This window comes from Desulfomonile tiedjei, assembly GCA_016212925.1.
Classification (GTDB): domain Bacteria; phylum Desulfobacterota; class Desulfomonilia; order Desulfomonilales; family Desulfomonilaceae; genus JACRDF01.
The window spans coordinates 57,672-288,357 of record JACRDF010000010.1; the positions used below are offsets into that span (position 1 = coordinate 57,672).

The following is a 230,686-nucleotide window of genomic DNA, read 5'->3' on the forward strand; positions in this document are numbered from 1 at the left end:
TCGCCTCTCACCTAGTTGACTTTACACCACCTCTCTATAACGTCTGGACCTTCCAGAAAAAGACAAACAATGTCTCTCACTTCGGCAACAGTGAGGTCACCATTGTTGATAACCTGCTCTATCTCTACACTCAGCCTTTTGAAATTGTGCTCGATCCATTCGCCGGTGGGGGCTCCACCATTGATATTTGCAAGAAGCGGTTCAGAAGATACTGGGTCAGTGACCGGCTGCCAATACCTGAGCGAGAACATGAGATAAGACGGTGGGACATAACTGATGGTCCGCCTCCGGTTCCAAGGTGGAAAGACGTTCGTTTGGTGTACCTCGATCCTCCTTACTGGAAACAAGCGGAGAGCCAATACAGCACAGATGAATCTGACTTGGCCAATATGTCTCTGGACGAATTCAACAGATCGTTATCAGGTCTGGTCAACGCACTGTCTAAGAAACTCCACGCAGGTAGTCATATAGCCTTATTGATCCAACCAACACAGTGGCGGGCTCCTGACAAACAATACACCGACCACGTAGCGGACATGCTCAGGTCTGTTGATCTTCCTATCAGCATGCGTGTGCAGTGTCCTTACCAGAGCGAGCAATGCACACCTCAGATGGTTGAATGGGCAAAAGCAAACCGGCAATTGCTTGTGCTGAGCAGAGAATTGGTAATCTGGGAGATACTGTGATGCGGGAATTGGGCCATGCGGCTGCATTGACGCCTTTTGGCATCTGGATTCGAGAGAACTGCAAGCAGGTCCATCTAATAGTTACAAACTTGGACTATGTGTTGTTTGAGTATGATCTGCGGCGAATGATGCTTTTGGAGGAGAAACAATACTTTGGGCGCGTCCATAGGGGACAACAGTCCGTGTTCAAGATATTGGACCAGATATTGAGCGACCATGCCGCTTCCTATGATATTGACTATTGGGGATTTTACTTGCTGCAATTTCGTAGCGACGGCCATTTGCCGGGTCCTGACATGCGCCTGAACGGATACACTCTCACTGAGGAGGCACTGATACGCCATCTTAATTTTGAGGAGCAGATCGTGCCTCCTCGGAAGATGAATTGATGTCCAAAGGCTCTCTGGCGGAAGAATTTATCTTCCCTCCATTTACAGTACTCAATGCACGCACAGGCGATTGGCAGAAAAGAAAGGCGGCATGGATAAACCTGGGTATTGAGTCTGAACTTGGACGTGATGTGATCTCTTGCGAGAGAACGGGTCATACCTGTGCAACAGAGAAACTGATGGACATTAAAGGAGGCTTTGGCAATCAGAGCCTTAGAGCGGGTGCGTCAGTCTTTGATCCAGTCCTCACAGAACTCCTGCTTACTTGGTTCTGTCCTCGTGGCGGAGCTGTGCTTGATCCCTTTGCAGGCGGCAGTGTTCGCGGTGTAGTGGCTGCCTTGTTAGGGCTGAAATATGTAGGTATAGACCTGTCTCAGCATCAGATAGAAGCCAATGAAGCACAGTGGTCAACCATTTCAGCGTCAAACTATATTAACAACATACTTGGACGGTGCTTGTGCCAAAAACCGATCAAGCCACAGTGGATATGTGGAGACGCTGAGGACTCAAGAGTGCTTCTTAGTGAGAAGGTTGACTTCATTTTCACATGTCCACCATACGGCAACCTTGAACGTTATACAGACGATCCACGGGACCTGAGTAGTATGAACAAGAGTAGTTTCTTTGACGCTTATCGGTCCATTATAGCAGATACGATCTCACTGCTGAGAGACGATAGGTTTGCGTGTTTTGTGGTTGGTGATTTGCGGGATAGCCGCGGCAATTATTGGAACCTACCGGGACAAACAATAGCAGCATTTGAGGAGACTGGAGCCTGTTTGTACAACGAAGCTGTCTTGGTTACTCAAGTAGGCAGTCTACCTATTAGAGTAGGTAAGCAGTTCAGGACCTCGCGCAAGTTAGGCAAGACCCATCAAAATGTCCTGATTTTTCTGAAAGGCGACGCAAAGAAAGCGGCGCAGGTCTCCATTTGACCTACTATTGTCCACCGAGACATTGCAATAATGGACAGTCTGAGATCATTGCGCCTCCTAGCGGCGGCATTATTCTCGATCCTTTCAGTGGGTCAGGTTCGACGGCCGTCTTGTGCAAAGAGTCGGGCGTGGACTTCATTTGCGTTGAGAAGGAAGATGAGTATTGCGAGATTGCTGAGAGGCGCTTGATTGACTCTTGAAGAGAGACCATATGCCCTATTTCCTACCTCCTACTTGATCTCAAAAGAGGGTGAACATTTTCTCTAAATTCCTCAATAACTTCCTCCCATTCGTCGGAGTCTTTAGAGTTTCTTAGGCCAAGTGCTTGAGCGCGGAATACACACGCAAATTGTGAGTTCATTTCGGGATCGGCTATCGTTCGCTTAATATCCCTGGGATCAGACAGTCCTTCACCTTTATGTCTAGCTCTCTTCATTTCAGCGATAACCGTTTCTCTACCCGACCATTGGTGTCTGAACCACTGCTCCAAGGTTTGGCCGTCCTCAACGGTCTTATCCTTCATAATGTTCCAAAAGACCTTACCAGCCTCAAAAGCGAGCAAACTCTCTCGTTTGGCCGGGCTGTGCGAGAAGAAATGGTCTTTGAACTTGAGAGCACCACCGTCGGCTGCTATTCCCTTGTCAGGCGGAATACCTACGAACTTTTTTTCAGAGGGCTGGCTCCCGTGAATGGGTTTACCAGTCGCATTTCCCCATATAAAAGTCTTACCCCCAACCACTGGTCTGGGCTTTTCGCCCCAGGCGAACTGGCCGTGAGCATTATCCAACGTACGTAGGAAATTTGCATTTCCAGCGATCATCCAATTCCTTAGTTTCTGGTCCTCCCATGAGTCAAAACCAGCTTGGACGATCATCTTCTGCCGTTCATCCCATTCAAGCTTACCTGTAAATGCGGCAGGGTTAATTAATCTTGAAGGAGGCACAATTCCGGCGGAGGGTCGGTCAGGGGCGCGAGTTCTTGGTGCATCCACACTGGCTGGCACGTTCGCTCTATGAGAGCCAACGATCTGGCCATCTTCTTTGCCGATCACCATAAACGAATGCCAGCCCGGTGTAACTTTTGTCGAGCAGGCTGACTTGGCCGCGGCCGTGCACGCAAAGACCCCGTCCACATAGAGGTCAACCGCAAATCGACGATCATTATACACCGTGTATGCCTCCAATGCATTTTGAGCTTGAACCTCAAAGTGTCCCAAAACCATGATTAAAATGGCTGCTGTCAATGGTCCGATCTGTCTCATTTCTTCTCCCTCCCCATCTACGTGGTTCGGAGTAATGCAGCATAATAATCTCTACGGAAGATGTCGTCACGCTCGCCAATTCCCCCCCCTCACTTTGTTGTGTTCGGAGGGGGCAGTACCGGCACAGGCGGTATGGTTATGGGCGGAGGCGGGGGTGGAGGTGGTGGTGTACCGCCAATTACAGGTGCTTTAACAATGGGCGGTTTAACAACTTGGCCCAGTGCAACTGTTGCAATCAAAGTAATCACCAACAACACGAGAAGCGTGTAACAGGTGATTGTCCTTCGCCTGCTTTTCCCTCGTGACATGGCTACCCCCCGTTTCAGTCAAATCCAAATTTCCAGAACCCAAAACAGCAGAAGGTCAACCTTCTACGACATGTCTCTTCTCCACCTCATTTCTTTTCGAGAGCCTCGATATGGTCTAGCATTAATGGCCGGTCCTCCTGCATTAGATCTACAATCCTAGAAACCAAATGAGGTGCTGCGGCTTCCAGTCCTTCACTTATCTTCTCAAGGACATCGAAAATAGAATCAACAGGGCCGCCAAATAACTTCATTTCTGGTGTCTTCGAATCACTTGCCAGGTTGACTGCTTTATCCGTTGTAAAATGTGCAATCGGTATCTCCTTGGAATATGCCAGGATATAACAGTCAAGATCATAGGTCACTCCGTTGGGGGTGACACCGATGGTTCCTTTGAAGCTCAACCCTAAAACGGTGCCGAATCCTCGTGTCTCAGAGTTATTAAAATGTCCGAACCATGAGATATCCTTGACACCAAATGTCAGACTCTGCCCCGAGAAGTCCCATTTCACGGATTCCATAATTGCAAACGCATCGCCCCAAAGAAAACACCAGGGCAAGAGCTGAACGCTATTCTCTATCTGAGCATTGACTTCATCCGTTAGTTCTTGGCTCTTCTGTTTCATTACGAACGTGAGCACGTTGTTGATGGTCTCCAAGACCACGCTTTGACCATCGTAATCCGGCATGGAATCGGCGTGGGCCTGTGCGATCCACTTTTTCAAATATTCCTCCCAGTAAAAATTTGCCGACAGCCCAAACGTTCTCTCGGGGTCTTCCCCACTTTGATACAGATCGGTTTGACAGCCATCGAGGGGAAACGTTACGTCATAATGCCCCAGAGTTTCCCCACTCTTGGAGTCGTTAGTTACCCCAAAAGGATCGGTCTTGTGCTCTCGATACCAAGACGCATGTATAGCCAAATTCTCACGTAACGAGAATGTCACCTGTGATGTGCCAGGCACAAGGGCAAAATCGTACTTAGAAGTTCCCAAGGCAGTAACATACCCATAACGAGTATCAGTAGTGTTGTGCCCAACATCACTAGTGTCAAAATATAAATGTTTTTCGCCGGCGTGTGCGCGCAGTCCTCTTATAAGGAACCCAGCGAAGGCAGGACCATAGCTGCCTAGGTAATACGGCATACCCAGCAAGCTAAGTATGAATCGCAGATACTGTCTCAGTGGCGGGAAGAATGCGGATGCTTGAGAGAGAAATGCGATTATCGCGATCAGCAGCAGGAGGAGTCCGGCCATTTGGGTCTTATTCCCAGACAGAGCAAGCTCCACTGACGAGACTCCTGTCTTCATAGCTGCGGAACCAGCGAAAACATCCTTCTCCAACTGATCTAAAGATTGTTGAGGCATGTCTACCCCTTTCCTTGAACCTTAGCTTTGATCTCCTCTACCATTTTCTTTATTTCGGCAATGGCATCAACATTGGACTTGGTCTCATCCCGAACTTTTGTCAGATCTTGTTCGAAGCTCGTGAGCTGCGCCTTAAAAGGTTTGAGGTAATCATTCTGGATCGATCCATTTTCACCTACCTTGGCGACGATGTCTTTGAGCAAAGGCAGAAGCTCTTCATAAAGCTTCTTCAACTTCTTTTCAAAATCGTCAACTCGCTTCTTTAGCTCTTCGATTATGGCCTCGATTTTGTCGTCATATAGTATTTGGAGGTGGCAGGTTACGACACCATGCGGCGTCTCGTCCTCATAATAGCAAGGATATTCGTATGGGTCAGCGTCGATCGGGAGCGGCCCCCCGATTTCCTCTTCATCTGTAGATAGAATCGGTTCCATTTTGCCAGGGTCCACAAAGAAAATCAGATGGGGATTAACAATCTCTGTCCATTTCTCAGGGCCGGGGTTCTCCTTCTTGTACTCCGCCCATATATCATTCAAGGACAGCGGCTCCAGGGCAATGTGAGAATACACGTAGTTGAAAATGTGGAGATTTCCATTGTACCCCGTCTCGGAATCGCCCAGTCGCTTCGAAAGATCTTTCACGGGCTTCTTGACAAGCGCGTCGCGGACAGACAGATGATATTTGAAGTCACCGATATCCTGCCCGGTCATTCTTTTTCTCGCCTCCCCGTCCACAGGATCTTGAAGCAAGCCACACACAAGTCGGTCCTGGAGTTTCATATACCTAGTCATGGCGTCCCTGTATTGCTCACGCATAAGTGACACACCGCCATGTCCAGGAACCTTGTCCGCTGCCTCAAGTGCTCGGACCAAGATTTGGCAGGTGGCTTTTGTGAGGTCGTGTTCGTTGAGTCGAACCACCAAACCCCACTTCCCTCTGCTCGATGGTGTTGGTTCCCCGCTTACCATCATCTGAATGTCCTGAATCTCGCCTGGTTGGAGGTACAGGGTAGGCAAGAAAATGACGCGTTGACAGCTAAGTTCATTAAACTCAATGCGGGCACCTAATGACCTTACACGTTTCACGACACCCCTCCTTTGTCACAAGATATTTGTTGCACAGATTGAAAACCTCATGGAAAATACCAACCGAACCGCCAACCTACTCACCAAACACATCAAACATTGCATCACTGATCCGATAGCCAGAAAGCACGATCTGCCGCTCTGCCGCTTCCTTTGCCTTGCCCTTATAATCGCTGGGAAGCACAACACCATCATCTTTTGCGTTACTCCCCTGCAAACTCCCGCTGCAATAAGCACGATCTATGGCAACCTTACAGGTTCCAACCGCCCAATCACTGAATGACTTAACGGCTAGTTCGTCAGCAAACTTGTCTCGTTTCAAGTCAGGCTTGTTCCGCAATAGAGTCGCCTCGTCTTTGACTGCCTTTAGCCTATCGGAACCAAGAATAAGTCCATCCCAGAGTTGATGCAGGCTAATTGTTGAGCTGTCAGGCGTCACTCGGATATAGAATCTGGTGCCTCCTCGATCCCCTTCCGGCAGAGGAAATTGGTCAGTTACGAGTTTGGTCGTGTGGAGCGGTTGATGAACGTCACCCATAAGGTGGAACATCCAACATAAAGCAACAGCACGGTCCTCACCATCTGCCGCGGCAGCCTTGACTATCGATCGATTCTTCTGGAAAGCTTTGAGTATGCCTTCCTCTTGGGGAATTTCCACACCCGTCTCTCCGGGACAATATGGGATATTCACATAGTGCCATACAGGTCTATCGTACTTGGGGTTCCCGCGTACGTCGTCAGACCACCTGGCAGCGAGCATGAACAGATACAAGTCGCGGTCATCGGCTGAAACCTGTTCCAATTTTGGAGCCCATTCAGACTCGAACAGAGGGTTCTGATTCAGGACTTCAATGACCTTCGCTATGACTTCGGGGTTGCGTTCCTTCAGGTCAGCGTAGGCAATTGCAGCCGATGTCATATGTCCCGGCTTGTTCCACGCCTGGACCATCGGAGCCGCTACGAGAAAGCAGATTCCACTCAACAGGGCTATCACTGATCGCATGTTGTTATCCCCCCAATTAAGAAAGGTTGTCGATCCGTGTGGCTGCCCATCACCGCCTTGATGGTGCCGGAACAGCCGTAAAAGGTCGCGGGGGCATCCCAGTATCAACCGTAGGTGACGTCACGCTAGGCAACGCTGGTTGCAGGTCCAGCCTCGGAGACGGAACCAACGGTTCCACTCTGAATCCTGAATTCAGGTCTCTAGGCGGTAGCGGTGGAATTGGAGGCAATTGGATTATCGGTAGTTTTGGCGGAGGCGGAGGCCCCGGCGACACTTTGAACTGACCCCACGCGCTGAAGGAGAGACACACAATTGTCGCCGCAACTAGTGCAGTCAAGACAATTTTCTGGACGCCGTTCATCACAACCCCCCGGTCTGCCCATAAGGTCAGACCCTGATGACGCCCCTAGGCAGTGTTAAAGCAAGTTGGAGAGTAAAGATTTCTTGGAGGTCAGGTTATCTTATTGTGGAGTTGGCGGTCAAATAGAATTTTCAAATTTCTTGGAGGAAAGTTGCCGGGGCTGAACTGGCTCAAGAAATGATGATCTGGTGTTGGCAAGTAGGCCCTGGACAGTTTACGGCCTGATACTCTCCTAACTGTCGGGTAAATCCTCACACTCAGATATGGTATACTCTACGACTATTTCACATAACCATCATATCTGGCAAAGACATCCATTTCCCCTACTGGAAGAGTCATATTTATGAGGGCTACCTGGGTGGTCTGAAACTATCCCACACTTCGTCTATGGCCTGGCGGAATTCCGACTCATGGTATGCGAAAACCCTTCTGGCTCCAGGTCCAAGTAGATTCTCAAACCGGCCCCTCACAAGTTCACGATCAGGGTTGCACACCCAAAACCGCCTCAACGGTGTTTGACTAAGGCTGCCAAGTCCATACAAATGATGAAAGAAGGTGTCAGAGGAGGGGAATGAATACCCCAGCACAAAAATATATTCTGCCGAGCGAAGGTAGTGAGCAGCCCAGTGCCAAACGGTAGGCATTACTCTATGATAACTCGCCTTGTTCCATGTAGGCGGCACAATAAGTGGCTGCTTTGAATATGTATGTGGGCAAAAACTTTCTTCGTCGAGCCAACGCTGAATGGGCATGGGAGCTGAATTGCCGTGGCGTGGCAAGACTTTATCTTCAAAGAAATCCTCTGCCTTTTTCGAAAGGAGATTGAGAGAAAAGACCCTGCGACATTCAGGGCAGTACGCCCAATTAAGGGAGCCGTGGAGTTTCAACAGCGGAAGGCCATCAGGGTTCTTACCGTCTTCCAGGCAATAATCCGGTTTCAGACCCTTGGCTGCTAGCGACCGATCCAGGGCAAGATCATAGTTAAAAGTCAGGACTGCAACATTGTGAGAGGGCTTTGCAGATTCCTGCAAATATTTCACCATGTCAGAAAACAGTCCATAAGGAGGCGGATGCCCTATCACGCTGTTTTGCATGGGGAATAGGAGCGTCTGCTCAATTGTGCGCGAGATTAGGACCTTCATGTCCTGGATCAGACGGTCCATCTTCCTAATTCCGTATCCAGGCAGCCCTCCCAAGGTTCTGGCCATCTCGAATGCTGTAAAAACAGACTCTACGTTGTTCAGGTCCACGTCGCACTTGGAATGCACTCCTTGGAGTATGCCAATTGCCTTAAAAACATTCTCAAAACTTTCCTTGGAGTCGCCAGCTTGCCCTTTCGCCACCAAATCCCTTGAGGCTCCTAGAAAGTCTGCCATCAGCGGTGCTCCAGCTTCCTTTGAGGCTCCAGCCCCTAAGATAAAGACTATGGTACTCATGGATTGAATGACCTCTGTTTAGCTAGAGCGGGCTGCAAAGTCTCATATATGATAGACCTCAGTGACTCCAGCGACCTTCTTGCGCATGGGAATTATGTCTGGTGGATCCATGACTGTCCCTCTTTCAGAAAGAAGTTGCCAGACACGAAAGACAACTCTCGGATAGCTCATCCTGAATTCTCTGCTGTAATCGGATGCCCTCGGGTCTATTCTAGCACTAATCCGCTCTACAACCACCCTGACAGATTTGTCTCTTATCTCGGTTATCGTGAGACGGTGGGCACCGTCTATGCTCTGCGGCAGTTCTATCCAAGCGTGCTTTACGGGAAAAGAGAAAGAGAAAACCTCTTCCTTATAATTCTTGAGGCTCCTGGCCTCTCCCTGCCGAGAGTCAATCTGGTACGCCGACTTAATTTTCTCGATCTCTTGATCTGCCTTTGTGAGTCGGGACTGAATAGAGACGTCAAGGTCATTCAATACCTTCGTTATTCGAGGGTCTGTTGCCAGAACATACGCTATTTCTTTGATCTGTGGATCGGAAGCCTGAAAAGCCACGGTAGAATCCAGCTTGCTCTGGAGAGACGATAACTCGTCAGCGAATTTCTTGGCTTTTTGCTCGCTTTGCTTGATATCTCTTGAAGAAATTTCGATTGCTTTGACGGCTGCATCAGTTTCAAACTTTGCTTTCACAACTTCATGGACGAGTTTCATAACCTCGGATTGTGCGCTCAGGAAGGCTTGATTGCTGGCCGTCTGGAAGGCAACTCTGTCGATAAAAAAGCCGATGACAAAGGAAATGACCACCAATGCGATTCCGGGAAAGGTGAACCGCCGGGTCAGGTGGTCTCGAATGACTCTTTCCGCCTCCGGTGTGAGCTGTCTTTCCTTCTTCTCCGAAGGTTCAAGTATCCCAGTCTTCTCCTGATCCTCTAGTTCGTTGCTCATGGCGCACCCCTTCCAATTAGCTTGCGATCAATCCTTCGCGTTCCAATACCTGACGCACCTCTTCGAAAGCAGACTTGATTTTCCCTTTTGGGAATCGTATCTGCCCCAGCCCCTCAATGTTCGAGAATTCCTCGCAACCTTCTTCGAAAACGACTATTGCCCGTCTGAAACCGAGTCGTCCCTGAAATAGCCCCGCCTCGTGTACGACGTTCATACGAGCATGTAATCTCCCATCTGCTTGTTCGTCCTCTCCTGTTAGTACTAGGAATGCGAAAGCTGCGGCATCGAGCATCTCCGCAAGGCGATCAATATTCGTTATTCCAGCAATGGGAACTCGATTGAATTCATCGCAGGGAAGATTCAGTCGGTCTTCTATAAAGTCCTTGAGTTCCCTCCAAATAAGAGCGCCACCGTGGCCGAGGAAGACGTTTGTGCCAATCATTTCGGAACGCCTTGTGCTTTTCTCAACCCGCTTCAGGTGCGACGCTGCCCGTTTAGCTATATCGGCTAGGTGCTGACAGACAATCGCTCGGTTCTGAATAGAGAACACCTCGGCAAACACATCTATGTGCGGCGGCACCCATGTACCCTGCCCCATAGCGAGCGTGTCACGAGACATGTATTGTTTCGGACTGCGTTGTTTGACGAAATCGGAGGCAGTGAATACCCGTTTTTCTTCCGCCTCATCTTTCAGGCTGTTCAGGAAAGGATCTTGTCGTAAAGAGAGAACGGTCTCAAGAATTGAGATTATTTCGCTTCGTTTATTATCAATAAGGGACCCCCCTTCTTTCTCCAAATCATGGGCTGCTTTCAGATCCGGGTTCCCCGCTTTTTCATGTATGAAGTTTCGGACTCCGTCATGATCGTACTCATGCCAATCCCCGCTACTACTCTCAAAACCCCATTCAGCACTAAAATGGTCACCGGGAGGAGGAGGTTCGAGATCAGCGTAATAGACATTGGCTTGATAGCCTATCCACGATCGGCTCCACGCCTTGCCGACCTCCTCGCACGCCTTAGTGAGTCTCTTCAATGGCTCGTCGATCTCCGGTCGTTTGTACTTTTTAACGAAGTCCCGGAGTTCCGAGTCTATGTGAAGAAGTTCGTCAATTAGCTCTGACATGGATGCCTCCCACCATTTCGGACACTACCCATGTTGATCTTGCGCCACCCATCAACTCTTGGGCGGTATCACTTTCTCTAATGAGGAGCGTACGCCTTCGTAAACCAGCATCGGATTCGTGCAAAGAGCCGCGTACTTTGAGGCCCATTTATTACTCATCTCAGCGGAGAGGACGAAAAAGCATTTACGGGCCTGCTTTATGTCCTGAGAAGGGAATTCATTGCCGACCGAGTTGAAGACTTTATCCTGGACGTTCACAAGATGGGAAAACGAAACTGAAAAGAGCTTTAGAAAAACCTGCTGTTGCTCAGAGAGGTAGTAGAGCAGACGGTCCAGATTTTCTTTCGTGGGTGATTCAATGTAAGAATCCAGCTCTGGTCCTTCCGGTTCCCATCTCATTAGTTTTGGTCGGATTTCCCCCCTGTCGTTCATGGCAGGGAATAGGAGTTCCTGAAGGCGGGATGAATTGTCGAAAAGTCCTAGCAGCTCGTCAGACCACCCATTGATGGTTTCTCCACAGAATGCAAAGAGGGCAATTCGCAGGAATTTCGGATCTTGTCTTGCTTGATCGCCAAGAAGTTGATGCGGAATTAACCTTTCGAGCTTCAGGAACAGCGGCAAGGTTACGGCGAGGAGTTTTGTTGCCAGGTTATTCTCGCCCAGGTCTTTTTTGAAGAATTGAATAAGCCGGTCAAGGTTTTCAGGAGTCGGTTCCTGAAAGTAGACATCCATTTCCCGGACTCCGGGTGTCCAACGAATCAGGTGCGGCTTGATTACGTTGTCGCTATTCATGAGGTCGTTCCTGTCTGCGGCAATCCTCTATCCAGAAGCCGATCTTCGCCTCGAATTGATGCAAGGACTTCCATTCGGGTGACGTGATCTTGTTGTTGAATTCGGCTTGGGCGGTGATATCAAATCCGTGTTCCGCCTGATCCTCGCGGGGGAAGGATACCGCCACCCCATCACCGGACTCAGTGTGCAAGTATAATATCACTTCAGTGAACTTGTAGGGTCCGCTATATGACTCGGCTTCCTTGTGGTGTCTAAAACCAAGCTTGGACATAATCTGGTCAACGAACCGGACCCTTTCTCTGTCAAGTTGCAAGCTCTCTTCCCATGTCAGTGAGGGCATTTGATTTCTCCTGTTAGATTGATTGGCTGTTTATGCCGCTGCAACCTCCAGAATTCGGTACTGGAGCGTATCTTGTCGCAGCCTACCCGGTCAATAATTATTTTAGATCGTCTCAAGAATTGCTAAAGGTACAGCCATCTTCTCAAGTCCAGATCCCTGGCGGGACATGGGCTCCAATTCTGCGTGCGACAAGAATAAACGATAGGTGGTTAGGATGTATAAGAAATGTGTTTGCGTCAGACTACTTATAACACACGTGATAATAGATAGATAGATGTGGATGGAGAATACCGGCATAGATGATGAATTAGATAGTACAGTCTATAAAACCTCACCACGACCCTCCTCTGCCTGACCTCCTCCTCCTTTTACGCCACCATCCTCTCCTTAATTTTTTCTTCTCCACCGCGTACCCTAACGCGCTCGACCCAGCTACCAGAGCCACTTTCTACCAACACCCCAGCTTAAAACTTGCGCAGTGACCAGAGTCGTCACATTTTTGTGCCCAAAAACTCTCACAATTCAGAACACCTATGGAGACGTATAAATTTTAGGCACACCTCAGTACACACCTGAGTAATAATTAAGCTGGGTATTATATCCTAACAGCGCGATACGCGACATATAGCGTCCTGACTAAGTCTTGAGTGCAACAAAAAGGACTCTAAAATAACATAAAAGACTTGGTAATGGCATATAACCTGCATAATAATATAGCATAAGGAAACAAAACAGAGGCACCTGGCACAAAACGACACCAAAGGAGCAGAGACAATGAAACTGGAAATTAGAGTCAAAAGGGTCTCACCGGATGAGGGGCTTATCGTGGACGAGAATGACAGGGAGTGGAGCATGGTTGAGGTAAGGCACGACAGTGGAGAGCCATACTGGCAAATTGAGACAAAGGTGGAGGAACGGTTGATATACGGCACCTACGATGACGTTGTGATCCACGTCAAGAGTTGGACCGAAATAAGCCGGTATATGCAGAAATGACTATTCTCCAGCTTTCAGAGAGGCGTGGCACGATCTAACTATGATTCCTATTTATGATAGGACGATCAAGAAAAGTTATGTCAATTTCCAAAACCCAGCTTGACAAGCCAGGTTTGTCGATCAAGAATGCGAAAGGAGTCTTGTTATGAAAGCGGTAGGATACATAAGAGTTTCCACAGACGAGCAGGTCAGAGACGGCGTGAGTCTGGACATGCAAGCCCACAAGATACGTCAGTACGCTGAACTCCACGATATGGACCTTGTGGACATAATTGCTGACGAGGGCATTAGTGGCAAGTCCATTGACATCAGACCTGGAGTGCAGAAGGTCTTGCAAATGGTTAGGACCAAGAGTGTTGGTGCAGTTATCATTTTCAAACTTGACCGCTTGGCAAGGAACACACGTGAGGCTCTGGACATGGCAGAGTTGATGAAACGTAAGCAAGTAGGCCTACACTCAATAACAGAGAAACTGGACACTGAGAGTGCGATTGGTGAATTTTTCTTCACCTTAATGGCAAGTCTGGCACAAATGGAGCGCAAGTTGATTGGAGAGAGGACTAAGGCTGCGCTGCAACGCAAGAGAGAGAAAGGCGAGAAGACTGGGGGCAGGACTCCTTATGGCTACAGAAAGATCGAGAAGGGCCTGAACAGCAATGGTCAAACGATCTATGGTCTGGAGCCTGAACCCAAGGAGCAGAAGGTTATAGACAGGATGAGACAGTTGAGACGCGGCGACCACACTATCCACTCTATCATCAATATTCTGGAGACTGAGGGTGTCAGTGCTCGTGAGGGTAGATGGTCCACGGCATTGGTTCATAGCCTCACTCAGACTGCTAACGTGGCTTAACCAGGTCAACGACACCACACACTCTGTCTCTGAACAGAGGTTACTGCCCATAGAGCAGAGAATCCAACAGCGTGCGAATGGTTAAGCCGAGGTGTCCAGAGACTTGAGTCCCACAAATCCTGGCGAGGAGGGCTGGTTAAAAGGCCACGCTATGGCTCAAAAATTTCCACCAAAAATTTCTAAACCAGCCCTTTATTCCCTGAGTCTCTGAACTCAGGCTCCAATGAGAAAAGAACCTCCATGAGATATTACGAGGGCTACACAGCAGATGGCACCGAGAGAGGTGGTGAAACGGTTTCACCACCTCGCGGTGTTATATCACTCACAACACTCAGTAGGTTGTAAGGCAATGACAGATCTCCAGTGTGGCAGTTCAAAGGAAAACCAAGAAACGCATCTCTAACTAAGGAGGGGGTCATGATAATAGTTTTTCTATTTCTAATGGTGGTTGGAGCCATGTTCCTCTATGTGATCTGCATGGATTCTCCGCGAGCACGGCGTATCGTTCAGATCGTAGTGGGGTCTGTTTTCTTGCTCTCAGGTATCTTCGCTCTCACGTCTCCCACCGTTCCGAAATCTAATGGGACAGACCTATTCTTGTCGCTCCTTTTCACTATTGGCTTGCCTGCTCTGCTTTTCCTCTGGCCCTATATCAATTGGGGCTCGGAATCAAAGTCGAGCCCCGTCCAGCAGACCGGTGGGCAGGTAGCAGAGTGGAACATAAGAAAAAATAGCCCTATGACTTGACAACGCCAAAAAATAGGATAGTCATCATATACAGGTTGGCTCTCCAGGGACTTTAGAGAGGCACTCTACATGCGAGGACGACTTCCCTGGAAGGTCTGTGGGTAAGCGCATCGTGTAGCCGATGGTGTTGCTGCCCACATATCCTAAGCACTGAAAGGAGCCATATCATCAGAATCTTTTCACTCTCGGCGTGTTGTTGAATCGGAGAAATGGCCAATTATATTGATTCGGGTTAGAGTTTCATTTTGCCGGAAACAACTTGAAAAACTCATAAATCCACACTAATCTGAAATCCACGAGTTTACCAGACGGAGGAGTTATGGGTACTTCATGGTACACACACATTATTGGAGTAGTGATCGGTGCAGCAGTCGGCGCGGTAGTTGGAGCAGTGTCGGTCTTCTTGCTTTCACACGTGCGCAGCGAAATTGAGAAGCATCGGAATCATCTGGCATTCCGCAGGATTCTGAAAAGCGAAATCGATGAAGTGACCTTGCGATTGATGCACCATAGAAATATATGTGTAAAATGCATGAATGACATAACTGAAAGGCGGTTGCACCCTCAGTCTCTTGGGCATCAGCTACACAAAATGCTGATCTATTCTAGCGAATATCCCACAGCGATGTTTAGCGGCAATCTGGACAAACTCACATATTTCCCTGGCACAATGGTTCAGAGTTTGGTTTCATTTTACGCAAAGGTTGAGGAATGCCGGAGTCGGATGGCTGACTTGAAGAGGGAAAATCCCCCAGATAGATATGTCTCTCCTAAACTATTGCCCGCAGGACCCGTAACAGGACATCCTGATTTGCTCAGGAAGGCTGACTTGCTACTCACCTCGGCTGTTCAAAAAGGAGAAGCTCTCAGGAAGGAATTTGACAAGGACATTGACCAAGAATGGAATTTTGGGGATATACTCAAAATTTTGAAAAAGGATGCACTCAATATCTTGAAAAAACCTTTTAAGACATCTTCGTAGGTCGCCCGCAATAAATTCCTGATTCCTATGTCGCGAACTCCATCAGCTTAGGACACATCGCCAATGGGCTCACTGAGAGACCTCAACAAGAGAAACTACAAGATCCTTTATCCTCACGAGCAAGACGAACTATTTGACGCTCTCGCCGAGGCAGTAGAGAGCGAAGACTTTAGCGCAGTGTCCCACCTTCTGCCTAAGATGGACCTGAACGACCAGCAGGGACTTCTTCTTATCCTGGCAATAGATCAGAACAAACTAAGGTCTATCGAATGGCTCGTGGAGCATGGGGCAGATATTAACATTCTCTTCCAAGACGAAGACAGCGAGTGGGACACAAACTCCTATATTTTGTTTGAACGTTACACCCCGCTTGCAAGGGCCATTCACTTCTATAACGTTGAACTTGTCAGGGCACTGATAGACCTTGGGGCTGACGTTAATGGGGCTATAGCAGGGGACACAGCGTTGCAGCGCGCCCTCCACCACTTTAGGTCAGAAGACATGGGTGAGTTTAGCGACGCAGATCCAAGAATAGTGACCATTGTAGAGATGTTGGTGGGGGCCGGTGCCGATGTTCAGGCAAGGCTTTTCTGGTTCCCGTGGGGCACAGGCTTGTCGCCTCAAACTCCCCTTGAGATGATTCAGTGTGTCGTTGACAATCTTGAACCTTGTCAGTCCAGACACGTCGCGGCACAGATACTGAAGATATTGAAAGGTGCCGAGAAAAAGGCTTGAAAAGTCCCCACCTCATAGATTAAGATTTGACAGGGTTCCCGTTTCATAACCACAAAAGCTTACGTCCGGGGGGAATGATGCGACGGCTCGTAACACTGGTCATAATCTTTGTCTTGGCTCTGCCTTTATCAGCAATGGCAGATTTCTGGGCCTCAAGACAATCCAACAAATACCACCATCCGAGTTGCGTCTGGGCTAAGCGTATCAAGGCAGCTAACTTAGTCGTGTTTAAGACCCCCGCCGAGGCGGTAAGAGCGGGCTATCTACCTTGCAACGTGTGCAAACCGCCTGTGCCTCGACGGTGAATCACCAATTTTCTGACAGCCAGTTTTTGAACCGTTGACGATGACGGGTTATCCAAGGAGGGGGTTGCAGAAGTGGAAACTCGCGACAGACATTCGGGCATGTCATTGTTGCGCGACATGGCGGAGATAGGCATTGTTGTTCTCCTCAGTTGCTTCTTGATATCTTGCGGCCAAGAACCACCAAAGATTGGACCGGATCGTCCCCCTACAGTCCCAACGCTCCCCACGACAGTCCCCACGATTTCTGCAACAGTCCCCACAGTTCCGACGTTCCCAACATTCCCAATGTTCCATAGCGCCCTTCCAACTCGGCCCCATGTTCGTCCTGAGTCCATAGAGTCTCTGGATGAGATGGTCAAAGGACTGGACTGGGGACAGATTGCCTTCAACACCCCGAAACAGATGGAACTAGACGAAACAACTCAGATAGAGCTTTTGCTAAGCCTCACCAAACCAATTGAGGATCTAAAACGAGATGTTAAGGCAGCAGGTGAAAAAGAAGGCTATCCAGTTCGGGTCTCAGATTACATGGAGGCACGCTTAACAGGACCAGGATTTCAGATCACGGCCACGACCCCTGAGCAACAGGTCATCAGCTCTCTTGAGACTCCTGTCTGGAAATGGGACGTCAAGGCTATTAGACCAGGAATGCAAGCATTACACCTGACTTTATCGGCTATCCTGGCAGTCGGTGGTCAGAACCGCTTGTTAGTTGTCAGGACATTCGACCGGCAACTGGAAATCCGAGTGTCTGTGGCCGACCGAGTCACCTCGTTTGTGGGGGAAAATTGGCAGTGGTTGTGGGCCGCAGTCCTAGTCCCGGTCGCCACAGCGGTCTGGGCTTGGTGGAAACGTCGCAAGAAATCCAAAAAGAAAAAGCATAACTAACCGATCATTCAGTCAAGGGGGGGAACCATGAAGCATAAGATGTTTCGCCTAACAAGTGCGGCTATCTTTCTTGTCGCGGCGTTTGCATTCTTTTTCTCTGCAAGCGCAGACATCGTTCTCACCTTACCAAACGAATTCATCGAGACTTACAAAAACCGAGCAACCATAGATACCGACTTCGTGATCTACTTCGCCCACAATAAACCCAAAAAACCGTCCCCGTCAAAACCATCCAATGATGGTGACATACACATCGCTGGGGTGCCTGAGAAACTTCAGATGCCTACGGTTGCCGAGTTGATGAATGCAGCGTCTCAGCCGAAGGCTTTGAAGCATGCCAATGAGATGAAGGGCACCGGCACACCCGTCCGTATTCAAGGTGTCTGGCGTTTCTGGCCCGAGCACGGGGGCGATGACCAATTCTTCCCAGGAATGGATCTTGATATTCAGAACACCAACCCGGACCACGTGTTCGAGATTCACCCCACAACAGAAATAGGCGGGATAGAGACTCGAACGTCGTTTGCTCCAATTCCGGGATTTAGACCCAAGGACGCCTCAGACGCTTTTCAGCGCTACGAGAATGTCCGCGCACGTATTACGCCTGGTGGAGACTCTACGTCCATTCGCATGGGCAGTGTCGGATACAACTACGTGAAGTTTAGAATTATGCTCCGTGAGGACCCAACTCACGAGTTGGAGGATGGCATCACGGTCTTTGCTGACGTGAAAGAGGTGGACGGGGAGACGATTGCTCGCAAGCGCAGAATGGTTTTCGTTGCGGGGACTGAGCCTGAGAAGGCTGTTAGAAATCTCAAAAAGGACCAGTGCATGCTGGTATTAGGAATGCCGCGGATCAACCTGTCCCTGGTCTCGTGGCGGGCCGGTCAAGCCGCAAACGATCCCGACGTGTTGTCCTGGAACCTGCCGTATGAGATGGTCATTGTTGGGTACTACGGTGATAACCGTTGTGAGCCGTGAATGGGTTTGGCATAAACTTAGGTGGTGCCCCGGCGGTGATAAGGACGGAGACACGCCATTGGACACGGGCATGGTGTGCCGAAAATTTCATCGAGCCTTGCAGGATGTTATGTTGACATATTGATGTCGGTTAGTGGAGTGAAGGACATGAACTGGATTGCAAAATGGTTCCTTGGGATGGCTATAACCACGAACATAGCCAGTCTTGTTTACGTTTATTCCAATGCCCGAGAGTGGGAAGAATTACACGTGAAGTTTGCATTCGTTGCCTGTATGCTGATTTTCCTTCAATTTATAGTCCGTTATATTGCTATTACGAATCGCTTCAAAACTGAAACAACTCGTTGGGCTTTGATCACTAGTGGTTTGATTGTGGCAATGAGCCTCATTTCCATACTCAACGTCCCGAATGGTGCTTCCTGGTTCCTATATTTTGGTTTGCTACTCATAGTAGCTCCTATCAAGACACAAACGTCCCGGCGCAGAATTATGGAGTCTGATAACCCCGATGCTGAACGTTTGATGCGGCTGCAAGAGTATATGATCTTTGAAGGAGGGTTCGGCTGCTTTATGCTCTTTATGTACGTGCTCAACGAGGCTCAACACAACTTGTATGTCAGTGCGTATCTAGGGCCTTACGTCAATACGGAATCTATAACCTTTTTCGGCAGCCTTTTCGCCTTGTATTATGCACTGGTATCAACATCTGTTATTTTTGTTCGGATGGAAAAAGACCGATTCTTCATTGATCAACTAATAAAGGCGCAAGATTGAAGTATCACTTAACCAAGCCTTATGAAAGTCAGAGGCTTAGGAGTCGGGGGCAAGGGAATATATCGTCACTCCTAATACTCGTGGTGCTGCATGAATGTCGCTCACCGCTGAGTGGCAAGCCGTTCAAAATTCATCCACTCTTTTACACGACTTGGCATGTGTCGCCATTGCGGAAGGTCTAGCTTCTTAGTCTCATAGGCAGCAAGCAGCGGCACAATCTCTTCCCTGTTATCAATTCCTATGACAGCCCCGAATTTGCTAAAATATGCAGCCGATTCGGATCGAGCAAACAATCTAAAGGGCGAACTCTTACCAACTTTGTAGAGTAAAATAGACGGCCACCAAAGTTGAACCCCGTTCTGTCTGAGCACATCCAATCCAGCCCTGAGCAACAAGACAAAGTCCGCCTGCATGAGTTCGACCTTGTCAATCCCTGAACCAGCATTTCTTTCGAGCAGAAAATCAGCGTGCAGCGACGCTCGTTGCAACTGGAGACGCCTATTCCTTTCATCTAAGGACTCCAAATGTTGCCAGAACACCGGAAACCCGGTCATGGCCTCCCTGCCGTAGTCAGGCTCCGCCTCGTCCAAATACAGATTCTCAACGAGATATTTCACTGTCTCGAAACGTTCATACTTCAGAAAAGCCGCAATACAGTATAGAAAAAGCTCATGGATAATGAACTTGAAGTTGTCATAATCCCGCTCCGCCCAACGATTGGTTCCCGCCGGTGGATGGAGATATGGAATCAGACTCTCGAAAAAGGCGTGAACCAGAGGAATGGACTCTTTGCTGTTTTCATAGCGGGCAAGGGTAAGAAAAATCTGTGCTATCTCGTTCCTGTGGGGAATGAAAAGTTCAATGCTCTCTACCACCTTATCGTCAATATTGCCCTGTGTGTCTGTTATCCTCAATTTCTCCAGGGCACTCGCCGTAGATTCAAAATATTCGCTCAAGGCACCCGATGCATATGGTTTTCCAGTGGTGATGGCGTCCAGGGCTCGCTTGAATTTAACGGACGTACCTAAGGACACCATGTCGGGCCGGTCCAGAAAAGATGGCTTTGTCCCGAGTTCTGGTTTTACGTGCAAAGGCTGATCATATACCCATCTGAGGAGTTCTTCAAAGCTCTCCGAGTATTGTTCGGCATTGTGGAAATCAATATATCTGCGTGATTTGTAATATATAGGAAGATATGGTTTTCCTTCTTCGTCTACTTCAAGCAGCAAGGCTACGAATTTGGTCTGATCGGCTTTATCATAAACCTCTTTCGATATTATCTGTGTTTCAGTTCCTACCCCGCCCCTCCTCACGTCGGCCTTTTCAGCATAAAGCTTGTCGCAAACCATTACCACCTTTTGGACGTCCGGGTCAGTGACCATTTTTTCCATGAAGGCATAGGTGTCCTGCCCTTCTTTGAGATCCCACTTGTCCAAGATCACGTCCACGCCCGACTCACGAAGCTCCGTTGACAATCGCAAAACCCATGCTTCATGGTCAGGGGAACTCCAGCTATATGACACGAACAATTTAGGATCTGCCATGATACTTGCCCCTCCCCTCCATCAGTTAGCAAACTTAGTCATTCCCCCTTCATCTGCTTAAGGACCATCTGACACTGCTGAATACCTAGGAGCACTTGAGCCTTAGTCTCTACAAGACTCATTATCTGATGCTCTATTGTCTGGTTCAGGCCAGACAAATTCTCCAAGACCCGCCTCAGATCGACCGTCGTGACAGGAGCAACCGAAGGCTCCACGACAGGGGAGGGTGTCGTCTCCTTTACTGCTGCTTGTGGCAAATCTGCCACAACCCACTGAGGCATCTTCTTCCACTTCGCAACGGTCGCGAGAGTCACGCCAGTCGCCTCTGCAAGCACGGTGTTCGTGATCTTGCCTCCACTCTCCACAAACATAGTGAGTGCTTTGTTGAACACCTCTGGTTTACGTAACGCCCGAGGTCCTCTGGCACTTCGGCGTGAAGGAGAGGGTTTGGGAGCCTCTGCCTTAGCAGGTGCCTTTCTTGCAGTTTTGGCAGGTTTAGGTGTCTCAACCTTAGCAGGAGTCTTGCGTGCCTTAGCAGGCACAGAAGCAGAGTCTTGTTCTTTCAGTTTTGCCTCCCAGTCCCCGTCCTTTTTCCACTTCCCCACAGTAATTGGGTTCACCTTAACCTTAGTGGCAAGGTCCTTGTTCGTTATCTTGCCCTTAGACTTTAGGTACAGACTAAGAGCTTTGTCCTGTGCCGCTGGCTTTTTCATAGTTCCCCTCGGTGCATTAAGGTTGTAGATCTGGGTAACATCTTCTTCGGACAAATGCAATCAATTTCGCCTGGATGTGATTTGTCTAGACACATCAAACCTTCACATCACAAAGCCCAATATCGCTCTTGGCTTCATTAAACTGGCTTTTCTATAGGACAGGTTCTGCTTGACAAGAGTTACGTACTCGGGGTTAATATATGCCACTCCAACTGAGACGAGGAGGCATGTTCACCACCTGTTATTTCCAAGCTTTAAGGAGCATCGCCGAATTACATGATATTCAAGAAAAATGCCCTCTTCATAATCGAAGTCGGCGAGGAAGATCTTATCGGCGACGTGGTCAAGGAATGGCTTGAAAGCCTCACCGCTGATCCATTCGGCATTGCTGTTCGCCTGGTGACGAACCGCGAATTCCGCAGTACGGATGTGCAGGGTAAGGACATAATCTTCGTTTTCAATGTGCAAATGCCTGACCCGGACGGGTTTGCGGTGCTGTCACATCTCCAACAGATTGGTTCTGTCATTCCGGTCGTGGTGAGTTCTGGTGGAATAACCCCAGATTCATTTTATCATCAGCTCAGGCTACGTCGAATCCAACTTAGGACGGATCCAGTGTTCATCAACAAGCCTTTTTCCCTTGACCAGTTGGCCGACGTTTTTCTTAATATCTTGTTCTTGAACCCTGCTCGGCGTGGCGCACGCGGAGTCGAACTTGTCCGCATAGAGCCTATTAACGTGGAGGTCATAACCCATTTAGCGGTACACAGTGCCGAGCTGTATAGCGTGTCTGACCGTTTCTTTGAGGAACTCCTGGCAGAACTTCTTAAGGAAAAGGGGTGGGAGGTGACACTGACGCCTGTGGGTGCGGACAACGGCATTGACATAATCGCTATTAGGCATTCAATGGACGAATCGCAAATGATGCTCGTTCAGGCCAAGAGATTTGCAAAGCACAGGAAAGTAGGTGTCGCGGCAGTAAGAGAACTGCTCCATGTAATTGATGACACCCGTGCCACTTGTGGCATGTTGGCGACGACTTCGTCTTTTACTCGACATGCAGAGGCTAAACAGCTTTCTTACAAATGGCGTCTGACGTTGAAGGGCCACTCGGACATTGTTCGCTGGCTTCGGCAGTATCAGGTCAGTAGAAAGTAGTGCCAAGTGACCAATGGCTCGCTAACAATCTCCGCACCGCTATTCCCAGACTAACAGTGCCCACATCCCATGTCACCAGTATTCCCGCCCACTTAACCCGCCTCCCGCGCTAACCTCCTAATACCACTATCTAATTCTGAAACAAACAATAACCGCTCCATGTCTCTCTTTTTGAATTCCAATTAACCACACAGATTCACAATTAACACTGTTCACCAATTAGTAAATATGCCTCACTCAAAAATCGTAATTAAGTCAGATGAGAAGCGCATTATCTACGGCTCTGTCTACGCCCCCATGCTCGTGGATACGCAGGGCGAGATGATGAAAGCAGATGAAATCGAGGCTATGGCACACCGCTTTATGCTTTCAGGACGCCTTTCTGCCATAGATACAGATCATAACCTAGTATCTAACGGCACACGCATAGTTGAATCCTTTATTGCCCGACAAGGAGACCCCGACTTTGAGCCTGGAGAATGGGTCATAGGGGTCAAAGTGTTTGATGACTCAATATGGGACTCAGTCAAGAAAGGCGAACTGAACGGCTTCTCCTTCTATGGTCTTGTCAATCGTTCAGACGCCGTTGTCTCCCTGTCCCAACCCGTCCGAGGCAGTGGCACCACTGAACCCTCGGCAGGTGGTCCTCTCCCCACTCATGACCACACAGTCACTCTGGTCTTTAACGAACAAGCCAGTGTAGAGCCTACATATACCAACGAAGCCCTCAACCACAGACACTTTGTGTCACGAACTACAGCAACAGAAATCACTTGGGATCACGCTCACCGCTTGATCCTGGACACTAATTAGTACCTCAGAGGCGTAAGTTTGCCCATCAAAATTGAGTCCGAAGAAGCACTTGGTACAGTCGGCATCCTCTCCAGCGCAGACGTTCAGTTCATTAGTATGGTCGCTCACGGGGCCAACTGGAGACCTTACACCTCAATTAAAACTGAGACAGCAGGAGCCTTAGATATGGCAGGTCAACGTGTACACGCAATAATTTTGCCCCTCGATAATGCTGATGCAATCCTAAACGATCTGTCTGGGATGGATATTGAGGAACTCAGGAACCTTTTAGGCGATGCCGAGTTTGATGGCATCAAGACAGAAAAAGCAGAGAAATTTGAGACGACTATTAGATACACACAAAAGGACGAATCTGACTTCAAAGAACAAGCCTTTATCCTTAAGCCCATAGCAGAGACCGGCGCTCAGGTCGTGTTGGGAGAGATCAAAGACAAGCAAGACGTTCCTACAATCCCCACTGATACCAACCTCCAGGACAGCGCCAAGATCGACACACCTGATCCTATCACCGGCGTAATCACCGAAATACAGGCGCTCAAAAATGAGGTTCTAGCCAAATTGAATGAAATATCCCCCCGTGGAGGAATTGATACCATGTTCGAGTCTAAAGACGAATTGAAAACCTTTATTGTTGATACTGTCAACGAAACACTGGCTAAAGCAGAGGCTGAAAAGCCTGCAACTGTTGAAGTTGAGAAGACTGAAACTGATCTCACTGACACCATAACTGAACTCGCTCAGAAACTTGGAGAGTTAGAAAGTAACCTTTCTCAGCTTACTGAAAAGACTGAGGCGCTTGCACATACTCCATCTTGCGCTCCGTCTCCTGATGAGGACGTTGCGATCAAGACTGATAGCAAGAGCAAGTTCGGTACCCTCTTTTCCGTCAAGAAAGCATCCTAAATAACTTCAATTTGTATCCCAATTTGTAACTAACCCACCGGCACTACCCGCGCATAGCCGTAATTGATGCCGCTACCCTTGAATTGATACTGGAGGAATTGATAAATGTCTGCTCCTACTCATCGCGAGATAGCTCGCAAAGATGATCTTACTGTACTCGATCTCAAAAACACTGGTGGTTACCTCAACGCTGAACAGGCCGATGCCTTTATTGAGATGACACTCGCGCAACCCACACTTTTAAGTGACATTCGTGTTGACACTATGTTGGCTCCTAAGAAGAAATTGGAGTCTGCTGGTTTTAATAGCAGGATATTGCACGTCGCTTCTTCAGGAACTGCATTTACTGAAGAGAAGCGTGCCAAGTTAGGTCTAGCCAAAGTTGAACTCGACGTTAAGAACATGCGAGCCAACGTAAGGCTGCCCTATGATGTTGTTGAAGACAACATCGCCAAGGGAAACTTTCCTGACTGGCTCATGGGTCAGATGTCAAGACGTGCTGCTCTGGACATGGAAGAGATAATTGTCCTCGGAGATACGTCCAGCGGTGACGAAGACCTTGCGATCTTTAATGGCGTCCTAAAGCAAGCAACATCTCACGCCATAGACAACTCAGGTAATCCTCAAGACGTAGGCATGGACCCATTTGACGCCGCTCTTGTAGAGATGCCGTCTGAGTTTGTTAGAGACCTGGAGAATATGCGTTTCTACGTCTCTCCTGTGACAGAGACCTTGTATAAGAGGTATCTGGCGTCTAGGGGGACTGCGCTTGGTGACGAAATGATTCAGGTTGGTGGTAGACGTGTTGTGACTCACCAGGGAATTCCGGTTTACAGAGTCCCTTGGATGCCTAACAGCAAGTTTCTTTTGACCCACCGCGAAAACATTGTCGCTGGTATCTATCGTCAAATCCTTTTGGAGACCGATAAGGACATTGAATCTGAAGAGTACATTTTCGTCTTGTCTGTTCGTTTTGACGTGAAATACCTCGATGGGACTGGCGTGGTCAAATACACCGGTTTGAACGCAACTATCCCGACTGTGTAACACCATGATCCAAGTCACGCTGCTCCGAAGACCCCACCAGACGTTTACCTTTCAGGTGGGGTCTCAGACCTATCGTTTCATCGGCTCACAGACTGTCGAGACAACTAGAGAGATCGCAGAGGCTTGCCTACAGAAGTTTGAGGACGACAAGCCCCTATTTGAGGTCATTGGACTGAGTGGTGACCCTGACGCTGATGTTTCTCAGGTGCTTGGAATTCAAATGGACTTTGCAGAATGGCCCTCGTCACAACAATAGGCAGTAAGAACAGCAATTCGTATATCACTTTAGCTTACGCTGATTCTGTTATCTCAGTTTCGTCCATCTATGACACTACAGCATGGAATGCCCTCACAGACGCTGCTAGAGAGGAAAGGCTTGTTCTGGCCTGTCTCCTTATGAACCGTCTCTCCTGGGCAGGGTTCAAGGTTTACACGAACCAAGCCTTAGCATTTCCCAGGTGGTGGACCTCCGGGGACGAAATAGAGATACCTGAGAATGTCCAAAAGGCGCAGGCTCTCATTGCCTATGACGTAATTCACCGCGGCACAGTCAATGTTAGTGACCCGTCGTCTGGTACGTCCAAAGCCGCTGTCAAAAGCCTGTCCCTCTTTCAGAGTCTCTCTGTAACACGCGCTGATGGGCCGATGAGTCCTGGGGACGCCTCTCTGTTTGAGATGCTCATTCGCAGCAGCCACTTTCCTATTTATCTGCTGATAGAGCCTTATCTCACTCTGTTTACTGTCCTGCCTGAACCACAAGGACCTGAATTGTTAAATGAGGTCACATAGTGCTGTCTGAATTTGAGCCTGGAATTTTAGAGATTGTAGGGGAGTTCTTTTCAGACCCAGAGCTGAGAACAACTATCAACTACAGGCTTTATATCAAGACAGAGCGAGGCGTGGAAAGCACTAATACTTTCACTCTACCCGCGATCAGATCCAATTTCATGGTTGAGTCTGTGCCAGTAATGGACGGTACAAAGGTTCAAAGCAGCCTCAGACAGTACATTATCCGCGAGGCAGATTTGCCCCAAGGTGTCACCAGGAACAGTCTTGGTAGAAATGACAAGATCATTGATGGCACACAGACCTTAGACATTATTGACATCAACAAAGACCTTGGCTTTGTCATTCAGATAATTACTCAGGGCGCTTAATTGGACATAGAAGTTGTTACTGCTGATTTCAACGTCCTCACCAAGTTAGAGACGTTACTCCCACGAGCGATCAACCTTGGTCTCCATGACTTCATGCGAACCATGCTGGGGGAAATACAAGGACGCTCACCTTATTGGACAGGCGCACTTACAAGGTCCTGGAAGGAAGAAACGACTGAGAAGGGCTTCACTGTAGGCACAGACCTTCCTTACGCCATTGTGCTGGAAGAGGGTCGTTACAAGGGTGTTGGTCCTCGTACCGCAGCAAGTGGAGGCGGTATTTATTCCAGACAAGCCGTAGGCGGCATTATCGCACCACTGCTAAGAAACGACAAGCTAATTGATAAGTGCCTAGACATCGTAATTGAGCAGATCCAAAAACAAATTGAGCAATGATAGAGCGCGAATCCATTCTTAATGACATTGTGATCCGGCTGCAAGACATTGATGCTGTCAAACTGGTCACTCGCAACTTCAGGAAAACAGCATCTTTAGCCGAATTTCCATCAATATTCATAGTTGACCTTGGAGACACAGTTGACGAGTCCAGCAGCAGAAACTCTGTCAATAACAAACGCAGATTCAAGATAGGCATCGTGTCCATCATACAAGGCTCTAGTGAAGAAAGCGCGCCTCAAGAGATAGCCTCTTTTCAGTCCCAAGTAAAGAAAAAGATATACCAAAACAATATGACAGTAGGAACCACATATAGAGGTTCTATCCACGAGACTGACACGTCAGTCCTTACATTTCCACCCATAGGCAACAATACAGTCGCGCAAGCAATAGAGTTTGAGATTCTATATGCCGAAGACATACGCCGACTGTTTACTTAATACCTGCCCAAGCCCCAATTGATACTGGAGGTCAATTACTATGGCTCACGACGTAGAGAAATTTGTAACTGGTGGTGGTATTGTCACTATAAAGAAACTGCCCATCGGTTCTTATACTGATATGGGAAACTGTCCCGAACTGACCGTGGAAACTAAGACAGAGAAACTTGAACACTTCAGTTCACGAGGCACATTCAAGTCTAAAGATAAGAGCATTACGACACAAAAAACAGCAACACTTAAAATCAAATTGGATGAAGTTGCACAGGAGCAACTCGCAATGTACTTCCAGGGGATAATTGACGACCAATACTCTATCAGACCCCTCGAAGCCGATGAACTTGAGTACGCTGTCAAATTCGTTCCTGACTATGCAAGTGGCGAGGAATGGACTTATGAGTTTTGGAGAGTCAAGATTTCCGCCGCAGGCACCCTGAACCTTATCAAAATGAACGAGTGGGCTGAACTGGAGTTTGAGGGTGAAATTCTTGAAGACGTTGACAGCCATCCTACCAATAGATTCTGGGGCATGACTAAGCCCACTGCTTAATTGAGGTTCCCACATGAAGTTGACGAAGGCTAATGCCTTGAAGCGTCTCTATCCTGGGGAGAGGTTGAAATACAACGATATTGTATTTGAAATTAAGCCTCTCCCTTTTTCTGATGCACTCCAAATCCTAGACACACTTGCTGAGATAGCCACGCTTGCCTCTGAGAACAAACTGAGTGACGTGGTGAAACTTGCCCGAGATGACGTGATACGGGTCTTAGATAATTGTGTCTCCGTGCCTGACATTGACGAGGAACTTTCAGCAGGTGAATTGCCGCTGCCGCTACTCCCCAGATTGCTCAAAATCGCTTTGGAGCACAGTCTCGGCCTGGGGGAATGGCGAGCCTTGGGTCAAGAACTAGGCGAAAAACTAGGCATAAAACTTCTGGCCCAAGGCTAAGCGACGACATTGCTGCTTTAGCTGCTGCCCTCATCAATCGTTACGGACACTCATACGTCGAGGTTCGTAATTACTCCTTACCCACACTCTTCTACCTCATTGAAAGTTTAGATCAGTCTGACGCTAACGTTCGGCCTGCCAGTGATCTTATCAACTTTCAACAATAGATCCCTCAATGGCAAAAGACTACGTTCTTAACATTGTTATCAAAGCCTCAGATCAGGCTAACAGTGTCATTCGGGGTGTTTCCGCGTCTTTCAGTGGCGCTGCCTCTGCTGCCCAAGACTTTGGTAACCGAGCCAAACAGGCGGGCGAGCAGGCAAAAAACTCCTTAGATCAAGTCAAAAAGCAATCAGACCAACTCAAACAAAAACTACAACAAGTCAGTGAAGCCCTAGTGGGTGCAGGCACTGCTATGGTCGGTTTTGGAGTCGCCCTCGCAGGCCCTATGGGCATGGCTGTCAAAAGCGCAGGAGACTTTCAGCACAGCATGAACAAAGTGAAGGCTGTTGCTGAAGGGACCAGTGAGGACTTTTCTAGACTAGGTAATAAGGCGAGAGAAATTGGAGCAAGCAGCCAATACTCAGCTACACAAGCAGCAGGTGGAATGCTCGAACTTTCAAGAGCCGGTTATAAGACTGAGCAGACCCTGAGTGCCATTATTCCTGTCCTCAACCTTGCGGCTGCTGAAGAATTGAATATGGGTCAGACCGCAGAGGGTCTGGTGAACATTCTGCAAGGCTTTGGCTTAGGCGCAGATCAAGCGACACGAGCAGCCGATGTCCTTAGCAAGACCAGCAATGAGACCACCACAAGTATGGGTGAGCTTGTTGAAGGTATGAAATACGCAGCCCCAGTCGCTGCTGCTATGGGAATGTCCATTGAGGAGGCATCAGGTTATTTAGGAATACTGTCCAATGCAGGTATTAAGGGAGCAATGGCAGGAACCGGTCTTCGCAGGGTCATAGAGAGACTTGTTGATCCTACCAAAGAAGCCAAAAACACGTTGCAAGCCCTTGGTGTTGAGATTGTAAAGAATGGACAAGGTCAACTCCAACTTACAGACACTTTTAGAAGACTTGCTCAGGCGGGAATGTCCGCTGCTGATGCTTTCAAGATATTTGGTGTTCACGGCGCGACTGACGCCATTGTCATTGCAAAGAATGTGAGCGGCCTTGAGGAACTTACAGAGAAGAACAATAACGCTGCCGGTTCTCTCCAACAGGTTGTAAATACCATCAACTCAGGTGTCGCTCCTGCCTTTACTCGCCTGAAGAATGCCTTGGATGAGATGGCAATCTCTTTCGGGGAGCCATTCTTAACTCCGGTCAAGTTTGTCGTGGATGGTCTTGCAAATGTCTTGAATTGGGTCTCCAGGCTGGCAAAGGAATATCCCACTCTATCTGGTGTCTTGGCTGGCGGACTAGGAGTTTTTGGCCTCCTCGTAGTCGTCGCCGGTGGTTTAGCCTTAGCGCTCGGTGGACTGGTCTTTGCTCTCCGGCAACTCTATGGCGCATGGCAATTAGCTATCAACATCAAGAACCAAGGCATCGCAGCGAGTATCCGAGGGACTCAAGCTGTTCAGTCCGAAACAGCAGCAATAAATGCCAACACCATTGCCAAGCAACGAAATGCCGCTGCTGAATCTTTAGCCGCGAGAAATCAGCGAACAATAAACGCATTAGGGGCTGGCTCACAGGTTCCAATTCTAACGAGCAGCCGGTCAGGGGCAGTTCGTACACCTCCTGTCGTGCCGGAGAAGACTCCTGGGGTAATCCCGACAGTAATCGCAGCAGGAGACAAGATGGGGAAAGGCTCCGCCGCTGCATTAGGCATTGGAGCGGCAGCAGGAGCCTTGGCTCAATTCTCAGGCGCAGAATCCACACTAGACAAAATATCTGGCACGCTGATGACAATCTCTTCCATTGCCATGTTCCTACCGGTCCCAGGAGCCAGAATTGTAGGTCTGATAGGCATGGCTGCTAGTGGTGCCATGAGTCTTGCATCAGCATTTGGGATTGGTAAAGGCGAAGCGCAACAGACAGCAGACAAGACAAAGGAGATCGCTAAGGCGCAAGAGGGGGTTGATAAATCAACTCAGAAGGTCATTGACGACTACATTGATATGGATAAGACCTTCTTGGAGTTCAAGCGGGACTATGAGACAGCGACCGGCAAAGAAGTCACCGAGAAGGAAGTAAATGCTTGGCGTGACGCCTATGACGACCGAGTAAGATCCCACAGAAAAGCCCTGAAAGACATTAACACTGACGAGCAAGCGGCAAAAGCAGGCGCGGCAACAGGGCCTCAAAAGTCTGCATTCGGCGCTAATGCAGAGGAAATTAAGAATACCTTCGACACTCTCGTAAAAGAAGCCGAGTCATATTACAGCCAACTGGAGTCCCTTAGAAAGGTTGACCTGGACAGGCAGAAAGGCAATGCTTCAGCATCCATCCAGTCTCAGCAACTCGCCAAGTTAGAACAGATGAAATTGGAGACGGACGCGGCGACTCAAAAGATCGCTCAGGCTGACCAGCACTACGCTCACATTAAGAGACTCAGGGATATTGAGTATCAGGAGTCTTTAAGTTCCATTGCTCAGTTGGATAAGGCTGAACAACAGGCTGCAGGAGAGAAACTGGAGAAAAAGCACGCCGACGACAAGATAGCTGATGACCGGAAATACACTGAACTCCTTATTAAGGAATTAGACTCTCAGCTAAAGGCCCGCCAACACTCCATAGAAGAAATCAGACGCCTCGAAGCACAACAGGTCTCCGAACGTCAAGCCACTACGGATGCTCTAAAACAGATCACTCTCGCTTCTTCTTCTGAATACGACAAGCTAAAGATCAATGTCGCTGATGCCTCAAGCAGGTTGAGAGAGGCTGTCCAGTTGATGCCCACAATGCCTGAAAGGGCTTTGGAACTCGCAAAACAGGCCCAATCCGCCTTTGCATCCTTGGGCCAAAACTCTGATCAACTGCTCCAGAATATGCGGAGCAACGCTCAACTCATTAGCGATGCCCAGAGGTCAATTTCTACGTCAGGTCTTACAGGAGCAGCAAAGTGGAAGGCTGAAGTTGAAGACGTTCGTACCACACTCACAAGGGCAAGAGAGGAAGCAGCAGCCGGTAGGACCAAAGAAGCTGAGAATCTATACAAGCAGGCCATAGGCCAGTCCAAGTCACTTGCTACGTCTGCGCCCGAGGGCATGAAGACTGCTGCAAAGAAAGAGGCTTCGTCTCTGGTATCAGAGGCAGGTAAGGAACTCTTGGGCCTCAATTCAAAGCAAGTGAGCGATGCCGAAGCAACTAATGCCCGAATAGCCGAAGGCATTCAGCAGGCGGGACAAGTCGTCAATTCTCTTATTCAGAATCAAATTGCCTCTCATCAAGCAAATATTGCTGCCTTAGAAAGAAACACCGCTGCTTTGATGGGCAAAATTCAGGCCCCGTCTCAACCTGAGGCAGAAGCCAAAGGTGTGGCATCACCGGAAGCCACTGGCGAGCAAAAAGCCCCCTTTGAGGGTGAGAGAGGGACTGTTGCTCCTGTCGCCGCGGCATCTGAGGGCATAACCAACAATCTGTCAGAAATTCTATCTCAACTCAGTGCCTCCTTATCAGAGGTTGTTGCTGGACTCATTCCACCCGCTGCACAGCAGTTTACCACCGCGGGTGGTGCTCCCTTAGACCCGTCTGCTTTCACTGAGTCAGGATCATTATTCAAGACCGGAATTGAGCAATTTAAAGAAGTCATCAACACTGCCAAAGACACATTTAGCAAGCCCATAAAAGTAAATGTAACACTGAATAATGGTGGTGGTGTAGACATGTGGAACAAATAGTATGGCTGCTCATATAGGTTCTGTTACCTATACCTATCCCCTCAAGTGGATCAACAAAAACGTTCCCGTTACTCTTGGAAGTGACGTCAGAACGCGTAGTGGCAATCTTGTGATGCTGAGACCTGTAAACGTCAGTCAGGACTATATTTGCGCCAAGTTGGTATTTGAATGGGTTCCTATGTCGGACGTAGCAACCCTCTACTCCTATTGGAAGTCAGGCAACTCATATTCAGCCAATTTGGAGAATAGTGGAGGCAGTGTCACTGTCCGATTTGCTGCAAAAGACGGCGTTGCAAATGTGAAGCATCAGGCATGGGGCGATGATGTAGTCCACGCTCAAATTGAAGGCGACATTCTGGACCTCTATACTGGCGAATTGAACTTAATAATTGAGACCGAGAATTAATTACTATGAGTGTGATTCCAGGCTTAACTTGCATTGTTGAACGAAACGGCACTCCCATAGATGTCAAGTCAGTAAGTATTACCAGGGAAGCCAACAAGATATCACCATCATGGGATGTTCAGTTTCCCAGACCTCTGAATGTTTCTGCCGATGACACGTGGACCATTAGGACGGGATTTGCCGGTGCAGAGTGGACACGACTAGAGAATTGCCCTGCTACTAACGTGGGAGGTGACGACGGTACTGACACGTCCAGCCGGAAGATATCTTCCTCGGCTCAAAGCGCAGACGCCTTGGACCTGAGGCAATACTGTATCCCCAAGACCCTCGTATTCGTTAATGCAAACTGGCTCCAGGCAATAGGACCTACGGCCACGGTAAAAAATGGAGCGGTGTACTACAACGGAGTGCGGCTCTATCACCCCAGGTTGCCTGGACAGGAATTTCAGGAGAGCAGTTTTGAGTGCATCGTCGGCCCAACTAACCATCACGACATAGGCAGGTATCTCGCAAGTCTTATTGGATATAAGCTGCTGGTCAACACGCCAAACGTTAATCTCATAGACACGATGACCTTTAGCGGTGGAACCAAATGGGGAGATGCCATCACATCAATTTTTTCGGTGTGGGGTCCGACCCTAGATGTGTTGCCTTCCGGAGACGACGGCAAGCCTACAATAGTTATCTCAGACGTGGCGAATGGCTCTGCTGAAATTGCTGAGTTGCAAATCCTCAGAATAGACAACCCTGCCATAGTCTCAACTTCCTTCACTGATGATGCTGGCAACCAGAGTCAAGATATTGTGGATCATGTCATTGTTACCGGCAGAAAGACCAGCGGCACTCTTGAGAGTCCTGAACAGGCTAATTACACACCAATTGAGATTCCTCCCGTAGATCTGTCCATTGACAAGGAATTTGAAGCATCCATAGACGTGGACAACTCAGTGACACGTTACAGCAAGACAGGAGGAGCAGTCGTTCCTTTCGGGACTCCTGGCGAAGAGCTTAACATCAAGAAGATCAAGACTCAGAAACATATAATGCGGTATCACGTCCGTAAAGTCCCGAACCAAAATGACCAGTACATGCCTGTTGAAGACGAGACTCAGTTTTACAATGTGGATGACGAGCTTGTAGGCAAAACAGTGGTGAAGCACCAGTACTCAGCGGCGTTCAAGCCGATAGCCACAATAGAGGAAGAGTGGCTCCTCACAAACTGGCCTAAACAAGAGCAAAAGGAACTCAGGCTCCTTCGGACAAAGACGACCCTGCAAAACCAGTTCATAAAGCCTCTGAATCAGTCTCAGACGACAGAGATGATCGAAGAGGTGATTCTGTTTAACTGGACAGAGTATGAAGGGGAGCAGTATCGGACCGATCCCGTGTCTATGGCTGATGTTTTGAGGCAGGACTATTCAAGGAGCCTGATAGACACAGATTCCGATACAAGCCAAGATACCGTAACCCTCCTCACTCATACCAAGATGACCGATATATCCAGGACCTTCGACGACATCCTCATCAAAAGAGACACTGACCATGCCCTCATACCTGACAAGTTCAGGATGAACAGTCAAATTCTGGAGAATCCGCAGAGAGACAAACCAAAGACTGTAGAGGTAAAGTACCGTAAGGAATTCTTCAACGGGCCTGGGCAACTTATAGGAGGCTATGGACCTTGCTATCACACGCCTCGTACCGTCGATCATGACGATATTGATAACGACACACTTGCAGAGCAGATAGCCGAGAGAGTCTTTGCCCGTAAGAGCAGCGGTAATTGTACCGTAACGATAAAGACTCCTGTTCCAATTCCTCTTGAGACAACCGCTATCAAGGTCAGGCTTGCCGCTTTTAGTCGTGTCGTGAATGGCGCGGAGATGACCATTCCAGAAGCAGACTACGTCCTCAAGAGTGTCCACGAGACTTTCAGCTTTGATGGAGAAGAGAATCAGGTCTCTCTCAAGTATGAGCAGACTTTGACTGTGAGGACGAAATTCTGATGGCTCAGTGGCAAATACTATGCCCCTATGAAGGCAGCGATCTTGATATTGACGGGTACGTCCGAAATATCATTGGAGGAGCAGTTAAAGCAGCCACAAGGATCGATCAAGATCAAGAAGGCTATGCTTCGCGTCCCGCTGGTGTCCATAGGTTCAGGTTTGCCTCTCAGACTGAGTTGCTGTGGTTCAAATATGACCAGCAGACCTCAGTATCAAAGACTGTGGTTTGTGACAGCACGACTGAAAACCTGAATGTCTTGCCTGGATGGTCTTTCAAGTTCAGGGAGTGGACGCAGCCGGGAGATGAATTCTTGGCTGTTATAGGCGGCCTTTTTGACGGCTCTGCTCCTATTCGCACTCTGTCTTACGAGTCGCGTGTCTCAGGCTTTCCTGACTCAGAGAAAGCATTTAGGGTCAAGAATATTAGTGGAGAGACTCAAACTAATTGCTCTCTCGTGGCTACCAACGCGGTTCGAGTGGAGAATGCAGCAGCGCACCCAAGCAAGCCCTTTCTGTGTTTTTATCAGAGCGGCAGCTCCAACCCCATAACCGACGGTGATGTCAACGGTCTTCAGGTCACATTTGACAACTGGACAGACGGCACACCTCCCACAGTGGACATTCTTATTGCAGGCGACTCTGTAGGTATCCTTGACGTTGCTGCAAATTCCTTGATCCCCTACGGCACGAGGCTCAAATGCGATGGCACCACCCTTTATCGTTTTGCCAACGGTACGAAATGGCAGAGCGGCACATTCATATTGTCACCGGACCTGGAAGAGTCCGACACCGCACTGATCTTTGTATCTGACGGTGGGGATCAAGTGGAACTCGCTCAGGCAACGGGAGCCTTCACCCGTGGAGCTAATGGTATTGAACTTACACAAACGGGTCAGGCCACGGGAACGGTCCTTAACGACGGGGCAGTGAGTGTCAGGCTCCGCTTAAATCCAAGAGTAGGTCTGAATTCATCCTTAAACCCTCGGTCTTTCAGTCTACGACCTGTTGGCACAAAGGGCGCTGCTGATACGTCGCGAGACTATCAAGGCACTTTCTGGATAGAGGATTTGGACGTGCAAAAGAACCTCATATGGCGCATCCAGGCCCTGCTGGAGAGATACAAACTGCCACGTTATTCTCCAAATCCTAATCCTCCGCCTGCATATATACCCGACCCTAATGGTTTGCACATAGAGGACCCTCAAAATCCCGGAGCCCATATCTTAGCTTCTGGGACACCAAGTCAGGGGCATTACGAATCCATTGAGGAGATTCTCTCTGCCAATGGCGTGACCTTTTCTGGCGGTTAGTATGGAAATAGATCTCAATATAACTATGCCTCCAAAGAAAAAGACTCAGGCAGACGAACCACAAAGACCTGAAGTCTGGCCCACTCTTCTTCAAGAGGAAGAGCTTGTTGGGGGACCAATAAAGTTCCATTTCTATGACGCGGCTACCACTCCAGTTGTGTTTCCTGTCTTGAATTCAACAAATGACTACATGGAAATAGAGGGAGATCATCGCGAATCAATATATCGTTATTCCATAGGGGAGATAACCTATAGAGACCCCCAAAACCCTGAGAAGACGCTCAAGAAGTCCATTTTGGTAGATGGAGTATCGTACGCTCAGTATCAAGACGGCAAAACCTACGTCTATCACAATGAGACAAAGAGCCAGCTCCCGGTGCTTCCGGAAAACATCGAGTCTTTGAAGGTCTGGAAGGATGTGGATAATTGGTCCAATGAATTGAGTGAGGTCTTTCACACCAGCGACCAGATTAGCAATCCATACTATGCATGGAAAGCCGACAATGGTTACTATTCAAATGATGCTTCCGGGTGGGTGGATAGTTTTGACATTAAAATTTATATGCCTGAACAATATGATGTATCGCCGGAACGAATCGTTCAGGAATTCGGCACCTCAGTATGGGACAGAAAACCCCTCGGTGGAATGTCAGTGGGGAGGAGAAACAATGAAGAGGAGAAGATATGGTATTGGGGTAGCGGATTCTTCAACATAAGAATTGAACTCAAGAGCGGTTCCGGTAAGGGGCAGGATCAGGATATCACTAATGCGGACAAGATCTTGGACCATAAAGGGAAGTTCAAGGACAATGAGAAGCACTGCCTGTTAAGCTACAAATATCCCTTTACCACCAGAAAAATGTCTTTAAGAGCGTCTGAAGTGGGCTCTGGGACACGTTGTCACTATCTAAATATAACTGACGATGACACTTTCCAGTATCATTACGATACCCTAAACGTGGATGGCATTTTCTTCAGATCCTTTGATACGAGCGATAACGACACATATAAAGTGACTAGAGCGCCGAGGTACGATGCGCCTGGAATAGGCGGCAGCATTATCTCTTGTGGAGAAGAGTATGACATTGGGTTTGTGCCGAGGCGCTGGGCATATTATTGCAGGACTAGAGAGCGAAGCGTCCCAAGTGTTATCACTGTTACTCCTCCGGTTACCACAGTAATTACACCCATTATTGATAATACTCCCAATAGTACTCCTGGTGGAGATATAGTGGGAGAGGGTTCCCCCTGCTATAATTGGCTCTTCCCGGTGGGAGGAGGAGGCCCCACATGGGCTCCTTCTTCATATGTTTGGCATGGCGATATATTTGGCGTTAACTGGGCTGTATGGACTTGTCATCCACAGGACAGGTATTATAGCGTCAATCGTTATAGGGTCGGTGTTTGGTGGGATAGATTCCCCAGCAATATATTCGCTCCTAGTCACAACACCAATGAGTATGATGTCTTCGGGTTTTTCTGCCCCTACCCGTTCGGCGGAGGCACCTGGACGACTCATCAGCATAGCCATACCCAATATGCCTTCGACACCTATGATGCTGCTCACCAAATCAACGATGAAGCTTTGTGTGGGAACCGGCACATGCAACTCGTTTCATGGAACCAGAACAGATATTGGTATTGGAACACTCAGTGGGGCATTTTGAATCCTGAAGGGTTTTCGGGCGGAGATTATTATGCCAGCACGGTCTGGAGGAAGATAGGAGGATTTCCTCTAAAGGATTCCAATAAGTGGACTGACTATACCAAAGACTGGATACCACAACTGGGAGCATCCAGCTTCTGGCTCAATTACGGCATACCATCATACCAAGTCGGTCTTGATACTGATGTCTTCGCGGGCTCCATGATCTATGAAGGGGCAGGATCAATGTGGGACATGATTCCTTACGGGGTTGGGATCAGTCCTGACAAGGCCGGAGCATTGGTGGGAATAATTAGGCGGAAGAAGACGGGCCAAACATACTTTATTTGGAGAAAAGTTGACGAAGTCTTTACCTTAACAAAAGAAAACAAAGACGATGGGTATGAAGGACATTCGATGTCATTTGAAAGGAACGGGGAAGAATCCGTTCCACGAAGCCTGGATGACTTGAGGCCTCCAGGTGGAGGGTTTCAAGCGCAGGCAGGAATATTTTGGGATTCTAATCCAGATTCACCAATCTTTATAGATCAGTTCAGAACCAAGCAGGGAGAGAATAGAGTATTAGACGCCGTAGGGAGAAGCATTAATTTTTCCTTTGTAGAACCCGACCCGCAGTGTCCTAACTCCAGTTATAATCGCCCAGTTGCATCGGACGAATATGCTCACGACTTGCCTGCCATTATCGTCCCAATGATAACCCTTGAAAGAGCTATAAGACCTCCGGCAAGCTATCGTACAGGATATACTGACCGCTGGAATGATCCACTGTACAGATACGCAAGGGGAAATGGAGGCGTAATGGATCAAAACTTTCAGAGGAACTTGTACGGGTAGACCAATGTACTGGAAACAAGGTAATCAAAACATCCAGTCGCTTACCATCCCGTTCCACGTCTCCGGGACTAATTTTGATACCTCATTGACGCTGGTAATGGAGGCAGGAGAGCAGTTTATAGACTCGGCGCTAATGGTCTTAAGCAAGGAACACTCTGGATTGATCTCAGCCAAGCGCCATTCAGAAGTTGAATATAAGTCAATTGGTGCCTTACCTGACACGTCCTGCTTTTTAGGAGACTTTTCTCCTCTTTCAGAGACACTGATAGATTTCAGGACTTCGTTTCCTGAGTCTACAAGTGATGGTCTAATTGTAATATGTGTATCATTAATGTCTTCGGCACGACCTCCAAGTCACTTCTTTCACGAGGAGTGGCCCGACCTCTGGCCCGAAAACTGGCCTGAATTGTGGCATGACGACTGGCTCACATAATAATTCACTGATGCCTACCCCATAATTGATGCAAATGTTGAGGAGTAAATTGATATGTCTATAACCGCGTCCTACGTTTCACTCAACCAATTTACTGTTGCGGAAAACAGGACTGAGAATCTCCCTCCAGGACTGCGCCTCAAATTGTTTATGGGGACTGACGGAATCGAAGAGGTTACTGTTGATTCGTCATCCTATAATTCAGGGACAGGTCTCACCGCTTGCACAATAAAAGAAAGTGTTATCACACCGAACCTCGCTACTATCAAACCCGCGGACAACTATACGAGTAACGTAGGAGTGCATGCCCACACTGATGACGCTAGTGGCGGAGAAATACCTGCTGCGCATCTCAGTGAGGCTGAAGTTGAAAATATCCACAACACTCCGATCCCTCAGACCGGTGACGGCAAAAGGTTTGTAAGAATCGCTGACACTCCGAGCGAAGGATACGCTCTTTTTGACCTTATTGGAGCGGCAAATCAACTCGTAGGGGCAAACGCAGCAGGGGATGAAATTCAGTTCAAAACCCTTACAGGTGCCACAGACGAAATAAGCGTTGAAGACGTTGACGGTACAATTTCTATCGGTCTTGTTCAGGACTATTACACGTCCACTGAAATAAATACTGCATTAGGGATTCGTGACTCAGCGATCGCTGCCGCACAGTCTGACATTGACACCCATGAGGTCGCAGCCGCTCCTCATTCAGGCCACGCCCCTTCTTCCCATACTCACGCTGCCGGGGATGTAAGTTCAGGGACACTGGACGGGGACAGGCTCCCGACTATCTCAGGAACAAAGCGTGGTGGTGTGCCTAATACGTCAGGGACACCAGGCTCCAAGGTGCTTTACGACGACGACACGTGGAAGGAGCCTCCAGGAGCGGTAGGAGGTGAAGCAAATACCACGTCCAATGAGGGAGGTGGCGTGGGCCTTGCTAAGTCCAAGGACGGGATAAACCTACCATTCAAGACGTTCGACTCAGCCCAGTTTTCAGCGCCGAGTGATGTCGTATCTGTACTGGACTGGGCTTCATTCTTGCAGGATTTCATCAAAAAACAGAATGATGGACGTATGGGGAGGGTGTCTGATACGTCCTTAACATGGACAGGTTACCAAATAGGGTTATGGGACAGCACAGCAAATGCTTGGAAATTAGTAAAGCCTTCTTCTGCTCCAAGCATCACAAATGCCGGCCTGGATGTTGATAATAATGCCCTGACATATGATTTCAATTACGATGTTTTCCTTGTTCGTGTTTCTGATACTGAAGCCGCCTTCGCCTTCAAGAAATGGACTGACGATACTACTAGGGCGGTAGTCCCCGCTCTCTGGCAAGGAATCTATTGTTATGACAACCTAACTGACATCGGCAAGAGTAGATTATACATTGGAATGATTCGGTTAAGGAATGACGGGGGAGTCGCTAAATTTACTGACAGTGCCACGAAGAGGTTCGTTGCCAACGCCTACAACCAGGCCCACAGACAACTGAAGGCGGCGTTAGCAGGGAGTCAGTACACTTACAATTCAAGCACCTGGAGAAAAGGCAATAATGATGACTCCACCAAGGTTGAGTGGCTATCGGCGCTGGACTCCCAGTATATAGAGTTTCAGGCCAGACACCATCAGACCGCTACTACTGGATACAACACCAATGCTTGTACTGGAGTGTCCGTTGATTCAACCAGTTCTCACGCCGATTGCTTGCCATCGAAATCTGGCTGGAATTCCCCTCAGTGGCTCACTCCTTGGGTTCCTTTAAAAACAACTGTCAATGCGGGGTATCATTATGCCTACCTGGTTGAAAGCAGTGACCAGAATTTGCAAGCCACTTTTTATGCCAATAGTGTCGGTGCTATCAGCGGAAGAGTGTCTGTCTGAGGTCTGAATCATAAGAAAACAAGTACCTGTCTTTCTTATGTGAACCCATCTGTTTCTCCTAATTGATCTCACCTCCACAATTTGCTTACCGAGGAATTGATACATGCCCACTTACACCAATGTCTCTACTACCACAAAAAACCTTGAAGGTGTCCCACTTCAACCCGAACAGGCAGGCACCATTAAGAAATACCTCTATCCTCCAAATCCAAATTTTGAACTAACCTCACATGGACCTGCGCCTTGGGTGACTCTCCACGCTGCTGCTGCTCCCGTAACGCTTACAGGTCTTTCCAAGTATAAGTCTATCCAGATCAAGAATGCATCAGGTGCCGCGATTACGTGTGTTGTGAACGAGGATTCCAGCAACCCTCTCGCAGTGCTTAGCGGCGAGATCGACAAGATTAGCCAGGACCGAGAGATAGAGAAGCTTGAGATCACAGGGAGTGGTGGAAGCCCTGTTTACGTGTACGGCTGGCTCGGCAACTAGGGGAGGGAGGGCCAATGGCAGACTCACAAAGCACAATTATACCGCAGCAAGGATCTGGCAATTTGCCTGCTCCTCCAGCGGATGGTGCGATCCTTGTCGGTGCTAATGGACAATGGCAAGCAGGCATTGACAAAGACCCGAAAGGCAATTCATTTCAAGCCGCGGATGAAGTCTCGACCACTAATGTAAATTCTGAAGCTTTGGACTTACAAAACGTGGGGAGCACAAGCGCTGTTTCTGCAACTTACGAGAGCATCATCATTTCAGACAGCAGTAGTGGCAACACCGTAGAGGTTAGCCCTGATGGCATCCTGGCCGGTTTTAATCTCTTGGATCAGGACACGATTGCTGGGATAGTCGCAGGTGCTCCAACTGCGGTAGACCCTGTTGCGAAGGTGTCGGATCTAAATGGTAATGGCCTTCCTCCTGAAGCTATAGATCCAGAACTCGCTCTCAAGTGCAGCCTTGCTTACATTGAAACTGCAAACGAGGCATCCTTCCAAATTGACTCAACTCAGAAGCAGATTTTGATCGGGTGGGTGCAGGAAGGCAATGAGAGACTTTCAAGGTTGAGCCTCAGAAGAAGTGCTTGTGTCGCGGTGCAAGAATTTGGTGGCAACCTTTATGCTGCGACTGGTTATGGAGGCGACCCAACAGGAGGCTCCCTAAAGGCTTTGGGGTTGAACGTGGAACTCGGGGCCGGATGGTCGGATGTCACCGTATCAGGGCCTCCAATGCTTGATGATGGGAAAGCCTATTGTCTGGTGCTGAGTGGATCTGCCGGAATTGATGCGAGCATTGGTTACAACCGGAATAACACAAGCGCCACCTCCGCCCTGCCTGACAATTGTTGGGCCAAATACAGCACGGACGGAGGAGCTACCTGGCTTCCTCTAACTAAGGATTCTAGGAATGCCCTCTTTGAATTCGTACTGAATTCTACGGTGAACCATTGTCCACAGCTTGCCTATGTGCCTCGAAATGGAATCTACGTGCCGCTTTTTGATGATGCTGTCGGCTCATGGGTACTGAGGCCAACGAGTGGACAAGGTTATTATTTGGATTGTGAAGCTTTGACGGCTGATACCTTCCATTACGCTTATTTCTATGAGGAATCAGAGGGTAATTTTCTCCTTGAAGCCTCAACAACAGGGTACACGACGCAGGACGCTCGCAAAGTCAAAATAGGGGAACCAAACAAACTCTACGTCGGTGCCATTGAGCCTATTACCAGACAGCCTGGCTTTCAGGCTCCAATTGATGTGATGCAACGCAGGCTGGTTGACAACGTGTATAACCAATCTCGAAAGACATTAGGGAAACTTAATCCTTATATCGCTTTGACTACCATGACATGCCCAGGTTATAACGTGAAGTGGCGCAAGTGGAACCTTAATGATGACTGGAAGGTAGACTTTGTCCTGGCTAAACAGCGTGTGGTCCACTTAGTGACTGGCGGAGCCTATGGCGGGAATATCGGAACCACTCTATCTTTCAGCGATGACCCTACTCCTGCCGAGGACACATGGCCTAGTAATGACTATGATAAAATGCTTATTAATGTGGATTATGACTATAGCCAATTCTATGAAGTGAATCGAGAATTGTCGCAAGGATACCATTCTGCACAGCCCTACGCCAGCGCATGTGGTGGTGACGCGACCTTGGAATTCTATCCAAATCCGGGCTACGCCAAACATGTGGCTGCCATAACAGGACACATAGGAGACTGATTTGAAAGCCGATATATTCGCTGTCGTAGGATGTCCTCCGCACAAATGGGGCGACGGAACTCCTCAATGGAATGATCCGGCCCAGGAGCCCTCCCTTGAAGTTAAGTCTGCATTAGTAGCCTTGGACTGGTCCAGTAATCCTGATGGTGATGCCGCTTTTCTCCAAATCGACCTTGAATCTGATGAAACAGCTCTCGCTGCAAAGTCTGTGCTTACACAGGCGCAATGGCAAGCCCTAAAAGATTACCAAGTCGCCAGAATACGAGAATGCCGGGCAGCTGAATACTCCAAGAAGTTTGACGGCATGGCTCAGGGGGTTCGCTGGGATGGAGATCAGGAAGGACCCGCATTAGCTGAGAGGGTAAGAGTCAAATCACTTTATCCATACCCTGGTAATTACCGTTAAACATCGAGGCAGCAATTGATCACGCCAGGGGATTTAAAAGATGCAGTTGACGCTTATAGAGACTACGGATGGTACGCTGGAATAGGTATCCCAGTTCTTGCCTTTGTCCTTTACCTCGCCTATCGGTACGTCCTCCACCTCAGAGACAAGGTTCAAAATTACCTCACTAATGTAGAACAGCGAATTGAGAAAATAACCGACGCTTGGGTCAAGAATGGAAAAGTTGTTGACCAATCTGTTCTCACTGATGAGATGCGACAAGCAGTCCAAGAGATCAGAGAAATTAACCAGAAGTTTGACGACGTGTTCATGTGCCATGTTGAGGACACTAAGCGTCTCGCAGACGAGGAGATTTGGAAACATTGCCCCATAGAGCGATGCCCCAATCTATCCCAAGTGTTGACCTTCCTTGAACAGGTGAACCGAGAATTAAAAGAATTCGCTACTGAGGCACAGGAAAGCCGCGTGCAGACACGATCCTCCATATCAGACATTTCGACCCGAATTGATAAATTTATAGATGGACTAGGCAGTGAAATCCTTATCACCATCAGGGAACTCAGGCTCCCCAGAGACAAATAGTGCCACGCTTGACGCTGTGAAGCAGGAACACCAAGACCTGACGAATCTTATTGAGCGAACGACCGGCAACAACTCCTGGTATGCCAGATACCTGGCATGGGAAATGCTGCTCAGGCAGGAAAGACAGCACATTACTGAGAGTCTGCACATTTAACTTCAGGCAACTTTTGCCTGAAGTCTCATTCAGGTCTGAGCCCCACCATTAGATGCGAATCGCTATTCTTACGAATCTACGTGACCTCCACGACGCTTACAGCCTTACCAGTGTAGTCAGACACCAAGTGGCTATGCTTTGCCGCTACGGGCATGACGTCACTGTTTTTGCTTCCGAGACCTTTCAGGACAAAACGATCAACATAAACTCACGCTACCAATGTCCGGTCGAGCCTATCATACCTGCCTATGAAGAGATCGAATATGCGAGACTCCAAGACCTGACCGAGGACCATCAGAGAATTGCCTCTCAAACGTCTCAGATCGTTTCTCAGCGTCTCTCAGACTTTGACCTTGCCGTTACCCATGATTGGTTGTTCACTGCCTGGAATTTGCCCCTGGCTGAGTCTGTCAGGTTATCCAAAGATCAGACCAGACACGTCAGGTTCTTACACTGGATTCATTCAGTACCAAGCGAAGGCTTTAACTGGTGGGGCATTAAGAGATATGGGCGCAATCACAAACTGATCTACCCCAATCGCATCGACCGTGTACGCGTAGCTACGATGTTTGGGGGCGATAGTAGGCACGTCAGAACAGTTCCACACGCCACAGATCTAAGGCTGCTGTTCGACTTTTGTGACGAGACTTGGAATGTCATAGACGCTTATCCTAGTCTGATGCAGGCCCAGTTTGTTCAGGTCTATCCAGTCTCAGGAGCCAGACTGTCACAAAAAGGTCTCAGCAAATTGATACTGCTGTTCAAGGCTCTCAAGTCCAAAGGCTTTTCAGTCTGTCTCTTGATAGCAGACTCAAATGCTACCGGCAGAGTGCCACGAGATGATCTTGAACCTTACAAGAGAATGGCTGAAAGAAACGGTCTCTCAAAGAGAGAGTTTGGGTTTACGAGCGACCTCAACTATGAGAGAGGACTGCCGCGGCATATTCTCAGAGAATTGATGCAATGTGCCAACCTGTTCATTTACCCCACCGAGGCCGAATCCTTTGGTTTGACACTACCGGAGGCTTGTCTTGCCGGGGGAGTCTTGCCGGTACTCAACAGGAGCTTATCAGTCCTGATGGGAACGTCAGGTGGTTATGGGCTGTTCTTTGACTTTGGCAGTGCTGAGAAATGCTTTGAACCCCAGGACGAGCGTGAATACTACCAGTGGATGGCAGACATGATCGTTGCCAGGGCTAAGGAGGACGACTGCTGGCAGGCACGAACGTTTATGAGACAGACCTACAACATAGATACTATTTACCGCGGCTACTATGCTCCCCTGCTTACAGAGTCCTGCATCTGGAATTGACGTGAAAGACACACCAATCATAATCAACAACAGAAATAGAGTCACCTCATTGTGTCAGTTGATCACGTGGTTACTTGAGGCTGAATATCGGAATATCACTGTCCTAGACAATGATAGTTCATTTATTCCTCTTCTTGAATACTATGAGACATTAGAAGGTATGGTGAATGTTGTAAGACTCGGCAAGAACCTAGGATCGAAAGCACTATGGATCTGGGGAGACGCCAAGAAACTCGTCAGACCTCCCTTTGTCTACACAGACTCCGATATTGTCCCAACAGAAGGATGCCCCAAAGACCTCATTGAATTCTTGCTCAGAGCCGCTGAGACATTCGCCAGTCCTAACAAGATAGGTCTTGGACTCAGAATTGACGATCTGCCGGACCACTATGCTTTGAGAAGCATGGTTCAGGAATGGGAGAGTCAGTATTGGCAAAAGCAGATAGGTGAATTGGATGGGGTGCCTATTTACAGTGCCTATGTTGACACCACATTCGCGTTGTACCCTGAATTCAAGATATTTTCATTGCAAGGCATACGAACAGGCTTTCCATACGTGGCACGTCATTTGCCCTGGTATTTGAATAGTGAGCAAATTTCTGAAGAAGAATCCTTTTACGAACAGCACGCCAGTAAAAGTTTTCACAACTGGGGCGCTAACAATTGCTACAGCCAGGCAGTTAAGAACAGATGCAAGAAATAAAACACCACACTCATTGGACTGACCTCCCTATGGCTGTCGATATGGCCCCTTATTCGCGGTTTTATCAGTCTGCTGCAAGAAAGATTGCTGCTGAAAACCAGAAACGAGGCGCATTCACGACGGTGGTAGAAGCGGGGGTTCGATATGGTTGCAGCGCAAGAATCCTACTGGACGCCTTGCAACCTTTTCAGGACTGGCAGTTGATACTGATAGACCCTTTTCCTAAGCATGAGGCCCTTGAACTGTCAGGAGTACCAGGAGTCGTTATTTACCAGCAGAAGGCTGAAGAGGTTGCACCACTAATACCTGACGAATCCATAAGTTTGATGCATTATGATATTGACTGTGACGGGACTCACCCCCTTGAGGTGACGTATAAGGTACTGCTTGCTTTCTGGCCCAAATTGCGCCTAGACGCGACACTGATCTTTCACGACGCGACCTCGCACTTTCCAGGAGTACTAAGGATCGTCAAGGAACTTGAATCGTCGGGATGGAAGACTACGTATTGTCTTCCACAGGAGGAGTGTCCTATTTCAGCACCTGCTGCCTGTGAGAGACGTGCATTATGAATATCAGTCTCGCTATTCCCGTTATAGAGAGGAAGTGGATCAAAGGTCTGCTGACGACCGTTCGATCCAATAGTGTTCACCCTCAGGAAGTCCTGGTGGTAGATAATGGTGTCAGCACTGGAAATGGCGTTCAAGATATATGCGAAGGGTTTTCAGACCTGAACGTAAGGTACTTGCCCCAACAGACTAACCGAGGGGTCAACGCTAGCTGGAATCTGGCTATGTCTGAGGCACAATGCCATATTCTGTCGATCTTGAACGATGATCTGATACTGCCCAACAACTTTTTCAGTCTTGTCCTGAAGACCTTCCAGACCTACCCAGACGCTGGCTTTGTCGTGCCTAACACAGTCAACTACCCGCAGCAGGTGAAGAGCCACAATTCTGACCCCGTGGTGGTCACACAATTAGTTCGTGAGGGGTGGGCATTTACAATCAGGAGAGCCGGTGTTGAAGCGATTCCCACCAGTTTACAAGTATTCTTCGGGGATGATTGGGTCTTCGAGCAGATCAGAAAAAGGAAATTAAGCACACTGAAAATAACGAATTGCTACGTGTATCATTATGTCGGGATAAGCCAGAATGTTCAGAAACGAAAAGACCTGGGGCTACCGTCGCTCGAAGAGGATCGCGGGGCTTGGAACGCAATACAAGCACAACATAACAAGGCATAACGATAATGGAAAAAGACTTTGTAGTCATTGATGGGACTTTGATGGTGAGAGAAATCACGAAGGTTCAATGTTCCTTTTCACCGCGCGGCAAACATTGTGGTGCCGGTGTGTCCGTTACTATGAGACCTGCTACACGTGACGAAGTCTCTGAATATCAATTACTAAATGGAGTTTCTCATGGCGATAGAATTGAATAACTGCAACTGCAATGGCAAAAGGTCTGTGCTCACCCATGCCCTGAACCTTTCAGGACTCGGTATCTGGCTCCTGATGACCCTTGCAATTCTCCTCAAGACCTCCGGTATTGAAAGCATTTATGCAAACCAACTCGCTTATGGTGGTCTGGTCAGTTTTTCGACCTGCTATGGGATATTCAGCCTTATCGCAGGTGTTATTTTGGTTGACCTGTTCACGCCATATTTCAAGTTTGAGGAAATGTTCAGTGGGGATGGGTCAAGCAAAATTGCAGGAGCAATCACATTTGCAGGCATTCTCTACGCCATAGCCAAGGTCATTAGTGCCGCCAATTAATATGTTGAGACTTCTATCCATAGTAATTCTCCTGCTCCTGATATGTCTGCCTGCAAGTGCTGACGATAAGCAGATCCAAGAAATTCTCCAGCGCATAGACCTTTGGGTAGGCATATTGGAGTCTCGTGGGCCTGAGTATGTTTGGGGCGGGTCTGATCCTGATGTGTTGACCTATGACGAACACAAGAAGGCGTGGCGTAAAGGGTTGGACTGTTCGGGTTCACTCCATTTTATCGCAAAGCACTCAGGTCTTGGCTATGTCAGGACTACGAGTCTCAAAATGTTCCTTGGAGCGTGGCCTGGATACAACCTTAATGACTGGCACGAGGCACGCTTTCCAGACCTGATATTTTTCACTCTAAGCGCTGACCGACCGAGCGGGCACGTCGCTCTGATAAGAATCGTGGAGGGCGACAAGGGCTTGTGGATGAGTCATGCCTCAAGTGGAGAGAACAAGTTTATGAAGGTCTGTCTGAAAAAGGACTCCAAAATGCTGCACAAAATGTCCGGCGTAAGAGTGCTTGACCTTATGGCTGGCAAGATCGGGTGGTCAAAATGACCACCCGAAAATCGGGGTGCAAAAGTTGCCCCCCGAAAATTGGAGAGGGTATATTTGCCCCAAGGTTCAAGAGGCACAATTTGCCTCTTGCTGCGCTCTGACCCTCTCAGGTAGTCTGCCTCTCCCAGGACCAGAAAGTCGCTCAGAATTGAAATGGCTCACTCACAGTTGATAATTTTCAGCTCTCAGAGATACTCATTCCAAGAGAGGTGGTGAAACGGTTTCACCACCGCTGAATTGATACGAGGCCATGATAGGTAAAATTGTCAGACTCTACCTTGCTCCTATAAAAGCATACCTGCTATTGGCTCTCTTTGTAGCCTTTGTGTCCTATGTTGGATACCTCAAGTACCAAATAGGCTCTTACGAACGCCAGGTCTCTGCCCTCACTGAACAGGTAAAGAAGTGCGAGGACGACAGGGCCTACTGTGAAGAAGCTAACCAATTCTGCCAGGAAAATACCAAAACACTGATAAAGCACTATGAGTCCAGAAAACCACTTGATCTTAGAGATGGTGAGATACGTCCCAATGAATTAAAGATCAGTCCCCGCGAAAAATGAAGCACGCCATTATTCTATTGCTATCTCTCCTGCTCCTTGCCTCCTGCGCCACAAGAACTGAGATCGTTCGTGGTGCCAGAATTACGCTGCCTCAGTTGCCCCAGAGGGTTGATATTGAGCAGCAGGGACAACACAAAGACAAAGACACGATCTATCTGAGTCCACCCACTGAGTTGAAGCCTGACCAGAACTGGAGAGCGCCGTCTGAGGGCGCGGTGGTGTGGAAGAATAAAGACTTGAGAGGAATCCTCTATGGTCTCAGGGAGTGGCAGCGATGGGGCTTGGATACGAGAGACATTGTGGAACAGCACAATAAAATAATGGACAAGACGACTCAGGCAGCAAAGCCGTGGTACAAGTTGTGGTGACCCAATTGTGGAAAATTTACCACATTTGGAAAGTGTAAATACTTAATGGCATACCAATCACGTGGGTGGCAAATTTATTTCTCTGAACCTCCTGAAGACCCTGAGGACATGCTGGAAACTGTGGAGGAGCATTTTGGACGACTCCGGTGTGGATACGCTCTGAATAACCTCCTGAACTATATTGAGGGTCAAGAGGGACTCAAGCTATCACGTCCCTTAGACGAAGAGGAACTTACAGAGGTATTGAATCTCCTCTATTACAGTGTCTATCTGGCCCCCCAAGACGAACTGACCCAATTCTCACAGTCAATAACAGAGGAGTTTGAGTGTGATGAGGACGAGGCTATAGCTAATGCTTGAAATTGATGACTACAAAAACTTGCTGACCCTATTACAAGGAAAGCCTCCATTGTGGAGTATCCGGTCTCTTAACCGCTGTGTCTCAGAGAATTTAGTAACACAGGATGGTTCACTCACCAGAGCAGGGACACGCAAGGCAGAGAAACTATCCAGAGGTGTTGAGGCCCTCAAAATAGGTGTGCCTCTTGACTACAGGACTGCAAATCACGCCGAAAGGCTTAACGCCTCAGGCCCGTGGTACAAGTCGGCACTCTTAGACAAGGATGTTTTCTATAACTCACACGTCCTGATAAGCGCGTATGGACTCACCGGCCTTTCTTACACCAAGACAGAGATTCCTCCAGACTTGAAATGGGAATGGCAAGGCGTTCTGAAAAGCACAGTGTGGCGCAAGTTGGAGCCTTATGCTGTTCAGATCGATCAATTTGCCGGTCACGAATTAGTATGTCTCAGGTCGTTATTTGACCCCAAGAAACTCAGGATTCAAAGCGTCTATTATGACTTTGTAGTGTCGAGGTGGAAGGAGGCGTCCTTCTGGTATAGACCCGAATACAAAGACCCTGTCGTAGCAATAAAGATCAAACCAGGTGGTATTAAGAATAGTATCGCAATGCTGATAATGCCAGTCAAGTTGGACCTGCCATTTCCTGAAACAGCGTAAAAACACGTCCTGTCTTTCTTATTGAAATTGTTTATCCCTCCAAGGAAATTAGTATGCCTAAAGCAAGTGCAAAGCACAAATTAATACAGGTACAACCTAAAGAAGATCCCTACAGACACCGCCCCGCACAGCGCAGGGGACAATATACCAGCAAGCAAGATGCTGTCCTTCCCCGTAAAGGTAGCGATGAGGACGAGGATCAGTTCGCCTCCTTATATGCAAACTCTGGTCTATTGGAGCCTCCTTACGCGTTTCCAGACCTCTGGCTCACCTATGAGCAGTGTGACGTCCTGTGGGCTTGTATAGATGCTGTTGTTACAAACTGTGAGAGGCAACACGAGTTTGAGTTTGCAGGCGATGATACTCAGGAGAGAGACACAGGCGAGGCAAAAGCACAATGGATAATGCTACGAGACTTTTTCAGCCGGGTCAATGAACATGACTCTTGGCTGGCGTTACGCAAGAAACTGAGGAGAGATGTTGAGGTCACGGGTAATGCCTTTGTAGAGATCATACGAAATAAAGCTGGACAGGTGGAGCGTCTCTACTATCTGCCATCCACTTATGTCAGGGTTACACGGCTCGACGATCAAGAGACCCCGATCACTGAACAGATTCCCCGAAATGGCAAGATAATTACCATTCAGACGGCCAAGAAGTTTAGACGATTCGCAAGGCTTGTGGGGGCCTCAAAGACTAAACTTGTTTGGTTCAAGGAATTTGGAGATCCAAGGACTTTAGACGCCACAACGGGAAGATACACCAATAAGCCCAAAGAAAGAGCCACTGAAATATGGTGGTTCAGACAAACCTTTGCAGGCAATACATACGGGATACCGCGGTGGGTCAGTGCAATCACAGACGTTAAAGGTAGGTATTTAGCGAGGTGGAAAAATTATGATGGCCTGGAACAAGGAATACCGCCGTTTCTGATCTTGCTTAAAGGTGGCAAGCTGACAGAGGGTACGCGCCGGCACATTAGCAAGATTCTTGAGGAGTGGCGTGATCCTGCCTGCTTTAACGAACCTGCAATAGTGCAGATAGAACCTGAACTATACAACCTTGACCTCAACACAGGTAGTTCAAAAGCAGGCACCAACGCTGAAGTCATCAAAATGAGAGACGACCGGACTGAAGAATACATGTTCGCCGGTTATCTCAAACACACCGAAGACGCTATCAGAAAGGTTTATAGACTGCCTCCAATTTTCATAGGAAGTTCGAGCGATTATACGTATGCCACGTCGTATGCAAGTCTCGAAGTAGCCGAGACACAAGTCTTTGACCCCATCAGAAAAGAGTTTGACGAGAAGGTCAACGTAGAGTTTCTGCAAAACGAATTTGGTGTCCGGCTCTGGAGATTCAAGACTCGTGGCGCTCAAATAGGCGACAAAGAGACTTTTTACAAGAGTGCAGGCATGTGGGCCAGAACAGGAGGCCCAAGCCTGAACCACTTGATCCAGTTGGGTAACGAAGCCTTCGGGACCGATTGGTCTCCATATGAAGGCGCGTTGTATAACAAGATACCTCTCGCTGTTCTTATGGCTCTTGTACGCGACGGCCGTGTCACTGTGGACGACGCCGGTGATCTACAAGTCGTACCACCTGAGCAGATCCAACAAACCACGCAAAAAGACGATCATGGCGAGATCGCCAATGATTCTCCAATGCCTACAGTTGATATGTCCAGTGCCGGTGACGATGCCAAAACCCTAATTGATGTCCTGACCAGAATTGAAGACCGCGGTCACAATTACGAACCACCAGAAATAGATGAGACAGATTATACGCTCTAAAGCAGACATACCCCCCTGGCATAAAAACAGTCTCCAACTCCAACACCTCCTGAGGGGTGCATGGGACGAGGTGTCTGGTGAGTGGGCCGAAGAGCTACGCCAGGCGTTTCTTGACCTGGATGAAACGAGGATCGAAAGCCTCCTAGCCACAGTTGATGAACTTGGGCCACAAGTCTCTGAGGCTATTGGGGACAAGGCAGAGGCAATCCTTGTCAACGTCCAACAGAATGCCCACGCCTTCTGGATGCTTCACGCGCAAGAGATTCTTAGGCCGGGGGATGTAAAGGATTATGACAAGGACTATCAGCGTTATCTGGCACAGGTTCAAGCCCGGCAGGTCAAGAATTTCGTTGAGACCCATCCCAACAGGATTCTCAACCCTGAGATACAGAGGCAGTTGCAATACCTGCAAGAGTCCAGGCTCACACGCTCGATAGATCTCCAATATCTGAATGAACGTCTTACAAGGATGCTTAAACAGGAGCGTTACTGGGAGGGCATGTCAGATGTTCACGTCGCTCGTTTTTGGCACGCTGATGGAATCCTGTTAGGCCACGAGAATGGCGTTAAGGTAGGAATAATTACAGGACCTGACGACAAGCGCGCTTGTCCTGTCTGTATCAGAATGCTTGGCACTCACGTCTATTTTGACAGGGCGAAGGAAAAGATAGAGAGAGACCTGAAGATCGAAGACCCTGGCGAGTATGTAGCGGCGTGGAAATTTCCTAGAATACCTGACATAGACAACATCAGCAGAGAGGCTGTTGAAAAGCAGGGGTTCCTCCCGCCCTTCCATTCACGCTGTCGTCATGGCGTCTCATGGTTCCACAAATAGCCGTCTGTGCTTAGACTCGGCAAATTTTCAGCGACTTTCGATGCCTGGACTACCTCAGTATCACCCCAGAGAGAAATCGTCTCTATGACGAAATAGTCTAAGTCAAAGCCGCTACCAGAAAGCATTTCGTACATGCCTCAACCAAGTCCTTTTAGCTTTCTATCCAGACTGAACCTGCCCCGCTCATAACGTTCACAAAGCACCTGAATAGCCTCGCCCTTTTTCATCCCACCGGCGCGCAGCTCCAAATAGTCCACGTAGAAACGCGCCTCTTCGTCTGGGTCCCATCTCTGCCCTTGTTTGGCTGGTTTGATAACTTGGACCTGTTTGAGGTTAGGCAGATCCCACCCAAGTTTCTTTTCGTTCAGAGCCTTGCCCTCACCGGCCAGGTGTGTGTGCCAGATATTTGCATTGACCTCAAAGCCTATAAACCTGCGTCCCAAAGCAAGTGCCTCATAAGCAGTGGTGTAGTTGCCGCAGAATGGATCGAGCACAATCTCTCCGATCTTGGTCAAATAGAGGAGGAGTTTCCTGAGCAGCGCGTTAGGCAGCTTGTTCTCATTCTTTTCCTCTTCAGGTCTATACTCCACAGGTATGTCTGTCCATACGCTGCATAAGTCCCGATAGAGCAAGGAGAGGCCATGCTCGTCCTTTTCCTGTGGGCCAAACCTGCAATGAGTGTTAAAAGTCGGCTTGTCGGTCTTGGAGAACCAGAGGACGTGATAATGCTCAGTCCTGAAGTGTCGTGTGGTGGGCATACCAAAGACTCGCTTGAAAATGATATGGTTGATCGTCTTCAGTTTGAGTTCCTCGGCCACGACAAGGGTGTGGACAAGCGGGGTACGACCGTTGACGACAACAAGGCTGCCCCTGGGTCTGAGAATACGGCAGACCTCAGTCATCCATTGGCGAGTAAATTCGTGGTACTCAGCAGGATCAGTGGGAGCCTCGCAGTAACCATCGACCACGTGCTGAGAATTACGGTTATGGGCCTTTCTCAGTTTGGTCTCGCGGATACCAAAGGGGGGATCTGTAATGCAGTTATCTATGGACTCGTCATCATACCAACGCATTCCGAGGCGGCAGTCAATACCGTGGAAGGCCGCAGTCCTCGGGTACAGAATTGAGCCTGAATAGGTGTCGTAGCTGTCTTTTTGTGCTTGTGCTGCTTGCAACTCTAAATCCTCCTTGTTCTTACTTAATGCCTTTCCTCAGTTCACTGGCTTGATACGGGTCTTCATCCACTGTGCAAAACCAGAAGTGTTCCTTAATACCAAATACGTCCAGGAGTGCCTCAACTGCTGCCTTGTTTCCCTCTGGATCAAAAATGTTGTGTTCCTGAATTAGATTGAACCGCTTTTCAACCCCGTCGATGATGCTGGACGGCAGATTGGATTGGCACACCTGGAGATACCGGTCAAAAACAGGTATCTGATCATGTTCAATGGTCATATATTCCAGAGCAAGCCGCCTGTGTAGAACCTCGTATATTACATCCCAGGAGTTTGAAACGTAAACCCCGCCCCTGGCTCTGACACTGATAGCCTCCTGCATTCTCTTGATAAGTTTTGGCATCCAGGGATGAAAACCGTCTCTCTTTATTAGCGTATCAACAGCAATGTCCATAACCATATCGAGGCATCCTTGACCCAACTCTTTCATGCGGGGAGAAATCGATGCATTCCAATTCATCAAGTAAAACCCGTCTCGGAACCACAAATAGCCGTGTCCAACCTCATGGGCAAGCATTGGTTGAATGGTCTTTCTATCCTGCTGAGTCGGGTCATAGGAAACTGTCGCTATTCTCGGATTGCAGGTAATATCCACGCATGCGAATATTCCCGAGCCTGCTTGCATTCCTGCCCGACCGGCCCATAAGTCCTTGCGCCTGAATAAAACCTTGCAACCCGTTTCCTGTTCTAGCGATCGAGCGTATGCTCTAACTTGTGGCCCAATGTCTTTGTTGATCGTCATGGCTATCGCAGCCTCCTTTTCACCATAAGTGTTTCGACTCTAAGCCGCTCCTGTCTGAGATATTCCCAAGCAGGAGCAGGGCCGGAACCGTTAATAGCCGCGCTGATAACCCTCAGGGTATTCCTTTATCTTGCCCTGGTCGTACATCCGCTTAACCAGTATGTGGGTGCAATGATCTGCCACGACAATGGAGGATGACAAAGCAACCATCCCGACAATCTCTTTCATTGTGAAAGCCCCATCCAGGACAAATTGCGTGAGAGGAGTCTCCGTCTCCAGGTATTCTATAGCCTCCTTGATCCTCCGTTCCTCTCCGGCGTTTAATGGAGTCCCTCCTACACCAGAGGGTCCCTCCTCAAATCCTTCTGGAGCCGTTGGCAACTGCCCCTTGTCAATCAAATCCTGGACCAGCAGATGGATAAGGTGCCAATTGACGTCAGCCATGCCGTCCATTGAAATCTCACCGGCAAAGAAAGGCATGTCCAAGTGGGGATTCTGAACGATCAAGTCTTCCAGCTCTCCCCTGAATACCTCCAGTGCTGCGTTGACCCTTGCTTGTTTGTTCATTTCTTAACCTCCTTAGAGTGAAAACAGTGCGGAGGGGTCAAAAGGGGAGGATGAAAGCAGAGACCCCACCGCAAACTGGTTATGCCGAACCCTGCCGAGTAAGGCGTGCCCCTTTACCTTATTTCTTCAGGTAGCACTGGTAATGCCCCTTGCCACCTTCTTCCCTCATTTCAAGCTTTCCTTGGGCTACTAAGTTATTAGCGACATTGCAGAGGATAAAGCACATTATCGTCTTGCAAGCATCTGTTTTGAGCAATTCGTCAACATCAAGAGGTTTTTCAGGATCATCGTCCAGGTACACTCTGATGAGTTGAGCCACGTCGTCCACAAGGCCCGAAATGAATTTATCGGTGACAAGGGTTGCGAGTAATGCTAGGGCTTTTTGACCTGCCGGGGTCTCAGACAGTACTTCGATCTCCTCGTCCGTTAGTTTCTCACGCTTGACCATTTGATGCCTCCCATAACCTCAAGATATGTTACATTCTCCTTGAGATACTAGAGATATCATAATTACTTCATACTTGTCAAGTAAATAATCGTGTGCTTACCACAAAAGGCCTCTTAATACTCTTTAAGCCCCTGTAAGTACTCCTAGCACTGATTGCGCGTTTTCACGCTCTGGAACCTGATAATTGTGAAAGAAAATGCACGTAGGGGGATGTTGCTCGTGAGGAGATGGGCAGGTGGAAACGAGGAAGATACGCGCTGTAATTCAAAGGGCTCCCACGTGGCATATTTGCCACGAGGTCCGCATTTCAGCGTGTTGGAACTTACGTCTGACGGTGCGCGCTGCTCGTGGATACCAAGAAGCCTCTTTGATGGACCTGCGGGCAGGTTTGCCACAAGGTGCTGGCTCAAATCCTCCAGGGAGCCGGTCGTGTACGCCTGTCAGGGGACTTTCATGGGAAGGTATGCTAAAATAAGCGTGATGACAGAGGAAGGCGGCTTGCTGGAGATAAATTAGGGCACCACGTAGATAGATCTAATCCCGTATCTGGAAAGGATTGGCTTCCCTAGGAAGGTTCCCGAGAGAAATGGAATGGTATCCAGTTGTCTAGAGCGTGAAAGAGGGCAGAAAATGTTGAGGCGTCCAAAGTGACTGGTGTGGCGGACCCAACCATCTCAATAATTATACGATGTTACAATGAAGACCGGCACATACGCAGGCTTCTTGAGGCTGTACTGGCGCAAGACAGAAAAGACTATGAAATAATAATAGTCGATTCGGGCTCCGCGGATCGTACTCTGGACATCGTTCGCGACTACGAAGTCCGTATCCTGAGAATAGCGCCAGAGGATTTTTCCTTTGGGCGGGCACTAAACCTGGGATGCCGCAATGCCAGAGGTGAATTCTTGGTCTTTGTCAGTGCCCACGTTTACCCCACTTCCACTACCTGGTTGCAGCATTTGATCGGGATGTTTGCCGATCCCAAAGTCGGGCTGGTGTATGGGAAGCAACGAGGCGATGAGGTGACAGCCTATTTCGAGCACCGCATTTTTCAAAAACTATATCCCGATACATCGGTTCCCTTGAAGAAGGACCCGTTCTGCAACAACGCCTGTGCGGCTATCCGCCGCGAATTGTGGGAAGAATACCCATACGATGAAGAGCTGACCGGCCTTGAGGATATTGCCTGGGCGAAAAGAATTGTTGGAGCAGGCTTCTATTTAGCGTACTGCGCTGAGGCCGAAATCGTTCACGTCCACGATGAATCCTCCACTCAGAGGTTCAATCGTTATAAGAGAGAAGCCATTGCGCTGAAAAGAATCTTTCCGGAATCCCATTTGGGTCTTCTGGAAATGTTTTGGCTTTATGCTTCCAACTGCTTATCGGACCTTGTGGCTGCTTATCATGATGGGCTGCTGAGCATGACTACGACCCAGATTCTGCGAACGCGCTGGGACCAGTTCACAGGTACTTTCAGTGGATACCGGATCAAGGGAGAATTGGGCAAGCGTATCAAGATGCAGTTCTTTTATCCCAATTTCTTGGACAATTCCAGTGGGTCCGAAGAGCAGCATGTATCCTCCGCGCCCAGGATAGCTCAGGTCAAGAAACGTAACCCCAGAATTGTTGCGTTGGTTCCCATGCGAGCAGACAGCAAAAGGGTGCCCAACAAGAACATCCGACTTTTCAACGGGAAACCTTTGTACTGGCATATCATGGCCACACTGCTCAATTGCCCTTATATTGAGGAGATTTACGTAAACACTAACTCCGAACTTCTTATGGAAGAACTCCCAAGGGCCTTCAAAAGGGTCAGAATCATACATAGACCTCAACCCCTGTGCTCTGACAAGACGCCAATGACCGACATTCTCCTTCACGACGTAGGATTTGTGAAGGCTGACTGGTATCTGCAAACTCATGCCACTAATCCCTTACTGCGTTCTGAAACGGTGACTCGGGCAATAGAGAGTCTCCTCGGTCAGCCGGAATACGATTCGCTTTTTGGGGTTACGTCCTTTCAAACGCGCCTTTGGACCAGCGATGGCAAGGCGATCAACCACGATCCCCAGGTGCTACTGAGGACTCAGGATCTGGAACCCGTATACGAAGAGAATTCCAATATGTACCTGTTTCAGGCTGAGGCATTGAGACGACTCAATAGACGCATTGGTGAACGGCCTCTAATGTTTCAAATTCCCAGAGAGGAGGCTTGGGACATTGACGATGAGTTGGATTTTAAAATCGCCGAATACCTTCATAAACTGAGGGGAGATACTCCAGATGTAGAGTCGATGAAAGCTTCTGGATTGGAGAAGATCAAGGTCTCGCACTAACTGCGTAAGCACAATGTCGAGTCATGGGTCTTTAGGCCCCCTATGAACAAGGCTTCCGAAGTATTGACAAACAGAGATCGTTCTATGGCTAAAAAGAAATGGCGAGTGCTGGTCACCGCTCCTTATTTTCAGAAAGTGTACCCTCGGTACGCAGAGCGGATGGAGAAACTCGGGCTGGATGTGGATTTGGCCCCTGTGCAAGAAAGACTTTCGGAAGAGGCGCTCATTCCGATCATCGAGGAATATGACGGGGTCATTTGTGGTGATGACCAATTCAGCGAGACAGTATTGAGACGTGCCCGCCGACTTAGAGTAATCTCAAAATGGGGTACGGGGATAGATTCCATAAATAAGGAGGCTGCCTTAAGTCTCGGTATTGCGGTGCGAAATACGCCGGGTGCCTTCAGTGAGCCCGTAGCAGACACGGTCTTTGCTTTCATACTGGCTTTCTCCAGGGGGTTGCACCTGCAGGACCAAGACATCAGGACTGGGATTTGGGAGAAACGAACGTGTTTCGCATTGAAGGGACTAAGGCTAGGTATTGTGGGAGTCGGCAACTGCGGTAAGGCTGTGGCGCGAAGGGCTGGAGGATTCGGATTGAACCTTGTCGGCAACGACATTGCACCCATCGACATCAAATTCCTCGACGAGACAGGACTTATTCCTTGTAGTCTCCCAGAGCTTCTTTCCGAATCGGACTTTGTAAGTCTAAATTGCGATCTGAATCCGACGAGTTACCATCTGATGAACTCCCACACATTTGGCCTCATGAAGACTGGCAGCTTCTTCATCTCCACCTGTCGGGGTCCCGTCACGGAAGAGCCAGCCTTGGTGGATGCTCTCCATTCAGGAAAGCTGGCGGGCGCAGGTCTGGATGTCTTTGAAGAGGAACCGCTGCCCTTCGACAGCTCGCTGCGATTAATGGATAATGTGATCCTGTCTCCACACAACGCCAATGGCGATCCGTCTACCGCCGACAGAATTCATGAAAGCACTTTGCTCCACCTTATGGAGGAGCTTGAAAAGGAAAGTTGACGATGCAGCGTACAGCCATCATCACGGGTTCGAGCAGTGGTATTGGACTTGCCTCTGCCACTGAGTTCCTGCGCAAGGGGTTCAGAGTTTTTGGGGTTGATATGTTCCCTACGTTCCCTGCTCCGGCTCCGAAAGGTCTTGAATTCATCCAGGCTGATATAGCCAGTCCGGATGACGTACAGCGAGTTTTGCAACACCTGGAGGCTCAGACGGACATGGTTGACGTGCTCGTAAACAACGCGGGCGTTTGTCCTCACTCGCGATCTGAAACCGAGTTTCTCGCACTGTGGAACAGAGTGCTATCGGTTAACCTAACAGGACCATTTCTCTTGACGCAGGGAACTCTGCCTCTTCTAAAAAGAGCCCCGAGCGGAAGCGTTGTAAACGTGGCGTCGGTTCATGCCCTAGTAACTACCAAAGGGATGGCTGCCTACGCAGCTTCAAAAGGAGGACTAGTTTCGTTGACTCGCGCTCTGGCTTTGGAACTGGCCGAGTACGGAATACGGGTGAACTGCGTACTCCCAGGTGCCGTAGACACCCCCATGATATTGGAAAGTCTTAGGCAACGCGATCTCGATGGTGGGACGGCTGAAGAACGGCTGCAATGCCTCGCCTCACGAACGCCGCTCCAGAAAATAGGTAGTCCTGAAGAGATCGCAAAGGCGATTTGCTTTCTTGGTTCGGCTGAGGAAGCCTCGTTCATAACAGGACAGACCCTTGTGGTTGATGGGGGGGCTTTGGCAAGGCTGAGTACGGAATGATCACAATGCAAGGAAGAGGTCCGAATGATCGCACAGGTGATTCCGCCGTTGACCAAGGCTGGACGGTCTACACATCGGACATGCGTTCCCGTGCAGGAATATTCGAGGCATGGACTCGCCTCTTGCGAGATCTCCTGAACTCCCGTTTTCTCATATGGCAGCTCTTCCTCAAGGACTTCAAAGCGCAGTATCAGCAATCCGTCTTAGGCATTGTGTGGTCCGTCATCATGCCGCTGATCCCGGTCCTTATTTATCTTTTTATGAGTGCTATCGGTGTCTTGCTTCCCGGAGATACCCGAATACCCTACGTCCTATTCGTTTTTGTCGGACTCAGTGTGTGGAAAATTTTCTCAGATGGGATCAGCTTCGCAATGTCCAAACTGCTTGAGTCCAAGGCTATGTTGGGCAAAATCCGAGTGCCTAAGATTGCCATCATATGTTCGAGCCTGGGGCGCGTATTCTTTGAAACGCTTGTAAGAAGCCTCCTCATCGTGCTTGCCATGCTATGGTGTGGTCTTGCCCCTTCGGCGTTGGGGGTGGTTCTGTTGCTTCCCGCTCTGATTCCACTCCTCTGTGTGACCCTCGGTATTGCCATGTTGGCATCACTGGTAAACGTGGTAATCAGGGATGTTCAGAAACTGGTCGATGTAGCATTGACGTACGCGATGTTCGTGTCCTCCGTGATTTTCATGATGCCAGATGAGGCACTGATAGGAACAGTCAACAGCCTCAATTTCATGAACACTTTCGTCAACGGCATCCGGGAAACGCTTTTTCTGGGCATTCCGTCGAAGCCTGGTCTCTTCTTATTGACTTCGAGCCTGTCCGTTCTCTTTTTGTTTGCGGTCGGACGACTTTTTTACATCATGGAGCACGTGATCGATGACAAGCTCTAGACCCTCGACCACGACCGAGAAAGACTTAAAGGAGGCGGCAGACTCGGAGGTCATCCTCAAAGTAGAAGGGGTGAGCAAGAAATTCTCTTACTCCCTGAAAGACGTGTTGAAATACGGGACAAGGAGGCTTTTCAGGGAATTCTTTGGGCTTCCCTCACAAACTGATAGACTTGAGGCCGGTGAGTTTTGGGCACTCGATGACCTATCCTTTGAGCTGAAACGAGGGGAAACACTAGGTATAATCGGACGCAACGGAGCGGGCAAGAGTACCCTCCTCAAAATCGTCAACGGCATTTTTCTGCCCGATCGAGGACGGGTAGCCATCAAGGGCACAGTGGCAGGGCTCATTGAAATCGGAGCCGGCTTTCAACCGAACCTCACAGGCAGAGAGAACATCTATATTATCGCCTCCATTTTGGGTATGACCAAGGAGCAGGTTGACCGGATCTTCGACCAAATCGTTGCATTTGCCGACATCGGCAAGTTTATCGACTCGCCTGTTCAAAGTTACAGTTCAGGCATGATCGTGCGCCTCGGGTTCGCCATTCACGTTTTTCAAAAGCCTGACGTCCTACTCGCAGACGAAATCCTGGCTGTGGGAGATTTCGAGTTTCAGCAGAAATGCCTTGAAAAAATTAGCGAAATCAAGAATGAGGTGGGCTTGATTCTGGTCTCTCACTCCATGCCCACCGTCACACGATTCTGCGACAGGGTCATTGTCTTGAACAGGGGGAAGATTCTGTTTGACGGTCCACCACAGCAGGCAATGGTGAGGATGGTAGAGAGCAGGTATGAGCCGGGGATCCGTAACCAGCCAACTAATTCTCGCGGCGATCTCTCGTTCCCTGAAGATCCCGGCTTTCTTGCTCTTTTCGATGGGGGGAGGGTTCCGAAGAGTCTCTTTGGTCCCGAGTACCACGATGCACAGAGAATTTCCCACATCCGATGTGATTGGATCGCAGACCGCATCGACGGCTTCACTTCAGTAGGCATGTTCGATGATCTGTGCCTGCGTTTGTCTTTTCGCCTCCACACTCCAACGAAACGACTAGCCATTGGGGTTCCGTTTTGGTCAACTGATGGAACCCTGCTTACGGCCTGCAACAGTGATTCGAGTGGTCACAGAATTATTGTCGATGGAGAGGGATTGATCACTTGCCGGCTCACCATTCAAAGGATTTCGCTCATTCCGGGTCAATACGTGCCCTGTCTGGCAATTCACGACGGGCCTGGTTACATCTACCGTAAGGTTTTGGATCCATTAGTAGTGACACCGCGCCCGCTTCAGGACGGTGGACCGAGTCTCCATTTCGGGGTATATGCCGAAACCTGCACATGGCAATTCTCGCAAGACAGTGTCATCGAGGAATGATGTCATGTTCTACTGAACCGAAGATTGAGGGATGCCGGGAATCCCAGGGCACGATAGATCAGTTGGCGATTAACGTCCGGTCCATGATCGCGTAAGAGGCGTCTATGTCAGGCTCAGCACTTTCCGATCGCCCCGATAAGATCGAATTGCTCACAGAACGCATCATTGATGATTATCCGAACCTCGCTCTGGAAATCCTGGGAGGTTCATCCCGACTCAGTCTACCTCTCGGTTGGCATTATGTCTTGGACATGGTCTGGATTTTGAAGGAATTGGAGGTTCGACCTGGATCAGTAGTCCTTGACGCTGGGGCGGGCAATGGGCTGCTGCAGTACGTGCTCGCAGACAGAGACTATACCGTCATCAGTGCCGACATGATGGATCGCAGAATCCCGGAATTCGCTCCACGGCTCTATCAAGTAGCCGAAATCAATGCTGGCAAAGCTATTGAGCATTCGTACAAGAGCCACGTCTCTCACGATCGACAGAGGAATGACATTGGCTCAAACAGACCCCGCGTTTCATTGTTGACAAGGGTTCTGGATACGTCGCTGAGGGATATCCCGCGAAAGTCCGTCGACTATTTACTGAAGCGCCATCCTCAGCGGAAAGGATCAAAAGGCGAATACTCTGAGGGTCTTCTCTCTCAGTCCTACGAACTTGAACCCCAAAGTGTCCTTCAGGGACCCGGCAACAAACCGCAGATAGTTTATTACTATACTAGTCTGAACTCCATGAACAAGATTCCCGACGAGTCAGTAGACGCAGTGGTTTCCGTATCTGCACTGGAGCACAATCTGCCAGAGGAGGTCGCTGTATGCCTTGAGGAATTCAGACGAGTTCTCAAGCCTGGAGCATGGATGCACCTCACTGTCAGCGCATCCTATCCACACAGCGCGTTCCACGAACCAAGCCACAGTTGGCTGCTGAACGAGGAGGATGCGCAGCGCACTTATTCATTGAGACCGGGTTATCACACAAACTTTAGTGAATTCCCCAAAATCCTTGCGGAACTGAAGAAGCCAAAGTACTTGGAGAAATGGCTGTCATTGCAGTATTTCAGATCTGGAACCAACGGTATGCCGTGGGGTATGTGGGACCCGCAGTACGTGCCTGTGGGGATTAGCCTCAAAACATCTTCCCGTGATAATTACAAAGGATAGAATGATCGTAATTAAGACCGAGGAGATATCGCCAGCCTGCGAGAAGTAAGAACGACTGAATTCGAGTCCGCAAAAGTGCTCATAGGGTGCGGTGTGGAATCTTTATGCAGGAGCTTGTTCGCCTGAATTTGGAACGAAAGAATCCCAAAAAAAGGAACACCATCCATTTGAAAGAATGCTAGAGGAAATGGGGTCAAACGCCCCTACACGAAGCCCTATCGTCCCCAAACCAATGGAAAAGTGGAAAAACTCTGGGGAACACTCAATGAGGATCTTGTCGAATGAACAACCTTTGAAACTGAAGAAGAGTTCAAAAGAGAACTCTAACAACACATCTACTACTACAACCCCGAAAGACCACATCAAGCACTAGGAGGAAAAACTCCCCTGGAATACCTTCACTCTCGTCCACGAATTATTTCACACTTACAATTGAGAGGGCATCGTCAGCATCCAAAAGACAGACGAACTCACCGCGGGTTTGTGTCATCCCGATGTTTCGAGCGGCAGCCAGTCCCTTGTTTTCTTGATGGAAATATCCTACCCCTTCCCCGTAGGATTCGACAATTTCTCTGGTACTATCAGTCGAACCATCATCCACTACCAGGATGTTTACGTGCGGATATGTCTGGGCCAGGGCTGAACCAACGGCCTGTCTCAGATACAGGCCCGTGTTGTAACATGGGATAATGAGGTCAACCGTGCTCTTGTTCATGTGTAGCGCCTAAGCCTTGATCCAAAGGGCCGCTCAATCCTTTTTCCGCGTCCAAAATTCATAAAATCGGCGAAACGGGGTCTCGGGACTGTTCTAAATACCAACACCGTAATCAGAAAGCTGACGTCATTCTTCAAATAGGGGGGGCGGACGGTCACACATCTTGCGGAGGACCACGCGAATTGCCGCAGCTCGCCGCTTCCCCACAATCTTTGGCAGCAATGCACTTACATAGGCTTCCGCCACTTGCCGAAAGAGTGGTAGGGAGTAGGCAGGCAAACCGTGAAGCCGCTTCGAACGGGCAATCTCCAGTATCTTAGTCACCTCGTTCTCACGGGAGAGACTTAGTCCACCTACCGCACTGAAAACAGTGATGCCAGGTATGAATCGGGCTCCATGTTCTGGCAGAAACCTCAACATGAACTCGTAATCACCGCAGATTCGAAAGTCCTCGTTGAACTCTCCATATCGGTCGAAAAGGCTTCGATGAAAAAACGTGGCCGCGGTGGGGATAGGGGTACAGCGAGGCAGCCAAAGCCGAGCCTTGACCCAGGGTTCCCCCTGTAACCAAGCAGCCTTACCAGACAAATGGACAAACTGAGTGCAGCCATAAACGGCTGGCTCGTGTCGATCCGGTTTCTTTATCTCGACAGCCACTGACTCTAGAACAGCGTCGTCGACATACCATTCATCGGCTCCCAGAAAAGCAATCCAGTCGCCACTGGATTGCTTCAATCCTTTGTTCCACGCATGATAGACTCCAAAATCAGGCTCAGACAACCAGAAAGCTATTTGGTGCTCGTTCCTCACTATTACTGAGACAGTATTGTCCCGAGAGGCCCCATCAATTATGATATGCTCTTTGAACGGATATCGTTGAGCCGCAACGCCATCAATGCATCGCTGGAGCGTCTGTTCGGCGTTATACGTGGCCGTAATGATGGTGAACCGAGGCGGGGTCACGCACCCAAAAGAGCTTTGAAGGTCAGGAACGGGATGCACTAATTTGTCTCCAGCATTTGCCATTATGAGTTCCCTGGCCCGAGCGCCCGCTCAAAAAAGGGTCCGGTAGTCTACTCTTGGAAAGACCTCAAGCTTCCCACCGGCTGTGGCGTTCCGTATGATCCTGCCGCTCTTGTTGAATGCTTCATGGGCCAAGACGTAACATCTCGTCATGTTGGTCGTATCGGCTCGCTGCCACATGAAGCCTTGTCCAAAGTAGTCGGCGCGAAAATGATTTGGGTCCGAATCGTCCTGAACAATGATGTCGCCTTCCTCACCCTCTCCTTGCTGAACGTAGTCGTTGTCTACGCCAATCAAATAGACCTCGGGGCATCCCAGCGAAAAGGCGATCTGCAAATTGAAAAAGGTAACCGTCGACTGCCAGCTAACCCACTGCGTAACATCAGAAGAAAACGTGTACCCAGTGATCGCTCTCAAGAAAATGACCTCGTCTCTCGCTCGCCCGAAGTACCCCGCCAAAAAGCTGGGAAATATCTTAATAGATTGTGGAAGATCCGCGATTTGTGACCCCATTTGTTCCGCTATGAGGTAATTGGTAACCGTATAAAAGGTAGGATAAAACCCCATCTTGCTATGGTGGAGGAACAAGCCATTGGACCCAATAGTGAGTTCTCGCCTCAGCAGTGTCAAGTCCAGGTTGTTCAAACTCGGTCCATTGCCAATTACGAAACACCGTGATTCCTTGAACCTTGACCTCAAATTGGAAAAGTGACGCTTCGCTCGGCGGTGGTGCCGCCATGATGTCCAGTGGTCCCGAAACCTGCTGAGTCTGACGTTCCGCAAGATCTGCGTGGTATGAGTCGCAATCTGCTTTGCCGATGTCAGGCCCGGTATCCTTGAAGAAATCACAGTAAATGCCTCCGTTCGCGTACGGCCGCTTGGGCGATTTGTCACTCCCCTAAACTCAAATGGTCAGGGCAGAGTCATGCGCCAAAGGCCAAAGGGTAGCGGGTGGTGGAGCACGATTCTCATCTGGAAGAAAAGGGTCCTTTGAGACCTGGATGAAACCGGAGAGATTGCTGCTTGCGCTTTGGAGATTCATGGGACCGAATAATTTCGGAACCTGGGATTGTGACCATGAATTGGAGCACCTTTCGTGAAACCAATATTTTATTGTTAAACCTTTTGACCGGGCCTGTCAATTGTGTTGCGCTTTCTTCTCCATCGTTCTGAATGCTAGCCGCTAGCTTGCATAAAGACAACCGTGCTTGACCATGTGCGTTCGGTGAAGTACATTGGCAAAATCGCGAGTATAGACTTTTACAGCTACTTGACGACTGTTTTACCTCCATCAGGTCTGTGCGAGGAAACACAAGGAACTCGTCGGGGTCAGAGGGACTGCCCGTGTTCCGGGTAATGGAAAAAGAACCGCTGGCAGAAATTAAATCACGATCGCCAAGGATGCTGTCCCCTTTGCGGGAAATCTCCTAGACCCAAGGGTCACTGCGAGAATTAATTGAGGCTAGGGCTAAGATGTTGGACAATCGACGAGCTTACGACATAAGTGTAGTTCTGGGCGAAGAGTCCATAGACTATCCTGGAGATACGCCCTATTCCAGGGAGTTGATACGTAAACTCAAAGACGGTGACCTCTGCAATCTCTCCAAGCTCACGATGAGCCCTCATTGCGGGACCCACGTTGATTTCCCAGCTCATTTCGTATTAGGCGGGAAGACGGTTGATCAGTACTCTGTAACGGATTTCATCCTTCCCGCGAGTGTTGTGGAAATTGAGGATAAGGAAGCGATCCGCCCCTGCGAGCTGGAAAATCTCCTTGTTGAGCCTGGGGATGCCCTCTTGTTCAAGACAGAGAATTCCCGGCAGGGCTGGTGCCGCTGTGCACTGTTCTTAGAGGAGTTTGTCTACATGATCTCTGACGCAGCAGATCTCTGTATCGAGAAAGAGGCCGCGCTAGTGGGGATCGACTACATCACCATTGAACGATACGGAGACAACGCGTTTCCCGTACATCGAAAGCTCCTGGAAAACAACTTACTGATCTTGGAGGGCACTGATCTCTCGCAAGTCCCACCTGGGCGCTACACCCTGATCTGCCTTCCAGTGAAGATCAAAGGCTGTGAATCTTCTCCGGTTCGAGCGATCCTTTTGGCATGACGAAAAATCGTGGATCTGAGCCGAATTCCTCAATTGTCGTGGAAAGCACCAGAAGAGGGGGCAATGTGCTACCTCGATATGAACATCCTCGACGTCAATCTCGCGTCGGAGCAACTCAGCGGCTCGTCTAAGCAGGAAGCGCTGGAGGAAGACAGTGGCGGAGGCAGGCTCAAAAGTGTTATGTGCCTCTATCAAGCAGGCTCGACGACAACCGTATTAGGTAGAGACTGGGTAGTTCTGAAAATAATGCGAGGTCATATCAAATAGCTATAAGTTCAAGATGCTCTTATATAAGGACATAACTCCAGCACATTGTGCCCGCCGGATGCAGCCACTTCAACGGCCCTCTTAGCGAACTCCTGTCCTTTGATTTCATTGAAATCGACAGGATATCTTCCGAAACGAGGAGATATTTCCTCGGGCTTCTGTTTGGCAGGCTCAAGAGGCACGCGATCCATAAGAAACCCGGTGGTGGTCAACAGGTTTGACACCCCCAGCACGTCGATTCCTTCCACGACCGCGGCTTCTCGGGCATTCACCTCCGGGAGGATAAGGCCCTTGAAGCCTAGATCTCGGGCTGCCAGCGCAAGGGACAACGCGCCTTTGACCGACTTCACTCGTCCGTCCAGGGAAAGCTCGCCCACCAGGATGTAATCTTTCAGCTTGTCGGTCGGGAGCATATTCAGAGCGGCCAGAATTCCTATCGCGATAGGCAGGTCAAAGCCGGAGCCTTCTTTCTTGAGGTCCGCGGGTGCGAGGTTCACCGTGATCCGACGAGAAGGGAAGGGGTATCCACTGTTGACGATGGCGGACTTCACGCGCGCGCTGCTCTCTTTGACCGCATTGTCCGGCAGACCCACCACGGCAATGGACGGCAGGCCGCCGGGGTACACGTCGATCTCAACCTCGACAGGATGGGCGTCGATTCCGATGAGAGTTCCTGAATGCACACGCGCAAGCACAATGAGCCCCTGTGTTCGCCTTGATAGCGATGTGCGTTCAAAAGAGTAAAGTGCGGGGAGAACGTTTTTGTAAAAAGGTTCTCCCCGCACCCCTCTCCAAAAACTTCTGTATCATGGCCGGCTGGGCAGCATCCGCCGTCGGCGGATGCTGCCCAGCCGGCAAGCTACGGATTTTCTTGAAACGCGCACGGGAGAACTTCCTTACAAGAGAGGCTTCCCCCATAATTTGTCTGTTTGAAGCAAAATCGTATGAACCCGTCGCGGCCAGCCCAAGGGACTACCGCGGACGGAATTCTATCACACAACACCGGACGATGCGCGATAAAAGGAACGTGGTAAGGGTTCGCCGCGCATGACCGATGCATCGCATAACGCTCGTAGGATGTGGTAAGCGAAGTAAACCGCATCGCTAGCGCGAAAAGAGCGAGGCAACTCGAACGATACGGTTCCCGCCGACCACCACACCTTAGTCGCTGCCACTTGCAGTAACGGGCGGTCCCCCGGTTTGTCCCGGCTGGATGATAACCTCGCCCGCAACATTCTTCTTGACCTTGCTGTCATTCTCGGGTTTTGATCAATTCATCATTTCCGTTGAAAATCAGGTTGATTTTTTTCAGAGGGGGACCGCATGGGGGAGGGAAGGAAGAAGATTTCGGTTTCCGAAGCTCTGGCGGACATCAAATCAGGCTTGTCCGACCGCGAGCTTGCGGAGAAGTACGGACTGAGCGGTAAGCAGCTCGAAATCCTGTTCACCAAATTGGTGGAGGCAGGTCAGATTGCTCAATCTGAGCTTGACGCGCGCAAGAAGGCCTTGTCCGGAACCATCGAACTGGACGAGGAACCGCCTGCCCAAGCCCCACTGGAACCCTCCCCGGCACGCAGCAGAGAAGCAGTTCCAATAGTACCCACGGCTTCAGGCCAACCGGTGCTACCAGATGAGGTGGCCCGGCGGTATTCTCGCAATGCTGCCATGGGTATCTGCCTCAGTATTGTGCTCAGCATCTTCGGATCAATCCTTGGGCAGTTCGGCGACCTGTATGCGGTTGTTGGCATGATCCTAAGTGCCGTAAGTATCGGTCTTTATTTCTGGGGTTTCTATTGTCTCGCGAAGAAGAAGGGATACCACGGGGCATACGCGCTTCTAGGGCTCGTCCCCTGTCTTATAGGCCTCTTGATCATGCTGCTCCTGCCGGACAAATACTCCGAAGCCGCGCCAAAGTCCGGATGGCTGGTCGCATTGATAGTCGTGGCCGCGGGAATGGTGTTTGTGGCAGTTTTGGGCATCATTTTGGCCATAGCTATCCCGTACTACGTCGCATACAAGAGAGCGGCCTGCGATCGCATGGCCGGTCAGGAGTTAGCCCGCGTGCAAGAGGCCTATGATAAGTATCGGAAGGATCCGAACAATGGGACTCAGGCGCCGCCCGAGAGCTTGACTCATCTCCTGGGTCCTTATTACGGATGGCAAGGCACATCGGAGAGGTGCGATGTGCGCATCCATTACGACCGGGATGGGCAAACGGTTTCGGCCGTTTCGATCAAGGGAGCGCATCCGAGCGGTGTTAGCAGTCGGTACGTTTACAAAAGGCACTTGGGAGCCGGGCAGGAACAAGCTGCGGAAGTCGTGCCGCAGGCCGATGAATCGAGGTTCCTATCGTACCCGGCAAAAGCAACGGGTAGGGACCGGAGCTGTTTCTCCGCGGATGGAAGGCTCCTGGAGGAATGCATGAAGGCGGGGGAGAAAGAATGAGCGAGCAGTATGTGGTTCCGGGCGATCATCGCATCCTACACGCGGCTGCACAACCGAGATGAGCCTGGAGCGGACTTGATCCCTTTTCCCTCAGATGGGGGACCTGAATTTTAGTTGCCAGAAGGACCAATTCATGACAAGAATGGTCCCAGCTATTGCACTGTGGAAAGGAGGATGTGGGTATGGTTAAGAAATCCACTGTAATTTTTACAATCCTTGCGTTGCTGGCATTTGGAGCTTGCACGTGTTGGGGCTATACGGTCACCAAGTGGCCGGTACCCGGTATACCGAACACCGTTTACGGTCCTGACGCCGGTTTCGGTCCTGGTCCCGTCATGCCTGGGCATTATCAAACGAATCCTTACCAGACTCCCATGTACAACTACGGGATGCCGCCAAATGTCAATCCTTACCCTGGGGCCTTCGGTTATGGTTCGCCCCGACGATATTGATCCTGAAACAACCAGCTTTTAGTGGGGGGCTACCCCCACTCCAGTCCTGCAAATTTGCGGCGACAGGCTGGACAAGGAGGCAGTGGGCTTCATTTGGGGAAGCATCAACTAAGGACATAACGCCAGGGTATTGGGTTCCGAGCGGCAATGATGGGCTAATCATAAGCATGATACAGGCTGAAGATGTCCCTCGCTTTCAATTTCTTCTCAAGTTCCTCATCTGAGTTATGTTCCTCACACAGGCGCTGCAGTTTTTCTGCAGCAAAACTCTTATCATATGAGACCCAGTACATGTCACCCGCACCTTCATCATAATGGCAAGAAGCCGATGGCTTGGTCTGAAGAAGGTCGGCAATTCGTTCAGATACAATAGGCAGACGCCCTGCTCCCTTGTATCCATCATGAGGTCCAGGATTGAGTTTCAGGTCCTTAATGTCTTCTGCGTTCACCTGAACAGGGTCTCGGAGTGTGACAAGCCCGTTCGCTACTGGATATTTTATTGAACGGAGGTGGGTATAGACGGAGATTTTAGGTATCTTGGCCCGAGGGTCGAAGATGACTTTGGGGAATTCGATCTTGATCTCAGGTCCTTGCTTCTGCTTCTCACCATACGAACCCAATCCCAAGGCCGCCCAGTTGTCGTTCCAGATAGCATACCCCTTGATCGTAGTGCCATCTCTGAGGCTTACAAGCACCCCCTTCAGCCTCCAGCATGCTATGCAATCTTCAGGACTTTGGGCATGACAGTCAGTCAGGACCAATGGGGTGAGCATAAGCGCCAACAACACCAAGGGAAGAATAGTACCCCGCAAACGAAGTCCTCCTTCTCGTGTATGGCTGCTTGCCCTCTGCATCAACTAAGGAGATAACGCAAGCACGTTGTGGCAGACTGGCGGATCACTGGGCGAGAGCTTCCCCTTCAGAGGTCCAATTGGACGGAGATTGCCCTCGCAACTTCCTGCATGTCCCTGGAATCGATCACACCTTCCATGTTGATCAAGCGTTTCTTGCTGACCGTTGTGATCTGATCGGCCATTGCCTTGACCCTCTTCTCTCTTAGGGTGACGTAGGCCTCACTGGGATACAGCCGCTCCACATTCGTTGTGAGGGGCACGACCTGGACCCTGTTCAAGAACTGGTTCGCTGCGTCGTTGCTGACAATGACAGCGGGCCGCTGCTTCCGAATTTCGCCGCCCACGGAAGGGTCGAAGTTGACCCACCAGACCTCACCTCTTCTCATCACTCACGTCCCCGCAAGTAGCCTCCGCCCAATCCAATGCCTCTGTTTCGCGTGCAGCGTCTTCGCCCATCTCCCGGTAAGCCGCGTATAGATCTTTCTTCACGACGTGGGGTCTGACGAGGTCTTCGACGAATCGGCTGATCTTCCCCGGACCGATGACCTTGCGCAGACCTTCGTAAACTTCTTCATCAATGGTCAGTGTTAGCTTTTTCTGCATGGAAGCACTCCCTTGGCTCTTGCACGTATATTGCACGTGTAATCGCCGGCTGTCAACCGTCCTGGCGATTTGTCTCTGCCGCGAGGCTGAGCAGGAATCGGTCAGCAAATCTGGCTATCGCTATATGGTGGACAAGGGCTGCTGTCAATTGGCAGATCCGTCGGCTTGAGCCGCAGGGCAGGTGGGTTCAGGGAGGTGGTTGATAACCGATCTGATGTCGTTGAGGATTTTCTTGCGGTAGCGTTCGACGGAAACGCTGTTAGCCATGACCATGTCCAACTGGCGGGTATGGATGATGAGGTACCCGAGGATTCGCAGGCGTTCCTTCATGAATTCTTCGGGGTGCCCTTCGATGCGTGCGAAGCAGTTGTCTTCCTTCACTTCGGACCGGAAATCGAATTCCTCGAGAATGCCGCCGACGAAAACCGCTCGCTTCACCCGGCGAGGATAATCCGCTGCGCCACCCTTGAAGGAGAAGCTGATGTAGTTCTCGCTCGGACGGTCACTTACAAGGGCTTCGACAGTTGAAAAATGAAAACCGAAGCGAGACGTGAGGCTGCAGAAATTCTTGGAAATCATGAAGTAGTTCCGGGCCGCGTACGGCGAATCCATAGACGGGTCCAGCGCAGGATTGGTCGTGGCCTGGAACAAAATGTTCATGAGACCGCCGGAATCCACCGGAGGAGGGCCTGCCCAAGGGACCGCAACCGCTCCTTCCCACAATGCCACCATCGGGATTGAAAGGATGTTGTCCAACTGGACAAACTTGCCCTCCACGTCTTGCTTGAATCCGTCGTCCAGATTGATGATCCACCATTGCATCGGGACATCACATACGAGTTGTTTGCTGGAACGTTCCGAGAAATGGTGCTCCTTGCCGAAATTAAACATCTCATGGACGGATTTCTCATGGCAGAAACGGGTTATATCGTGAAGGGTCTCACATTTCTTCGGATGGAATTCCGGAGCGTCCGGGTCCAAGAGGTTCAAAGGGACTATATGAGCAGACACGCGCTCGAGCATTTCATAAATGGGGCTACCTGCCATCAAGTTCTTTTTCGGCTTTTGCCCGGCCAACAAAGACTCTATCTGACCACGATAAATCGTGGCGCCTTCCGCGTCCACCGTGACCATCTCCCCGTTCTTCATAGTTTCAGTGGCGCCCGGGACTCCGAAAAGCGCGGGCACCCCGAATTCTCTTGCCACGTTCGCGAGATGGCCGGCCACACCACCTAGTTCCGTGACCACCGCGGCTGCACGGCCCAAAAGCGGGGCCCATCTGGGCAAGGATTGCGCGGTAACCAGGACTGCTCCTTGTGGAAACTTCAGTTTGTCCACATCATTTTTCACAATGAAAACCGGACCATATGCGACGCCAGGGGAAGCAGTGACTCCACCTTTGGCAATGGCCTGATCCTCTCCGACTTCAACGGGAAGGGCCACGCTGGAGCTGCGTTTCACGTCCGGTTGTTTGAGTGGTCTGCATTGCAAAATGTAAATGGCCCCGTCCTGGTTGATGGCCCACTCGATATCTTGGGGCGAACCGTAGTATTCTTCCAGCCGCACGGCCATGGAAGCCAATTCCAGCGCTTGATCGTCGGTTACGGATTGCGACGCGCTCTTGTCTCCCGTCAAATCCATGCGACAGACACCTTCTTCGGGAAAGCAGACGAACTCGCGCTCCTTGACCTTGATTTGCTTGTGGGAAATGGAAAATCGAGGCTCTCGAGCCACAACAAAAAGATCAGGGTCAACGCTTCCGTCAACCACGGCCTTGGGCAATCCCCAAACGGAATTGATGAAGACCGATTTGTCCCGAATATTCAGCGGGTTGCAAGAATACATGACCCCGCCGGACGCCGCGTTTACCATGGCCATGCAACCGACGCACATAGCCACATCCTCGTCGGGGATTCCTCGGTTCAACCGGTAAGTTACCGCGGGCAGGCCGTACTTGCTCGCGACAACTTCTTTGTACGCCTGGATGATGTTCTCCGCACTCACGTTCAGTTCGGAACGGAATTGCCCGGCAAACGACGTGCCCGCCGCGTCTTCGCCGAGTGCGCTGCTCCTGAGCGAGACCCTGACTCCGGGGGCCGTTGCTCGTTCCACCTCGTCATAGGCCGCCATGACCTCTTGTTCGACTTCTTCAGGGACCGAAGCGCTGATAATCAGTTGCTGAATGCCCGCGCTCAATCTGTACAAATCATCCATCCCTTCGGGGTTAGTAGATTGAATGCGACGATCGATCTCTGTCTGGAGATCGTTGTGTTCCACGAATCTTTGGTACGCCAGTGAAGAGATCACGAAACCGCTCGGCACCGGAAGACCGATGTCATTTCTTATTTCGGCGACGTTGGCCATTTTGCTTCCCACCTGATCGACCATGCTCCGGTCGATGGAGGAGAAAGGCAATACCAACCGGTCACCCGGAGAGGTCCTTTTGGATACCAGCTCCTGGTTCATCCGGTCTTGAATTGCTCGAAAGCGATCAAAAAGGTCGGCATACTTGCCGGGAGCCAGTTCGTCGAGGTGTTTAATGATCTTGAAGACATTTACCGAAGCGGCCGTGCAATGGGATCTGACAAAAGCCATACCGAAGGTCTGCCCGTCGTGCAGAGCCTTCTCCATATCGCTCATAATTTCAAGTGCTTTGTTGTTTGCTGTGAGAAGAAGTTTGAAGCTGTGATAGCGTGTGGCGAACGCGGCTCGAAGCTCCTGGACGGTCGAGCCGTCCGGACCTTCCCTACCGCGACCGAAGATCTTGCTTAACAATCTGCCTAATCTGACCATTGATCGCATGCAATCCGTGTAGTTCCGCTGCCCTTAACATTTTTCGGTCAGTCCGGAGATTAGTTTAATTTTGAACCAAAAAGACTCTTGAGTCTACCGTTGTGTGACCTACTACAGAAGCCTTTTTGACAGACAAGTGGAAAAGACGATTGTTCCTCCAAATGCATTATGCGGATGTTATCGTCCCCAGGGATAACTGCCGGAACGGTGTTGGTGGGACGGGCATCTTGCCCGTCATTCTGCGACAGGCAGGATGCCTGTCCCACCAGAGCCGAAGAAGGAACTGGCGGAGGCCATCCGATGAACCGTTACATTCGAATGAGCGTCCAAACAAGCAAATTGCGGGGAGAACCTCTTTTGGCAAAAGGGTCTCTCCCGCAAGTAATTTGTATGGGGGGCAAATTCTTATTAAACCTCTTTTTTCGCGCCGGCCTTCATTTGCAGACCGATGCCTTCGAATAGGAAGAGTACCGCGATTCCCCACCACAGAGTATAGATGACGTAAAAGATCAGCGAGAACGACAATATGCCCATCTTAGATGAGGCGCTTTCCGGTTCGATTGTGAAGAAGTTGTAGCCTACTTCCACGCCTTTCTTCACCACGTCGCCCAAGAAAGCGGCTTCTTTGAACTTAGCCTGCCTCTTGAGGTCTTTGTCCATTTCCTTGAACGTGGCCCACCAGGAGTAGAGTACTTCTCGTCCGGGAAAGCCGTACTTTGTCTGAAGTTCCGCGTCACGATTGTTAAACATGGCTTCCGAATCCTTGAGGGAAGCCCCCATGACCGCGCCCAAATCGCCGGTGATTTTTAGCTGTCCGGCTTCTTCCGTCGCCTTGGCACCGGCGGAAGTAAGCAACTTCGAGGCCCGTTGGGTACTCTGCTGATCTTTGAACTTCACGCTAACGTCAAATTTGACGCCTTCGTATGCCTTGTTTTTCTTCAGCATGTCGGGAAAATAATTTGTCGAACCCTTGGAAATCGAGTTGAATAGCCTGTCTGCGGCCCTCAGCGCATTTTCGCCGTGGCCGAAATAGGGGAGGAACATAATAACCAACACGATCAGAAAGGTGATCGCAAGAAGGAGTCCCTTGATGAACGATCCTTTGTCTTTAACTAGCATCTTATCAGACCTCCCCTCTCAATATCTTTGTGCTGCCGAGGAACTTGCCTATGACCCACAGGGCGAAGATGCCGATTACGACGAAGAAGATCACTAAGCCGGCGAAACTCAGTCCTTTAGCCAGTGATTCTGAGATGTTGATTATTTCCATCTGGTTGAGTTTTTCAGGAAGGGCAAAGAATCGGTTAACAAACCCCGCGAGAATGGACAGCGCGTAGAATCCTCGAATGTAAATGCCCCGGACCACTTTAGTGGTAAGCGCGCCGATCTGGATTCCAATAAGCGAGCCCAGGAGCATGCCCATTGCCAGGGTGTAAAAAATAAATCCGTAAATCGCGTACTGGGCAATTGAGGCGAATCCTGCGGTGAATATGATTTGGAGAATGTCCGTACCAACGGTGGTGAAGGACGAAACTCCCAAGATGTAAACAAACATCGGGAAGGTCAGGAATCCGCCGCCCACACCCATAATAGCTGCGGCAAACCCTACAATAGCTCCGCAAATGGCCACAAAGAGCGCCGGGATCTTCTTACCGCCGGGTACCAGGTCTTCATCGAAAGTTATTGTGGGAGGAATATTTGCCGCCTGAAGCTTGGCCGGCAGTCCGACTTTCCCAGTGGCGGCCTCGTCTCCATGGGCACTTTCTCCGTGGTGAGCCCCAACGTCTCCAGGGGCTTTCCGAAGCTTAAGGAAATCGAAGAGGGAGTAGAAACCCAAAAAACCCAACAAAACAACATAAACTACACTGATGAAAAGGTCACTCAACACCGGGTCCTTTTCATACAACCATCTGTTTATCATTCCACCAGCGACCACTCCGCCGCCGGAGCCGACCAGGAACGCAACCGCCAGCGAAACCGAGACATTTCCCAGTTTCTTGTGGACCGCGGTGCCCATGATGGCTTTCGCGAAGATGTGAAAGAGATCGGTTCCGACGGCCAAGATCCCTTTAACATTCACGCTCATGAGCGCCGGAGTTATGATGAAACCGCCTCCTGCTCCTATACAGCCGGTTATCAATCCTGCACACAGACCGATGAGTATGGTGATCACAAAGATGAATGGGTCGTAAAAGGCGGGCTGGTACGCTTTGTACCCGCCCAGAAACTGGGGAAGGTCTGCTGCGCACGCGAGTCCGGTCAGCAACGCGGGAATCAGCATGAGCCCCAGTAGGTACAACTTCTTCTTGTCTCTCAGTATGTTCATGGACGTCTCATAGTCCCATTTAGCATGGGCCGCCGACGCGATCACGAACATCCGATATAGCTCTCTTCCCCATTTCATTCCACTTCCTCCATGCCGAGTTGTAGGTAGGCTAAGCTGCCGTAAATAGTGCAACGGTCATGCCACGACTGTCCCCAACAACCGCGGACGATACTGGCTTGAAATAATCCGCGATTTGAACACAAGCCACAAGGGCCTCCTGGAATCGCAATGCACCCCGCTGTCAGAATTCTTTACACTCTGGAAAAGAACATGGCGGTTACGCAAGCCACTGTCAGGATCTTTTACGTTTTGAAAATGAATGATTTTTATGCCACGGAGAGAGGTATGCGCGTTTGTACATTATTTGGCCGGCAAATGTCAATTATCCGAGGAGGGCGCGGGGACGGCCCCTCAAGATCTATCAGTGGAAACCAACAAAGATTCGGGTATCCGGCACTCTTCGTCTTCTTCGCGGCACCATTTTTTCTTGTACGCGTCCTGCAATTTATAGAGCAATTCATCTATGTCCATAGGCTTCATCAGATAGTCGAAAGCCCCCAACTCCATTCCTTGAATAGCGACCTCCACACTGGCATGCCCGGTTAGCATTATAACCTCCACTCCAGGACGGATCTTCTTGATCTCCCGTAGTGTCTGTATACCGTCCATGTCCGGCATGCGGACGTCGAGCACTACTACATCGACCGGGGTCTCCTTCAAGACATCGAGGGCCTCCTTACCGTTTGAAGCGGAGAAGACCTCAAGTTTCCTCTTCTTGAGCCTCTTGACGAGCGTTTCCAAGAAATCGGGCTCATCATCCACCAAAAGCACTCTGAACTCAGTCACTTGCTTAACCTCCCGAAGAGGGACTGGTTTGTTAAGATCTCAATGCACCCTCGTGGCCGGAGAAGCGTACTTTCCGTCAGGCATTCATTTCCCACCGGCCTTCCGACGTGCCGCTGATCCCTCTGACAAAGAGAGCGAAGTCATCCGGGTTAGTCGCGGCTGCCAGCGCAGCTTCGTATGAGATGAGCTTTGATTTAAACAACTGCATCAGCGACTGGTCGAACGTTTGCATGCCATAATTGATGTGCCCTTCGGATATGGCGTCTCTTATTTCCCGAATCCTCAGTTCATCGCTGATGCACTCCCGAATGCGCGACGTGGAAATGAGGATCTCCACCGCGGGGACCCGCCCTTTCCCGTCGTCTCTCGACAGAAGGCGCTGAGATATTATTCCCTTGAGTATTCCCGACAGCTGCAATCTGATAGAGCCTTGGTGTTCCAACGGAAACGCCGCGATAATGCGGTTTACGGTCTCGGTCGCATCCAACGTGTGCAGGGTGCTGAAGACCAGATGTCCGGTCTCAGCCGCTAACATGGCAATTTGTATGGTCTCCAGATCTCTCATTTCGCCGACGAGAATTACGTCGGGGTCCTCACGCAGTGCGGCTCGAAGAGCATTTTGGAAAGTAAGAGTATCTTGCCCCACCTCGCGCTGGTTGATGATGCTTTTCCGGTCCCTGTGCAGAAATTCGATGGGATCTTCGATGGTCACGATGTGACAATTCCGATATGCATTGATATGGTTAATCATTGCGGCCAAAGTGGTGGACTTCCCGGACCCTGTGGTACCCGTGACGAGGACCATTCCTCTATTCTCCATCGCTATCTTCTCCACAATGGGAGGAAGGGTGAGGTCCTTTACCATAGGCGGCTCCGATGGAATGCTTCGAAACACCATGGCTATGGAATCCCTCTGGGAGAAGACGTTGACGCGAAATCGCGCCAACTTGGGTACGCCATAGGCCATATCCAGCTCTTTGGTCTTAGTAAAAATCTCACGCTGACGCTCGTTCATGACCGAAAGCGCCACTCGCCTGATCTCGTCCGGCGTCAACCTGTCTTCCCCTCTCATGGGCGCGAGCACGCCGTTGGTGCGTGTCACCGGAGGAAGAGGCACCTTCAGATGGACATCGGAGGCCCCCATCTCAACCGCTTTTTTCAGAATTTCATCAAGATCCATTTCAATCCCCGACTTCCAAAGCACTTTCTAGGTCGTCACCGGGCTCGTATTGGGCGGCAAGCACGATACCTTTTTGTTCCAAGAGCCGAGCACGAATGGCGTACATGATTTCCAGGTTTTCCTTGAGAAACTGTTTTGCGTTTTCCCGGCCCTGGCCAATGCGTTCGTCGCCGTAGGAATACCATGCGCCGGACTTGTCTATGATGGCTGCCTCGACTCCCAAATCCAGGATTTCTCCTGCAATTGAAATGCCTTCATTGTACATGATGTCGAATTCCACCTGCTGAAAAGGCGGAGATAATTTGTTTTTGACCACCTTGACCCTTGTTCTGGATCCGACAATGGCCTCGCCGTCCTTGATTTGCCCTATACGGCGGATGTCCAGCCTCAAAGAAGCATAGAACTTCAGGGCGTTCCCGCCCGTGGTTGTTTCCGGATTGCCAAACATTATTCCTATCTTCTGTCTCATCTGGTTGGTAAAGATCACGGCCGCCTGAGAGCGTGCAATTGCCGCAGTAAGCTTTCGCAGGGCCTGCGACATCAGACGCGCTTGAAGGCCCATGTGAGCGTCGCCCATTTCACCTTCTATCTCGGCCTTAGGGACTAGCGCGGCAACCGAGTCAATTACAACCACGTCCATTGCGCCTGATCGAACCAGGATCTCAGTAATTTCCAGAGCTTGCTCGCCAGTGTCGGGCTGGGAGACGAGGAGTTCATCGGTGTTGACACCCAGCCTGCGGGCATAATGAACGTCGAGAGCGTGCTCTGCATCGACAAAAGCAGCGAAACCACCCCTTTTTTGAGCTTCCGCAATTACATGCAGGCACAGCGTGGTCTTTCCGGATGATTCCGGACCGTAAATCTCGACGATTCTCCCCTGGGGAATTCCCCCGACGCCTGTGGCGATGTCAAGGCCAAGAGATCCTGTGGAGATGGTCTTAATGTCGGGAATGACGCCCCCGGCGCCCAGCTTCATTATTGAGCCTCTGCCGAACTGGCGTTCGATCTGGGAAACCGCCATTTCCACCGCTCTTGCCTTTTCAGAATCGGGTAGATTCCCGTTCGGGATTTCTCTCCCTTTTCTAGGTTTGGCCATCAACGTTCCTTTCTTTTGACTCGGAGCGATCTGCAACGCGGGAAAAAGCCGCTTGGTCTTGAAAGTACGGAGCATGATTTTAACTCATTGTCATAAAAGACTGAACCCTTTATGTGAAAAATAGTCTTAATGTCTCGGAAGCTCATTTCAAGAGGCCTTGTCTCGCCCGGAGTCAAAAAAACAGCGGCACATCCGCTATTCGGATTGCTCTCTGGACAAAGATTCTGCTCTAATGATAGGAAGAATTCAAGGATTTTGGGCCCGACAAAGTTATGAGGCTCCAGAGGCGAATTGAGAGGCACAAGGTGCACGTTGTTTCAGCCAGTCGCAGAACCGACATACCGTCCTTTCATGCCGAATGGTTTATGCAGAGGATTCGTGAGGGATTCGTGCGCGTCTTGTCACCATTTGGAGGCGGAGTCCTCGAAGTGTCCCTTGCTCCTGAAGATGTGATCGCCATCGTCTTTTGGACAAAGAATGCTGCTCCAATTTTGCCTCACCTGGAGGAACTGCGTAACTTAGGGCATTGTTTCACTTTTCTGTACACGATAAATAATTATCCTGCCTTTGTGGAACCGGCCGTCCCGGAATGGGGTCACACTAAGAGTATTGTGGAGCAATTGTCCAAGCGGTTTCCTCAAGCAGCGTTCCGGTGGCGATACGACACCATAGTGCTTGGCGAATCCTTGGACTGGAAGTGGCATGTAAGGAATTTTCGCGGGCTGTGCAGATCACTGGCGCCTTATGCCACGGAGTGCATTTTCAGTTTTTGTGACTATTACCGAAAGACAACTAAGAATATGGAGCGCGGCATGCCGGATCACTGGAAACCCGGCGAGGCTCAATGCAAGGAGATGGCTGAAGAAATGGCTGCCGTGGCTAAGGAGTGGGGCATCTCTGTCGCCTCCTGTGCGCACGATTTCCTCATGTCGGACAATGTGGCCAAAGCCAAGTGTATCGACCCCGCATTTCTCGCTCGGGTGGTGGACTCACCGGAAAGACTAGCCGCTGTTACGGACCTGAAACGGGCCCCCACTAGGAAGGATTGCGGGTGCGCGGCTTCAAGGGATGTGGGAGCGTACGACACTTGCCTGCACGGTTGTCTATACTGCTACGCAAACGCGAATCCTGAAACCGCGGCAAGGAATGTCGAATTTGTCCGAAAAGATTCAGCCTGCCTCGATCCGAGAGCCGCGGGGGTAACCCCAGGAACCGATATCCGGATTGGCCGCAACAACAACACGGCCGCGGATACGTGCGACAAGAAGCCCCGGCCCCGTGGTGGGGTTTCCAGCCAGGCGTAAAGCGAAAAATGGAAGGCTTCATGCGGATAATGGTTGTCAGAACGGGAAAAAATTCTATGATATGTACATAGAGGGTCATGCACGAGACCGAGTAATTGAGGTTCGCCCATGATCAGAGGGAAAACTTAGAAAGTGAAATCCTTCGCCCACACAAAAATTGATAATGATAACCAAGATATGTCTCTCGACTATTGCGAGAATATTGATGATTCCTTGCGCCCTGAGGAGGCTGCGCGAGGAAGCGAGATCATGGAGACCTCCAGGCAGGAGAAAATCCTAAAATACTGTATCATCGCATCATGTATCCTACATGTGGGGTTCTTTGTGGCCTTGCCTCACCTGTCCGAACTGACCCCCACCAAAGCGCTTCTTAAGCCGGGTGAAACGGTAACGTCGGTTCGGTTGGTGGAGCCGCAAACGCCCAATACAGTCACTGAGCCACCACCCGAGAACGCGTCCGCAATTTCGGACCGAGATCACACAGCCGAACGACCAAGGCTCCCCAAAAGCCCACCCGCTCCAAAGCCTCCTCTTGGGAACGTGCAACCGATGGAAAAGAGGATGGCATCGTTGGTTCCCCCGCCCGCGCCCGAAGATCTTGTCAAACCCAGAGAAGAGCCGACAAAAAAGGACGTGACGACCAAAGCCCCCCCTGTTTCTGAAAAAGCTAATAGCAACCACAGCAAGCACCGAGATCAAACAGACCCGCTTGCGAAGAAGAACAGCCTGAACAAACGGCCCGTTGACCTGACCCCTACGCTTCAAGATATCGCCAAAGGTTTTTCCTCCCCCGGTGGGGCCACGGATTTCTACCCTGACGGCGATCTGGAAGAGGCCGTAGTTGATATAAACACTCGAGAAGACCGCTTTTTCTCATATCTTTGGCATTTGAAGCAGAAAATCCAAGGTGTGTGGGTCTATCCTGCGGTCGCGGCGAAATCCGGCATTGGAGGGGCGCTGTCAGTCGAGTTTTCCGTTTCCAAAGAAGGGGAGTTGTTATACGTGAATTTGGTAGACTCCTCAGGTCACACCATTCTCGATGAGTCAGCAATGAAAGCTATCAGGTCAGCCGCGCCTTACTTTCCTTTTCCCCCGAGGCTGAAGGCCAAGCGGCTGCGGGTTCGGGCGAATTTCATCTACGTTACAGGCAATGCTTTCAGAAGTATCATGTAAATGCCCGGTCAGCCGAGTCATCGGAAGGCATGCGCTTGAAGAGGGGTGTCATTCCGCGCTCGGTTTATTCCTCGCCTAAAGTTGTCAGCATTTTTTCGTAATCCGCGCGCTTGAGCAACTCCTCCAACTCCTCCGGGTCCGCCGGCTCGACCGCCATCAGCCAACCGTCGCCGTAGGGGTCGTCTGCAAGGATTTCCGGGGATTCCGCCAGTGACGTGTTGCTCTCAACCACTATGCCTGAAATCGGCGCGATAAGGTCCGTGACAGCTTTGCTGGTCTCGATTATTCCGAACGCCCTGTTTCGTGTCACGGATTCGTCCACCTCGGGAAGCTCTATGTAATCCACCTGCCCGAGTTCTTCCCTCGCGTAATCCGTGATACCGATGACGGCCTGATCTTTTTCCACCTTTACCCACAGATGATATTCAGAATAGAGCCTGTCTGACGGGAAATCCATGCAGTGTCCTCCTTGAGGTATTAATGGCGGCGATATATTGATCAAAAACCGGCTGGGTTGTCAATCACATCCTGGAGGGCTCTCCAATCGGACATGGTGCGCCACACAAATTCGCTACCACAAGGGATATGGCCGGCATCCCGAGCCTCGCTGGACCGGCGACCTTTGGTAGGGCCGTTGTCGCGGCTGATTAGAGCAATTCTCGAAAGCAATCACGGATTATAGCAGTTGCCAAAATTACTGTCCGATTTGTCTCTCGAAACTGTGAGCGATAGTATTTCTCAGGTTCAAAGAGAAGCCCTGCCTTAGTACGGCGCGGCCCCCCGCGTCCGCCCTTGTCTTGGCGTCTCGTTGGGCCTAGGGCAGGCACGGGGGCCTGCCCCTACACAGGCTGACCGCATTCGGACAAAAATTTTGGCACTCGGTATAACTTATGGGGTGCCACTGCCGGCTTGCCCAGCAGTGCGATTCGGGAAAAACTTCTGAGAATCACTATATTTGTTTGAACGAGAAATGGTATCCGAGTGCGCCCCTGCGCGACAGCCGCTCTCGTAACGACTTTCAACCTTCACGGCATCCTTGAAAGAAAGTTCTCGATCGGTTAGAATTTGTGGTTGGGGGAGGGAGAATTTTTCTTTGTGTCCTTTTTCTAAGGGTTGGACAGAAATCTAGTCCTAAGTTTGTTTCAGGTTGGAGGAGCAGATGTGGGAACGTTGTTCTGCATTGGCCGCCGTGCTGATGATTCTCGGCGCGCCTTGCTTGTGCTCGGCTGATGAATTTGCCGGCAAGCTGGAGCGGGTCGATCGAGAGACGGTCACTGTCCGAGGCGGCAACAATCAAAGCCTTATCCTTCGCGTGGACAGCGATAACAGGATTCAGGCCGCCCCGTTTCTGGGGAAGTCCGTAGCTGTTGATTTTCTAAACGAACAAGGCGTGTTCCGGGCGCTCCGCTTCCGGTCTGTTCCCTAGGCGCGCTGCGAGAAAGGGGGGGCCGGCAAAAGGAGTCCGACCCGCCCCCGCGGAGACGGTGCGTTTATTGTCCGCTGTCCAGAGGCAAGATCTCATAGCCTGTTCTTACCTCTTGCCGCGCCGCCATTTCGTATTTCTGAAGCCTTTGCTGCATCTCCTTCACGCAAGAACCGTCCGGGCATCTCTGCGAGCCTAATTCAATGGCCTTTCTTTGGTGGTCCACGGCCTTCACCGGATCGCCCTGTCGAAAGTAGGCTTCAGCCAGGGTTTCATGGACCACCCCGTCCTTGCCTTCGCTTAATTCCAGAGCTTTCTTGGCCAATTCCAGAGCTTTGGACGAATCCTGGAGTTTTTCATCCGGGCACGTTAGAAGAAACCAGGCTTTGTCCTGGATGGACCAAGCGTCGTTCGAGTTCAACTGTTCGACCTTTTTGAAGGCCTCATTTGCCTCTCGACATCTTCCCATGCGATTCAACACCCATGCCTGGAGACGATAGGCATCAATGAAATTAGGATTGCTCTTGATGGCCAGGGTAACGTCCGCCAGGGCCTTGTCTTGATCCTTGTTTCTCGAATGGATGTCCGCCCGTTGTGCGTAAGCCCATGCATAACGGGGGTTCAGCTTTACCGCGGAGGAGAAATCCTGCAATGCCTGATCAGTGTTCCGCTGGATCTTATTTACAATGCCTCTCTGCCCGTAGGCCGCTGCGCTGCCGGGGTCCTTCTCCAATGCTGTTTTTGCATCATCAAAGGCCTTGTCCAGTCTTCCCAGGTGAAGATAGGCCCTTGAACGCCCGATAAACGCCTCAGCGTTGCCAGGATTGGATTTGGCGGCCTTGTCGAAAAACGAAACCGCCTTTTCCCATTGTTTGTCAGCCATCGCCGAGTACGCGGCGGCCATATCAGGATCTTGCTTGCCTTTGAAAACTTCCTTCCAGGGAAAATAAAGAAGCGCACCTATGATTACAGCCGCTAAAATGGCACCGCCCATAAACGTATAGACCGAAAAACCGTTTTGGTCTCTGAGACCACGCAATGACACACCTGAATAGAATTTCATTTAAGTCACCCCTCACAGAATTTATTAATTACGGGCCGATTCTCTCACCGTCCCGCCAGTCTCTGCACAGATACGACGATGCCGGGGGGGACTCCCCGGGCTCATCTTGTCAGGGCCGGGCCGAATTTTTTTGCCGGCAGCCTGAGACTGGTTGACTTGCGAAACTGAACTTAAAATTATACTTCCTTCAAAGGCTAAATCAATGAGTATGTTCCAGGGAGCCAGGCAGAATGAACCAAGGACCCGATGAACAAGCGCGGCTGGAATTCGAGCAAAAGAACGATCCCATAGAAGTTGTCGCGTTTGATTTTGGCGGCGTGCTGGCCGAGGAAGGTTTCAGAAAAGGTCTAAAGGCAATCGCACGCCTCAACGGTTTGGATGAGCAGCAATTTTTCGAGCTGGCCACGGCAACGGTGTACGACACGGGCTACGTTGTCGGCAAGGCGGACGAGAATTTCTTCTGGCAGGCATTGCGCGAGCGGACCGGAATCCGCGGATCTGATGAAGAGCTTCGTGGAGAAATCCTCGACCGGTTCATATTGCGCCCCTGGATATTCAATATCGTCAGGACGCTTCGCTCGAAAGGCTATGTGGTAGTCATTCTCAGCGATCAAACTCAGTGGCTTGACGTGCTTGACCAGCAACATGATTTCTTCAAGGAATTCAACCGCGTGTTTAATTCATACCATATGGGCAAGGGAAAAAAGAATCCGGAGATTTTTCGTGATGTGTCAGCGCAGCTGGGAACCAGCCCGTCCCGAGTCCTTTTCATAGATGATAACCTCGGAAACGTGGAAAGGGCGCGCTCCGAAGGTTTCTCGGCAATTCACTTTAAAGATCGGGAGTCTTTGGAGCAAGAAATGAAGAAACTCGGATTGCTGTGACAGAGAAGAGCCAAAGGGGAGAAATCTGCGCAGGCAACCAATCTATTGTGAAAAGGAGGTTTCCGCGTGCGCGTTTCCCAATAAAGTCCTGTTACTTGCCGTGTGCCTTCCGCCACTGGCGGAAGGCACACGGCAAGTAACAGGACTTTTTGGAGAGGGGTGCGGGGCCACTCGGCGTGGGGCCACATATATCTTCGATTAACTCTTCGCTGCACGAAGGCCTCGGCGGCACAAGGGCGCGTTGTCGCCCTGCGCGCAGCAGTTTTTGCAAAAAGGTCCTCCCCGCAGGCTTTATCTCATCAATCCATCTCGAATCCGGCTTGGCGGACCATTTTCAGGTCATCTTCGGCCGCGCGGCCGCCGGTGGTGAGGTAGCCTCCGATAATCATGCCATTAGCGCCAGCTCTCAGAGCCATTCCTTGGAAGTCTCCCAGGTTCCGTTCTCTGCCGCCTGCTATCTTAATGGTGGCTTTGGGGTTGATCAGGCGGAAGAGGGCAACTGTCTTCAGGATCTCCAGTGGCTCCGGAGGCTCTGTATTCTCCAGCGGGGTGCCGGGTCGTGGATTCAAGATGTTGACGGGGATGCAGTCCACTTTGAGTTCGGCAAGCGAGAAAGCAAGATCAAGCCTCTGGGAAGGCGTTTCCCCCAGACCTATGATCCCGCCGCTGCAAGCGGAAAAACCGTTGTTCAGGGCCAGTTGGACGGTTTCCACTCTCTGATCGAAACTATGAGTGGAACAGATGCGAGGATAATGATCCTTTGATGTTTCCAGGTTATGGTTGTAGCGCGTCACCCCCGCGGCAAGAAGCCTCGCCGCGCGTTCCTCGTCCAAGAAGCCGAGCGACGCGTCCAGACTGATGTCAACCTCGGAGTGAACGTGTTCGAGGGATTGGATCAGCCTGTCGAATTCTTTAGGGGAGAGCGCTCCTCCGCTGGTTACTGTGCAGAAACGAGATGCCCCCATTTGTCCGGCCGCCCGGGCCGCGGCGAGGATTTCGTCCGTGCCGCGCAGGCCGTAGGTCTCGCATTCAGTTGCATGGTGTTTGGACTGGGCGCAGAAAGAACAATCTTCTCCGCAGCGTCCGGACCTGGCGTTGATCAACGAGCACGAATCAAAGCGGTTTCCCTTGAACTGAATCCTGATACGATCTGCCGCAGCCATGAGGTGCAAGAGTTGTTCATCCGGCGTTTCCAGCAGGCGTTCCGCTTCAGGCCGGCTGATTGCGCCCCCGGCAAGAATACGTTCCTCTAGCGAATTTATAAGGTTTGAATTCGAAAGTCTTTCTGATTCCATATCGCCCTCCGCGTGAATCTATATTCATACACCGAAGCAGAATGAAAATCCATAGTTGAGGTGAAGGTTCACTGCATGCGGTCCCGCACGATCAGATACCAGGGAACAAAATCCAAGCTGGGTTGACAATCATGAAGAGAGTGATTATCAAGAAAGATGCCCATTGCGAGGCAGAGGTATGTGGATTCACCGGCAAAACGCGGTGAAGGACGTAGTAAACAATTCCGGAGGGGTAAATGAATTATCCTGTTGTCGCGAATCCAATTAATCATTTCCTGGCTCAAGTCAGGACCATAAAGCCTTTGTCGCCGGAACGCGAGCACGAACTGGCCGTCAGATACACGGAGACTGGTGACGTTGAGGCCGCTCACGAATTGGTAGTGTCCCATTTGCCTTTTGTAGTAAAAATTGCCTTTCAGTATCGTCATTACATGATTCCACTCCAGGATTTAATCCAGGAGGGGGCAATTGGGCTGATGAAGGCGGTTAAGAGATTCGATCCGACAAAAGGGTTTCGCCTTGTCTCTTTCGCAATCTGGTGGATAAAGGCTTACATAAAGAACTTCATCCTGAAGTCCTGGAACCTGGTCAAGCTCGGTACCACTCAGGCCCAGAGAAAACTGTTTTTCAGAATCGGCGACATCGGAGAGCACGCGGATGCGGAATCCAAGAGCGCCCGGGTCGACGAACTTGCCAAAGAATTGAAGGTAAAGTCTGACGACGTCATCGAGATGGAAGCGCGGGTAAGGGCCAGGGAGTGGTCTCTCAATGAGGTCATCGGGGAAGACAAAGACGTGACTTCAATGGAGCTTCTCGAAGACCATTCAGCGAATCAGGAAGAGACTCTGATCGATCACGAAAGGGAGAAAGAGCTTTCCCGTGTCACCAAGAAAGCATTGCGAAAGCTTGATCCTCGCGAACGCTTCATTGTGACTAAGAGGTTTATGGATGATTCTCCTTGGACGCTCCAGAAGCTGGGCGATCACTTCGGAACCAGCCGCGAGCGTGTCCGGCAGTTGGAGAAACGGGCACTGACAAAGCTAAAAGGTGAGTTTTCTCCACAACTGGTCGAGGACCTTCTGCCGGCATAGTCAAAATGGAGTTTGTAAGGACAGAAAGGGGCTAATCCTTGTGGTTAGCCCTTTTTCATTGGAAATAGCACCTGCCAATTAGCTCAGTGCCAGTTGGATCCCCGAGGGGTTCTCGCAAAGGATGCCCCATTCATCGGCGGTCTGGCGGAGGTGCTTGTTATGCCTCTTCCATCCTGATTTCTATGGTCTCCGGGCTGAAATCCTGTTCGTTCGGCCACGTGATCGTCCCGAATTCAATTCTGGCTCGTTTGAAATAGTCGTAGTCTTTCAATTCTTTGAAGATTCCTCGATCGAGATATGGTGTTACGTCGAAGACCCCCTCTTTCCCATTGGATAGTGTCACTTTTATCCTGTAATCAGAGAGGATTTCAAATTCAATTACGTCCGGCACCATTTGCTGCCTCCTACTTCAGAGGTTCAATCTTGAATGGAGTGTTTCCTTCCACGGCGAGAGCCCAATCGGCCATCAATTCGTCGCGGTGGATTTCGACCCACGCCTGAACCAGTCTCAGTTGGCGCAGAGGGATTTCTCCGTCCAGTATTTCTGCGGTCTGTATGTCTATAGAAGCTCTGAATTCAGCATATCTTACGTGGATGTGCGGTTTCGCGTGTTTGTCGGTATCGAAGAAGAAGAGCTGAACTATGATCCCATAGAACATAGATATTACAGGCATCTTTTGGCCTCATCCAATTCAATCTGCGCGACCTCTAGGAAGCGAATCGTCATCCGAGACCCTATTTGTATCTTTCAAGAACCTTTTCTAATGTAGCGGTCTTAAGCTCTCCGCCTTCGTATGCGTCGATTCGACCCTCTGCCTCCTCAGCCCAGGCCGCCTCAAGTTCCACATCTGGCTTGTCCAGACTGGAGAGCAGCTTGTCGATCAGCTCCGCCTTTTCTGCCGGTTTCAGCGTCAGCGCGTCTTTCAAGATTTTATCCGTAGTAGCCACTGTACCTCCTTCCACTTCTCTTGTTGGTCCTCAGTTCCCGGAGGGGGACCCAGCCACATGTCCTCGTGTTGCCAGTGTACGTATCGCACCAATTTCATTCCCCCATAGTACTCCCGTCCATCGTCCGTTTCAATCACCCTGTTTCCCTTTCTCATCGTCTGACACTCGGAAAGCTAACCGTCCGCGGCAAGATGCCACAGAATATAATAAGCGACCGTCATGGACGTCCCGGCGGACGCGCAGTCCCTCCACCAAGAACGCATCATCAAGCCGTTTTGGGCAAGGCTTGCTCAAGCCAATCTTTTACATACCCTGCAATGTCTTGCCAGCCCGGCTCTCCAAGGACCCAATGAGCATGATTTTCGAATTCTTTGTACGATGCCACGGCCTTGTATTTCTTGGCCACTTGCCTAACAACCGAAGCAGGGGTGATCCTGTCTTCCGCTCCGGCAATGACCAAGACAGGGCACGTCACTTTCGATTCGTCAATTCTGCACGCCTTTTTTGAGTCAAGGAGCCAGTATCCGATCTCACTCGCCGCGCGGCCCGATTCATAAACGGACTTGTCGTAGGCTTCTTTCTGATCCGTCGGCGACAGTAAATGCATCATGGAGTAAACGGCTTCATCGAACGTCAAACGCATCGGCTTTCTCCAGAAGCCCCATGTTGTTTGCACGCTCCAGAAGCTTTTTATTACGGATGGCTTCAGCGCCAGAATGCCGGCAGGAGCTGCAGGAGTGAGAAGAACCAGCGCCTTAGCTAACCCGCGGCCTCCCAAGATCTGTGCGAGCAGTCCTCCCATGGAATGCCCAAGAATGATGGGCTTCACGCCAAGTTGTCGGATTTCCTGTTCCAGGTCCGCGGCATAATCCAGCATGCTGGTTGTTCCAAGTCGAGGATCAGGAGCAGCCTTCGGGTCCATATCGTGGAAACGCAAGGTTGTCGTGATGCATTGGTAGCCTTCTTTTTCGAAGACGCTCTTGTAGTTCTCCCAATGCCAAGCTCCACCCCACATGCCGTGAATCATGAAGATAGTCTCAGTCATGGTTCCCTCCTTCCTGGTTCAAGCGATTTGGAGACGCGGCCCAACGACTAAAGCTCACCGGCGGATATAAAGTAGAACGAAACAGTCGTCCCGAGCACGCATTGTTAACCGGTTAAGCTATGGCAGCCTTGGGGTTGGGGCCGTACTGATTCTCACCCGGCTGACTGTCTTGCACCGTGAAGACAATTAGAACAATAAAGCCAATGAGCGGAATCAAGCCGATGAGCCACCACCATCCACTTCGATTGGTGTCGTGGAGCCTGCGGACCGTTACAGCAATGCTAGGAATGAGAACAGCCAAGCTGTAGATCCCTCCGAGAATGCCTGGACCGCCGACAAGGCCCTCGATGACATAGAGCAGAACGGTGATGACCAGGTTGAAGAGGACGAACATCCAATACTCTGTTCGCTGTGCCCGCCCGCTGAACACAGCATACTTCTGCAACACCTGAAGGTACCACCTCATGTTCCCTCCTTTCTTGTTATCCCCGTTGATTTGACCGGACGCGTGTCCGTGCTAGGTTACCTCCCAGCGTATGGGCGACGAGCTGACAGTGACAACACGTCTTTCCCCGGCCATTCGCAGTACCTGTTCTTCGGCCTAACGCCATGTTCAGCCGCTAAGCTGCCGGAGCTAAGCAGAGGCAAGGAGGCCGGCCGGAGCACCTTGTCAGGCTTGGCCTTCATCGGACAGGGAAACCCGTTCACAAAAGCTTCAATGCTATCCACCGCGGCCAAAATGTCTTTCAAATATATTTTGTAATCTCTCATACGGGGACGGCCTCTTTGAGAATCAAGTCCCTGAGTTCTTCGCGCAAGGCTTGCTTGGGGATCACATCAACCCTCCGCTGAAGCTGTTCTTCCAAGAAATTTGCCAAGCCGACCAGGTCGAAAAGGTCTGCCCCTTCCTCGAATTCAACAAGCACGTCGATATCACTATTTTGTACTTGTTCCCCTCGAACGTTTGAGCCGAATAGCTGAATTTCCTTTGCGTTGAATCGCTTCCTGATTTGAGGCTTCAGGTCGCGCAGTCTCAAAAGTAGTTCCTGAGTCATTGCCATATTCCCTTCCGGCGTCCAAATGCCCAACTCCTCGCCCATATACTCCTCCGCCATAGCCCGCTCAACAGCCGAATCGAGCTTGGCACATTCCCTGGCGAGGCGGTTGCGTTCCAGTTTCTTTAGCTTTTCCTCCACTGCATCCTCTGAACGATTACCTCGTCCTCTATGCCGCGGTTCTCAGGGTGACACGCATGCCGGCTCTGGTCGCAAGGGTGATAAGCATTTCGAGGCTAAATCTTTCCCATTTGCCTCTGATCAAATCTGAAACCCGAGACTGGCTGACGCCCAGGACATCCGCAGCCTTGGCCTGTGTAAGTTTCTTGGCTTTGATGAATTTTCGGAGATCGGCCATAAGATCCGCTCGCATTTGAAGAATTGCGGCTTCGTCCGGAGAATAGCCAAGATCAATGAATACGTTTCCGGAAGAATTGATAACGGTTTCGCTCATAACTCACCTACAATCTGCCTGTAACGTTGGCGAGCCAAATCAATGTCATGTCGGCTTGTTTTTCGAGTCTTCTTTTGAAATGCATGAAGCACGTAGATTGCATCGTTAAGCTTGGCGACATAGATTACTCGCCATTCACCCAGCATGCGGATACGAATTTCTCTTACGCCTGGGCCGACGGCCTGGATTGGCCTCCAATCGCTCGGATCAAGTCCGCTTTGAACCGCACGGAGTGCGAAGCCTGTGGCACGGCGGGCTTCGTCCGGGAAGTTGCGAAGATCATCGAGGCTCGATCCCACGAATTTCAGCGGCTTCATGACCACCAGAACAATTATATAAGTTCTTATATAATTGGCAAGTTCAATGATAGAGTTTGAATCATGAGCCGACGGCTGGAGGTCCGCACTGACGAAAGCCTCATGGCCCGATTGTTAGGAGCCCGCGCAGGATGCGGTTTCCGTTGGTAACCCCATCCTAAGCGCTAAGGCACCGCGACCTCGTCGTAGAAGTGGCAGAACTTGCCTGTTCGCGCAATCAGGCGGACTACTTCGACCAACTCCTCGATGTCTCCATAACGGTGCCCGCGCATGTCGATGGCTCCAGCTCTCTCAGCCAGGACGGTCACAAAAGAGTGAGGAACCGGGTGAGTCGGCATCTTTCCGACCCAAGTGCCTTGCCAGGGAATCGGTCCGGTAACGTTGTTGGCCGCGGCCCAATCGTTGATTCTGTCGTCGACCCATCCGTGGAGCTTCCAGAAGATCGAGTTCACGTGGCTCGAATAGGTGTCACCCAGCCAGTCGTAGGCAGGGTCGTCCCACTGTAGGTCGATTGCGTTAGGATTTGCCGGGTCAGGGTCAGGCTTGATACCTGTGGCGGCTGGTTCAGCGCACCATCTCATGTGCATCTGGTTGTGGATCGTAAACTCGATGCGAGCACCGAACTCACCGAGAGACATCTGACGGAGTTGGGCCTCGTCGGTATACCTTGCCTCCCAGGCAAGAAAGTCCGTTTGGAAGGTGGCGTCGCTTTTCACTCGTTGAAGATATGTGTTGAAACCGGCATCTCCGGTGTCCCAAGCCGGCGGGACAGGGTAATCCTGGTCGGCCGGCCTCGGGACCTGAGTCCATCCTTCGACGCGAGGGTATTGCGGATCTCCGGCGAGGCGTTCATTGACTGCCTTGATCATCTCGCGATGCATGTAGAGAAAATCCTCCCCGGAGTTGTTGTCAAGGACAACCTCCGGGCTGCCGTCCTGTCTTGGCCGCCTGGCAGGCCGCGGTGGTTCCCATTCCAGGTTTCGGAGTGCCTGCCGCGTGGGCTCATCGTAGAATAGCCAGCTATTCCTGACTTCGTGCCACAGGTAGTGCTGCATTCGCCAGGCTCTCTCAGCCATCATCGCCACAATGTACTGGGGAATCTGCTGCGCCATTTTAGTCCTCCTCGCTGGTGTAGTGCGGCGTTTGATCGCCGCCTAACAAAGGGCCGACCGGCCGCGCCACAATGACACAGCCTTTCATAACAGCGACTGCAATTGACCGCCTTGCGGACGATGCGGTTCCTGTTGGTTACCGCATCCTACCCGCTAAGAGCTAGTCTCGTTTCTGACGGCCTATTTCTGCAATTGAGTAACATCTGGGCTGAGCGGAGCGGCCAAGAAAGCTGAAAAAAAGCCACTGGGCTTTCGCCGTGTTGGCTCTAGCTTTGGGTTCGGCCATGAATGTGAAGCATCACTGACTCTGGCCTTTGGCTGGTTGAGTTTTTTCCTGCTTACTAGAGTTCTGGACTGGCAGCTTATGAATACTCGCCACTTCTTTCTCCAATGAATCTATCCGTGGCTGAAGCGCTTCCACCTGTTTCATCAATTTTGATTCATGCACGCTGTTTTCAGGAGGGAACAAGTTTGGTTTCCAAATAAAGAGACAAGCAAGGACAATGTCTACCAACACGATGCAGATGATAGCCATGGATATCAATCTCTGGCCTGAGAGCCTCGGGTGTTTGGGATCGCTTCGCAATGAAATCACTCTTCCGGCACCATTGTATGAGAATATTCTGTTAGCCAACTTGTCCATCCATTCCTGATTCTTCCTGCTACTTGTGATATCCCTTCGTATGAGACCAAGTACCATCAAGACTAGGAGGATTGTAGCGATCATGATGATCGAGCTCAAAGGGTGAGCCCGTAAAGCATAGGCGGCAGCTAGCGCCCCTCCTTGAATAGCTAGAAGAACCTGTGTGCGGCTCCAAAATAGTCGATCATAGTGCACATAATGTGACATTAGCGCACGATACATGCCAGAATCATTTGGTACTGTCGGGCTACAAAAGAATGCTTTAGTATTTGGGTGCACTCTACGATCATTTAGTAAGTCACTGATGTCCAACCATTTGTATTCACTGTGTTCATCATTCTCGGGCAATGTGAACGTTTTTGATATCTTGATTTCATACCCCAACACAACATAGTGAGTGCCAAAACCTTCGATCCCGAACCTATTCGTTTCATAGAAATGATCGAACGCCCCCAGCAAATGAGCATCCTTAAAATCCAATTCTAATCCCAACTCAGTACTGGCAAGCCGCTGGAAGGCTTCATCAATGGCTTCATTTTTCAGAATACGTCCCCCTGGGACAAACCAATAATTCTTAGCTGGATGATTCTTTCTCAGTGCGAGAAATACCTCATTTCGCGGATTCCTTACCACTCTGTCGATGGAAACTAACGGAGCATTCCTGATGACCTCACCGAATTCTTCATCACTCAGTCTTGAGACATTCCTGTTGACCATTTGTTTTTTCCCTTTCCAAATAATAAAGAACCGGGAGGCATTGAGGGCCTAATTTAGTTTAGGTGGTTTCCAGATAAACCCGCTTCGGATTATTTCTTCCAGGCAACACTCCACTAAGATCTTCACCCAAACCTTTTCTGCCCAATGGCTTCAGACGCGATTAGCTTGAATCCGGGCCCAGATCCTATGGGGCGAGGGAAACGCACCGCATCCTACGCGCTCGAGCGAAAAGAGCTGGTACCGCGAACGATGCGGTTCCGGTTGGTCACCGCATCCTACGCGTTGTGCGCCAGCGGTTGTGAAGCGTGAAAGCGTTGTTCGCGTTGAACTCTGTCAGATATTCGTTTAGAGACGGTCGACTTATATTGCAGGCGAAGACGTGTTGGGTAAACGCGAATGACAAGACAACGTCTCCACATGGCATCACACCCATCTCGTATTGATAAATCTGATGTGTTTCCAACTCGCCCAACTCGTCCATCCGTGTCGAAACCTTCAAATGGTCGCGGTGCGGGTAGATGCCGTACGCCACATCCCACTCTTGAGCCCGATAGCCGAAGCGAGAACATCGGCGAGCAAGGTCAAACTTAGTTGAATATGGATCCACTCTTTCCGAGAGCAGTAAAAGCTCAAGGCCTATTTTGAGGAAAAAGCGTGCCAACAAATCGCCGTAGGAAGGCGGCGGTTCGACAACGACCAGACCGCTGTCGAGGACGCGCTGTGCCTTGCTCAGGTCGTCATAACCAGCGACCAGAATTCGGTTTGTGGATCCGGTGGAGTGAAGGGAGAACCCGTCGCCATCGTACCTGGCGAGCCTTCCTTTTTTGGTCGGAATAGCAAATGCTGTTCGCTCGATACTGAATGGCGGGGAGGCCAGCACCTTCGACTCGATCTTTGAACCGAAGTATTGGTTGCAGGTATCACACACGGAGCCGCGTTCGAGAACGAGATCGTCGTTCCCAAGTGACTCGGGAATCAGATGTTCCATCCTACGGAATGGACCATTGGTGCTGCGGCAGAAGAGACATTCGAACCTTGGCGACCGCATGATTCCTCTTCGGCTCAACATTGTCTAGATTGGTCCGGACAAAATGCTGAACACAGGCTTGTGCCGTTTGTAACACAGCATTGAAACAACGAATGCTGCTGCAATAATGTCGATATTTCCAGCCATTTACGCCTCTTGATCTTTGGCGTCGTGCCGTCTTATGCGAACCAGTATAACAAGCCGCTTTGTCCACCTCAAAGCCCGTCAACCGCCCTACTACCCCCTTTGGTGCACGGCTGAAAACCTGGATGTAATTCGGGCGCTCACCTCTCACTGAGACCCGTCGAAGCAGATACGCCGAGCTGTGCCAGCATACCGAGGGCATAGAAGAGTTCCCACTCGTGGCCCAACCTCACCCCATCCGCCGCCTGCTCCAATATTCCGGCTTGCGCTTCCCGTGCGCGACCGCGACGATCCAGATTGCCTCCTCCAACTCTGCATAGAAGATCATATACGGGAAACGTCGTATGACATACTGACGAACATCAATGGACTTGTAGGGAGCCCCGAGTTGCGGGTGCTGTTGAATCCGTCCGATGGCTCCCTCGACCGCGGTTTGCAGATCCAGCCCCAGCCCCGCCCGCTGTTTTTCGTAGAAGGCGATCGCCTTGTCTAGCTCCACTTTCGCCTGGCTGTGGATGATGACCGGCTTCACGAATACTTCTTTCGCAGTTCGGCAAATACCTTTTCCGCAGGTTGACCCACGGCTCTACCGGTTTTGATGTCCTCCATTCTAGCTGCAAGCTCGGCATCCCAGGCAGCCTCTGCGTCTGCGTCTACGCCTTCATCCAGGGAGTGAATCAAGAAATGGGCCAACTCCGCCCGCTCCTGCGCAGAGAGCCGGGCGAGCTGGGACTTGAGTTTTTCGGCCGTTTCGGTCATGGCTTGCTGTCTCCTTATAGGTCAATATCATTCTCCAAAATCCAAGTCTTCGGATGCCCCCCGGAATACCTAGAGCTGCGTTTATTTTACATCTGCTTAGCCCTCAGTGAAACCTTGCGAGGTAGAAGCGCCGAGCTGAGTCAGCATTCCGAGGGCATCGAAGAGTTCCCACTCCTCTGCGATTCGGCCATCTTTGATGCGGCAGATGTGCATGGACTCAATGGTGACTCGTCTTCCTGTTGCGGGGATGCCGGGCAAGTCTCCGGTTTGAGTGGCACGCATGGTGATGCGAGTCGCGACCTTATCACCCTCTGCGATTTGATCCTCGATGAAGAGCACTCGATCGGGGAAGGCTTTCAGAAAGACTGAATTGCGTTTGATGTAGCCTTCAGGCCCACCGCCCGGATCGGGGGCATTCGGGTCATGGTGTTGATAGCCGGATGTGTGCAGTTCGTTGACTATTTGAAGGTTGCCCTTGTTAAAGAACTCGTCGTAGAAGCGCCGGACGATTGCCTTGTTTTCTTCTGCTGGCGTCAAAGACTCCCCCTCCGTGTTGAAAATGAGCCGTCTCGCCTTGTCCAGGCCGGAATCCTGCGGTAGCCTTGGTCTCATTGCTGCAAAAACCTGTTACCCCACACTCTTATAGCTCAGGGCTTGGCTTCCAGTCAAACATGATCTTGTAATCATTCACTTACGTGCGGGAGCGTCTCCCATGCCCCGAAGGGGCAGCCCGACAGTAGCCACGGGCGTAAGCCCGTGGAGAATGGTCCACACATCCATTTGGATCTCCGACCCTGGAGGGGTCGACCATGAATGTGAGTTGGACGTCGGGATTGGTCGACCCCTCCAGGGTCGGAGATCCAGGCCTGTGGCAGCGTCCGGTCCGCGGGTTACACCCGTGGCTACCATTGGTACGCCCCTTCAGGGCTCAGAATCCCTTCTACCCCCGCAAGACTGAATGCTTACATGATCTTCGCCGTGGTCGTTGACTTTCGCGAGCAACAGGGTTATCACCTCACGAGTATGATGCGTTGTAACAAAAAGCCCCGGCGCTTCTCGCGGACCGTGCACACCGCGTTTGTGGCATTTCTTCTGGTCTTTCCGGCCGTTCTTTCTTCGGTAGACATCCTTCCCGCGAAGGATATGGTCATTGCCTCCGATGAGGACCAGTCCGCGCCCAAAGCCCCGGTCTCCAATGGACAGCAGCCGACTGTAAGGGACCAGGGACAAGTTCAAAAGAAAGAGAAACCCGGCGAAGGCGTTGAGGACGAAAAGACAAAGCTGCTCAAGCGAAAAGAAGAACACCTCGCGCGTCTTGCCCCTTTTCTGGAACAAGAGCAGCGCGGAATGCTGGAAGCTGTCCAGATCCTGAACAATGAGGCTGCATACGAATGGCTGGGGGCTTTCATATCTTCAAGGCCGCTGAACTGCCCTCTGAAGACCAGGAATGAATGGGTCAGGGCCATCGTGGCCGCGGTGCAACACAACAACCTGCCCGTGTGCAAAGAAATCCTCGGGCTGGTGGCTTCAATAGTTTCTATAGAGTCGGGATTTAATGTCGATCCGCCCGCGTTGGACCCCTCCAGGGGCGAAACCATGCCCAATCTTCTTGACCGGGCCGAGAAAGAATTGCACCAGAAGATGGGACCGGTGATGTCCATGCCGCCGGTACCGCAGTTGTACAGCTCGTACAAAGAGAAATATCAGCCGCGCTTGCTGCGGTGCCGTACCGAAGGCGAAATCGAGGCTGTGGCCCGAACCATGGCCGATGAATTGAAGCGGGACGCGGAAGGGCTGCCCGGCTTCATCAAGAACATAATCCTCAAAGAGGTCGACAAAGTAGCCAATGTGGTCAAGACCAAGGGGTCAATGCAGCTGAGCTTTGCCCGGGCGCGGCAGGTGATGCTGGACCGCGGGGAAGAGTTCACCGACAGAGAGCTTTCAGACTACATGTACACCCTGAACGGAGGCCTGGACGTTGGAGTGGCTGCCTTGAAGCCTATGTTCGTTCAGTACGCGGCGCGCTACGGTTCGGCAGGCACCCTGTCTTGGCTGTTCTTCGTGGGGATGGACTACCATTACGGTCCGTTTACCAGTAGAAATGTCATGGAACAGATAAGAATCCGAGACCTCTCCGGACGAAAAATAGCCTTGGATGGAGATTTCCTGCCTTACGACGAAAAAGGGCGGCCGGAAGACAAGGAATCCGAAACTCTGCAGGCCGTGAGAAGCATCTTCCCCTCGCTTCCCAGGGACGCTATCTACGAGGCTTTTCTCTTGGAAAAGGAACCGCATTACGTATACTCCGACCTTCACAAATCCATAGCCTCACAGCACACGGAGCGCTTTGGAGCAACGCCTTTCGCAGTCATAGGCGAACTCTTCACCGGAAATCAGACACGGATCAAACACGGGTTCGCGTGGAAGACCCGTATTTACCTGAACAAGCTCGACCGGTACCTCAACTGCATACCCTGGGACGAATAATTCCGTTTTGCGTTCAAAGTGGCAACTTGGCGAGAAGAGAAGAATTTGGGGAGGCCCTTTTTGTAAAAAGGGCCTCCCCAAACCCCTCCCCAAAAACTTTTGCATCATGTTCTGCGTGCGGCTTCCGCCCATGGCGGAAGCCGCACGCAGAAAGGGCTACCAAAGTTTATTGGAAACGTCTAGGGAACCTTTCCGCACCATGGCATGGGCGCCGAATGTTGTCCCCCTCTTGAGGTGGGTGCCACTGACCTGGGGCACCAGGTCAGTGCGGATTTTGCTTTCACCTGTCTTTCACTGTTTGAAAGCGAACTAGTATAAATTATCGCTTGTCAGCCACCCGGCAATGAATTGCCGGGCTACTTTCATTGAGCGCCTCTGGGGATCCCAAATACGGCGAGGCCTGTTATTCTAACTCTTATGCCTTTTACCCCTCTTTACTGAGGAGGCCATGCGGGGATTTGCTGACACTCTGCTTCGCACCTTGGATTAAGGTGGCCTCTCTTTGAACGCACATCGGCCTGACGAGTCTTCCCGTCTCAGTTTCGGGGGTAGTGAAACTTGACATGAGACCGGAGTTATGGCACCATTGGCGGCAGCCTAGTGGAGTGGTCATGGCCGGAAAACTTCTCATCGTCGGTATTTGCCTTGTTATTTTCGTTTCTCCCACGCTGTGCGTCGGGGGATCGTCGGAAATAACGGATTCGACTTACTGGTCGAACCTGGTCCACGAAGAGAACTCGGTGGCCGCCAGCGTGTTATACCTTCCCTATCTTATCGGCCAAATCCCGATCCGCATTATCGACGCGATAGTAAATCCAAAGCCCACCAGCATGTCTACAACGCCTCCCCCCGCGCACAGACTCTCTCACTAAATTATTTCAACGTGGCTTTAATAGGCGCTCGTGTTGGAGCGAGGACCTGTCCGTACATCAAAGAACGTTTTGGCGCTCGGCATAACTGTTTTTAGGGCTATAGTAGTTCTCGAAATTAAACACGGATTAAATTGCGGGTGTCCTGCCAACGCGGGCTTACCTCATTCGGGAGGAGCTTTTGGGAACAACCATAGTAGCCCCTTCTCTCAAGCAATGCCTTCTGTATTGGGTGCCACGGACCTGGGCCATACCAGGTCCGTGCTTCCCGCCAGCCCTATTGCCACAATAATTCAGGAGATTCCCCGCTTTGCGGTAGAATCGGCTCGCTTTTCAATTTGCTGTTCAATGCGGGGGACAACCTTACCGTTTACCAAAAATCACGGCACGGACCTGGGATCCGCCAGGTCCGTGGCACCCAGAAGTCAATTCGTACTAACTTTCGAGAACTCCTATGTGAAAGACAACGGATATTCGGTGGATTTTCGGGCAAAAAAAAGCCGGGCTAGCAACTGCCCGGCGCTGTAAGGAGGTAAAGGAGTGTTGAAGTTTCGTAATTCATGTTGTTCTTCAACATTCGTAAGTAATATACCATAACAACTAGTTTTTTGTCAACCACTTTTTGGAATAATCCGCGCTTCGGGCCGGACCTTTCTATTGGAGGATAGCCCGCCCAGTTTCACTTCCTCCTTACCGCGGTCCTTTAGGTTTCCATTTCGGAGTTCACTTTCGAAAAGCGCCACAAGGCCTGTTCTCCGGCTGCGCAGGCAGACTTGAGTTGCCCATTCCTGTGTTGGAGCACGATACACGAATCTAGATGTGTTTATTGATAGGGAACAACGAGGGACTTCTTTTAAGCGGGTCCCCAAGCAATTTCCTTACCTGGGCGAAACTTGCAGGGAGCGTATCAGCGGCGGGAGCGGGCGCCGGTCGTCTGCGCCTCGCGCATCTTCGTAGTAGTTCGATAGCCTATCAGCCAGCCCAGGGCGACCACATTGAGGACCAGGCTGCCGAATTCCAGTACCTTGGTCAAGCCTGAATCCATGTATCCCGCGGCTTCCAGCCGCATCACGTGGAAAAGTAGCACCGGCGTGTCAATAATTAGAAAAACGATAGCCCACGTTACGATCCACTTCCTCTCATTCCATAACATCAGGCCCAGTAAGAAAGCCGGTAGAATGGTGACCGCGAAATAAACTATCTCGACCGAGATCAGGCCTGAGTACGGTGGCGGATCCAGGCCGAGCATGTACAGGTAGCATACGTAGAGGAAGCTTTTCAGATAGAACCAGAGACCCGCAAACCACAAAGCCAACGGAAAACCAGGATCAAATCGCCTTGTCGGAAAAAGCTGCCACGATTGATCCTTGTCATTACGGCTACTCATGATTTGTCACCATTATCGCTTTGGATATACAGAGGGAACCGATCGCACAGTTCGATAACCTCCGAGCGGACCTTGCCGATAATGGTTTCGTCGTGGGGATTTGTCAATACTTTGGCTATGAGGAAAGCAACAAGGCGCATTTCTTCCGGTCCCATGTGGCGAGTGGTCACAGCAGGGGTCCCCAGGCGGACCCCGGAAGCCTTTCCCGGGGGCAGAGGGTCAAAGGGAATGGTATTCTTGTTCACCGTTATTCCCGCGTTTTCCAATATATCCTGGGCCTGTGCGCCCGTGATACCGATGTCCGTAAGGTCCACGAGGATAAGGTGGTTGTCCGTGCCGCCCGATATAAGCTTGAAGCCTCGTTCTAACAGCGCGTCGGCCAGGGTTCGGGCGTTGACAACCGTTCGCTCCTGGTACTCTCGAAACTCCTCGGTGTTTGCCTGGGCCAGCGCGACTGCCTTTGCCGCGATTACGTGCATGAGCGGTCCGCCTTGCATTCCCGGAAAGATGCAGGAATCCAGGGCCGCCGCGTATTGCTGGCGGCACATGACCATTCCGCCTCTGGGGCCTCGCAACGTCTTGTGGGTCGTTGTTGTTACGAAGTCGGCATGAGGAATAGGGGAGGGGTGCAACCCGGCTACCACAAGCCCCGCTATATGGGCTATGTCCGCCATGAGCACAGCGCCTACCTCTCGAGCGATTTCACCAAACGCCTGGTAATCAATAATCCTCGGATACGCGCTTGCACCCGCAATAATCATTCTTGGCCGGTGCTTGCGTGCAAGGTCGCGGATCTGGTCATAATCGATTCTGTGGTCGTCCGGCCGTACGGAGTATGGAATTACACGATAGATCTTCCCTGAAAAATTCTTCGGATGACCCATGGAAAGATGGCCGCCATGGGAAAGGTCCATACCGAGGTAAGTGTCGCCCGGATTCATGACCGTGAAATAGACGGCCATGTTGGCCTGGGTCCCTGAATGGGGCTGAACGTTCACATGGTCCGCGCCGAAAAGCTCCAAGGCGCGCTTACGAGCCAATTCCTCCACCACATCCACGTGGAGACATCCGCCGTAGTAACGCCTGCCGGGATAGCCCTCCGCGTACTTGTTGGTAAGGATGCTTCCCTGAGCCTCCATTACGGCAAGCGAGGTAAAATTCTCGGACGCAATCAACTCCAGGCGGTGCTCTTGTCGCTCTCGCTCTTTCCGAATAATTCCGAAGATTTCAGGGTCAGTTTGCTCGAGGGGGGTCATCTTCTTCCTTTGCGACCCGGTCAGCAACCAGGATTCGGGGCTTCCTTGTTTACGAAGTTCCCTCAATGAGATCTATTCTCCTCTGATGTCTGCCGCCGTCAAATGGGGTTTCCAGCCAGGCCTTCAGAATTGCCAGGGCCAGTTCTTTGCCCGTGACGCGGCCTCCAATCACCAGGACGTTGGAATCGTTATGCGCTCGACTCATCCTGGCATGGAATTCGGTAGTGCACAGCGCTGCTCGAATCCCCTGGAAACGGTTCGCTGCCATGGACATGCCAAGGCCTGTGCCGCAGACCAAAATGCCTTTGGACCCCTCGCCTCGCCGAATCCTTGAGCACAAATCCTCGGCGAAGACCGGATAGTCGCAAGAGGTCTCCGAATCACACCCCACATCAACCACGGAGTAGCCCTGTTTTTCCAGGTACTCCTTGAAAAACACCTTCAGGTCGAAGCCGGCATGATCAGATCCGATAAGGACTCTTTCCATTTTCACTATGTCGTTTCAGCGCTAGGCTGGCGTTTTGCCCACCGAATGCAAAGCTGTTCGAGATCGCATATTCCACTTCTCTGCGGGCCGCCTTGTTCGGCGTGTAGTCCAGGTCGCATTCCGGGTCGGGAGTTTCGAGGTTGATCGTAGGCGGAATAACCCCGTTTTTGATCGCCATCACCGAATAAATGGCCTCCACCGCACCAGCAGCGCCTATCAGGTGTCCTGTCATGGATTTGGTGGAACTAATTGCCACTGTCTTTGCAGCGGGTCCCATCAGCCTCTTGATGGCCGAAGTCTCCATCTTGTCGTTAAGCTCGGTGGAAGTTCCGTGAGCATTAATATAACCGATTTCTTCCGGTGTGACGCCTGCGTCTTCCACGGCAAGTTTCATGGCCCTGTAAGCGCCTTCTCCATCCGGATCAGGCATGACAAAATGGTAAGCATCATCCGTAGCGCCGTAACCGACGATCTCGGCCTGAATCACGGCGCCCCTGGCCAGAGCATGCTCGTACGACTCCAAGACCAGCATTCCTGCGCCCTCTGAGATGACGAACCCATTCCTGTCCTTGTCGAATGGTCTGGAAGCCTTTTCCGGGTCATCGTTGCGCGTCGAAAGCGCTCTTAGCGCATTAAAAGCCGAAATAGCCAACGGGGTAACTACTGCTTCGGCGCCGCCTGCCAGCACCAGATCGGCACGGCCCTCTCGAACGAGCCTGTATGCCTCACCAATCGCGGAGGTCCCCGATGTGCACGCGTTGACCAGGCCGAAGTTCGGTCCCTTGAAGCCGTACTTGATCGAGATTATCCCCGGCGCCAAATTGATTACCGACATGGGGATCATCATGGGCGGGACTCTCCGGGGGCCGTCCTTAAGCAACACGTTGTGGCCGTTCTCGATGCTGGCCAGTCCGCCTATGCCGGACCCGATGACCACGCCGCAACGCCAGGGATCGTCCGGTGGGAACTTGATCCCGGAATCCCTGATCGCTTCGCCCGCAGCAACCAGAGCAAAGTGCTGATAACGATCCATTCGCCGCAGCTCTTTGACAGGAATGAACCCTTCCGGATCGAAGTTGTTTCGTACCTCCCCCGCAATGCGGGTGGCGAACCGCTCCGTATCAAAGAGGGTTATGGGGCCTATTCCCGAGCGGCCCGCGGTGACAGCCTCCCAGTTGGCTTTGACACCGCTGCCGAGGCAGGTAACCATTCCCATTCCCGTTACGGCAACTCTGTGCTGCACGGCATCCTCCGACGCAAACTCTGTCCAACAAGACGTCTGTCTATCAAGACGCCTTCCTGTGGTCCTTTATGAAATCGGCCACATCCTGCACCGTTTGGATTTTTTCCACTTCTTCATCGGTGATTTCCAGGCCGAATTCGTCTTCCAGCAGGGCAATCATGTCGTAGATGTCCAGGGACTCAGCCCCAAGGTCTTCCACGATCTTTGAGTTCATCTGGATGTTTTCCTTGTTAACGTCCACCAGTACCTCAGCGATGAGGTCCACGACCTTTTTTTCCAGATCATTCATATTCGGTATCCTCCCGACATAGTCGCGGCAAGCGCCGTCCGACAACTCGTTGGGCGGGTGTCGAACCGGCGCATGCCTGACGAATTACCGTCCGCAATGCTCGCTAATGCTACATATACAGCCCACCGTTAACACGTATCACCTGGCCGGTGATATATTGCGACATTCCCGAACACAAGAACAGGACCGCCGCGGCCACATCTTCCGGCGTTCCGGTTCTGCGAAGAGGAACATGCATGCGAATCGCGGCCAACTGATCTTCCGTCAGTTGCTCGCTGATTCCTCCTCTAATTATCCCAGGGGATACCGAGTTGACAAGTACGTTTCGCGGGGCCAATTCCCTGGCAAGTGCTTTGGTGAATCCTATGAGTCCGGCCTTCGCAGCGGAATAATTCGCCTGGCCTGCGTTTCCTATTTCTCCCGCTGTCGAAGCTATGTTTATGATCCTCCCCTTTCGGTTGCGGATCATGTTCTTGCTTACCGTGCGGCAAAGATGAAAGGCCCCTGCCAGATTCGTGTCAATGACGGCCCTCCAATCTTCTTCCTTCATCCTGCCGATCAACCCGTCGCGAGCAATCCCCGCATTGTTGATCAGGATATCTATGACAGGCCGCTCGGCCAGGATGTTGGCCACGCCCTTATCTACTTCGGTGGGATCGCTTACGTCAAATGGTTCCAGCTTTCCATGCCCGCCTCGGTCCAAGACCATATCGAGTGTTGTGCGAGCCCCATCCGCGTCCGACCTGAAGTTGACGATCACGAACGCTCCGGCTTCGGCAAGGGCAAGGCAGATCGCTCTCCCTATTCCGCGTGACCCGCCGGTCACAAGGGCGGTCCGGCCCTCGATGGAAATCCAGGAATTCGGCCCGGCACTCATGCAGATGCCCCGACAAAAGACCGGATGCTTTGCATGTCTGAAATGTTTACCGATGCAGCGGTCTTGTCGATTCGCTTCAAGAGCCCTGTCAAGACCTTGCCGGGTCCGATTTCTATGAACGTTTCCGCTCCCTTAGATCTCATGAGGCTGACGCAATCTTCCCAAAGCACCGGCCGGACTATCTGGTCCATCAAGAGTTGGTTGACGGCACCACGGGAAACGGGATAGGTCTGGGCGTTCACGTTTGCAACGACCGGAAACATGGGTTCTCTCGGAACGAGAGCCTCCAACTTGGATCTCAAGGCCTGTCTTGCCGGTTCCATCAAGATCGTGTGAAATGCCGAAGAAACCGGAAGCAATACGGCCCTGGTGCGCTTCTCCTGCTTCACCGCTTCCACTGCACGGTTAACGGCCTGAAGATGACCGGAAATCACAACTTGATCCGGTGAGTTGAAGTTGGCCGCGTCCAACACATCATCGCCACGACATTTTTCCACAATGGCTGTTGCTTGTTCCCTGTTGAGCCCCACCAGGGCAGCCATGCCGCACATTCCCGGAGGCTGAGCCTCGTCCATTCCTTTAGCCCTGACATGGATGATCCGGAGCGCTTCATCGAAGGTCAGTACCCCGGCCGCGCAAAGAGCGGAGTATTCCCCGAGAGAATGCCCTGCGGCCACCACCGGAGTCAATAAAAAATGATCTCGGAGCACCTCCAGCAGCGCCATGGAGTGGACGAAGATAGCGGGCTGTGTGTGAACCGTACGGTTCAACTCATCCCCCCGCTTTCCGGCCATAATTTCGCTCAAGGCATAACCCAAGATGTTGTCGGCTCTTTCCAGAATCGACTGAGCCTTGGGGCTTTCCTGCACCAGGTCCAGGGCCATCCCAGGAAACTGAGAGCCCTGGCCGGGGAACATCAGAGCCACTGATTTGTGTTGCGAAACGTCTGCCGGGGCTGTCATGACTGCCGGGTTTACTGCTCTTTCTCGATTGCTGTTCTGCCCTTGTAAAATCCGCAGCTGGGGCAGATCCTGTGGGGCATCATCAACTCCGAACATTGCGGGCACGCGGTTAGATTGACCGAAATGAGTTTCTTATGGGTCCTGCGTTTGTCCCGCCTCGTGCGCGAAACTCGTTTCTTGGGTACGGGCATGGCGTTTCCTTTTTCACAAGTATCTATATCTTTTCAGGCGAACCACTTCGCCACCAAATGTCAACCCGACACGAACCCGAAGTCTCCGATACGGCCTCTTGAGCCAACAAATCCTCTCATCGGGCGAATGGGTTTTAATAGCTCCTGTTATTCCTTACCCATCAGAATGCAGCATTCCGGATGCACTTCTACGACGCCAGCCCTTTCTTCAATTTGGCGAGGGCGTTCCATCTCGGGTCAACCGGAGCTTCCCGAGGGCACGTGCACTCGGGTGATCCTTTCAATGCTCCACATCGCGGGCAAAGCCCGGGGCAGTCCTCTCTGCACAGGGGCTTCATCGGGGCCTCCAAGAGAATCTCCTGAAGGATGATCTCCGCCAGCTCAATCTCCGGGCCGTCAATATAGACTATGTCCTTGTCCGCCTCATCGGATTCACGTTCGCTGACTGATTCAACCCGGTGGCGAAACACCATGTTCAGGTCGATCTGCCTTTCCAGGCTGAAATCAACCAAGCACCTGGAACATTGGAGGTGCATAATCCCTTGAACTGTCCCCAGCAGAAAATAGTCCTTCGCGCTGACCAGTATCTGAAGGTGTCCCTTAACCCTTGGGTCTATGCGAATTCCTTCGGTCGGCGGAATTGACTCCAGGGCGTGGGAGAGGGAGTCCTTTTCCTCCGAAAGTTCCAATTCCAGGCCTTCTTCAGGTATGTCGTCAAATCGGATTTTCATTGATCGAGCCGGTCCTCCCTTCTTCGGGAGTAAACTAAAAGAATATAGCCGTTTAGAAACTCAAGTCAAGAGAAAAGTAAAAGCGTCCATCTCCGTTCAGTTAGCGGGGGGTAGAAGGGATTCTGAGCCCCGAAGGGGCGTACCAATGGTAGTCCCGCGTCCCGCGGGACTACCATTGGTACGCCCCTTCGGGGCATGGGAGCCGCTCCCGCAAGTAAGCGAATGATTACGCCTGCCATACTTTGCAAACCACTTTATATTAATCGCTAAACTGATTGACTTCACAAGATTAAAAATGGTATACTCTTTCCGAACATCCTCCCTCGGAGGCCTTGGCCATGATACAAAAGATCCTATCTGTCGTGCTCCTCGTTTTGCTTGCACTAAGCCTGGTGGCGGGCAACGTTTACGCTCAGGCGATCAATCCGTACGCTCCGACCAACGCTGTCGGGGCCGAGCCTATGACTCCTTACAACTTGTGGGATATCCCGGAGCGCTCCAGAACCGAATATCTTCCGTGCCCCACTTGCGGGCCTCAGAGCGCCCAACTGCCGGACCTTCCACCGGTCTGGAAGCCTTTTCCCGGACCCTTCTGCATACCTGTCCCTCTGCCATAGGTTTGAATTGCGAGGGGCTAGCACCACCAAAGTCTCTTCATAAACGGATCCGAGGTGGGGCGGCCGCTGGTCGCCGCGGCCAATCACCCATCCGTCTTTGACAAAACAGGATCGTGGTCGGTCAACCATTGCAGTATGAGAGGGAAGACCTCACTTGCCGCTCTTAGGCCAACCATGAGATCCACATGTCCGTAATCTTCCTCGCACCCCGAAGCTTTCCCCAGTACCGTACACCTGCTCTCTGCCGAGGATTCCTCCCTCGCGAAGTCCGGAATCAGAGAATCTGGTGGGGCCAACATGTCCTTGGCTCCGCCGATCCTTAAGAGAGGGACCTTCGAGGACGGCAGGTTGGTCAGGTAAGGTTCACCCAGCTCATTAGCGAACTTCTCGGCCTCCACAAATCTGGAGAAATCCAACCATAGCTTGCTGGAGGCAAGTGGTTCTGCTGCCAGCGCGACGGTTTTTCTCGATATCTCAGGCTCAACGTTGGCCGCGTTGAAAAAACCGAGGCCCACCCTTGGGACCAATGGAATGCCCAACCTCGCCACGATTCCCAAAGGCGACAGAGGGATCAGTTGGAGCAGTGGTTTAGCCTTCAGAAGTGATTTTAGGTCGTTGGCCTTCACTTTGGTAAAGTCAGCGGGTGACCCTATAGCAACTGCGGATGCCACCGGAGGATTACCTCCGGCAGCCAGATGAGCCTGGATAAGCATCCCTCCCATGCTGTGGCCCACCCAATGCAAGGAAGGGCTCCCGGTTTTCTCCAGCACAAAATCGACTATCGCTGGAACGTCCTCGCGCAGGTGATCTTCAAAGCCCCAGGCATACGGAACATCCGAGTAGCCCAGCCCCGGGCGGGCACTCATCCCCGATCCTCTCAGCTCCGGTACCCATACATCCCAGCCGCTTTTGCTTAGGTATCTGGCAAGACCGGGCCCGGAGGGAAGGTCGAAGGAGTAGCGGTTGGAACTCAATCCGTGGCAAAGAACCACCGGGTGCCCAATGGTTGGTTTGTCGGCGCGGTATCGGTGAATAGCCAGGGGCCAGCCGTCTTTGGTCCGAATGAAATGAGTTTCGTCCTGCGACGTGGGAGACGCGTAGTACCAGTTCCAAAAATAGGAAACCACAATCACCACAATGCCTGCCGCCACCAAAGTGAAAAAGACCTTCAGAATCGTATCAACCATCATCCCCTCCAAATGGGATCATTGCATGGTGTTCAGATCATCCTCCACATCCAGGTTGCAACCAGGCCTCCGAGGATGGCCCAAACGATCGGGTAAAACCCCTGTTGAACCCGCTCCCACCAGTGGTTTCCGTTTAACAAGCCTGCGTAATCGATCATCCGATACGGGATTTGTACACAGGCAAAGAAGAAAAGGACAGGCCCCATGGGATTCATGTGAAAGGCCCGCACAAATTCCCCATGAGCCACAGCCACGAAGCTCCTTGTAAGTCCGCATCCGGGGCAAGTGACACCGAGAAACCTAGTGCTCCAGCATATAGGCGGCAAAGACACCGATGCTCCCATCATTGGAATACGAAGGCCGACGCTTCCATCAGAGGACAGATCCAGGACAAAGGAGCTTAAGACCACAGCGGCACAAATAAGCAGGACCCACAAATGTTCGGATCGGTCTTCGGCATGATTACTCGTGGCCATGATGACAGCATATTGGGTTGACCAAGGTTGTCAAGTCTCCTCGTCTTTTTCCCCGGCAAGGAAAACCCATGCTAAGCCCGTTAAAACAGGCAGATATTTTATTATAATTCTTGACAATATTCCCATCCTCTGCTAATTCCTCCCAAATCAGCGGGTCCCGTGAACAAGCGTCGACCCGGACACGAGGAGGGCTTCAATGGGACCCTTTTTCAGGGACCGGTTCCATCAGACGCTGATGGCATTCCTGACCCTGATTTTGACCATTACATGCACATCTTCAGTCAATGCAGATGACTGTCGAAGAGTTTCGAATATCCTTGTCCTGTTCGACGCCTCGGGGTACATGCGGGAAAAGGGGCGCTACACTTTTTTTCTGCAGCAGATGGGTTTTTTCTCACAGGCCATGCCGCTGACCGCGGACGGTTTCTTTAACGTGGGGATTCGCCACTACGGTCTCAAGGTAGGCATGGGCTGCGACAACACGGAAAGCATTCTGGCCATAAGACCTTGGGACCCCGAAAGATTCCTTAATTCGTTCCCCAAAACCATTTCTTACGGATTCAGCTCTTTATCCGCAGGATTGAGGGCCGCTGCCGAAGAGGCGTCAGCCGCACAGGGGAAAAGCATCATAGTCTTGATAGGGGGCGGAATCGAATCCTGCAAGGCTGATCCCGTCAAAACCGCCGAGCAAATAGCGGTGAACAACCCTGAATTGGAAATCCATACCTTTCAGATCGGCAACGACCCTGAAGGAAGGTTTTACCTTTCCGGCATCGCTCAGAAAGGCCGAGGCAGTTTCAATCAGGCCGACTCATTTCAGTCGGCAGCGCCCTGGTATGCGTGGATGAAGAGGAATCTGGTGGTCCCATGCGCGCCCACGACGCCGACCCCCGCTCGTCCTCCGACGACTCAGGCAATTGCCCCGGTCACCTTTGATTACAAGAGCTTCTCGGTCAAATCTCAGGACCCTCAAGCGGACGCACAAAATAGCGCGAGCCTGGGGGCAGTCGTGCGGACGCTCCAGCAAGATCCCACACTTCGAGTCGTGCTTCATGGTTATTCGGATGGGAAGGGCAGCCCTGAATATAATTTGAAGCTCTCTCAACAGAGAGCGGAAGCCGTAGCCCGTTATCTGATGAAGACCCATAAGATCCCGGCATCCCGGATCAGCGTAAACGCCCATGGCATGTCACAGCTGCCGGGCGCGACCATGATAGATGACAGGACGGCCCGCCGGGTGGAGTTCGAATTCGTGCGCTAATATGTGACTTTCGGCGGCATAAAGACCATCGGCCTACCGGTTGGACGGTTTTGCCTTCGAGGCGTTCAATTCACATCCTCTTGATAAGATAGTCAGAATGCGCCCAGGAGAGTTGCGGGGCGGAGCTTCCATCAAACCGGCTACTCCTGAAGCCGCTCTTCTTTCAATTACAATCGGTAAATCAGTTTGGTTTTGGGTTGTGAGTATTGCCTTTCCAAATTCCTCGAACAGATCTATTATATTAAAAATGTATCCATTAGGTTACCAGCGGCGAAAAGCTGTCATTGCGAGCGCAGCGAAGCAATCTCAGTGCTCAAAGGCAGAGATTGCTTCGTCGTTTCACTCCTCGCAATGTCAGAGAACGGCAAAATCCCCCGCGTAACTGAATGATTACATTAAGATTCGGTATGAACTTGCCACGACACACAAGACGGGAGACTGTATATAGCTTTTTTCGGGCCGCGCCGTGGGTAGCGATCATGGTGCTATTGGTCTTGCCGCGGGTAGCTCTGGGCGGTGAGCTTGAGGATGCCCAGGCTGCCAAGCTGCTCGGCACCGGACAAGCTCTCGCGGAAAAGACGCAGTATCTGGAAGCTCTTGATTTACTGCAAGAGGCGCGGGACATCCTCGAAGGGCCGGGATCGAAGAATCCCGGAATCCTCGGCGATGTGCTCTTCGCCCTGGCACAGACGAAGATCAAGGCACGTTTGCACCAGAGCTTTCCGGCACACTATGTGAAAACGGCACTAGAAGACGTCCAGGCCGCGAACAGACTTAGAGAGAAACTTCCCGGCATACTTCCGCAGAAGCTTGCCGAAGGATACTACCTGGAAGGATTCATACACAAAAAGTTCTTTATGCGCAGGAACAAAGCCTTGGCCTGCTTTCTCAAGGCAGTCAACATCGACCCCGGGGCTACCGCCGCGAAGAGAGAGTTGAGCGAGCTAATTACCAGCGAGGAACAGAAGCAGGACTGAGAGCTTTGGGGCTGCGCGGTCATGACAGGCGGCCTGCACAAAGAGGATCACAACAAAGGGCCTGATTATGAAAAAAGCCAAGGAACAGGAAGAGCCATCCGGGCACTTTGACGAGCAACTCGAGAACCTCAGGTCCATTGTGGAAAAAATGGAACACGGAGGGCTAAGCCTGGACGAAAACTTGAAGTTGTTCGAAGAAGGAATCGCCATTTCCCGGCGCTTGTTTGACATGCTCAATCGTGCCGAGGGCAAAGTGGAAGAGCTTTTGTCTACCATGGAGCGAGTCCCGTTCAGCAGGGGAGAGGACTAGGTGTGCAGCAGGTGAACCTGGAGGAATTTCTGTCCCTGAATCGTCGACTGGTGGACAACGCTCTTGACGACATGCTTCCCAAAGAGGATAATGGCCCGGTTATCTTGCACCGGGCGATGAGGTACAGCGTTTTTGCAGGTGGCAAGAGGATCAGACCCATACTGGCCATGGCTGCGGCCGACGTTGTAGGGGGCGAGTCTGAAACCGTCTTGCCTTTGGCGGTTTCCTTGGAATGCATCCACACTTATTCCCTCATCCATGATGATCTCCCGGCCATGGACAATGACGATTTACGTCGCGGGAAGCCTACCGCCCACAAAGTTTTCGGAGAGGCGGTGGCCATTCTAGCCGGCGACGCGCTATTGACCTTTGCCTTTGAAGTCCTTTGCTCTCCCGGACTGGCTCGAGTGCATCCTCCGGACAGGCTTATGGCCGTCGTCGGGGAGTTGGCATCGGCCGCGGGCCCTGCAAGCCTCATTGCCGGCCAGGTGATGGACATCATCAGCGAAGGCCAACCCGTTGACGCGCGGACGGTCGAGCAAATTGTGAGAGACAAAACAGCGGCGCTTATCCGGGCATCGCTGAGGTGCGGAGCCAGGCTGGCGGGCGGCAGCCCGGAGGAGATCCAAATTCTCGGCCGGTTCGGCGATCATATAGGCAAGGCCTTCCAAATAAGAGACGACCTGCTGGACCTGGAGGGCGACCCGGAAAAGCTTGGAAAAGCCGTGAAAAAAGACGAACAGCGAGGCAAGGCCACCTACCCGATGCTTCTGGGACCGGACGGAGCGCGAGACCTTATGAGAGATCTCATTGCTTCAGCCTTGGAGGTAATTCAACCCCTGGGGCGGAAGGCCGATATCCTGACCGGTTTGGCAGAATACCTCGGCCGTCGAGCGAGTTGACTGTTGGGAGCCAGATGAACACTCAAGGCACGGACAACAATTCCATTTTGGAACAAATACAATCGCCGGAAAACGTTAGGGACTTGCCTCTCGAATCTCTGAAGGTGTTGGCCGAAGAAGTGCGAGAGTTGATTATTCGCACGGTTGCTGAACGTGGCGGCCATCTTGCATCGAGCCTTGGAGTGGTTGAGCTGACAGTGGCCATGTTAAAGGTTTTTTCGCCTCCGAAAGACCGTATAGTGTTCGATGTGGGGCACCAGGCCTACGCTTACAAGATCCTCACCGGACGGAAAGACCTTTTCCACACCCTGCGGACGCGCGGAGGAATAGCGGGTTTTCCGAAGAGGAGAGAAAGCGAATGCGACTTTTTTGACGTGGGCCACGCGGGCAACGCGATCAGTGTGGCCGCGGGTCTGGCTCAGGCCCGATGCTTCAGCGGCCTGGACCACAAGGTGATTGCGGTGGTGGGCGATGGTTCGCTCACCTGCGGCGTTTCGTATGAAGGACTCAATCAGGCAGGCGCTGCTGAGAAAGATCTGATCATAATTCTCAATGACAACGAAATGTCCATCTCGCCCAACGTGGGGGCGATGGCTGCGTATCTCAACCGCATAATGACAGGCCAATTGGTCACTCGCTTCAGGGCGGAAGTGAAAAACATCCTCAAGAACATCCCCGGCGTGATGGGGCGTTCCATGTACGGGTTGGCCAAACAGTTCGAGGATGCCTTGAAGGGCTTTGTGACGCCGGGGCGCCTTTTCGAAGACTTGGGGTTTAATTACGTCGGCCCGATAGACGGCCACCAAATAAAGCATCTCGTGGAAACGTTCAACAATGTGAAGCGATTCCGGGAGCCCATGCTGATCCACACGATAACCTGCAAAGGCAAGGGTTATTGCGAAGCGGAAGAAAACCCGAGCCGCTTTCACGGCGTGGGGCCTTTTGAAATAGCTACAGGAGAAGTTATAAAGTCCGAAGGGCCGCCATCCTACACGGATGTGTTCGGCTGGACCATGATCAAGATGGCTGCCAAGGACCCGAAAATCGTCGCGATTACCGCGGCCATGGAATACGGTACGGGACTGGCCGAATTCGCCCGCCTGTTTCCCAGCCGCTTCTTTGATGTTGGTATTGCCGAGCAGCACGGCGTGGTTTTTGCCGCGGGTTTGGCCAAAGAGGGCTATCGCCCGATCGTGGCGATTTACTCGACGTTCCTGCAAAGGGGTTACGATCACCTCCTCCACGACGTATGTATGCAGGAGTTTCCTGTGGTGTTCGCGTTGGACCGAGCCGGACTGGTGGGGGAAGACGGCCCCACGCACCACGGGGCTTTTGATATCTGCTTTGCCAGGCATATCCCTAACATCACAATTATGGCGCCCGCTAACGAAGACGAACTCGCTGACATGATTTGCACCGCCGTAACTCTCAACGGCCCGTGCGCTGTGCGCTATCCAAGGTCCGAAGGGTTGGGCGTCCCGATAAAGAAAGAACCCGAGCCACTTCCCGTGGGCAAGGCCCAAATGCTCACGGAAGGTGATGATTTGCTCATAATAGCCGCGGGTTCCATGGTGGCTCCCTCTGTTGAGGCCTCCGCCATACTTGCCTCGGAAAATATCTCCGTGGCGGTCATGAACGCACGCTTCCTCAAGCCTCTCGACCGGGACCTGATCCTGGAGAAAGCTGCTATAGCCGGGAAGGTCCTGACCGTTGAAGAAGGGATGCTGACAGGTGGCTTCGGCAGCTCCATTCTGGAACTGCTCGCGGACGAAGGTCTCGGGGATATCAAGACATCCCGACTGGGAATACCCGACACTTTTGTAGAACACGGCACCAGATCGGAACTGCTGGCTGATTTCGGCCTGAATGCCGAAGGAATCGCTGCACGAGCACGCGCCATGCTGGAAGGCCTCACCGAAGCCAAACTACGCAGCCTTTCGTTCGGGAGCGGAAGGCCTCGTTGATTTGCCCCAATCCCGAACACCTGCGACGGAGCTGAACTTTCACGCGGCCTCGCGGTCAGAACAGCTCAGATAAGCTTCGAGCGCCTCAAATATCGACTCCAGCCGAACTAAGGTCGTCTATAGGGCGAGGAATTTGTGGGGAGAGTTTTTTAAGAACCATTATCTTAATAAACCCAACTAGCTCCGCCATTTTGTTGAATTGAAATAGGGAGGCGGTCTTTCTTTTGGGCAGGAAGTCTATTGACAAACCTACGCCACTGACGCACATTGAGCATACGAAGGTCTTCATTGAAGTGCCTGTCTTTACAGAGGATGCGCGAAAGAACCTTCGAGAAGATGAACTCAGAGCCATTCAATATGTCTTAACGGTCAACCCCAAAGCGGGCACTTTGATTCCGGGATGTAAGGGGCTTTGGAAACTAAGATGGGGAGCGAAGGGACGAGGAAAGACCGGCGGAATAAGGATCATATATTATTGGGCAGCAAAACATGATCAAATCCTGTTTCTTTACCTCTTCCCCAAAAACGAGACTGAGGATCTGACAACGAAACAATATAAGATTTTGAGGGAGTATGTCAGGAGAGAATACAATGAATGAGCAAGGTTTCAATAGACTGATGGAAGGAGTGAAACAAGGCGCTGAATATCTGAAGGGGCTCCGCAAACCCTCCCGCATAGATAAAGTGGCCGTTCGGATTCCCGACGTAAGAAATATTCGAGAAAAATTAAAAGTAACTCAGGCTGAATTTGCTGAAATGTTAGGCATAAGCGTAAGGACGCTTCAGAATTGGGAACAAAAGCGCCGCGTGCCTGATGGACCTGCACGAATCTTGATAGAATTGGCAGCGACTTACCCAAATCATGTTCGGAAAGTTTCTCGAAGAGTCGTGGAACGAGGAGCCGAGGAAAAGAGAGCCGGGGCGGGCTATTGACGAATCAGGCGCCGAGTTGAATACTGTTTCTCAGCCGGTAAATGACTACAAGAGCGACCTATCTCCGGACGAATTTATAAAGCTGTGCAGGACCATAACGACTTAAACTGACCAGAAAAAGCCCTCATAATGAACAAGCCTGGCCGGTGAATTGGGTTCCAAGGAGGCGCGGGTTTGTCAAAACAATGGTTCCGTTCTTCGTAATAAAGAAGTATCCTCCGGGCATCTATCCGTTGAACGCACATCCGCATTGAAGGTTTCTTCATGACTCCGCAGAATGGGGACATTCTACAATCAACTGTTAAAGAACGCGCAGACGAGCAATCACCCGCCGCGATTGAAGCTTCCCACATTGATCCGGCGAAGATGATCCTACTGTTCAACGCGTCCAAGGCCTTTGCGTCCACTACGGACCTGGACCAACTCCTCAATGTTATAGTGAATGAAGTTCAGAACGTGCTCTATTGCGAAGGCGCAGGGGTCCTGTTGTACGATGAAGAGAAAGACGACTTTTACTGGAGGAGTGTCCAGGACAAAGGCGGCTTTTTCTCGTCCGCGCGGGAAGACATAAGAATCCCCAAAGACCAGGGCGTATGCGGTTGGGTCTTTGCCAGTGGGCAACCCGCTCTTGTTCACGATGCCGCGAACGATCCAAGGATTTACAGGCAGGTTGAAACCAAATCAGGCTTCACCACTCGAAACATGATCTGCGTTCCCCTGAATACCCGCGAGAGACGACTCGGCGTCTTGTATGCCCTTAACAAAACCGATGGATCGTTCACCGGCGAAGACCTTGAGATTATGCAGGCGTTGTCCAGCAACGTGGCGCTGGCCCTTGAGAATGCTTCGTACCTCGAGAGTCTGATGAACTCTCACAGGGAACTGGAACGGCTCAACCGGGTCAAAAACAAAATTCTCCACCATCTTTCTCACGAATTGAAAACCCCTCTGGCCATCATCGAGGCCTCGCTTAGGACGATGGTTCGCCGGATGGAAATGGAAAGCATCCCCAGGGACAAGCTGCCCTTTGAGCGCATCACCCGGAACCTCGACCGGTTAAAAACCATCGAAAAACAGGTGGGGCACATTGTCGAGGAAAAGGAGTTCCCAGAACGCAAGGTGATTTCAGAGTTTCTGGATCATCTGGAGGATTTCATCGAAATCGAGGCGGAAGAGGAGCCTCGACTAAAAGAAGCGCTGGAAGCGCTACGGCGTAAGATAGCCGATCAATTTCCGCCAAAGAAGGAAGACGCTGAAACGGTCGCTGTGAAGAGAGCGTTTCAGACTGTAGAATTTCGGGTCAAGCAGATGATACTGGACCGAAGGTTGAACATCGAATTTGTTCCGCCTGATGCGGTTATCGTAAGGATGCAGCCGCAGATAATGATATCCGTCGTCGAGGGCCTGGTGAGAAATGCAATCGAGAACACCCCCGACCATGGACGAATTGTAATCAAAGGAGAGAATTCCTCGTCCGGCTACAGGATCACCGTTACCGACTGCGGAGTGGGAATACCGGAGAGCGAGCAACCGAACATCTTCGAGGGTTTCTATCCGGTGCAGGAGACGGACCTTTACAGTTCGGGTCGCCAGTACGCATTCAATGCCGGCGGCACCGGGACTGACCTCTTGAAGATCAAGATCTTCTCCGAGCGCTTCGGGTTCAGCGTGCGCTTTCAAAGTTTCCGTTGTCCGTGCATCCCCACCGGTCGCGACGTCTGCCCCGGTGACATTGCTAAATGCGCCTGCTGCGAAAAGATCGAGGACTGCTACGAGAAAGGCGGCACTGAATTCGTCATCGAGATCCCACCGGAATTGGTCGAACCTGGAGATGAAGGCCAGAGCGCAGCCTCGGGTTCTGTAGAATAAACTGTGCGAGGAGCCTCTATCAGGGAGAGGATGAGTTCGGAATTCAATTTCCTGGAGAAGTCGGAGCCCCTGTGTGATAATCGGGGTACAAAGGTCAGGGGAAAGACGATGCTGCGACCTGAATTGTCAGGGATCATGAGTTAGACGACATGAGATCTGACAGGCATGCGTAAGAAAAATTACCAACATTGCTTAGTGGACTGGAACAATGAAACAAAATCAATCCCATGTGGCACAACTGGAATCGCTGGAGTGGCTCGCTTTTGACTACCCTCACGAGACGATTGGGCGAGCTTTGATGATTCAGTCGGATTGTCTCGAATGGTTAAGGACGTCTCCCCCTGATACGTTTCACGCGGTGGTAACTGACCCTCCCTACGGAGTCAAGGAATATGATTTAGACCAGCTTGAAAAGAGAGCCAACGGCGTGGGGGGCATTTGGCGAATTCCCCCCTCCTTTGATGGACACCTTCGGTCTCCGCTGCCTCGGTTCACGGCGCTCTCTGAAAAGGACAGGATGATTCTCAAGAAATTCTTCGTGGAATGGGCAAGACTCATTGTGCGCGTGCTTCGACCCGGTGGTCACGTTTTCATAGCCGGTAACGCGTTTCTCTCCCAGTTGGTTTTCTCCGCTTTGATCGAGGGCGGATTGGAGTTTAGAGGAGAAGTTATTCGTTTAGTGAGGACGCTGCGAGGCGGCGACAAACCGAAGAACGCTGAAGAGGAATTTCCGGAAGTATCGTCGCTAGCCAGAGGTTGTTATGAACCCTGGGGGATTCTGAGGAAGCCGCTTCCCCGCGGCATGAAAGTGAGTGATTGCTTACGCCGATATCAAACCGGTGGGCTAAGAAGGCGTCCAGACGGCAGACCGTTTGATGATGTTATAATAAGTGAGCGAACTCCACAGCGGGAGCGAAAAATTGCAGATCATCCAAGTCTCAAACCACAGTCATTTTTGAGACAGGTGGTCCACGCTTCTCTTCCCTTGGGAGAAGGCGTCGTTCTCGACCCGTTCATGGGATCAGGCTCCACAATGGCAGCCTGCAATGCCGTAGGTCTGGGATCCGTGGGCGTGGAGAGATTGCCAGAATACTATGAGATGGCCAGAACTGCGATACCCAGACTTTCAGTACTAGCCGTTGGCGAAAACCTTGATGAAAACCAACTCCTCTTGTCGCTTTAGTCATCTGGCAGCCTATAAATCCAATTCCCACGCATTTTCTCGTAACCAGACTGGGTTATGCTGGCAGTAATCGTTCGTCGGCTCGTGCCTTTCCTGCCTGCAAATGACCAATCTTGTTGCGTCACGCGCGCGCCCAAAACCTCGCGAAAAACAAAGGGTTTGGGGCGAACCAAACTCAGGTCATCAGCCTGTTTATTACTGTCAAAGACAAACACCATCAGCCATGTGTCCTCGGGATTGTGCCCTTGCCAGCCCTGTTGATGCCGAGAAGCCTTAACCTCGATGCCTTCCGCCGCATGTTGAGCCGAATTGCCGGGGAACCGACCTGCCGGAAGAAGGTCGGGGTGTCCGTTGTGATATCTATTTCGCACCAATCCATCGCAGTAGTAGGGAATCCGCATGTGCAAAAACTCACCTACGATGCTACTGAAATTGGCCGCCATAACTATGCTTTCAAGTCGCGGAATCGCTCTGCTGTAAAGCTTCTTGTTGATAAGCCCCAAGAAATCCACAAAGTCCGTCATGGCACGATAGATATGCCCTGTCGTAAGCCCGTACGGTAAGGATGCTTCCGAATTAAAGAATTCTAGGAGAGGCATTCTCGGCAGGCAGGCTAGTTTTTCCCAATTTGGCGGCACTACGGCTCCTTGCCGCGCGCGCTCTATCACTACAGAGAGTCGGAGTCAACTGGAAAAGCCAGGGAGTTTTAACCATGCCCTGCCTAATGTTGCCAAGCGCCGAGGCATCCATCCGCGTGACATGGTGCGCACCCAGTTCTCATCATGTGAAACCTTCCAAGTGTGCCCAGGTCACTTTCTTGACGGCCGCTGCCAGATACTTAGGCTTTCTTGGACTTTATAAATGTGCCGTCGCGGTACTCTTGGAAAGCGATCCTCAGCTCCTCTTGCGTATTCATCACGATGGGGCCGTACCAAGCGACAGGTTCACCGATAGGCTTGCCTGACATCAGTAGGAATCTCACGGAATCGCCCTCCGTTGAGACCGTGATCCGGTCGCCGTCGCCAAAGAGGACGAGAGTCCGGTCGCCTATGAAGGGGTCTGTTTGCATATCGAAGTAGTTTAGGCCCTCGATCTCGTAGGAAAGCGGCAGCTTCTCGTTGCAGAAACAACCCTTGCCGCCTATGACGTAGGCAAAAACAGTGTGTCCACGCTTGGTGGGATGAATGAATTCCGATCCCGCGGGGACCGTCACATCCAGGTATTCCGGGTCGGTAACGATATCCTGGACCGGTCCTTGTTCATCGCCAACACGGCCGCATATGACCTTGATGCTTGCGCCATCCTGCAGTTGGACTTCAGGGATCTGCTTATTCTTTACATCTCGATAGCGAGGGTCCATCATTTTGTGGGATTTCGGAAGATTGGCCCAAAGTTGGAATCCATACATCCGTCCGGCTGCGTCTCCTTTGGGCATTTCCTGGTGAACGATTCCGCTTCCGGCTGTCATCCACTGCACATCACCGCCGGATATGACTCCCTGATTACCCATGCTGTCTCCATGTTCCACCTCTCCACCGAGAACGTACGTGATGGTCTCGATTCCCCGATGAGGATGCCAAGGGAACCCTTTGATATAGTGCGCCGGGTTGTCTGACCGGAAATCGTCCAGTAGCAGAAAAGGGTCAAATGCGGGAACATGGCTGAATCCGATCACTCGCTCCAGGTGCACACCCGCGCCCTCGATCGTCGGTTTGCTCTTTAACACCTTACGGATCTTTCTCATTTCAATCATTTCTTCCCCTTTCGCTTCCAAGCTAGAAATGCCCTCCCCCGCGTTTGCGAAATGGTCGCGATGGAGGCTCCCACACGCTCATCTGCCAATTATCCGGATGGCTGGTCGCGCGTATCCATGGTGGCACGGAGATGCGGAAATATTGTGATAGTGAATAAATGTAGGGTTCATACATGCCACGGAGTTCCTTGAGTTGTCCGTCCGCATCGCTTCCTTCGCGGAGCTTTAGACCGGACGCTGCCAGTGTGGAGCGCAAGTGTGCCAACTCTGCCGGGGAAAGTCGATCCCGCTCCGGCTCAAGCGGAGGAGTGTAAAACACTATGGCAAGGTCCACAACCGCGTGTCGTGCCATAGCAAAAGTGCGCTGAGCTTGTCGTCGGCAGGCTCCCTCTACGCCGGTCATTACCAGCGCACTGGCGTCGAGGACTGTGGTAAGGGCCGCAAGCCAGGACTGGTTGTCGTGTTGTGAACGAAAATAAGCGAGTACCGGATACGATAGGTGGATCTCAAGGAATTCCGCGGACCAAAGCTCCCACTCGTGGAGAAGCTGCTCCAATTCCTCCATTCCATGTGTGTCTTTGTGTCGGAACAACATTTCCGCCGCAGTCGGAGGTGAACCCGCCCGCGCATCCAGCAGGGAGATGCTTACCTCTCGGCGGGAAAAGGATTGATTAAGCGGAGGTACATATCCGATGATCAAAGCCAGAAACGCGAACCCCATACCTGCTTCCATTACGACAAGGAATCTCGCGAGCGCGGTGCGAGGCGAAACATCACCTAATCCCAGGGTGAAAAAGGTTGTACCGCTCAGATACAGGTCCGTAAGGAAGCTCTGCCGACCGTCCGGGGTGTTAAGCTCGGACCCTGCGGCCCAGTGCAAACACGCGAAGCCGACCATCAAGCCCAGCGCCCACAAACCCACCAGTACCAACAAGGAAAGGGGACCGTAGAAACTAAAGTAGCCTTCCTTGCGTTTGCCAAACCACAATGAAGAAACCAAAGCAGAATATGCTACCCAAGTGTATCGGTAGAAAAGACGCGTGAGGCGAACGCGGCGAGTCACGCGACGCGGAAGAATAATTGTTTCAAACGCATCCCATAGCACGACCAGGATGAAGCCCCCTCCGAGCAACGCGGACAAAATTCTCACATTTACCCCCGATTCGGCTTCGGCCCCTACACTTGCCATGGAAGGAGCTTGTCCTTACTCGGAATCAAACACCGAAAGCATTGGTCAAAGCAATTGAAATTGAAACCGAAATCTTTTCCTCAATTCTGATCACAAAATTTCCGCAATACAATGCACAATGAATATTAAGCTCATTTCTTTTGAAGAGGCATTTGGATACTGTGACTCCTGAATCGCGAGCACAGTTCCGAAAAAGTCATCATCTTTTGTGAATGTGGGGCGTAGGATACCTGGCATTACATGCGTCAACAGCGATAGACCTCTCCAGCTGCACGGAATTCCGTTCCCCATTTGAGCGTTGGTGCACTGTCCATTGACTTTTGAACAACCAACGATTTTAATAAAGATTGTCGGTGTTCAGACCTGCAAGAGAGGAGAGCCTTATGGCGCCAAAGCCCGATCGTCGCGAGTTCTTGCGTTGCGGCCTGGTAACTACAGCCGCTTTGATGACAACCGGCTCCGTGGGACTATTCAATGTCAAGGATTCTTATGCGGAGCAAAGCCCCGACCTGGTTATTTCTCATGGCGGCAACCCCGCTGCCTTGGCCCGATCCGCGGTAGACGCGTTAGGCGGAATGAAACGGTTTGTGAAACAGGGAGCCAAGGTGGTGATCAAGCCCAATATGAGTTTCGGGAGTGGACCCGAGGCAGGGTCCAACACTCATCCCGCGATAGTAAGGGAAGTGGCGCTGATGTGCTCCGAAGCCGGGGCTTCCAGCGTGCTCGTTCTCGACAATGTTTTGCATGCGCCTCAGGACTGCCTGGCCAAATCACAAATCCCCGCTTATTGCAAGGATGTTCCCCGTACTTCGGTGAACGTGGTAAAGGACAAGCGCCTCTTCAGAGAGGTGAAAGTGGAGAAAGGACGCCAGCTTAAATCTATGGAGGTCCTGTCCGCAGTCCTGGACGCGGATGTGCTCATAGCCGTGCCGGTGGGCAAGTCTCATTCCTCCTCGGGGGTGAGCCTTTCCATGAAAGGCATGATGGGACTTATTCACGATCGCGTCTCTTTCCACAGCCGATATGACCTGCATGAGTCGATAGTGGACATGGTTAGCGTGCTCAAGCCGCATCTAGTGGTCATTGACGGCACCCGCATCCTGAGCACCGGCGGCCCCGGCGGCCCGGGCAAGGTCATCCCGCTGAACCTGGTAATAGCCTCTCCCGACATGGTTGCGGCAGATGCGCAGATGGTGGCTTTAGGCACGTGGTACGGGCGAGAGTTCAAGCCTGACCAGGTTCGCCACATCAAACTGGCAGCGGAACGCGGTCTGGGCTCTATGGACCTGCAAAAGCTCAATGTGAAGAATATTAAAGTGTAATGCGATTTCAACGACTTACGCAGGCCGTCACACTTACGATCTTCGTGGTGCTGATGGCCTTGGCCGCGTACCCTTTCGATGAAGGCCTGCTTGCGGAATTCTTTCTGCGCTTGGACCCGCTGATTACCGTGGGCACAAGCGTAGCTACCCGCGAACTTTCAGCCTATTTCATCCCCGGATTCGTCTTTTTGGCACTGGTCCTCTTGATGGGCAGGTTCTTCTGCGGGCACATTTGCCCGATGGGCACGACGCTGGACGTGCTGCAAGTCCCTCTCGGTCCCAGGAGAAAGCCTTCCGTCAAAAGGAATTCCTATGAAGCCACGGTGCGATTCCGCTCGTGGAAATATCTGGGCCTCGCTGCGATCATGTTCGCTGCTCTGGGCGGCATATCATTGGTGTTTCTCGGGTCTCCGCTGTCGTTGGTGACTCGCTTTTACGCACTCGTTCTTTACCCCTTGCTTCTTCTGACGGGTGATTCGGCTTTCCAGTGGGTTCGCCCCTTGCTTGCCGATTCATGGTTGCCCGGCGCGGCGTATATTCAAATTCCTCAGAAAGTATTTGCCACGAATTTATTCGTGGCGATGCTTTTCATAGGTGTCGCTGCCCTGGCATACGCTCAACCCAGGTTCTGGTGCAGGAATCTCTGTCCCGCCGGAGCGTTGATGGGCTTGTTGGCCAGGTCACCTCTTTTTAGGCGCCGAGTTGATGATTCCTGCAACGGTTGTGGACGCTGTATCCGAGAATGCCCCACAGCAGCCATATCCGAGGATCCGACAAGGACCGCATATTCCGATTGTATCGTCTGCTTGCGATGCGTAGAGGTTTGTCCGGAATCGGCCGTCAGGTTCTCCGGTATCCGGCGGTCCGGCGAGGTTCCACGGACGGTGGACCTGACCAGACGCGGTATTTTGTTGGGCATGGGGTCAGGACTATTGACAGCAGGGCTTTTCCGGACGTCTATTAGCCAACCCAGAGCCCTGGGCACGGAGAGGGTACTGGTTCCGGAGGATCTCATACGCCCGCCAGGCGCTCTACCCGAACCGGACTTCCTCACACGGTGCATTCGTTGCGGTGAGTGTATGAAAGCCTGTCCCACTAACACGCTTCAACCCGTGTGGCTCAAAGCCGGCTTAGAAGGGCTGTTCAGCCCCGTGATGATCCCCAGGCTGGCTGCTTGTGCGGTTCACTGCAATGTCTGCGGTAAAGTATGCCCTACTGGAGCGATTCGAGATCTTCTGCTCGTTGAAAAAAATCATGCCAAGGTGGGTACGGCGTGGATAGTGAGGCAGAACTGCCTCGTGTGGGAACAAGACAAGAAGTGCCTCATTTGCGATGAGGTTTGTCCGTACAATGCTCTGTCTTTTCAGGCGGTTCCAGGGCTGCACAATGCCGCGCCCTTTGTCCTGGAGAACCGATGCACCGGATGCGGGTGGTGTGAGAATAAATGCCCCGTCGAAGGCGCCTCCGCCATCAGGGTGAACGTTATCGGTGAACTGCGGCTGGCCAAGGGCTCATATGTGGAAAAGGCGCGAGATTACGGTTTGATATTCAAGGCAAAAGACAACTCGGCCGACCGGCTGGCTCCAGGTACTTTTGACGTGCCACAACAAGAACTCGATGCACAACCTTTGTCGGAGAGCCCAAATTCCTCGGAAACCGGGCTGCCACCGGGATTCATCGTGAAATAAACACTGACAGAGTCGCGACGATCTGCTATTATTCTGGAGAGGAGAAGTTCGCTTTCTCCAGGAAATTCACGCGGATAGAAAGCAGGATTTAGAGCCGAGAACATTCGTGTTACCCTTACTGACCCAAACACTATCCCAATGTCCCACGTTCCCTGAATCCGCCATCTCCTCAGACATGTGCGACGTAGACCATAGGGGCATGAAGGATCGGAGTGAAGCACAGGCATGAACGGCGCCCAGGCTGACGACAGCGATATAGGCCGCATGTGGAAAGAAGCGGAGTTTTATGAGGCTCAAGGACTGTATGACCATGCGGTCCTGGTGTACCAGTCTATCCTGCATAGAGAACCCGATAATCGCAGGGCTCAGGCCAAGGTCGTACAAATTCAATTGACCCAGCGTATGATGGATACTTCGCTCTCTCGGCGGTCGCCGGGCGAGGTTTCGCCTCGCATGGCCCTGGACTTGGGTGTCGCCTACATGGGCATGAATCTGTACGCTGAGGCCCTTGAGGAATTCAAGAGGGCTCTCTCTTCGGGCCCGCCGGTCAAAGTTGAAGCGCTGCGCTATGCTGCGGCCTGTCTGGTCAATTTGCGGAATTATGAAGAAGCTCAGGTCATTCTGGAAAAGCTGATCGGGAACCCAGCCCTAAGAGCGGCTGAGAAAGCCGATATCATAGGTGAAGTGGTCGGGATATATATTGATCAAGGGGCTTTTGACAGGGCTCGCGCGCTCTTTGCCAGGCTGACGGACGAACAGAAGGAGTTCATAGAAGGCTATGAAGACATAGTCAGTGCCCTTGCCGCTGGAGATCTCAAGAAGGAGGTCCGCCCCGAACAGCCCGGCGGGAGAGAAGTCGTGGCGCGGCAACCTGCTGCAGAACAAGTGGAAGAGGCGCACCCTGAAGACTCCCGTGTTATGTCACGAGAACTCGAGCAATTCATACCTCTGGACACTCCTGTAAGCTATTCCTTGAACAACAAAGCCTGGTTTGAGGGCAGTTGTTCGAAGCTGTCGTCTAATTGGGCACTGCTGCACCTATCTAACCCGCTTGACAACGGGGACAACCTGATCGTGCGGATTAGTCTGCCGACTCTGAGCCGTGACGAGCAGGTGTGGGTTATTTCCACTGTGAGCCAATCCCTTGGGCAGGGTCGCGATAAGCATCGCAATTCGGTCAGGGTCAAATTTGTGGCTTTCTTGCCTGGTGGGGAGGCCTTGCTCAAGACCTTCATCGACGATGTGGTAAAGGACCCGAGTATTCTTGCAGGCAGCGTGAAGAAGGTGTCAGAGAGCCATGTACAGCGATCCAATGTTATGTTTGGCGACCTGGAAGAGCGAGCTGTCAGGGCCATGCAAGAGATCTTGCTGCCGGAGTCTCCTGAAGAGACGGAAAGAATCCGCGAGGGTCGGCGAGCTGAAACGCACGCGACCGGAGATCTGGAGTCGCAGACAAAGTCCGAGAAGGAAAGAGTGCCCGGGATTCGTTTCGCATGTGAGTGTGGGCAGGTACATGTAGTTCCAATGAAGTTTGTGGGACGAAAGGGTCAATGCGCGGCCTGCGGCAGAGCCGTGACAGTTCCGGTTGTCGATGCAAGACCCGATGTCCTCGCGGACCAAATGATCGGAAAAAGTGTCGGAGGCTGTCGCCTTCTATATAAGATCGGCGGCGGCGGTATGGGAGGCGTGTTCAAAGGCCACCATCTGGGGTTGGACCTTCCCGTTGCCGTAAAGATACTCCACTCCCACCTGGCCGAAAAGGACCCCGTGTTCATAAAGAGGTTTATCCGCGAAGCCAGAGCCGCGGCCAAGCTTCAGCATCCGAACATTGTCGGCGTCTTGAACGTGGGAAATGAAGACGGGCTTCATTATATTGTGATGCCTTTCGTCGAAGGCGGAAACGCTGCCGCATTATTGGCCAAAGTGGGCAATCTCCCGGTTGAAAAGGTCCTAAATATTGCCATAGACATCACCAAAGCCCTGGGTGTGGCCGAAGAGCACAACATGCTTCACCGTGACATCAAGCCGGCCAATATTCTTTTCACGGGCAAAGGGGAGTCCAAACTGGCCGACCTGGGGCTCGCGAAGAACTTTCTGGAATCGCAGGACCCCGGCATAACGCAGACCGGTATAGCCTGCGGCACCCCCCTTTATTTCTCGCCCGAGCAGGCCAAGGGGTCGAAAAAATTAGACATTAGATCGGACATTTACTCCCTGGGAATCACCCTTTACCACCTTCTTGACGGCTCTCCTCCTTTCAAAGGTGAATCGGCCTATGTGATTTTTCAAAAGCACGTTCACGAACCGCTTCCACCATTCGAGACAGTGGATTCGGGCGTGCCTGAGCCTGTGTTTCAACTCCTCCAAAAGATGACAGAGAAGAAGGCTGATAACAGGTTCAAGGATTCCGCGGAACTTCTTGATGCCTTGCTGGCCCTGAAACGAGAGGTGGTAGGTTCCCGCAAACCCACCGTTCTCAAGAAGGGGCTTTTGGAAAGACTTGGTATAAGGAAGCCCAAGTAAGAGCCCCGTAAACCTATAGCAGTTCTCGAAAGTAAATACGGATTGACTTATGGGTGTCCCGCCAACGCGGGACTGGCTTGTCCAGCAGTGCGGTTCCATTCAGAAAGAACTTTCGAGAATCACTATAGTAGCCCCTTCTGTCAAGAGAGGACTTCTGAATTGGGTGCCACGGACCTGGGCCTTACCAGGTCCGTGCTTCCTCTCAGTTCTGTCGCCACGATAACTCGGAAGACTCTCAGCTCCACCTTACCATCGGCTCGTTTTTCAATTTGGTGTTTAATGCGGGGGACAACCTTAGTGTTTTCCCAAAACGCCGGCACGGACCTGGCGGAGCCCAGGTCCGTGGCACCCAGGAGCAAACCCGTAACCATTTTCGAGAACTGTAATAAGGTTTTCATGTCACGTTGTGAATAATAGGGCATGAAGCGTCGCGGGAGTGAGGTGTCTGAACAGAGCGCATTGCGGGCAGTGACTCGTTATGGGGTCACCGGCAGCCATCGTGGCGGGCACGGCCCGCGCTACAGGAGAGGTGTGGCTCCATCATAGGGCGGGCCGTGCCCGCCGACTGTATTCGTTGCCAATACTCTCGATCGGGCCGCAGTTCCAGTCACTATTTACTGCAATGACCCTAATCCGATTTCACTTTGCCGCGGGAAGAGTCGTGGCCTGGTGCGCTACCAACTGCCAGCCGGCCGGGGTTTTGGCAAACACGTGAGTAAATAGGTTCACTCCCGTTATCTCTTTCCCCTTGGAAACCACTTTCAGGTCGAACTTTCCCGTCACGATCGCTGTGTCACCAAAGATCCGCACATTGAGATCTTCCGGGACAATTGGAGCATACTTTCTGTCACCGGACCTGATAGCGTCGATGAATTGAGCCTTGGTCTCCACCCGGCCCGTAGCATGGATATGGGTAAGATTGTCTGCAAGCAGTTTTTCCAGAGTCGCAACATCATGGCCGGAAACCGCCGAGGCCCATTTTTGCTCCAATTGAATAATGTCCTGAGTCGTTGGCGGCTTTGAATGTGCGTACAATTGGCCAAGACCGAGCGTGGCACAAAGGGCGCCAATGAGAATAGCTGCAAAAGTGATTTGTTTCGCAAAGTCACAAGGCAGCTTTGTGAAAGCCAAGCGGCAACTCTTCGCTCCCCATCGAGGTTGCCCCTGATGTTTTCCAATAACGGCGTCGCATTTCTTCATGTGATTCCTCCCTTCTTCGGCGGCAAGTGGGAAAAATTGAGGCCAGCTCTTGAAAGGTTGTTCCCCGTCATTGCGAGCGAAGCGAAGCAATCTCTGGCTCTAAGCGCTGAGATTGCTTCGTCGCTCCACTCCTCGCAATGACATGTTTCGCGCGCGCCGTCTGCTCCGCAAGACTGAACGGCACCGCTGACTTCAATAATATTCTTGACTTATTCGCATATATACCGTAAACTATTATAGTATTCCTACAACAACTCGCCGGAGGATTTCACATGAGCCGCCTTGTTCGTCGAGCAGCACAGTTTCTTTTGATCATGATGTTCTTCGGATGGATAACGTATCCGGGGTGGTACTACGAATGGTATTCCAATTACCCCGAAAACTATGCTTTTCCGGCAAGCATGTCCAACGATCACGACCCTCGCTGGGGCTTCTGGTTCTGGTAATAAGGAGCATCCCTCCGCGTCCCCTGCTATCTTGCTGTGGGCCGTGGGACGTTCGCGGTACTATTTTCCCCTCAGTAGGCCCTTTTCATAGAAGTACTGGAACACTACGAAGGGGTCTATCCCGGTCATTTCCGAGACCTTGAAAATGGTCACAGACTGCCTGGCCATTTTCAGTTCGTTGATCAATCTGGTTATTCGCCCGTAGACCTCATTGCTTTCGTTGATATTCATGTTCATAGCTCCTGCCGGCCGTTCATCGCGAATGTTGGCCGCGGCAAAGAAGTTGTTCGACCTCTTCTGTAAATTTAACTCAATACATCAGGTAAAGATAGATTTTTTCGTGTTTATTCGGCCAGGGGGTGAGGCGGGGAAGGGTGCAGAACACCTTTTCGTGGCAGAGACTGCGAAAGGGTAGAGGCACGGCAGGCTAAGAGGGAAGAAGTCTATTTGCTTCAAAGGCCGGGACGATCCCATTTTTCGCGGACCCGCGCCACAACCTGTTCGTGCAGACAGACCACTTGTTCCAAGGTTTCAACTCTGGCCGGCGCGATAGTTTCCAGCGATTCCAGAACAATCCGCGGAATGTGGTTGAACGGTACTTTTGCGGCCAGAAACAAATCCACGGCTACTTCGTCGGCCGCGTTCAGGACCACAGATGAGGAGCCGCCGGCCTCCAAGGCCTGATACGCGGCCTTTAGCAATGGGAATTTGCTCCAGTCCGGTTCGAGGAAAGTCAGAGATCCCAGCCGCGGGAAATCCAGGGCCTCTGTCCCGGAAGTTATGCGTTGAGGAAAAGCGAGTGCGTACCCGATCGGAATTCTCATGTCCGTGGCGCCGAGTTGAGCCATAATAGAGCCGTCTTTGAATTCCACCATTGAGTGAACAATGCTCTGAGGATGGACCACGACCTCTATCCGACGACCCGGAACATCGAAAAGCCACGCGGCTTCAATTACCTCAAGGCCCTTGTTCATGAGGCTCGCGGAATCCACGGTGACCTTGGGTCCCATCTTCCATCGGGGGTGGTTTAATGCTTGTTCGCGGGTCACGCTGCCCATTTCCGATTCAGGCATATCTCGGAAAGGCCCGCCGGACGCGGTCAGGATTATCCTGCGAATTTCATTGTCTTGATTTCCCTGCAAACACTGGAATATGGCGGATTGCTCGGAATCGACCGGCAACAGGTTCACACTGTTCTTGCGGACTGTGGCCATGAAGAGGGCCCCTGCCATTACCAGCACTTCCTTGGTCGCCAGTGCAACGTCCTTGCCCGCGTGAACCGCGGCAAAGGTGGGCTGAAGGCCAGTACTACCCGGAAGCCCCGCTACCACGATTTCCGCGTCCGCGGCAGTGGCAACTGTTTCCAGTCCTTCAGCAGAGTGGCCAATCCAGAGATGCCCGGAATAGTCAGCCAGGCGTTGTTTCATCTCCAGGGCCGATTTCTCACTTCCGCATGAAATCAGGGACGGATGAAATTCTCTTGTCTGTTGTTCAAGCAGATCCAGATTGCTCCCCGCGGCCACAGCCACCACCCGGAACGTGTCAGGGTGAAGTCGCACGATGTCCAGGGTCTGTATTCCGATGGAACCTGTGGAACCAAGAATGGAGATGCCTTTCATCGAGGCACCGCATATCCGGAAAGCATCAGGAAGTAAAACACTACAGGAAAGGCCAATATGAGGCTGTCAGCTCTGTCCATGACTCCGCCGTGCCCCGGCAGGAATGTCCCAAAATCCTTGATGGCAAGGCGCCTTTTTAGCGCTGACGCAATCAAGTCGCCCACCGGACCTGCCGCTGCCAGCAAGAGTGTGACAAGAGCAAGAGGCTCGATGGCGAGAAGCCCGGGAACCATCGCCTTCATGACGAGCATTCCGGCGAAATTACCAGCCACGCCTCCTGCCAATCCTTCGACGGTCTTGGATGGGCTGACGTTTGGCGACAGCCTGTGTTTGCCGAAGTGCTTGCCCGCGAAGTATGCTCCCGCGTCGCCAAGACAGATGACCACCAGCACGTAAAAAACCCACGCGATGCCCAGGTCCAACCGGGCCAGGAGCAAAGCATGCCCCAAGGGGACAGCCACGTAACCCGCGACAAAAATCATCTGGCTGGCCGAATCCAGGGTATTCTCAATAAAGTTGTACAAAAATAGATGAAGGGCCACCACCACCAGAGGGAAAAAGACCACGACCGCTGGAACCGCACGGTAAGGCAGGGCGTAGAATGCTCCGATGACGGCCAATCCCAGAATGAAGGTCAGCCACCTGGAAAGCCGCGATTGAAGGCCCGGCAGGCTGCGCGAAAGTTCGCCAAAGGCCACACCCGAACACACGGCCACGATCAGCGCCACACCCGTCACTCCGCCCCACACCAGGAGAGGGACCAGGATTGCTAAGGCAACAGCCGCACTTATGATTCTCGTTCGAAGCATTACAAAGCTTTTTCGCCGGCTTCGATTTGCTCGGAGATTTTTCCGAACCTTCGCTGGCGAGAGTTGTAGGCACTAATGGCTTCGAGGAACGCGTGTTCGTCGAAGTCGGGCCAAAGAGTGGGTGTGAAATAAAGTTCTGCGTAAGCGCATTGCCACAAAAGAAAATTGCTTATTCGCATCTCCCCGCCCGTGCGTATGAGGAGATCCGGGTCAGGCAGCCCAGCGGTATCGAGAAAACCGGCAAAGGTTTGCTCAGTTATAAGATTCTCGTCAAGTTCGCCCGATCGCAAGGCACGAGCCACCTTAAGCGCGGCTGTCAGGATGTCCTGGCGGCCGCCGTAAGACAGGGCAATGCTCAGGACCGTGGACTTATTTTGAGCGGTCCTTTCCTTGGCCGCCTCTATTTTTGCCACCAGCTTGGCCGGCAACCGGCTTAGTTCCCCGACGGTTCTGAGCCTGATATCGTTAGCATGGAGTTCCTCCAGTTCGGAGTCCACGAATTGGCTCAGCAATTTCATGAGGCCTGAAACCTCGGTCTGAGGCCGTTGCCAGTTCTCTGTCGAGAAAGCGTAAAGGGTCAGGTATCCTATGCCGTTTCGCGCGGAAAACTCTACAGCCTTCCGAACGGCTTTTGCCCCCTGGCGATGTCCTTCCAGCCTCGGGAGTGTCCGCTGCCTGGCCCATCGGCCGTTACCGTCCATGATGATCGCCACATGACGCGGAAACTTTAAAGGCGGTTGTAACGGTGGGTTCAAACAAAGTCTCCTGACAACAGGATCGGAGGCTGTAGCGAGGCTGCCGGACGGGCTTGGCGATCAGAGGAACTGTCACTCGAATGGCAGCAAATTAGATCTCCATGATCTCTTCTTCTTTTGCTGACAAGACGCTGTCAATCCTGGCAATGAGATCGTCCGTGGTTTTCTGGACACGTTCCTGAGCCCTTCGCATGTCGTCTTCCGAGATCTGCTTCTCTTTCTTCATGTCCTTGAGCATCTCGTTGGCATCACGCCGATGGTTCCGAACCTGGACCTTATACTCCTCAGCCATCTTCTTGACTACCTTGACAAGCTCTTTTCGTCTTTCGGCCGTGAGGGGGGGGAGGTTGATTCTGACAACTTTCCCATCGTTCGTCGGCGTCAGCCCCAGCTCGGATTTCAGGATGGCCTTTTCGATGTCGGTGAATGCGTTCGTGTCCCAGGGTTGGATGACTATCTGGCGCGCCTCCGGGATCGAAAGGGTAGCCAACTGATTTATGGGAGTGGAGCTGCCGTAGTAATCCACCATGAGCCCATCCAGGAGAGCCAGCGAAGCTCGTCCTGTGCGGATTCTTTTGAGGTCCTTTTGCAGGGCCTCAATCGACTTCTCCATGGAGTCTTTCATTTCTTTGTGCAGGTCGTCGATCATTTCGTCCTCTCGCCAAGGCTGAGTTAGCTTCTCCACAAGGCTTATTCGATGATGGTCCCCACTTTTTCGCCTGACAAGGCTCGCGCTATGTTTCCTTCCACATGGAGATCAAGGACTATTATGGGGATCCTCTTCCTGGACAGGATTTCCACGCTGGTTGCGTCTATTACCGCCAGGCCCCTTTCGATGACTTCCTTTGCGCTAATCACATCAAACATGACCGCGCCGGGATGTTTTTTCGGGTCCTTGTCAAAAACGCCGGGAACCTGGGTGGCCTTTACCATCACCTGGGCGTCGGTCTCGACAGCCCGTAGAGACGCGGCCGAATCCGTCGTGAAACACGGATTTCCGGTTCCCCCCGCAAAGACCACGACTTCGCCCTGCGCAAGGTAATTCAGGGCTTTCTCTCTCTCAAACGGTTCCACGAATCGGCCCACAGGGAAGGCGGACATGGTTCGGGCCGGGACTCCACCGGCTTCGAGAGCTGACCGCAGCGCCAGGGCATTCAACACCGTGGCAATCATTCCCATCTGGTCGCCGACCAGCGGAGGCACGCCGATGGATGCTGCATCGACCCCTCTCATGATATTTCCACCGCCGACCACCACGCCCAGTTGACAGCCCATTTTTCTGGCATCAGCCAGCTGTCGTGCGATCCACCTGGTCTTGTCGGGGTCCAATCCGTAACCGCGGTCACCGGCAAAAGCCTCGCCCGAAATCTTCAGCAACGCACGGCTGTATCCCCTCGGTTCGGACATGATTTACTGGATCTCGCCTAATTGGAAGCGAACAAAACGTCCGACAGTGATATTTTCTCCCAGGGCTGCGATCTTTTCCGTGACCAGGGCCGCCACGGTCTTGTCCGGCTCTTTGACAAAGGGCTGATCCATAAGACAGACCTCGGAGTAAAACTTATTCAGTTTGCCTTCAGCTATCTTTTCCAGCATCTTCTCCGGCTTGCCTGCCTCTTTGGCCTGGGTCATGTATATTTCCTTTTCCTTGGCCAACACCTCTTCAGGGACCTGGTCAGACGTCACCCATCGGGGCGAACTGGCCGCCACCTGCATGCAAAGATCTTTGGCAAGCTCTGCAAACTGTTCGGTTCGCGCAACGAAGTCGCTTTCGCAGTTCAATTCCACCAGGACGCCGATCTTTCCATTCATATGTATGTAAGAGGCTATTCTGCCCTCTGATGTGGCACGGCCCTCTCTTTTGGATGCCTTGAGAATCCCCTTCTTACGCAGATGATCGACCGCTTCGTCTATGTCACCCTTACATTCCACCAGGGCCTGCTTGCAGTCCATCATTCCGAGTCCTGTCTTTTCTCTGAGGTCTTTTACCATCTTCGCGGTAATGTCCATCTATTAGTCTCCTATTGCTGGTTCATGGGAGCGGCACACGGCCTTTTGTCAGGGAGATGTCAAAGGCCGTTCAGTCAGCCGCGAACCCAGATAAGTAAGCTTCAGATGAAATAAATTTTCTCGCTAATGAAATCACACGAGACGTGGCACAGCGATCCTTGCCATGGTCTAGGGCTTTGCCGCACCTTCTTCAACGCCTTCGTCCGCTTCAACTGCGGCCGCAGGCGGGGCCGACTCGACCGCAGCCGCCTCTTCGTGAGCGAGCGCTTCCGCAGCCGGCTCTGCCGGTGCTTCGACTTCCGCGGTCTTCCTTTCCACCGGGACCTCGGCTTCACCGATGTCCTCTTTCAGAGAGGCTTCGTAAGAGTCACGTCCTTCGATGCAGGCATCCGCGATTTTCGAGGCGAACAGGCGGATTGCTCTGATGGCGTCGTCGTTCCCCGGGATCACGTGATCGATTTCGTCCGGATCGCAGTTGGTATCCACTATGGCCACTATGGGGATTGCGAGCTTCCGGGCTTCTTTCACCGCTATATTTTCTTTCTTGGGGTCCACGACGAAGATCGCGCCGGGGGGCCTGCGCATCTCTCGGATTCCTGACAAGTTCTTGTAAAGCTTGTCGTACTGGCGCTTGATATTTACAAGTTCCTTTTTTGTGAAGTTCGTTTCCTCCGGCTTTTGCAGTATGGTTTCCAGGCTGTTGAGCCGGTCAATGCTCTGCCTTATAGTACTGAAATTGGTGAGCATTCCTCCCAGCCAGCGCTGGTTCACGAAATGCTGTCCGGCACGAGCGGCTTCTTCGTAAATAGCATCCTGCGCCTGTTTCTTGGTGCCCACGAAGAGGACGCTGTTACCTTTGGCAACAGTGTCGTGGACAAAGCCGTAAGCCTTCTTAAACAATCTGACGGTCTTTTGGAGGTCTATGATGTAGATCCCGTTTCTGGCGCCGAAGATGTACTGCTTCATTTTGGGGTTCCATCGCCGCGTCTGGTGGCCGAAGTGGACCCCCGCCTCGAGCAATTGCTTCATGGTGATAGTTGACAATTCAGTTCTCCTTTTCGGGTTGATCCTCCATCCCTCGTGACGCCCCCAGGGGACGACCCGATGCAAAGGGATGTGCGAGTTAACCGCTTATTTTGGACCGAACTGCCGCACAATGCAAGCGAAAAAACATGCCCGGAGTAAGCCCTCAGTCACGGGCGGCAAAAGATTGTCATTGCGAGCGAAGCGAAGCAATCTCCTGTACCGCCAAAGCCTAGATTGCTTCGTCGTTTCACTCCTCGCAATGACACACGGCCCGCGATTTCCCCGCGTGACTGAGGAGTTACTGCCCGGAAAACAAAATGTTAGATATCGTTTTTCCCGGGTTTCAAGAAAAAAACGTGTATGTTTCCTCAACCCACAATATCACAGGTATCCCTCCGACCACTGAGCGGGTCGGAGTTACGAGCCACGATTAATGGGAGTGGGCAGGGTTGCATTGATTTGTGCGGCTTGCGGTATCGATACTGGACTTCGATGAGGGTCAGGACGTGCGCATGGGACCACCCGGAGCTTTGGCAGAGAAAAGATTATTTGAAATCATTCCCGAACATATCAAGGTCAGACTCGTTGAACCCAACATTTACTCCGTTTACCCCCAGGCCGAGAACATCGGTTCCTATGACAAAACAGGGGGTATTTACGACGCCGTGGCCTGTAATCGTCTTTTTTATGGCGCCACGGATGTGCGAACCTCATCCGTGCACGAATGAGCCTAGCGGCACGTCCGTGGCACGATCCTCGCCAAAGCGTTTTCGTGTTTCGTTGTGGCGTTGGAAGCCATCGAAGTTGGTATGATAGTATTCCAGGGTCTGATTTAGCGTCACAACCTAAGGAGCCTTGCCGCGTTTTCGTGGTAAATCAGTTGCTCCACGGACTTGTCGCCACCGCATGCTTTGGCCACAGCGGCTATGCTGGTCTTTCGATCGCCCCAGGGCCAGTCTGATCCATATAGGACGCGCTCCGGGCCGAAAGCTTTCACGAGTGCCTTGATCTTCTTAGGGGACTGAAAAGAGATGTCTACAAATACGTTTTTCCGATGGCTGAAAAGATCGATGGTCTCCCGGTATTGAAACACCCCGGCGTGGCCGACGATAAACGCAACTTGGGGAAAAGCGGCGCACATCTTCACTGCGTCCGCCGAGGCGCCGTATTCCGGTTTTTGTTTCTCCTCTTTCTCTTCGCCCAGATAGTAAGACTGAACACCACTGTGGAAAAGGACCGGCAGTTTGTGAACCGCGAAGGCCTCCACCACGTCCAAAGTTCTCTGGCTGGAAAGAGGCTCTTTCTGAATTATGGGATGAAGTTTCAACCCTCTGGCCCCAGCGGCCACGTTATTTGGAAGTACAGCCCCAACATCTTGCTCCTGGGAAAAGTCGACACTGGTAAACGGGATGACTCCCTCATCGGCTTCCGAAGCCATCTTCAGGTCATCAAAGGTCACGTAAGGCGCTATGGGCATGCACGCGGACTTGGCCACGCGGTTCCGGTCCATAGACTGCCGGAAATTCTCCAGCGTGGCAGTCAGGTTGCGAGCCCTCGCTGCCTTGGTGACCTGATTCTCGCACAAAGTGCTGAGGAACCACTCGGAAATGGGGTTTGTATTGTACAGGCCCCATTCCGCCACGGTAATCAGGTCAAGGACCCGTTGCTTGCGCACCCCTTTTCGGAAAATCAGTTGGCCGCCGTTGGGAACGAGGATGTCGCCGAGATGGGTGTGAACGTCTATGATCATGATACCCTCCTGCGGGGAATGATGTTGGCCGGCATGGCCATTTCGACGTGTTAAGACGGCAGTATGTTTCCTACTCAGATTTTTCCTTCTTTTTTCATTCTTGCTATTGCTTCTTCTCTCAAAGCTTTTTTGAACAGTTTCTCAGTGGCCGTCATAGGGATGCTGTTTCTGAATTCTACGATTCTCGGAACCGCATACGGCGCCAAATGCTGACGGCAGAATTCCCTGATTTCCTCAGCTGTTACCTTGCTTTCGGTCCCGTCCTTAAGTTTAATGGCGGCCATTACTCGTTCGCTACCAGGCATGTTAGGATCGGGGACGCCAAAGGCGGCAGCCATAAGAACATGGGGATGCCTGAAGAGAACTTCATCAACTTCGGTCGTGTAGACCTTATTGCCCGAGACATTGACCATGTCCTTGATTCGGTCGCTCAGGTGAAAGAAGCCGTCGTCCTCCATGAAACCGATGTCGCCGGTATTCAACCAACCTTCCGAATCCAGGCCTGCCCCTGCTTCCGGCCAGTAACCTTTCATGATCTGCGGACCTCGTACCAGAATCTCTCCGGCCTCGCCAAATGGCGCGTCCTCGCCGGTAATGGAATCCACGACCTTGCATTCCGTGTCCGGCGCAGGGACGCCCAACCCGCGTTTCTCTCTTGGCATGAATCCCGTTATCTTGGAAAAGGCTGTGATGTTGAAGTGGGTCAGGGGGCCGGTCTCAGTCAGACCGTAGCCCTCTGAAATCGGAGACCCCATCTCTTTCTTGATCTTTTCAGCCACCTCCACCGGCAGCGGAGCTGCGCCACTCATAGGGATAGCGTTCAGCCTGCCAACCTTGGCCTCTGCCAGGCGCATGAGCTGTGTTGGGACCGCCGGTATCAACAAGGGACGATACTTCTTGATATATTCAACCATCAGGCCAATGTCCCGCGGGTCCGGCATTAGGATGATTCTTAACCCCAGGTATGCGGCCGACTGGGCTATGTAGTGACCGTAAGAGTGAAAAAGGGGAACCGGCAAAAAGAATGAAGCCTTACCCGCGATACCCTTAAACATGGGCTTGAAGATCCAAGGAAATCCTTGCCGCAAATTGCTATACCGATTGAAATGGGTCACCATGACCCCTTTGGGCACACCCGTGGCTCCGCCCGTAAAAGCCAAAATGGCCAAGTCCCGCTTGGGGTCGATCGATACGCGGGGCGGAAGGGGAGGGTTATTCTCGATCAATCTGCGGAACTCGTGGACACCGGCTGGAAGGGCCAAGCTCACGGGCTCAACGTTGTGCCCTCCGGTGGACGTGACGATGATGTGCTCGATGTCGCAGCGGCCTCTAACGCTCAGCGCACTTTCGAGGTGTTCCTCCCTGCAGATGATTACTTTGCTGCCGGAGGCGCCGGCTTCGTGGACCAGGCCTTCGTCCGTGCGGAGGACGCTTACGGGAACTACCACAGCGCCGGTTTTCAAGATGGCCCAGTCCGCTATGAGGAACTCGGGGCAGTTCGGAAGGTACAGGCAAACCCTATCTCCCTTGCCCACCCCAAGCTTGGCGAGGCCCGCGGCCAATCTGTCCACCTGATCTTTCAGGTCTCCGTATTTGATAGTCCGTTCCAGAAATAGGATGGCGCTCTGGCCGGGGTACTTCGCTGCAGCGTCGTCCAATGCCGTAAAGAGGGGCGCTTCCGGGTATGGCGCCATACTCGTTTCCAGTTTGTACGGCCCCAGTTTATAGCTGTTGATCCACGGCTTGTCTGCGTAACTCACGGCTCATTTCCCTTCGGTCCGGGATGATTGGGAATGTCTACGAAACGCATGACAGGAGACAGTCCTTTACGCCGGCCAGATGTCCTTGATCAGGCCTTCCAGGCCCAACTCCTTGAGCTTCTCAGGAGTGGGTTTTCCAGTCTTCAAGTCCCAGCCTCGGTACTCGTAATACGCGTCTTTGAGCTTTTCAAGCAGCGCCTCGTCAATGACCATTCCTTCAGCCGGACCCTCCGGCAGTGGGTTTTTCATTAAGCGCGGCGGGAGCGTGTCGGCTGAACGATCGACACCCTCCCGGATGCAAAATGAGCGCATCAAGTTGTACACGCGCTCTCCGGCTAGGCGAAATGCGTTTTCGTCCATGTGCGAGCCCAGCGCCGAGTTAATCAGCTCCAGGTAATCGTCGACCTCCAGCAGTAGCGCCATAAACTTGCACGCTCCGATGCAGTCGAACACCGTTAAGGCGTTTTCCAGATCCACCAGGATTTTGGCCTCCCGAGGCTTGGCCTCGAAACAGTTGTCAATCTGACTGTCAGGCACAAGGAGAATAGGCGTGTCTATAAAGGCCGGGGCCTCGATGAAGCCGGTTATGTGATCTCCACCGCGGTTGGCGGTAACGTAGCCTAACCCACAGATCTTGGCGGCACGCGGGTCGTAGCCCGGCAGTTCAAGCCCCTTAACGTTCATGGCGAAATCTTCGGAGCCTTGGCCCAGTTTTCGAGCCATGCGGCGAGTGCCTTCCGCGAGAAGATCGCCCACCCCTTCACGGAGCGCGATCTTTCCCACCAGATCCACGACCAGGTTCGAGTCACCGAAGTTGAGTTGCAATCTACCGGTATGCTCCAGGGTCAGTATTCCCTTTTCAAAGCATTCCATGGCGAAAGCGATGGTGGAGCCGGCGCTGATAGTGTCCAGGCCGTATTCGTTGCACAGGTAGTTGGCCATTGTAACGGCGTTCATATCGGAGACACCGCACAGCGCTCCTAAAGTGTTGGCGCTTTCATATTCAGGTCCTTCGCCTTTGCAGCCCTTGAATTTGCCCTCTTTGATCTCAGATCCACGGCCACAGGCGATGGGGCAGGCGAAGCAGGCCACACCTCGGACCAGGACCTTCTCGGAGAGAGCCTGGCCGTTGACCTCGTCAATCTGATCGAAAACACCGGTCTGCCAATTTCGAGTGGGATAGCCTCCCCGCACGTTGACCATGTCAGAAACCATGTTGGTGCCGAAGCTTTCAAAGCCAACCTTCAAGATGGACTCATCGATCAGGTCCATCTGCCTCTTGGCGGACTCTTTGAAAATTTGCGGTTCAGCTAAATTGATGGATGCTTTGCCGCCGCAGGCAACGGCTTTCAACCGTTTGGCCCCCATTACTGCGCCCACACCGCAGCGCCCCGCGGCCCGGTGCTTGTTGTTCATGATGGCGGCAAAGCGGACAAGGTTCTCTCCTCCGGGTCCAATGCAGGCTACACTGAGCTTTCGGCCGGCAGCCTCTTGAATGGCGTCGTCGGTCTCCGAAACCGTCTTGCCCCACAGCCCCTGAGCGTCGCACAGCTCAGCCCGACCGTCCTCCAGCTTTAGATAGACGGGTTTGGACGATATGCCCTCGACGATTACCCCGTCGAACCCGGAGCGTTTGAGCGCCGGTCCGAAATTGCCTCCCGAATTGGCCTGGGCCCAGAGCCCTGTCAATGGCGATTTAGTTACTACCGAGTAACGGCTGGAGCTGGCCGAAGCCGTTCCCGTGAGCGGACCGCTCATAAAGATGAGCTTGTTCTCAGACCCCAGCGGATCGGCGCCCTGAGGCACTTCGTCGTAGAGATATCGGGTTGCAAGACCGGCTCCGCCCAGGAAGTCTTCAGCCCAGTCCTGCCGGATGTCCTCTCTGGTGACTCTGCCTTGAGCGAGATCCACTCGCAGTATTTGCCCCATAAAACCAAACGGCATGGCCTGACCTCCGAGAACTCGACAATCAACTAATTTCTGCGGTATCGTCTATACGCCCAGTTCTGCCCGGAATTTCTTTATATGAGTGCGATACGCTTCAAGCTCGTCTGCTGTCATCTCGTCGGGGAACTGAAGTTCGAGTCGCGTGATGGCATCGACGATGGTGTTGGCATAAGGCGCGACCATTACCACTTTCTTGATGTCGCCATGTTCCAACTTGATCTTCCCACCCATAAAGTCCGCCGTGAACTTGCTCTCTTTTCTCAGAATCCTCTTCCACCCTTGAGGCGGAGCCGCCAACAGAAAGTCGCCCTCCTTGACGGCCTGCTCTTGGGTGAAGAAACCGATCCGAGTCAGCTTGCCTTCGTTAAAAAAAGCCCCGAAAATGATAGCTTGATCTATTCCCCAGTCCGGTTCTGCCTGCACCTTGAAGCAGAACTTCCATGACACCTTTTTCAGCTTCACCTCAAACTCAGGGGTTGCATTGTAGGTCTTTGCGCTTTCTTCCAGCCATTCCGGTGTGCAGTATCTGTATGAAGACATCCTGACCCTCCTGATTGGTCTTGGTGACCCTAAGAAGACGGCCGTATCCTTGCGCCGGCCACGGCTGGGCCGCCGGGCATGCGTCCCCTCGCCGTTACATAAATTGGGTGGCGATCTCTTCTACTGGAATGTCTTTCTTTAAGAGATGGAAGAAGACCCTGCTGTCCACGATTCCTTCCGGCGCACATACGCCGGTCTCCTTGATCTGCCCGTTTACGAGCATCACGGCCCCCAGCACCGCGGGTAGGGCAGTGAGCAAGTCAGCCTCCGGAGAAGAGCACCTATAAGAAATCTGTGCAGGTTTGCCATTCTTTTGGCCTATCACATCCACTCGGAGGGCGACACCCTGTACCCCGAATTCGCCGTATCGATCCACGGTTTCCTGAATCATGGTTTCCACCAGGTCCGTCGCGATGGTCGGCAATGCCAGGACAATGGCCGTGGCCACGTCACGGGCGTAGACCTTGTGATCGTTCACGGCCATCTCGGTCAGGTCGGGCAGGCCGATGCTCTTCAAGAACATGGCGATTTCCGTGAAACGCTGTGGCCACACCCCTCCGTTGTTCGTCACGTTTTTCACTCCCTTGATATATCGCGGGATGGTCACCGGTTCGGGGTGCCCGACTTCTTTGACCTCGAAAAAACCTATGGGGTCAGAGAACTCCATGGTTCTGGTCACGGACATCGCGGGGATTTCAACCCACTCACCATCCCGGAAAGTTTTTATATTCCCGGATATGGCGTGGAAGTAGTGGTCAATGATCGCCCGTCCCGTCATTTTGGGGTCCAGGGCGGTCCAAGCCCATGCAGTGTGGATATCGTCCACCCGGTCCAGTTTGGATGATGCCTCCAACGCCATCAGATTGGTGATTCCCGGGGTAGCTCCCAGGCCTACCACGATGGGAATCTCCGCGTCGCGGGCGGCCTGGTCGTGCCCAAGCATCTTGACGATAGCGTCCCCGTCGTCGCACACGTCCACCATAGGCGTCTTGGCCGCTACGGCCGCTCTAACAATTGGTTCCCCGAAAATGTAGTAGGGTCCCACATAGTTGATCACGGCATCCGCGCCCAGAAGCGTGCTCACTAGGGAATTGAAATCCCGTGCGTCCACCGCTACGGCCGAGGTGTTGCCGCCCAGTTCTTCCGCTAGAGCTTGGGCAGCTTCAATGTTATAGTCTGCGATGACAGCTTCTATTTCGGGATAGCGCTTCACCAACTCTCGCACACCACTGGCCCCGATGTGTCCTGCTCCACCCAGAGAAATAATCCTTTTCATGATGTTTCCTCTTGCTTCTTTTCCTGAACAACCATCTGAACGTTTCGAGGTATCGTTCCTCCTTCAACGGAGGCGACCTAGCCGATGTCGCATCTCAAGCAGGAGAGTGAACGATCACTCTCCAACTCGAAGAAAAATTTTTGTCAACCTAGCTAAAGATCATTTTGACGGACTTCATGAGTAGGCCGACCTTCTGTTCGTCAGTCATCTCCTCACCTTCCTTGCCGAAATATATCCGAAGCCGCATATCAAAGTGCTTTGAGGCAAGCGAATAGATCAAGAGGTTGAGGTGACTATCAATGTAGTAGGCCGCGGCTTCATCCATGATGTGCTCTTTGATTTCCCCATTCGCCTTTGCTCTCCTCACGAGATCCATCCAGAACTCATTTGCGACCTCTTCAAGCTTCCTGGAGACATTCGAGGAAAGTTCGTTCATCGCGCAAGAGCCGATATCCGTGTAGATGGCCAGGAGATCCGAGTGGGTTTTGGCAAGAAGAGCCAGGTCTCGGAAGATCGTAGCCAGAGTCTCCGAGATAGGCGCATTGCTGCCCTGATGCCTGGCAAAGAGTTTTGAGACCACGGTATCTACCATGAAGTCGAAGATCGAGCGGTAGACCGACTCTTTGTTCTTGAAGTACTTGTATAGCGCTCCGTTGGAGATGCCGGCATTTTTGCAGATATCAGCCACGTTGGCCTGATAGTAGCCTTGTTGGGCAAACACCTTGGCCGCCGCGTTGAGAATGAAGAGCTGTTTCTCCGGGGGCAATTTCCTGAAAGTTTCTTCCAACTGACAAAGACCTCTGTGGAGAGTGATCGCTCACTCTCTATACGCGCCTGGCAAAATATTGTCAACAACTTTTCTCGGATCGCGGTCAGAAAATTCGAACACTTCAATATCTTTGATAAATCTGAGGAATAGGCGCGGAGGAGTTTTCTTGATTCGCTGCGCCGCTTTCCGGCCTGAAGTTGGTATCCACAGACAAAAAAATCCCGCCGACCGAAACGGTGGCGGGGGATTCTCATACCAACTCGCGTTCATACGCGGAGTATGCTATGATATCGATGCGCGTTCAAAGAAGTGACATTAGCCATGGCCGGCAGGGGCGCCGGCCGCTACCATAATCTGGTGGCGGTCCCGCGGGACGCTGGATGCCCGCCATATTCACTTGTACGAAAGCGCATTGGTATTATCCACATCCAGAAATGACGCTTAGGTTGATCCCAATATTCCAACCAATTCCGGTCGCAGCGCGATGCCATAGAGTCGGAGGACCATTGCATCGACAAGGTTAGTCAAAGCGGTATTTGGCGCCCTGGATTCGTTTCCTGATCGAAGTATTTCCTCTACCAGCCACTGAATGATTTCCGAAATCAAAGTGTCTTCGCGGGGCCTAATGTCCGCACCAAACAGAGCCTTGACAACTTCCAGGCAAGTCGTCAGCGAGGCATTCGCCTCATTCATCAAAGACCTCAGATTCATCTGCGCGGACCTTAGAGCCGTCGATGCACCTTTCCGACGAGGTATTCTCGGTATGGGAAGCGATTCGATCTCCGCGGCCGAAAGGTAATTGTTTGTGCTGGTTATTTTGAGCCGCCAATTCAGGAGTCGGCTGTTTAGCAAACCCAGAAGATAATTCTTAGGCACGGCGGCATCTGCGATGAAGTTCGTCATGTCCCCCAGGAAGACCCCACTGGGCACAACGGCTGCTTTGAGTCTTCGCGATGTGGCCATATTCACCACGCGGCCCAGAACGATCCGATCCTTTGCCCAAGGTCTTTCTCGCACAACCGAACGGGGCATCTTGCCGGTTGCGCATGACACTCCGGGTAAGGATGAGGTCCGCTCCATGCAGTCACTGGCGTATTCCGGAAGAATCCAGTCCAGCCTCCCCGGTCTGGATGATGGATGGGAAACGCGAAACTGCATGACATGTTCCCCGCGTATTAAGGGGAATGCTGTTGGCCGAGCGGTAATGAACCGGCGATGCACGCTCAAATTTATTTCCCCCTGGTGAACGTGCGCAAGGGGGGCCAAATCCGCTGTGCCCTTCAGCGGAGGATGCGCCGAGATAGCTTCCAGAAGTCTCTTCTCGTCCTCGGATCTCAAGAGCGGTATCCTGAAATTAGTGGCTTCAATAAGGGTCCCAGGGATCTCGACCGCTCCGCTTTCCGGGATGTTGCCTTTTCCGTTCCAAAAGACAGGATGCATCTTGCTCGTCGTGCGGCCTTTCTTGAGGACAAGTATCAGCAGCGCCTGGGTCACGTTCTGAAATATCCCGGCCTTTTCGGGAATGACTACAGCGTGGCTGACTTCGGCATGCTCCAGCACCATGCGTCGCAGGGCGTCCGCGGTGGAGTCCGCCAGAAGCGTGGCAGGCAATATAAACCCGAGTGTTCCGTGGTTGGTCAGAAGGTTCAGCCCGCGCTCCAACATTAGACGGTACGTGTTGATTTTCCCGCGACATGCTCCATAAACCTGCCTGAAATACCGCTGTTCCGCGGCCCTCTCTCTCAGGCCGGATTCTTTGACCGAGACGATCTCGTAAGGCGGGTTGCCGATAATTGCATCGAAGCCGCGAGGTTCCCTGCCGAACACTTCCGGGTATTCCACGGGCCAATGGAAAGCTCTTGTCCTTTTGGACCATTGCCCCACGTCATAAGAATCCGGCGAACCCCGGCCGAAGAAGGCTTTCGCGTGCCCGCGATCAAGCTTGTTCTGGCAGGCTGAATCGAGGTTACTGTTACCCTCGCCTATCAGTGAGTTGCCCACCCTGATGCGGAGCCCGATGTCCGGGAAACACGCCGGATGTCCGCAGGCCTTTGCGATTAACGCCTTGCGGGCGATTGCCACTGCGATAGGATCCAGATCCACTCCGTATAGGCAGTTCTCAAGGACGTAGATCCTGACCGCCACATCGGCATTGAGGCCGCGGCTCGGTGCCCGGTGTAAAAGCCTGGCCCGAGTCTGTGCGACGATGTCGCATATTCGTCTGCTCAAGTGGGTCTTCCGGGACCATCCTGGAACCAGGACCCGATTGGTAATTTGGTCCAGGGCTTCAACCAGGAATACCCCCGCGCCCACGGCAGGATCCAGGACCTTCAGGTCCAGGTGATCCTCCGGGTTAATGATGCCAAGCCGGTCCAGCGCGGCCTTGACTATGAATCTGACGATACTCGGTGGAGTGTAGAAAAGGCCTTGGTTTCTCTTCCCCCTGACGCTGGGAAGAAGCTTCGGCCCTTCTTCCGGGCCAATGTGTACACGAAGGCCTCGCAAATATTCATAAGCCTGTCCCACCTCCTCAGGGGTCATAGAGGGAACGGGCAACGGCACTTGAGCCGGTTGCTCCAAAGGCCTTCGCTCAACCCCTGACGATGAGTGTTCCTCGGTTTTACGGCCACGGGAGAGCAGCCCGTCAACAAGAGCCGCCATCGAGCGCGTATATAGTCGGCTCGGATCCGAAGCTAACGAAGGATCGCTTTGCAGCACGCGTCGAATCCGATCGAGCAAGAGATGCTCCAAACTCAGCTTTTGATCACTTTTTCGGCTTCGGACAGACATTATCAAAGCCCTTGACGCGGCGTGAAATGGCCAGCATTATATGGATCGGCCGGTGCCGAGGCAATAAAGATCGGCCCGCTACCTCAGAGGAGATGAAACAGAGCTGTACCGTGGCCATGAGACTTACCAAGCCTGTGCGAAAGTGGGACCTGAAAAGCAGAGTGCAGATTTCATGCCTGTGTTTTGCCTTATTGACGACCTTTGTGGCAGCGGAGGGAATGGCGGCTAACGATGCGGTTCCGACGCCCTCTTCTCCGGCACGTACAATGGCGCCGCACAGCGTTGTACAGCCATCCGGGGACGGCCTGGACTGTCCGCTGCTTCCGGGTTGCCCTTCCGGGCCTGGAATTCCGCTGCCTCCGAGAATGAACCGACCCACAGACCCCAAGGCCCCGGCTCCTGCAGTGGACGAGAACAGCGTTGCAGAGGGCATGGGCAAATATAGGGGGATGATCTTCATCCCTGCCGGTCCGTTCGACATGGGCAGCCCGAACGGCGAGGGAAGGCCGGACGAACGACCGGCTCACCGCGTGGCCCTGAAGGATTTCTACATCGCAAGACATGAGGTGACAGTGAAGGAATTCGCCGACTTCCTCAACGCACAGGGTGAGAATTCCCGAGACGGTCTGCCTCGCGTAAAACTGGATGCTCCGGAATGCCCTCTTGTCAAGCAGACGGGTAATTTCTTTCAGCCTAAGCCGGACCTTGCCAACAAACCGATGGTATGTGTTTCGTGGAACGGCGCCATGGACTATGCGCAGTGGGCCGGGGGCCGACTTCCGACCGCGGCTGAATGGGAAAAGGCAGCACTGCTGACAACCCCGTACCCTCCGACTGACTCCCTGACAGTGCTTCCTCGAGAAGGCAGCGTGGTGGTGCAAATAGCCGATCCGGGAATTCGCGGGACCACCGGCGTGGTTGGGAACGTCTGGGAATGGTGCGCTGACTGGTACGCCCCCGACTACTACGAACAGAGTCCGAACAGTAGCCCATCCGGTCCGTCACTGGGGCAGGAGAAGGAAATAAGAGGAGGGTCCTGGGCCTCCGCGGAGGCGTCCAAAAGAATACGCAACCGGCACAGCGCTTCGCCTCGCGGCTACTTCCGCACCGTGGGCTTTCGTATTGTCAAGGACTGATTGCCCATCGAGAATCGCGTGAATCAAGACCATACCAGCCAAACACCAAGAATCCGGAGCTTTCCCGATCTGCTTAGGAAAGAGGTGCTTGCCGCTCTGGCAGGCCTGGCAATCTTGTGCGTTGTTGCAGCCGCTATTGACGCGCCGACGGGAGGACCGGCAGACCCATCCGGGCTGCCCGCTGAAAACGTCAAAGCTCCCTGGATCTTTGTGGGCATTCAACAGATGCTGCGACATCTCCCCGCTATTGTTGCCGGTGTTCTAATTCCTCTGATCGCATTACTCATAATAGCTTTTATTCCGTTTGTCTCAGACTCCGCCACCAGGCTACGGGCCGCAATCTTTTTCGGATCGTCTATTGCCGCGCTTGTCCTGACCGTTTGGGGTTATTTCTCATGAAGCAAACTCCACCGTGGTTCCGGATTGCTCTGGCGGCTACGGTTGCGGCGGTATTGGCCTGCCTGGCGTATGTGGAGTACCGAGCAAAGAACCCGGAATGGAGGTCCTTTCAGGAAAAGGGTATTGCTCTGGCCCTTCACCGCCTCGAGAACGAGTTGGCCGCAGAACCGTCGCACGAGAAAAAGGCCGCGATCCGCTCTGAAATAAAGGACTTGCGGAATCGCGAGCCTAAAATCATGGAGGTCAGGCCTTTCGGAGGAAAGCTCGATCCGGAGCGCTGCCTAACCTGCCATTTTGGAATCGAAGACCTTTCTCCGTCTCACCCCAATTCGGTTTTCGGGTGCGTTACTTGTCACGGAGGCAACGGCGCGGACCTTACCGCCCGAGGGGCGCATCTCGGCATCAGAGGCGGCCGCAATCCTGCTCGGCTTGACATAGCCGCGGCCGGCTGTGGCAGCAACCGGCTAGCTGCGGGGGCCTGCCACTCTGAACGGGAAGATCATCTTTTGAACAGGGTCGATAATGTCCCCCGTTCCATAATGGCCACCAACTCAGGAATAATCGGCATATTGCGCTTCCAATGGGGCATCGAACAGGACAGCAGGTCCGGATTTGGTATCAAGCAGGTCTCCGATGGAAAGACTGCTCTAAAAGCAATTTCACCGGAACGAACCCCTGATGGCAAGGTCAGTCTTGCCGACAGTCACTTTCGGAAGTTCTGCGCTTCCTGCCACCTCTGGACCTCGCGGCACGAGGATAGGATTGGCCGCCTCGAAGGGTGCCCGGCATGCCATGCGCCTTATGCAGAGGACGGCCGCTACCGCGGGGGCGATCCAACGGTTAACCGTGAAGCAACGGGTCATGCATCAACCCACACAATAACGAATCGAATCGGCGATGATCGGTGCAGGGCTTGCCACAATCGCAGCGCACGGGTGGCCCTGAACTACCACGGACATATGGAAAGTGAACAATACGGCACTCCCTTCGTCCGAGGCGGCCTGAACGACGAGAACCTTGGCGACGGGCGATTCTTCTTGAAACTCGTCCCCGACATCCACTACGAGAAGGGCATGGGCTGCATTGACTGCCATACGGGCCAGGACACCATGGGAGACGGGTCGGTACACCCTTTCATGAAAGATCAGGTCGAGATCCGCTGCGAGGACTGCCACGGAGGTTATTCCGAGCCGCCAAGGACCATGAAGGTGGACAAGAACGACAAGCTCCTTCAGACCCTCCTGCGATCCTCACCTTTCCTGAAAGTTTCCGAAGGCGACACCATTTTCCAGTCGTCAAAGGGCCGCCCTCTGGCTCAAATCAAGCAAACCGAAAGCGGATTCAGGCTGACGAGCAAGCTCACGGGAAAGGGGCATCCGGTGAGCGTGGTCACGGGAAAGAGAAACGGCCACACTATAAAGGGGCATGAACGGCTTGAATGCGACACCTGTCACAGCGCTTGGAGTCCTCAATGCTACGGCTGCCATCAGGTCCTTGACTTCAGCCATGAAGGAAAGGACCATGTCTCCGGCAGGGCTACTCCGGGCCGTTGGGCTGAAGGGCGGAGCTTTTTCAGGTTCGAGCGCCATATTTACGGTATCAATTCGCGAGGAAAGGTCGGGATTCTGGTGCCGGGCTGCCAGGTCTGGAACACGGTGGTGGATTCCGCTGGCAAGGTAATCAGTCCCTATGATTCCAAGGTCATGAACCTGCAGAACGGTCTCAATTCAATGGCCGTAGGACCGACTCACCCTCACACGACTCGCACGCAAGTGCCCCGTTGCATAGACTGCCATCTGGATTCCAAGGCCTTGGGCCTGGGAGAGGGTCAGCTTTCCTGGAATTCCAAGGATAGACAAGTGAGCGTGCAACCCATTTACGATTCCAGTGCATCGGGGTTGAAAATAGCTTTCCCTCTGGACACTGTCGTTGACGTCGAGGGCAAGGTCCTTCAAGGGACTTCGCACAAGCTGGCACGCGGCTTCAATTCCGGCGAAATCAAGAAAATAACCTCCATAGCGCCATGCCTGACTTGCCATGACCGGTACGACGATCCGGTCTGGGAGAAGCCCGGACCATACCAAGAGGCGCCTGCTTGCCTTGAGGCCGTGAACAGAGCCGCGCTCCCACCGCTGCCCGGGTCCTCAGAACAGGGGCCTAGACCATGAGCCTTTCCCGCTTCATTGAGTTCTGCTTTGCCTTGCTCGTGGCCTTCCTCGTCCTGGTGTTCATATCTTTCGCGAGTCTTAGACCGGTTCTGCAACAAGCGAGAAGCGAAGCCAAAGCCGAATGGAACCAATTCTTGCGAGCCGTAGCAGCCCGAAATGAAGCAATTCCCGGTCTGGTGGAGGCAATTAGGGGCTTCGAAGCAGGTCACGGCAAGCTGGCCGAGAAAATTCTGACCGCTCGCTCCATTTCCATGCGATCTAACGATCCGGAGGCTATCGTGGCGTCCGTGGATCAGATGGACGGGTTTCTTGGACAAATCGAGAAATTGGCTCAAGCCAACCAGGACCTGAGTCGGTACGTTCCGTTTGATACAAACTGGAAGCGAACCCTTCAAGCCACCTACCGGGTAACCTATGTCAGAAGATGCTACAACACCAACGCTGCCTGCTACAATCGACTGCTGATCCCATTCCCCCAGAATCTGCTTACCGCGGTGTTCGGGTTCCTTCCGTTAAGAGAGTACCCCGCGTCGCGCACAGTTTCGGGCCCTGGCGGCTCTTGATACCAACGCGCTTTCGTGGGAGCAAAATTGAAAGGTTGGGGCATTGCCGGCCGCGGATCAGCGAATTTCTCTGTTGTTTGGAATTTCTTCCTCGCCGACCTTGCGCACTCGGCCTGAAGAGACGACGAAGCTGGCTAGCACCAACCTGTCCGGTTTGGAAGGGTGAAGGTAACGAACGCTGAAGCCAGGCTTCCCTTCGAACTGATACGCGCCGATAGGAAGCACCCCGTTGAGCCTCAACTGCCAACTAATGACGCGTCGCTTGGACCAGTTCATAAAATATAGCCGAGTGTAATCGCATCCCGGATCTTTGCCTATGGGCGCGTAGGCCACGATATAGTTATTCATCGCCCCTCGGTCCTGGTCGTCGGTGGTATTCACGGTTCTCCATGCAACCATCCTCATGAAAGGGACCACGCGGGCTATGTCGTCCGGGGGGGTGAGCCTCAAATTGTGCGTGTAAATGTAACCGACTCTGCCATCCTCTATTTTTACTTTGTACCAAACGTCCTTTTTCACATCGTCGGAACCGAGGTCCGTGTGGGCGGGAGGCTCTTCCGCGGCTCCGGCCTGGCCCGCGGGTCGGCCTCTCGTGGCGCCTCCCCCGGGATTGGACCTGCGGACCGTAACAACTCTCTCATAGACTTCCAATTTCCTGTCCGGTGGGAGCACTTCAATGACTTCGTACTCACGGCCGGCCTGAAGCCTGAAGTTGGCCTTGGTCTTGGTCATGCCTTCTGCCTGTACAGGCATTCCCTCGATGGAACGTCTAAGCTCGGTAGTCAGTAAGATAATGTCCTCGCCGCCGATGACCTTTAGTTTCAGGTACCCTTCTCGTCCATCGCGCATGCGTACGCGGTACCACTCCCCAACTTTGTCGATAAGGTGTACAGAGGTCTCGGCCGGGATTTTGCGAATTACTTCCGAGTAGTCATTAGCCGTCTGGTGTAGAGAACAGGCTGTTATGGTTATTCCATCGCGCGGTGCGAACTGGCTTTTCGGTTTGAGCTTGGATTGAAGTTTGTTCCACACCTCTCGCTTGAGAGTGTCCACTTCCTGGCATGCCGTGAGCGACCAACAGACCGCTCCAAGTACGATGAAGAAGACTATTTGGCTAATCGGTTTCTTGTTTTCACCGCTATGCATCCAAGGGCCTCCGATGTTCGACACGGGAAGTAACTCTATATCTATTCATTCGATAAATCAACCTGTTCCGAGAACTAGATAAGGTTTTTGCGCGAAAATCGTTCGCAGGCAACAATTTAAATGATATTACTTGATTTCGTTGGTGAAATCAGATAAATTTCTTGGCGGTCTGGCCGTTTGAAGATGTATAGAGGGGTACCAGAGCATCCGCCCGAAACAGCAGAAGGGTGGCTGCATCACCCTAAACGCTTCCCCGGGCCAATGGAGGCCGTGTGATTGTTGAAGCCTGGGCTAAATCAGATGTTGGAAAACAGCGCACCAGTAATGAGGATTGTTACTACGTCGACCCGGACAAGAAGCTCGTCCTGGTGCTGGACGGGATGGGCGGACACAGAGCCGGCGAAGTGGCCTCGCGCTTGGCCATGGAAACATTTGTCTCGTTTTATAACGAGCATGCCCGCGACAGGACCAACAGCTCCGAGTTGTTCGAAAATTACGATCCGAACTTTTCTTTCAGCGCCAACCTGCTCCGTCAGGCCGCGTTCACGGCAAACCGAGCGGTCTTGGAAGAATCACTGGAAGAAGAACAATTCGTGGGCATGGGCAGCACCATAATAGGTGTGGCGATCGAGGACTTTCAGGTGTCCATGATAAATGTCGGTGACAGCAGGATGTACTTGATACGCAGTGGTTCTATCGAGCAGATTTCCAAAGATCATACTCTTGCGGAAGACCAAGTGGAAAGGGGCATCATGAGTCGTGAAGAGGCTCAAGAGTCCCAACTCAGACATATTCTGTCTTCTGTCATCGGGGTTGACAGCCGAGTCCGGGTACATATGGACGAATTCACGGTTTTCCCGGGCGACACGTTTGTCCTGTGTACTGACGGTCTGACGGCCGTAATGAACGAACTGGAAATCTTGGAGCAAGTTCTCAGGGATAAACCGGGTCCGGAGACAATTGACCGCATTCTTGAAGAGGTAAATCGAAGGGGCAGTCCGGACAATACCACTTTGGCGATAGCAGTGTTCCTTGAGGATGGCCCCAACAAAGCGGATGGACAGTAGCGCCTGCTGTTCGTGCTCTCGGCGGAGTCTGAGGAGAACGTATCGAGCACCTCGGATGACAATGACCGCAACGCTTTCCGGAGGATACCAATGTTTAAATTGATCCTGAAATTTCAGGACACGGTGATCAAGGAATACGAATTTGATGCAACCCCTATTACCATTGGCAGGCGTGACGACAACGACGTAGTGGTAGACAACATGGCTGTTTCAGGCCACCACGCGGTCATCGAGATGGAAGACCCGAATTATTACGTTCTGGTCGACCTGGAGTCGCTGAACGGCACCTTTGTCAAAGAAAAGAAGATAAGTCGCGAAAAGCTATTCGACGGCGACTCATTCCTTGTGGGCAAGCATCTCCTGACATTTGTGGATCGGCGCCCGGAATCCGAGCGACCCACCCGAGAGGAGCTGCCGGGACCGAAAGCCGCGGAAAAATCGTTCCGCGACACGATGATACTGGACACCCAAGCTCAACAGGAACTCTTGGCGAAACACGCCGCGGAAAAAGGTGTCGACCAGGAACAGCTGGCTGAAAAGCCCAAAAGGATAGAACTGTACGGTTCGTTGACAATCATTGCCGGTGGAACCCCACAAATCATCGACCTTACCAAGCGCCTTACAACGCTGGGGAAATCGAACGATTCAGACATCAAGTGTAGCGGCTTGCTGGTAGGGAAGACCTCGGCTCTAATTAACAAGCGGCCCAACGGGTATTTTCTTGCCTACAGAGAGGGCTTGAAAAAACCGGAAGTTAACGGCGAAGCGGTTCACACCCAAGTTCAGCTTCAGGACGGAGACGAAATAGCTATCGGAAATACCAGAATGACTTTTAATCTGCGGGAAGAGATTCTGTCGAGCTAATTCCGCGGCGAGGTTGAGTCCTTCCCATCGGTTCCGGATTCGGCCGCAAAACCAATTCGCGTTAAGGAGGGTAATGTGCCCATAATTCAGATAAATCTTTATGAAGGGCGATCTCAAGCGGAGAAAATAGCCATCTGCAGAAGCATTCAGGACGCTATAAAACAAGCGCTATCAATCACCCACGACAACTTTCACCATCGCATTTGTGAATTTAATGACTCAACTCTGCTGATTCCTCCGGGAAGATCCAAGAATTACATAATGATTGAAATAAACATGCTACCTGGAAGGGATGAAGCTCTCAAACTTGAAATGTTCAGGAAGATAGAAGCAAATCTGAAGCAGTTCAATATTTCCTCGGATGATATTCTGATTATATGTCACGACCCGAGTTTGGAAAACTGGTATATCAGGGGAAAAAGCGGAATAGAAATGCGCAGTAAATAATTCCGGCTATTAAGCCCGCCGAAGCCCTCGACCTATGCAATGACCTCGCGTCAGGAGCGGCGGAACCGCATCCTACGCGCCGCTCCGGTCCGGATTTGAAGCAGCTACGCAATTCCTCTTGCGATTAAAAGCCCGTGTTGGCTGCTCCGGCCCCGCGCCTCCCACGCGATCTTTTCGACCAGCGCACCTTAAGCATAATTATGAACAGCAGCAGCAATCCGGCCAGTAGCATCGTCACGCCCAGTATTTTTTGAAGGCTCGATGCATCGGCTTTTCGAGGCATTTCAGGTCTTTGGGGAGGCGAAGGAGAGACGATGTTCTTCTGCTCCTGCCCCAGACTGATTTCCGACGATGCGGCCGCAACCTCGTTCACGTTTATGGATGGAGCATCCAGACCGCCCGACGCGGCCCCGGCCTTGGGATTGTCAAAGAACAAACGATAGTCCTGGCCTCGTTGATGTTTGAATACCGCCATACGAACAGCAGCGGTGGCACGCAATTTGTCCACGCTCACAGCTCCGCGGGTACCCCCCGAGAGTTCAAGCTTGAGGTAACGGTATGTCTGAGGACTAAACCGAGCTTCGAGGCTCTCCTTCACAGCTTCTTCCCTACGCAAACGAAACATCGTGCCCTCGAATATCCGCTTCCATGATTCCGGGGAAGAGGAGGACGCTCCGTAGACGAGCACTTTCTTAGTGAATTCATTGGTGGGGGAAGAGAGCCGGACCAGGGCCGTAGGAAAGCGTTTCTCGCCCAGGTCCGCGACTATCGTCGTGGAACCCGTGGCAGGGTCGGATCGGTTTTCTCTGATCCTGACGTCAAGAGGCCAAGATAAGTTCGAGTCAGCCGGGGGTGGATAACAGAGGATGCCATCGACTTTCAGCGGCGGTTTGTCGTCGTCAATGATGCGAATATGAACGTATTGAAAATTATTCAAATGATAAAAGACGTTGAGACTGCGCACCGGCACAGGTCCTGCCAGGTCCGCTACCAGGCCGTCCATTTGAACCACGTAGCTCTCTTTGGTGTTGTCGGAGCCCCTGATTTCAACCTTGCGGACAAAATCCTTGGAAGGTGTCTGGATAAGAACTCCTTGTGTCAGGATTTTGGCCTGCTTGTCGATCCATATGTCAGTCCACTTGCCTTGTTTGCGTGCCATCCGGAATACTTTGGCAGGGAACGCCTCGCCGTCATCGCCGGCCGTGCCTTCCACGATGGTGAACGGGACAACAGCGTGGTTCGAGGATACTAATCTCAGGTCGGCCATATCGCGACGCGACTTCTCGATTAGTTCAGAATCCAGAGATATTCCTGCCAGGCCATCGGGGAAATGAGGCGGAATTCGAACTTCCCGGAATCGCTTCCATTCTCCGGAGTCAAAATCTGCGGCAGCGGCCCCGGCAAACAGTAAAGCGAGAACAAGCGGAAAAATAAGCCCTATTAGGCCCATGGGGCAGCGCGGCCTGACCGTTTTGGCAACAAGGACTCTCCCAAACATGGGGGCGGATTATATACCCGCAATTGCTTGGGATCAAGGAATTCTCCATGTCGGGATCAATACCTCCGGTACGGGCGGGCGCATCATTCATGCCGATGTCAATGATATGTGGGGCAGTCCCGCGAGCCGCGGGACTGCCCCACATATAAGAAACTGCCGCCCAAAAACTGAACGCCTGCTGTCGGAGGCACATGAACGCTGCTTCGGATAAATTCGCGTTACCATTCAGTTGTCAGCGGCGAAAGACTGTCATTGCGAGCGCAGCGAAGCAATCTCAGCGCTCAAAGGCAGAGATTGCTTCGTCGTTTCACTCCTCGCAATGACACAGAATGGCAAATTTCCCAGCGTAACTGAATGATTACAAATTCGCGTAGTTTCACGTTCTTGTTGCGCATTACTATTGTTATACTGGAGTTCACGTAGTTCGGCGGAATGCAGGCGGAATTTTGGAATGGAAGTTATTACCACACATTTGAATGCAGACTTCGATGCATTTGCCTCTATGGTCGCGGCCAAGAAGCTTTATCCTGAGGCTTTGGTGGCTTTCCCGGGTTCCCAGGAAAAAAACCTCAGGGATTTTTTCATAGAGTCCACGCTGTACATCCTGTCCATAGAACGGGCCAAGGACATTGATCTCGACCAGATAGATCGGCTGATCCTCGTTGATACCCGGCAGCGCAGCAGGATAGGCAGGTTCGCATCCGTGGCCGCTTCGGGACAAGCCGAAATCCATGTGTACGATCATCATCCCGATTCGGAAGATGACATAAAGGGGGACGTCGAGTTCGTCATCGAGGTGGGCGCTACAGTGACGCTCCTTATCGGAAAGATCCGAGAACGGGGAATTGAGCTGACCTCGGAAGAGGCTACCGTCCTGGCGCTGGGCATCTACGAAGACACGGGATCATTCAGCTTTTCGTCCACCACGCCCGCGGACTTGGAAGCCGCGAGCTGGCTGTTGGAAAAGGGGGCCAACCTCAACATCATTTCCAACATGATGACCAGTGAAATGAGCAAAGATCAGATCGAACTGCTTCATCAACTTATACAGGAATCGGAAGTCGTCAGTCTGGGAGGACTTGAAATAGTCGTCACGGCCGCCAGCTCGGAGAGTTATGTGGGAGATCTGGCAATCCTTGTCCATAAGCTTAAGGACATGGAAAACCTCGAGGCCATCTTTGCAATCGTCAGGATGGAGGATCGGGTCCACTTGATTGGCCGCAGCAGCCTGGATGAAGTCAACGCGGGTGAAATCGCCGCGGAATTTGGGGGCGGTGGGCACGCTACGGCAGCAAGCGCAACTGTAAGAGACATGTCTTTGTACGAAGCTCGCGAAAAGGTTGTCGCTCTGTTGCGCGAAAAAGTGCGTCCGAAGCAAAAAGCCGGTGAAATTATGAGCCGACCTGTCATTACCATCGGCCCTGACCAGACACTCGGCGACGCTGCCGACTTCCTTAGCCGCTACCAGGTAAGCTCTCTCCCGGTCGTGCGAGACGGCTCAATACTGGGCATAGTTCATCGCAACGCGGTTGAGAAGGCCATTCACCACGGTCTGGAGAAGGCGAAAGTGTCCGACTACATGAATCCCGGTGTAGTGTTTGTGACGCCTCAGGAACCCATCGAAAAGGCCTTGAAAATGACCGTTGGAGGCAGAAACAGGCTTGTGCCGGTGATTGAAGATGGCAAATTGGTCGGCGTAATCTCCCGGAGCGATCTGCTTGAACACTTGCGGCTGCCCCGGAGAAGCGATACCACGGGGCCGGAAGAATTCCCAATAGGCCGCGTGCGAAGCAAGAGCGTCCGCAAGCTTATGGAGGAGCGCCTGCCGGAGCACATAGTCAAGATCTTGAGGCGCTCGGGCGAGGTCGCTGCTAGGAGACATGAAGAGGTCTATCTGGTCGGAGGAGCCGTGCGGGACCTCCTGTTGAGAAACAGCAATCTGGATATCGACCTCGTGGTGGAAGGGGAGGGGATCCCATTTGCCAGAGGACTGGCTGCGGAGTTCCCGGGTTGCCGAGTGAGAGGCCACGAGAAATTCGGCACGGCGGTCCTTCTTTTTGCGGACGGCTTCAAGATAGATGTAGCCACAGCGCGACACGAGTTTTACGCCAGGCCCGGCGCTCTTCCCACCGTGGAGACCAGTTCGCTCAAACGGGACCTGTACCGCCGCGATTTCACCATGAACACGCTGGCGGTGAGCCTTAATCCTCGAACCTTCGGCCAGGTGAGCGACTTCTTCGGCGGAGCGCGCGATATCAAAGAAAAGGTCATTCGAGTCCTGCACAACCTCGCATTTGTGGAAGACCCCACGAGGATACTGCGGGCGGTGCGCTTCAGCAGTCGCTTCGGCTTTGCTATCGGCAAGCACACGCTTAACTTGATCAAGGGGGCCATAAAGCTCAAGGTTTTCGATAGGGTTGAAGGCAAACGGCTCCTGAACGAACTCATTCACATACTCAACGAGAAGAACCCCCTTGCCCCCCTGACACTGATGGCAAGCTACGGGATCGTCGAGGCCCTCCACCCTCCGTTGACACTAGGCCCCAAAACCCAGGAACTCATGGAAGCCGTATCCGGAGTGCTCTCGTGGTGGAAGTTTCTATTCCTTAAGGACAATCTGGAACCCTGGTTCGTATATTTCCTGGCGCTCACCGACACGCTGGGTGATGATGATTTTGAGGCTGCGATGCGCCGTTTTTCCATAACGGGATGGCAGGCGGCAAATCTTAGGCAGGAACGGATCGAGTTGCGCCAAGTGCTGGCCCTGTTTGCAAGGGGCCAGGTGGAACGGCCCAGTCAAATAGTGGCGCAGCTTAGAAGGTTTTCCATGGAAGCCCTTCTGTTCATGATGGCCAAGAGCGCCCGAGAACAAACTCGCATGGCCCTGGCAGACTATATAAATACCCTGAGGTATGTGAAGCCTCTCTTAAGAGGGCAAGACCTCATTGGCATGGGTTACTCGCCGGGACCGGTGTTCACGTCAATTCTTCGTGCGACTCGGAACGCCCGCCTGGACGGTAAGATCGTTACCGAGGAGGACGAGCGCGAATTTATCCGGAAGACATTTCCTTTGGAAACTGGCAACGGGGTGTTAGGTCCCAGCCCTTCTTGACGTGACTTTCGATGCGGACTTATAATGTAATTACATTTCAACCGGAAGGATTGCTCTATGAAAACCCGTTTAGTGCGTATCGGTAATTCGCGGGGCATCCGCCTCCCCAAGTCTTTAATCGCTCAGGCCGGGTTGACCGAAGAAGTGGAGCTTCGCGTGCAGGATGGGGCTATAATTCTCGAACGTACGACAAGTACGCGGTCAGGCTGGGCAGAGGCCGCGAAGGAATTGCGTCAGCGTGATGAGGACCTGTTACTCGATCCTATGAATTCTACCAATTTTGATGAGAAGGAATGGGAGTGGTGATGATGGCTGAGGCTGTCCATCGCGGCGATGTGTTTTTGATCGGTCTGGACCCCACTCGTGGCGGCGAGATTCAGAAGACCCGGCCTTGCGTGATAGTCTCGCCTGACGAACTCAACTCCAACTTGAAAACCTTCATCGTGGCGCCCCTGACAACTGGAAGCCATTCCTATCCATTCCGCGTGCCGTGCAGGTTTGAAGACCGCCCAGGCCATGTAGTCCTTGACCAGATTCGCACTGTCGATCGTGAACGCTTAGTGAGAAGACTTGGAAAGCTTTCGGCATCTACGCTTCAAAAGACTCTGACAATACTGCAAGAAATGTTCGCACCATGATTGGTGGCTAACATGGCATCGACCGGCCCGGCAGCCGGAAGGAGGGCTTGTTGACATTGACTGGGCGTGCTCGACACCCCTGCACGACTTCCCGGGAACCGGAGGCCGTACCATGAACATTCTCACAATTAATCTGCTCTTCAGCACCTTTGTGTTTTGGATTGCGGCCAGGATCTACGTCCTGCCAAGGCTCCCCGAACTCAGTCCCAGGACCGTGCTGCTGCCAATTCTTCTGCTGCATTCCTTCCGACACCTTGGACTGATGTTTCTGGCGCCCGGGGGCCACCTATCCCGGCATTCCGCCGCAGTTTGCTTATCCGGCTGCGTACGGCGATCTCCTGGCTGCTCTGTTGGCTCTGGCCTCGATTGCCGCAGTGGCGAGGGATTTCAGAGGGAGCCGATTTCTGGTTTGGACTTTCAACGTGGAAGGCACGGTGGATCTTCTTTTGGCGACAACACTGGCCACAATCTATGGAGCCCCACCGCACATGGGCCCAGCCTACTGGATCCCCGCGTTCTGGGTCCCTGCGCTGTTGGTGACGCACTACATCACGTTTGTAGTTCTGATCAAGTACTGGAGAGGAGCAGCCTAATACCGCAGCGGCGGCATTACTTGACCGATCGAATCTCACTGAGACCTTCGGTGGCCAGCGCGTCGGCTTGCCCGTTCTCCTGCCTGGGAATCCACTTTAGGCGCCAGCCGGGATGTTCACCGAGAAACCAGCGCATTCTCATAATAAGTTCGCGAAAACGGTTTGAATCACGGGTATGCATTTGGCCGTTGACCTGACACACGACGGTTCTGCTGTCCCCGTGTATAATCGCCTCATCAATTCTTAAGGAATAGAGGCGTTCCAGGACAGCGAGCAGTGCCAAATATTCGGCCTTGAGAGCGTCCCCGCGACCTGCAAATTCAGAAGCCTGATGAATGGGAAAACCGCGGCCATCGCGAATCACGTAGCCAATCCCGCAGTAGTTCAAAAAACACGAACCATCGAAATAAGCCTTGCAGCCCATGTCGCACCTTTCGTTGAGTCGTGTGATTAGAGGGAATCGCTGACATTTGTGTCACTTATAGTAACCCGCGCCCACATACATGTTGCGCCCGGGGACTTTTTTGACAAAGCTGGCTTTCTGAAACTGTTCTTTCTCCGCGGTTTTGGCCCACCAGTATTCTACCCAGCCCGACCCGGACTCTTCAGCGGTCTGCTTGAAATGGGCAAAGAGCGGTTTTCCCTTGAGGTCTTTCATTTCACTCACGTTTTCGCCTATGAGATCTCTCCTGTACGGATGTGCCAGTATCACATTCTCCATCGAGACTGCAAACACATATAACTCCTTGTCGATGAAAGGACCTTTCTGTGCGGAAAATACCTTAAGTGCGTAGTCGCCGCCTTTTTCTTCGATAAAGGATATGGCTTTTTCCACCAACTGGACGCAGTCTGTGGCGCGATCCGAATTCTCTGATGCGGCGAAGACCGGTGCAGTCTGACATGTGACAACTAGCGCCATCACAAACGCAATAAACGGTTTCATAATGTCCCCCTCATTGCCTCAATTCATGCTGTCTTCAATATTCCCCGTCACTGTTGAGGCATTATGAGGTCCAAGCTAAAATTTCATGAAGACTGCTTCCTTGGAATTTCTATCATTATGCTTTATCGTGATCAGGCCGAATCGCCTTCCCATGCGGACTGCGTGGGTTTCCGTATCATGGTTGGACGCAAGACCAAGGAGCGTCCGGCCTCTTTCGCTAAATAAAGCCTCTCCGGTCAATCTTCAAAAAGCTTCTATAACCTGCCACCACACCTCCCGGCGCTGAATCACTTCACCACCATGATGCGTGCCCAACACGGCCACACGGCATTTACTGTCGCATGTCCGTTAGATACGGGGAAGGCTTCTCCCGGATTTAGCAGGTCAATCAACCGGGTGCCACGGCACGCTGGAATGTCCAGTTTGAAACGCGCGGGTTTTTCAGATGCATTGACCAAAACAACCACGTGCTCGTCTGCTGTTTGTCTAGCAAACGCAAACTGTTCATGCCTGATAGATAGTTGTCGATAATTGCCATACGTGAGCGCTTGAGAGCTGCGGCGAATCTTGGCCAACCTGGCGATGACTCGGACCAAATCAGGGTGTGGGCTGGTTTGGGACAGGGTTGCGAGGTCGAGATGCGGGCGCAAGGCCCTGTCGTCTCCGTTCGTCCGCTTTGCCTCCAGACCCCACTCGCTGCCGTAGTAGATCGAAGGAACGCCCGGCATGGTGAAGAGCAGGCAATAGAGCGTGTACAGGTGCGCCGGATTCGTGAGGTTGCCGGCAACCCGGTTGACATCGTGATTGTCGGCAAAGTTGTATAGCGGCACATCGCAATACAGCCCGCCATCGCCAAATTGGCGGTTCAATGCGTACGCGATTTCAAAGTAATTTCGGTCTACATGGCTGGAATAAAGCCCTTTGTAGCACTCGTAATTGGTGACCGAGTCGAGAGTCTCCGAGTTGGCCCACTTTCGGTAATTGCCGTGGACAACTTCGCCCATTAACCAGAAGTCGGGTCGGATGCTTCGGCAAAGGGACCCAAGCTCTTGCAAGAAACTCATGTCAATGCAATCTGCCGCGTCCAACCGGAAACCATCGGGGCTGAATTCGTGCAGCCACATCTTCACTGCCTGGAAAAGATGCGCCTTTACCGCGGGATTGAGCAAGTTCAGTTTCACCAGGTCATAATGACCGTCCCAACTCGTGTAAGTAAACGGGTCGTCAAACGGGCTTCGCTTTTCAAAGTTGAGCCCCTGAAACCAGTCACAGTACGCCGAACGCTCGTTATTTTGTCGCACATCACGAAAGGCCCAGAAATCTCTTCCAACGTGATTGAACACCGCATCGAGTACCACCCGGATGCCGTTTTGATGCAGAGCGGCAATAACCTCTTTCAGAGTCTGATTGGATCCCAGGCGGCGGTCAACCTGAAAATAATCTGCTGTGTCGTAACCGTGCACACTTGATTCAAATACCGGGCCCAACCATACAGCGTTCACGCCTAGATTCTGCAAGTGGTTAATCCAGCCGTATAGCTGCTCCAGCCGCGGAACGACGGGGGAGTTGAAATCGTTGCGTCGCGGAGCACCACAGAGCCCTGGCGGATAAATGTGGTAAAAGACTGAATCAAGAGCCCAGTGTTTCATGAGAAATCCTCCGAAGTGATGTGCACAGTCATCAGTCTGCTATACCGATCGGTATAGCCACAGGGCAAAAAAAAAGACGCCGTCAGGAAAAGATGCCGTGCATGTACTGATGAACCGCTTTGTACACAAGTTGGTCATTCAACTCGATATACCCGTTGAGCGACAAGCCGATATAGGTATTTATCATCCCCAGGAAGGTAGCGGCATACGCTCGATGGCGCCCTTTCATGTTGCCGTGGTCGTTCGCGGCCTGAATAAAGAGTTTCTCTAAAAGCCGCTGTTGCCTCCCGGCCAAGCGGGCCATGGCCTTGAACTCATCGCTGTCCGGCGGGGCAAACCATGTAGACAGCAGCATCCGGTAAAACAGCCCGTGTTCTTTTGCATAGTGGAAGTACGTCGCGGTGATTCGGTTGAGGGTAAAAGGCAAATCGCGGTGATAATCGGCCGCCTCTTCCACGGATCGGTACAGGACGGCAAGATGTTCTTCCAGCAGCGTGTTCAGCAGCCCACGCTTGCTCCCGAAGTAATGGTACAGGGTGGGCTTCGTGATGCCGGCTTCATCCACTATTTCCTGCACACCGACCGCCTCGTATCCGCGAGCGGCGAACAGGTGCAATGCGTGCTCTAATATGTTGGAACGATTGTCCATTTTACCGGTTTACCTCATAAAGTTCCCATCATCCTTGGGTCAGTATACCAATCGGTATAGAGACTGTCAAGCCAATCCGCAGCGTGGCAACTGACTTCAATCCCTGGCCTTTCCGCCCAAGCTTGACGTGAGCCTTGAACAGGGCTGATAATGCAATTCCATTTCAGCCGGAAGGATCATTTTATGAGAACCCGTTTGATTCGAATCGGGAATTCGCGAGGTGTACTGCTGCCCGAGTCTTTGATTGCCCAAGCCGGTTTGGGCGATGAAGTGGAGCTGCAAGTGCGGGACGGGGCCATCATTCTCGAACCTGCAACCGGATCGGCAGGGGGGGCCGAGCAGATGCCTGAGACAGATGACGATCTGTTACTCGATTTTCCTGCTTCCACCCATTTTGATGAGAAAGAATGGGAGTGGTGATAGGTCCGCATGCGTGGATGTGCTATAAGAAAAGCAGGAGGCATTTAGCGATGAAACTGGACCGAGTCACCATAGATCCCGCTCGCATGAACGGCCAGCCCTGCGTACGGAACATGCGCCTGACAGTTCGTCGCGTCGTAGAATTGGCAACTACCTACCCCAATCGCGACGAGTTACGTCAGGAATACCCGGAACTCGAAGATGAGGATGTCCGGCAAGCCCTCCTCTATGCGGCTAGGTATCTTGATGACCGACGTTGTGTTACGATCGGCACACATTAGTTTCGTGGGCCTTTAACATATGAGAAACAGCATAAATCTTATGGGCTTACTTTCGCAGGCAGGCAACCGAGACGAGCAGGGCACTTCGTTTGCTTTGCTTTGTCTAGGCATCATCGAGTCACTCACTGGCGGGCTAATAAGCTCAAACGATGCGCTTCGGCTATTCTTTAATGCTGAGAATTGTCTGTTTGTGCGAAAGAGCTTGAGGGAAAAAGTCGCCGATCAGATCATGAGTCACGGAGTTCAACTCCCGGACCTATTTGACACTCTTCCCGTGGAAGAGGCTCAACAAGAGTTCCAGCGTGAACTGGCAAAGATGCGCTCTCTATGCCTGAAACTTCTTGAGGGAAAGCGAATCGCGGCCTAACTAGACGGATCGGATTCGCGTAGGGGCTTCCGCCCTCTTGCGTAGGGGCACGGCGTGCCGTGCCCAAGTGACGCACCGCTATTCTCAAGGCGCTTGACCGTACCCGGTGAACCCCCGTTTCCGCTGCCTAGTATGAGTTGAAATCCTGGAAATGTGTGGAATAACAGCAGATTCTTTCATCTTTTCGCTTGACATCCCGCTACATTTCCTGGGATTATCCGGCTTGGATAGCGAATTAAGGCGGGGGTGTGCATATCTTACCGTGGACTGCCCATGAATGGCCCAGGTCCATGGGAGGATTGTCCACTTGCCAAAACATCAAGTTCACTAACCAATGACCGGATCAATCAATGCCACGACATAATTGAGGAATCTGCCTCGCTGCCTCAAGTTGCATTATGAGGCAACGCACTACCACCGCCCACGGGCATTGGATTTGGAAACATGAAGAGTAAGCCAAGAGGTAATTTGGGGGAGGCAGAATATCGTATTCGTAAGGCCCTTGAGACTGAATCACTTGATTTGGATTTGGCGGGACTTCTTTTGACCGAACTGCCCGAATCTATCGGGCAGCTCTCCCACCTCCAAGATCTCAACCTCCAACGGAATGGCCTAACAGAATTCCCTGAATCCTTCGCAAACCTCAACAGTCTCCGGCGTCTTGACGCCCAAAGTAATGAGTTCAAGACTTTTCCCGAGGCCATTAGACAACTCAGGCAGCTGCGGACGCTGGTCATCAACAGGAACCGACTCACGACTTTGCCCGAATTCATAGGGCAACTCTCGCAACTCGAGTGCCTCTTCGTAGTTAGCACGGATCTTACGAAATTGCCCGAATCTATAGGGCAACTCTCAAACCTCCATGAACTGAATGTCTCTTTCAACTCGCTTGCGATTTTGCCCGAATGCATAGGAGGACTCTTACAACTCCAAGTCCTTAAAGCCAGCCACAATCAGCTGAGCACGTTGCCCGAATGGATCGGAACGTTTTCGCAGCTAGAGGAGCTAGACGTGTCTGGCAACCCGCTTGCGATTTTGCCCGAATGCATAGGAGGACTCTTACAACTCCAAGTCCTCAAAGCCAGCCACAATCAGTTGAGCATGTTGCCCGAATGGATGGGAAAGCTTTCGCAGCTCAAGGAGCTAGATGTGTCTGGCAATCAGCTCACCATTTTGCCTGAATCCGTCGGAAAACTCGCACAACTCCAGAAACTTAAAATCTCGAGAAATCAGTTGAGCACGTTGCCCGAATGGATCGGAGAGCTTTCCCAGCTCAAGGAGCTAATTGTGCCTGGCAATCAGCTCACCACTTTGCCTGAATCCGTCGGAAAACTCTCGCAACTACGCCAACTCTACGTATATAGCAATCAACTCAAGACATTGCCGGAATCCATCGGAAAAATCTCACGGCTTCAGTTACTGGACGCCTCTATGAACCATCTCAAGACATTGCCGGAGTCCATAGGAAAACTCTGGCGGCTCTGGAATCTCGATCTGACGCAGAACCAACTCAACGACTTGCCTGAATCACTTAAGAGCCTTGGCTCCCTCGGGAAATTGCACCTTCATGGAAATTCCGAACTGGGTTTGCCGCAGGAACTTCTCGATCTGAGCAGTTCGGACGCGCCTGGGACAGGGTATCAGGGAAAGACTAACAGGATTCTCGAGTACTACTTTAGGATGAGGGTCGCTCGGCGTCCGCTCAATGAAGCCAAACTCATTCTGGTGGGTCGCGGAGCCGCCGGTAAGACCTCGATTGTGAACAGATTAGTCTATGACCGATTTGATGGGCACGAGAGGAAGACGGAAGGTATTCAGATCACCGAATGGAAACTTCCACTCAACGAGAGCGAAAATGTGCGGCTGAACATTTGGGATTTCGGCGGCCAGGAGATCATGCACGCTACCCACCAGTTCTTCCTCACACAACGCAGCCTTTACCTGCTGGTGCTTGATGGTCGCGGAGGGGGGGAGGAGGCAGATGCGGAATACTGGCTCAAGCTTATCGAAAGCTTTGGACGCGACTCGCCCGTAGTCATCGTGCTGAACAAAATCAAAGAGCATCCCTTTGATATTAACCGTCGTGCGTTTCGACAGAAATTTCCGGCTATCCGCGATTTCATCAGAACAGATTGCGAGGATGGGACCGGAATCGAACAACTTTTGAATGCAATTAAGCTTGAGACGGATAGCCTAGAGCATTTGCGCGATGCCTTCCCGGCGAGTTGGTTCCGCATCAAGGACAGGGTTGGAGGGATGAAAAAGAACTATCTGAGTTTTGACGAATACCGAAAGCTCTGCGCGAGGCTCGGTGAAAAAGATCCCGCCGCTCAGGAATCGCTTGCATTCTATTTGCACAGTCTCGGAATCGCGTTAAATTACAAGGATGATCCGCGATTGCAGGATATGCACGTGCTGAATCCCCGTTGGGTCACCAGCGGTCTTTACACTATTCTGAATTCGAATAAGCTAGTGGAACAGAAGGGCGACATTCGCTTGCGTGACATACCAGGTATCCTGACGGCCAGTGAATATCCTGCAAGAATGCATCTTTTTCTCTTCGATTTGATGAAGAAGTTCGATCTATGCTTCAGCTATCCGGATGACGATGCACATTACCTGATTCCTGAACTGCTTGATAAACAAGAGCCGGAAGCTTCAGCAGCATTCAAGGCCGAGGAGTGCCTGAATTTTCAATATCATTACCCGGTGTTGCCGGAAGGGCTGCTCCCGCGATTCATTGTACGCACCCATGCGGTCAGTGAGGGGCACCCGCGCTGGCGCACGGGAGTGATTCTGAGGTTTGAGGGCAATGTGGCCTTGGTGAAGGCCGACGCGCAAGACAAGAAGGTCTTCATTTCGGTTTCCGGACCCGTTCCCGGTCGGCGCCGACTGCTGGCAGTCATCCGGTCAGATTGCGAACGAATTCACCGTGATATTAGTAACCTGAACCCAGAGGCAATGGTTCCTCTGCCGGATTACCCCAATGTAGTCGTATCATATGATCACTTGCTGGTGATGGAAAAGAGAGGCATAAAGAAATTTACGCAAGTCGTAGGCAATGAAGTTATCGAACTCGGCGTGGATCAACTCCTGAACGGCGTGGACCTCGATCGGACCGGCAAAAAGGACAGGACGGAGGGTGAGTTTAGGCAGAGAGTACGATTGTTCTACAGCTATTCGCACAAGGATGAAAGCCTATGCGATCAATTGGAAACGCACCTGAAGATTTTGGAGCGTCGGGGACTGGTGGAATCCTGGCAAGACAGGAAAATCGAGGCGGGTGACGAGTGGAAGGAGAGGATCGACGAAAACCTGGAGGCCGCGGACATCATTCTACTGCTGGTCAGCGCCAATTTTATCGCTTCGGACTATTGTTACGAAAAGGAAATGAAACGGGCGCTGGAAAGGGACAAGAATAAAGAGGCGCGAGTGGTTCCCATCATTGTGCGTGATTGCAGCTGGAAGAAATCGCCGTTTGCGAAGCTGCAAGCCTTGCCAAAGAATGGAAAGGCTGTCACCAAATGGCGGGACAAAGATTCGGCCTGGCGGAATGTTGCCGACGGAATTGAAGAAGTAATCGAGGAGACGAGAAAGAAGCCACAGTAACGGCGCAAAAGCGATAGCCTTCCTTTTGGTGATTCATGACATTTCAGACATGGATAGCTTTCGCTGTTGCCGCGGGGATTGTTCTGGTTATCCCGGGCCCGACGATCATCGCTGTGATAAGCCATTCTCTGGCACATGGGCGCAGAGCGGTGGTTCCGCTTGTCGTTGGCGTCACCGTCGGGGATTTTACAGCCATGACGCTTTCTCTTGCAGGGCTTGGCGCTGTTATGGCCGCGTCCGCCACACTTTTTTCCATACTGAAGATACTGGGCGCTCTATACCTGATGTACCTCGGGGTTAAGCTCTGGCGAGCGAACCCTGATATAGAAGCGCCTAGTCGCGAAGTTCAGACAGCTTCCGGCAGATCCCTGCTTACCAATTTGTTTGTCATCACCGCGCTGAACCCGAAGAGCATAGCTTTCTTCATCGCGTTTTTGCCTCAATTTGTGGTCCCTTCGGCAGAAGCTCTGCCACAGCTGCTGCTGTTGGGTGGGACGTTTCTCGTTCTTGCGGCATTGAATGCCACCCTCTATGCGCTCTTTGCCGGCCATCTCCGGGAGAAGGTGAGAAGCTCGAAAACACGACGCTGGTTCAATCGCTGCGGTGGAACTGCACTGATCGGCGCAAGTTTGGTTACAGCAGCCATGCGGCGATCTTGATCAAACGAGGAAATTGCGGGGAGGACCTTTTTGTAAAAAGGTTCCTCCCCGCACCCCTCTCCAAAAACTTTTATATTCTGCTCACTTGGTGGCTTCCGCTGATAGCGGAAACTACCAAGTGGGCAATATGGAGTTTTCTCGAAGAGGGCACGCTGGAAACCTTTTTACACAAAAAGTTTCCCCCGAAAAACTCCTGTTTGAAAACAGACTCGTATCATTCCTCAAAGATCGTCACAGAACGGAAAGGACCAGTGCCATGGACGCGAACATCCGGCCCGCGCGAACCGACGATTCGGCCTTTCTCGCGTGGGTCATATTGACTTCAGGACGAGCGCATGTGAAGCGGGGAATATGGGAAGTCGTTCTTGATGAGCCCGAAGAGAAATGCCTCGGGTTTCTGCAACTTGTGTCTGGTACAGAAATCCCTCATCAGTTTCATTATTCGCGCTATATGGTGGCTGAAGTGGAAGGCCGCCCGGCAGCAGGCCTGGGTGGGTACGACCCCGCTGTCTTGGGTTTCCCGGCTCTTCAAAGAGCGGTGGCCGAGGTCTTCAGCAAACTTGGAGTGCCCCCACCACCAGCGGCAACAAGTAAAGAGTCGCAGAGGATCTTGGAATGCATTCCTGACGACATTGAAGGAGCATGGATTATCGACAGTGTGGCAACAGTCCCGGAGTTTCGGCGGCAGGGCATGGTCAGCCGGCTGCTCGAGAAGATGCTCGATGAAGGGCGCCGCCAAGGTTACAGGCTTTCCCAGATCAACATATATATTGGCAATACACCCGCGCAGCGCGCCTACGAAAAGCACGGATTCAAAGTCCTTGACGAAAAACGCGACCCCTATTTTGAAGCCCGAATAGGATGCCCGGGTATGGCTCGCCTTTCGCGAGATTTGTGACGTGCGATCTTGGTGAATTCCATCCCCGCCAATTGGGTTCACATTCAAAAAGAACCGGCGGCCCGCAAATCCCGGTATCCTCAACGGGCGCCGGTGTGCTATATTAACATGTTGATTTTCCCGCCGCATGGAACGGCTTTGGCAAGCCGGACTACCAGGGCCGAAAGGCACCATAGTACTTGGAGGATTCAATGAACTCAGAGACCGCGAAGCAGAAAGTGAAAATATTCGATATTACGTTGAGAGATGGGTCCCAGAGCAAGGTGGCCACTCGTATCAAGCTCGAGGACTTGCTCAAGGTTGCCCGAAAGCTTGCGGATACCGGGATTTACGGAGCAGAAACCTGGGGCGGCGCGACCTTCGACGTGTGCGTCCGATATCTTAAGGAAGACCCCTGGGAAAGGGCACGAATCCTAAAAGATGCAATGCCCAAAGTGAAAAACATGATGCTTATCCGCGGGCAAAACCTGGTCGCTTATTCCAACTTCTCCGACGATGTAGTCGCGAAGTTTGTGCAAGCCTCAGCGCGAAACGGTATAGACATTTTCCGCATCTTCGACGCTCTTGACGACGTGAGAAACCACGAAATGGTAATAAAGGCGGTCAAAGAGGTCGGCAAAATTGCGGAAGGCGCTGTGTGCTTTACCATCAGCCCTGTTCACACAATCGAGAAGTTCGTGTCCAAGGCGAGGCAGTTGGAAGACAAAGGCGTAGACCAGATAGCCATCAAAGACATGGCCGGCCTGATAGACCCCCAAACCACTTTTGCTCTGGTTAGCGCGCTCAAAAAGGCGGTTAATGTTCCTATACATCTCCATACTCACGACAATTGCGGTTTGGGCATGATGTCCGCTTTGAAAGCAGTAGAAGCGGGATGCGACATGATAGATTCCGTGTTGAGCCCGTTCTCGGGCGGGACAGGGCATCCGTGTACGGAATCATTGGTTTATTCGCTGCACCGCTTCGGATACGACACCGGTTGCGACCTGGCAAAGTTGACTAAGGCCGCCGAGGAAGCCAAGCTGATGAGGTCGTACTACAGCGAGTTCGAGGCCCCGTACAGCGGAGTGGACTGCAAGATGCTGGTAACGCAGATACCCGGCGGCGTTATGTCGAATCTTACCAGTCAACTCAGGCAACAGAATGCTCTGGACAGACTGAATGAAATAATTGATGAGATACCGAGAGTCCGGGAAGATCTCGGCTGGATCCCCCTGGTAACACCGACTTCTCAAATCGTAGTCTCACAGGCCACTTTCAATGTAGTCCTAGGCCGATACAAGATAATTGCGAACCATACTGCGAACCTGCTCAAGGGTTTGTACGGCGAAACCCCAGCTCCGGTGAACAAGGAGCTTCAGGAACGGGTCCTCAAAGGAGAGAAGCCTACTACGGTTCGACCGGCGGAGTTGCTGCCCCCAATGTGGCCTGAATTGGAAAAGAAATTCCCCGGCCTCACCGAGGAAGAGACCCTCATCCACGCGATCTTTCCCCATGAGGCAGAGGCCTACTTCGCGGAGAACAAGAAGGCAGCAAGCTGAAAAGGCTACAAGTGATTGCAGAACTTTGAAAGCATTTGACGGTATGCCGGGGATACCGCGTAACGCGGGACCCCCGGCACCCCTTTCAAAAACTCCCAATTATTTCGGAAACTTTGGGTAGCCCACTTTGAGGAAAGGTCCTCGCTGCATTTTCCTCATGTAATACCAATGCGCGTTCGAAGAAGTGACATTAGCAATGGCTGGCAGGGACGCCGGCCGCTACCATAATTTGGTGGCGGTCCCGCGGGACGCGGGATGCCTGCCATGTTCACCTGTACGGAAGCGCATTCCTATGATTTGAACAATCTTCACGGAGTATCACCATGCCTGAGACGGTTCCGCTACAGCATCGCTTACACCCGTCCGCACCTATACGGCACTGCTACGGATGCGGCGCAGACAATCCGAATGGACTGGGACTGAAGAGCTTTCTCGAAGGGGATGAAGCAATCGCCCGGTGGCGTGGGCAGAAGCACCATTGCTCTTATCCGGGATTTCTCAATGGCGGGATAGCCTGCACCCTAATCGATTGCCATTCCGCCTGGACCGCGGTTGCGCTCGAATGCCGGAATCACGGTACTGACCTGGGCCAAAACGCAGACCTCCCTACAGGATGGACCAGGGCCATGAGCATCGAATTCCTCAAGCCTGTTCCCCTCGACGCGGAGATTGTTCTGAGAGCCGGAATGGTGAAACAAGGGCGCACCAGTCGTACCGTAGCATGCTCTATTTACGCGAATGGCGAGGAATGCGTTAAAGGAGAAGTCACTATCGTCATGACGGGGGCCAAGTAATCGCCGACAGGTCTTGGCGAGAGTTCCGGAGGAATTCTTCCTCAAAAGAAAGAACTCCTCCGGACCTCTCCGGTGAAATCGCCTCCGCGGCTATCGCGCGGAAGACGGTACCTGAGAAAAGCTGAGGGTTGAGCCTGATGCTCTCACCGCTTCGTCTCTCGACGCAAATGGTCCCTGCACCTTGTTCCAACCATAGTTGGGCATCTCGCTCGTTACAGCGATTTGGCCGTCTCTATTTTGCCAGACAAAGTACTGATGCGCCTTAACCTCTCCCAAGGTCTGCGGGAAAGTGGTCCTTAGCGGAAACTCGGTGCCTGATCCCATTGCTCTGATCGCTTCATCCCGCGATGCGAACGGCCCTTGAGCACGAGACCAGCCATAGGCCGGTTTGTCGCTCGTAACAACTGTTTGTCCGTCTCTATCTCTTATGACGTAAAAGTTCCTTTCCAGATTCTTGGACATGGTCTGCGGGAAGACGGGGCTTGCCGCGATTTCCGTGCCCTTGCCTGCGGCTCTGGTAGCCTCATCTGGTGTCGCGAAGGGTCCTTGTACTACGGACCAACCGTAGCCCGGCGATTCGCTTGTTACCGCGACTCTGCCGTCTCTGTCTCGGATTACGAAGTATTCGTCAGCCGATGCGGCCGTGGCACCTATCCCAATCAGGGCAACCATCGCAATAATTGCATAGAACGTCCTCATCTTGCTGTACTCCTTTCAGCAATTTTTCAGTATTTTAATCATGAATCCTTCGACGGGCAAATTGCGGTCGATTTGGTCAGGCCTCCCCAAGGAATCTCCGGCGAGCATCTCATGTAGTATGCGGACTTCACTCCACTGAAGGCCTTTTCCTCAGTAGTTTCATGAAGTTTTCTCCCAGGATGGCCTTACGCAGGTCGCCGTCAATTCCCGCCTTGTCCAACTCCTTGGCGTATCTCTTAAGGGGCAACAAAGGATAGTCGCTTCCGAAAAGGATCTTGTCCGGCCCCATAATGCGGCTTACAACATCGAAGACCTTGCAATCATATAGGAATGGAGAAGCCGCTGTATCGAGGTAGGTGCGTGACAATATCGACCCCACTTCGGGCATGAGCGCATAAACAAAGACTCCGCCGCCGAAGTGGGCCAGGATGAAATCCACGTCCGGATTGGCTTTTATGATGCGCAGCAGCCCGCGAAAATCCACAGGGATTTTTCCCGGATAGTCGTGCCCGACAGGCTCGTTCACGTGAATGATTACAGGAACTTTATGCTGCTCCGCCAAGTCCAGACTAGGGCTGAGGGCCTCGAAATCGGCCAGACTCCAGCCTCCGTGGTACATGGCCAATTCGCCGAGTCCGGCAAATCCCGCGGCCAAGGTCCTGACCGCCTCGCGGTACGCCTCGTCGCCTCCGGAAGTTGAAAGGACAGCGAACGGAATAATTCTGTCGGGATATTTCTGGTGAAACTCCCAGACCTCATCGTTGTTCCGGCTTACCAAGTCGTGGTTCTCCCAGGGGAACCCGAACACCACGGCCTTATCTATTCCTGACGAGTCGAGATACCCCACTATCTGGTCTTCGGAAACGATCCTGGCCTTATTGGAGCAGTAGAGCGCAGCAAAGGCGCGATCGTGCTGACAGTAAGGGGTGCGGTCCTCTCGGACTTTGCCTGGCAACAAATGAACATGTGAATCGATGATCATATCTCTCATTCCAAACAGTAACTTTGTCGGCTGCCGTTACCCGACGCCGGTACGGCGCCGCGGTGCGCCATCGGGCCTCGAAAACCGGGTGAAACGCTTGATGAACTCTATCACAATCTTCGAGAATTCACAGAAATGTTCCGGGAGGCCGGGGAACCCGCGCCTGGGGTGCGAGTTTGGCAGCGCCTATGGGTAGGTTAGATGGGACTGCCCCACACATGTCCTTTGCCATCAGGAGAAGCAGATTGTAGCCCTTATCCAACTTTGCAGTTTAGCTTCTCGAGACACTCCAGGATGCCGTCGAGCTGGCGACAGACATCGTCGAGCATTTCCCGGTCGCTGCCGGTTTCCAACTCGCACCTCTGAAGCACCAAGTCCTGCACGCATCTGATCATGTCGGGGACGATGTCGCATCCTAGCCGCTGGGCCGCCCCTTCTTCGGAGAGGTAAGCTGCCACTGCAAAGAGGGTGCGAGGATGGATATTCTTGTTCCCGATCTTCCCGGAGATCCTGGCGCGGGCCAAGAGCACGCGCGCGGACCGCTGAAGCCTTGCCAGCCTCAAGCGCACACCCAAATCCTGCAATTCCGAGTGCAATTCGTCGAGCATTTCGGCGCCGGCAAGATCCAGGTCGCTGGTCATTTCCAGATCCAGTATCACCGTTTCGATCGGGGTATTCGCATCCCACATCAGGGCCATAATTTGATCCCGGATCGACTCGGCATTGGCATAGAATATACCTTCTTCGACCCGGACTATGAGAAGGCCTGGGATGATGAGGTTTGCCGGATTGTCGCGCACGTTGGTGAACTGCGGCTGTCCGGGGACCTTGCCGAGCACGCTGATGCGGGATTCGGAGGCTCGGGCTATGACTAGCAGCAGGGACAGGAGCGCACCGATGATAACTCCGTCCAGTACCCCTAGGACCAGCACGCCGCCCAGGGCACCGATCGCGGTCCAGAACTCCGCGGGCCGCAGCCGGAAGAGTCGGCGCAAGGCCGCCGCCTTAAACAGGCCTCGTACGGCTACCAACACCACCGCAGCCAAGATCGGTTCGGGCAAATTGGTGAACAAGCCGGTGAGGAACAAGACCACGAAGACGAGTGCCAAGCCGCCTATTCCGTTGGCCAGTTGGGTTTTCGCTCCGCATTCGTCATTCAGCGCGCTCCGTGAGAAACTTCCTGCTACCGGATAACCCTGAGTCAATCCTGCGCCCAAGCTTGCAAAGCCCAGAGCCAGCAGCTCCTGGTTGGCATCAACCCGATAATTATGTTGCCGCGCGAACATTCGCGCCATACTCATTCCTTCGAGATAAGCCAATAAGAAGGCCCCAACGGCTGTTCGCAGCACGTCTCCGAAGACCGGGAGGGAAATGGGCGGCCAGGCCATCAGCGGAAACCCGCTGGGGATTTCGCCCACCACACGCACGCCTCGAGCACCAAGGTCGGTAACGCTCATCAATCCGATTGACCCAAGCACAACAATCAGTGCCCAGGGCAACCTCGGAAAGGCGCGTTCACCCGCGAGCAGAATGACTATTGCCGCAATTCCCAGTCCCAATGCCCACTCATTGGTGTCTCCTATACGGTGCGCTAGGTCTAGCATTCGATCCAGAAAGTGGCCATGCGACCCGGTAACACCAAAGAGCTTACTGAACTGAGTAGCGGCGATGTACACCGCGGCCCCTGTCGAGAAGCCCACCAGGACCGACTCAGAAACGAAATTGACCAGAAAGCCCAACCGGACCCCGTAAGAAACAAGGGCTATGATTCCGACGAGCACCGCTGTGGTAGCGGCCAATGCAGCGTAATAATCCGGAGAAGAGATCGCGAGAGTTCCCAGCCCCGAAGCGACGAGAACAGACACGGCTGACGTTGGACCAACCGCGAGCTGGCGCGACGTCCCAAACAGCATGTAAACAACCGGGGCCGCGATGGCCGCGTACAAACCTGCTTTTGCAGGCAGACCTGCCAACTCCGCATAGGCTATTGCCTCTGGAATGGTAAAGGCCGCCAAGGTCAATCCGGCCGTGATATCTGGCCGTAACGACCCCCTCTGATAGGCCGGCAACCATTGGAAGATGGGAAAGATACGAGAAAGGCGCGTCACAACGGGAACCTTCTGATGCTTGGTTACTTTGGCGCGCATATCAGATTGAACTCCGTTAGCAGTTAGCCGTTAAGAGGGGCGGCTGCACCTCTCGATGCGAATGCACTTACAACTTGTATAATAGCCATTATTGTAAGGGATGGTGCACAAAAAAAGGAAACCCGGCGGCGATTTCATCATCGCAGGGTTTTTCGCCGGGGTTCAAGATTTGGGATTAAGTTGGTAGGTGAAACGATAGTAGATATCTTGATAGATTCTGTCAAGATAAATTGTTGCTCGACCCGAAGATTCGCCGACCTCACTGCCGGGCCATGCCCCAGCCTGCACGGTCGGCCCCGCGAGCTTGACAATGCCCTGATAGTAATTAATTATTCAGGAGCAAAGCATACGGACGCGCCAGGAAAATCACCGAAAATGAGAGCAATTTCTTACATTCATATTCACAGATCTCAATTCCTGTGCTCAGCGAGCCCTTTGCCGGATAGGAGGCTTGCTGATGGCGGATAAGGACTTGTATGCTGTGCTCGGCGTCCGCAAGGACGCGACCACGGACGAAATCAAGAAGGCGTATCGGAAGCTGGCCAGGAAGTACCATCCCGATGTTAATCCTGGCAACAAGGAAGCCGAAGAGCAGTTCAAGAATATCTCCGAGGCCCATGAAGCGCTTTCCGACCCTGAAAAGCGTAAAATTTACGATGAGTTCGGGTACGAAGGTCTCCGTGCCGGGTTTGATCCCGAACAAGCCCGGCAGTATCGCGAATGGCAGCAGGCAGGCGGCTTTGGCCAACGCGGAGGCGGGTTCGCCTATGGCGGTGGCAAAGGCTTTGATCAGGAATCCTTCCGTTATTCAGGGTTCGAGGACGTGTTCAGCGACCTCTTTGGCGCTGGAGCTGCCGGCTCCGCGGCACGAGGTCCTGCCAGAGGTCGGGACATTGAATCCAGCCTGGAAGTGGATTTCATCACCGCGATCAAGGGAGCAACCACTCGCATTACGCTCCAAAAGAATCAGGCCTGTTCAAGGTGTGGAGGAACCGGCCAAATAAGCTCCGGAACCGATTCTGTCTGCCAAACCTGCAAAGGCACGGGGCGAACGCGTGTGGCACAGGGACCTTTCAACTTCAGCCAGACTTGCCCGGATTGCAACGGAACCGGCCGCTCTGGAGAGATTTGTCCCGAATGTCATGGCACAGGCGCGGTGCCGGCTTCGGAAACCATAGACGTGAACATTCCGGCGGGAGTGAATGACGGCTCGCGCATCAGGCTTGCCGGAAAGGGAGAGCCCGGTCCGGCCGGCGGCCCCTCCGGGGACCTGTACATTATCACCCATGTCAGGCCCCATCCGATTTTCAAACGCGAGGGAGACTCGCTGTTGCTGGACCTTCCGGTCAAGGTGGGCGAAGCAATGAACGGCGCCGAGGTCACGGTACCTACTCCGGGCGGGCCGGTGCAATTGAAGATCCCGCGAGGGACCAGGTCCGGGCAGCGTCTCAGGTTAAAGGGGAAAGGGGTGCCCAATCTTAAGACGAAAGTACCGGGAGACATGTACGTTACCGTGCGGGTTCAGGTCCCAACCTCCCGGAATCCCGAGGCGGACAAAGCGGCCGCAGAGCTGGATCGCTTCTATGAGGGCGATCTTCGGTCAGATATCAGGCTATAGTTGGATGAAACGGTCAGGAAGTGGTTATGGCGGACGAGTACTATTACCGGAAGCAAATCATTGAGATATTCGATCTGGAGGAGGGCTTTCTCGCCGAATTGGAGAGAGAGGAGTTGGTCCGCTCCGTAGAAGTCGAGACCAGCAGCGAGAGGGTGTTTCCTGTGGATCAGGTGGAGCGTCTGCGCATAATATCGAACCTGGTGAGAGACCTGGAGGTCAACCTTCCGGGGGTGGAGGTCATCCTGTCCATGAGAGAAAACATGATACTGATGCAGCGGCAATTTGACAAAATTATTGAAACTCTGGTCGTCGAGTTGAAAGGTCGTATCGACCGATGATACTCCTCCGAACGCAATTGTGAAGGCGTAATGATGGGCGTAACCGCTCTCTGTCTGTTCAGCTTCTTCCTGCTCGTATTGCCGTCCACTGCCGTGTCCCAACCCGACGTCGCTTCCCTCCTCCAGCAGTCCCATGCTGAAAAGGACCCTGCCAAGCGAATCGCTCTCTTGGATGAAGCTCTCAAGGAACCATCCATCAGCCCTAAGATGCTGGCCGCACTCTTTTTCGCCAGAGGCATGGCTTACAAAGATCTGAAAGACTGTACCCACGCGGTGGAAGATTTCAAGTCCGCACTGGGCCACGCGCCCAAGACTCTGCACATGCTTCTGGAAAAAGCGGAGTGCCTGATCACCCTCGGTCAGATAGAAGAGGCTTCGCGTGTCTTGGAGGCGGCGCTGGTGACCGGACCCGGAATGGGGCGCGCCTATGTTCTTAAAGGAATGATCTACGAAAAGGAAGGGGCTCTCGCCAAGGCCGAGGATGAATACACTCGCGCGTTGAATTACGAGCCGAACTCGGCGCTCGCTCTCGAAATGAGGGCTAAGGCGCTGCTTAAGGGAGGCAAACCGCGAAAGGCGCTGGAAGACACCAATGCGCTGGTTCGTCTCAAACCAAAGGAGCCGGAAGCGCTTCTGATCCGCGCCCGGATTCACGTGAAATTGGAGGAATATGCCTCAGCTCTGGCAGATTACACCCAGGTGGAAGCCCTTCTGCCTCGCGATGACGGAGTACGCAAGGAGAAAGTGCTGGTTTATTTTAAGGCCGGGCACCCGCAAAAGGCCCTTGACAGCCTTGCAAATCTCTCTGCCCATCGGCCGAATGATGCAGATACTCTGATCCTTCGCGCCAGGGCTCACATATTGCTAAAAAATTACGCCAACGCTCAGCAAATTCTAAAGGCGGCGCTTACCGGAGAGCCGCTGAATCCGGCCGCGCATCTTTATACCGGGGTCACGATGGCACGGACTCAGGATACGGATGGCGCTCTAGCGAGCCTCAATCGCGCAATAGAGCTGGATCCGGGCCTTGCCGAGGCGTACAAAGAGAGAGCCCGAATGTTTTTGGAATTGAACGAAACTGCGCGCGCGGCGGCGGATCTGACCACCGCTGCTGATCTGGACCCATCGGATGACGAAGTGTTCCCGCTCCGAGGCTTAACGCTGATGGGAAGGCTGCTTTACGATGCAGCTATTGATGATTTTACGCGCGCGCTGGGAAACCTGCCGGGGGAACCACGAATTCTGTACGATAGGGCTGTGGCTTATCTTTCCAAGGATGAGCCCAAATTGGCGCTTGAGGACCTCAATGCGCTGCTCAAGGCTAGCCCCAATGCCGCCAGAGCGCTCGGGTTGAGGGGTGTTAGCTTTTTCCTTTTGGGAAATCCTTCCCAGGCTGGGGAGGATTTCGACAGGGCCGTGACAGTCGGTCCCAATGACCCGCTGATATGGAACAATCGAGGGTTTTTTCACTACAAAATGGGGAACTATAAGGCCGCTCTGAAGGATTTTGAAACAGCGCTCAAATTGGATCCGGAGTATGCGAATGCAAGGTACAACCTGAAACTGACAACTGAGAAACAAGGAACGTTGTCCCCGACAGGACCGGATTCACCCGGCAGCGACGAGGTCGTGCGGTCCGGAGAAAGGGCCGCGTCGGAACCTCGATGAAGTGTAAATATCAGGCCATTCTTGCCGATCTGGACGGTACTGTGAACAGAGGGCGGACCCTTATTCCCGGCGCGGACGAAGCATACAAAATCCTCTCCGGAATGGGCATTCGCTGGATGTTCCTTTCCAACAATGCGACCTCGATGGCGTCCGACCTGGCGTTGAAGATCACTAATCTGGGATTGCCCGTCCAGCCCGAACAGGTGGTGACGTCTGCATCCGCGTTGATTTACGTTCTTTCGCAAGGTCGTCGCGACGCGCGAATCATGGTCGTGGGCGAACCCCGCCTGATTGCGGGAATCGTGGAAGCAGGGATAACCGTTGTGGAAGAGCCGTCAGAAGTTGACATAGTCGTTGTGGCCCGTGACTCGGGCTTCAATTTTGAAAAACTCAGGAAAGCACACATCGCATTGCAAAACGGGGCTCGGTTATGGGCCACCAACATGGATGTGACTTTTCCGGTCACGGGCGGCCTTGAGCCGGGCGCGGGAGCCATTGTTGCCGCAGTGGCCGCGGTAGCGGGGCGGCCTCCGGACCGCGTGTTCGGGAAGCCTTCTGCGGACATTGCGGAACTGGCCCTAAAGCGGCTGGATCTTCCCAAGTCCGCGTGCCTGTTGGTGGGAGATCGTATGGAAACGGACATCCTCTTTGCCAAAAACGCGGGAATTGCCTCTGCACTGGTGCTGACCGGGGTCACCTCAAGAGGCGACTTGCAGAAGTACTCATTTTCCCCTGACTATGTGCTTGACAGCATTGCGGATGTGGTGACGCTCTTTAATTGATCGAGGTCGTTTTGGGCGTTTGGGACAGCGCTTCGATAAAGGATGCCGTTGGCAATCGGAATGTGGCGGGCGCGGCCCGCCCTACGCGTGTGCGAGGCGCCTCCTGCAGGACGGGCCGCGCCCGCCATTCTTCGAGAAATGTGCCTCAGTGCACCCACCTCGGAATTATTTTGCGCGAACGAAAGCATCTGCAAGAACCTAGTAAGGGAGGCTTTCAGAATATGACGGAAACTGAGAAACTCTACGAAATGCTGCGGAAAGTGCAGGAACCCAAGGGGTACTATTTCAACAAGGACAAGGAAAAGGTATTCGAACTCCTTGACGGGCTTTTGATAAACAAACAACGGTACGGTTACATGTGCTGTCCCTGCAGGCTCGCTTCAAACAGCCGCGAGAACGACAAAGATATCATCTGCCCGTGCGTGTATAGAACCCCGGATGTGGCAGAATACGGAAGCTGCTACTGCAATCTCTACGTCTCGCAGGAATGGAACGACGAAAAGGTACCCCACGCCTACGTTCCCGAACGCCGCCCGCCCGAGAAATTCGTTTTTTGAAGAGAAGATTCTGGGGAGGAACCTTTTTACAAAAAGGTTCTCCCCGCATTTCCTCGCCTCCGGCTACTTGGGGGCGCAGAATTTGTTGAAGCGGTCTTCGACTTTTTTCCAGTTGATGATTTTTGCGAAGTTATCGACGTATTCAGGCCGTCGGTTCTGGTATTTCAGGTAATAAGCGTGTTCCCAGACATCGCACACCATGAGCGGCATAGCGCCCCAGCTCGTGAGGTCCTGGTGTTTTTCCGACTGCATGATTATGAGTCGTTGGCTGAAGGGCTCCCAGGCGAGGATTCCCCAGCCTGATGCTTCCACCGCTTTGGACGCGGCGGCAAATTGTTTCCAGAAGGTGTCGAACGAACCGAAATCCCTGTTAATCATCTCGGCAAGCTTGCCTGTGGGAGTTCCCCCGGCTTTGGGACCGATGGTGTCGAAGTAAAGCCAGTGCAGGACCACCCCGGAACCATTAAACGCAAGGTCACGGCTCAATGCCTTGATAGCTTCGAAATTGCCAGTTTCTCTCGCCTTGGCCAGTTTATCGATGGTCGCGTTGAGCCCGTCAACATAGGCCGCGAAATGTTTGTCGTGGTGGATGGTTACGGTCTCTTTGTCGATCACGGGTTCCAGGGCCTCCGGAGGGTAGGGCAGCGGCGGCAATTTGTGGGCAAAGACTTGGGATGCCTCCTTTCCGGTTGCAGCCAGCGCGGGCGAACCGATCAGGCTGGAAATAACTCCGATTGTGGCAGCCACTCCCGCGCCTGCAATCACTTCACGTCTGCTAAATTCATTCCCCATGTAGTCCTCTCTTTCTTTGTAGTAAATGTTCCTAATGCATTAAGGATTTATGCCCAATTGACGGCTGACACTAATGATCTGGTGATACCAAATCCACATTGCATACAAAGATCTCCCCCTCCTGTTATTTTATGTGAATATTGGCGGCTGGAGTCAACCCGTTTGGTTGGCTAGGCCGCATTCAGACGAGAAGATGTGGTAGCTGCCGGATCGTATAGTGTTTCAACCGTGACGGCTGGCCATTTTCCTTCCCTTCTTACCAAGAAAAGGACATATCCTGAGGTAGGATTGCCAACGCCGCGGCCCCTGAACGAGTCATCTCGTTTCCAGTAGGCAGGGTTGCAAGCAATTCAAGATTGACGAGAACTTGCCTTTGGAGTTCGCCGAGGCACTCCGCTCGGCGAACATGATGCCATCAGGATTTTGGAAGAAGAGAGGGGCGGCGAGTGCTATGCGATGGCCGGAGCCGATTCGGGATGGGAACTGCCCATTTGCTCACTGTGCCTTCTGCAAGACATAGATGACCCATGGCGCTATGCTTGTTTCATTCACCCATTCATATGGCTCATTCTCTTTCGCTAAGGGTTGGAACGTCTTCACCGCTTCTAGTCCCGCCATCTGGTACACTTCTTGGTACGCTTCGTCTTTCCACAAGATATCTTCCACCGGCCGTTGATCCCCAACGTCAGTCATCACAATTTTGACTTTGTCCCCACTTTGTGCATAGAGGTTCTGTGGGAAGTCCTTAGTTGTAAAAGACGCCCACTCATGGGTATAAATCTGCGGTGAAGAGACAAGGTTCACTATTCGCCCCTTCGTCGTCAATAATCTCCCCATTTCTTTGCAGCATTTCACCTTTTGGTCCATGGTGGGAATGTTGTCAAACGTGAATACAGACAGAATCAGATCGCAGGCCTTGTCTTGGAATTGGCTCAAGTCACCGTCCGCAACGAGACAGTACTTCCCTTGATCATCCAGCTCGCGCGCCTTTTTTAGCATGTCCTCAGCTATATCTACACCAATCGTTTCAAATCCTAATTTCCCCAGAAACCTCGTTGAGCGCCCCGTGCCGCACCCGAAATCCATGGCCTTTCTTCCTGAAACGTGTTCCATGATGATTTCCGGTAGATCTCGGTACGCCAAATAGTACGTCCCAGGAAACTCCAGCTCGGCATAGGCTTTCGCACGTTGGGGATCTTCGTACACATTGACAAAGCCCATGATCATCTTCCTTTCTGCAGACGGTGCTTGGTTGCTACGCCCAACCTATGTTTATCCGGCTTCCAGATAACACCACTTGCAGGTTTCCTTCCAGACAACGGATTCCGGTGACACCAGATTCAATTCCGCGTCCGGGCGATGTCGTAACAGCCTAAGGCTGAGTGGAATTCGCAACGCTCGGCATGGGTTCACTATTGCTGAGGAGCTTGACCTTCGTGCCTTTGCTTCTTCACCACTTCCCACACTGCCTCCGGATGAGCCTCAGCTACCTTTAGTAGGACTTTAGCGGGGCCTTTTGGTGTCCTGCGGCCTTGTTCCCAATTTTCAAGGGTCCTTCGGCTTATCCCGAGCAGTTCGGCGAACTCGTTCTGAGAGACCCCCAACTTGGATCGAACGGCTTTTACGTCAGTTTTCTTTTCAACGACAAAGACTCGGGAGGGCTCCGTGTGGCCACGGCGTATAGCCATGCCTTCGCGGACACTTTCCACTAGTTCGTCGAACAGTTCCTTTTTCATTCTTCCTCCAGTGAACGGGGAAGAGATCGGTTAAGGGCGATCCCATCGAGGTCCATGCTAACATCATAGGCCAATATCTCCACACCATTTCGCACCGCGGTTCGGAGCTCTTTTCCATATGCAGGATCGATGTGGTCCGCGGGGCTGAAGGCCTTGGCGTCCATGCGCTGAATCAGGAAGAATATGACGGCTCGGTTGCCCTCTCTCACCTGTTGCTGGAGTTCGACGAGATGCTTGAGGCCTCGGGCTGTGACCGCGTCGGGGAAATAAGCCACTTCATCCGTAACCAGCGTGCAGTTCTTCACTTCGATGAAGCATCTTTGCCCGGATGCTTTTTCGAGCATCAGGTCGAGGCGTGAATTCAAGCCGCATTTGACCTCGCGGTACAGTTTTTCGTATCCGGATAACTCGGGGATTTGACCGGTGATGATGGAATGCGCAACCAGCTTGTTAGGCACGGAAGTATTTACCCCCACCAGCGAAGAGGGCATTTCTATCATCTCCCACGTGTACCGTAGCCGCCGGTTCGGATTGTCGCTTCGCGAGATCCAGACAGTTCTTCCCGGTTCAGAGCATCCTTTCATGCTTCCCGAATTGGGGCAATGTGCCGTCACTACGCGGCCGTTTCGCAGTTTGACATCAGCCATGAAGCGTTTGTAGCGCTGTATCAGGGTGCCGCGGATGAGACGGGGCCAAGCCAGGCCGTGTGCCTGAAGCGAAGGCGATGGTGGGAGGATTGTTTGGCTTCTCATGAAAAGGTCAATGCAGTAGCGGCTTGTTCCACTGGATTCCCGCTTGCGCGGGAATGACGGAAATGCCATCCACCGCTCCAGGAGGCTCTATGCCTTTTCCGCTGGACAGCTTCCGCCAGCAGCGGAAGCTGTCCAGCGGAAAAGAATATGGAAGTTTTTGGAGAGGGGCGCGGGGAGGGACCTTTTTACAAAAAGGTCTTCCCCGCAAATCTTTTGTCCCTATCCCGCGCTTTCCTCCATGCTTTCCAGCGCGTGTCGGGCGGCGTTTTGCGCGGCTTCTCTTTTGTTTCTGCCGGTGCCGAGCCCGGCCACCTGCTCTCCGAGGTAGACCGCGACAGAGAAGGTCTTACAGTGCTCTTCTCCCCACTGGTCCACCACCTCGTACGTCGGGGTAACGCCCAGTTCAGCCTGTGCCTTTTCCTGGAGCATGCTTTTGCAGTCCTCGATTCCGTCCCTGGTTGAGCATCTTTCGATCAAGGGATAAAAGTGCTTCTCGATCATCTTTTTGACGTCCGCGTATCCGCTGTCGAGGTAGACCGCGGCCACAAGCGCTTCGAGGGTGTCGGCGAGGATGGAATCGCGATTTCTGCAGCCGGATATTTCGTCACCTCGCCCCATTCTGATGTATGCGGACAGGTCCAACTGCCTCATCAATTGCGCAAGGGCCGCTCGATTTACGAGGCTCGCACGCTTTTTTTGCAGTTCGCCTTCCTCGTCTTCGGGGAACTCCTGGTAGAGAATATCCGCCACTACGAGACCCAGGACAGCGTCTCCGAGGAATTCCAGGCGCTCATTATGCTCTACACAGGTTTCTCTGTTTTCATGCCAGAAGCTCCGGCGAGTCAGAGCGTTGAGCAAATGAGATGGGTTCTTGAAGGAATGGCCGATAATGGTCTCGATTTCAGTCAACCGGTCCTTGTCGTTAACGATCAAAGATTCTTCAGTGAGCATGCCAAGTCTTCCGTATGGGAGTGAGCTGTAAGATCGTAAAAGAGGGGCGTCACGGAAACGTACCCGTCGGTCACGGCGGTAACATCTATTCTATCGCCGGTTTCTTGTGCGGTGGGTTCGCCTGACAGCCAATAATAGTGGTTTCCTCGGGGATCTTCGCGCTGTTCGAACCTTTCTCGGAACCGAGCCAATCCCTGACGAGTCAGCTTGTAACCGCGAACCTGTTCGGGAGGCAGCGCGGGAACGTTTACATTCAGTGCCACCCCTGGGGGCAGCCCATTCTTCAAGACCCATCGAGCCAAGACCGCTACGTGGGGAAGCACCCAGTGAAACGGGGGGTCCTTCTTCTTGGCCACTGAAACAGCCAAGGACGGAACGCCAAGAATCGCAGCTTCTGTCGCTGCCGATACGGTCCCGGAATAAAGCACGTTGATGCCGAGATTCGCGCCGTTGTTTATCCCGGAAATAACCAGGTCAGGGGTGCGGGGCAGAAGTGAGTACAGAGCCAGTTTGACCGAATCCGCTGGTGTGCCGCCGATGCCGTACCCGTAGAAGGCCCCGTTCTTGGTTATTTCGTGAACCTTTATAGGATCGTATAGGGTTATAGAGTGCCCAACCGCGCTTTGTTCCGATTCGGGGGCAACAATCCACACCTGACCCAGTGCATCGGCGGCCATTCTCAGATGTCTCAGGCCTTCGGCGTGGATGCCGTCGTCGTTTGTGAGCAGAATCAAGGGCTGATGTTCGGTCATGCCAACTCTTCGCAGGCAGTACGAATTCTGTCCATGCCCTTCAAAATTACTTCGTCACTGGTCGCGAACGACAGGCGAATATGATCCTTCGATCCGAACGAACCGCCGGGAACACACGCGACGTGATGGCGTTCGAGCAGATACCTGGCCACGTCATCGGAGTCCGCCATATTGTTACGCCCGAAGAGCTTCGCGGTGTTAACGAATGCGTAAAAAGCACCATCAGGCTTGACAACCGAAAGCGAGCCTATCTCATTGATTTTGGCCACCATCAGGTTTCTGCGTTTTTCAAAGATAGCTCGCATCCTTTCCACATCATCCTGAGGCCCGGTCAGGGCTTCCACCGCGGCAGCCTGAGCGGTGTTGTTCGGATTGGAAGTTGATTGGCTCTGGATGTCGGTCGCGGCCTTGACGACCTCCGCGTTTTTGCAAGCGAGATAGCCTATCCTAAGCCCGGTCATCGCATACGTCTTTGAAACACCGTTTACCAGAATCGTCCTGTCTATCATGCCGGGAAACGAGGCGAACGGCGCGAATTTTTGGGCGTCGTACAGGAGCTTGTCGTAAATGTCGTCGGAAATGACCAAAAGGTCGTGTTTTTCCGCCAGAGTGGCCAATTGTCTCATGGTTTCTTCAGGGTACAGCACTCCGGTGGGGTTGGACGGAGAATTGATAAGAATCGCCTTTGTTGCCGATGTTATGAGCGATTCCACACGCGCGGGATCAGGTATGAACCGATTCCCTTCGCTGGTCGGGACTATTACCGGAGTTCCGCCCGACAAGGAGACCATTTCAGGATATGAAACCCAGTACGGAGCCAGGATCAACACCTCGTCTCCGGGGCCGACTATGGCCTGAAAGATGTTATAGAGACTGTGTTTGGCCCCGCAGGAGACAACGATTTCTCCCGGCTTGTAGCCAAGCCCATAATCCTCGGCCAGCCTGTGAACTACGGCCTTCCTGAGATCCATTGTGCCTGGTACCGGAGTATAAAACGTCTCGCCCCGATCCAGAGACCTTTTCGCGGCCTCCCGAATATGCGGTGGGGTCGGAAAATCCGGTTCACCCGCGCCAAAGCCAACTACGTCCACGCCTTGAGCCTTGAGTTCGTTGGCCTTTGCCGTAATGGCCAGCGTAGCCGAGGGCTGCAATTGACGCGCTCTTTCGGAAAGAGTTTTCTTCATGTTTTCTCCTGCGCACCGGTGCGGAGTCCCACAAACAACATGCACAATGATGGCCTCTTCCTTAGCGAGTCAGATCGCCAGAAGGTGTGAAGCTGTTTGATAGACATGACACTTAAAGCGGCTTCAAGACTTATTAGAGTGAAAGAAACATAGGAGTTGCCCGCACCACACCATTGTCGCCGTGGCCGGCAATGGTGCAAAATAATGGGAGTTTTTGGGGAGGGGTCCGGGGAGGCCCTTTTTGCAAAAAGGGCCTCCCCGGAAACTCTTCAAGAAACTCGCAGGTTTTGAAGCCATTCCTAGCCATCCTCAGTGGTTGCGGATATTGGGGAACCTCTTTCTCAAGACCTCGAGCACATAATCTGGCACCAGACCTTGTGGCAATCCACCCGCATGAACCGTGGCCTTGATTATCCTCGAACTCACATAAAGGTAACGATGGGCCGTCATGAGGAAGAAGGTTTCAATGTCACGGTTGAGTTTGCGGTTCATAAGTGCCAACTGAAACTCGTATTCGAAATCGGATACAGCCCTCAATCCTCGAACGATGGCGCAGGCCTTCTTGGCCTTCGCGTATCGTACGAGCAGTCCTTCGAAAGAATCAATCTCTATCCGTGGATCGCCGTCGATGCTGTGTTTGATCATATCCAGGCGTTCGTCGATGGTGAAAATGGTCTCCTTTTCCGGGTTGAGGCCCAAAGCGACTATGACCTTGTCAAAGGCGCAGAGGGACCGCCGGATGATCTCCAGGTGTCCGTTGTGAAACGGGTCGAATGTTCCGGGATACACGGCAATTTTTTCACTCATGCACGTTTTCCGTCCGTTTGGAATGACCTTGCGTTGCTCACGCTCGGTGGAGGATTTCCACTATGGTATCACCGTATTTTCTTTCAAAACCTTTATGGAAGTCCTCCGGAATTCGCGGCTCCGGATAAAGAGCCGATCTCTCCAGGACCAGTAATGCCTCTGGTTCCAAGAGATCTAACAAGGCGGGAGTTGAGACCACCTTTTCGATCCAGTCAGTGTCGTACGGAGGGTCCAGAAACACAATTCCGAATTTCCGCCCCTGACCGGCCAGCTTTGTTATTGCTTGGGACGCGGTCAAGGTAAGAATCACCACCTGGTCTCGAACTTGGAGAGCGTCGGCTGTAGCCGACAGCGCTTTTGTTACCAGCCGATCCTTGTCCACAAGGACCACCGCATCTGCTCCACGGCTGAGGGCCTCGAATCCAAAAGCGCCCGTGCCCGCGAACAGGTCCAGCACGTGGGAGCCCTGCAAAGCCGTGCCCAAGGCGCTGAAAAGGGCCTCCCGAACTCGATCCGTGGTTGGGCGCACGCCTTTGTTTCGAGGAGACGGTAACCGAAGTCCCTTGAATCGACCGGCTATTATTCTCATCTCCCAAACCCATTTATATACCCCTTTTCCGGGGTTTGTTCAAGAGCCGTGCCTAGTTTTATTGATAATCGGCCCCATCACCGTATGGCTCTTCCTTCGACCCTCCGGTCAGTTCGGCAAGCCTCTTCTCTTGCTCCAAGATCGACTTCTCCAGGAGGTCAATCCGTTTCTTAAACCAGAAAAACGCGGACCCCACAAGCAGCACGAACAAAAGGCATGCAACGAAGACGTTGTCTATTTGCTGCGCGAAAAAAGCCGACAACAACGGTCCGATCAACACGTAAGGAAAGAAAAGGTTCTTCAGTTCATCGAGTTGGGTACTCGGAGAAGCGTCAATCATGATCAGTTTTTCCTTGTGCAATTATGAATGGCATACTCAATGAGGTCGTCTCCATATTCATACACCGGGTGGAATCGTGCGGCCTGGACGGCGATTAACCATTCTGGGCGGCCCGGACGCTACTATCTGACGCGGTACCCCGGCTGTCAAGGAACGTAGGCCGTTAAAGAGCGACGCTGCCCTGTCTACCGGTTCTCGTGCAATAGAGTTCCTTTCTCGGCGCGACTTTTCTCAATCATCCTTAGGAGGAGCGTTCTCGCTGCAGCGTCCAGCTTCCTGCCTTTGGGACCACTGTTCGCCAGGGCCACAACTCCGACCTGTTCCTGGGGGCTGAATGCTACATAACTCTGAAATCCGGGTATGCCGCCGTTTTTGGATACAATATCCGTTCCCCGAACTTGGCGGACATGCCACGCGAGACCCATGTAAGCATTCTTTTGCTCATTGACCAGACGCCGCGGCGCCTGGGCGAACTTCATGGCCGGGACTATCGGGGCATCGACCATTCCGAGATTGGCCGCTAAAAATTTCAGCATGTCACCGGCCGTCGAATAGAGCCCGCCTGAACTCTTCCCCACGAGCAGTTTTCTTGGCGTAACCGGTTCCATGATTTTGTTGTACCCTTGAGCCAAGTACCGACGCATGTTTTCGTTCGGCCAGGCACGGGTGCTGTTCATTTTCAACGGTCCACAAATGCGTTGCTGAAGCATGGCGTCAAACGACTCGTGGTTGACCAGCGCCAGAGTCTGCCCCAACAGGGCGATCGCCAGGTTGGAGTAGAGGAATTCGGGTTTCTTGTTATGCGACAGCCTGAACGTAGACAAAAACGCGTACATTTCCTCCAGCGTCATTGGCTCTCTGGGCGTGAAGCCGACCGTTTGTCGCTTTCTCGGTGCCATTCTGGGAAGACCCGACGTGTGGGTGGCGAGGTCGAGGAAGGTGATCTTGTTAACAGCGCCGCGGTGAGTCGTGACGCGAGTGGGCAGAAAAGGTCCTATTGGATCGTCGAGCTTCACCTTACCGTGCAACACCGTGTCTGCGAGCAAGGTCCCGGTAAAAACCTTGGAAATTGAAGCCAAGGCAAAGACCGTGTCGCGGTCGGGGGTCAGGTTCTCGCCTCGCCTGACCGATCCGAAGCCGTACACCGCTTGACCCTCGCGAGTAATCAGCCCGATGGCGATTCCTACGTACAGACCCTCTTTCACGAGCGGCTTTATGGCCGAGGCGACTTCAGCTTCGTCGAAAACTTCACTTCGTGCGAACGGGTTTGCGAAAGGTAGTGCCGAAAGCAGTAGCACCGAGACAAAAACAACAATCACTTTTGTCGGCATTGTTCTCATCGGCGCCCCTCCGAAACTACGCTGCGGGAGGGCGCTCAATTGGGGCAATTCCCCGATCGACATTAAAATTTAGTGACACCGAACTCCGATCAAGACGTTCCCTCTGGTTCCCAGTCGGAGCCAGGGAACAAGGACGTCAGCACTTTGCGAGGCAACGTCTGGTAGGGGCACGGCATGCCGTGCCCTTACAGGACTGGTCGATCTAAATAAACAGTTCATAACGCAGGAGAGTTTCCCCCTACGGCAACTCTTAGCCGCCTGCAATGGGCGGGAAGACCGCCAGCCTGTCTCCATCCTTGAGGGATTGATCGTCCTTGGTGTGGCGTCCGTTCAGGAACATGATCCTGGGGGCATCTTTGGGAATGGTCAGAGTTGCCAGCACATCCCCCACCGTGCTTCCTTCCTCGATCTCCATTATGCAGGAATTCCCGGATCGCTCCGTGGGCATGTGGCATGCAAGTGACGCGTAAAGGATCAACTCTATTTTCATCATTGTTCACCCCGATAGGCCAAATCCACTCTTTGAATGCCCGTCTTTGTCGGGGAATTCTGAAGGAGACAAAATCTTTGATTTCTCCAATATCGGGCCACGGAAACTGGGAGCGTCGGTGCTGAGGCCTGATTCGGTCTCGTAGGGGCAGGCCCCTGTGCCTGCCCAGGGCGGGCGCAGGGGCCCGCCCCTACAGGTGATGCCTCTGCGAAGCGCACCAGTTCCACACGACCGGATACCTCACCGCGTTTGTGAAGAGGTCTAATAAGCCTTGTCCATATTCTATCCATTCCTCTCCACCGACACCATCCCCCAGCCGGGCAAATCAACTGCTTCAACACCAGGCAAGCCCACAGGCAAGGCCGCGACCCCGCTGGGGAGGGTCGATACCAATCTCACGGGCAGAATCAACTGAATCTCAGCTATTGTGAGTCTCACTGTGAGGCCGTCTGTCAGCTGGAGCCCTTGAGCGTCCGCTGGGCTGAGCCCTATGTAGGGCTGCGGGGACCGTTCCGCAATGCCGGGCGATAAGACGCTCAGCTCCTCTGATCCGAAAATATGATAAGCCGGGACTATCAGCCATTCGCCGACTCGGGGACAAAAGGCCTCGGGCGGTTCCCGAAAATACTGGACTGTTCCGTCTCGCGGTGGCTCGATCAACCTGTGACCAGGGTCACCGCCTCGGAGCGGCCCGGCGATTTCTTCCTGGAATTTGTTGACAGCCTGGGCCGAATTCCAGCCTGGGCTCCAGAAACGAGGGATGAGAGGGGCTGGTGGCCGCCCTTCGTAGCCTTCCATCGAAAACGATAGGGGTGAATCCGAGTCATCCGGGGGCTTGGGCTCATGGACCGTTAGGTTTGCCAGCATCGCTGTGCGGCCGCTGTACCGATGGGGCTGTCTCGGGACCTTCATTCCCTCGATTCGGAAACCCGCTGGTGGAGCAATCTCGGGAACGGCCTTGAACGCGGGCACAGCTTTGGCCATAGCCGCGACAATATCGTCGATACTTTGCCACTCTTCAGCTTCAGACCTGTTCACCGACCGCATTATGTCTCGTAACCAGCGCCAACTGTCCTGTACGTTTTCATGCGGCGACATGACGGGAAAGAAGCGCTGCCCGCGGCCTTCATTGTTGATCAGCGTGCCGCCGGCTTCGGCGAATGCGGCCGCCGGTAGGATAAAGTCCGCCTTGGCCGCTGTGCGATTCTGAAGGTGGTCGATCGCGACAATCGTCTTGACGCCTTCAAAAAAATTCCCGAGTTCTTCCGATCCTGCTCTCCTGTAAAGGTCATTTTCAAGGATGATCGCCATTTCGGCTTTTTTGTCGGCGATGTCCCCGAACGCAGCATCCAGGCTCCGGCCGCCTATCATTGCCAGACCGAGGCTGTTTGCCTCCGGGACGACAAAGGATAAATCAGCCGAGCGATTGTCTTTGCAAAGAGCCCAGGCCACGTTGGCAGCGGCCTGGAGAACCGATTCACTGCCGCAACTTGTCCCGGACACCACGAGGGGTCGTTTAGCCTCTTGCAGCGCCTCCGCGATCTCGCGCGCCAGGGAACGGACCTCATCAGGGAGATCCGTCACCTCGGGCGCGTCGTCGGAAAGTTCTCGCGCCACTGCAAAGCCGAGTCGCGCGATATCATCGGGGGCCCCATGAAACGTTCTGGTGGCCACATCGTCGAGTCTTGTCCCCGCTGTCGTGGAAATGAACAGGGGGCCTTTTCGATCCCGGACCGTTTCCCGGACAGCCGCGTCTGCCCACCGATTGAGACCGATCTTATCGCAGATTTCCATAGGCTTCTGTCTCACGGATTGTCGAAGCGCCAGGGCCATCATGGGTGCAACATTGCTGATATCCTCACCCAGCACCAACACCGCATCCGCGAGTTCCGCGTCGTGAAGCGACGCTGATCGGGCCGGCCCTGAGCTGAGAATTTCCAGCGCCAGCTTAAGAAGAGCGTACTCCTTTCCCGGTATTCCGAGATAAAACCCTTCGGACCCCACCAATGAGCGAAGGACAAAATTCGCCTCAAGCGACGCTCGCGGCGATCCAATGCCGATCACTCCACCGCTGCCGGGCCACATGGACGCGAGGTATTGCAGTGCGTCTTCTTTCCCGGTCGGCTCAATCGGCTGGCGCCGACTTGCTCGGAACATGGGTTGTCGGAGCCTCTGGTCGCTGTTTACAAATTCGTACCCATATCTGCCGCGATCACACAGGAAATACCTGTTGACCTGTCCATTGTACCGGTTATGAATTCTGCGCAGCTCTCCGTAACGTTCGCCGGGAATGGTGTTGCAGCCCACACCACAGTGGACGCAGATTGACGGCGCGGTCTGCAAATCCCATTTGCGGGTGTAATGCCGTCTCAGCGTCTTATCGGTAAAGACTCCTGTAGGGCATACTTCCACCAGATTGCCGCTGAACTCGCTCTCTAGCGTGCCGTCTGCGAAGCGCCCGAAATAGATACGACTGTGAACGCCGAACACACTGAAATCCTTGCCGCCTGCGTAGTCTTTGTAAAATCTCACGCAGCGGTAACACTGGATGCAACGGTTCATCTCGTGGTTAATGAATGGTCCCAGATCCTGATTTTGGTATGTGCGCTTAGGGAAGCTGTAGTCCCGATAGTTGTGCCCTGTCATGACCGTCATGTCCTGTAGATGGCATTCGCCACCTTCATCGCAAACAGGACAATCATGGGGATGATTCATCATGAGCAATTCAATCACACTCTTACGGAATTCCTTTGCCTCCAGGTCGTCTATTGAGATACGAGTGCCGTTCGCCGCTTCGGTCATGCACGACATTGTTATGAAGCCACGGGTGTCTTTCTCATTCCTGAATTGCTTGACCGCGCACTGGCGGCACGCACCCACCGAATGCAGGGCCGGATGCCAGCAAAAGTACGGAATATTGAATCCAAGGGCGAGGCACGCGCTCAGCAGACTCTGTCCGGACTCTACCTCGTAAGGCACATCATCAATATAAATTGTTGCCATCCGTCATCTCCACGGACATCGCTTCTCACGGATGTGCCGTTCAAAGTCCTCTCTGAAGAGAACAAGCGCGCTGCGTAACGGCTCCACAGCGCCGGGAGCCAATGGGCAAAAAGTTCGGCCCAACCACAAATCTTTTCCCAGCTTTTCCAGTCTCCGCAGGTGTTCAGGCTGCCCACGGCCCTCCTCAATGTCCTTGAGTATTCTCTCGGCCCAAGGCAGGCCTTCGCGGCAAGGGGTACACCAGCCGCAGGATTCCCTTGCAAAAAAGTGCTCCAGATTGTGGACCATTCCTACCGGGCAGGTTTGGTCATCGAGGACGATCATTGTCCCAGTACCCATGCGACTGCCGACTTTGGGCACAGAATCGTAATCCATGGGGACGTCGAGATGCTCTTCCGCCAGAAACTCCGTTGAAGCGCCACCGGGAATCACCGCGCGAAAATTCACCCCTTCTCGCATGCCGCCGGCATGCTCTTCCAGGATCTCACGGATGGGTGTGCCCATAGGCAGTTCCCACGCTCCAGGCCTCTTTACCTTCCCGCTTACGCCGTAAATCTTTGTTCCGCCGTCCTTACATCGGCTCAACCCTTTGAACCAGTCCGCTCCGTTGTTCACTATGTGTGGCACGTTGCACAGGGTTTCGGCATTGTTAATGTTGGTTGGCTTGCCCCACAGGCCGGCTATGGTGGGATGCGGCAGTCTATGTCTGGGGACCGCGCGGCCGCCCTGCATCGAATTGAGCATGGCCGTGCCCTCGCCGCATATGTAGCGTCCCGCGCTTATATGCAGATGGAGTTGCAGGCTGAACCCTGATCCGGCAATGTTGCTCCCCAAATATCCCTGTTCATAAGCCTCGGCAATAGCCCAGGTGAGCGTTTTAGCAACCTTGGTGTACTCGTGCCGTAAGAATATGATTGCCAGATCGGCTTGGATCGCGTACGCGCCCAGAACCAAACCCTCAATAAGCTGATGCGGGTCCCCTTCCATAAGTATCCGATCCTTGAAAGCTCCCGGCTCCATTTCATCGGCATCGACCACAAGATACTTCGGCCGGGGCCCATCGTCATCCGTCGGCACGGTGGCCCATTTCTGACCTGTGGGAAAGCCCGCTCCACCCCGACCACGCAGGTTGGCTGCCGATACCAGGTCTACGATCTCTTTCGGCGCCATTGTTTTCAGGGCCTTATGGACCGCCTGATAGCCGCCCGCTTTCTCGTAATCCTTGATATGAAGGGGCTCCATGCCATCGCGGATGTTCTTGGTTAGAGGTCGTTCCATTGTTTCGGCCCCCTACTCGTACCGCTCAAGGATTTCATCGAATTTCTGTGGCGTCAGGTCTTCGTGAAGGTCGTCGTCGATCATCAAAGCCGGCGCATGATGGCAGGCTCCAAGGCACTGTATCGGTAATAGCGTGAAGCGACCGTCGGGGGTTGTTTCGCCCGGGTTGATGCCGAGGCGGCCCTGCATATGTTCCAAGAGGCCTTCGTATCCCATGATCCAGCACGAAACGCTGTCGCATATCCAGATAACGTGTCTCCCTACAGGTTTTCGGAATAGATGATTATAGAATGTGGCAACGCCGTCCAGTTCGTCCGGAGACATCTCCAAATAGGCTGCCAATTCGCGGATGGACTCGTCAGACAACCACCCTCGGTGCCTTTGGAGCACCATCAATGCTTCAATGGATGCTCCGCGGGGGGTGGGGCAATGCTCGCGGATATAGGATTCAATTTCCCGCTTAATTTCTTCGCTCAGCATAATCCGGTCCTTGACGACAATGGAATTAATGGAACATCAAGTCTGTTCTGCAATTGGTCTTCGCGTGTGGTCAATTCTGCCTTAGCTTCCGGATGAGAAGCGAACTTCACTTGGCAAGCCGTCCAAGAATTTCGGAGAATACCTCATCACCAGGAATTGCTTTGACTTTTCCGGAACGAAGCTCCTGAAGCCTTCTCTTTGCCACTTCCGTCCACTTGGCATCAATGGCGGTATTAGGGGCATTGAGGCTACGCAGAAGTGAATCAGCGATAAGCGCCCTTTCCTCAACAGGAAGAGAAAGGGCTTCTTCAATAAGCTTTCTCGTCGTCATTGTGCTTGAACTCCCATATTTGATGAATTGAATCTCGATTCCACATGACTGGACTAGCACTGTGCCAGCGCTGCCAACGTGGTGGCCCACACCTGAGAGCTATGGGACCGTCCTTGTCAAGTCGAGCGTTATGCGACGTCCTGCATCTTGTTGGCGAAGTCGCGACCAGCCGTCGACGGTGGAAGAGGCTTTCCGTCCGCTCGGTACAAAGCGATGGCTTCCTCGACGATCTCGCACAGTTCGGCAAACACCTCTTTCTCATCGGGACCGTGACAACCACCCAGGATCAAACCCGGTGCGCTTCCCACATAACACTGGTCCTCATCGGACCACTCCACGATTTTTGCGTACTTAGCACTGTCTTTCATTCTCTAGACTCCCCAATCGCGCGGCGCACACCACGAATCTGATAATGCTTAGCGTCATCTCCAGGTTTTCCGGAGATCGCTATTGGTTTGGATACCTTGGGATGCACAAAGTTTCGGTGGCTTCCTTTTCCACCACGATCGACGAACCCGGCTCGCTGCAACTCGTCGATCAGCTCACGCACTTTCGGTGGCAACGAGTCCTCCTGACTTTCTTCCTCGCATAAGGCTGCCGATAAGCCGCGATTAATTGGAACAGCATGGGTGGAACAATATCAAATTCGTTTGCCGCTCTCCCGTGCGTGGCCTTGTTACACGGGGCTGGTTGTGACACATCTCGTCAAATCTCAGATATTGACAGTCCTCGACAGATCTTCTTGGCTAGTTTGTTTGATGTCTCCGTGTGACGAGGTACTGCTTCGACTTCCCCTGTCTTCGGATTACACCATAATGAATGCTCAGGTCCTTCTCTTTTGAGGTAACACCCGTGCTTACGCGGATGTCTCAACCACGAGCTACCCTTCATTGCACTACGACCGTTTCTCGAATAGCGTCTTGTGGCACTCCCCGCAAAGCATCCTCTCGGCGATCCTCAAGAACGAGCGCAATTGCCTCAGCAAGATTCTTGCGGCATTCTTCGATGGTGCGGCCCTGTCCGTTAGCGCCGGGTATTTCCGGACAATACGCAATGTACCAATCGCCATCTTGCTCTATTATTGCAGTGAATTCATTATGCATTTTCTCCTCCATCGGTACGCGGCACTTTACACCGAATTGCCAAAAAGGGCAGAGGTTGTCAGCGTCTAACAAGCGGATTCATCCCTGACAATGCAGCTGCGCCTCACCGGATAGGCGCTTGCTGCGGGTCCGACTGGGGGAGCTGATTCGCCGGCTGATCTTCGGAACTCTCCATCCATGAAGGTAGGTCGCTGCCTGTTGCCTCGGCGTAAAGGGTCTCGGGAGCTACATCAACTTCATCTCCCCAGGTCAAGGTGCCAAGTTCAGCGTTTACTGAGAACTCACGGAAGAATTCCATATCCTTGAAACGTTCAAACACGCCGCCCTTGGCCATATACTTCGAGAAATCCACTACACCCCGCTTTCCGTCGTCGAATTCCAGCTCGATTCGGTAGCCTCCCTTGTACACCGCAGCAACGACATCATGAATCATGGTCTTTCTCCTCTCAGCGTAGAGGGTCGATCTTGTTCAGTGGTTTATTATTCCGGGCGGCTTCCCAGTTGCTCATTAACTCATCAAAGTGTTGTGATGCCCAGGTAGGAGAACCAGGCTCAACAGCCTTGATAAGGAAGGGATTATCCCCCTTCTTGGGCCAACGGAATTCTTCATCCATGTCTGTTGCTCCCACCGACCGTTTTAATAACTATGCTTGGTTGTCTCATCGATCCACATCCGCCAATACATAGTCGATGCTGCCGAGAATAGCGGGCATGTCAGCGACCGCCAAGCCTCGGCTTATCAAAGGGACCATCTGCAGGTGTGCGAACGACGGAGTTCGGATGCGCACCCGGTAAGCCATAGTGTTTCCGTCGCTTATCAAGTAGTAGCCATTATTGCCCTTGGTGGCTTCAATACCGCAGAACGCTTCGCCCGGAGGAATCACCGGACCCCAGCTCACGCCCAGGAAATGGGTTATGAGCGTCTCGATGTCATGCATTGTCCGTTCTTTCCGCGGGGGAGTCGTAAGCGGATGATCGGATTTGTAAGGCCCGGAAGGCATATTCTTCAGGCACTGGTCAATGATCCGGAGGCTCTGGCGCATCTCTTCCAGTCGGACAAGGGTCCTGGCGTAGCAATCTCCTGTATCAGCCGTAGGGATGTCGAATTCAAAATTCTCGTACCCGGAGTAAGGTCTTTTCTTTCGGAAATCCCATTCGAAGCCGCACGCTCGAAGGCCCGGCCCGGTGACACCCCAATCAATGGCCTCCTCAGCGCTGTACACACCTACGCCCTGAGTACGGGCTTTGAAAATGCGGTTTTGCATGACCAGTTTGTCGTATTCATCCAGGCGAGCCGGCATATAGTCGAGGAATTCCCGGACCAGCTTGTCCCACCCTTTCGGCAGGTCCTGAGCCACACCACCGATCCTGTACCAGCTTGGGTGCATGCGGCCGCCGCAAATAGCTTGGACAATGTCAAAGATCCGCTCGCGGTCGTTGAATGTGAAAAACACCGGGGAGATAGCGCCAACATCCTGGGCCATGGTGCCGAAAAAAACCAGGTGACTCGCCACGCGAAAGAACTCGGCCATCATCACTCGGATAGTGTCCACTTTTTCCGGGACCTTGATCCCTGCCAACGTTTCCACGGCCAGGACATAGGGCAGGTTGTTCATTACACCGCCCAGGTAGTCGATCCTGTCGGTGTACGGGATGAAGGTGTGCCACGACTGCCGCTCACCCATCTTTTCGGCCCCGCGATGGTGGAAGCCGATATCCAGGGCCGCGTCCACGATCTCCTCCCCATCGAGCTGCAACATGACATGGAGCACACCGTGCGCCGATGGGTGATTGGGACCGAGATTCAGAAACATGAAGTCCGTGTCTCCACTGGCGGTCTTCATTCCCCAGTCTTCCGGACGAAATCGCAGTTCTTCTTCTTCCGAGATGTGTTTTGCCTCAGGCAACCGGAACTGGCCCATTTCGGTTGCCCTGGCAGGATGTTCCTTGCGCAGGGGATGTCCTTCCCATCCGGCGGGCATGAGAATACGCTTCAGAAGAGGATGTCCCCCGAACTTGACCCCGAACATGTCCCAGGCCTCACGTTCGTACCAATTTGCCGCGGGCCAGAGATCAACAATGCTCGGAATAGACGGGAAATCTCCCTCCAGAGCTACTTTGATTCGAATATCTTCGTTGCGATCATAGGATAGGAGATGGTACACCACCGAAAAATCGGCTGCCGGTTGGCCTTTGCGATTGGCGCGGACCCGTTCGTCTATGCAGGACAGGTCGTACAGCGTTTTGTAGGGTTTGGGGGCTTCCTGTTTCAGGTAACGCAAAACGCCATGAGCGGCCTCCGGTAATATCCATACGGTTGGAATATCATCACAAGTCGCTTGTGTGGCCACAATTGCATCGCCGAGTTTGTTCTGTAATTCCTCAAGAATGCTCAAAGCCTCGGTCATAGAGGATATCCCCTTGCCTCTATCCTTTTCGGCCAAGACGCCGGCCCCAGTCCGTGCAGCGCCGGGCGTGCTCGAAATCCCTCAACTATACTTCATCCGGAGAGCGCAGCTCGGTGGCCTGCCGACGCAATTCCCGTTTTGCGTCCCTCATTGACGGTCTTGCCGGCTGCTGAGGTTCCTGCGTTCCGACGACCCAACTCAGGGGCCTTCTTTCGGCCCCGACAGCCTTCTGCAGGAGCATGAGCCCTTCCAGGAAGGCATCGGGTCGAGGCGGACATCCAGGAACATACACATCCACCGGAAGGAACTTGTCCACCCCCTGAACTACGCTGTAGATGTCGTACATCCCTCCCGAGTTGGCGCAGGATCCCATGGAAATCACCCAACGAGGCTCCATCATCTGTTCGTGAAGCCTCTTGAGAACAGGGGCCATTTTCATGAACACAGTTCCAGAGACTACAATCAGGTCGGCCTCTCTGGGGCTGCTGCGAAGCACTTCAGCGCCGAAACGCGCGATGTCGTATCGGCTGGTAAAGGCTGTGGCCATCTCGACGTAACAACACGAAAGCCCAAAGTTGAACGGCCAAATGGAATTCTTGCGGCCCCATGCCAGAAGGTCTTGCAGCTTTCCCAATATGACATTGCCGGGTACCGCTTCTTCAACTCCATCCTTACGCCGGCCGGACTCATGTGAGCCGGGCTTAACAAGGGACCACTGCATTTTCCAGTCAGCCCTTTCGCTAGTATTTTCTATTTCGAGGAGTCCAAGGCGCTTTTTGCCTTGCTGTTGCCATTTCCAGGGCCCCGACGCGCCACAAGTAGACTAGGGCCGCGAGCAAAATTCCAATAAATACCACTATCTCGATATAGCCCGCCCATCCCAATTCTCGGACAGCCACGGCCCATGCAAAAATGAACAGCGCTTCAAGATCGAAAATGACGAAAAAAACAGCTAACAGGTAAAATCTGGCATCGAAACGTAATCTCGCTGAACCGGTAGGCGCTATTCCTGACTCGAACGGTTCGCCGGTTGTCCTCTGTCTGTGCCGTTCTCCGAGGACGAAGGATATGCCCACCATGGCTGCTACAATAGCCAAAACAGCAAAGAAATACAGCGCTAAAGGCCAAAGAGTCATTGTATTAATTGGCTCCTTAACAAATAAGTCGACGGTGGCCTTCAAACCGTCCCGGACGCCATAGGTCCTTCAATAGACATCATTTTCAATCTAGGATCAACCGGTCATCGACCCTCAAGCTCCTCGTCCAGCGAAACGGGCCGGACCTTCCAAAATCGTGTCTTCAGGTCGTCCAACAATGTATACACTATGGGGATGAAAATCAATGTGAAGAGAGTCGCAACCCCCAATCCGCCCACAACAGCGGTGGCCAAGCCGTTATATATCTCGGCTCCCGCGCCCTGCTTGACAGCCAGAGGAAGCATACCGAGCACCATCGCGATGGCGGTCATAAAGATGGGCCGCATTCGGCGCTGGCTGGCCAGGACCAGCGCTTCATCCCTTTCTACCCCATGTTCTTCAATAAGCTGCACAGTATAGGTTATCAAGAGGATAGCATTCTTAACAACCAAACCAACCATCATTATGTAACCAAGCATGGTGAAAGAATCGAAATGCACTCCCGTAAGTTTCACCAGCAAGTTTGCACCGATTATGGAGAGCGGCACGCTTAACAGGATCGACAACGGCCTCAAGAAAGATTGAAATTGCATGACCAGGAGTAGGTAAACCACAACGATCGACAAGGGAAACACGAATCTGATTGCGTCCAATAGAGTTTTCAGCTCATTGACCGCTCCGAAGGGGATGACCGTGTATCCTACGGGAAGAGGGACGGAGTTTTGGATCTTGGAATCGACCTCCTTAAAAACGTCGCCCAGTGGTCGGTCCTGAATGGTAAACTGAACCCTGGCGCTGCGTTTGGAGTTGTAGTGGTTGATCTGGAGTGGTCCGAACGTAGCCTCCACCGAGGCCAGGCTGGTTAGAGGCACTTGGATGGTCGGGTCCCGGGGAGAGGTTAGGATGATCTTTCCCACATCAAACACGGTTTTCACATCGGCCTCTTCACCCATTACCCTTATGTAGAAGTAGCGCCCCTCCACATCGTACTGGGAAGTCGTCTTCTGACCTCCTACAGCGGCTTCGACCGCATCGGCTATATCCTTGACCTGAAAACCGAGGTGCGACGCACGTTGATGTTCCACACGCACCTCTACCTGTGGTTTCTTGAGGGCCAACTCCGTGTACCGGAAGATTATCCCCTGCGTATCTTTTCCGATCTCCATGATGCGGTTGACGATGTCCTCGATGACCACGTAGCTCTTGCCCATGATGCGCACGTCAACCACATTGGATCTGGTGTAAATGTTGCCGAACAGCGGAAATTGGATCGGATTCACTGCCTTGAAAGGAAGGTCTCTGGAGGATTCGTACGCCTGTTTGGCGATTGTGACGACCGGCACGCCACTGTCCTCTTCTCTGTCGCAGACCAAGAAGATTACGTTTCTGAACACGTTCCTGCTGGGGGTCGCCACTATGTGCCTGACGCCTTTGATATTCTTCCAGCGGTCTTCCAGAATCCGCATCAGTCTGCTGTTTTCATCGAGACTCGTCCCTTCGAAGGTTTCGACCTGCACCTTGACCAGGTTTGTTCCTCCCGTGGGGAGGTAGCCCATTCCAGGCAGAATCCACTGTGAAAACGCAAACAGGCCAAGCACTCCTACGATCAGTCCCACTTTGCGCCGCCATCCGCCGAGAAAAAACCTCAGGGCCCGGATAATCCCATTGGCTGACGCAGCGCCCAGCCTGTCCAGGACACCAAGAGGAGCCATGATTTTCTTCCAGATGCCTGAAGGTCGGGTTTCCTTTTTCATCCATCGCGAGGCAAGCATTGGGACCACGGTGAATGCATCGAAGAGCGACAGAAAGATGGCGACGGAAATTACGAACGCGACCGGGCCGAACAGGGTCCCGACCTCACCACGCAGCATAAGAATGGGCAGAAAGACTGCCGCGGTGGTAAGAGTGGACATGAACACGGCCATTCCAACCTCGCCCGTTCCGTCCACAACAGCCCTGACAATGCTTTTCCCTTCTTCATATCGGTGGCGGTAAATGTTCTCGAGCACCACGATCGCATCGTCCACGATCATTCCAACGGAAAGCGCCAGTCCTGCCAACGAAAGCACGTTGATCGAATAGCCGAAAAGATACATCCCGATAAAGGTTCCAATGACGGACACCGGAATCGAAGTCGCCACTATGAAAATGCTTCGCCAGTTTTTAAGAAAGACGAACAACACCAGTAGCACCAGGATAATGGCCTCTATAAGAGAGTTCGTCACTATCTGGACCGCATCGCGAATATAATTGCTCTGGTCGTATATCTTCTGGAATTTTGCGCCCAGGGGACCGTATTCCTTCTCGATCCGCTCGAGTTCTTTGTCCACGAGATTAATGGTCTGCACCAGGTTGGCGCCTACCTGGTTGAAGACATTCAGAATCAATCCGGGGACCCCGTTTATACGGCAGTACGAATCGGGTCTCTCGTATTTGTCCTCCACTATCGCAACATCGGACAGGTAAACGATCGGCTGCCCCGGTCTCGAAATGATGACCTTCCGAAAGGACTCTGCGCTAAGGAGTTCTCCTACTGTCCTGACCGTCCATTCCCGGGTCCCTTCGACAAAGTATCCGCCGCTCTGGTTAAGATTGGTCCTATCGACAAACTGTTTGATGTCCGCGACTGTTAGACGTCTGGCTTTGAGGCGCTCCCGGTCGAAGGTTATCCTCATCTCACGGTTTCTGTTGCCGTCGAACTGGCAGTCACCCACACCGGGTATTCGCTTTATCCTCGGGGCTATGTCCTTGTCCGCCCAAGTGGACATTGTAACTATGTCCACGTCCCCTGTGAGAGCGAACTGGTACACAGGCAAGCTTACGCGATCGCTAGCTTTGAAAATCTGGGATTTCTGGACCTCATTTGGCAGGTCTGTAACTCGATCCAGGTTGCGTTGGAGTTCCGCTGCGGCCAGGTCCAAATTGGTGCCCGGTTTGTAGAAAATGACCACGAAGGACTGGCCGTACGGCGAAAAACTGAGCGTATAGAGCATGTTGGAAACGCCGCTGATGTTCTCCTCAAAGCGGTTGGTTACTTCACCTTCCACTTCTTCGGGAGCCGCACCCGGGAATCTGGTGCTCACGACCAGAACCGGCTGCTCTGTCTCGGGCTTGAGTTCCACGACAAGAAAGGTCAGAGAAACGTACCCGAAGACAAGCACGAGCAGTACTCGGACGATGACTGTGATGGGAAATCTGACCGAAGATTCTGCTACGTTCATACCGTCGGCGCTTTCAAGAAGGAGAGCGGGAAACCGAAAAGGCTTAAGAGGCAACTTACAGGGGAGACCTTTTTGTGCAAAGAGGCTTCTCCTCCGCAATTTCCTTTATACCCGAAATAGCCGAAACTTGCTAACACCCACATATTGGGCTTTCTTTTTTGTTGACACAATATCTGGTAGGGGTCAACCGTCTGGAATGACTGAAGGCGCCCAATTCCGACTGGGGGGCGTCCGGAAAATTCTTCCATTCCACGGGGGTGGCGGATATTAATCTATCCACAGATGTTTATAACTGCAAACGCTCCGGAAGCCATTTCCACCGCAGGCTTCGGGATTTCGGAATGTTATATTTATTGTTGATTTTATTGAGCTTTTCTGCTTGCTCCACGATGAGGCAAAACGCTCTCAAACTTGACCGGATGCTAGCCGCCCCGAGTTATCCACAGCTTTACACGCAAGTTATCCACAGGAAATGTGGATATCCCCGCCGAGCACTTCGACGGCTCGCTGCGTGTCAGGTCAAACTGGTATCTACTTGGATTCATACAGTTAAAGTCGGCATAAACCCCGGTGCAGGAGCCAATTTTTGAAGATGGGATTGGCGGTCGAACGATGTCCAAGCGGCCCGTGGGTCAAAGCCTCTGTGGCTGCACATCTTCCCGCTCGTCTTGCAAAAGGCCACGAAATGTGGTTTGGATATGTGTAGTACGCTTTGGACGGCCATTTCCAGGATCCCCAGACCGAGCGGCCCGGCAGCAGGATTTGATGCAAACACTGGAAGAATTACTTCAATCAATCAGTGCAGCCAACATGGTGGACATAGCCATCATGGCTTGCCTGATTTACTTCATTTTGTCCTGGTTCAGAGGAACTCGTGCCTTTCAGATATTGGTGACTCTGCTGGCAATCGGAGTGTTCTATTTCGTGGCTTCCGCGTTGGGCTTGATACTGACCTCGGTCCTATTCCAGTATTTATGGGCCGCAATAATTGTGGTGCTGGTAATTGTTTTTCAGCCTGAAATCAGAGAAATGCTGGATCGCGTGTCCCCTGTTCGGTACCTGAGTGGACGGCAATCAAACGACGTAGGGCCCGGCATGCTCGATGAGACTGTCCGGGCCGTGGCTGAGCTTGCTCGATTGAGGATCGGGGCATTAATAGTCCTTCAGAGAATGGACATACTGGACATTCTAATCCTCAAAGGCAAGACGCTGGACACGGTAATGTCCGCTGAAGCGCTGGTGATGATTTTCCAGAAAACTTCCCCGCTGCATGACGGAGCAGTTCTCATATCCAAAGAAAGGATACACGCGGCTAGTTGCATATTGCCTCTTTCGACGGACGAAGCCTTGAGTTCTCGCTACGGAACAAGGCATCGCGCGGCGCTTGGGCTGACTGAGCGCTCCGATGCCCTGTGCATAGTGGTCTCAGAGGAACGGGGAGAGGTTTCACTCGTCGAGGACAAAGAAATCACCGTCTACAAGAAAAAGGGGGAGTTTAGACAAGCCCTCGAACGGGGGCTGGTGCGTGGCGTTGCCGCAGAAACGGGAGGTCCTCGTCCAAACGCGCTGACATTGCTTAAATCCAACTGGCCCCTGAAACTGGCGGCCGCGGGATGTGCAATGGTGCTCTGGTTCGTAATCGTGGGACCCCAGAGATCCGAAGTCGGAATGTCCATCCCGATTCAGTACACCAATCTGCCGCCCTCCATGGAAATAACGGGCAAATGGATGGACAGGATAGACGTGAGGATACGGGGGTCCGAATCGGGCCTGGCAAACCTCAAGCCCGGATCTGTGAGGGCTGTGGTGGATCTCAGCGGAGTAATTCCGGGCCTCAATTATTTCAGGATAACGAGCAAGAATCTGCTGGTTCCTCCCGGCATCACAACGTCCCAAATTCGCCCGTCCGACCTGCACCTGAATATCGAGGCGGCTTCCGTGAGGAAGATTAGCGTGGTGCCAACGATAGTGGGCGCGATACCGGATAAAACCAAGGTGGCTGTTCTCCCCTCCGAGGTTACGATCAGGGCTGTCCAAGGCGACTTGAAGAAAGTTGTTTCCGTCACCACGGAACCCATTAGCGTTGCTGAATTGAGTGCGAAGCGCAGAGTCATGACCCTCGTGCAGGTGAAACCGGACGGGCTCAAAATAGATTCCATAGAACCCATGCAGGTCGCTGTAACAATGGAACCTGAGAGTCAGTGACAGCCCCTCACCAGTGACTGGCGTGGTGCAGTAGCAGAGGCCTCGTGCATGATTATGCCGAGTGCCACATTTTCGTCCGATTCGGAAGGGCTCCATTCCGTCATTCCTGGGAAAGCAAGAATCCAGTCCCGCGTCTCGCTGGATGCCCTGGGTTCCCGCTTTCGCGGGAACGACGGGTGAGCAAATCGGCAATGGTACGGGAGCCGTCGCAGAACAACGGACACTATTTTGGGCAATTGCTGTAGAGCCGTCTCGGACGCAGAACAATAGCGGACACAAAATGGACGCAAATGACAGGGAATTGTTGAACGAAATACAGGCCGGGTTCCCGGTTCAGCCTCACCCTTACCGGCTGATCGGTGAGAAAGTAGGTCTGACCGAGGAACAAGTGCTCGCGCGCATTGCCAAGCTCAAACGAGAAGGCATTATCAGGCGCATCGGAGCGTCCATAAATTCGAGGCGGGTTGGGTTCGTCAGCACATTATTGGCTGCCAAGGTCCCGCGAGAGAAATTCGAATCATTTGTCCGAACCGTCAACGCATTCCCCGGAGTTACCCACAACTACGAGCGGCAGCACGAATACAACGTGTGGTTCACACTTATCGCCCCCTCCCTTGCCGAAAAGCAAAGAGTCATACAAGACCTGGTCGAAAAGACCGGCGTCGACATTCTGGAGCTTCCTGCCAAGAGAATATTCAAGATCAGGGTTGATTTCAGGTTCTAATAATACACTTATAAGAAGAAGTGATCGGGCAGAAGATGGCTCATTCAACAGACGAGGAGATCCTTGAAATAGTCGATTCCCGTGACAAGGTCATCGGGAAGGCGACTCGTGCGGAGATTCACCGAAAGGGCCTGATGCACCGGGCGGTCCACATATTTGTCTTCAATTCTCAAGGCGAGATATACGTTCAGAGGCGCTCCGAGGTAAAGGACCGGCATCCGCTAAAGCTGGACTCGTCCGCGGCAGGACATGTGGACCCCGGCGAATCGTATGAACAGACCGCGGTCCGGGAACTCGAGGAGGAATTGGGCATCCCCGCGCGCGTCCGGCAAGTTCTGCGGGTAGCTGCTTGCGAGCAAACCGACAATGAGCACGTGATGCTGTTTAAAGTGGAGACAGACCAAGAGCCTGTTCCAAACCCCGAAGAAGTCAAATGGGGCGGATTCATGGCCCTTGGAAAGCTATCTTCAATGATGAAAGAGACCCCGGAGGATTTTGTCCCTGCATTCATTCTGCTTTGGAATAAGTTTCTAAGGAAAACGCCATGAGGGCTGTGGTTCAGCGAGTGTCTAGGGCCAGTGTGTCGGTGGATGCCAAGGTGGTCGGCGAGATAGGCCACGGAATGCTCGTGCTTCTTGCCGCGGCCGGCACTGACGGACCGGAGCAAGTCCGATGGATGGCTGAAAAGCTTTCCGGCCTGCGAATCTTCTCGGACGAACAGGGCAAGATGAACCTGAGCTTAGATCAGGTTGCGGGCGAGATGCTCATTGTCTCGCAGTTCACTCTGTACGGCGACTGCCGCAAAGGCAGACGCCCTTCGTACGCGGGAGCTGCTCCGCCGGAACAGGCTCAAGCGCTTTATCGCGATTTCATACAAGAAATCCGCAAGGGAGGCATACCAACGCAGGAAGGCATTTTCGGCGCAATGATGATGGTGGACCTGGTCAACGACGGACCTGTTACACTTATTGTGGATTCCCCGTAAAGCGCGTAGGATGCGGTGAACAAGGGGAACGGCCCCGCGAAACGCGGATTCGCGTTGTCCGTTCTTTTTGCACGAGCGATGCGGTTCGCTTCGCTCACCACATGCTACCTGGGGCTGGACAACAAGAGTCAAAAGAAGAAGCTGGAAGAAAAATAGTCACAGCGTTGTGCGTGGGTGCCTCTGCTGGACAAGCCAGCAGTGGCACCCAGAGGCAATGCACTTTCCAATTGCATAGTACCGGTTCGTTTTCAGATATGGAAAATCAAGCGAAAGGGATTCAGCACCTCTCGCTTGTCAGAGTCCGTTCCGGTGGGCAGTCGTAGGGCGGCCTGCGGCCGCCGAATCGAAGAACCGACGGTCACGGCTCTCCCTACGCGATTTGATGCTTCCCGTCTCAACGCACGCGGCATTGCTCAATCTATATCGACCTTGAATGTATCAAAAATTATGTTAGTGCCCACCATGCGAGCCCCATGAGCCAGGCCGTCAAATATGGCCAAATCGGTCCAGCCCAGAGTTCGCAGACGATCCACATCCGCTTGGACCACTGAATGCGGGTTGTCGGTGGCTTTCAAGACGAACAAGAGCAGGGCTTTTTCCTTTTCGTCCAGAGGGGCCTGGTTGGGGTCGGCCTGAGCGGCTTCGATCTGTTCCTTGGTGAAACCCGCCTTCATCAGCAGGCCTGTGTTGAGGTTTTGGCAATAGGGCGATTTGCAGGCCTTTGAAACCAGCATACGTATCATTGCAAGAAGCGGGGTCCTTAACACAGGATGCTCCCTGTAATAGGACACCATCTGCAATTGGCTGTCCAGTAAGGCCGGGCTGATACCCAGCATTTGCACATTATTGGGGACTCTTCCGAAGAGCTGTTCGACCTCGGCATAGAGTTCTGCCAGCTTTCCTTCAGCCTTTTCCGGTGGGATTGTCGGAATAAGCGCCATGATAATTCCTCCTATTGTTTTTGACGTTTTGCGCGGCTTCGGGCTCGCAATCTGCGAGCGAACGAACTCTGTATTCGGATTCTAATAGTAGACCGGTCGACTGTATGATCGAAAAAAATCAAATGGCCGACGTCCTGATTTGCTGTACAACATTCATGCCCTCAGTACACGATCGAAGACCATTCTCTGGAAAAGAACAAGCGGTCCGGTGTGGCCTTCCGCCTTCATCCTCAACAGAGCACCCTCCCAGCTATTCAGAATGAAGTCCGCGGTCGCGTCCGCGTCGAGGGACGGGCTGATTTCCCCGTCGGCTTGCGCTTGCGCCAGGCAGTTCTTAATGGACGCCTTCATTCCGCTGAAGACCCCTCTGAGCTTGGCCTGAAACGCGTCACTAAGCACTCCCATTTCCTGCGTGAGGTTTCCTATGGGGCACCCGCTTTTCCCTTCATCTTGCTCGTGCCGGATGCGAGTTTCGTCGAAAAATCTCTCAAGTCGCTTCAGATGGCGCACTTCAGGAGCTTCCAAGACTGTCCGCCACCTCGATCCCAATGTCTCGGCATAGTAGTCGATCAACGCGAGCCCCAGATCTTCCTTGCTCTTGAAATAGAAATAGAACGATCCCTTCGGGACCCCGGCGCTTTGAAGGATTTCCTGGATGCCAGTGTTGTTGAACCCTTTCCTGTGAATTAGTTGGGCAGCGTGTGCGAGTATTTTGTCCTTAGTGCTATCCTTGCCCATAGTTTATTTGGTCCTCCGATGTCCGGATAGTAGACCAGTCGGCTAGACGATGTCAACCTTTTCTTCCAACCCATTCGAGTCTTTTCGAGAATCCTCCATTACCCACCCATCGGACGAGCCAGCCGTTGGTCCCAAACAGGGAGCGCCGAGACGGCTTATATCAAGTGTCGAAAATAATGTCCGATTGCGAAAGGCGCCGCTTGGAAATTGGTAGGTGCCGGCCTCCGGAAACTATCTCAAAAATCTAAAACGGACGTATTTCCGGGTAGGGGCGCTTCGAGAAGCGCCATGATTTCGGGCGGTTCACGAACCGCCCCTACCGATGAGGTCGCGAAACCGTCAGTTTTGAGACAGTTTCTCCGTGCCGGCACATTTTGCCAATATAAATCAATCACGCCCCTGGCGTGACAGGGACCCCGGATCGCGGTCCGGGGCAGGCTCTGGTCCCTACTGGTTTTTTCGGAGTTCGGGTTGTACGAACGGTAAAGAATTGTGGCAAGTGGTATGACTTGCCAACTCCTGGCCAGGCCTGGCATGTGCGGATAGGATCTTTCAGGCGGCTGTTGGTCACCGTTTGATCGGGACTCGCTCCCCGTCCAACAGGAGAAAGAACTCCTTCTCATCTTCGTCGGTGACTATGTGGCGGGCCAGTTGGTAGTACGCGGGGCGGGAAAAGCGAGCGTGAAATCCTCCGTTCTTGACTCGGCAGTACGGGATGTTTTGTTCTCCGATCCAGAAGGTTTTGGGGTCGAAAGGTTCTTGCGTTCCGTCATTCAGTTCCAGCAGAAGTCGATCATGGTCGTCTTCGATCATGCGTTTCACTACGAATGGAGCGTCTTCCACTTCGACTGAGCAGATCTCTTGTCCCATTCGTACCAGATATCCGCCGTCAGGCGACTTTTCCAGGGCCTGATTGAACAGGCGGTATATTTCGGGGTGGACGATCTCCGCGCCGTTCTGAAACCATCTCCCTTCCTTATCTATGAAAAGTTTCAGGTACGGAGATGCGTCGAACACCTCTGTCGCATTATTGTTCGGATTTTCTTCCATCGACCTTCCATTTCAACAGAATCGGTATCCTGACTGGAGAACAAGGCTGCATCGACTCGGAATTGAGGCGCCGAGGGCACGGCACGCCGTGCCCCTACAGTCTCATGAAGCGGCTCTTAGCACAAGTGCAGCCCGGTACCAGTTGTGGAAGAGCGGACTGAAGGAATACACCTTCCACGAAATAAGAAATACGAAGAGACTGCCTGACATGCCCAGACAAAAATGGTTTGGGCGAAGCCTCTGAACCAAAAGATGACATGATAGAAAGTTTTTTGAAGGGAGGTCAGGGGGGAAACTTTTGTTCACAAAAGTTTCCCCCCTGATGCTTCTTCTCCCCTCTTCACCATAAGCCGGCCAGGTCTTTTTGCCGGTGGAGCAGGCTATAGGCCGAGTACCCGGCCAGGACCTTTTTCACATATATTCTGGTCTCCAGGTAGGGGATGTTTTCGATGAACTCGTCTTGCTTCATCTTACCGTTGCGCCGAATCCAGTCCCGCACCTTCCTTATGTCCGCGTTGTAAGACGCCACAGCCGGGATGATCTTCCCTTTGAATGCTTCGAGGTTCTTGGCCAGGATGCGAATCCCGTGACCAAGATTCGCCTTGGGCTCGAGTATTTCCGCAATGGCCGTTGCAGGGATCTTGCCGCCCTTGCGTGGAACTCCAGCAGCCGCAGGCGTAACCTGCATGAGCCCTATGGCGCCGGCCGGCGACACCACTGACGCGTCATAACGGCTTTCCTGCCTTATGATCGCCCAGACCAGATGGGGATCTACGGCGTGTTTCTGCGCGGTGCGGGTGGCCTCATTGAAATGCACCCGCGGAAATGCCATTTCGATGAATTCCTTGGGCGCGTTTGGAGGCGGGTTTTCCATGAACGGCCCGAAGGCCACGGCGAGAATTTCCTGTGCGGTCCGGTACCGTTCCGCACCGTAAGCGGCTTTTGCCATGAGAAAAGCCACGGCCGGAGTGGATTTCGTGGATTTGGGCAGAGCGGCGAGGTTCAGCAGAGCGAACTCATAGAGTTTGTGTTCCATCAACTTGACGGCCGTAGAGACCAACTCGCTGGAACTCTCGGCAGGCGAAAGGTCGGTATTGGGGAAGGGCGACGAGGCCTTCTTATCGTTCAGTGGAATATTCTGACGCTTGAGCAAACGCGCTGCTTCAATTCCATAGTAATCGAGCGGACAGGCCGCGGCGATCTCCTTGAGTAGGGCCTGTGCTTCACTCGATCGTCCGGAAAGCTCCAGAGCGCGAGCTTGCCAGTACTTCGAGGCAGGTTCGATCTTGCCTCCGGGAGAAACAGTCCGGGCTTCGCGGAAAGCCTCCGCAGCCTCTTTGTATTGTTTGTTCCAATACTTGATCCACGCGGCCTTCCACTTGACGTCGGTCTTCGCTGAGGCTTCAAGACTCATTTTAGTCAAACGATTGAAATGAGACTCGGCCTGAGCGTACTTTCCCTTTTCCATGTAATATGCGCCCAGGTTGAAGAGCGTTTTTCGCTTTTGCTTATCCGAGCCCTTTTCCATGATTTTTGCAGAACAAAACTCAAAGTCCTTTTCACGGTCGAGCCGCCAGTACAAGAGGCTGAGAATGTGCAGGGCCTCCATTCGCTGCTTGTCGGGCGGATTGGCTTTGAGCACCTCCTTGAGCAGGTCAATGGCTTTTTGATTCTGGCGGTCCTTGTATCGGCACTGGGCCAATTTGAGCAACAGCCCTGTGTCTGCCGGTTTGATCTTCAGCACTGCCTGATACGCGTCGGCCGCGAGATCGAACCGTCCCTTGGTAAAGAGCTTTTCGGCTCGTGAGATCTGTTCCGTTTCGGAAAACTCCAGGCGCTGTATCTTCCCGTGAAACACCATCCAGGACAAGTCGTCCGCGGCCTTCAGGCCTTCGACCGACGCGGGATAGTTGAGAAACAACGTGCGGTAATGAGCGGTGGCCTTGGAATGATCTCCGATACGGCGTTGGAGCTGAGCGATACGGAGCACCAGGGCCGGCTTTTTCTTGTCCGAAGCCATGGAAATCATGGATTGCAGCATTTCTACGGCCTCGGGTTTACCTTGGTCGCAGAGAATGTCGGCAAGCTCTTCTCGAATGACTTCTTGGTAAATGCCGCCGGAATGACCCTTCAATAATTCCTTGAGAAGCTCCTCGGCCTTCTGAACATTTCGAGCCTTCCGATAACTTCGGGCAAGGAGCAGATACGCGGGCGGGCCATAAACCTTATCCGGAAAGAGGTGGCGCCATGCCTCTTCCGCTTGATGCATGTCTCCCGCGTCATAATGCTTTTTCCCTTCGGTGAACAGGTAATCCTGGACAGGTCCACTGGAAACGGTCAGAGCCGCACAAGGCAAAGGCACGACTGTGAGGACTGAGGCGCAAATAACGGCAAAGCACACGGCCGAGAACCGGCCCGTCCGATACGCGGCGGGAATTGCGGGTGCTGTCTTGGTAAAGGGAATTCCGCCAGGGGCAATCATCGTGTTATTCTAATGCCTAATTAGTGAGGGGTCAAGTAATTCATAATAAAATTAGATAATTCTGCCGGGCAGTTGAACGGTTTCGCCTCCGCTGGACAGTGCTTGTAGTTGTGGCTACATTTTGGTAAGATTCGCGGATTGTGCCGACCTATCTGTCAGTCGAGGAAATAATGGAAACGCGTGTGGGAAAACAAAAGGTCAAGAGCGAAGTCCCCGAACTGTTGCTCCTCTTTGAAATTAGCCGGATTCTGGATCGCAGTCTGGACCTGCGTGATGTGGTGGGCCCGGTCCTCGAATCAATTGCCAAACACATGGGCATGATGCGGGGTACCCTTACTCTTGTGAATCGCGACAGTGGAGAAATATTCATAGAAGCGGCTCACGGCCTGTCGGAAAGCCAGAAAGAGCGAGGCCGATACAGACCCGGCGAAGGCGTGACAGGGAAGGTTGTCAAGACCGGCCGACCCGTAGTGATCCCCCATATTTCGGATGAGCCCCTGTTTCTGGACCGGACAGGGGCACGAAAAGGACTCCAGAAGAAAGACATATCTTTTATCTGCGTTCCCATAAAGCTTGGGAGCGAGGTTACGGGAGCGCTCAGCGCGGATCGGCTCTTTGACGCGGGCGTTTCCTTGGAAGAAGACGTTCGCCTCCTGTCAGTCATAGCTTCCATGATAGCCCAGGCTGTTCGGCTGCGCCAATCCGCGCAGGAAGAGCGGCACAGGCTGATGGAGGAAAATCTCAGGCTGAAAGACGCGCTGAAGGAGCGTTTCAAGCCTTCCAACATAGTGGGAAACTCAAAGGGCATGCAGATCGTTTACGACCTGATCGCACAGGTCTCCAAGAGTGATACCACGGTCTTGATAAGAGGCGAGAGCGGCACGGGCAAAGAGTTGGTCGCGCACGCGATCCACTTCAACAGTTTCAGAGCTTCCAAACCGTTCATTAAAGTCAATTGCGGCGCGCTGCCGGAAAGCGTGGTGGAAAGCGAGCTGTTCGGGCATGAGAAGGGCGCGTTCACCGGGGCCATCGCCACCCGTAAGGGGCGGTTCGAACTGGCCCACGGCGGCACCATATTCCTGGACGAGATCGGTGACCTGTCCCCCACAACGCAGATCAAGTTCCTCAGGGTCCTGCAGGAAAAAGAGTTCGAACGCGTCGGGGGAACTCAGACCATCAAAACCGATGTCCGTGTCATGACCGCCACCAACAGGGACCTGGAAGAGCTGATCGAACAAGGCAAGTTCAGACAGGACCTCTATTATAGGCTCAATGTCTTCCCGATTCATATTCCGCCGCTGCGCGAGCGAAAGACCGACATACCCTTACTCGCGGACCACTTCGTCGAAAAATACAGCAAGGTCAATCACAAGACCATACGGCGCATTTCCACGCCGGCCATAGACATGCTCATGACCTATCATTGGCCGGGTAATGTCAGGGAACTGGAGAACTGCATGGAGCGCGCGGTTGTATTGAGTTCGGATCACGTCATTCACGGACATCACCTGCCGCCGACGCTTCAAACTGCTGAAGCCACCGGAACGGTGCCCGAAGGAACTTTGGACGGCACGCTCGGCAATGTGGAGCGCGATTTGATTTTGGACGCGCTGAAGGCCGCCCGAGGCAACAAGGCCAAAGCTGCCAGGGCCCTGGGAATCAGCGAGAGAATAATGGGACTGCGGGTAAAGAGGTATGGGATAAACCCTCGACGGTTTCGTACCATTTCGTAACACTTCCGCTCATTACGTACGTATATGTACGTTTGTCCCCTTTGATGTTACAATTGTGTCGGCCTACCTCGCCAAAAATGTAACACAAATCCAGCATCTTACCGTTCAAGCAACCAATCCGCGGGCTTTTGGCATCCCAATTGCTCCTTATGACGAAAAACTTGAGTCGCCGGTAAACCCCGTTATCCCAAGTCGTCTTCCAACCGAAAATTTCAGGGAGATCTTCATTCCACGAAACGGTTTCTCCCCGGAATTTCTGACAGCCGACTGACGTCCGGCGCCTAAGGTGAGCATTTTCTCGGAGGAGTTCTAAAAATGAATGCTGCGGACAACGCGTGGGTTTTGGCGGCCTCGGCTCTGGTGCTTTTGATGACACCGGGGCTGGCCATGTTCTATGGCGGAATGACACGGGCAAAGAACGTTCTTTCCACAATGATGCACAGCTTCTTTCTTATGGGCTTGGCATCAATCATCTGGCTTTTCTACGGGTTCAGCCTGGCCTTTGCGCCGGATGCCCTGGGCGGTTTTCTGGGTGGTGCGGACTACTTCGGCTTGAACGGCATCGGCGGGGCGCTCTTCCCTGACCTGCTGGACTCTTCGAAGACCATGACCATACCCGGTACCACCTTCATGATCTTCCAGTGCATGTTCGCGGTGATCACACCCGCGCTCATATCCGGGGCGTTTGCTGAAAGGATGAAGTTCAGTTCCTTCATAGTCTTCATGGTCCTGTGGATAACCTTTGTGTACTGTCCGATCGCGCACTGGGTGTGGGGTCCGGGTGGCTGGATCGCCGGTATGGGAGCGCTGGATTTCGCGGGCGGAACTGTTGTCCACATCAACGCTGGTGTGGCGGCCCTGGCGTGTTGTCTAGTCATCGGCAAGCGCAAGGGTTACGGAACCGCGCCCATGATGCCGCACAACCTCACTCTTACACTTCTCGGCGCGGGTTTGCTCTGGTTCGGCTGGTTCGGCTTCAATGCAGGCAGCGCGCTTAAAGCAGATGAGGGCGCGTCCATGGCGTTTGTGGTCACCCACATGGCCACGGCAGCCGCGGCCATGTCCTGGGTTTTCGCCGAATGGATTATTAAAGGAAAACCGACAACCCTTGGCGTGGCATCCGGCGCGGTCGCAGGTCTCGTAGCCATAACCCCGGCTTCCGGTTTCGTTGGGCCGATATCTTCGGTGATCATCGGCGCGGTTGCGGGTGTTGTCTGTTATCTCGCAGTATTGGCCAAGGCATCGCTAGGGTACGATGATTCACTCGACGTTGTCGGCGTCCACGGCGTAGGCGGGGCATGGGGCGCAATCGCTACCGGGTTATTCGCTTCCAAGGCAATCAATTCCGCGGGCGCGGACGGGCTCTTTTTCGGAAACGCGGGCCAGTTGTGGATCCAAATAGTGGCCGTGGCCGTGACGATCGTCTACTCGTTGGTGGTCAGTCTCATCATCCTTTACGTAATCAAGGCCATCATGGGTGTGAGAGTCACTGAAGAGGATGAAGTCGTCGGCGTGGATACGTCGGTTCACGGTGAGGCCGGCTACAACATCTAAGCATAAGCGGCTCCATTTTTGAAACCCGCACCCTGAGCCACGAGGATGCCAGGTGCGAAAAAATTGCCCGATAGTTGAAAAGGGGACGAGGATGAAAAAAATCGAAGCAATAATCAAGCCCTTCAAGCTTGACGATGTGAAAGAGGCGTTGAGTTCGGTAGGTGTTCAGGGAATGACCGTCACTGAAGTGAAAGGTTTTGGACGCCAAAAAGGCCACAAGGAGATCTATCGCGGGGCCGAATATTTAGTGGACTTTCTTCCCAAAATCAAGGTAGAGATGGTAGTGGTGTCGGAAATGGTCGATCAGGTTATTGAAAAGGTTGTTTCCGCGGCGCGAACCGGCACCATCGGGGATGGTAAGATATTCGTAACTCCGGTTGACAAAATAGTTCGCATACGCACGGGGGAAAAGGACGCGGATGCAGTGTGATTTTGGTTCAGCGCGCTGTCACGGCCGGGGTGAGCCTGTAAGTCTGTACCTCGTGGTCTATGCTCCCGGAGCGCCCGGATGGTCAGCTTGCGCGCACATCGGCCGGATTCCCGCGAGGCAGTTGTCACGGTTGACATGAGGAGGTAAGGCGCGGTGAGGACCAACACGTACGGCCGTGTAATTTTGGATCATGAAAACCTACACGCGAGTAGCTTTTCTAACGGAACCTAAACAATTCGGCATTGGGTGCGCGGCTTTTTACAGTGTCCTTTTCGGGGGTTACCTTTGACCACTTTCCCCGATACGTTATGGAACGGTTGTTGCTTAAAGAATAAACACAACCGTTCTTCAGCAACGACAACAGACGAGGCAGCCGGCCAAAGGCCGGGGGCCTCGTTTACCCCGCGGCAGGATAGGCGCGAAGCCTGGACACGAGGCTTGAACCGCCGCGTGATCCGATCGAACTTGTCTTAGCGGGGTGGACCGTGGTTGCGGTCATGAGAGGATATTTCTTCAGTTTTTAATGTACTTTTTTTGTTTGGGAGGAGAGGGATTATGCGGAAAATCCGGTTTTTATTTACAGCACTGACAGTTGGGCTGTGTCTGTCCATGTTCGCGTTCCCTGCGTTTGCGTGGGAATTCGGAATGACAGGCACAATGAACTGGTACTACGAGTTCTACAACCAACGGGGCTCCAACGGCTTTTTTGGACCCTACAATGTGGATAACGGAGCAGGCACGACTACCGCCAATCTCAACTATTGGTGGAACGGCGCGAGATTGTCCCAGAACCTGGTCACCGGCCAGGATGCGGCGAAATCGTATTTCTTCGTCCTATTGGAGCCCGAGATAAAGATCAATCCCGCTGTAAGGCTGAAGGGCAGATATCGCCTTGGCCAGTACGGTATTCCCCAGGCGAGCTACTACTACACCTGGGATTCTCCGGGGACGGACAACGCCTTGAGCGAAGGCCAGTGGACAATGTTCTGGGCCACGGCCTCGACGCCTTGGGGCACTCTCGGGGTGGGAAAGAGACAGTGGAAATTCGGAACAGGACTGCAATATGACGGTTCCGACGGCTTGACCACCGAATCCTTGGTCCTTAACGCGCCGTACGGTCCGCTGGACATCGGCATCGGCTTTTATCCTCACAGACCCGCACGACCGGGAGCGACCATCCCGATCGATCCGTATGACCTGGTTGTCGCTCCGTATTTCAACCATGCCGACAAGAGCGGCGGGCTTATCAAAGACCTGTTGGCGTACGTGGTTTACAACAACGGGCCGGTTCAGGCAGGGATAATGGCCGCGGGGAGCAGCTTGCACATAGGGCCGGAAGGGCCTTTGCAACCGGCCTTTCCGGTTCCCACGCCAGCGGCCCAGTTAGGCCAGGATTCTGAGTTTTTCCATGGCACGATATTCACGAAGTACAACAATGGCAGGTTCTTCTTCAATGGAGAGGCCGCGTGGTTGTATTGGACCGACAGGCTGTCCGGCACGGGCGCTTTTGCCCCGGTCCTGGACCCAACGGTTACCGTAGGCCAATTCGCGGCAGGAGTGCAGACAGTTTTGCCTAACGCAAGATACACCGAGCAATGGCGTTTCATGGTTGAGACCGGGGCCATCTGCGGGCCTGCCAAGGTCACCTTAATTTCCGCATGGACTCCGGGGCCCGACCGCCGAAATGCCGCGCTCATCGACAAACAATCAGCCGCGTTCGTGTGGCACCCGAGCTTTGATCTGTTCCTGGGCAATTACGACGTGTTTAGGCCCTATAGCTGGCTCTTTACATATAACTATGGCTCAGGATTTAACGCGTATAACCTTTCCTTGGACGGCTACTTGAGGGACGCATGGGTCCTGGGCGGCAGAGCGGATTACGCGGTTGCGGCCAACCTGAATCTCTTCGGAACGTTCATTTGGGCTGAAAGAACGTCCAACGGGTACGGGTGGGGTGGCATAGCGCCAAACAACGTCTCTCCCATTCCGGCTACTTTTATTCCGGACGGGAACCTTCGTTTTGCCATTAATGGCGCTGCCGGATCTCCCAATATCCCCGATCGCGCCCTTGGTTGGGAAATGGATTTTGGTGCCGATTGGCAGCTTCTCGAAGGGCTCACGTTCGGCTTCCTTGCAGCGTACTGGCAGCCGGGCAGATGGTTCAGCTACGCGTGCATAGACAGATCGGTTCCGGGATGGGACGCGCCTGCTGCAGCGAACAACTTTGGGACCAGGCCTGGCAAGAAGATTGACGCCATATTCGGGGGCCAGGTCACCATGAGCTTTACGTTTTAAGGGAACCGGCCGTTGCCGGCCGGCAATTTCATCAACAGGAGCTTAGGAACAATGAAAAACGCTCTGATAATCTTTGGAGTACTATCGCTAGCCCTGGCAGGTGTGTACGGAGTGTACACCAGCTATGAACAAACCGCGGCAACGCCTGCCGCCACATTCCTTTTGGCCGCGGATGAAGAAGAAGAGGAATTGGCGGTAGATATAAAGGAAGAAGAGATAGTGGGCCCGGACCGCACCTGGAATGTACAATTGGGTTAAGTTTGCATAAGTCCGTTGGTCCCGGTGGGGTCTTTATACTTCGGGACCAACTGATACCTTCTGAGTCGGCCGAGGGTAGAGGGAGCTTCAACCTACAAATATGTAACATTGCCCCCCGAATACCTACCCCGAGGTAAGGGTCTTGAACGAACCTCGAAACCCTCGGATAGGCTACTTGTAAATTTATAAGGTAAAACTGCACGTTTAGTAAACCTATGCTTCTCCCCGCGTGTTTTGGCACGCTGGTTGCTCGAATCGCCAAAAACGTAATGTTACGGTTTTGTAACTGCGATTTCTGATTCGGGCAGGGAGGAGTAGAGAATATGAACGCTGCCGACACGGCCTTCGTCATGGCGTGTTCTGCGCTGGTTCTGGTCATGACCCCGGGCTTAGCCATGTTTTACGGGGGGCTGACCCGAGCGAAGAACGTCCTTTCTACAATGATGCACAGCTTCTTTCTCATGGGGCTGGCGTCAGTGGTCTGGCTTGTTTATGCGTACAGCCTCTCTTTTGGTTCTGACATCGGCGGGTTCATAGGGGGCCTGGAACATTTTCTTGCCAACGGGGTCGGCGCTGACGTGAAGGAGGGATTGACGATCCCTCATACCGTATTCATGACATTCCAGGGAATGTTCGTGATCATCACCCCGGCGTTGATTTCGGGCGCATTTGCGGAGCGGATGAAGTTCAGCACCTTCATCGTCTTCATGATTTTATGGATAACACTTGTGTACGCCCCGATTTGTCATTGGGTCTGGGGCGGGGGATGGCTTAGCAAGCTGGGGGTTTTGGATTTCGCCGGAGGCTTGGTAGTCCATCTGAATTGTGGTGTAGCCGCTTTGGTATGCGCGATAGTGGTAGGAAAGCGCAAAGGATACGGCACAAGGGCTTTCATACCGCACAACCTCACCCTGACTCTTCTAGGCATTGGCCTTCTCTGGTTTGGGTGGTTCGGCTTCAATGCTGGAAGCCGCCTCGCTGCAGACGGCGTAGCCGGTAACGCTTTCCTGGTCACTCACATGGCTGCGGCCACAGGCTCATTGACCTGGGTTTTTGCTGAGTGGATATTAAGGAAGAAGCCTACAACTCTCGGTCTTGCATCAGGCATGGTGGCGGGACTGGGTTCCATCACCCCCGCGTGCGGATTCGTCGGGACCTCATCGGCTCTCATAATAGGCGGCGTGGCCGGGGTGATCTGTTACATCGCGGTCCTCGGTAAAGAAAGATTGGGCTATGATGATTCTCTCGACGTGGTCGGGATTCACGGCGTCGGCGGAGTCTGGGGCACGTTGGCCACAGGTCTTTTCGCCTCAAAGCTAATCAATGCCGAGGGAAACGACGGGCTTTTCTTTGGGAACGCCTCGCTACTGGGCACGCAACTGGTAGGCGTACTTGCTACAATTATATATTGCGCTGTGATTACCTTAGTCATACTGTATGTTCTTAAAGCCATCATGGGGCTTCGGGTCACAGAAGAGGAAGAAGAGGCCGGTGTGGACACAGCTGCCCACGGCGAGGTAGGATACGATTTCTAAGCGTATTCAAGGTAAGCCCGTTTGCGGATATTTCCCGCGGCGGGCCAGAGAAGCTGCCACCGGCAATGAATACACGACCCTAGACTGTCAAGGGGGTACGAATGAAGAAGATAGAAGCGATCATAAAACCTTTCAAACTCGACGACGTGAAAGAGGCCCTCGGATCCGTGGGGGTCCAGGGGATGACTGTTACGGAAGTAAAGGGCTTTGGTCGACAGAAGGGACACAAGGAGATATACCGGGGAGCGGAATACCTGGTGGATTTCCTCCCCAAGATCAAGGTCGAAATGGTGGTCCCCAAGGAGATGGTGGACCAGGTTGTTGAAAAGATTATCGCCGCGGCTCGGACCGGGAGCATCGGCGACGGCAAGATATTTGTCATGCCCGTCGAAACCGTTGTGCGAATCAGGACGGGTGAACGAAACGCGGACGCACTTTAATTCCAAAGTAAGTTCAAAATAGGGGTTGCGGGGAGGAGACCTTTTACAAAAGAGGTTCTCTCCGCTATTCCTCGTTTTTGCCAGTTCGCAATAAATAACCTGACTTTGGGCGGACAGGCGGCATGTCTTTGGAGCGAAGTCAGGTCCGCCGTTCGCAGCGGAAGAGATATGCCGCCTGTCTTATAAGGAAAATGGCGAACTGGTATTAAATATTCGTGTGAGAACAGGTTTTCCCGGCAGCGGGACGATCGTACAGACTTCATATAGAAAAGGAGCAAGGCATGGAGCCAAAAGAAGTGTTGGAGTTCGCCAAGAAGAATAAAGCACAGATGGTGGACCTGAAATTTATGGACTTTCCGGGCATGTGGCAGCATTTTAGCGTGCCCCTTCACGAACTGGAAGAGGATTCCTTTGAGTCCGGGTTCGGGTTCGACGGATCGTCGATTCGTGGGTGGCAGCCAATCCACGCATCCGACATGCTGGTCATCCCCGATCCCGACACCGCGGTCATGGACCCGTTTATGGCCCATCCTACTCTGTCTTTGATCTGTGACATTGTGGATCCGGTAACCAAGGAGCGTTACACCAGAGATCCGCGCAACATCGCACGCAAGGCCGAAGCGTACCTGAAGTACACGAAGGTCGGCGACACGGCGTACTTTGGACCTGAAGCCGAGTTCTTCATCTTCGACGATGTTCGCTACGGATACGGTTCGAACCACGGCTTCCACGAAGTGGATTCCATCGAGGGCTGGTGGAACACAGGACGAGAAGAGAACCCCAACCTGGGTTACAAACCGCGTCACAAGGAAGGCTACTTCCCAGTATCTCCTACGGACTCTCTTCAGGACATTCGCACTGAGATGACCCTGGTCCTGGAAGCCCTTGGAATCACTATCGAGGCTCAGCACCATGAGGTCGCCACCGCGGGGCAAGGCGAAATCGACATGAAGTTCGCTCCGCTTGTGAAGATGGGCGACCAGCTTATGTGGTTCAAGTACGTCCTCAAGAATGTTGCAAAACGGCACTGCAAGACCGTTACGTTTATGCCCAAGCCCCTGTACGAGGACAATGGGTCGGGAATGCACACACACATAAGCATCTGGCGTGGCGACACCCCTCTTTTCGCAGGGGACAAATACGCCGGTGTTTCCCAGGAGGCCCTGTGGGCAATAGGCGGAATCCTGAAGCACGCCCCGGCTCTATGCGGAATCTGCAATCCCACCACCAATTCCTACAAACGGTTGGTCCCAGGGTTTGAGGCTCCCAATAAACTGGCTTATTCTTCAAGGAACCGCTCCGCTTGCTGCCGTATTCCCATGTACAGCGCTTCGCCTAAAGCCAAGAGGGTCGAGTATCGCACCCCCGACCCTTCCTGCAACGGATACTTGGCCTTCAGCGCCATTCTGATGGCCGCTCTGGACGGCATAGAGAACAAAATGGACCCCGGACAGCCTCTGGACAAGGACATCTACGCTCTCTCGCCGGAGGAACTCAAAGCCGTACCGTCGACCCCGGGAGACTTGGGAGAGGCTCTGGACGCCTTGGAAGCAGACCATGAGTTCCTGCTGAAAGGCGACGTGTTCACCCAGGACGCTATCGACATGTGGATCGAGTACAAAACCGACGCAGAACTGAATCCCGTGCGAAGGAGACCGCACCCGTACGAGTTCGCTCTATATTTCGACATATAGGCGCCCCAAACGGTCGACAGACAGCGCGCAAGTCATCAGCCGTCGCGGACCAAAGTGGCCCCCGGCGGCTGATTGCTTTTAGTTCCTAATCTCTTGCGTCCCGGAGGGACGGACCGGAATTAGCCCGGCGATTCAGAGATTGTGTCAAAATCAACTCCTGCCGCGGAAGCGTGTTACGGCCTGGGTAGCCGGACGTTCGGTGGGACAGGCTTCCAGCCTGTCTATCAGAATGACCGGCAAGATGCCGGTCCTACCAGCGGGTCGCGAAGCGACAAGAGGTCTTGCGCCCCTACGTGATTGATAATCCGGTTCTTATGTCACAGGTGCAGACCTCTTATTCCTTCGGCACCCGGAGGCCGTAGCCTACGGGCTGCCCAACGCCCACGGCTTCCAGCAAATTCGTGGCACGATCCTTTCCTGAAATTCGATTTTGAGACAGTTTTCCACGCGGGCTTGATTTTTTCGTCCTTTTTTCCCATTTTGAAGGCGAACGAATTTAATGTTGACGGAGCAGAGGAATACTCTCCCGAGACTCTTCGGGGAGGCTTGTTATGGCGTCATTGAGAGTCGCTCAGGCCCAAGTGAATACTACGGTGGGGAATTTCCGGGAGAACCTTGAGAAGATCCGCGCCTGGGCCGATCGCGCAAGAACCGAGGCCGTGGATATTGTCACATTTCCGGAACTCGCTTTGTGCGGGTATCCTCCCGAAGATCTCCTTATCAAACCGGGGTTTTTGAGGGCCAACCTTGCCGCGCTGGACGAACTCGTCCGACATTGCCGAGGGATCAACCTGATTGTGGGGTTCGCTCACAGGGTTAACGGCAAAGTTTACAATGCGGCGGCTTTGATAAGCGACGGGGCGCTGATTGACGTGTATCACAAAATAGAGCTTCCCAATTACGGAGTGTTTGACGAGAAGCGATATTTTGTGCCGGGTTCGAGTTGTCTTGTCTTTGACTTGGCCGGAGCGCTATTCTCTGTCACGATCTGTGAAGACATCTGGATACCCGGGTCGGACACTGAGAGCTGTGCCACGAAAAACGGCGCGGACTTCGTGTTGAACATATCAGGATCCCCTTATCACGCCGGCAAGTTGATCTTGAGACGTGCCATAGTGGCCCGTTTCGCGGCGGCCACAGGGACAACGGTTTTCTACAACAACCTTGTCGGCGGCCAGGACGAACTGGTTTTCGACGGCGGCTCCATGGTTGTGGATTCAAAAGGAACGTTACTGTCGAGCGCCGCAATGTTCGAGGAAGACCTTCTCGTCACCGACATTGAGATAACCCCGGCTCCCCGCAAAAACCGGCCGTGGAATATGAATGGACCGATCAGAGCGCTCCCGCCGGCTGATGCGTCCGTCCGAAAGCCTGTGACTCGGTCCATAACTCTTGAGGTGGATCGAATCGAGGAGATTTACAAGGCCCTCGTGCTTGGGACCCGCGACTATGTCCGCAAGAACGGTTTCAGAAATGTGGTTATAGGACTCAGCGGCGGGATCGACTCATCCCTGGTGGCTGCCGTCGCGGTGGATGCTCTTGGATCGGAGCACGTGGTCGGCGTAACAATGCCGTCGCAATACACTTCGAACGAAACCTTCTCAGATGCGGGTCACCTGGCTGCAAATTTGAACATGCGGCTGATTACCGTGCCTGTGAAGGACATTTTGGGTTCATACTTCGAGGCGCTGGAAGAGCCGTTCCGTGAAGGCACCCCGTGCGTGGAAGGCGAGAACTTGCAGGCCCGCATCAGAGGCAACATTCTCATGGCGCTGTCCAATAGGTTTGGCTTCCTAGTGCTCACAACGGGAAACAAGAGCGAGACAGCGGTAGGCTATTCGACTCTTTACGGTGATACCGCGGGAGGCTTCGCTGTAATAAAAGATGTGCCGAAAACCCTTGTATATGAACTCGCTGCATACGTTAACAAAAAGGCCGGCAAGGACATAATTCCACGCAGTGTGATTGAAAGGCCGCCTTCAGCGGAACTCAGACCCGACCAAAAGGATGAGGACAGCCTGCCGCCATACGAAGTGCTGGACCCAATACTTAAGGCTTATGTGGAAGAAGACAAGGCGCCTGATGAAATCGAAAGCTTTGATCCGGACCTCGTGAGGGAAGTAGTGCGCATGGTGGATCGCAACGAATACAAGCGCCGCCAGGCCCCACCCGGAGTCAAGATTACCCCCAAGGCTTTCGGAAGAGACAGGAGGCTCCCCATAACAAATCAATATCGAAGCGGAAGCAAATAACGCGAATTTAGCAGGGAGAGCAAGGAATAAACATGAAAATACTCGTAATTATGCATGTGGGATCCGAAGGCCCCGGAACTTTAGGGACGTTTTTCGATTCGATAGGTGCCGAAATTTACACCGCCCGGCTGTACGCGGGTGACAAGCTGCCGGACGGTCCTGATGATGTCGACGCCATAGTTAGCATGGGCGGTCCTATGAATGTGTACGAAGAGGAGAAATATCCCTTCCTGCGTGCGGAGACACATTTCCTCAAACAAGCGATTGACGCGGGCAAACCCGTGCTCGGCATTTGCCTGGGAGCCCAGATGATTGCGAAGGCCCTGGGTGCTCAGGTGACCAAATCGCCTGTGAAGGAAGTAGGCTGGGGCAAGATCGCTCTCTCGGATGCAGGCCGCGAGGACGCCCTTTTCCGGGGACTTCCGGGAACATTGGATGTGCTCCAATGGCATGAAGACATGTTCCATATTCCGGAAGGAGGTAAATTGCTGGCCTACTCCGAAGATTGCCCTCATCAGGCATTGAGGTATCGCAATGCTTACGGATTGCAGTTTCACCTGGAAGTCACGGCCGAGATACTCCTGGAATGGTTTTCAGATTCGCCGGATCGCGATGACATAATCGGGCGGTACAAGAAATTGGAGCCCGATTTGCTGGAACAGGCTGAAATGTTGTATAAGAACCTCCAGGGACTGATAATTTCAAAATGAACAGGATAGAATCATGAGACATTCCATGTTCAGAGCGTCGTTGATCTTTTCGCTGGCACTAATCGTGTGGGCTGCGCCTTTCGCGACAGATGCCGCGTACAGTTGGGGCCGTGACGGCACCATGATAGAAGGAGTAAGCCAGAGCCAGATCGACGCTTATCGTTTTGGCGCGTTCGGTTACCAGGGCGCGGGTTTCTGTGGCCCACCCTTGGCCGGGCCGCCCCCTTTCGCCGTGGGGGCCCCTCCGGTTCCCTATCCGAGAGGCTATCCCGGTCAAGGCCTTCCCCCCTATGGGACCTGTGAATAAGAGACGGTCTCAAAACCTTTAAGTGCAGAGGATCCGTGTAGGGGCGCTTCGAGAAGCGCCCTGATTGCGGGCGGTCCACGAACCGCCCCTACAACATGTGACGCCGGTTGCATAAGATCTTCCAGTTTTGAGACAGCCTCATAATCAACGCTCCGCGCAGAAATTCATGGCCGGCAGCTCCGCGAAGAAGTGCCCTCAAACACCCGGCGAAATTGGAGGCTGATACCACCTCGCGTTCAAACTGTGAAGATGACTTCGCAGCAAAAGCAGCACTGACCTGGTGCCCAGGTCAGTGGCACCCAATATTTTCAACTTCCAACGGTGTTGGGTGCCACGGACCTGCCCAAGCAGGTCCGTGCTTCTTCTCTGCCGTGTTCCAAGTGGGATCGCAAATCAGTATGAAGGGGGGCGGGTTCAAAGCTGATGCGGTCAGGCCGCAGGCGCGGAACGGTGACTCTTGAGGACCTGCCGAACCTCATCGTCCGACATGTCCGAGAAGCGGCTGTAAAACGATGCGACCGCGAACGGCGGAAAATCCTGTGCAATCAAGCAATGGATAACGTCAAAGTAAGGCGTAACCTTTGTTACCGAATCAGCGGGTGAGACCGGCACGCAAAGTGTAATAGACCTGGGACCGAGCGCTCGAATCATCTTTGCCGCTGCCATGGCAGTGTAGCCTGTGGCCAGGCCGTCGTCTACCAAGTAAACGTCCTTGCCTCGTATTTCCGGAGGATCTACGGTCCCGCGATATTCACGGGCACGACGCCGAACTTCTTCGGCCACTTCTTCGGATATTGACTCTATTTCCAAGTCGGAAAGACGAAAGTGCTGCACCATTCGTGTGTTCAGTATTCGGCTCCCGTCGATGGCCACGGCCCCAAAGCCTGCCTCGGGAGAACTCGGCAACGGGAGTTTTCTCACAAGCGCGAGGTCGAGCGGAGCTTCGAGATAGTCCGCAATCGCAGCTCCCACAGGGACGCCACCCCGCGGCAAGGCCAGGACAAACGAGTTCGCTTGCGGTCCGCGGTTCAACTCCTTCACCAGTTCCAGGCCTGCGTGGTAGCGGTCCCGAAACGCAGGGAACGGCCCGGAAACTCGCCTGTAAATATGGACCTTCGTATCGGGTATGTACTCGACCACGGCAGTACTCCGCATGTCCTCGTCTGAAAAGGCCTTTCATAACAGGTCGCTTTCAGACGGTGAAGACGACTTTAGATCAAAAACAGCACTGACCTGGGAACCAGGTCAGTGGCACCCAACAGCCAAGCAACATCGGCCAGGGGGTGCCACGGACCTGGGCTTTGGGAGGTCCGTGTTTGACCGCAAATGGCGCATATGTCCGTTCCCGAAATAGTGTCCGTTTCACATCGGGTGCCACTGCCGGCTCGTCCAGCAGTGTTTTTTCTTGCAAACGCACTGCTGAGCCGGGAGTGGCACCCCAGCAACAACCCTTGCGCTGCTGCGGCAAACGGTTTAATCAACCAACGATACTATCGGCCGTCTATTATTGTTAGACAACAAGACCGGGATCTGATTCCTCTTCCGGCGTAGTCTGTTCGCGGCAGGCGTTACGGCTGGATTCCTTCTTCTTGTCCTTGTGGGGTCCACCCTTGCAATGGGTGACCATAACAGGGACCAGAACATTCCTGGGTTTCGGTTTTCTCCTTTTCTTTCGAGGTTTCACGTCGTCTACTCCACAGGTGCGGCGTTCGTCTCATGCCTTGAACTTGATCCCCACTCTTCTCCGCGTTCGTTTCATGCCCCCGCTGACACTCTTGGCGAGACTCGCGGGCCTTAAGTTTCGGGACGCGCGAACCCTTTGGCCGAATCATGATTTACATGCAATCGTGCCGGCCGGCGCAGTGTTTTCATGGGCAAGAAGGTTCGAGAATCCTGGGTGTCCGCCGTCCTATTTGGGCTTTATCTTCTCGGCCAGAGACTCAAGCGTTTTGGCCAGAAGCGATCTCGTCTCGTTGGAAGATTTGCCGGCGACCTCAACCACCACCGACGCCATCTCTAAGATCTTGCCCTTGGCTTCTCCGGCCAATGGCTCCAAGGTCTTCCTCAACGACTCCGTAAGCCTCTGTGCCTCTCCCAGTGGATCTTCGAGAACCGACTTGGAAGAGGTCGAAGCGGGCCGCCAATCGCTGAAAGGCTCGTATTTTCTTTTCCAAAGTTCCGGTCCCTCACCTGTGCTGTTCATAATCATCCTCTCCTTAGATATTAGTGTCAGGAAACCCCTTACAAAGACGGTTTAACATAGAATGCTTTCTTGCGGTCCGAAAAGTTGCTCCGAGGCCTTCCCATTCCAAATTTCAGCCTCCACGTACTGCGACATCAAAGCAAGCGCGAAGTTTCATAGTCAGTTTCGTCAGGAATCGTATCGTTTATCGAATTAACATTTGAGGCGGCCTGGGGCCGCACGCGTGGAGGCAGCCGGAACCAAATCGCCGAACCTGAAGTCCTAAATAGAAAGGTGCAGCAATCATTGGCAATTGCCGCATACTATTTACACAGACACCGATACATGGGAATGAACAACCAAGGAGTATTCGCTCATGATACGTGATAGGGGGTGCAGATGCATAGTTTGATAGGCGCTGGTCATAAACACATTGTAGCAGCGGTTCTCACAGCGGTTTTAATGGCCATTTCCTGGAGTTGTCCGCCAACGTCCCTTTCCCAGAGCGGCGGAGGACCGAGCGCGACTGTAGCGGCAATTCAAGGCGAAGGTGAAGTGACCCTGGAAGGGCGGGAAGAGTCGCAGAAACTGCGAAGCGGGGATACGGTCCAGGCCTGGAATAGCATAAGCACCGGCGAAAACAGTAGGCTGTTTCTGAATTGGGACAATGGCGTCGGGACCTCGATGGGAGACTTCTCTTCTCTCTTTCTCTCACGGGGACAGACAGCGACAGGCGAAAGCGATATCTTTCAAGTCGTTGAAGGAATTGTGCGAGTCGCAACCGGCCGGTCAGGAGGGGCTGCTCCATATTCCCTTGTGACGCCGGTGGCTTTGATAGAACCGGCAGCGTTCGATCAACCCGCGGATTTCATCGTAGAGGTGTACGATTCATCAACAACCGTGCTTACTGTGGTGGCCGGCGACTTGAGGGTCAGCAATCTCTCAACAGGTGATTCCAAGGAACAAATAGTATCCCAGTGCCAAACCGTTTATATTGAGCAAGGAAAGGCCCGCCTCGAAGCGCTTGCGTCGTCTTTGGAGGACGTGAACAGGCTGATCGGCCAAACAACTCTCCCCGGGACGATCCTCGCTACCAAGGAACCCTGCGCCATCGCGGCCGAAGTTCAGCCCGCGCCTCTCCCGCCCCGTGTCACGCAGCCCGAGCCGCTTACTACGTACGCGTATCCGTCTACACCCGAGTATTATGTTGAAGACTGGGACGAATACGATTTCTACCCCTATGAGGAAATCACCGTGTTGCCTCCAAGGCCGGGTATTGGCTGTGTCATTGTTGTTCCCGGGATTGGAGAGTATGTAATCCCATTGTCGTACTTCGACGGCTGGGTCTACGATCCGGGTGTTGTGGTAGTTTGGGCAAGGCGTTTCTTCTTGGAACGCCTGGTTTACAACGACTGGGATTATCTCAGAGGCCTGCGCGCTCGCCAGCGCCATCTCCACCATGCCATGTATCTGGCCCAATTGGGTCGAAATCCGGCATTATTGCGGCAGGCCCGCAACGAACTTGACTTCTTGAACCTCCGAACCAACTGGCTGGGTGGCAGGCTCCGCCGCCTGGAAGGAAGAGTTGCCGGCCTGCAACACCAGGAACAGCAGTTGGCCCCTCGCTTGCCCAGAGGCTTGAATCTGAACAACGCCCTGGCTCAATCCTTCACTTCGCCCGCGAACCTGGCCGCAATGAACAAGCTGCAACAAAGGCTGAGAACGGACCGGGAGGTCCAAAATCGACTGGTAAACGTTGCAGGCAACGAGCTTGCAGGCCTGCGATCCCAACTGGCCAGGGAGAAAGATCCGCAAAAGCGTCTGGCCTTACGGAACGATTTGGCACGGTTCAGAAGCGACGTTGCTGAAGGCAAATTGCCCATTTCACCGAAGCAATCCGACCTCAGGAACCTTGTTACGCAGCTTTCCAAAGAAAAGAACCCAAACTCCCAGGAAAAAATCCAGAAACAACTCTTAGGGCGGCTGGACAGAACCGAAGCCGCGCGTATGCCCGAGGCCCTTGATCCGACCAGGTTGACCGCCCTGAAGCAGGACCTGACCAAATTCCCCAATCCTGCAAAGCGGAGCGATCTTGAAAACCAGGTTACACAACTCCAACAGTCAGTGCAGGCAGGACAACAGGTCGAAGCCAACCGGCGCAGAGCTGAGGAGCTTGCCGCTCAAGCTGCCAGGGAAAGGAATCCCGAAAAGCAAAAAGAGCTTATAGGCAAAATGCAGGAGCTGTCCACGCCATTGGCCATAGTAGGTGGGGCCGCAGTGGGCGCGGGCGCGATGAAGCTGATGCAGCAGCGCCAGCAACACCTTGAGCAACAAATCTCAGGTGAGAAAGACAGAGAAAAGCGAGCAACCCTTCAACAGAGCCTGGAGGACCTGAAGAAACGGCAAACCGACCTGCAAAAACAGGAACAGCTCAAGAAACCACAGGAACTTCAGCGCATGCCTGGAGTGGTTCCTCCGACACAACTTGAGCTGAAGAAGCTGCAACAACTGGACCTCCGTAAGCAACAAGAAGAAAAGCGCACCTTGCAACTGCAACAAAAGCAACAGGAACGGGAACAACAGTTGCAGTTGAGGAAACAGCAACAGGAGGACCGAGCGAAGGCGCTTCAGCAGCGGCGATTGGAACAGGAGGACCGAGCGAAGGCGCTTCAGCAGCGGCGATTGGAACAGGAGGACCGTAAGAAACAGCTTCAGATTCAACAGGAGCAACTGCGTTTGAAAGGACAGCAGGAGCAGGAAGGGCTGAAGCTGCAAAAACAGGAACAACTGCGTCTGAA

General features: G+C 52.5%; 234 protein-coding genes (2 of these 234 only partly in view). 117 read left to right on the forward strand and 117 right to left on the reverse strand.

Features of this window, described 5'->3' with window-relative positions; translation table 11 throughout:
* The 4 genes in view from HY913_04265 to HY913_04280 are tightly spaced (each overlapping or abutting the next) and all read left to right on the forward strand, a layout consistent with a single transcriptional unit that may run on beyond the window.
* A protein-coding gene (locus HY913_04265; GenBank protein ID MBI4962468.1) for a ParB N-terminal domain-containing protein crosses the window boundary here: on the forward strand, positions 1-686 show its 3' portion. 583 nt of this gene lie to the left of the window's left edge; 686 of the gene's 1,269 nt are visible here — the last part of the coding sequence; its start codon lies off the left edge, out of view; it ends in the stop codon at positions 684-686.
* Entirely contained in the window at positions 686-1,075 is a 390-nt protein-coding gene (locus HY913_04270) for a hypothetical protein (GenBank protein MBI4962469.1), read from the forward strand. The genes HY913_04265 and HY913_04270 overlap by 1 nt, the downstream gene beginning before the upstream one ends.
* Positions 1,075-2,010 (forward strand): DNA methyltransferase, encoded by a 936-nt coding sequence (locus tag HY913_04275; GenBank protein MBI4962470.1) that lies wholly within the window; start codon positions 1,075-1,077, stop codon positions 2,008-2,010. Before HY913_04270 ends, HY913_04275 begins: the two co-directional genes overlap by 1 nt.
* Complete coding sequence (locus HY913_04280; protein ID MBI4962471.1) at positions 2,007-2,210, forward strand: hypothetical protein; 204 nt, start codon at positions 2,007-2,009, stop codon at positions 2,208-2,210. The genes HY913_04275 and HY913_04280 overlap by 4 nt, the downstream gene beginning before the upstream one ends.
* Positions 2,211-2,233: 23 nt before the next feature.
* On the opposite strand, the gene HY913_04285 is transcribed toward HY913_04280, so the two are convergent.
* From HY913_04285 to HY913_04325, 9 genes are all read right to left on the reverse strand, one after another.
* Entirely contained in the window at positions 2,234-3,064 is an 831-nt protein-coding gene (locus tag HY913_04285; GenBank protein MBI4962472.1) for a hypothetical protein, read from the reverse strand.
* A 601-nt stretch (positions 3,065-3,665) separates the two neighbouring features.
* Positions 3,666-4,943, reverse strand: a complete 1,278-nt coding sequence (locus HY913_04290; protein ID MBI4962473.1) for a hypothetical protein — start codon at positions 4,941-4,943, stop codon at positions 3,666-3,668.
* A gap of 2 nt (positions 4,944-4,945) precedes the next feature.
* A complete protein-coding gene (locus tag HY913_04295) occupies positions 4,946-6,028 on the reverse strand; it encodes a hypothetical protein (protein MBI4962474.1) in 1,083 nt (360 codons plus the stop codon).
* A 76-nt stretch (positions 6,029-6,104) separates the two neighbouring features.
* The gene (locus tag HY913_04300) at positions 6,105-7,031 is read right to left on the reverse strand and encodes a S1/P1 nuclease (GenBank protein MBI4962475.1); all 927 of its coding nucleotides are present in this window, start codon (positions 7,029-7,031) and stop codon (positions 6,105-6,107) included.
* 711 nt (positions 7,032-7,742) lie between these two features.
* Positions 7,743-8,768, reverse strand: coding sequence for a hypothetical protein (locus tag HY913_04305; protein MBI4962476.1), 1,026 nt, complete (start codon positions 8,766-8,768; stop codon positions 7,743-7,745).
* A 102-nt stretch (positions 8,769-8,870) separates the two neighbouring features.
* The gene (locus HY913_04310) at positions 8,871-9,773 is read right to left on the reverse strand and encodes a hypothetical protein (GenBank protein ID MBI4962477.1); all 903 of its coding nucleotides are present in this window, start codon (positions 9,771-9,773) and stop codon (positions 8,871-8,873) included.
* A 16-nt stretch (positions 9,774-9,789) separates the two neighbouring features.
* Positions 9,790-10,896, reverse strand: coding sequence for a nucleotide-binding protein (locus HY913_04315; GenBank protein ID MBI4962478.1), 1,107 nt, complete (start codon positions 10,894-10,896; stop codon positions 9,790-9,792).
* Positions 10,897-10,947: 51 nt separating this feature from the next.
* A complete protein-coding gene (locus HY913_04320; protein ID MBI4962479.1) occupies positions 10,948-11,688 on the reverse strand; it encodes a hypothetical protein in 741 nt (246 codons plus the stop codon).
* On the reverse strand, positions 11,681-12,028 hold the full coding sequence (locus HY913_04325; GenBank protein ID MBI4962480.1) for a hypothetical protein: 348 nt from the start codon (positions 12,026-12,028) through the stop codon (positions 11,681-11,683). The genes HY913_04320 and HY913_04325 overlap by 8 nt, the downstream gene beginning before the upstream one ends.
* Before the next feature lie 774 nt (positions 12,029-12,802).
* Between HY913_04325 and HY913_04330 the strand changes: the two genes are divergently transcribed.
* From HY913_04330 to HY913_04370, 9 genes are all read left to right on the forward strand, one after another.
* Positions 12,803-13,024 carry a hypothetical protein gene (locus tag HY913_04330; GenBank protein ID MBI4962481.1) on the forward strand — a complete coding sequence of 74 codons (222 nt, stop codon included), beginning with the start codon at positions 12,803-12,805 and terminating at the stop codon, positions 13,022-13,024.
* Between the two features lie 145 nt (positions 13,025-13,169).
* Positions 13,170-13,877, forward strand: a complete 708-nt coding sequence (locus HY913_04335) for a recombinase family protein (GenBank protein MBI4962482.1) — start codon at positions 13,170-13,172, stop codon at positions 13,875-13,877.
* A 417-nt stretch (positions 13,878-14,294) separates the two neighbouring features.
* Positions 14,295-14,624, forward strand: a complete 330-nt coding sequence (locus HY913_04340; GenBank protein MBI4962483.1) for a hypothetical protein — start codon at positions 14,295-14,297, stop codon at positions 14,622-14,624.
* 724 nt (positions 14,625-15,348) lie between these two features.
* Positions 15,349-15,606 (forward strand): hypothetical protein, encoded by a 258-nt coding sequence (locus tag HY913_04345; GenBank protein ID MBI4962484.1) that lies wholly within the window; start codon positions 15,349-15,351, stop codon positions 15,604-15,606.
* Positions 15,607-15,669: 63 nt separating this feature from the next.
* Entirely contained in the window at positions 15,670-16,341 is a 672-nt protein-coding gene (locus HY913_04350) for an ankyrin repeat domain-containing protein (GenBank protein ID MBI4962485.1), read from the forward strand.
* 74 nt (positions 16,342-16,415) lie between these two features.
* Positions 16,416-16,646 (forward strand): hypothetical protein, encoded by a 231-nt coding sequence (locus HY913_04355; GenBank protein MBI4962486.1) that lies wholly within the window; start codon positions 16,416-16,418, stop codon positions 16,644-16,646.
* A 72-nt stretch (positions 16,647-16,718) separates the two neighbouring features.
* Positions 16,719-17,534 carry a hypothetical protein gene (locus HY913_04360; GenBank protein MBI4962487.1) on the forward strand — a complete coding sequence of 272 codons (816 nt, stop codon included), beginning with the start codon at positions 16,719-16,721 and terminating at the stop codon, positions 17,532-17,534.
* A gap of 27 nt (positions 17,535-17,561) precedes the next feature.
* Positions 17,562-18,515, forward strand: coding sequence for a hypothetical protein (locus HY913_04365; protein MBI4962488.1), 954 nt, complete (start codon positions 17,562-17,564; stop codon positions 18,513-18,515).
* 147 nt (positions 18,516-18,662) lie between these two features.
* Positions 18,663-19,289, forward strand: coding sequence for a hypothetical protein (locus HY913_04370; protein ID MBI4962489.1), 627 nt, complete (start codon positions 18,663-18,665; stop codon positions 19,287-19,289).
* A gap of 101 nt (positions 19,290-19,390) precedes the next feature.
* Here HY913_04370 and HY913_04375 read toward each other — a convergent pair whose 3' ends face one another.
* Positions 19,391-20,833 (reverse strand): toll/interleukin-1 receptor domain-containing protein, encoded by a 1,443-nt coding sequence (locus tag HY913_04375; GenBank protein ID MBI4962490.1) that lies wholly within the window; start codon positions 20,831-20,833, stop codon positions 19,391-19,393.
* A 38-nt stretch (positions 20,834-20,871) separates the two neighbouring features.
* Entirely contained in the window at positions 20,872-21,600 is a 729-nt protein-coding gene (locus tag HY913_04380; protein ID MBI4962491.1) for a hypothetical protein, read from the reverse strand.
* Between the two features lie 222 nt (positions 21,601-21,822).
* On the opposite strand from HY913_04380, the gene HY913_04385 reads away from it, so the two are divergent.
* From HY913_04385 to HY913_04540, 32 genes are all read left to right on the forward strand, one after another.
* Positions 21,823-22,704 (forward strand): restriction endonuclease, encoded by an 882-nt coding sequence (locus HY913_04385; protein MBI4962492.1) that lies wholly within the window; start codon positions 21,823-21,825, stop codon positions 22,702-22,704.
* A 228-nt stretch (positions 22,705-22,932) separates the two neighbouring features.
* Complete coding sequence (locus HY913_04390; GenBank protein ID MBI4962493.1) at positions 22,933-23,517, forward strand: hypothetical protein; 585 nt, start codon at positions 22,933-22,935, stop codon at positions 23,515-23,517.
* A gap of 18 nt (positions 23,518-23,535) precedes the next feature.
* A complete protein-coding gene (locus HY913_04395; protein MBI4962494.1) occupies positions 23,536-24,420 on the forward strand; it encodes a hypothetical protein in 885 nt (294 codons plus the stop codon).
* A gap of 105 nt (positions 24,421-24,525) precedes the next feature.
* Positions 24,526-25,467, forward strand: coding sequence for a phage major capsid protein (locus HY913_04400; GenBank protein ID MBI4962495.1), 942 nt, complete (start codon positions 24,526-24,528; stop codon positions 25,465-25,467).
* A gap of 4 nt (positions 25,468-25,471) precedes the next feature.
* Entirely contained in the window at positions 25,472-25,723 is a 252-nt protein-coding gene (locus HY913_04405; GenBank protein ID MBI4962496.1) for a hypothetical protein, read from the forward strand.
* On the forward strand, positions 25,702-26,256 hold the full coding sequence (locus tag HY913_04410) for a hypothetical protein (protein ID MBI4962497.1): 555 nt from the start codon (positions 25,702-25,704) through the stop codon (positions 26,254-26,256). The genes HY913_04405 and HY913_04410 overlap by 22 nt, the downstream gene beginning before the upstream one ends.
* The gene (locus HY913_04415; GenBank protein ID MBI4962498.1) at positions 26,256-26,624 is read left to right on the forward strand and encodes a hypothetical protein; all 369 of its coding nucleotides are present in this window, start codon (positions 26,256-26,258) and stop codon (positions 26,622-26,624) included. The genes HY913_04410 and HY913_04415 overlap by 1 nt, the downstream gene beginning before the upstream one ends.
* Complete coding sequence (locus tag HY913_04420) at positions 26,625-27,020, forward strand: HK97 gp10 family phage protein (protein ID MBI4962499.1); 396 nt, start codon at positions 26,625-26,627, stop codon at positions 27,018-27,020.
* Between the two features lie 480 nt (positions 27,021-27,500).
* Positions 27,501-28,010, forward strand: coding sequence for a hypothetical protein (locus HY913_04425; GenBank protein MBI4962500.1), 510 nt, complete (start codon positions 27,501-27,503; stop codon positions 28,008-28,010).
* A 13-nt stretch (positions 28,011-28,023) separates the two neighbouring features.
* Complete coding sequence (locus HY913_04430; protein MBI4962501.1) at positions 28,024-28,410, forward strand: hypothetical protein; 387 nt, start codon at positions 28,024-28,026, stop codon at positions 28,408-28,410.
* Positions 28,411-28,585: 175 nt separating this feature from the next.
* A complete protein-coding gene (locus HY913_04435) occupies positions 28,586-32,257 on the forward strand; it encodes a phage tail tape measure protein (protein MBI4962502.1) in 3,672 nt (1,223 codons plus the stop codon).
* Between the two features lie 112 nt (positions 32,258-32,369).
* Positions 32,370-32,663 carry a hypothetical protein gene (locus HY913_04440; protein ID MBI4962503.1) on the forward strand — a complete coding sequence of 98 codons (294 nt, stop codon included), beginning with the start codon at positions 32,370-32,372 and terminating at the stop codon, positions 32,661-32,663.
* Positions 32,664-32,668: 5 nt separating this feature from the next.
* On the forward strand, positions 32,669-34,669 hold the full coding sequence (locus tag HY913_04445; protein ID MBI4962504.1) for a hypothetical protein: 2,001 nt from the start codon (positions 32,669-32,671) through the stop codon (positions 34,667-34,669).
* Positions 34,669-35,979, forward strand: a complete 1,311-nt coding sequence (locus HY913_04450; GenBank protein ID MBI4962505.1) for a hypothetical protein — start codon at positions 34,669-34,671, stop codon at positions 35,977-35,979. Before HY913_04445 ends, HY913_04450 begins: the two co-directional genes overlap by 1 nt.
* A gap of 1 nt (position 35,980) precedes the next feature.
* On the forward strand, positions 35,981-38,479 hold the full coding sequence (locus tag HY913_04455) for a hypothetical protein (protein MBI4962506.1): 2,499 nt from the start codon (positions 35,981-35,983) through the stop codon (positions 38,477-38,479).
* A gap of 487 nt (positions 38,480-38,966) precedes the next feature.
* Complete coding sequence (locus tag HY913_04460; protein MBI4962507.1) at positions 38,967-40,799, forward strand: hypothetical protein; 1,833 nt, start codon at positions 38,967-38,969, stop codon at positions 40,797-40,799.
* Between the two features lie 103 nt (positions 40,800-40,902).
* Positions 40,903-41,289, forward strand: coding sequence for a hypothetical protein (locus HY913_04465; protein ID MBI4962508.1), 387 nt, complete (start codon positions 40,903-40,905; stop codon positions 41,287-41,289).
* A gap of 14 nt (positions 41,290-41,303) precedes the next feature.
* A complete protein-coding gene (locus tag HY913_04470; protein MBI4962509.1) occupies positions 41,304-43,022 on the forward strand; it encodes a hypothetical protein in 1,719 nt (572 codons plus the stop codon).
* Position 43,023: 1 nt separating this feature from the next.
* Complete coding sequence (locus HY913_04475; GenBank protein ID MBI4962510.1) at positions 43,024-43,428, forward strand: hypothetical protein; 405 nt, start codon at positions 43,024-43,026, stop codon at positions 43,426-43,428.
* Positions 43,429-43,443: 15 nt separating this feature from the next.
* Positions 43,444-44,010: a hypothetical protein gene (locus HY913_04480; GenBank protein ID MBI4962511.1), complete on the forward strand. Its 567-nt coding sequence runs from the start codon at positions 43,444-43,446 to the stop codon at positions 44,008-44,010.
* 206 nt (positions 44,011-44,216) lie between these two features.
* On the forward strand, positions 44,217-45,476 hold the full coding sequence (locus HY913_04485) for a glycosyltransferase family 4 protein (GenBank protein ID MBI4962512.1): 1,260 nt from the start codon (positions 44,217-44,219) through the stop codon (positions 45,474-45,476).
* 160 nt (positions 45,477-45,636) lie between these two features.
* Positions 45,637-46,179 carry a glycosyltransferase family 2 protein gene (locus HY913_04490; GenBank protein ID MBI4962513.1) on the forward strand — a complete coding sequence of 181 codons (543 nt, stop codon included), beginning with the start codon at positions 45,637-45,639 and terminating at the stop codon, positions 46,177-46,179.
* A complete protein-coding gene (locus tag HY913_04495; protein ID MBI4962514.1) occupies positions 46,167-46,751 on the forward strand; it encodes a class I SAM-dependent methyltransferase in 585 nt (194 codons plus the stop codon). The genes HY913_04490 and HY913_04495 overlap by 13 nt, the downstream gene beginning before the upstream one ends.
* Positions 46,748-47,425 (forward strand): glycosyltransferase, encoded by a 678-nt coding sequence (locus tag HY913_04500; protein MBI4962515.1) that lies wholly within the window; start codon positions 46,748-46,750, stop codon positions 47,423-47,425. The genes HY913_04495 and HY913_04500 overlap by 4 nt, the downstream gene beginning before the upstream one ends.
* A gap of 177 nt (positions 47,426-47,602) precedes the next feature.
* Positions 47,603-47,956 (forward strand): DUF350 domain-containing protein, encoded by a 354-nt coding sequence (locus tag HY913_04505; GenBank protein ID MBI4962516.1) that lies wholly within the window; start codon positions 47,603-47,605, stop codon positions 47,954-47,956.
* Position 47,957: 1 nt separating this feature from the next.
* Entirely contained in the window at positions 47,958-48,515 is a 558-nt protein-coding gene (locus HY913_04510) for a C40 family peptidase (GenBank protein ID MBI4962517.1), read from the forward strand.
* Positions 48,516-48,765: 250 nt separating this feature from the next.
* Entirely contained in the window at positions 48,766-49,077 is a 312-nt protein-coding gene (locus HY913_04515; GenBank protein ID MBI4962518.1) for a hypothetical protein, read from the forward strand.
* Positions 49,074-49,445, forward strand: a complete 372-nt coding sequence (locus tag HY913_04520; protein MBI4962519.1) for a hypothetical protein — start codon at positions 49,074-49,076, stop codon at positions 49,443-49,445. The genes HY913_04515 and HY913_04520 overlap by 4 nt, the downstream gene beginning before the upstream one ends.
* 45 nt (positions 49,446-49,490) lie before the next feature.
* Positions 49,491-49,805, forward strand: coding sequence for a hypothetical protein (locus tag HY913_04525; protein ID MBI4962520.1), 315 nt, complete (start codon positions 49,491-49,493; stop codon positions 49,803-49,805).
* Positions 49,798-50,466 (forward strand): hypothetical protein, encoded by a 669-nt coding sequence (locus tag HY913_04530; protein ID MBI4962521.1) that lies wholly within the window; start codon positions 49,798-49,800, stop codon positions 50,464-50,466. The genes HY913_04525 and HY913_04530 overlap by 8 nt, the downstream gene beginning before the upstream one ends.
* A gap of 53 nt (positions 50,467-50,519) precedes the next feature.
* On the forward strand, positions 50,520-52,262 hold the full coding sequence (locus HY913_04535) for a hypothetical protein (protein MBI4962522.1): 1,743 nt from the start codon (positions 50,520-50,522) through the stop codon (positions 52,260-52,262).
* Between the two features lie 70 nt (positions 52,263-52,332).
* Positions 52,333-53,097: a hypothetical protein gene (locus tag HY913_04540; protein ID MBI4962523.1), complete on the forward strand. Its 765-nt coding sequence runs from the start codon at positions 52,333-52,335 to the stop codon at positions 53,095-53,097.
* Positions 53,098-53,234: 137 nt separating this feature from the next.
* Here the strand turns inward: HY913_04540 and HY913_04545 are convergent, their stop codons facing one another.
* The 4 genes from HY913_04545 to HY913_04560 form a co-directional block, all read right to left on the reverse strand.
* Complete coding sequence (locus HY913_04545; protein MBI4962524.1) at positions 53,235-54,272, reverse strand: site-specific DNA-methyltransferase; 1,038 nt, start codon at positions 54,270-54,272, stop codon at positions 53,235-53,237.
* A gap of 19 nt (positions 54,273-54,291) precedes the next feature.
* Positions 54,292-55,071 (reverse strand): hypothetical protein, encoded by a 780-nt coding sequence (locus tag HY913_04550; GenBank protein ID MBI4962525.1) that lies wholly within the window; start codon positions 55,069-55,071, stop codon positions 54,292-54,294.
* Positions 55,072-55,161: 90 nt separating this feature from the next.
* The gene (locus HY913_04555; protein ID MBI4962526.1) at positions 55,162-55,638 is read right to left on the reverse strand and encodes a hypothetical protein; all 477 of its coding nucleotides are present in this window, start codon (positions 55,636-55,638) and stop codon (positions 55,162-55,164) included.
* 118 nt (positions 55,639-55,756) lie between these two features.
* A complete protein-coding gene (locus HY913_04560) occupies positions 55,757-56,086 on the reverse strand; it encodes a hypothetical protein (protein MBI4962527.1) in 330 nt (109 codons plus the stop codon).
* A gap of 647 nt (positions 56,087-56,733) precedes the next feature.
* Here HY913_04560 and HY913_04565 point away from each other — a divergent pair.
* The 6 genes from HY913_04565 to HY913_04590 all read left to right on the forward strand — a co-directional run bounded on the left by HY913_04565 (position 56,734) and on the right by HY913_04590 (position 63,649).
* The gene (locus tag HY913_04565) at positions 56,734-58,422 is read left to right on the forward strand and encodes a glycosyltransferase (protein MBI4962528.1); all 1,689 of its coding nucleotides are present in this window, start codon (positions 56,734-56,736) and stop codon (positions 58,420-58,422) included.
* An 84-nt stretch (positions 58,423-58,506) separates the two neighbouring features.
* Complete coding sequence (locus HY913_04570; protein MBI4962529.1) at positions 58,507-59,457, forward strand: dihydrofolate reductase; 951 nt, start codon at positions 58,507-58,509, stop codon at positions 59,455-59,457.
* A gap of 2 nt (positions 59,458-59,459) precedes the next feature.
* Positions 59,460-60,218 carry an SDR family oxidoreductase gene (locus HY913_04575; GenBank protein ID MBI4962530.1) on the forward strand — a complete coding sequence of 253 codons (759 nt, stop codon included), beginning with the start codon at positions 59,460-59,462 and terminating at the stop codon, positions 60,216-60,218.
* A complete protein-coding gene (locus tag HY913_04580; GenBank protein MBI4962531.1) occupies positions 60,215-61,114 on the forward strand; it encodes an ABC transporter permease in 900 nt (299 codons plus the stop codon). Before HY913_04575 ends, HY913_04580 begins: the two co-directional genes overlap by 4 nt.
* A complete protein-coding gene (locus tag HY913_04585; protein MBI4962532.1) occupies positions 61,101-62,486 on the forward strand; it encodes an ATP-binding cassette domain-containing protein in 1,386 nt (461 codons plus the stop codon). The genes HY913_04580 and HY913_04585 overlap by 14 nt, the downstream gene beginning before the upstream one ends.
* A 377-nt stretch (positions 62,487-62,863) precedes the next feature.
* A complete protein-coding gene (locus HY913_04590) occupies positions 62,864-63,649 on the forward strand; it encodes a class I SAM-dependent methyltransferase (protein MBI4962533.1) in 786 nt (261 codons plus the stop codon).
* Positions 63,650-64,064: 415 nt separating this feature from the next.
* Here HY913_04590 and HY913_04595 read toward each other — a convergent pair whose 3' ends face one another.
* The 3 genes from HY913_04595 to HY913_04605 all read right to left on the reverse strand — a co-directional run bounded on the left by HY913_04595 (position 64,065) and on the right by HY913_04605 (position 66,032).
* On the reverse strand, positions 64,065-64,364 hold the full coding sequence (locus HY913_04595) for a glycosyltransferase family 2 protein (GenBank protein ID MBI4962534.1): 300 nt from the start codon (positions 64,362-64,364) through the stop codon (positions 64,065-64,067).
* A 126-nt stretch (positions 64,365-64,490) separates the two neighbouring features.
* Positions 64,491-65,390: a glycosyltransferase gene (locus HY913_04600; protein MBI4962535.1), complete on the reverse strand. Its 900-nt coding sequence runs from the start codon at positions 65,388-65,390 to the stop codon at positions 64,491-64,493.
* 27 nt (positions 65,391-65,417) lie between these two features.
* The gene (locus HY913_04605) at positions 65,418-66,032 is read right to left on the reverse strand and encodes a hypothetical protein (protein MBI4962536.1); all 615 of its coding nucleotides are present in this window, start codon (positions 66,030-66,032) and stop codon (positions 65,418-65,420) included.
* 828 nt (positions 66,033-66,860) lie between these two features.
* On the opposite strand from HY913_04605, the gene HY913_04610 reads away from it, so the two are divergent.
* Positions 66,861-67,502, forward strand: a complete 642-nt coding sequence (locus HY913_04610; GenBank protein ID MBI4962537.1) for a cyclase family protein — start codon at positions 66,861-66,863, stop codon at positions 67,500-67,502.
* 63 nt (positions 67,503-67,565) lie between these two features.
* Positions 67,566-67,769, forward strand: coding sequence for a hypothetical protein (locus HY913_04615; protein ID MBI4962538.1), 204 nt, complete (start codon positions 67,566-67,568; stop codon positions 67,767-67,769).
* Between the two features lie 8 nt (positions 67,770-67,777).
* Here HY913_04615 and HY913_04620 read toward each other — a convergent pair whose 3' ends face one another.
* Entirely contained in the window at positions 67,778-68,464 is a 687-nt protein-coding gene (locus tag HY913_04620; GenBank protein MBI4962539.1) for an ATP-binding protein, read from the reverse strand.
* 628 nt (positions 68,465-69,092) lie between these two features.
* Here HY913_04620 and HY913_04625 point away from each other — a divergent pair.
* Positions 69,093-70,214: a hypothetical protein gene (locus tag HY913_04625; GenBank protein ID MBI4962540.1), complete on the forward strand. Its 1,122-nt coding sequence runs from the start codon at positions 69,093-69,095 to the stop codon at positions 70,212-70,214.
* Positions 70,215-70,396: 182 nt separating this feature from the next.
* The gene (locus tag HY913_04630) at positions 70,397-70,666 is read left to right on the forward strand and encodes a hypothetical protein (GenBank protein MBI4962541.1); all 270 of its coding nucleotides are present in this window, start codon (positions 70,397-70,399) and stop codon (positions 70,664-70,666) included.
* Positions 70,667-70,821: 155 nt separating this feature from the next.
* Here the strand turns inward: HY913_04630 and HY913_04635 are convergent, their stop codons facing one another.
* The 9 genes from HY913_04635 to recA all read right to left on the reverse strand — a co-directional run bounded on the left by HY913_04635 (position 70,822) and on the right by recA (position 80,364).
* The gene (locus HY913_04635; protein ID MBI4962542.1) at positions 70,822-71,478 is read right to left on the reverse strand and encodes a hypothetical protein; all 657 of its coding nucleotides are present in this window, start codon (positions 71,476-71,478) and stop codon (positions 70,822-70,824) included.
* A gap of 107 nt (positions 71,479-71,585) precedes the next feature.
* A complete protein-coding gene (locus HY913_04640) occupies positions 71,586-71,906 on the reverse strand; it encodes a type II toxin-antitoxin system PemK/MazF family toxin (GenBank protein ID MBI4962543.1) in 321 nt (106 codons plus the stop codon).
* Positions 71,893-72,123 (reverse strand): addiction module antitoxin, encoded by a 231-nt coding sequence (locus HY913_04645; protein ID MBI4962544.1) that lies wholly within the window; start codon positions 72,121-72,123, stop codon positions 71,893-71,895. Before HY913_04645 ends, HY913_04640 begins: the two co-directional genes overlap by 14 nt.
* A gap of 144 nt (positions 72,124-72,267) precedes the next feature.
* The gene (locus HY913_04650; GenBank protein MBI4962545.1) at positions 72,268-74,916 is read right to left on the reverse strand and encodes a pyruvate, water dikinase; all 2,649 of its coding nucleotides are present in this window, start codon (positions 74,914-74,916) and stop codon (positions 72,268-72,270) included.
* A 408-nt stretch (positions 74,917-75,324) separates the two neighbouring features.
* On the reverse strand, positions 75,325-76,035 hold the full coding sequence (locus tag HY913_04655; protein MBI4962546.1) for a hypothetical protein: 711 nt from the start codon (positions 76,033-76,035) through the stop codon (positions 75,325-75,327).
* A gap of 4 nt (positions 76,036-76,039) precedes the next feature.
* Positions 76,040-77,320, reverse strand: a complete 1,281-nt coding sequence (locus HY913_04660) for a sulfite exporter TauE/SafE family protein (protein MBI4962547.1) — start codon at positions 77,318-77,320, stop codon at positions 76,040-76,042.
* Positions 77,321-77,653: 333 nt separating this feature from the next.
* A complete protein-coding gene (locus HY913_04665; GenBank protein ID MBI4962548.1) occupies positions 77,654-78,088 on the reverse strand; it encodes a response regulator in 435 nt (144 codons plus the stop codon).
* Between the two features lie 76 nt (positions 78,089-78,164).
* The gene (locus HY913_04670; GenBank protein MBI4962549.1) at positions 78,165-79,268 is read right to left on the reverse strand and encodes a type IV pilus twitching motility protein PilT; all 1,104 of its coding nucleotides are present in this window, start codon (positions 79,266-79,268) and stop codon (positions 78,165-78,167) included.
* 1 nt (position 79,269) lies between these two features.
* Complete coding sequence (recA, locus tag HY913_04675) at positions 79,270-80,364, reverse strand: recombinase RecA (GenBank protein MBI4962550.1); 1,095 nt, start codon at positions 80,362-80,364, stop codon at positions 79,270-79,272.
* A gap of 305 nt (positions 80,365-80,669) precedes the next feature.
* On the opposite strand from recA, the gene HY913_04680 reads away from it, so the two are divergent.
* Both HY913_04680 and HY913_04685 read left to right on the forward strand, forming a co-directional pair.
* Entirely contained in the window at positions 80,670-81,668 is a 999-nt protein-coding gene (locus tag HY913_04680) for a DUF1848 domain-containing protein (GenBank protein ID MBI4962551.1), read from the forward strand.
* A gap of 177 nt (positions 81,669-81,845) precedes the next feature.
* Positions 81,846-82,841 (forward strand): energy transducer TonB, encoded by a 996-nt coding sequence (locus HY913_04685; protein ID MBI4962552.1) that lies wholly within the window; start codon positions 81,846-81,848, stop codon positions 82,839-82,841.
* A gap of 64 nt (positions 82,842-82,905) precedes the next feature.
* Here the strand turns inward: HY913_04685 and gcvH are convergent, their stop codons facing one another.
* Positions 82,906-83,298: a glycine cleavage system protein GcvH gene (gene gcvH, locus HY913_04690; GenBank protein MBI4962553.1), complete on the reverse strand. Its 393-nt coding sequence runs from the start codon at positions 83,296-83,298 to the stop codon at positions 82,906-82,908.
* 702 nt (positions 83,299-84,000) lie between these two features.
* Between gcvH and HY913_04695 the strand changes: the two genes are divergently transcribed.
* Complete coding sequence (locus tag HY913_04695; GenBank protein ID MBI4962554.1) at positions 84,001-84,267, forward strand: hypothetical protein; 267 nt, start codon at positions 84,001-84,003, stop codon at positions 84,265-84,267.
* A 64-nt stretch (positions 84,268-84,331) separates the two neighbouring features.
* On the opposite strand, the gene HY913_04700 is transcribed toward HY913_04695, so the two are convergent.
* On the reverse strand, positions 84,332-85,327 hold the full coding sequence (locus tag HY913_04700) for a tetratricopeptide repeat protein (protein MBI4962555.1): 996 nt from the start codon (positions 85,325-85,327) through the stop codon (positions 84,332-84,334).
* Between the two features lie 230 nt (positions 85,328-85,557).
* Between HY913_04700 and HY913_04705 the strand changes: the two genes are divergently transcribed.
* The gene (locus HY913_04705; protein MBI4962556.1) at positions 85,558-86,211 is read left to right on the forward strand and encodes an HAD family phosphatase; all 654 of its coding nucleotides are present in this window, start codon (positions 85,558-85,560) and stop codon (positions 86,209-86,211) included.
* Positions 86,212-86,510: 299 nt separating this feature from the next.
* Here HY913_04705 and bioB read toward each other — a convergent pair whose 3' ends face one another.
* Positions 86,511-87,506: a biotin synthase BioB gene (bioB, locus tag HY913_04710; protein ID MBI4962557.1), complete on the reverse strand. Its 996-nt coding sequence runs from the start codon at positions 87,504-87,506 to the stop codon at positions 86,511-86,513.
* 236 nt (positions 87,507-87,742) lie between these two features.
* Between bioB and HY913_04715 the strand changes: the two genes are divergently transcribed.
* The gene (locus tag HY913_04715) at positions 87,743-88,597 is read left to right on the forward strand and encodes an RNA polymerase factor sigma-32 (protein ID MBI4962558.1); all 855 of its coding nucleotides are present in this window, start codon (positions 87,743-87,745) and stop codon (positions 88,595-88,597) included.
* 157 nt (positions 88,598-88,754) lie between these two features.
* On the opposite strand, the gene HY913_04720 is transcribed toward HY913_04715, so the two are convergent.
* The 15 genes from HY913_04720 to HY913_04790 all read right to left on the reverse strand — a co-directional run bounded on the left by HY913_04720 (position 88,755) and on the right by HY913_04790 (position 97,430).
* Positions 88,755-88,991 (reverse strand): DUF2442 domain-containing protein, encoded by a 237-nt coding sequence (locus HY913_04720; protein MBI4962559.1) that lies wholly within the window; start codon positions 88,989-88,991, stop codon positions 88,755-88,757.
* Between the two features lie 10 nt (positions 88,992-89,001).
* Positions 89,002-89,271, reverse strand: coding sequence for a DUF4160 domain-containing protein (locus HY913_04725; protein MBI4962560.1), 270 nt, complete (start codon positions 89,269-89,271; stop codon positions 89,002-89,004).
* A gap of 61 nt (positions 89,272-89,332) precedes the next feature.
* Positions 89,333-89,545: an addiction module protein gene (locus HY913_04730; GenBank protein ID MBI4962561.1), complete on the reverse strand. Its 213-nt coding sequence runs from the start codon at positions 89,543-89,545 to the stop codon at positions 89,333-89,335.
* A gap of 265 nt (positions 89,546-89,810) precedes the next feature.
* Positions 89,811-90,590, reverse strand: a complete 780-nt coding sequence (locus HY913_04735) for an alpha/beta hydrolase (protein MBI4962562.1) — start codon at positions 90,588-90,590, stop codon at positions 89,811-89,813.
* Positions 90,591-90,702: 112 nt separating this feature from the next.
* The gene (locus tag HY913_04740) at positions 90,703-91,056 is read right to left on the reverse strand and encodes a DUF805 domain-containing protein (GenBank protein ID MBI4962563.1); all 354 of its coding nucleotides are present in this window, start codon (positions 91,054-91,056) and stop codon (positions 90,703-90,705) included.
* A 56-nt stretch (positions 91,057-91,112) separates the two neighbouring features.
* Complete coding sequence (locus tag HY913_04745; protein ID MBI4962564.1) at positions 91,113-91,361, reverse strand: hypothetical protein; 249 nt, start codon at positions 91,359-91,361, stop codon at positions 91,113-91,115.
* Positions 91,358-91,645 carry a nucleotidyltransferase family protein gene (locus HY913_04750; protein ID MBI4962565.1) on the reverse strand — a complete coding sequence of 96 codons (288 nt, stop codon included), beginning with the start codon at positions 91,643-91,645 and terminating at the stop codon, positions 91,358-91,360. Before HY913_04750 ends, HY913_04745 begins: the two co-directional genes overlap by 4 nt.
* A gap of 169 nt (positions 91,646-91,814) precedes the next feature.
* The gene (locus HY913_04755) at positions 91,815-92,099 is read right to left on the reverse strand and encodes an XRE family transcriptional regulator (protein ID MBI4962566.1); all 285 of its coding nucleotides are present in this window, start codon (positions 92,097-92,099) and stop codon (positions 91,815-91,817) included.
* Complete coding sequence (locus tag HY913_04760) at positions 92,096-92,416, reverse strand: type II toxin-antitoxin system RelE/ParE family toxin (GenBank protein MBI4962567.1); 321 nt, start codon at positions 92,414-92,416, stop codon at positions 92,096-92,098. The genes HY913_04755 and HY913_04760 overlap by 4 nt, the downstream gene beginning before the upstream one ends.
* A 164-nt stretch (positions 92,417-92,580) precedes the next feature.
* A complete protein-coding gene (locus tag HY913_04765; GenBank protein MBI4962568.1) occupies positions 92,581-93,528 on the reverse strand; it encodes a Tat pathway signal protein in 948 nt (315 codons plus the stop codon).
* A gap of 298 nt (positions 93,529-93,826) precedes the next feature.
* Positions 93,827-94,888 (reverse strand): GDP-mannose mannosyl hydrolase, encoded by a 1,062-nt coding sequence (locus tag HY913_04770; protein ID MBI4962569.1) that lies wholly within the window; start codon positions 94,886-94,888, stop codon positions 93,827-93,829.
* Positions 94,889-95,153: 265 nt separating this feature from the next.
* Positions 95,154-95,936: a hypothetical protein gene (locus tag HY913_04775; GenBank protein MBI4962570.1), complete on the reverse strand. Its 783-nt coding sequence runs from the start codon at positions 95,934-95,936 to the stop codon at positions 95,154-95,156.
* Positions 95,937-96,288: 352 nt separating this feature from the next.
* Positions 96,289-96,591, reverse strand: a complete 303-nt coding sequence (locus HY913_04780; protein ID MBI4962571.1) for a type II toxin-antitoxin system RelE/ParE family toxin — start codon at positions 96,589-96,591, stop codon at positions 96,289-96,291.
* Positions 96,588-96,818, reverse strand: a complete 231-nt coding sequence (locus HY913_04785) for an addiction module protein (protein MBI4962572.1) — start codon at positions 96,816-96,818, stop codon at positions 96,588-96,590. The genes HY913_04780 and HY913_04785 overlap by 4 nt, the downstream gene beginning before the upstream one ends.
* 96 nt (positions 96,819-96,914) lie before the next feature.
* A complete protein-coding gene (locus HY913_04790; GenBank protein MBI4962573.1) occupies positions 96,915-97,430 on the reverse strand; it encodes an ester cyclase in 516 nt (171 codons plus the stop codon).
* A 354-nt stretch (positions 97,431-97,784) separates the two neighbouring features.
* Between HY913_04790 and HY913_04795 the strand changes: the two genes are divergently transcribed.
* The gene (locus tag HY913_04795) at positions 97,785-99,305 is read left to right on the forward strand and encodes a DUF1615 family protein (GenBank protein ID MBI4962574.1); all 1,521 of its coding nucleotides are present in this window, start codon (positions 97,785-97,787) and stop codon (positions 99,303-99,305) included.
* Positions 99,306-99,916: 611 nt separating this feature from the next.
* A complete protein-coding gene (locus HY913_04800; GenBank protein MBI4962575.1) occupies positions 99,917-100,177 on the forward strand; it encodes a hypothetical protein in 261 nt (86 codons plus the stop codon).
* A 904-nt stretch (positions 100,178-101,081) separates the two neighbouring features.
* Here HY913_04800 and HY913_04805 read toward each other — a convergent pair.
* From HY913_04805 to HY913_04845, 9 genes are all read right to left on the reverse strand, one after another.
* A complete protein-coding gene (locus tag HY913_04805; protein MBI4962576.1) occupies positions 101,082-101,561 on the reverse strand; it encodes a hypothetical protein in 480 nt (159 codons plus the stop codon).
* Complete coding sequence (locus tag HY913_04810) at positions 101,558-102,817, reverse strand: serine hydroxymethyltransferase (protein ID MBI4962577.1); 1,260 nt, start codon at positions 102,815-102,817, stop codon at positions 101,558-101,560. The genes HY913_04805 and HY913_04810 overlap by 4 nt, the downstream gene beginning before the upstream one ends.
* Before the next feature lie 49 nt (positions 102,818-102,866).
* A complete protein-coding gene (gene rpiB, locus HY913_04815) occupies positions 102,867-103,304 on the reverse strand; it encodes a ribose 5-phosphate isomerase B (GenBank protein MBI4962578.1) in 438 nt (145 codons plus the stop codon).
* On the reverse strand, positions 103,279-104,547 hold the full coding sequence (fabF, locus tag HY913_04820) for a beta-ketoacyl-ACP synthase II (protein ID MBI4962579.1): 1,269 nt from the start codon (positions 104,545-104,547) through the stop codon (positions 103,279-103,281). The genes rpiB and fabF overlap by 26 nt, the downstream gene beginning before the upstream one ends.
* Before the next feature lie 43 nt (positions 104,548-104,590).
* Positions 104,591-104,836: an acyl carrier protein gene (acpP, locus tag HY913_04825; GenBank protein MBI4962580.1), complete on the reverse strand. Its 246-nt coding sequence runs from the start codon at positions 104,834-104,836 to the stop codon at positions 104,591-104,593.
* A gap of 109 nt (positions 104,837-104,945) precedes the next feature.
* Positions 104,946-105,713, reverse strand: a complete 768-nt coding sequence (fabG, locus tag HY913_04830; GenBank protein MBI4962581.1) for a 3-oxoacyl-ACP reductase FabG — start codon at positions 105,711-105,713, stop codon at positions 104,946-104,948.
* Entirely contained in the window at positions 105,710-106,675 is a 966-nt protein-coding gene (fabD, locus tag HY913_04835) for an ACP S-malonyltransferase (protein MBI4962582.1), read from the reverse strand. The genes fabG and fabD overlap by 4 nt, the downstream gene beginning before the upstream one ends.
* 11 nt (positions 106,676-106,686) lie before the next feature.
* The gene (gene rpmF, locus HY913_04840; protein ID MBI4962583.1) at positions 106,687-106,866 is read right to left on the reverse strand and encodes a 50S ribosomal protein L32; all 180 of its coding nucleotides are present in this window, start codon (positions 106,864-106,866) and stop codon (positions 106,687-106,689) included.
* 188 nt (positions 106,867-107,054) lie between these two features.
* A complete protein-coding gene (locus HY913_04845; GenBank protein ID MBI4962584.1) occupies positions 107,055-107,597 on the reverse strand; it encodes a DUF177 domain-containing protein in 543 nt (180 codons plus the stop codon).
* Positions 107,598-107,935: 338 nt separating this feature from the next.
* Here HY913_04845 and HY913_04850 point away from each other — a divergent pair, with 338 nt between their 5' ends.
* On the forward strand, positions 107,936-108,214 hold the full coding sequence (locus tag HY913_04850; GenBank protein MBI4962585.1) for a hypothetical protein: 279 nt from the start codon (positions 107,936-107,938) through the stop codon (positions 108,212-108,214).
* An 83-nt stretch (positions 108,215-108,297) separates the two neighbouring features.
* Here HY913_04850 and HY913_04855 read toward each other — a convergent pair whose 3' ends face one another.
* Together HY913_04855 and HY913_04860 are read right to left on the reverse strand one after the other, a co-directional pair.
* On the reverse strand, positions 108,298-109,401 hold the full coding sequence (locus HY913_04855; GenBank protein MBI4962586.1) for an alpha/beta hydrolase: 1,104 nt from the start codon (positions 109,399-109,401) through the stop codon (positions 108,298-108,300).
* Between the two features lie 32 nt (positions 109,402-109,433).
* Positions 109,434-109,877, reverse strand: coding sequence for a DUF2752 domain-containing protein (locus HY913_04860; GenBank protein MBI4962587.1), 444 nt, complete (start codon positions 109,875-109,877; stop codon positions 109,434-109,436).
* A 196-nt stretch (positions 109,878-110,073) separates the two neighbouring features.
* Here HY913_04860 and HY913_04865 point away from each other — a divergent pair, with 196 nt between their 5' ends.
* From HY913_04865 to HY913_04905, 9 genes are all read left to right on the forward strand, one after another.
* The gene (locus tag HY913_04865) at positions 110,074-111,138 is read left to right on the forward strand and encodes an OmpA family protein (protein MBI4962588.1); all 1,065 of its coding nucleotides are present in this window, start codon (positions 110,074-110,076) and stop codon (positions 111,136-111,138) included.
* Positions 111,139-111,617: 479 nt separating this feature from the next.
* Complete coding sequence (locus HY913_04870; protein ID MBI4962589.1) at positions 111,618-112,115, forward strand: hypothetical protein; 498 nt, start codon at positions 111,618-111,620, stop codon at positions 112,113-112,115.
* A 67-nt stretch (positions 112,116-112,182) separates the two neighbouring features.
* The gene (gene xseB, locus HY913_04875) at positions 112,183-112,425 is read left to right on the forward strand and encodes an exodeoxyribonuclease VII small subunit (GenBank protein ID MBI4962590.1); all 243 of its coding nucleotides are present in this window, start codon (positions 112,183-112,185) and stop codon (positions 112,423-112,425) included.
* Positions 112,426-112,496: 71 nt separating this feature from the next.
* A complete protein-coding gene (locus tag HY913_04880) occupies positions 112,497-113,327 on the forward strand; it encodes a polyprenyl synthetase family protein (protein ID MBI4962591.1) in 831 nt (276 codons plus the stop codon).
* Between the two features lie 14 nt (positions 113,328-113,341).
* Entirely contained in the window at positions 113,342-115,291 is a 1,950-nt protein-coding gene (locus HY913_04885) for a 1-deoxy-D-xylulose-5-phosphate synthase (protein MBI4962592.1), read from the forward strand.
* A gap of 266 nt (positions 115,292-115,557) precedes the next feature.
* Complete coding sequence (locus tag HY913_04890; protein ID MBI4962593.1) at positions 115,558-115,890, forward strand: type II toxin-antitoxin system RelE/ParE family toxin; 333 nt, start codon at positions 115,558-115,560, stop codon at positions 115,888-115,890.
* Between the two features lie 19 nt (positions 115,891-115,909).
* Positions 115,910-116,224 (forward strand): helix-turn-helix domain-containing protein, encoded by a 315-nt coding sequence (locus HY913_04895; protein MBI4962594.1) that lies wholly within the window; start codon positions 115,910-115,912, stop codon positions 116,222-116,224.
* A gap of 264 nt (positions 116,225-116,488) precedes the next feature.
* A complete protein-coding gene (locus HY913_04900) occupies positions 116,489-118,093 on the forward strand; it encodes a GAF domain-containing protein (protein ID MBI4962595.1) in 1,605 nt (534 codons plus the stop codon).
* Between the two features lie 208 nt (positions 118,094-118,301).
* A complete protein-coding gene (locus HY913_04905) occupies positions 118,302-119,276 on the forward strand; it encodes a site-specific DNA-methyltransferase (protein MBI4962596.1) in 975 nt (324 codons plus the stop codon).
* Here the strand turns inward: HY913_04905 and HY913_04910 are convergent.
* The 3 genes from HY913_04910 to HY913_04920 form a co-directional block, all read right to left on the reverse strand.
* Positions 119,273-119,875 (reverse strand): hypothetical protein, encoded by a 603-nt coding sequence (locus tag HY913_04910; protein MBI4962597.1) that lies wholly within the window; start codon positions 119,873-119,875, stop codon positions 119,273-119,275. The genes HY913_04905 and HY913_04910 overlap by 4 nt on opposite strands.
* 239 nt (positions 119,876-120,114) lie before the next feature.
* The gene (locus HY913_04915) at positions 120,115-121,029 is read right to left on the reverse strand and encodes a pirin family protein (GenBank protein MBI4962598.1); all 915 of its coding nucleotides are present in this window, start codon (positions 121,027-121,029) and stop codon (positions 120,115-120,117) included.
* A 22-nt stretch (positions 121,030-121,051) separates the two neighbouring features.
* Entirely contained in the window at positions 121,052-122,179 is a 1,128-nt protein-coding gene (locus tag HY913_04920; GenBank protein MBI4962599.1) for a two pore domain potassium channel family protein, read from the reverse strand.
* 422 nt (positions 122,180-122,601) lie between these two features.
* On the opposite strand from HY913_04920, the gene HY913_04925 reads away from it, so the two are divergent.
* The 3 genes from HY913_04925 to HY913_04935 all read left to right on the forward strand — a co-directional run bounded on the left by HY913_04925 (position 122,602) and on the right by HY913_04935 (position 127,751).
* Positions 122,602-123,540: a DUF362 domain-containing protein gene (locus HY913_04925; protein ID MBI4962600.1), complete on the forward strand. Its 939-nt coding sequence runs from the start codon at positions 122,602-122,604 to the stop codon at positions 123,538-123,540.
* The gene (locus tag HY913_04930; GenBank protein ID MBI4962601.1) at positions 123,540-125,228 is read left to right on the forward strand and encodes a 4Fe-4S binding protein; all 1,689 of its coding nucleotides are present in this window, start codon (positions 123,540-123,542) and stop codon (positions 125,226-125,228) included. The genes HY913_04925 and HY913_04930 overlap by 1 nt, the downstream gene beginning before the upstream one ends.
* A 225-nt stretch (positions 125,229-125,453) precedes the next feature.
* A complete protein-coding gene (locus HY913_04935; GenBank protein ID MBI4962602.1) occupies positions 125,454-127,751 on the forward strand; it encodes a protein kinase in 2,298 nt (765 codons plus the stop codon).
* 639 nt (positions 127,752-128,390) lie between these two features.
* Here the strand turns inward: HY913_04935 and HY913_04940 are convergent.
* On the reverse strand, positions 128,391-128,951 hold the full coding sequence (locus HY913_04940; protein MBI4962603.1) for a nuclear transport factor 2 family protein: 561 nt from the start codon (positions 128,949-128,951) through the stop codon (positions 128,391-128,393).
* A gap of 272 nt (positions 128,952-129,223) precedes the next feature.
* On the opposite strand from HY913_04940, the gene HY913_04945 reads away from it, so the two are divergent.
* On the forward strand, positions 129,224-129,397 hold the full coding sequence (locus HY913_04945; protein MBI4962604.1) for a hypothetical protein: 174 nt from the start codon (positions 129,224-129,226) through the stop codon (positions 129,395-129,397).
* Between the two features lie 60 nt (positions 129,398-129,457).
* Here the strand turns inward: HY913_04945 and HY913_04950 are convergent, their stop codons facing one another.
* The 8 genes from HY913_04950 to rpsB all read right to left on the reverse strand — a co-directional run bounded on the left by HY913_04950 (position 129,458) and on the right by rpsB (position 135,634).
* Positions 129,458-129,628: a hypothetical protein gene (locus tag HY913_04950; GenBank protein ID MBI4962605.1), complete on the reverse strand. Its 171-nt coding sequence runs from the start codon at positions 129,626-129,628 to the stop codon at positions 129,458-129,460.
* Between the two features lie 221 nt (positions 129,629-129,849).
* Positions 129,850-131,016: a 1-deoxy-D-xylulose-5-phosphate reductoisomerase gene (locus tag HY913_04955; GenBank protein ID MBI4962606.1), complete on the reverse strand. Its 1,167-nt coding sequence runs from the start codon at positions 131,014-131,016 to the stop codon at positions 129,850-129,852.
* Positions 131,013-131,825, reverse strand: coding sequence for a phosphatidate cytidylyltransferase (locus tag HY913_04960; protein MBI4962607.1), 813 nt, complete (start codon positions 131,823-131,825; stop codon positions 131,013-131,015). The genes HY913_04955 and HY913_04960 overlap by 4 nt, the downstream gene beginning before the upstream one ends.
* Positions 131,825-132,526, reverse strand: coding sequence for an isoprenyl transferase (locus HY913_04965; protein MBI4962608.1), 702 nt, complete (start codon positions 132,524-132,526; stop codon positions 131,825-131,827). Before HY913_04965 ends, HY913_04960 begins: the two co-directional genes overlap by 1 nt.
* A gap of 145 nt (positions 132,527-132,671) precedes the next feature.
* Positions 132,672-133,229: a ribosome recycling factor gene (gene frr, locus HY913_04970; protein MBI4962609.1), complete on the reverse strand. Its 558-nt coding sequence runs from the start codon at positions 133,227-133,229 to the stop codon at positions 132,672-132,674.
* Between the two features lie 41 nt (positions 133,230-133,270).
* Positions 133,271-133,987 carry a UMP kinase gene (locus tag HY913_04975; protein ID MBI4962610.1) on the reverse strand — a complete coding sequence of 239 codons (717 nt, stop codon included), beginning with the start codon at positions 133,985-133,987 and terminating at the stop codon, positions 133,271-133,273.
* 3 nt (positions 133,988-133,990) lie between these two features.
* Positions 133,991-134,590, reverse strand: coding sequence for a translation elongation factor Ts (gene tsf / locus HY913_04980; GenBank protein MBI4962611.1), 600 nt, complete (start codon positions 134,588-134,590; stop codon positions 133,991-133,993).
* 168 nt (positions 134,591-134,758) lie between these two features.
* Complete coding sequence (gene rpsB / locus HY913_04985) at positions 134,759-135,634, reverse strand: 30S ribosomal protein S2 (protein MBI4962612.1); 876 nt, start codon at positions 135,632-135,634, stop codon at positions 134,759-134,761.
* A 494-nt stretch (positions 135,635-136,128) separates the two neighbouring features.
* Here rpsB and HY913_04990 point away from each other — a divergent pair, with 494 nt between their 5' ends.
* Entirely contained in the window at positions 136,129-136,344 is a 216-nt protein-coding gene (locus HY913_04990; protein MBI4962613.1) for a hypothetical protein, read from the forward strand.
* 110 nt (positions 136,345-136,454) lie between these two features.
* Here the strand turns inward: HY913_04990 and HY913_04995 are convergent, their stop codons facing one another.
* From HY913_04995 to HY913_05025, 7 genes are all read right to left on the reverse strand, one after another.
* Entirely contained in the window at positions 136,455-137,366 is a 912-nt protein-coding gene (locus HY913_04995) for an amidohydrolase (protein MBI4962614.1), read from the reverse strand.
* Positions 137,367-137,440: 74 nt separating this feature from the next.
* Positions 137,441-139,126 carry an AMP-binding protein gene (locus tag HY913_05000; GenBank protein ID MBI4962615.1) on the reverse strand — a complete coding sequence of 562 codons (1,686 nt, stop codon included), beginning with the start codon at positions 139,124-139,126 and terminating at the stop codon, positions 137,441-137,443.
* A 66-nt stretch (positions 139,127-139,192) separates the two neighbouring features.
* Complete coding sequence (locus HY913_05005; protein MBI4962616.1) at positions 139,193-141,070, reverse strand: aldehyde ferredoxin oxidoreductase family protein; 1,878 nt, start codon at positions 141,068-141,070, stop codon at positions 139,193-139,195.
* A gap of 48 nt (positions 141,071-141,118) precedes the next feature.
* Positions 141,119-141,613, reverse strand: coding sequence for a hypothetical protein (locus HY913_05010; protein ID MBI4962617.1), 495 nt, complete (start codon positions 141,611-141,613; stop codon positions 141,119-141,121).
* Positions 141,614-141,707: 94 nt separating this feature from the next.
* Entirely contained in the window at positions 141,708-142,889 is a 1,182-nt protein-coding gene (locus tag HY913_05015) for a saccharopine dehydrogenase NADP-binding domain-containing protein (GenBank protein ID MBI4962618.1), read from the reverse strand.
* A gap of 148 nt (positions 142,890-143,037) precedes the next feature.
* On the reverse strand, positions 143,038-143,676 hold the full coding sequence (locus HY913_05020; GenBank protein ID MBI4962619.1) for a TetR/AcrR family transcriptional regulator: 639 nt from the start codon (positions 143,674-143,676) through the stop codon (positions 143,038-143,040).
* A gap of 423 nt (positions 143,677-144,099) precedes the next feature.
* Positions 144,100-146,448 carry an N-6 DNA methylase gene (locus HY913_05025; protein ID MBI4962620.1) on the reverse strand — a complete coding sequence of 783 codons (2,349 nt, stop codon included), beginning with the start codon at positions 146,446-146,448 and terminating at the stop codon, positions 144,100-144,102.
* A gap of 26 nt (positions 146,449-146,474) precedes the next feature.
* Between HY913_05025 and HY913_05030 the strand changes: the two genes are divergently transcribed.
* Genes HY913_05030 through HY913_05045 form a run of 4 tightly spaced genes read left to right on the forward strand, consistent with a single transcriptional unit; the run spans position 146,475 to position 150,714 of the window.
* Positions 146,475-147,584 (forward strand): SUMF1/EgtB/PvdO family nonheme iron enzyme, encoded by a 1,110-nt coding sequence (locus HY913_05030; GenBank protein MBI4962621.1) that lies wholly within the window; start codon positions 146,475-146,477, stop codon positions 147,582-147,584.
* Positions 147,585-147,602: 18 nt separating this feature from the next.
* On the forward strand, positions 147,603-147,983 hold the full coding sequence (locus HY913_05035; protein ID MBI4962622.1) for a hypothetical protein: 381 nt from the start codon (positions 147,603-147,605) through the stop codon (positions 147,981-147,983).
* Entirely contained in the window at positions 147,980-150,151 is a 2,172-nt protein-coding gene (locus HY913_05040) for a hypothetical protein (protein MBI4962623.1), read from the forward strand. The genes HY913_05035 and HY913_05040 overlap by 4 nt, the downstream gene beginning before the upstream one ends.
* Complete coding sequence (locus HY913_05045; protein MBI4962624.1) at positions 150,148-150,714, forward strand: LemA family protein; 567 nt, start codon at positions 150,148-150,150, stop codon at positions 150,712-150,714. Before HY913_05040 ends, HY913_05045 begins: the two co-directional genes overlap by 4 nt.
* A 57-nt stretch (positions 150,715-150,771) precedes the next feature.
* Here the strand turns inward: HY913_05045 and HY913_05050 are convergent, their stop codons facing one another.
* Positions 150,772-151,860, reverse strand: coding sequence for an SH3 domain-containing protein (locus tag HY913_05050; GenBank protein MBI4962625.1), 1,089 nt, complete (start codon positions 151,858-151,860; stop codon positions 150,772-150,774).
* A 272-nt stretch (positions 151,861-152,132) separates the two neighbouring features.
* Here HY913_05050 and HY913_05055 point away from each other — a divergent pair, with 272 nt between their 5' ends.
* From HY913_05055 to HY913_05065, 3 genes are all read left to right on the forward strand, one after another.
* Positions 152,133-152,927 carry a serine/threonine-protein phosphatase gene (locus HY913_05055; GenBank protein ID MBI4962626.1) on the forward strand — a complete coding sequence of 265 codons (795 nt, stop codon included), beginning with the start codon at positions 152,133-152,135 and terminating at the stop codon, positions 152,925-152,927.
* A 90-nt stretch (positions 152,928-153,017) separates the two neighbouring features.
* Positions 153,018-153,791, forward strand: coding sequence for an FHA domain-containing protein (locus HY913_05060; protein ID MBI4962627.1), 774 nt, complete (start codon positions 153,018-153,020; stop codon positions 153,789-153,791).
* A gap of 75 nt (positions 153,792-153,866) precedes the next feature.
* Positions 153,867-154,238: a tautomerase family protein gene (locus tag HY913_05065; GenBank protein MBI4962628.1), complete on the forward strand. Its 372-nt coding sequence runs from the start codon at positions 153,867-153,869 to the stop codon at positions 154,236-154,238.
* 124 nt (positions 154,239-154,362) lie between these two features.
* Here the strand turns inward: HY913_05065 and HY913_05070 are convergent, their stop codons facing one another.
* The gene (locus HY913_05070; protein ID MBI4962629.1) at positions 154,363-155,688 is read right to left on the reverse strand and encodes a DUF3999 family protein; all 1,326 of its coding nucleotides are present in this window, start codon (positions 155,686-155,688) and stop codon (positions 154,363-154,365) included.
* A 499-nt stretch (positions 155,689-156,187) separates the two neighbouring features.
* On the opposite strand from HY913_05070, the gene HY913_05075 reads away from it, so the two are divergent.
* From HY913_05075 to HY913_05090, 4 genes are all read left to right on the forward strand, one after another.
* Positions 156,188-158,848: a CBS domain-containing protein gene (locus tag HY913_05075; GenBank protein ID MBI4962630.1), complete on the forward strand. Its 2,661-nt coding sequence runs from the start codon at positions 156,188-156,190 to the stop codon at positions 158,846-158,848.
* Positions 158,849-158,905: 57 nt separating this feature from the next.
* The gene (locus tag HY913_05080) at positions 158,906-159,154 is read left to right on the forward strand and encodes an AbrB/MazE/SpoVT family DNA-binding domain-containing protein (GenBank protein MBI4962631.1); all 249 of its coding nucleotides are present in this window, start codon (positions 158,906-158,908) and stop codon (positions 159,152-159,154) included.
* Positions 159,142-159,486: a type II toxin-antitoxin system PemK/MazF family toxin gene (locus HY913_05085; GenBank protein ID MBI4962632.1), complete on the forward strand. Its 345-nt coding sequence runs from the start codon at positions 159,142-159,144 to the stop codon at positions 159,484-159,486. Before HY913_05080 ends, HY913_05085 begins: the two co-directional genes overlap by 13 nt.
* 350 nt (positions 159,487-159,836) lie before the next feature.
* Positions 159,837-160,079: a hypothetical protein gene (locus HY913_05090; GenBank protein ID MBI4962633.1), complete on the forward strand. Its 243-nt coding sequence runs from the start codon at positions 159,837-159,839 to the stop codon at positions 160,077-160,079.
* Positions 160,080-160,095: 16 nt separating this feature from the next.
* On the opposite strand, the gene HY913_05095 is transcribed toward HY913_05090, so the two are convergent.
* The 4 genes from HY913_05095 to HY913_05110 form a co-directional block, all read right to left on the reverse strand.
* Positions 160,096-160,503: a ribonuclease HI family protein gene (locus tag HY913_05095; protein MBI4962634.1), complete on the reverse strand. Its 408-nt coding sequence runs from the start codon at positions 160,501-160,503 to the stop codon at positions 160,096-160,098.
* Between the two features lie 51 nt (positions 160,504-160,554).
* Positions 160,555-161,022 carry a cache domain-containing protein gene (locus HY913_05100; GenBank protein MBI4962635.1) on the reverse strand — a complete coding sequence of 156 codons (468 nt, stop codon included), beginning with the start codon at positions 161,020-161,022 and terminating at the stop codon, positions 160,555-160,557.
* Positions 161,023-161,309: 287 nt separating this feature from the next.
* Positions 161,310-162,671, reverse strand: a complete 1,362-nt coding sequence (locus tag HY913_05105) for an alpha-glucosidase C-terminal domain-containing protein (protein ID MBI4962636.1) — start codon at positions 162,669-162,671, stop codon at positions 161,310-161,312.
* An 82-nt stretch (positions 162,672-162,753) separates the two neighbouring features.
* Positions 162,754-163,320 carry a TetR/AcrR family transcriptional regulator gene (locus HY913_05110; GenBank protein MBI4962637.1) on the reverse strand — a complete coding sequence of 189 codons (567 nt, stop codon included), beginning with the start codon at positions 163,318-163,320 and terminating at the stop codon, positions 162,754-162,756.
* Between the two features lie 183 nt (positions 163,321-163,503).
* On the opposite strand from HY913_05110, the gene HY913_05115 reads away from it, so the two are divergent.
* The 8 genes from HY913_05115 to HY913_05150 all read left to right on the forward strand — a co-directional run bounded on the left by HY913_05115 (position 163,504) and on the right by HY913_05150 (position 171,889).
* Positions 163,504-163,740 (forward strand): AbrB/MazE/SpoVT family DNA-binding domain-containing protein, encoded by a 237-nt coding sequence (locus HY913_05115; protein MBI4962638.1) that lies wholly within the window; start codon positions 163,504-163,506, stop codon positions 163,738-163,740.
* A gap of 50 nt (positions 163,741-163,790) precedes the next feature.
* Positions 163,791-164,021, forward strand: coding sequence for a DUF433 domain-containing protein (locus HY913_05120; protein ID MBI4962639.1), 231 nt, complete (start codon positions 163,791-163,793; stop codon positions 164,019-164,021).
* A 19-nt stretch (positions 164,022-164,040) separates the two neighbouring features.
* Positions 164,041-164,388, forward strand: coding sequence for a hypothetical protein (locus HY913_05125; GenBank protein MBI4962640.1), 348 nt, complete (start codon positions 164,041-164,043; stop codon positions 164,386-164,388).
* 444 nt (positions 164,389-164,832) lie between these two features.
* Complete coding sequence (locus tag HY913_05130) at positions 164,833-167,997, forward strand: TIR domain-containing protein (protein ID MBI4962641.1); 3,165 nt, start codon at positions 164,833-164,835, stop codon at positions 167,995-167,997.
* Positions 167,998-168,032: 35 nt separating this feature from the next.
* Entirely contained in the window at positions 168,033-168,656 is a 624-nt protein-coding gene (locus HY913_05135; GenBank protein ID MBI4962642.1) for a LysE family translocator, read from the forward strand.
* 256 nt (positions 168,657-168,912) lie between these two features.
* On the forward strand, positions 168,913-169,554 hold the full coding sequence (locus tag HY913_05140) for a GNAT family N-acetyltransferase (protein ID MBI4962643.1): 642 nt from the start codon (positions 168,913-168,915) through the stop codon (positions 169,552-169,554).
* Positions 169,555-169,745: 191 nt separating this feature from the next.
* Positions 169,746-171,095: a pyruvate carboxylase subunit B gene (locus tag HY913_05145; protein ID MBI4962644.1), complete on the forward strand. Its 1,350-nt coding sequence runs from the start codon at positions 169,746-169,748 to the stop codon at positions 171,093-171,095.
* 323 nt (positions 171,096-171,418) lie between these two features.
* On the forward strand, positions 171,419-171,889 hold the full coding sequence (locus tag HY913_05150; GenBank protein MBI4962645.1) for a PaaI family thioesterase: 471 nt from the start codon (positions 171,419-171,421) through the stop codon (positions 171,887-171,889).
* 90 nt (positions 171,890-171,979) lie between these two features.
* Here HY913_05150 and HY913_05155 read toward each other — a convergent pair whose 3' ends face one another.
* From HY913_05155 to sulP, 3 genes are all read right to left on the reverse strand, one after another.
* Complete coding sequence (locus HY913_05155; protein ID MBI4962646.1) at positions 171,980-172,588, reverse strand: hypothetical protein; 609 nt, start codon at positions 172,586-172,588, stop codon at positions 171,980-171,982.
* 127 nt (positions 172,589-172,715) lie between these two features.
* Complete coding sequence (locus HY913_05160; GenBank protein ID MBI4962647.1) at positions 172,716-173,570, reverse strand: amidohydrolase; 855 nt, start codon at positions 173,568-173,570, stop codon at positions 172,716-172,718.
* Between the two features lie 254 nt (positions 173,571-173,824).
* A complete protein-coding gene (gene sulP, locus HY913_05165; GenBank protein MBI4962648.1) occupies positions 173,825-175,717 on the reverse strand; it encodes a sulfate permease in 1,893 nt (630 codons plus the stop codon).
* 457 nt (positions 175,718-176,174) lie between these two features.
* Between sulP and dnaJ the strand changes: the two genes are divergently transcribed.
* The 5 genes from dnaJ to HY913_05190 all read left to right on the forward strand — a co-directional run bounded on the left by dnaJ (position 176,175) and on the right by HY913_05190 (position 180,680).
* Positions 176,175-177,335: a molecular chaperone DnaJ gene (gene dnaJ / locus HY913_05170; protein MBI4962649.1), complete on the forward strand. Its 1,161-nt coding sequence runs from the start codon at positions 176,175-176,177 to the stop codon at positions 177,333-177,335.
* Positions 177,336-177,361: 26 nt separating this feature from the next.
* Positions 177,362-177,673, forward strand: coding sequence for a hypothetical protein (locus tag HY913_05175; protein ID MBI4962650.1), 312 nt, complete (start codon positions 177,362-177,364; stop codon positions 177,671-177,673).
* A gap of 30 nt (positions 177,674-177,703) precedes the next feature.
* Positions 177,704-179,341, forward strand: coding sequence for a tetratricopeptide repeat protein (locus tag HY913_05180; GenBank protein ID MBI4962651.1), 1,638 nt, complete (start codon positions 177,704-177,706; stop codon positions 179,339-179,341).
* Positions 179,338-180,123 carry an HAD-IIA family hydrolase gene (locus HY913_05185; GenBank protein ID MBI4962652.1) on the forward strand — a complete coding sequence of 262 codons (786 nt, stop codon included), beginning with the start codon at positions 179,338-179,340 and terminating at the stop codon, positions 180,121-180,123. The genes HY913_05180 and HY913_05185 overlap by 4 nt, the downstream gene beginning before the upstream one ends.
* Positions 180,124-180,344: 221 nt before the next feature.
* Complete coding sequence (locus HY913_05190; GenBank protein MBI4962653.1) at positions 180,345-180,680, forward strand: ferredoxin:thioredoxin reductase; 336 nt, start codon at positions 180,345-180,347, stop codon at positions 180,678-180,680.
* Positions 180,681-180,743: 63 nt separating this feature from the next.
* Here the strand turns inward: HY913_05190 and HY913_05195 are convergent, their stop codons facing one another.
* The 25 genes from HY913_05195 to HY913_05315 all read right to left on the reverse strand — a co-directional run bounded on the left by HY913_05195 (position 180,744) and on the right by HY913_05315 (position 203,373).
* Entirely contained in the window at positions 180,744-181,472 is a 729-nt protein-coding gene (locus HY913_05195; protein MBI4962654.1) for a superoxide dismutase, read from the reverse strand.
* Positions 181,473-181,967: 495 nt separating this feature from the next.
* A complete protein-coding gene (locus HY913_05200) occupies positions 181,968-182,693 on the reverse strand; it encodes a methyltransferase domain-containing protein (GenBank protein ID MBI4962655.1) in 726 nt (241 codons plus the stop codon).
* Between the two features lie 191 nt (positions 182,694-182,884).
* Positions 182,885-183,208 (reverse strand): helix-turn-helix domain-containing protein, encoded by a 324-nt coding sequence (locus HY913_05205; GenBank protein MBI4962656.1) that lies wholly within the window; start codon positions 183,206-183,208, stop codon positions 182,885-182,887.
* Positions 183,205-183,960, reverse strand: a complete 756-nt coding sequence (gene sfsA, locus HY913_05210; GenBank protein MBI4962657.1) for a DNA/RNA nuclease SfsA — start codon at positions 183,958-183,960, stop codon at positions 183,205-183,207. The genes HY913_05205 and sfsA overlap by 4 nt, the downstream gene beginning before the upstream one ends.
* Before the next feature lie 219 nt (positions 183,961-184,179).
* The gene (gene rnc / locus HY913_05215) at positions 184,180-184,911 is read right to left on the reverse strand and encodes a ribonuclease III (protein MBI4962658.1); all 732 of its coding nucleotides are present in this window, start codon (positions 184,909-184,911) and stop codon (positions 184,180-184,182) included.
* On the reverse strand, positions 184,890-185,663 hold the full coding sequence (surE, locus tag HY913_05220; GenBank protein ID MBI4962659.1) for a 5'/3'-nucleotidase SurE: 774 nt from the start codon (positions 185,661-185,663) through the stop codon (positions 184,890-184,892). Before surE ends, rnc begins: the two co-directional genes overlap by 22 nt.
* Positions 185,660-186,847 (reverse strand): pyridoxal phosphate-dependent aminotransferase, encoded by a 1,188-nt coding sequence (locus HY913_05225; protein ID MBI4962660.1) that lies wholly within the window; start codon positions 186,845-186,847, stop codon positions 185,660-185,662. The genes surE and HY913_05225 overlap by 4 nt, the downstream gene beginning before the upstream one ends.
* Before the next feature lie 309 nt (positions 186,848-187,156).
* Positions 187,157-187,654, reverse strand: a complete 498-nt coding sequence (coaD, locus tag HY913_05230) for a pantetheine-phosphate adenylyltransferase (protein MBI4962661.1) — start codon at positions 187,652-187,654, stop codon at positions 187,157-187,159.
* Between the two features lie 37 nt (positions 187,655-187,691).
* Positions 187,692-188,243 (reverse strand): 16S rRNA (guanine(966)-N(2))-methyltransferase RsmD, encoded by a 552-nt coding sequence (gene rsmD / locus HY913_05235; protein MBI4962662.1) that lies wholly within the window; start codon positions 188,241-188,243, stop codon positions 187,692-187,694.
* Positions 188,244-188,301: 58 nt separating this feature from the next.
* Positions 188,302-188,583, reverse strand: coding sequence for a hypothetical protein (locus HY913_05240; protein MBI4962663.1), 282 nt, complete (start codon positions 188,581-188,583; stop codon positions 188,302-188,304).
* A 185-nt stretch (positions 188,584-188,768) separates the two neighbouring features.
* A complete protein-coding gene (locus HY913_05245; protein ID MBI4962664.1) occupies positions 188,769-189,923 on the reverse strand; it encodes a serine hydrolase in 1,155 nt (384 codons plus the stop codon).
* Between the two features lie 250 nt (positions 189,924-190,173).
* Positions 190,174-190,416: a MoaD/ThiS family protein gene (locus HY913_05250; GenBank protein ID MBI4962665.1), complete on the reverse strand. Its 243-nt coding sequence runs from the start codon at positions 190,414-190,416 to the stop codon at positions 190,174-190,176.
* A 279-nt stretch (positions 190,417-190,695) separates the two neighbouring features.
* Positions 190,696-193,416, reverse strand: coding sequence for an NADH-quinone oxidoreductase subunit NuoG (gene nuoG, locus HY913_05255; GenBank protein ID MBI4962666.1), 2,721 nt, complete (start codon positions 193,414-193,416; stop codon positions 190,696-190,698).
* Positions 193,417-193,419: 3 nt separating this feature from the next.
* On the reverse strand, positions 193,420-194,694 hold the full coding sequence (nuoF, locus tag HY913_05260) for an NADH-quinone oxidoreductase subunit NuoF (GenBank protein MBI4962667.1): 1,275 nt from the start codon (positions 194,692-194,694) through the stop codon (positions 193,420-193,422).
* A gap of 12 nt (positions 194,695-194,706) precedes the next feature.
* Positions 194,707-195,174 carry an NADH-quinone oxidoreductase subunit NuoE gene (gene nuoE, locus HY913_05265; protein MBI4962668.1) on the reverse strand — a complete coding sequence of 156 codons (468 nt, stop codon included), beginning with the start codon at positions 195,172-195,174 and terminating at the stop codon, positions 194,707-194,709.
* 106 nt (positions 195,175-195,280) lie between these two features.
* Positions 195,281-195,505, reverse strand: coding sequence for an addiction module protein (locus HY913_05270; GenBank protein ID MBI4962669.1), 225 nt, complete (start codon positions 195,503-195,505; stop codon positions 195,281-195,283).
* 128 nt (positions 195,506-195,633) lie between these two features.
* On the reverse strand, positions 195,634-195,873 hold the full coding sequence (locus HY913_05275; protein ID MBI4962670.1) for a hypothetical protein: 240 nt from the start codon (positions 195,871-195,873) through the stop codon (positions 195,634-195,636).
* The gene (locus tag HY913_05280; protein ID MBI4962671.1) at positions 195,870-196,067 is read right to left on the reverse strand and encodes a type II toxin-antitoxin system HicA family toxin; all 198 of its coding nucleotides are present in this window, start codon (positions 196,065-196,067) and stop codon (positions 195,870-195,872) included. The genes HY913_05275 and HY913_05280 overlap by 4 nt, the downstream gene beginning before the upstream one ends.
* Before the next feature lie 325 nt (positions 196,068-196,392).
* Positions 196,393-196,608: a type II toxin-antitoxin system HicB family antitoxin gene (locus HY913_05285; GenBank protein ID MBI4962672.1), complete on the reverse strand. Its 216-nt coding sequence runs from the start codon at positions 196,606-196,608 to the stop codon at positions 196,393-196,395.
* A gap of 103 nt (positions 196,609-196,711) precedes the next feature.
* On the reverse strand, positions 196,712-197,041 hold the full coding sequence (locus HY913_05290; GenBank protein ID MBI4962673.1) for a DUF2442 domain-containing protein: 330 nt from the start codon (positions 197,039-197,041) through the stop codon (positions 196,712-196,714).
* Between the two features lie 13 nt (positions 197,042-197,054).
* Entirely contained in the window at positions 197,055-197,222 is a 168-nt protein-coding gene (locus HY913_05295) for a hypothetical protein (protein ID MBI4962674.1), read from the reverse strand.
* 45 nt (positions 197,223-197,267) lie between these two features.
* Complete coding sequence (gene nuoC / locus HY913_05300; protein ID MBI4962675.1) at positions 197,268-199,016, reverse strand: NADH-quinone oxidoreductase subunit C/D; 1,749 nt, start codon at positions 199,014-199,016, stop codon at positions 197,268-197,270.
* A gap of 85 nt (positions 199,017-199,101) precedes the next feature.
* On the reverse strand, positions 199,102-199,737 hold the full coding sequence (locus HY913_05305; GenBank protein MBI4962676.1) for an NADH-quinone oxidoreductase subunit B: 636 nt from the start codon (positions 199,735-199,737) through the stop codon (positions 199,102-199,104).
* A gap of 19 nt (positions 199,738-199,756) precedes the next feature.
* Positions 199,757-200,152: an NADH-quinone oxidoreductase subunit A gene (gene ndhC / locus HY913_05310; protein MBI4962677.1), complete on the reverse strand. Its 396-nt coding sequence runs from the start codon at positions 200,150-200,152 to the stop codon at positions 199,757-199,759.
* A 104-nt stretch (positions 200,153-200,256) separates the two neighbouring features.
* Positions 200,257-203,373: an efflux RND transporter permease subunit gene (locus tag HY913_05315; protein MBI4962678.1), complete on the reverse strand. Its 3,117-nt coding sequence runs from the start codon at positions 203,371-203,373 to the stop codon at positions 200,257-200,259.
* A 765-nt stretch (positions 203,374-204,138) separates the two neighbouring features.
* Between HY913_05315 and HY913_05320 the strand changes: the two genes are divergently transcribed.
* From HY913_05320 to HY913_05335, 4 genes are all read left to right on the forward strand, one after another.
* Positions 204,139-205,578, forward strand: coding sequence for a TIGR00159 family protein (locus HY913_05320; GenBank protein MBI4962679.1), 1,440 nt, complete (start codon positions 204,139-204,141; stop codon positions 205,576-205,578).
* A gap of 280 nt (positions 205,579-205,858) precedes the next feature.
* A complete protein-coding gene (locus HY913_05325) occupies positions 205,859-206,302 on the forward strand; it encodes an Lrp/AsnC family transcriptional regulator (protein MBI4962680.1) in 444 nt (147 codons plus the stop codon).
* A gap of 35 nt (positions 206,303-206,337) precedes the next feature.
* Positions 206,338-206,850: an NUDIX domain-containing protein gene (locus HY913_05330; GenBank protein MBI4962681.1), complete on the forward strand. Its 513-nt coding sequence runs from the start codon at positions 206,338-206,340 to the stop codon at positions 206,848-206,850.
* A complete protein-coding gene (locus tag HY913_05335) occupies positions 206,847-207,287 on the forward strand; it encodes a D-tyrosyl-tRNA(Tyr) deacylase (GenBank protein ID MBI4962682.1) in 441 nt (146 codons plus the stop codon). The genes HY913_05330 and HY913_05335 overlap by 4 nt, the downstream gene beginning before the upstream one ends.
* Positions 207,288-207,700: 413 nt before the next feature.
* On the opposite strand, the gene HY913_05340 is transcribed toward HY913_05335, so the two are convergent.
* From HY913_05340 to HY913_05355, 4 genes are all read right to left on the reverse strand, one after another.
* Positions 207,701-208,228 carry a hypothetical protein gene (locus tag HY913_05340; GenBank protein ID MBI4962683.1) on the reverse strand — a complete coding sequence of 176 codons (528 nt, stop codon included), beginning with the start codon at positions 208,226-208,228 and terminating at the stop codon, positions 207,701-207,703.
* A 153-nt stretch (positions 208,229-208,381) separates the two neighbouring features.
* Positions 208,382-208,966 carry a TetR family transcriptional regulator C-terminal domain-containing protein gene (locus HY913_05345; GenBank protein MBI4962684.1) on the reverse strand — a complete coding sequence of 195 codons (585 nt, stop codon included), beginning with the start codon at positions 208,964-208,966 and terminating at the stop codon, positions 208,382-208,384.
* Positions 208,967-209,533: 567 nt separating this feature from the next.
* Positions 209,534-210,016, reverse strand: coding sequence for a DUF1285 domain-containing protein (locus HY913_05350; protein ID MBI4962685.1), 483 nt, complete (start codon positions 210,014-210,016; stop codon positions 209,534-209,536).
* Positions 210,017-210,356: 340 nt separating this feature from the next.
* Positions 210,357-212,498, reverse strand: coding sequence for a transglycosylase SLT domain-containing protein (locus HY913_05355; protein MBI4962686.1), 2,142 nt, complete (start codon positions 212,496-212,498; stop codon positions 210,357-210,359).
* A 170-nt stretch (positions 212,499-212,668) separates the two neighbouring features.
* Here HY913_05355 and nifA point away from each other — a divergent pair, with 170 nt between their 5' ends.
* The 11 genes from nifA (at position 212,669) to HY913_05410 (ending at position 225,706) form a co-directional block, all read left to right on the forward strand.
* Positions 212,669-214,231, forward strand: a complete 1,563-nt coding sequence (gene nifA / locus HY913_05360) for a nif-specific transcriptional activator NifA (GenBank protein ID MBI4962687.1) — start codon at positions 212,669-212,671, stop codon at positions 214,229-214,231.
* A gap of 315 nt (positions 214,232-214,546) precedes the next feature.
* The gene (locus HY913_05365) at positions 214,547-215,785 is read left to right on the forward strand and encodes an ammonium transporter (protein MBI4962688.1); all 1,239 of its coding nucleotides are present in this window, start codon (positions 214,547-214,549) and stop codon (positions 215,783-215,785) included.
* A gap of 91 nt (positions 215,786-215,876) precedes the next feature.
* On the forward strand, positions 215,877-216,215 hold the full coding sequence (locus HY913_05370; protein MBI4962689.1) for a P-II family nitrogen regulator: 339 nt from the start codon (positions 215,877-215,879) through the stop codon (positions 216,213-216,215).
* A 555-nt stretch (positions 216,216-216,770) separates the two neighbouring features.
* Positions 216,771-218,510 carry a hypothetical protein gene (locus HY913_05375; GenBank protein MBI4962690.1) on the forward strand — a complete coding sequence of 580 codons (1,740 nt, stop codon included), beginning with the start codon at positions 216,771-216,773 and terminating at the stop codon, positions 218,508-218,510.
* A 51-nt stretch (positions 218,511-218,561) separates the two neighbouring features.
* Complete coding sequence (locus tag HY913_05380) at positions 218,562-218,768, forward strand: hypothetical protein (protein MBI4962691.1); 207 nt, start codon at positions 218,562-218,564, stop codon at positions 218,766-218,768.
* A 323-nt stretch (positions 218,769-219,091) separates the two neighbouring features.
* Positions 219,092-220,303: an ammonium transporter gene (locus HY913_05385; protein ID MBI4962692.1), complete on the forward strand. Its 1,212-nt coding sequence runs from the start codon at positions 219,092-219,094 to the stop codon at positions 220,301-220,303.
* A gap of 101 nt (positions 220,304-220,404) precedes the next feature.
* Entirely contained in the window at positions 220,405-220,743 is a 339-nt protein-coding gene (locus tag HY913_05390; GenBank protein MBI4962693.1) for a P-II family nitrogen regulator, read from the forward strand.
* 281 nt (positions 220,744-221,024) lie between these two features.
* The gene (gene glnA, locus HY913_05395; protein ID MBI4962694.1) at positions 221,025-222,437 is read left to right on the forward strand and encodes a type I glutamate--ammonia ligase; all 1,413 of its coding nucleotides are present in this window, start codon (positions 221,025-221,027) and stop codon (positions 222,435-222,437) included.
* 551 nt (positions 222,438-222,988) lie between these two features.
* Positions 222,989-224,689, forward strand: coding sequence for an NAD+ synthase (locus HY913_05400; protein MBI4962695.1), 1,701 nt, complete (start codon positions 222,989-222,991; stop codon positions 224,687-224,689).
* A 32-nt stretch (positions 224,690-224,721) separates the two neighbouring features.
* Positions 224,722-225,399 (forward strand): type 1 glutamine amidotransferase, encoded by a 678-nt coding sequence (locus HY913_05405; GenBank protein ID MBI4962696.1) that lies wholly within the window; start codon positions 224,722-224,724, stop codon positions 225,397-225,399.
* A 13-nt stretch (positions 225,400-225,412) separates the two neighbouring features.
* Complete coding sequence (locus HY913_05410) at positions 225,413-225,706, forward strand: hypothetical protein (GenBank protein ID MBI4962697.1); 294 nt, start codon at positions 225,413-225,415, stop codon at positions 225,704-225,706.
* A gap of 429 nt (positions 225,707-226,135) precedes the next feature.
* On the opposite strand, the gene HY913_05415 is transcribed toward HY913_05410, so the two are convergent.
* The 3 genes from HY913_05415 to HY913_05425 all read right to left on the reverse strand — a co-directional run bounded on the left by HY913_05415 (position 226,136) and on the right by HY913_05425 (position 227,909).
* On the reverse strand, positions 226,136-226,861 hold the full coding sequence (locus tag HY913_05415) for a phosphoribosyltransferase (protein ID MBI4962698.1): 726 nt from the start codon (positions 226,859-226,861) through the stop codon (positions 226,136-226,138).
* Positions 226,862-227,216: 355 nt separating this feature from the next.
* Positions 227,217-227,390 carry a hypothetical protein gene (locus HY913_05420; GenBank protein ID MBI4962699.1) on the reverse strand — a complete coding sequence of 58 codons (174 nt, stop codon included), beginning with the start codon at positions 227,388-227,390 and terminating at the stop codon, positions 227,217-227,219.
* Between the two features lie 225 nt (positions 227,391-227,615).
* Positions 227,616-227,909, reverse strand: coding sequence for a hypothetical protein (locus HY913_05425; GenBank protein MBI4962700.1), 294 nt, complete (start codon positions 227,907-227,909; stop codon positions 227,616-227,618).
* Positions 227,910-228,287: 378 nt separating this feature from the next.
* Here HY913_05425 and HY913_05430 point away from each other — a divergent pair, with 378 nt between their 5' ends.
* On the forward strand, positions 228,288-230,686 hold the 5' portion of the coding sequence (locus tag HY913_05430) for a hypothetical protein (protein ID MBI4962701.1). Its footprint extends 622 nt past the window's final position; the window shows 2,399 of its 3,021 coding nt (coding positions 1-2,399); the start codon lies at positions 228,288-228,290; its stop codon lies beyond the right edge, outside the window.

What these genes read in the sequence shown, in the direction of transcription:
- HY913_05005 (MBI4962616.1), bottom strand. Translation starts at nt 141,070, where the DNA reads ATGCCGTTTGGTTTTATGGGGCAAATACTGCGAGTGGATCTCGCTCAA.
- HY913_05030 (MBI4962621.1), top strand. Translation starts at nt 146,475, where the DNA reads ATGGCCAGCATTATATGGATCGGCCGGTGCCGAGGCAATAAAGATCGG.
- HY913_04290 (MBI4962473.1), bottom strand. Translation starts at nt 4,943, where the DNA reads ATGCCTCAACAATCTTTAGATCAGTTGGAGAAGGATGTTTTCGCTGGT.
- HY913_04465 (MBI4962508.1), top strand. Translation starts at nt 40,903, where the DNA reads ATGCCCACTTACACCAATGTCTCTACTACCACAAAAAACCTTGAAGGT.
- HY913_04955 (MBI4962606.1), bottom strand. Translation starts at nt 131,016, where the DNA reads ATGAAAGGCATCTCCATTCTTGGTTCCACAGGTTCCATCGGAATACAG.
- HY913_05295 (MBI4962674.1), bottom strand. Translation starts at nt 197,222, where the DNA reads ATGGATGAAGAATTCCGTTGGCCCAAGAAGGGGGATAATCCCTTCCTT.
- HY913_05305 (MBI4962676.1), bottom strand. Translation starts at nt 199,737, where the DNA reads ATGCAGTGGTCCCTTGTTAAGCCCGGCTCACATGAGTCCGGCCGGCGT.
- HY913_04580 (MBI4962531.1), top strand. Translation starts at nt 60,215, where the DNA reads ATGATCACAATGCAAGGAAGAGGTCCGAATGATCGCACAGGTGATTCC.
- HY913_04535 (MBI4962522.1), top strand. Translation starts at nt 50,520, where the DNA reads ATGCCTAAAGCAAGTGCAAAGCACAAATTAATACAGGTACAACCTAAA.
- HY913_04305 (MBI4962476.1), bottom strand. Translation starts at nt 8,768, where the DNA reads ATGGCAGACTTTCTAGGAGCCTCAAGGGATTTGGTGGCGAAAGGGCAA.
- xseB (MBI4962590.1), top strand. Translation starts at nt 112,183, where the DNA reads ATGAAAAAAGCCAAGGAACAGGAAGAGCCATCCGGGCACTTTGACGAG.
- HY913_05320 (MBI4962679.1), top strand. Translation starts at nt 204,139, where the DNA reads ATGCAAACACTGGAAGAATTACTTCAATCAATCAGTGCAGCCAACATG.
- HY913_04315 (MBI4962478.1), bottom strand. Translation starts at nt 10,896, where the DNA reads ATGTCAGAGCTAATTGACGAACTTCTTCACATAGACTCGGAACTCCGG.
- HY913_05200 (MBI4962655.1), bottom strand. Translation starts at nt 182,693, where the DNA reads ATGGGCTTTGTCAATGTGTACGAAGATCCCCAACGTGCGAAAGCCTAT.
- HY913_05110 (MBI4962637.1), bottom strand. Translation starts at nt 163,320, where the DNA reads ATGGACAATCGTTCCAACATATTAGAGCACGCATTGCACCTGTTCGCC.
- HY913_04270 (MBI4962469.1), top strand. Translation starts at nt 686, where the DNA reads ATGCGGGAATTGGGCCATGCGGCTGCATTGACGCCTTTTGGCATCTGG.
- HY913_04405 (MBI4962496.1), top strand. Translation starts at nt 25,472, where the DNA reads ATGATCCAAGTCACGCTGCTCCGAAGACCCCACCAGACGTTTACCTTT.
- HY913_04310 (MBI4962477.1), bottom strand. Translation starts at nt 9,773, where the DNA reads ATGAGCAACGAACTAGAGGATCAGGAGAAGACTGGGATACTTGAACCT.
- HY913_04325 (MBI4962480.1), bottom strand. Translation starts at nt 12,028, where the DNA reads ATGCCCTCACTGACATGGGAAGAGAGCTTGCAACTTGACAGAGAAAGG.
- HY913_05145 (MBI4962644.1), top strand. Translation starts at nt 169,746, where the DNA reads ATGAACTCAGAGACCGCGAAGCAGAAAGTGAAAATATTCGATATTACG.
- HY913_04895 (MBI4962594.1), top strand. Translation starts at nt 115,910, where the DNA reads ATGGAAGGAGTGAAACAAGGCGCTGAATATCTGAAGGGGCTCCGCAAA.
- HY913_04860 (MBI4962587.1), bottom strand. Translation starts at nt 109,877, where the DNA reads ATGGCCACGAGTAATCATGCCGAAGACCGATCCGAACATTTGTGGGTC.
- HY913_04435 (MBI4962502.1), top strand. Translation starts at nt 28,586, where the DNA reads ATGGCAAAAGACTACGTTCTTAACATTGTTATCAAAGCCTCAGATCAG.
- HY913_05415 (MBI4962698.1), bottom strand. Translation starts at nt 226,861, where the DNA reads ATGCGGAGTACTGCCGTGGTCGAGTACATACCCGATACGAAGGTCCAT.
- HY913_04505 (MBI4962516.1), top strand. Translation starts at nt 47,603, where the DNA reads ATGGCGATAGAATTGAATAACTGCAACTGCAATGGCAAAAGGTCTGTG.
- HY913_04735 (MBI4962562.1), bottom strand. Translation starts at nt 90,590, where the DNA reads ATGACTGAGACTATCTTCATGATTCACGGCATGTGGGGTGGAGCTTGG.
- HY913_04975 (MBI4962610.1), bottom strand. Translation starts at nt 133,987, where the DNA reads ATGTCCGAACCGAGGGGATACAGCCGTGCGTTGCTGAAGATTTCGGGC.
- HY913_04570 (MBI4962529.1), top strand. Translation starts at nt 58,507, where the DNA reads ATGGCTAAAAAGAAATGGCGAGTGCTGGTCACCGCTCCTTATTTTCAG.
- HY913_05425 (MBI4962700.1), bottom strand. Translation starts at nt 227,909, where the DNA reads ATGAACAGCACAGGTGAGGGACCGGAACTTTGGAAAAGAAAATACGAG.
- HY913_05240 (MBI4962663.1), bottom strand. Translation starts at nt 188,583, where the DNA reads ATGATTGACGCTTCTCCGAGTACCCAACTCGATGAACTGAAGAACCTT.
- HY913_04805 (MBI4962576.1), bottom strand. Translation starts at nt 101,561, where the DNA reads ATGAGTAGCCGTAATGACAAGGATCAATCGTGGCAGCTTTTTCCGACA.
- fabG (MBI4962581.1), bottom strand. Translation starts at nt 105,713, where the DNA reads ATGAGTGCCGGGCCGAATTCCTGGATTTCCATCGAGGGCCGGACCGCC.
- HY913_04490 (MBI4962513.1), top strand. Translation starts at nt 45,637, where the DNA reads ATGGTGAATGTTGTAAGACTCGGCAAGAACCTAGGATCGAAAGCACTA.
- sfsA (MBI4962657.1), bottom strand. Translation starts at nt 183,960, where the DNA reads ATGAGAAGCCAAACAATCCTCCCACCATCGCCTTCGCTTCAGGCACAC.
- HY913_04915 (MBI4962598.1), bottom strand. Translation starts at nt 121,029, where the DNA reads ATGATTGAAATGAGAAAGATCCGTAAGGTGTTAAAGAGCAAACCGACG.
- HY913_04345 (MBI4962484.1), top strand. Translation starts at nt 15,349, where the DNA reads ATGGCTGACTTGAAGAGGGAAAATCCCCCAGATAGATATGTCTCTCCT.
- HY913_04285 (MBI4962472.1), bottom strand. Translation starts at nt 3,064, where the DNA reads ATGGTGATCGGCAAAGAAGATGGCCAGATCGTTGGCTCTCATAGAGCG.
- HY913_05355 (MBI4962686.1), bottom strand. Translation starts at nt 212,498, where the DNA reads ATGATTGCCCCTGGCGGAATTCCCTTTACCAAGACAGCACCCGCAATT.
- HY913_04755 (MBI4962566.1), bottom strand. Translation starts at nt 92,099, where the DNA reads ATGAGCGAAACCGTTATCAATTCTTCCGGAAACGTATTCATTGATCTT.
- HY913_04670 (MBI4962549.1), bottom strand. Translation starts at nt 79,268, where the DNA reads ATGGATCTTGATGAAATTCTGAAAAAAGCGGTTGAGATGGGGGCCTCC.
- HY913_04530 (MBI4962521.1), top strand. Translation starts at nt 49,798, where the DNA reads ATGCTTGAAATTGATGACTACAAAAACTTGCTGACCCTATTACAAGGA.
- HY913_04455 (MBI4962506.1), top strand. Translation starts at nt 35,981, where the DNA reads ATGGAAATAGATCTCAATATAACTATGCCTCCAAAGAAAAAGACTCAG.
- HY913_05315 (MBI4962678.1), bottom strand. Translation starts at nt 203,373, where the DNA reads ATGAACGTAGCAGAATCTTCGGTCAGATTTCCCATCACAGTCATCGTC.
- HY913_04905 (MBI4962596.1), top strand. Translation starts at nt 118,302, where the DNA reads ATGAAACAAAATCAATCCCATGTGGCACAACTGGAATCGCTGGAGTGG.
- HY913_04930 (MBI4962601.1), top strand. Translation starts at nt 123,540, where the DNA reads ATGCGATTTCAACGACTTACGCAGGCCGTCACACTTACGATCTTCGTG.
- HY913_05050 (MBI4962625.1), bottom strand. Translation starts at nt 151,860, where the DNA reads ATGCATAGCGGTGAAAACAAGAAACCGATTAGCCAAATAGTCTTCTTC.
- fabD (MBI4962582.1), bottom strand. Translation starts at nt 106,675, where the DNA reads ATGACAGCCCCGGCAGACGTTTCGCAACACAAATCAGTGGCTCTGATG.
- coaD (MBI4962661.1), bottom strand. Translation starts at nt 187,654, where the DNA reads ATGAGTGAAAAAATTGCCGTGTATCCCGGAACATTCGACCCGTTTCAC.
- HY913_04400 (MBI4962495.1), top strand. Translation starts at nt 24,526, where the DNA reads ATGTCTGCTCCTACTCATCGCGAGATAGCTCGCAAAGATGATCTTACT.
- HY913_04450 (MBI4962505.1), top strand. Translation starts at nt 34,669, where the DNA reads ATGGCTCAGTGGCAAATACTATGCCCCTATGAAGGCAGCGATCTTGAT.
- HY913_05155 (MBI4962646.1), bottom strand. Translation starts at nt 172,588, where the DNA reads ATGAGGACGTTCTATGCAATTATTGCGATGGTTGCCCTGATTGGGATA.
- rnc (MBI4962658.1), bottom strand. Translation starts at nt 184,911, where the DNA reads ATGCTCACTGAAGAATCTTTGATCGTTAACGACAAGGACCGGTTGACT.
- HY913_05375 (MBI4962690.1), top strand. Translation starts at nt 216,771, where the DNA reads ATGCGGAAAATCCGGTTTTTATTTACAGCACTGACAGTTGGGCTGTGT.
- HY913_04960 (MBI4962607.1), bottom strand. Translation starts at nt 131,825, where the DNA reads ATGCTTCGAACGAGAATCATAAGTGCGGCTGTTGCCTTAGCAATCCTG.
- HY913_04445 (MBI4962504.1), top strand. Translation starts at nt 32,669, where the DNA reads ATGAGTGTGATTCCAGGCTTAACTTGCATTGTTGAACGAAACGGCACT.
- HY913_04795 (MBI4962574.1), top strand. Translation starts at nt 97,785, where the DNA reads ATGATCTTCGCCGTGGTCGTTGACTTTCGCGAGCAACAGGGTTATCAC.
- HY913_04865 (MBI4962588.1), top strand. Translation starts at nt 110,074, where the DNA reads ATGGGACCCTTTTTCAGGGACCGGTTCCATCAGACGCTGATGGCATTC.
- HY913_04940 (MBI4962603.1), bottom strand. Translation starts at nt 128,951, where the DNA reads ATGAAGAAATGCGACGCCGTTATTGGAAAACATCAGGGGCAACCTCGA.
- HY913_05045 (MBI4962624.1), top strand. Translation starts at nt 150,148, where the DNA reads ATGAGCCTTTCCCGCTTCATTGAGTTCTGCTTTGCCTTGCTCGTGGCC.
- HY913_04850 (MBI4962585.1), top strand. Translation starts at nt 107,936, where the DNA reads ATGATACAAAAGATCCTATCTGTCGTGCTCCTCGTTTTGCTTGCACTA.
- HY913_05040 (MBI4962623.1), top strand. Translation starts at nt 147,980, where the DNA reads ATGAAGCAAACTCCACCGTGGTTCCGGATTGCTCTGGCGGCTACGGTT.
- HY913_05190 (MBI4962653.1), top strand. Translation starts at nt 180,345, where the DNA reads ATGACGGAAACTGAGAAACTCTACGAAATGCTGCGGAAAGTGCAGGAA.
- HY913_04760 (MBI4962567.1), bottom strand. Translation starts at nt 92,416, where the DNA reads ATGAAGCCGCTGAAATTCGTGGGATCGAGCCTCGATGATCTTCGCAAC.
- HY913_04775 (MBI4962570.1), bottom strand. Translation starts at nt 95,936, where the DNA reads ATGCGGTCGCCAAGGTTCGAATGTCTCTTCTGCCGCAGCACCAATGGT.
- HY913_05350 (MBI4962685.1), bottom strand. Translation starts at nt 210,016, where the DNA reads ATGGAAGAAAATCCGAACAATAATGCGACAGAGGTGTTCGACGCATCT.
- HY913_05195 (MBI4962654.1), bottom strand. Translation starts at nt 181,472, where the DNA reads ATGGGGAATGAATTTAGCAGACGTGAAGTGATTGCAGGCGCGGGAGTG.
- HY913_04745 (MBI4962564.1), bottom strand. Translation starts at nt 91,361, where the DNA reads ATGAGAGATTACAAAATATATTTGAAAGACATTTTGGCCGCGGTGGAT.
- HY913_05270 (MBI4962669.1), bottom strand. Translation starts at nt 195,505, where the DNA reads ATGACGACGAGAAAGCTTATTGAAGAAGCCCTTTCTCTTCCTGTTGAG.
- HY913_05140 (MBI4962643.1), top strand. Translation starts at nt 168,913, where the DNA reads ATGGACGCGAACATCCGGCCCGCGCGAACCGACGATTCGGCCTTTCTC.
- HY913_05120 (MBI4962639.1), top strand. Translation starts at nt 163,791, where the DNA reads ATGAAACTGGACCGAGTCACCATAGATCCCGCTCGCATGAACGGCCAG.
- HY913_04385 (MBI4962492.1), top strand. Translation starts at nt 21,823, where the DNA reads ATGATATTCAAGAAAAATGCCCTCTTCATAATCGAAGTCGGCGAGGAA.
- rpmF (MBI4962583.1), bottom strand. Translation starts at nt 106,866, where the DNA reads ATGCCCGTACCCAAGAAACGAGTTTCGCGCACGAGGCGGGACAAACGC.
- HY913_04870 (MBI4962589.1), top strand. Translation starts at nt 111,618, where the DNA reads ATGGTGCTATTGGTCTTGCCGCGGGTAGCTCTGGGCGGTGAGCTTGAG.
- HY913_04880 (MBI4962591.1), top strand. Translation starts at nt 112,497, where the DNA reads ATGCTTCCCAAAGAGGATAATGGCCCGGTTATCTTGCACCGGGCGATG.
- HY913_04370 (MBI4962489.1), top strand. Translation starts at nt 18,663, where the DNA reads ATGAACTGGATTGCAAAATGGTTCCTTGGGATGGCTATAACCACGAAC.
- HY913_04585 (MBI4962532.1), top strand. Translation starts at nt 61,101, where the DNA reads ATGACAAGCTCTAGACCCTCGACCACGACCGAGAAAGACTTAAAGGAG.
- HY913_05160 (MBI4962647.1), bottom strand. Translation starts at nt 173,570, where the DNA reads ATGATCATCGATTCACATGTTCATTTGTTGCCAGGCAAAGTCCGAGAG.
- HY913_05080 (MBI4962631.1), top strand. Translation starts at nt 158,906, where the DNA reads ATGAAAACCCGTTTAGTGCGTATCGGTAATTCGCGGGGCATCCGCCTC.
- HY913_04550 (MBI4962525.1), bottom strand. Translation starts at nt 55,071, where the DNA reads ATGACGATCAACAAAGACATTGGGCCACAAGTTAGAGCATACGCTCGA.
- HY913_04595 (MBI4962534.1), bottom strand. Translation starts at nt 64,364, where the DNA reads ATGAACAAGAGCACGGTTGACCTCATTATCCCATGTTACAACACGGGC.
- HY913_04590 (MBI4962533.1), top strand. Translation starts at nt 62,864, where the DNA reads ATGGATCGCAGAATCCCGGAATTCGCTCCACGGCTCTATCAAGTAGCC.
- frr (MBI4962609.1), bottom strand. Translation starts at nt 133,229, where the DNA reads ATGATCGACGACCTGCACAAAGAAATGAAAGACTCCATGGAGAAGTCG.
- HY913_04485 (MBI4962512.1), top strand. Translation starts at nt 44,217, where the DNA reads ATGCGAATCGCTATTCTTACGAATCTACGTGACCTCCACGACGCTTAC.
- HY913_04740 (MBI4962563.1), bottom strand. Translation starts at nt 91,056, where the DNA reads ATGAGGTGGTACCTTCAGGTGTTGCAGAAGTATGCTGTGTTCAGCGGG.
- HY913_04705 (MBI4962556.1), top strand. Translation starts at nt 85,558, where the DNA reads ATGAACCAAGGACCCGATGAACAAGCGCGGCTGGAATTCGAGCAAAAG.
- HY913_04275 (MBI4962470.1), top strand. Translation starts at nt 1,075, where the DNA reads ATGTCCAAAGGCTCTCTGGCGGAAGAATTTATCTTCCCTCCATTTACA.
- HY913_05175 (MBI4962650.1), top strand. Translation starts at nt 177,362, where the DNA reads ATGGCGGACGAGTACTATTACCGGAAGCAAATCATTGAGATATTCGAT.
- HY913_05105 (MBI4962636.1), bottom strand. Translation starts at nt 162,671, where the DNA reads ATGAAACACTGGGCTCTTGATTCAGTCTTTTACCACATTTATCCGCCA.
- HY913_04560 (MBI4962527.1), bottom strand. Translation starts at nt 56,086, where the DNA reads ATGGTCAAGCGTGAGAAACTAACGGACGAGGAGATCGAAGTACTGTCT.
- HY913_04910 (MBI4962597.1), bottom strand. Translation starts at nt 119,875, where the DNA reads ATGCCTCTCCTAGAATTCTTTAATTCGGAAGCATCCTTACCGTACGGG.
- HY913_04330 (MBI4962481.1), top strand. Translation starts at nt 12,803, where the DNA reads ATGAAACTGGAAATTAGAGTCAAAAGGGTCTCACCGGATGAGGGGCTT.
- HY913_04650 (MBI4962545.1), bottom strand. Translation starts at nt 74,916, where the DNA reads ATGGTCAGATTAGGCAGATTGTTAAGCAAGATCTTCGGTCGCGGTAGG.
- HY913_04810 (MBI4962577.1), bottom strand. Translation starts at nt 102,817, where the DNA reads ATGACCCCCCTCGAGCAAACTGACCCTGAAATCTTCGGAATTATTCGG.
- HY913_04790 (MBI4962573.1), bottom strand. Translation starts at nt 97,430, where the DNA reads ATGAGACCAAGGCTACCGCAGGATTCCGGCCTGGACAAGGCGAGACGG.
- HY913_04525 (MBI4962520.1), top strand. Translation starts at nt 49,491, where the DNA reads ATGGCATACCAATCACGTGGGTGGCAAATTTATTTCTCTGAACCTCCT.
- HY913_04510 (MBI4962517.1), top strand. Translation starts at nt 47,958, where the DNA reads ATGTTGAGACTTCTATCCATAGTAATTCTCCTGCTCCTGATATGTCTG.
- HY913_04460 (MBI4962507.1), top strand. Translation starts at nt 38,967, where the DNA reads ATGTCTATAACCGCGTCCTACGTTTCACTCAACCAATTTACTGTTGCG.
- HY913_04615 (MBI4962538.1), top strand. Translation starts at nt 67,566, where the DNA reads ATGTGCTACCTCGATATGAACATCCTCGACGTCAATCTCGCGTCGGAG.
- HY913_04990 (MBI4962613.1), top strand. Translation starts at nt 136,129, where the DNA reads ATGGGACCACCCGGAGCTTTGGCAGAGAAAAGATTATTTGAAATCATT.
- HY913_05015 (MBI4962618.1), bottom strand. Translation starts at nt 142,889, where the DNA reads ATGAAAAGGATTATTTCTCTGGGTGGAGCAGGACACATCGGGGCCAGT.
- HY913_05365 (MBI4962688.1), top strand. Translation starts at nt 214,547, where the DNA reads ATGAATGCTGCGGACAACGCGTGGGTTTTGGCGGCCTCGGCTCTGGTG.
- HY913_04655 (MBI4962546.1), bottom strand. Translation starts at nt 76,035, where the DNA reads ATGCTAGTTAAAGACAAAGGATCGTTCATCAAGGGACTCCTTCTTGCG.
- HY913_05185 (MBI4962652.1), top strand. Translation starts at nt 179,338, where the DNA reads ATGAAGTGTAAATATCAGGCCATTCTTGCCGATCTGGACGGTACTGTG.
- HY913_05385 (MBI4962692.1), top strand. Translation starts at nt 219,092, where the DNA reads ATGAACGCTGCCGACACGGCCTTCGTCATGGCGTGTTCTGCGCTGGTT.
- HY913_04630 (MBI4962541.1), top strand. Translation starts at nt 70,397, where the DNA reads ATGGTTAAGAAATCCACTGTAATTTTTACAATCCTTGCGTTGCTGGCA.
- HY913_04770 (MBI4962569.1), bottom strand. Translation starts at nt 94,888, where the DNA reads ATGGTCAACAGGAATGTCTCAAGACTGAGTGATGAAGAATTCGGTGAG.
- HY913_04945 (MBI4962604.1), top strand. Translation starts at nt 129,224, where the DNA reads ATGAGCCGCCTTGTTCGTCGAGCAGCACAGTTTCTTTTGATCATGATG.
- HY913_04950 (MBI4962605.1), bottom strand. Translation starts at nt 129,628, where the DNA reads ATGAATATCAACGAAAGCAATGAGGTCTACGGGCGAATAACCAGATTG.
- HY913_05340 (MBI4962683.1), bottom strand. Translation starts at nt 208,228, where the DNA reads ATGGCGCTTATTCCGACAATCCCACCGGAAAAGGCTGAAGGAAAGCTG.
- HY913_05130 (MBI4962641.1), top strand. Translation starts at nt 164,833, where the DNA reads ATGAAGAGTAAGCCAAGAGGTAATTTGGGGGAGGCAGAATATCGTATT.
- HY913_04430 (MBI4962501.1), top strand. Translation starts at nt 28,024, where the DNA reads ATGAAGTTGACGAAGGCTAATGCCTTGAAGCGTCTCTATCCTGGGGAG.
- HY913_04375 (MBI4962490.1), bottom strand. Translation starts at nt 20,833, where the DNA reads ATGGCAGATCCTAAATTGTTCGTGTCATATAGCTGGAGTTCCCCTGAC.
- HY913_05085 (MBI4962632.1), top strand. Translation starts at nt 159,142, where the DNA reads ATGGGAGTGGTGATGATGGCTGAGGCTGTCCATCGCGGCGATGTGTTT.
- acpP (MBI4962580.1), bottom strand. Translation starts at nt 104,836, where the DNA reads ATGAATGATCTGGAAAAAAAGGTCGTGGACCTCATCGCTGAGGTACTG.
- surE (MBI4962659.1), bottom strand. Translation starts at nt 185,663, where the DNA reads ATGACCGAACATCAGCCCTTGATTCTGCTCACAAACGACGACGGCATC.
- HY913_05205 (MBI4962656.1), bottom strand. Translation starts at nt 183,208, where the DNA reads ATGAAAAAGGAACTGTTCGACGAACTAGTGGAAAGTGTCCGCGAAGGC.
- rpiB (MBI4962578.1), bottom strand. Translation starts at nt 103,304, where the DNA reads ATGGAAAGAGTCCTTATCGGATCTGATCATGCCGGCTTCGACCTGAAG.
- HY913_05025 (MBI4962620.1), bottom strand. Translation starts at nt 146,448, where the DNA reads ATGTCTGTCCGAAGCCGAAAAAGTGATCAAAAGCTGAGTTTGGAGCAT.
- HY913_04935 (MBI4962602.1), top strand. Translation starts at nt 125,454, where the DNA reads ATGAACGGCGCCCAGGCTGACGACAGCGATATAGGCCGCATGTGGAAA.
- HY913_04855 (MBI4962586.1), bottom strand. Translation starts at nt 109,401, where the DNA reads ATGGTTGATACGATTCTGAAGGTCTTTTTCACTTTGGTGGCGGCAGGC.
- bioB (MBI4962557.1), bottom strand. Translation starts at nt 87,506, where the DNA reads ATGGAATCAGAAAGACTTTCGAATTCAAACCTTATAAATTCGCTAGAG.
- tsf (MBI4962611.1), bottom strand. Translation starts at nt 134,590, where the DNA reads ATGGACATTACCGCGAAGATGGTAAAAGACCTCAGAGAAAAGACAGGA.
- HY913_04720 (MBI4962559.1), bottom strand. Translation starts at nt 88,991, where the DNA reads ATGGTGCCGGACGTAATTGAATTTGAAATCCTCTCTGATTACAGGATA.
- nuoF (MBI4962667.1), bottom strand. Translation starts at nt 194,694, where the DNA reads ATGGAACGACCTCTAACCAAGAACATCCGCGATGGCATGGAGCCCCTT.
- HY913_04800 (MBI4962575.1), top strand. Translation starts at nt 99,917, where the DNA reads ATGGCCGGAAAACTTCTCATCGTCGGTATTTGCCTTGTTATTTTCGTT.
- HY913_04645 (MBI4962544.1), bottom strand. Translation starts at nt 72,123, where the DNA reads ATGCAGAAAAAGCTAACACTGACCATTGATGAAGAAGTTTACGAAGGT.
- HY913_05345 (MBI4962684.1), bottom strand. Translation starts at nt 208,966, where the DNA reads ATGGGCAAGGATAGCACTAAGGACAAAATACTCGCACACGCTGCCCAA.
- HY913_05060 (MBI4962627.1), top strand. Translation starts at nt 153,018, where the DNA reads ATGTTTAAATTGATCCTGAAATTTCAGGACACGGTGATCAAGGAATAC.
- HY913_04885 (MBI4962592.1), top strand. Translation starts at nt 113,342, where the DNA reads ATGAACACTCAAGGCACGGACAACAATTCCATTTTGGAACAAATACAA.
- HY913_04725 (MBI4962560.1), bottom strand. Translation starts at nt 89,271, where the DNA reads ATGCCTGTAATATCTATGTTCTATGGGATCATAGTTCAGCTCTTCTTC.
- HY913_04995 (MBI4962614.1), bottom strand. Translation starts at nt 137,366, where the DNA reads ATGATCATAGACGTTCACACCCATCTCGGCGACATCCTCGTTCCCAAC.
- HY913_04660 (MBI4962547.1), bottom strand. Translation starts at nt 77,320, where the DNA reads ATGAAATGGGGAAGAGAGCTATATCGGATGTTCGTGATCGCGTCGGCG.
- HY913_05325 (MBI4962680.1), top strand. Translation starts at nt 205,859, where the DNA reads ATGGACGCAAATGACAGGGAATTGTTGAACGAAATACAGGCCGGGTTC.
- HY913_04350 (MBI4962485.1), top strand. Translation starts at nt 15,670, where the DNA reads ATGGGCTCACTGAGAGACCTCAACAAGAGAAACTACAAGATCCTTTAT.
- HY913_05225 (MBI4962660.1), bottom strand. Translation starts at nt 186,847, where the DNA reads ATGAAGAAAACTCTTTCCGAAAGAGCGCGTCAATTGCAGCCCTCGGCT.
- HY913_04575 (MBI4962530.1), top strand. Translation starts at nt 59,460, where the DNA reads ATGCAGCGTACAGCCATCATCACGGGTTCGAGCAGTGGTATTGGACTT.
- HY913_04765 (MBI4962568.1), bottom strand. Translation starts at nt 93,528, where the DNA reads ATGGCGCAGCAGATTCCCCAGTACATTGTGGCGATGATGGCTGAGAGA.
- HY913_05070 (MBI4962629.1), bottom strand. Translation starts at nt 155,688, where the DNA reads ATGGGCCTAATAGGGCTTATTTTTCCGCTTGTTCTCGCTTTACTGTTT.
- ndhC (MBI4962677.1), bottom strand. Translation starts at nt 200,152, where the DNA reads ATGACTCTTTGGCCTTTAGCGCTGTATTTCTTTGCTGTTTTGGCTATT.
- HY913_05010 (MBI4962617.1), bottom strand. Translation starts at nt 141,613, where the DNA reads ATGTCTTCATACAGATACTGCACACCGGAATGGCTGGAAGAAAGCGCA.
- HY913_04555 (MBI4962526.1), bottom strand. Translation starts at nt 55,638, where the DNA reads ATGAACAAACAAGCAAGGGTCAACGCAGCACTGGAGGTATTCAGGGGA.
- HY913_04785 (MBI4962572.1), bottom strand. Translation starts at nt 96,818, where the DNA reads ATGACCGAAACGGCCGAAAAACTCAAGTCCCAGCTCGCCCGGCTCTCT.
- nuoC (MBI4962675.1), bottom strand. Translation starts at nt 199,016, where the DNA reads ATGACCGAGGCTTTGAGCATTCTTGAGGAATTACAGAACAAACTCGGC.
- HY913_04355 (MBI4962486.1), top strand. Translation starts at nt 16,416, where the DNA reads ATGATGCGACGGCTCGTAACACTGGTCATAATCTTTGTCTTGGCTCTG.
- sulP (MBI4962648.1), bottom strand. Translation starts at nt 175,717, where the DNA reads ATGCGCGCCAAAGTAACCAAGCATCAGAAGGTTCCCGTTGTGACGCGC.
- HY913_05405 (MBI4962696.1), top strand. Translation starts at nt 224,722, where the DNA reads ATGAAAATACTCGTAATTATGCATGTGGGATCCGAAGGCCCCGGAACT.
- HY913_04365 (MBI4962488.1), top strand. Translation starts at nt 17,562, where the DNA reads ATGAAGCATAAGATGTTTCGCCTAACAAGTGCGGCTATCTTTCTTGTC.
- HY913_04925 (MBI4962600.1), top strand. Translation starts at nt 122,602, where the DNA reads ATGGCGCCAAAGCCCGATCGTCGCGAGTTCTTGCGTTGCGGCCTGGTA.
- recA (MBI4962550.1), bottom strand. Translation starts at nt 80,364, where the DNA reads ATGGCCAAACCTAGAAAAGGGAGAGAAATCCCGAACGGGAATCTACCC.
- HY913_05275 (MBI4962670.1), bottom strand. Translation starts at nt 195,873, where the DNA reads ATGAAAGACAGTGCTAAGTACGCAAAAATCGTGGAGTGGTCCGATGAG.
- HY913_05150 (MBI4962645.1), top strand. Translation starts at nt 171,419, where the DNA reads ATGCCTGAGACGGTTCCGCTACAGCATCGCTTACACCCGTCCGCACCT.
- HY913_04320 (MBI4962479.1), bottom strand. Translation starts at nt 11,688, where the DNA reads ATGAATAGCGACAACGTAATCAAGCCGCACCTGATTCGTTGGACACCC.
- HY913_04900 (MBI4962595.1), top strand. Translation starts at nt 116,489, where the DNA reads ATGACTCCGCAGAATGGGGACATTCTACAATCAACTGTTAAAGAACGC.
- HY913_05245 (MBI4962664.1), bottom strand. Translation starts at nt 189,923, where the DNA reads ATGAGAACAATGCCGACAAAAGTGATTGTTGTTTTTGTCTCGGTGCTA.
- HY913_04685 (MBI4962552.1), top strand. Translation starts at nt 81,846, where the DNA reads ATGTCTCTCGACTATTGCGAGAATATTGATGATTCCTTGCGCCCTGAG.
- nifA (MBI4962687.1), top strand. Translation starts at nt 212,669, where the DNA reads ATGGAAACGCGTGTGGGAAAACAAAAGGTCAAGAGCGAAGTCCCCGAA.
- HY913_04515 (MBI4962518.1), top strand. Translation starts at nt 48,766, where the DNA reads ATGATAGGTAAAATTGTCAGACTCTACCTTGCTCCTATAAAAGCATAC.
- HY913_05250 (MBI4962665.1), bottom strand. Translation starts at nt 190,416, where the DNA reads ATGATGAAAATAGAGTTGATCCTTTACGCGTCACTTGCATGCCACATG.
- HY913_05400 (MBI4962695.1), top strand. Translation starts at nt 222,989, where the DNA reads ATGGCGTCATTGAGAGTCGCTCAGGCCCAAGTGAATACTACGGTGGGG.
- HY913_04470 (MBI4962509.1), top strand. Translation starts at nt 41,304, where the DNA reads ATGGCAGACTCACAAAGCACAATTATACCGCAGCAAGGATCTGGCAAT.
- HY913_05095 (MBI4962634.1), bottom strand. Translation starts at nt 160,503, where the DNA reads ATGGGCTGCAAGGCTTATTTCGATGGTTCGTGTTTTTTGAACTACTGC.
- HY913_05125 (MBI4962640.1), top strand. Translation starts at nt 164,041, where the DNA reads ATGAGAAACAGCATAAATCTTATGGGCTTACTTTCGCAGGCAGGCAAC.
- HY913_05290 (MBI4962673.1), bottom strand. Translation starts at nt 197,041, where the DNA reads ATGATTCATGATGTCGTTGCTGCGGTGTACAAGGGAGGCTACCGAATC.
- HY913_04300 (MBI4962475.1), bottom strand. Translation starts at nt 7,031, where the DNA reads ATGCGATCAGTGATAGCCCTGTTGAGTGGAATCTGCTTTCTCGTAGCG.
- HY913_04845 (MBI4962584.1), bottom strand. Translation starts at nt 107,597, where the DNA reads ATGAAAATCCGATTTGACGACATACCTGAAGAAGGCCTGGAATTGGAA.
- HY913_04440 (MBI4962503.1), top strand. Translation starts at nt 32,370, where the DNA reads ATGCTGAGACCTGTAAACGTCAGTCAGGACTATATTTGCGCCAAGTTG.
- HY913_05335 (MBI4962682.1), top strand. Translation starts at nt 206,847, where the DNA reads ATGAGGGCTGTGGTTCAGCGAGTGTCTAGGGCCAGTGTGTCGGTGGAT.
- HY913_04425 (MBI4962500.1), top strand. Translation starts at nt 27,501, where the DNA reads ATGGCTCACGACGTAGAGAAATTTGTAACTGGTGGTGGTATTGTCACT.
- HY913_04715 (MBI4962558.1), top strand. Translation starts at nt 87,743, where the DNA reads ATGAATTATCCTGTTGTCGCGAATCCAATTAATCATTTCCTGGCTCAA.
- HY913_04610 (MBI4962537.1), top strand. Translation starts at nt 66,861, where the DNA reads ATGTTGGACAATCGACGAGCTTACGACATAAGTGTAGTTCTGGGCGAA.
- HY913_04640 (MBI4962543.1), bottom strand. Translation starts at nt 71,906, where the DNA reads ATGAGAAGAGGTGAGGTCTGGTGGGTCAACTTCGACCCTTCCGTGGGC.
- nuoE (MBI4962668.1), bottom strand. Translation starts at nt 195,174, where the DNA reads ATGCTGAGCGAAGAAATTAAGCGGGAAATTGAATCCTATATCCGCGAG.
- HY913_04965 (MBI4962608.1), bottom strand. Translation starts at nt 132,526, where the DNA reads ATGGACGGTAACGGCCGATGGGCCAGGCAGCGGACACTCCCGAGGCTG.
- HY913_05180 (MBI4962651.1), top strand. Translation starts at nt 177,704, where the DNA reads ATGATGGGCGTAACCGCTCTCTGTCTGTTCAGCTTCTTCCTGCTCGTA.
- HY913_04695 (MBI4962554.1), top strand. Translation starts at nt 84,001, where the DNA reads ATGTGGGAACGTTGTTCTGCATTGGCCGCCGTGCTGATGATTCTCGGC.
- HY913_05330 (MBI4962681.1), top strand. Translation starts at nt 206,338, where the DNA reads ATGGCTCATTCAACAGACGAGGAGATCCTTGAAATAGTCGATTCCCGT.
- HY913_04340 (MBI4962483.1), top strand. Translation starts at nt 14,295, where the DNA reads ATGATAATAGTTTTTCTATTTCTAATGGTGGTTGGAGCCATGTTCCTC.
- nuoG (MBI4962666.1), bottom strand. Translation starts at nt 193,416, where the DNA reads ATGGCAACAATTTATATTGATGATGTGCCTTACGAGGTAGAGTCCGGA.
- HY913_05380 (MBI4962691.1), top strand. Translation starts at nt 218,562, where the DNA reads ATGAAAAACGCTCTGATAATCTTTGGAGTACTATCGCTAGCCCTGGCA.
- HY913_04335 (MBI4962482.1), top strand. Translation starts at nt 13,170, where the DNA reads ATGAAAGCGGTAGGATACATAAGAGTTTCCACAGACGAGCAGGTCAGA.
- HY913_04500 (MBI4962515.1), top strand. Translation starts at nt 46,748, where the DNA reads ATGAATATCAGTCTCGCTATTCCCGTTATAGAGAGGAAGTGGATCAAA.
- HY913_04410 (MBI4962497.1), top strand. Translation starts at nt 25,702, where the DNA reads ATGGCCCTCGTCACAACAATAGGCAGTAAGAACAGCAATTCGTATATC.
- HY913_05390 (MBI4962693.1), top strand. Translation starts at nt 220,405, where the DNA reads ATGAAGAAGATAGAAGCGATCATAAAACCTTTCAAACTCGACGACGTG.
- HY913_04700 (MBI4962555.1), bottom strand. Translation starts at nt 85,327, where the DNA reads ATGAAATTCTATTCAGGTGTGTCATTGCGTGGTCTCAGAGACCAAAAC.
- HY913_05285 (MBI4962672.1), bottom strand. Translation starts at nt 196,608, where the DNA reads ATGCATAATGAATTCACTGCAATAATAGAGCAAGATGGCGATTGGTAC.
- rsmD (MBI4962662.1), bottom strand. Translation starts at nt 188,243, where the DNA reads ATGAGAATAATAGCCGGTCGATTCAAGGGACTTCGGTTACCGTCTCCT.
- HY913_05370 (MBI4962689.1), top strand. Translation starts at nt 215,877, where the DNA reads ATGAAAAAAATCGAAGCAATAATCAAGCCCTTCAAGCTTGACGATGTG.
- HY913_04495 (MBI4962514.1), top strand. Translation starts at nt 46,167, where the DNA reads ATGCAAGAAATAAAACACCACACTCATTGGACTGACCTCCCTATGGCT.
- HY913_04750 (MBI4962565.1), bottom strand. Translation starts at nt 91,645, where the DNA reads ATGACTCAGGAACTACTTTTGAGACTGCGCGACCTGAAGCCTCAAATC.
- dnaJ (MBI4962649.1), top strand. Translation starts at nt 176,175, where the DNA reads ATGGCGGATAAGGACTTGTATGCTGTGCTCGGCGTCCGCAAGGACGCG.
- HY913_05410 (MBI4962697.1), top strand. Translation starts at nt 225,413, where the DNA reads ATGAGACATTCCATGTTCAGAGCGTCGTTGATCTTTTCGCTGGCACTA.
- HY913_05115 (MBI4962638.1), top strand. Translation starts at nt 163,504, where the DNA reads ATGAGAACCCGTTTGATTCGAATCGGGAATTCGCGAGGTGTACTGCTG.
- HY913_04520 (MBI4962519.1), top strand. Translation starts at nt 49,074, where the DNA reads ATGAAGCACGCCATTATTCTATTGCTATCTCTCCTGCTCCTTGCCTCC.
- gcvH (MBI4962553.1), bottom strand. Translation starts at nt 83,298, where the DNA reads ATGGATTTCCCGTCAGACAGGCTCTATTCTGAATATCATCTGTGGGTA.
- glnA (MBI4962694.1), top strand. Translation starts at nt 221,025, where the DNA reads ATGGAGCCAAAAGAAGTGTTGGAGTTCGCCAAGAAGAATAAAGCACAG.
- HY913_04625 (MBI4962540.1), top strand. Translation starts at nt 69,093, where the DNA reads ATGGGGGAGGGAAGGAAGAAGATTTCGGTTTCCGAAGCTCTGGCGGAC.
- HY913_04600 (MBI4962535.1), bottom strand. Translation starts at nt 65,390, where the DNA reads ATGGCAAATGCTGGAGACAAATTAGTGCATCCCGTTCCTGACCTTCAA.
- HY913_05075 (MBI4962630.1), top strand. Translation starts at nt 156,188, where the DNA reads ATGGAAGTTATTACCACACATTTGAATGCAGACTTCGATGCATTTGCC.
- HY913_05100 (MBI4962635.1), bottom strand. Translation starts at nt 161,022, where the DNA reads ATGAAACCGTTTATTGCGTTTGTGATGGCGCTAGTTGTCACATGTCAG.
- HY913_05135 (MBI4962642.1), top strand. Translation starts at nt 168,033, where the DNA reads ATGACATTTCAGACATGGATAGCTTTCGCTGTTGCCGCGGGGATTGTT.
- HY913_04390 (MBI4962493.1), top strand. Translation starts at nt 22,933, where the DNA reads ATGCCTCACTCAAAAATCGTAATTAAGTCAGATGAGAAGCGCATTATC.